Raw genomic sequence first — 230686 nt, 5'->3', positions numbered from 1 at the left:
CCCATAGCGTGCTTTCATCGCCGTTGCAGAACTCAATAAGGTCAAGAGCGTCTTGTATATATTGATAAAATTCCGTTGAATACGTAACACCGTTTATCTCCACACCTATATCTTTCTCAGAATCCTCAGCATAAACCGGAACCGTTTCTTTTCCCTGATATTGACACGAAAGCCCAACATTTAAAACAGGCAAAGGGTCGCACTCAAGATACTCACACATCAGAAAATATTCATAAAATCCAAGACCATATGTTTGATTATAATCTAAATATTTTGGCCGTTTAGATACAGCCCACCTATTCCAATTTTGAGTTCGCTCCTGAGCAGGACCTACTGTATGTTTCCATTGATACCGATTTTCAATATCCCATCCCTCTATAACACAGCCTCCTGGAAACCTGAGAAACCCCGGCTTCATCTCTTTAAGCATTTCCGCCAGGTCACGCCTGAACACTCCGCACACAGCGTCACAAGGGATTACAGAAATCATGTCAAAGCAAACCGTTCCGACATCTTCTAAAGAAATCACAAAGTCACCATATCGTATACTGACTTCCGCAGTCAATATTGATTCGTACTTCTTCCATTCACCTGTGACGCTCTCTGCTATTATTCCACTGAAAGCAACAATTCCATTATTTACCGCCGAAGCAGATACCGTTCCATTATATGTGTCTGCTTTGGCGTAGAATGATACTTTATAACTTTTTCCGGCTTCAACATACATACCTTCATAGGCCTTATTCTTAAACTTGCGTCCGGAAAACTCAAGGTAATGAGGGTTTATTTCATTTAACCCATTCTCTGTCTTGTAATGCATAACGCCGTCGACAGCGCTCCAGGCATATCCTGGGCTTCTATAAGTTTCCTTTGTACCTCCATCACAGTCGTTGTGCATTATCTGTTCAAAAGAACGGTTTTCTATCATTTCGGCATATATTCCGCCGTCTGCCGCATAGTTAATATCTTCAAAAAATAATCCATACATGTTGGGTTGAATATTAACGCCTTTTTCAGAAGTAATATTTATCTTAAAATTATTGTCCGTCATCTATTTTTCCTCCCTTGATATGAGTATACTTGATTTATACTATAAATTCAATAACTTAAAACAAAATATTTTTAAACATCAAAATAATCTTAATATTTTATACTTACAAGTAACTTATCTTCTTATAATTGTAAAGCTCATTAAGCTTCAAATATGCTGCCAGAGTTATTTCCGATTACAAAAAAATAAAGGCCGGAATATCCAGCCTTTATTTCAACTTATAAATTTTATTCAGACCATTTCCAGTCTCTGATTTCCGGTAAATCTTCACCGTATTCTGCAATGTACTGCTTGTGTTCAACAATTTTATCATTCATCTTCTGAACCAAGTAAGCTCCTCTGTTGCCAAGCTGAGGCAGATGATAAATTACCTGCTGAACCAAATGGAATCTGTCGATTTCATTTTGAACGCGCATATCAAACGGAGTTGTGATTGTTCCTTCCTCCTGATATCCGCAAACATATAAGTCACGGTTGCGGCGATGATAAAGCAGCTCATGGATAAGAGTCGGATATCCATGGAAAGCGAATATTATCGGCTTATCCTTTGTAAACAATGTATCAAACTCTGTATCTGTCAATCCATGAGGATGTTTATCATGTGACTGAAGCTTCATCAAGTCAACAACATTAATAAATCTAATCTTTATTTCCGGCATATTCTCACGGAGTATTGTCACTGCGGCTAAAGCTTCCAAAGTCGGTGTATCACCACAGCATGCGATAACAACGTCAGGTTCGTCCCCCTGCTCGTTGCTTGCCCAGTCCCAAATGCCGATACCCTGTGTACAATGCTTAACAGCCTGGTCCATAGTGAGCCACTGCGGACGAGGATGCTTTGACGTTACCATAACGTTTACATAATTACGGCTTCTGATACAGTGGTCAAAACATGAAAGCAGGCAGTTTGTATCCGGCGGGAGATACATGCGTACAACGTCAGCCTTTTTATTCGTAACATGGTCCAAAAATCCCGGATCCTGATGAGTAAATCCATTGTGATCCTGCTGCCAAACGTTTGATGACAAGATATAGTTAAGAGACGCAATCTTCTGTCTCCACGGAAGCTCAGATGTAACCTTCAGCCATTTAGCGTGCTGTGAGAACATCGAATCAACTATTCTTATAAACGCTTCATAGCTTGCAAAGAATCCATGACGTCCGGTGAGCAAATATCCTTCAAGCCAGCCTTCACACATGTGCTCGCTGAGCATTGAGTCCATAACTCTTCCGTTGCTTGCCAGGAACTCGTCAGATTCCAGCTTTTCAGCATTCCAGTCACGGTTCGTCTCCTCAAACACAGCGCCAAGACGGTTTGACATTGTTTCATCAGGGCCAAAAATACGGAAGTTTTTACTGTCTTCATTGAGTTTAAATATATCACGAACAAACTTTCCGAGTTCTATCATATCCTGAGCTTCTACAGCGCCCGGTTTTGGAACATCAAAAGCATATTCTCTGAAATCAGGCATACGAAGGTCACGCAGCAATAAACCGCCGTTAGCATGCGGGTTTGCTCCCATACGTCTGTCACCGTCCGGAGTAAGTTCCTCTAGTTCGGGTATAAGACGTCCGTTTTCATCAAAGAGTTCTTCCGGCTTATAGCTGAGAAGCCATTCTTTAAGAAGATCAAGATGTTCAGGTTTCTCCATAGTGATTGGAACCTGATGCGCACGGAACGAACCTTCAATCTTCTGTCCGTCAACCTCTTTCGGTCCAGTCCAGCCCTTAGGAGTTCTAAGAACTATCATAGGCCAAATCGGACGCGTGCTGTCATTATTTTCTCTTGCATTCTTTTGTATTTCTTTTATCTCTTCAATTGCAGAATCAAGAGCCTCAGCCATAAGCTTGTGCATTGTCATCGGGTCGTCGCCCTCAACAAAAATCGGTTTCCAACCGCAGCCTTCGAAGAACTTTTGTATTTCCTCATGTGAAATACGTGAGAAAATAGTCGGGTTGCTGATCTTATATCCGTTAAGGTGCATAATAGGCAGAACTGCACCGTCTGTAACAGGATTCAAGAACTTATTTGACTGCCATGCAGTTGCCAAAGGTCCTGTTTCGGCCTCACCGTCTCCAACTACACAAGCGGTAATTAAATCAGGATTATCAAAAACAGCTCCAAAGCTATGAGCCAGTGAATATCCAAGCTCTCCGCCCTCATTGATTGATCCAGGAGTTTCAGGAGCAACATGGCTGGATATACCGCCCGGGAAAGAGAACTGTTTAAACAATTTCTGCATTCCTTCAGTATCACGGCTGATATTTGGATAAATTTCGCTGTAAGAACCTTCAAGATATGTATTGGCAACCATAAAGTTACCGCCGTGTCCAGGTCCTGAAATATAAATCATATCAAGATCATACTTTTTAATAACTCGGTTTAAATGAGTATAAACAAAGTTTTGACCCGGAACAGTACCCCAGTGACCTACTATTTTTTTCTTTATGTGTTCCATTGTAAGCGGCTCGCGGAGAAGAGGGTTATCAAGAAGATAAAGCTGACCTGCGGCCAAATAGTTTGTTGCGCGCCAATAAGCGTCCATCTTTTCCAAATACTCTTGTGAAAGGAACTTATCGCACTCTTTTGTGTTAGACATATTATACCTCCTAAAATGTCTTTATAATAAGTAATTGTTTTTCAGTTATTTTCTATGTTTTACATTCACAGTTTGTATCAAAAATATAATTTAATAATATATTTCAAACAACCAGTGAAATCCAAATATAATAATATCATGATATTTTTTAATGTCAAGAGTCAGACTGATAAAATTTTAACATTCTACATAATTTTTTAACTTATGTTAAAATAACCAAAAAATTGACAAATTTTCTGTGTAAAATCACAATAAAAAAATTAAAGAAAAAATTTATAGCTACCATTTTTTTACTTGTAAAACTTCCGAAAAAACGTATATTTTATCGGTCTAATAAATAAATTTTTATATGCTTTTTAATTATTAAAAAATGGCTCATGGGTTATATTCCACAAGCCTTAGTTTTATTTAATTGTGATAATTTTTAAGTTAAGCATTTTTATATATGTATCTGCCGGTAACCGGATGCACTCTCTTTGCCAGCAAACAAGCTAAAGCACAAGTAATTAAATCACCGGGAATTGTCATAAGGAAACAATGCAGTATCATAAACCAAAAGCCCGGATAACTTGAAGTAACAAAATTTGTTATAAAGTAATAGTAGATTATACCAAAGCCATATATAATTCCCAATCCGGCTAAAACTCCGCAGAACATTCTGGCATATCCGCCCAGCTTACCATTTTTATAACTGATTTTTCCAATTGCATATGCGCCAACACAAAATCCAATTATGTAGCCAAACGTAGGTTTAAGAACATAACCTATTCCACCGCCACCGGTAAAAATCGGGATTCCTATAAGACCTAAAATCATATATAACAAAGCACTGATGCCGCCCATATTCCCGCCAAGCATTAGTCCGGCAAGAACTACGAACATTGTTTGAAGTGTAAACGGTATTGGCGGCACCGGAATTTTTATAAAAGCTCCTACCGCAATCAGCGCTGTAAATATTGCGCAAAACGTCATTTTTCTAATAGTTAATGTGTTACTTTTCATATTACTTCCTCCTTAAATGTTTTCCAAATTATAACATACTCAAGAATTATTGTCAACCATAAATTTGCTATTAGTTGACAATGCAAGCAAAAGAAAATATAACAAGAATATTTACAAGAAATGGCTCCCTGTATTATATAAAATTCGATTCATTTATTATTGAACAATCTTACTTAAATTCAAAATATAAATTAATAATTAAGTTTGGTATTAAAATATTAATAAATCAAGATATTAGTGTTTTATCTTGATTATACTATGCAATTTTAAATAATGGTCTGATTCATTTGTAACGATTTAAGAAACATTAATATTCAATATAATAAAATATGTTATTCTGTGATACAGACTGCAGCATATTAATCGGTTCGAATAAATTTTGATTACCAACTATATATTAACTAAACTGCAGTACGGACACGATAACAATAATAAATTATCATCGCCTGTATTAAATTTGTTAAACGTACGCTTTTCTTATAATACTCAATAATTTAAACAAAAAATATTAAAAAAACCGCACGAAACTTATCCGCGCGGCTTTGTTTATTATATCTTTCTAAATTACAGACCGGTATAAAAATCATTTATTTTATATTCATCTCTGTCTTTTAATACCTCTACAAAAAATCCGATTTCCCTTTCACTGCTGCCATATACTGATTTCTCAGCAGGCGTCATATTAAAATGACAAATAAAAGCAAATTTATTTTCATTTTCAAGTTCTTTATTTCCTGCATAAATTATACCGTCCAAAGAAGCTTCCTTCATTCCGAAAACTCCTTCTGAAAACTCATATCCGGCAACTGAGCCTGAAGTAAAATTTTTCATATCATCATACCGTTTTTCAGAAAACAATTTAAAAAAGTTTCTGATTGCTATTTTAGAATATTCAATATCTTCATTATCAGTTACCATAACAGTTTTTGTCTCACTGTCCCATGAAACATTTTTACCTAAAGCTTCCGAAACAGCGCGAACCGGCAGATATGTGGTTCCCTCATAAATAAAAGGTTCCACCTGACTACCCTGCTCATCAACCGGCATAAACTCAATATTATTTGACGATATTCTTATATCATCATAAAGGACGTCTATTTTCTTTGTCAAATTAGCGGCATATACTGTTGCGCCTATCGCAACCGACGCCAGCAGTGCAGCAGCACAAATTTTTAACTTAGTTTTCATTATCAGCACTTCAATTCTATAAATATTATATTACTTACTCTACAGTCAACTGCTCACATAACGGCTCCTGATTATTATTCCAAAGGAAAACTTCCGCTTTCTCTGAAACACCGTTAGTCAATTTTGGCAAGTCAAACTCCATTTCCTCATTCTGAGTTATATCATAAGTCTCAACATTTATTAAAACTCCATCCTTATCATACCAAGCAACATATATTTTTGCATCTTCCATAGCAAATACATCCATTTTGCCATTATTCTCTTTAACGTACGATTCATTCCTTTCAGCGCTGACGGAAACATTATCATAATACTTCATTGTTCCGCCGTTTCTAACAAAGCGTATTCCTCTCAATAAATAAGATTTATCAAAATCAGTCTCGGCCTCAGCTCCATTTTCAGATATAATATATTTTCCTTCTGCGCTGTCATACTCCGTATAAGGATATACAGAAACCTTTGCCTTCCCGGTAAAGAAATTCAATTCAATGCTGACATTATACCAAACATCCATATCAAGAACTAAATCACCGATAGATTTATCGCCTATTTTAAACGTTTGATCTCTCTCAGCTATAACTTTTATCATCTCTTTAAGTTCATTATCCGCATTTGTTCCTCTCAAAATAAATTCAGCGCTGCCTATTTTATTGTTATCTCCATATTCTAAGAAGTCAAATGACGCGGTTACTATACCTTTTGACTGAGCAGTAAAATTCCTGTTGGCGTTTGACCAAGTTGACAAAAGGTAACCGCTGTTTCCTGATATTGGTTCTGACCTTTTATCATCGTTAAAAACATATTCTCCATACCAATTATTTAAGTCAAACTCCTCATCAAGGAAAGGAACCTTAGACTCCTGACTCTGAACATCGCTGACGCCGTTAATAGAAATATCACTATATTTTGCCATTGAGTAATATTCCTTAACACTTGTTCCTTGAGCTGAATCATTCGCAATTCCTAAATAAACAGTATCAGATAGACCGTCAATTGTAAAACTCATAGGCTGCCGCGGATTATCAGTAAAGTCTATTCCGCTGTCCGAAACCGACATTGTAAGTTTATCGCCGCTTCGTTTCATTCTCAAATACTTAGGCAGGTGATACTCGGCTGCACCGGTATCGTACTTATCACCGTTTACAAGTTCGCTTCCGGAAGCATTTTTGAAATAACTTCTGGTTGATGAACTTCCGGCTTTGTTTCTGACAAATACGCTTACATTTTCTCCGTACTTTTCCCAGCCATCAGCCAGCATAAGCATCCTGGAGTTTGGCTCCAAACTCTCACGAAGCATAATTCCCGAAACCTGTTTATTTTCAAACTTAGGTATCTCCTTTACTTTGACAATAATATCAAAATCTCCCTTGACTTCTTTATACATATATGCGCACTTATCCGAGCTGTTTGTAGTTATCTGCCCGGAACCCGAAATAGTATAAACACCGTTATTATCCATAGTTGCGCTGGCTAGATTATTGAAAGAACAGTTCTTTCCTATCTGCGTATATGAAAAGCTTCCGGGTTCGGCTGTTCCGACAACATATACTATAGCTGTTGTGCTCTGTGTCTTTTCTCCATTAGAATTATAAGCACGGCTGGTCAAGTGATGTACTCCCGGCTCTAAAGATATATCATCATTAATTTCAGCCGAGTTATAAGTTTTCAGCAATTGATTTTTATCGTAAAGTTCAAATTTTGTTATTTCAGTCCCCTGAACCGGCGTAGCTGCCGCATGATAATTAACGGTTTCAGTATCCTCAACAACAGTCCAATTTCCATTATTTACAGTAAGCCCATTAACCGTTTTATTTACAGACGCAATAGCCGGAGACATAACGACAATCTCGGGATTAGCAGGCTTAGAAGCTTTGGCTGTCCAGTCATTTACATATGCTTCTATCCAGGTATATCCCTTATATTTCCCATTTTCCACTATATCGGTTTCAGAAGCGCTGCCCATATTGTTTTCAGCTTTCCAGTCCTCAGGTATCTCAAAAGTTCTGTGAATTTCTTCTGTCGGTATCAACCCGGCTATCTCATCCGCATTATTAATAATTCTTCCTGTCTGATGCTTAACATCGTCAACAATTCTTGCATCGATAGCGTCTCTTTTTGGCAGAGAAGCTCCTGCGTCAGATAAAATCTTATCATATGCTTCCTCAGGAGTTGAGTAAGGCACAGAATATTCGCCCATATCAACCGGTGATTCTAATACAGTTGCAAGCGAACTATTATTCAAACCTTTTTTATTATCTGCTGTCACAAGCTGGCTTCCGAAAACATAGTTGCCGTTAACATAAAAATTAGAGTACGGCTTAACCTTTGCGTCATTAGAAACGTCAAAAATTCGTGTTCTCAGATTGCTCTTAGTACTCGGTCCATACATATAATAATTGCTGACTATATTTACATTTGAAGGCGTTTGCGTTTTATTATGTATTGAGTATGATTCCGCTCCATAGAGTGAATTTGTCTGTCCCCAGTTATAAATTATATTATTGGCAATATCAGTAGACCCCAGCTCTCTGTCCAATCTTGGTGAACGGCTGTCGTGATGAGCCATTAAGTTATTATAAAATGTATAGTTCGTTCCGCCGATGATACCGCCGTATCCATGTTTGCCTTTAACGTGGCTTGACATAGCCAGGCTTTCAGAAGCTATAATATTCTGAACTGTAATATTTCTTCCTGTCTGATTCTTTGTGTCCTCGGTCGAACCGGCGTATAAAGTAATAAGCTCGTCAACCGACCATGAAAGACTGCAGTGGTCAAAGATTATATTTTTATTATATCTTCCGCCTAGACCATCAGGTTCGCCGCCGTTTTTATCAGTAGGGCGAACGCGCAGATATCTTATAATTACGTTTTCAACTCCACTGTCAAGAAGTAAATCCCCGCCTGAAATAGTCACACCGTCTCCGGGCGCTGTTTGACCTAAAATAGTTAGATTGCTTTTCTTAATTTTCAGCGTTCCGCTGATTTCAATCGTTCCGCTGACATCAAAAACAATAATTCTGCCTGACTGTGAAACAGCGTCAGCAAATGAACCTGCTCCGCTCTTATTCAAATTTGTAACATGGTATACTGAAATATTGCTGTCTCCTCTGGCTCCTGTGGTATACTTTCCTCCGCCTACGGCGCCGGGAAATGCCAATAAATTCTCCTCAGCTGAAACAGTAACAGACATTGCCATAACTGACACCACACAGATAATGGCAAGTAATCCAAGAACTGATTTCACAATACGTCTTTTTAATTTTCCCACAAACATAAAACAATCCTCCGTCATAATTTCAAAAATACACACTATGAGTTTTAGTATACAGCATTTTATAATATCAGTCGAGTTCAAATTTTTATTTTTATATTAGATAAATAAATATTTTTTTAACAATCTTTATTTTCAAACGAAATATTACCATACATAAAAAAAGAGAGACGATAAACGTCTCTCAAAAAATATTCAAATTTCGGTTTACGGCTGTTTGCCGATGTAAGCCAAGATACCGCCGTCAACATAAAGAATATGTCCGTTAACAAAATCTGAAGCTTCACTAGCCAAGAAAGCGGCAGGTCCCTGAAGGTCTTCAGGATTTCCCCAACGAGCAGCAGGCGTCTTAGAGATAATGAATTGGTCAAACGGATGTCTTGAACCGTCCGGCTGCTTCTCTCTAAGCGGAGCAGTCTGAGGTGTAGCAATATATCCGGGCCCAATACCATTACACTGGATATTGTACTCGCCGTACTCTGAACAAATGTTTCTGGTAAGCATCTTAAGTCCGCCCTTAGCAGCAGCATAAGCTGATACAGTTTCACGGCCGAGCTCACTCATCATAGAACAGATATTGATAATCTTACCGGCACCCTTTTTAATCATGCTTGGAATAACAGCCTTTGACACAATGAAAGGAGCGTTAAGGTCAACATCAATAACCTGTCTGAACTCCTCAGCTGTCATATCGCACATAGGTATACGCTTGATTATACCAGCATTATTAACAAGAATATCAATAACGCCAACTTCTGCTTCAATTTTCTTTACCATTTCCTGAACAGCAGCTTCGTCAGTTACGTCGCAAACGTAACCCTTAGCGTCAATCCCGTCAGCACTATATGCAGCGAGACCCTTGTCCACGAACTCCTGCTTAATATCACAGAAAACAATCTTAGCGCCCATATCGGCAAATCCGCTGGCAATAGCATAGCCAATACCATAAGAAGCGCCTGTAACCAGAGCAACTTTATCTTTTAATGTAAACTTCTCTGAAATACCCATTTCAAAAACCTCCTAAAATTATATTTGCAAATATATTCACATATATTAATAGGTAAATTATAGCACAAGGATTTTTCATTGTCAAATGATTTAAGGTATATTTATTTAGCCGTTTCAAGAAATTTTTTCAAATCCTCTTCTCCGAATGTGTACCGTCTATCGCAGAAATGACAGCATATTTCAGCCTCGCCGGTCTCATCAATTATACTCTGAATCTGACCTTTGCCCAAAGAAATAATCGCCCTTTCCATTCTCTCTTTTGAACAGTCGCACTTATACCCAACATCCATGGTTTCCAATATCTCAATATCAAACCCAAGCATAACATATTTCAGCATTTCTTCGACGCTCATACCCTTATCCAGCATTTCGGTTACAGACATAAGCCCCTGAATAGAATTTTCAAGTTTTGTAAGCGTCGCGTCGTCACATTCCGGCATCACCTGAATAATATACCCTCCGGCGCACTTTACGGAATAATCACGATCCACAAGCACCCCAAGAGCAACAACGCTCGGAGTCTGCTCCGACTGCATATAATAAAAAGCAATATCGTCCCCAATTTCTCCGGTTTGGAGAGGAACCTGACCAATATACGGCTCTCTCATTTTGAGATCCTTTATAACCCCAAGCATCCCCTGACCGACAGCAGTCCCAACATCCAGCTTTCCATCCTCTCTCAAAGGAATATCAACAACCGGGTTAGCACAGTAACCTTTCACATTACCCATAGAATCGGATACAGACGCCATCATTCCGATTGGGCCGTCACCTTTAACCTGCAGGGTCAGCGACGGTTCTTTTCCTTTAAGCATGGCGCCCATCATCAGCCCGGCAGTCATCAGCCTGCCAAGAGCGGCACAGCAGACCGGGGAAAGCGTGTGAAATTTTTGAGCTGCGTTAACAGTTTCAGTAGTTTCTACCGCGTATACTCTTAGAAAGCCATCTTTAGTAATCGCTTTAATCAGCTTGTCCATAAGTATTCCTCCAACTATAATTTATTTTACTTTATCATTTGTTTTAAATCTTAAAAAATAGCCGCCCCGGCAGGAGCAGCTATAATTTCTTAGTTAATCTTTCAGTCAATCAAAATATATTAAAAGACTACGCAAGCTTTACGTCAACAGCCTGCGGACCTTTAGCACCTTCGATAACGTCAAACTCAACTGCAACACCTTCATCAAGTGTTTTGTAACCATCCATAGTTATAGCAGAGAAATGAACGAATACGTCCTTTCCGTCTTCGCCTTCGATGAAACCGAATCCTTTTTCTGCATTAAACCATTTAACTTTTCCTGTCATATTACAATACCTCCTAAAATTTCTGTCATTGATTCACAGGATGAGAATCATGACCTATGTACAGATTGTATCACAACCATTGTTACTTGTCAAGGAAAATTTTATAAATTTCCCAAAAAATCAATTTCGACAAAAAATACTATCACTTAATAATTTAAATATATTCTATTTTACGCTAAATTTAGTTACTATTTTTTAATTATACATACGTATGATATACTTATTATACATATACATTCTTTCTTTAGTCTTAATTAGCCAAATAGAAATATTTCAGCTGAATTTTTGTTATGAATTTATTTTATTTACAGAATAAATATAACTAATAATAATTCAATTAACAATCAGAGTATACCCAACAATTTCTATTTAAAACATAATAAACTAAATATCTTTCTTAAATCTGAAATCCAATGTTATAAATTTTCTTTCCTTTTTCAGAAATCCAATCATGTTTGGATAGTCTGCAATAAATTGAATAGAAATTTTAAAATTTATTATTAAAAAGGATTACGACAAACTTGTTATAAGTATGTTCACGCTACGCGTGAGATGACAGCTCACCTAACGAGGTGTGCTTACGCATACCCTGCCGATGTTCACCAAGAAACACCTATAAATTTTTGTCTAGTCTTTTATTGACTTTTCAGTTAATGAAAACAAGGCAGTTTGTATAACACACTCCTGTAAGGCGGGGGTACAGTCGCACCTACCTACGCTTGCAAAACCGCATTTTTCTATAATATGAATATTTTTTTATCATATTATGACTTTAAAATTTCTATCCAATTTATTGCAGCATTCACATATTCTTATTAAAAACAACCTAAAAAAGTTCTAGTAATAAAAAGTTACAACCAAAAACTATTTTAAAATTTAAATAAAAAATTCTACCTAAATCTTAAACTTAATGTTTTAAATATTTTATTCTTTTTATAGAAATCCAATTGTGTTTATAATTAAAATGGCGCTATAAAAATCCTTACAAAAAAACCATTGTAAGAGGCTTGTTATAGTCTAATACAATGGTCTTTTTATGATTTATTATTCTATATTACGGCTGGATTATAATTTTTTACAGCCTCATTGGTTATTGCTAGTCAGTAAGTCCGTTTGAAATATAATCTTCTATTTTCTCGTAATACTCCTGAACTTTCTCTTTTTCCGCGTCAGTTAGATTTTTTGTGTTAAGAGCCTTAATCTGCATTAACGCATCGTCATAGTTTCCGTCAATAATCAGCTGTTCAATATCCGCTATCTCTTTATCAATAGTAGTAGTGTCGTTAGCGGCTTCATCTGCTGTCTGAAGTTTAGGGGGGGCTGTTGCGTCCGCATCTTCTTTGTCTCCGGCTTTTGCCTTAACATCATCTTTGTCACCGGAAGTATTTCCTTCCTCCGAACTGCTGTCCTTGTCTGAATCTGTTTTCTTATCAGTGTCGGGCTTTGCAGTTGCCTTATCCTCTTCAGATTTTACAGAGTTTGATACAGGCGCTTTGGTTGGTTCAGCATTATCCTTATCCGTGTTTCCACAGGCAGCCAAAACGCTCACCGCTAAAACTCCTGTCAGCACTATTGCCATTAACTTTTTCATAAGTTTTTCTCCTCTCATAACTTAATTTTATATTTTTCTAATCTATATCTTTATTATCCTGCTGCAGAACATATTTTGCGTAATCGGCAATCTTTTCATATTTTTCCTTTGATACCATGCTTAAATCTAAAATTTGATTTTTGTCAATCACTACACGGCGTTTCTTTGCCCTGACAACAAAATATGCTGTAATGTTGCTGGTCACCATTCCTATACTTCCTATACCTGTCATCATCAACAGCACTGCAACAACTCTTCCTCCTGCAGTTATGGGCGCCACGTCGCCGTATCCGACAGTACATACCGTCACAATACTGCACCATAACGCGTCAAAGTATGAATTCATCGTTATACCGTTTTCAAAATGATACAAAAATGCGGAGCCTATCAGCATCCACACCACAACTGCCCCTAAAAGATATAAAAATCCGTTTGAATTCATAACTATGTGTACTGCTCTAAGCACCCTTTTCACGGCAAACATCATCCTGAACAGAGTGAAAATCCTGAAAACTCTAAACCCGGGCAAAGGCAGAACAGCCAAAAAATCTAATATATTCCGTGTAAAAAACTGCTTTTTGTCATCGGAAATCACCAGCCGAACAATATAATCAGCGAGAAAAATCAGCCATAAAGCCGCTTCAATTATCAGCCACACGGGCTGCTTTATGTAACTTATATTTCCAAGAAACTGATTTATTAATATCAAAAAGCTGAAAACTGCCATCAGACAAAATAATACCTGGTAAACCAAAAATTTCTTTTTAATATTTTCAGAATCCGAGCCCGACATTTTATCTACTATCTTTTCATTTAAGTTATAAATCTCAAGTTCTTCTTTCTGAATTTCATGTCTCTTTTGATTTAAATCTTCCTTAACCATATTTCTTACTCAGCCATAACGCAGGCTACCTTGCGCTTAACTCCATATCCGGCTTCCCATACCGCGCAAACCTTGTCAGCCACCGAAACAATATAACTCTCTCTGTGACGGGGCCACATCTTGCCGCACAGCCACATGTGATTTTTAATTATATCGCGTTCAAGCGGTGATAACTCTGTTAACTGCTCCGCATTTTCAAGAGCGATACTGGAGTGCAGAAACGCATGTTTTGCAACTCCGAGCCCCGACCCCTGCCAATCGTAGTAAAACAAATCATGAAGCAATCCTGCCCTGGCAGCGGCAACGTAATCAAGCTTTAACTTCTTGCAAACAACAAAACTATAATATGCTACATTTATACAGTGCTGCATCCTGCTAACGCCGTAATGATGACTGCACTCGTCTAATTTTCTAAACTCGGGTGTATAAATCAAATCCTCAACAATTTCCAAAAACTCATTGTAAAGATTGTTATCAGCATTGACCATATAAACATCCTGCTTTCAAAAAAATTTTTTATTCTTATTCAATTCAAATACCATTATACACTCAGTTTGCATTAAAATCAATAAACAATTATGTCCAATAATCTATTTGACAATCTATCTTTTATATACAATACTACATAATTCAATTAACAGACAAGTATACGGCAGAAACGGCACCGCTTCCGCCGCGCCATCCTGCCGTATATATAATCGGATTACGATTTCTCCGTTAACCGAATTTGATAACAGTATATTATTCAGGAATCTGCTCGCTCAAAACTACTGAAACAGACTCAGTCTTGCCCGTAGCATACTTATAAACTTCCAGCTTAACCGTATCTCCAGGTGACTTTGTATCTTTATACTCAGTTAGGTCTGAGCCTTTAGATATGGTCTTATCATCTATCTTGGTGATAATATCACCCTGCTGTAATCCTGCGTTTCTTGCATTATCCGTTGTTACAGACATAATCTGCGCGCCCTGAGGCCATCCATACTGCTGAGCCATATACGCCGATACGTCACGTGTTGACAATCCTATAACCGGTCTTCCCTTAACATAACCGTAATCAAGAAGGTCGGATATAATAGGCTTTGCCTCTGAAATCGGGATAGCAAATCCCATACCCTCTACACCGGTAGTTGTTACTTTAACCGCGTTGATGCCTATAACCTCGCCTTTGGAATTAACAAGCGCTCCGCCTGAATTTCCTGAATTAATAGCAGCGTCGGTCTGAATAAGATTCATTGTTCTGTTGTCAACCTGAACAGTTCTGTTAACCGCACTAACTATTCCCTGTGTTACGCTTCCAAAGAACTCAAGACCCATTGGGTTACCTATTGCGATAGCCGTCTCTCCTACCTCTACTTTTGTAGAATCGCCGAGGTTCGCTACTGTGAGTTCTTCTGTCGGCTCTATTTTTATAACTGCAAGGTCGGTTTGGTCATCCGCGCCGATAACCTTTGCCGCATATTCAGAACCGGTGTTGAGCTGAACAGATACAGAACTTGAATCAGCAACAACATGGTTGTTTGTTACAATATATCCATCGGCGCTGATAATTATGCCTGACCCCTGTGCTTCTGATGTGCTGTATCCGCCGAACAAACTCATCTGCCCCTGAACCGTGCTCTTTATTCCGACAACAGCCGGGCCGACTTCCTTTGCTATCTCTGTTGTGTCTTTGCTTCCTGTGGTTGAAGCGGTGCTTGTGGCTCCGCCTGTGCTTCCTCCGCTAGACTGTCCGTCGTCGGTTTTAAGCTGTTCTGATAAAGTGGTTTTGTTTGTCGCCGTTCCGCTCTTTGAACCAAACGAGTGACCGAGAGCAAACGCGCCGCCCAAAACCGCTAAATTGAGAACCGCCGCCGCCAAAAGTGCCGCAACATATCTGACTGATTTCTTATCGGTTTTTTTCTTGTTTATATGTTCATTATACGGAACTCCGGGGTTTCCGTTCCCGTTTGACTTGTATGCGGCATTAAATCCGTTATTATAAGCCTGATTGCTGTAAGGTCCGCTTTGATAAGAAGTTGAACCCTGGGTGTTATATGAGGTGTTTGCCGATTGGCTCTGACTGTTTTGGTTCTGGTAATTTGTTCCCGAATACTGGCTGTTTTGATTAAAAGATTCACGTGCGTTGCCGCCCAAAGCCGAACCGCTGTAACTATATGAAGCTGTTTCAGTTGAAGAAGCTGTATTTTCTGTCTTGTCACTGATTTCTATTTTAGCTTCCGCCTGACTTGGTATATTTTCCTGAGTAGTTGAGGCTTCGTTCATTTCAAACGCCGCCGTTTGCTCACTCTTTGAATTATCATTATTATTTTCGGTCACAGAATTTTCTGTTCCGGATTTTTCTGTTCCGGAATTTTCTGCTCCGTCGCCTGAAGTCATATCAAACTCTTTTTTGAACTCGTCCATACTGATACCTCCTATATAATATATAAAAAATTTAACTGTTTGAAAATAAACAAGTTTTCTATCTCCTTGCTATGTTTAACATTATATACGGAAGATATGAAAAAATTATGACGAAAGTGTAAAAGAATTGATTAATTTAAAAAACATTAATTTTCATATAAAAAAGCGGCTTTCCGAAATGGAAAGCCGCCCAAAGTTCGGGCAAAACATAGGAACCGAATTCTGCACAGCAGCGAGGTGAGAAGTTTAAATAGTTAAATATATTTTTAAAATTTCATTTAATATTATTCAAAGACAGCTTTAAACTGCAAGCAAGCTTGCTGAATAAAGATAAAAGAAAATTAAAAATGGTTAGCCTTTGTTGTCATTTATTTAATGACAGAAAGGAGATGATTCACATGGATTATATGAACATAATTATTTTTATGATTGTTTTCATCACTCTAATTGAGTCAATAAAAAAGTAACCGCCCTTACCCCAAGGAACGCGGTTACTTTAAAACCCCAATTCTCGGCTAACCGTTTAGCGGTTACCTCTTACCTACTTTTATTATATCATTTTTTTTAAAGTTGTCAAGGTCATTTTTATCTATTATATGTCTTTATGTAAAATACTTTTAATTTGACTTTATTCGATAAATCAAATATAATATTATAGAAGCAGGTAAAAGGAAATTGTAGGACGGTTAGCCTCCCTATATCACTTATTTAGTGATAGAAAGGGGGTGATTTGTATGGAGTATGTTTACATAATTATTTTTATGATTGTTTTCATAACTCTCATTGAATCAATAAAAAAGTAACCGCCCTTACTCCAAGGAACGCGGTTACTAAAACCAAAACTTTGGGCTAACCGTTTAACGGTTACCTTTTATCTGTTTTTATTATATCATTTTTTTCATAAATGTCAAGGTCATTTTTCGTCTTTTATATGCTTTTATATAAAATACTTTTAATTTGACTTTATTCGATAAATCAAATATAATATTATAGAAGCAGGTAAAAGGAAATTGTAGGACGGTTAGCCTCCCTATATCACTTATTTAGTGATAGAAAGGGGGTGATTTGTATGGAGTATGTTTACATAATTATTTTTATGATTGTTTTCATTACTCTCATTGAATCAATAAAAAAGTAACCGCCCTCTTAGCTAGGATAGCAGTTACTTTTTAACTTTACTCTTGGCTAACCGTTTAACGGTTACCTTTTATCTGTTTTTATTATATCATTTTTTTATAAATTGTCAAGGTCATTTTTATATATTATATGTTTTATGTAAAAAACTTATAATTTGACTTTATTCGATAAATCAAATATAATATTATATTTAGCAATTTAAAGGAAGCTCTCTTCGACAGGCTCAGAGGCAGCTTTGAACCCGCAAGCAAGCTTGCTGATTGAAGATAAAAGAAAATTGAAGGACGGTTAACCTCTATTGTCATTTACTTAATGACAGAAAAGAGGTGATTCACATGGATTATATGTACATAATCATTTTTATGATTGTTTTTACATGTATGATTGAATCAATAAAAAAAATAACCGCGCCTTTGCCTGGGTCACGGTTATTAAAATAACTAAACTCGGCTAACCGTTTAACGGTTACCTTTTATCTTTAATCAGCAAGCTTGCTTGCGGGTTCAGAGCTGCCTCTGAGCCTGTCGAAGAGAGCTTCCTTTAAATTGCTTTTATTATATCATTTTTTTTCTAATTGTCAAGGTCATTTTTTAGTCTATTAATGCTTTTATGTAAAATACTTTTAATTTGACTTTATTCAATATTACATATATAATTATATCCAGCAGGTAAAAGGAAATTGTAGGACGGTTAGCCTCCCTCTATCACTTACTTAGTGATAGAAAGGGGGTGATTTATATGGAGTATGTTTACATAATTATTTTTATGATTGTTTTCATTACTCTCATTGAATCAATAAAAAAGTAACCGCCCTCCCCCAAGGATTGCGGTTACTTTAAAATCACAATTTTTGGCTGACCGTTTAACGGTTACCTTTTATCTGCTTTTATTATATCATTTTTTTTCTAAATGTCAAGGTCATTTTTTAATCTATTATGTTTTTATTTTAATCGGCTTCCCCGGAGGGGACGACGATCTCGCCCAGGCTCGGCGGGCGAAACTGGGCCTGGCGCAACAAAGTAAGTAATTATAAAAATAATTAAATAATTTTTTGCTGAAATGATATTTATTATATTACATATTTCCGCGACTGCGCGCCTTACGTGGCAGACTACGTCTGCCCTACCGATGCTTGCTATATAATCCGTTTTTTTGTTATGAAATATATAAAAAACTAACTATCTATTCTTTCTGCTACTAATCCTTCAAAAAAATCATCATATTTGCAATCATATATCTCTCGCAATGCTACTAACACACTAATGCGAATATTTAACTCTCCGCTTTCATATTTTTCATATGTTGTCCTGCCAATGTCACATTTATAATGTTGTAGCTCAACAATCGGCTTCCCCGTAGGGGACGACGATCTCGCCCGGGCTCGGCGGGCGAAACTGGGTCTGGCGCAACAAAGTAAGTAATTATAAGATTAATTAAATGTATTTTGCTGAAATGATATTTATTATATTATTTATTTCCACGACTGCGCGCCTTACGTGGCAGACTACGTCTGCCCTACCGATGCTTGCTATATAACTTTTTTATTTTGACCAATATTGTGGTCAACATATTACTTAATTTTATTATATATTAATGTTGCTTAATATTTTCAAATAATATTATGAGATTGACATTATATAACAACATTAGTAAACAAAATTTACATAACTACTGTGTAAAATTTATCTAGTAAATTATTCATAATATACATTCTGATATGTAGAAATATTTCTTATATATTATTGTATTGACGGTAGTTAAATTAATTTTGAAAATATTGTAATATTGGGTCATATGAGGGGTGTAGCAAAAGATGAATAATAAATTTTTAAATAATAAATTCTCTAAAAGAGAAAAAAGAATACGCAAAACTTATGAAATTGAGGATGATTTATATAACTTTTTAGAAGAAGCTTCTTTAACTTACGATGCTTCTGTTTCTGATATTTTAAATTTTTGCATATCAGAATTAATTAGAACAAATGATTTAAAAATTTATACTTCCTCTAATATGAAAAATCCATCACATAATTTTAATATAGCAGTCAGTAATGTAAAAGGTCTCGCAAAACTAAGCGAGACAACTCCATTTACTATAAAATCGTTAGTAAATATGTCTATAAGAAATATTACATAGTTCTGTATCCTAATATTCCATATATTTATATTTTATAAATACTTTTATTTTTCACTTACTTTTGCGGATATATCTATGAAAAAATATTCTTTATTAATTAGTATTTTATTATCTATATTCTTAATAACCAGCTGTTGCCAAAACTCAGAATTTATCCGGCCTGAATTATCTGAGCCAACGCCTGCAGCTTCTTTTTATGCAGATAATTTGTCTGTTGATTCATCGGATAAATTATCCGTGCATTTTATCGATGTCGGTCAGGCGGACTGCGCACTTCTCCTCTGCGGAGGAGAGTCTATGCTTATTGACGGCGGTAACGCCGCCGACAGCAGTCTGTTATTCTCTTATCTTAAAAAGCTAAACGTAACTTCAATAGATTATATGATTTGCTCCCACGCCCATGAGGACCACGTCGGCGGTCTATCCGCCCCTCTCTCCACTATGGAAGTCAAAAACGTCTTTGCCCCCAAAAAAGAAAGCACCAGCAAAGCATATAATAACTTTAAAACTAAGGCCGCCGAACAGGGATTGGAAATAATTCATCCCCAATCCGGGGATACAATTTCATTCGGCGGCTGCACAGTAGAATTCTTTGTCCCTGCCGGCTTAGGCTCAAGCAATATGAATAATACTTCTATTATCTGTAAAATCACTTTCGGCAACACATCATTTCTATTCACCGGGGACGCTGAGCGCGAAGAGGAGCAAAATATTATAGAACAGGGCTGTAATCTCAGAGCCGATGTTCTGAAAGTGGGTCACCACGGTTCTGAAACTTCAACGTCGTATGTATTCCTGCGTGAGGTAATGCCAAAATATTCGGTTATATCAGTGGGAAAGAAAAACAGTTACGGTCACCCGTCAGAAGCTGTTCTGAGCCGTCTGTCAGACGAGGGCTCAGAAGTTTTTCGAACAGATTTAAACGGCGATATTATTATGGAAAGCGATGGAACCAATATCTCAATAACCACGCAAAAAAATTAAAAACCGGCTCCAAAACTATATCTTAGCTGCGGAGACCGGAAACAAATATATAAGGAGAGAAAAAATGGATTATGTAAACATGATTGCCCACGACTACTTGGCAAAAAACGACTTTATAAAACGGAAGGAGTATTCTATCTGCATTGTAAAAGACCATAGCTGGTATGGCTACGATGTATCAGAGAATCCATTCAGTATATACATACGGGACAGATACAGACATACAAAACTGCATTCGATACTGTTATATCAGTTTAAAACTTTTGAAGATACAGAAAATTTCTGTATAAAGATTGATGAGGATAAAACTGTATATGATTTGATGTCAGAGCTTAAAGGATATAATGCTGCGTTAAACAAAAAAATAGAAAAGAAAGTAAAACAGGATAAAGCGGATTTTGAAAATTTGCTTAAAAGCCATAATATTACATATCAGCAGCTTACAAACATTAATAATGAGTATAATAATTTGCCGACTTATATAAAAGTATTTTATACAAAGCTGAGAAAAGGGGAAATTGTATAAATATATTAAAATCTGACGTATGGCAAAAAAGTTTTAGCTTAAAGCACAAAACTAGAAGCTGCTTAGCAAGCATCGGTAGGGAGGACAAAGTCCTCCTCGTTAGGCGCGCAGTCGCGGGTATATTTAATTTTATCTCTAATCCGCTTAATTAATTTATAATTGCTTACTTTGCTGCGCCAGGCCCTGTTTCGCCCGCCGAGCCCGGGCGAGATCGTCTTGCCCTTTGGGGAAGACGATTAAATCAAATTTGTAATACTACATAATAAAAATGGCAATAAAAAATGACCTGAAATAAAATACAAAATTTTTGTGTTTTATTTTTCGGTCATTTTTTGTACCTATTATTCTTAGTAAAATTAAAAAATTAATTATAAAATCTTAAGAAGCATTCTTAAGCTGAAGTCTTAATTTGTCTGCTATCATTGCTATAAATTCTGAATTTGTCGGCTTTCCTTTTATTTGTGACACCGTGTAACCGAACACGTTGTTTAAGGTGTCCATGTCACCTCTGTCCCACGCCAGCTCTATCGCATGTCTTATCGCTCTTTCAACTCTGCTCGACGTTGTGCTGAAGTTCTCCGCTATGGTTGGATATAATTCTTTGGTTACAGAGTTCATTATATCCAAATCATATATCGCCATCATTATTGCCCTTCTTATGTATTGGTATCCCTTTATATGCGCCGGTATGCCTATCTCATGTATAACGTTTGTCACCATTGCTTCTACCTGTGCATAGTCAAACTTTTTTGTGTTCACCTTCCAGTTCTGCATTACATCTTCGCCTGTGGTTATCGGAGCCGCCATCATTGTGATTCTGTCAATCAGCGCATCATAGTTGACAGGCTTCAACATACAATATTCAACGCCGTATGAATTGGAATATGACGTTACAGTCTCGTTCAAGACTGAGCTTACTATCAGAACATGAGGACGTTTATTCAGCTGCATTCTGTTGATTCTCTCAAGAACTCCTATTCCGTCTATGGTCGGCAGCACCAAATCCATTACCAAAACATCTACGTCATTATTCTTTACCAAACCCGGAACTTCCAACCCGTCATACGCACAACCCACCACGTCAATTTTTGTAGTCTGTCTCATATACTCGCACAATCCGTCTGCGAACTCCCTGTCGAAATCTGCTACTGCTACTTTGATTTTTTGATTAATTTCCATTTCTTTTCTCCCTATGTGATTAAATTTTTATAAATTTTTATAAATATTTACCATAGACAAAAGTGTCGAAAAACGCTGTCGTAATTTCTTTGTAACATTTTTGCCATAATTTGGTAACATTCGATATTCAAATTATAGTGAATTTCCCTTTTGTTGTCAACCCATTCGACAAAATAACCGCCAAAAATTGGCAATTCTGTAAAAAAGGGTGAAAAAATCACCCTTTTTAAATTATTTTTGCATATTTTCAATAAAAATTCCGTAGCCCATTGTCGGCTCGTTGACCAAGACATGTGTCACAGAACCGATTATTTTGTCGTTTTGTATTATCGGGCTTCCGCTCATTCCCCGAACTATACCTCCGGTTTTTTGAATTAAGCTTTCGTCTGTAACTTTAAAAACAATATCTTTGCCGCAATCGCTGTTCTGATTAATCTCTACTATTTCAATAGTAAATTCTTGGATTTTTGTTCCTTCAACGTTAGAACATATAATCGCTTCACCCAAAGAAACTGAGTCCCTGCCGCCTATCGGAATAGGCTGGCGCATAGAGTTCAGATTTTCGGGATTTGAAACGGTTCCCACGATTCCAAATTCGTTGCTTTGGCTAATGGCTCCTATTTTAAGCTTATTTTCTGAATAAACTCCAATAAGCTCGCCCGGGGTTCCTGATTCTCCCCGTCTCACGCCTACTATTTCGGACTTAAAAATATCTCCTGTTATTTCACCTGAAGCAATACCGGCGTTAACGTTGCTAATGCTATGACCGACAGCGGCAAATTCCTTTGTCTGCGGGTCATAGTAGGTTATGGTTCCTACACCTGAAGCCGCGTCTTTAACCCAAACGCCTATTTTCATAGAACCGTCTTCTGACGCTCTAACAGGAACAACGCTTTTAGTCTCTTCTGTTCCCTGGCTTGTTTTTAATGTGACCTTAACCTCTTCAGTATCTTCAAGTGTGTTCAGTTTTTTCCTGAAGTCGTCAACAGTTTTTACAGGGTCGTCATTTATAGCTGTGATTATATCCCCCGACACTATCCCGGCCGACTTTGCCGGAGAGGCGCTGGCGCCGCCCTCGGTCTCAACATCACCCAGCCCGTCTACATAGACCCCGCTGAGGTCCAAAGAAACCCCAACGCTTTGTCCGCCCGGAACAACAAATTTTTCTGCCGCAGCATTTCCGTCTTCCTCCGCCTCTGCGGAAATCCCGAAAAATACCAAAAAAACAAAAAAAACAGTGATGATAAATCCAACCCTTTTTCTGCTTAATAAAGGCAATATTATCTACCTCCTTGTCTTTAACCCAATTCCCTTAGTTATTATTCTCGGAACAGGACACAAATACAAGAAGTAATAAATGAAAAAATGGGGCAACAATACCTGTTGCCCCTAAATATGCTTTTCTGCAATTAGTTATTAGAATTTGAATTGTTCTGATTGTTGTTCTGTCTGCTAGACTGCTGGTTCTGGTTGTTATTTTGGTTCTGTTTCTGATTGTTGTTCTGATTGTTGTTCTGATTGTTGTTCTGGTTATTATTTTGATTATTACTTTTGCTTGACATTGTCAAACCTCCTATAAAATTTTAAAATTTTGTTTTGCAAATCTATTCTTTGCAAAAATATAAATGTTATTCATATTTTTGTAAACTTTTTATTTTTTCTGAATAGACTATTACTAAGATAGGAGGAATGGTAATTGAAACAACCTATAAATAACCGCCGTTCAGGCAGAAACAAACATAACATGGAACCTTTAAATATAAACATTGATTCGTGCAACTATGATGATCTGATACTTCCGCCGGACGCAGAGGGCGAAGAAAAGACGGTTTATGACGCTATTATTAGAACAAACGGGCTGAGCGGCACTGAGAAAATCTTTAGTGTTCCTCAGAATTCTAACAACTCATCAACCGTTTTAAAACAATACCTTCAAAACTTCTGCGGCAAAAATGTTTGCGTAGCATTTTGGAACCAAACCGGCAGCAAATTTGAAAAATGCGGAGTGCTTTCAGACGTTGGAGCAGATTATCTTTCTATAAAAGAGCACAAAACCAGACGTTTAACTATTATGAATATAGAAAAAATTAAATATATAAGTGTATTTTGTGTATAAAACTTATTTTAATTACATATACTTTTGGTTTTAACAATGTATAAAAGTATATAATTGTTAAATATTAACAAAAACACAGTTATCTTTTTAAGCAATATCAACAAATTTCTCTATTGCAAAAATCACACAAATACTGTAATATATACTCATACCACAACTAAACAATCTTTTTTTCATTTCCCTCTGCTTGAGGTTAGTTCAAGCAGAAACACTCCCGGCCGAGATCCACCACATCTCGGCCGTTTTTTTATTTCATTTTTTATTCCTTATTATTTTATTTCCTAATTATATTATACTATGTGTTTATTTAAAATATAAAAATTTGAAAATTTTTAAATAAAACTTTGATTATAAATATCTTCACCAAATTCATATACCAACATAATATACATTGAGGTGTTGAAGATGAGCAAGTATTCTACTTTCGCATTTATCGGCGGCGACAGACGGCAGATTTACGTTATACTTGGATTTGCAAAAGACGGATATTCAGTAAATGTTATCGGGATAGACAGTGATGAACTTTTAGGCAAAAAGAATATTACTGTCTGCAACGACCTGGCACAGGCCGTAAACAATGCTGACTTTATTGTACTTCCGGTTCCATATTCATCAATATTAGATAACGAGAATATTAATACTCCTTTATCAGAAACAAAAATAAAAATCAGTGATCTATTCGAGCCCCCTATCCTTTTGGATAAGAAACTGATTTTAGCTGGGAAAGTTGACGAGAGGCTTACGGCTTTGTCCCATCTAAACGGCGCTGGTGTTGTGGACTATATGAAACGTGAGGAACTTGCCGTCTTAAACGCCATACCAACAGCCGAAGGCGCTGTTAAAATCGCAATGGAAGAACTGCCTGTCACTCTGCATGGTTCTAACTGTTTATGCACAGGATTTGGCCGCGTAGGAAAGATTTTATGTCATACCCTAAGCGGACTGGGAACAAATGTTACTGTGGCGGTTAGAAAACAGAGTGATTTAGCATATATAAAAGCCTATGGATATAACGGCGCGGACATAACTAAGCCTCTCACTGACCCAAGAAAATACGATGTAGTTTTTAATACAGTACCTAAAATGATAATCAACGGAAGTATGTTAAGACAACTCCGTGAAGACTGTCTGATAATTGATTTGGCAAGCAAACCCGGCGGTGTGGACTTTGAGTCAGCAAAACGATTGGGCAGAAATGTAATATGGGCGTTATCGCTGCCGGGAAAAACCGCTCCGCTCACGGCAGGAAACATAATCCGCGACACAATTAATAATATTTTAAATGAGCAAGCGAGGTGATGAATTATATGGACGAAACGATAAAAGGCGTCAAAATAGGGTTTGGTTTAACCGGATCATTTTGCACGATAAAAAAGGTGCTTGCCGTTATGGCTGAGCTTGCTGATATGGGCGCGGATATTTATCCGATCCTGTCACCGGCAGTCGCAAATACAGACACGAGGTTTGGAACAGCAAAGGAAATATACGACGCGGTCCATGATATTTCCGGCAAAAAACCTATGACCGCACTAACAGACGTTGAACCCATAGGACCTAAAAAACTTATAGACGTCCTTGTGATTGCCCCATGCACGGGGAATTCCATATCCAAATTAGCAAACGGGATATCCGACACTGCAGTGTGTTTAGCAGCAAAGTCCCATCTTAGAAATAACAAACCGATAGTTGTGGCTGTTTCCACAAATGATGGTCTCAGCGGCAGCGCAAGAAACATAGGAACACTTCTTTCAAGAAAAAATATTTATATAGTCCCATTCGGACAGGATAATTACTCAGAAAAAGAAAACTCGCTGGTTTCCGACTTTAAGCTGATACCAAAATCGGTTGAGGCAGCGCAAAAGGGAATTCAGCTTCAGCCAATATTAATATAATAATCTACTTAACCTACTTTTTAATACCTGTGCTGTAATTTGCACAGGTATTTTTATGCTTAAAATATACTTATTTCCTATATTTTACATATATTTTTTGGTAAATATTACGAATTACAAATAATTTATAAAAATCTGTAACTTTTATAAAAATCTTTCGTCTAAGGTACTGTAAACAAAACATTAAGTAAATTGATTAGGAGGATATTATGAAAAATTATAAGTTAGATACAAAAAAGATTATTTCTACATTAGTTGCTGCCGGAGTTCTTGCAAGCGGCACTGCTGTGTTTGCGGAATATTATCCTGAAAAAACAGCCGACCCTAACCTTGACTATACAACTACTTCAGCAACTGACGGTGAAGCGGTTAACAACGGTTCTGAGTCAGAAGTTACATACAACGGAGCTACCATTCCTGCTGTTCCTGTTGTAAACGTTGACGGACACAAAATGGTTCCGCTCAGATATGTCATGGAGTTCTTAAACTTTGAAGTTGTTTGGAATGAAGAAGACCAGAAAATCCAGTGTTTAAGAGGCGCTCAGGAGTTTGGAATGAATATAGGGCTTGACTCTTATTATTTCTCAAAAATGATGCCTGTTTCTTTCGGAATAGCTCCTTCATTGGTTGACGGTGAAACAACTTATGTACCTGTTGAATTCTTAACCAACCTCGTAGGCGTAGACGTATACGAAGGCGGAGACGACTATGTTATAGTTGTTGAACCTGCTGACGTTACCTTAAACTCTATTGAAAAAGGCGAAGATGAAAACAGCGTTCTGTCTGTTCAGGATGCAAGATTGGGTGAAGTAATAGTCAGAGTAAGCGAAGATACAATTTTAAAAGACGGCGATAAGGAACTTGACCTTAACACACTTGTTGACGGACAGGAGCTCAAAATAGGCTACGGCGCTGCAATGACTCTTAGCCTTCCGCCTCAGACAACCGCTATTTCTATCGAAACTGTCGGAACCGATAGATCTGGAGAGGCTGACGGTGAAGATGCTCCCAATGTAATCGATTCTGTACCATATGAAGGTACTATAACAGCTGTTGAGGAAGACCGCATAATTATAGATGACAACGGAATCGAGCGTGCCCTTATGGTATATGACGACACTGTTATAACCCGCGGCAATGACAAAAGAATCTACAAGCTTGCTGATTTAACAGTAGGCTCTAAGGTAAAGGGCAACAGAAGTGCAATAGAAACAAGAAGTATCCCGCCGATTTCTAACGTTGACAATGTTGAAATTGTTGAGTTAGTTGAAGAATAAAACTTATAAAAAAATTAATTCACTGCTATGATACGCGGAGCCTTAATTTAGAATATAAAAAAGACCGGACTTCAGCCGGTCTTTTTTTGTCTTAATTTGTTATTCAATCTGAACAATAATATGGCTTAGACCACCGCATTTTGTGTTGACAATATATCCAATATAAAGTATAATGAGAATATGTTGTTTTTGATTGACTGGTTTATTTTGCTAATAAAATATTATAATAATAAATATTAGTTTATACAGTCATTATAAAGATAGGAGAATGATTTATGGATATTTCATCCGCTCGATATTCGGGCGATATGGAAATAAACTGTGATTATATCGGAATGCTTGAAGACAGGGGCTGCGGTTGTTTTGCTGTATGTGACGGGTCTTTAAGCGGTTTAAACGGGGACAAGGTTTCTGAACTTGTAATTGATTCCGTTTTATCTGATTTTAAAAATACTTCCGATATAACCCGGGATACTATCTCCGGTTATTTTAAAAACGCAGATGAAAAACTTTGGGAACTTACGCACACGTCTAAAAACAATGGCGAAGAAAAGACTTATGAAGCTTCCGCCGCTGTTGTGCTAACCGATGGGAATTGTGTGATAAGCGGTCATCTCGGAAACTGCCGAATGTATTATCTCAGTGAAAATTATCTTCAATATATAACTCCGGATCATTCTTTAGCTTATTTAGCCCATAGTAAAGGTGAATTTCGTTTTCCGGGAATTCGTAAAAGTTCTGAAAGGCGCAAGCTTACCGCTTATTTGGGTGCCGACCCGATGTGCGGGGCTGAAACAATTGACCCAATCGCCGTCAGAAGCGGCGACGCGGTTTTGATTTGCACCGATGGGTTTTGGGAAAAGATTACTGAGCGCCAGGTTGAGAAAACCTTAAAACGTTCGAAATCTTCCTCTGAATGGCTCAGAAAGATGATTAGAATTGTGAAAAAAAATGAGCCGGAAGATAGCTACAGCGCTATCACGATAATATTTTAAAGGAGAACTGCCATATGAATATACTTAATGACATATTACTCATCGCCGGCGCGCTTTTTGTTATCGCTATGGTTCTAATCTGCTTAGGATTATTTATGAATCCTAAGAAAAAACAAACTGATGAACTTGATGAAATTCTATATTACAAAAATATGGAATCGAGCAGACACTTAAACACCCCTGAACTTGAAGAAAATGATGTTGAAGATGTTGAAGACGCTGAAGAAGATAACGACTCTGACATTGAAAGCGAAGACGCTGTTGACGAAGAAGATGATATTAATGATAATGAAGAAAGTAAAAGTGAAAAAGGTTCTGAACCCAAAGCTTCTAAGCCTATAGAAAAAAGTGACAATAAATCTTCAAACACTGACAAAAATAAAGCTGATAACAGTAAAGGCGAAATAAAAGTAAGCGTAACTATTATTGAAAACAATAAAACAAAAACTCTGACTATAGAAGATGAAATATTAGTAGGCAGAAATCCTCAGTGTGATGTAGTAGTTAATAAGCCTATGGTTTCCTCGGTACACTGTATACTGATTCGCGACGGAAAGAAGATTATGGCTGAAGACAACAACTCCACCAACGGTACTCTTTTAAACGGCAAGCCTCTTAAACATCAGGTCGAAATCAAAAATAATGATGTGCTCACTCTCGGAGACAGGCCTATAAGAATAAATTTTTAAATTAAAAATTAAACATAATATTTTAATATGCACCCCAAAAGCAAGTTACTTTTGGCGGTGCATATTTATATTTAATTATATTGGATACATCAGCAGTGATTAAAATGCCTGCAAGCGCATAAAATTTTTATTACAAAAGCAGCTATATCAACAACTTCATAATCCGATTATTTACAAAAAAATTAAATTGTTTGAAATGATATTAACAACATTTTTGCACTTTAAAATACTTGATAAATTAAATATTCTCTTTCTTTTATTACGGTCTTTTTATTCAATAATATTTTAAATTTGTACTTATAGAAACTTTGTACAGTTTTATAGTTGACATACAAAATTCGTAGCGTTATATTAATAAGACATATGTTTGAAAATTATATTATATTGAGGGGGAATGAAATAAATGGCAAATGCTTTAACAAACGATATGACTGTCGGAAGTCCTATCAAACACATTATTAAATTTACCATACCGCTGCTTATCGGGAACATCTTTCAAGTTCTTTACAACATGGTTGACACCATTATAGTTGGGCGGACTATCAGTGTTGAAGCCCTTGCGGCAGTTGGCGCAGCCGGTGCGATTACATTCTTAATTGTGGGTTTTGCACTTGGTTTTACAAATGGTCTTTCTATCATAGTAGCTCAAAGATTTGGAGCCAATGACATGGACGGAGTACGCCGAAGCGTTGGCACAGGTCTCATTTTGGCAGCGATGGCTTCTGTTGTCTTAACAGCAGTCAGTATGCTTTCGGCAAGGTCGCTTCTGCAGTTTATGCACACGCCGGATAATATTATAAACGATTTGTATAATTATATTATTGTAATATACGCCGGAATCGTATTTCAAGTCTTTTACAACTACATATCCTGTGTTATCCGTGCTTTAGGAGACAGCAGAACGCCGCTGTATTTTCTTTTAATCTCTTCGATTATTAATATAATTCTTGATTTGGTATTTATATTAAACTTTCATATGGGAGTTGCCGGAGCCGGTCTTGCAACCATTATAGCTCAAGCTATTTCCGGGCTTCTTTGTCTTCTATACGTCGGCAAAAAGTTCCCGGAGCTGCACCTCAAAAAAAGCGATTTTAAGTGGGACTCAAAATTTTCTCTCAGACATCTAGGGCTTGCAGTGCCAATGGCATTTCAAATGTCCGTTACTGCTATCGGCGTAATGATTGTTCAAGCTGTTTTAAACTCATTCGGCTCAACAGTTATTGCCGGCTATACAGCAGCTAATAAAATTGAGCAGCTCGTCAGTCAGCCCCAAATTTCTTTCGGGGTTACAATGGCAACGTTTGTAGGACAAAATTACGGAGCTATGCGTGAAAAAAGAATACGCGAAGGAGTCAATAAATGCGCTTTGCTTGTTTTGGGATTCACAGTTATAATTGTGGCTCTTGTTTTAATCTTTTCAAGACAAATCGCAGGAATATTCATTGATTCAGGAACCAGCGGAGATTTGCGTGAAAGCGTGACATTATATACTCAAAACTATTTTTATGTAGCAGGTGTGTTTTATTTTGCTCTCGGTCTCTTATTTGTATACCGCAACAGTCTTCAGGGAATGGGGAATTCCGGAATAGTTCTGTGCGGAAGCGCGGTTGAGCTTATTGCCCGAATTGTTCTTTCACTCGTGCTGGCGAACACACTAACAGGTATGTTTGGAGAATTTTATGGATATTTGGGAGTCTGCGCATCCGGGCCGATAGCTTGGCTGTCCGCCTGCACGCTGTTTATGATTTCATATTTTATAAAGGTCAAAAAACTGCCTGAGGTATTTGAAAAGCAAAGGCAATTTAAAGAATATGATAAATCTGCTGCAATAGAATAAACACTAAATTAAGGGGGAGTAAACTTGAATTTTGTTAAAGAAAACTGGCTTGGAATTTTGATTTGTTTGGTAATTGCAATCCCTGCATACATACTTGGATTAATATTTCCGATTGTGGGAGGACCTGTGTTTGCAATAATAGCAGGTATGGTAATAACTATATTTTATAAGAATAAAACAAAGTCCCAATCAGGAATCACATTTACATCAAAAAGCATACTTCAATACGCAGTAATTTTATTGGGTTTTGGTATGAACCTTGGAAGTATAGCAAAAACCGGAGCTCAGTCATTGCCGATTATTTTATCAACTATTTCAATATCGCTAATCGTATCTTTTGTTTTATATAAGGCTTTAAAAATACATCCCAAAATTGCAACCTTAATAGGTGTGGGTTCATCAATATGCGGCGGTTCTGCAATCGCCGCCACTGCTCCTGTTATCGGCGCAAACGATGAGGAGATAGCGCAGTCAATTTCAGTTATATTTTTATTTAATATCATAGCCGCATTGATTTTCCCAACACTGGGTTCCATGCTTGGGTTGTCTAATGAAGGATTTGGATTGTTTGCAGGAACCGCAGTTAACGATACCTCATCAGTAACTGCGGCAGCGACAGCTTGGGACGGTATACATGGCAGCAATACCTTAGACACAGCAACAATAGTAAAACTGACCCGAACTCTTGCTATAATACCAATCACTTTGGTGCTTGCCTTTTGGAGAACGGAAAAGGAAAAGTCGGCCGACGGAACAAAGGTCAGCATAAAAAAGATTTTCCCATTCTTCATCCTCTATTTTGTCTTAGCTTCTGTCATAACCACCATTTTCTTTGCAATCTTTCCATCCGGAACGATTCATGACGGAGGACAAGCAGTATTTTGCTTTTTAAAAACTCTGAGCAAATTCTTTATTGTTATGGCTATGTCGGCTATAGGGCTTAACACGGATATAGTCAAGCTTGTAAAATCAGGAGGAAAGCCAATATTTCTTGGTTTATGCTGCTGGATAGCAATTGGTGCTGTTAGTTTGTTAATGCAGCATTTGCTTGGTATATTCTAAAACAAGATATTAAAGGAGCGGCTCATGGTAAATAAAGAAACACTGCAAAAATTATCAAAAAATGAACTAATAACTTTGATTGAAGCTTATTCAAAAAATTGGCTGGCTATGGATGGATTATGGTTTCAATCACTTGAGAATAAATATGGTATGCAGGAAGCCATGTGCCGTGATGAAGAAGTGTGGACGCATTTTACAGCAATTGAAGCAAAACGTGTCAAAGAATTTCTTAATCTCGAAGAATACCCTGGTCTGCAAGGCTTAGAAAAAGCGTTAAAGCTTAGATTTTATGCCAATATAAACCGGGATGAACTTATAATAAAAGACAATACTTTGATATACAGCACTTTAGAATGCAGGGTTCAAACTGCAAGATTAAGAAAAAATATGCCTTATCATCCATGTAAATCTGTAGGAATAATTGAATATTCAGAGTTTGCTAAAATTATTGATAAAAGAATTGTCTGTGACTGCATCAGCTGTTATCCTGATATTACAGACGAATCCTGCTGCTGTAAATGGAAATTTACTCTTATAGAGAAATAATCATTAAAACAATCGAGTAATTATATATTTCTTTGATTTTAATGTATATTACTATATAATCACCCCTTGTATAAAGCAAAATGGGGTGATTATATTGTTATGGCTTTTAAAATTAATCCCTTTGATTAAAAGAAATATAAAGATAAATGACTTGCGGAAACACGATGATATAGAGAAAACACTTTAAGTAATCAACTGTAAAATGAAAACTTTTCGGATAAGCAATTGAGTAAAATAATTAAACTGTTTAATTTTGACGGTGCGTTTACTATAAAGGATTTGGGCAATGTAATAATAGCGAGATAGTAACAGATGGCATTTGTTGTTGAACATATTGAAAATGATATTAACATTACATTATTTGATTGCCAAATATAAAGATTTATGAGGTGAAATATTATGCCTGAAAATTTAATACAAGTTATCATTCCAATAATTGGTATAATAACTGCGATTATATCAGCGACTTTTTCATATTATTTTACTAAGCGGAATCAATTAGAGGCAAATGAAAGAAAATTAAAAGAAAAGTATTATTTAGCATATATTAAAGCTGTAAGCGATGTGGTAATTATAGATAATAAAAAAGCGGCAAGAAATAATTTGGCAGATGCTCAAAATCAACTTTTATTAACAGGAAGCTCAGAGGTAGTAAATAATCTTATGAAGTTTCACGATTACATAAAACCCTCTGGACAAGAAGAACATGGTTTTTCTAGTATGGATCATGATAAGCTTTTGACAGAATTGATAAAATCTATGAGGAAAGATTTGTATAAAAATAAGAATTGCAATATTGATTATCCAATGATACATTTAACGGGAAAAAATTAGATTTTCGTGACCACACCTTTGTCGAAAAAGAACTCGAAAAGTTATTATTTAAAATTAGAAAAGTGTGAAACAATATATTGCAGATACTTTTATATACAAGGCATTTAGTGGGATCCTGCGGCACTGTATATTAAATTTTAACGATAAAATTATGATGAGTATAGCGGCTGAAAACAACCTGTCAGAACAAGCATTCGCCGGAAAAGAGGACAAAAACTTTGGTTTGTATGAGAAAAATAATAATCTCTTGAGATTTAAAATGGCAAATAGCTCTGTTTTATTTCATAATAAAAAGCGGCAAGCATTAAATGCTTGCCGCTTTTTTGGAGCGGGTGAAGGGAATCGAACCCTCATATCCAGCTTGGGAAGCTGGTGTTCTGCCACTGAACTACACCCGCACATTAAATAAAATGCTATTTTAACTGCTATTATTAAAACAGCTATCACTGAACTTAATCAATAATATAACAAAATCAAAGTATTGACTGCTGATATAAAGTAACTACCTCAAAAACTATATATAAACACTGCAATAATGAAAATCAAGCTATTATTTTAAATTCAACTTTACATCAAAAACCATAATTAATAGCTATTTTTATTATTATACCACATTTTTTTGTAACCGTCAATCACATTCCAGCTAAATAAATAATTTTTATATTTTATATTGACTTTATTTATGCGCCCGCATATAATCGAAACTAAAAAACTATAAAAGTTACATATTACCTCAAATCAGCAAAACAACAAGAACATAAAATACTATAAATAGCAAACGCATATCTGTCGTTTTGTAAACTTGTAACATGCAGCTAATACCAAAGAAAGCAGAAAAGTTTTCTAATAATCGGCCTCTCAACGAAAAAAAATGACATTATAAAATATTATTAATATATGACGAAAAAGATATTGTAGATTTAATTGAAGAAGCTCTGTATTAAAACAATTATAAAAAAATAAAAAACATATACAGTCACAGACGCAATCAGAATATGTAAAGAATATCAGCCCGATGTTATTGTCTTAGACGTTATGCTGCCAGATATAAACGGTATTGAGATAAGCAAAAAGATACGTGAATTTTCTTTTTGTTCCATTCTGTTCCTATCAGTAAGAGATGATGATATAGACAAAACACTTGGTCTCTCCTGCGGCGGAGACAATTATATCACTAAACCTTTTAGTCCGTGTGAAACCATTTACCGCATTAAATCACAAATTCGCCGCCAACAATATCAATCAGTAAATACGCTTGATAACCTCAAACAGTTAACTGTTGGCTGTCTTTCATTGGATAAAGAAAGCGGCCGTATTTATAAATCAGGAAAAGAAGTTAACTTGACCGGCAGAGAATTCTTTTTACTATCCTACTTAATGGAAAACGCTGATAAAATTATTAGCAAGGACGGCTATATGAACAAGTATGGGGAGAATACAGTATTATTTGTGACAATACAATCATAGTGCATATACGTCTTACACGGGAAAAAAGAATATTCCGTCAAGTCCGAAACAGCTTGTAACAATAAAAGGTTTGAGGTATAAATAAAAGAAAAGGGCTGATTATATGAAAGAATCCGATTACCGCAGTATTTTTCATATATATTTAATATTTTATCTTATACTTTTTGGAACCCTCATTGCCGTATTCTGTTTTTGCATAACTTATTACAATGTCAGCTCCAAATGGTAAAAATATACGCGGTGATTGGGCTATAACTTTCACACAGGACTTTGAAAAATATATTATCTATGCAGACAGCAATCCAACAATAAAGAAGCCAAGAATTGAATTACTGCATAATATTAATAAAGAAATCGTACAAACAATTATTATGGTTACTCATTCGCTGGAATCCGCAAAAAAACAGCAGCCGAATTTTTACAATAAACGATGGTAATATCATCTAAATCTTATTTTTCTGCTAAATATGAGTTTATTTCCCAAACACAAAATAGTTGTCATGCGCAGCAGCATCAAAACATACTGCATTCGTCAATATTGTCTCTGAAAATATAAAATCTAAAGTCTAAAGTCATATTTAAGCTGAAAAAAACACGTGTTTCTCTAACCTGAGAATTTGCAAATCGAAATTCATAAATCTAAAACCCGTGAAAGTTTAATATGTAATTATTACTTAGGACAGATTTTATGTTTAATACCTTTATATCTCTGTAATACAGTCAAATTAATCGGTATATAAGAAATAATACAAACAGTCTGATACAATTTTGTATCAGACTATGTTTTTTCTGATATTCTTTATCTTTATGTCTAAAAGTTTCTTTTATATTGTATTTACTTTATTCGCTCAGCATATATATCCGCATTTATATGCCATTCGCCATCTTCTTTTATGGTAATATTTTGCCAATGAAAAGTATTCTCCTCAATCTTGACAAAAACCCATTTTTTCTTATTATCATCAATGTTTGTGAGCACTATCATATCGTCTTGTTTTCTTGCCTCCAGCCGTATAATTTCTCCTGTGTAACAATAGGCAATATCCCAAGCATGTGTATTTGGATTGTAAACACGAAGCGTTGTGCCGTATTCGGTGAGTGGATGCGGAATTTCAGTTTTTGTATCGCGCGAGGGTAAAACAATAACATCTTGTATTGCCATACCCTCAAGAACCCATGAAAAATGCCATTCTCCTTTAACTGAGCATGATATGTTTCGGTCGGTATAATTGAGTTTCCAGCTTCCGATAAGTTTTCCGAAATAATCATATTCTTCGGGTAACTCCAAACATTTGTCTTTACTTGTCAACGTTTCAATAAATTGGTTCATTTAGAATCCTCCTTTTAAGCAATTGGCCGTAATGTTGCTCCACAGCTGTTTTTCAAATATACCAAAATAAAGTTACAGTTCTTTATGAAAATTACTGCCCAAAACTTATGACCATACAAAATCACAAATTTGGTGTATTATATATTACATAAAAAACAATTTCAGAGCAGCTTTACACTATACTGTCTTTCACAGTAACAAGAAGCAGGCAATGTCAGTTCCATGACCTCGTTTCGCACTATATTTCTCAGATCCGTCATGTACTTGAACTAAGCACTTATCAGCTATACTGCTGTGGAAAACTTTTGTATTCCGGCAAACGGTTCAAGATATGTACATCAACCGTCCATGTCATAAATTTTGAACCACATTTTCAGACAAACCAAATTTATATATATCAAAACTTTTAAGGCGGCCAATAATGGTTAGCCACAATATATAATTTGTTTATGTCCTAAACCCTTTTTCCGGCCTTATCCGGATATCGAAGCTGGTGTTTTACATTTTTCCGTTTTCAATTTGACTTAATTATTATGCCGCGTCCCTATCAGTCCTGCCAATTACTATATCCGCTTTCTGTTTGTCTGCCAATGCACAATAAGATCGCCTGATATTTCTAACAAGGACATATAGGCCCCCATTAGCTGATTATATTATATCAAACGAATAGCAAATTTGCAAATTTGCAATCTTGAATATGTAAACTCTCCCTAATCAATACACAGATATATAAGTATGATAATTTTCTCGTGCTGATATTATTTTAATTGGCAGATTAAAACGCAAAGCTAAAAAATAATCTATATAAAAACAAATAATGTTAAAGACCTCTTGACAAAAGCTGTCACAAATTGTCCATAAGTTATATAATAAAATTTAAATTTAATTAACTAAAATAAAGCAAAAATCCGAACTTATTACCAATTGGTATAATGTTCGGATTTTCAAATTTTGGTGCGGCTAAGAGGACTTGAACCTCCATGAAATTGCTTTCACATGGACCTGAACCATGCGCGTCTGCCAATTCCGCCATAGCCGCAAATAATAAACGTCGTTGAAATCAACAACTATTTTATTTTATACTATTCTTAATAATTTGTCAATATCTTTTTTATATTTTTCTCATTTATATTGTAGGATTACAATAGATGTGTTACAAAGAGAAAAAAAGAATACGGAAAACTCATAAATTGTGTTATAGTTATATCACCACAATATCACATACACAAAGGAGCCTTCCGTATATGAACACTATAACACAAACTATGAGATTTAGGCAAGTATTAATTGAATATTCTTTTAAACACGGCGTGACAAAGGCTGCCATTCGCTATAAGGTAAATCGTCAGTATGTCTATCGCTGGCGAAAACGCTACGACGGTACGCTCGCCTCCTTAGCCGATAAATCACATAAACCCCACCATCATCCCAATCAGCATACCGCTGATGAGTTAAAATTGATTACTGATATGCGCCGCCGTAGCCCCAATGCCGGACTTGTTGTGTTTTGGGTTAAGCTTCGTCAAAGAGGCTATACTCGTTCTGTTACAGGTCTTTACCGCATACTCCGCAAACAGGGACAAATGCCTGTTAAACCACCCAATCCCAAATACATACCAAAGCCTTACGAGCAAATGCTCTATCCCGGTCAGAGAGTACAGATAGACGTTAAGTTCGTTCCTGAAGCTTGCATTGTCGGTGAAGCTAATGGTAAAAAGTTCTATCAGTATACAGCTATTGACGAATATTCACGTTTCCGGTATTTAGAAGCTTTTGTGGAGCACAGCAGCTATTCTCGAACACCTTGTAAAAGCCTTTAAATTCCCTATTGAGTGCGTTCAGACCGATAACGGACAAGAGTTTACCAAGAGGCTTGGCAGCTCTCAAAAGCCGACCCTAACTATGTTTGAAAAGCGACTTAAAGAACTTGGAATACAACATAAGCTCATAAGACCGTACACACCTAGACATAACGGCAAGGTAGAGCGTTCACACCGTAAGGATAACGAGTATTTTTATGCAACACATAAATTCTACGCGTTTGATGATTTTGCAAAGCAATTAAAGGTGCATAACCAAAACTACAATAAATTCCCGATGCGTCCGCTTAATTGGAAAGCTCCCATTGACTACATCAACTCTTTTATCAATTTCGGCGAATTCTTTTAATCTTTTTTGTAACACATCATTGACAAACCTACAAAACGAATCATGAAATATTAGAATAAGGTATTGAATATAAAGCTAAATTATGTTATAATAAAAAAAATTATGTGTCCGTAGCTCAGCTGGATAGAGTGTCAGACTCCGACTCTGAAGGTCACGGGTTCGAATCCCGTCGGGCATACCAATTAAAACACAGCTGCTATTTATTATATAAGCAGCTGTGTTTTAACTTATATATTTTGCAGCACTTATATTTTTATTCATATAAATTTCTTATATAAATTCAATAAAACTTTATTATCAATTACAGTTTAATAATATGATTACTATCCAATTATCTCAACCAAATAAAATATAAAACCATTAAAAAAGTTTAAATTATCTTTCTCATTCTAAAATTGACTGTATATGCTCTTTATATCTATCTTTCACACTGATAGGCGAGATAATTTTAACGCCTCTCCCTAATGACGCCAACCAGCCGAAAAACTGAGGACTTATCTTAACTGTTACACTGGTCTCAAAATGTTCACTGTCAGTCTTTATTACCGGAATATCGGTACCAAACCTGTCAATTACAACTCCAATAAACCTATTGTCAAAATTAAGAGTAACGGACTCCTCACTACCGCCAAACATTGAAAACACCTTTTTAGAATATTCTCCTATATCAATATTTGTTTCTCCTTCGCGATTTTCTTTGAGAACAACTATATTCTCCATTTTATCAACTCTATAATGCTTTATTGTATCGGACTGTCCGTCATATCCAATAAGGTAATAATTATCATCGTTCCATGTCAAAGCATAAGGACTTATTTTATATCGTTTTCCATTTCTTCTCGGAACACGCTTTTTATCAAGATTATATTCCATATAGAAAAATTCTATCTGTTTGTTTTCATCTATACCCTGATATATTTTGTCGACATTATAATATATACTCTCGTTCATATTTTTAATACGGGCAGATACATATACCTGACGATGCAATACCTGAGCTTGATACTTGCTGGTTAACCTTTCAATTTTTCCTATAAGCTCAGCAGATTTCTTTTTGGTTATAAATTTGGACGTTTGGACAGCGTCAACCAGCAGTTTCAATTCAGGAAGTTCAAAGTCTCGCTCACCTACATAATATCCGCCATTTTTTCCGCTAACCTTAATTATATCCATACCATATAGGGAAAGAGCCTCAATATCACTATAAATAGTTTTTCTTTCAGCCTGAACGCCGCAATCCTCCAAACGTGATATAAGCTGTTTTGTAGAAATAGGATTCTCCTCATCCGTTTCTCTTAGTAAAATTTCTCTTTCAAATAATAATCTTAACTTTTGATTTGCTGATTTTGGCATGTCTTCCTCCCAGATTTTCTCTTAATAATTCCTGCTCTCCCTAAAACTGTAGTATTGATTACCTCCAACTATTACATGATCCCAAAACCCAATTTTAACTGTATTTAAAGCTTCGCTCAGTTCTCTGGTAGATATAATATCTGAATCGCTTGGAAAAACAAGACCGCTTGGATGATTATGTGTAAGCACTACATATGCCGCATGGTTCATTAAAGCTCTGCGAACCGCCATTTTAATATCTAAATAAACCTCATCTATTGAACCCTCACATATCAATTCATATTTTATTAATCGAAATCCTTTATTCAAAAATAAGATATAAGCGCGTTCAGCTATAGTGTCCGCATATAATGAAAACAAATATTCCTTTAATCTGTCCGTATCTTTAAGCACAAACCTGTTATCCGTTTCATACAAAACTTTAGAACGCATTACCACGCCCAAAACAGCAGGTAAATTATGTAAAAAGTCTGCGACTCGTTCACCTACCCCTTCCACCTGGATAAGGCTATTGGTGTCGGCGGATAAAACTCCGTATATAGAACCAAATCTTCTTAAAAGTTCATGAGCTATTTCATTTGTATTTCCTCTTGGTATCACAGAGAATAAGAGAACTTCCAGCTGCTCATGTTCAGGAAAATCTGCCAAACTTCCATGCTCTAATTTCTCCCGCATTCTATCTCTATGACCATGATGTGAACTTTTTGAATTCATATTTTTTTACCATATGCCAACTGTTTTATAAATCGGCAATCCATTTCATGTATAATATCATTACTATTTGAAAATATATTATCTATTTTTAGTTTATATATTCTCTGCATATCTTGCATACTATAATTCCTCCCAACAAATATGTTCTTTTTAATATGTTCTTTAAATTCACATATCTTTATAGTAATTATACGACATTATATGATATTATACAAGCACTTTCACCGTTTTTTATAATAAATTTGGTTTTATATTTTAAAATAAAGAATCCTCTAACCCGCCAAATTCATCAGGTTAAAGGATTCTTTTATTAATAATGTCTGCTTTCACGGAAACTATAATAGCTGTCACCGCCGATTATTATATGGTCTAAAAGGCCTATTCCTACAGTGTTCAAGGCCTCGTCAAGCTCTCGGGTTGATGAAATATCAGCGTCGCTTGGCATAACCGAGCCGCTGGGATGATTATGCGTCAGCACCACATATGCGGCATTGTTTAATATGGCGCGCCGTACAGCCTTTGATATATCTATGTATACCTGCTCTAAAGAGCCGTCGCTTATCTTCTCAAACTTGATAAGCCGAAAACCCTTATTTAAAAATAATATATACGCCCGCTCTGAAACAGTATCCGAAAATAGAGAAAACAAATAATCTTTTAAAGTGTTAATATCATTCAGTAAAAATTTATTATCTGTTTCATACGAGATTTTAGAACGCATAACAACTCCTAAAACAGCCGGGAGATTATGCAGAAAATCCGCAACGCGCGCTCCTATGCCGTCAACCTCCAGCAAACTGCTGATATCTGCTGACAATACACCATAGATTGAACCGAATTTTCTCAGAAGCTCATGAGCGATTTCATTTGTATTTCCTCTCGGTATCACAGAGAATAAAAGAATTTCAAGCTGTTCATGTTCAGGCAAATCAGCTAAATTTCCGCTCTCAAGCTTTTCACGCATTCTGATTCTGTGACCGTCATGTGTATTATTCGATTTCATTATTTTATCTTTCTGCTGCCCGGTTTAACCAATGGTGTTCCAGACTTACAAATCGGACAGTCATCAGGCTCATAAGATGTTATATCCATAGAAAATGCACTCTTATAAGGAACTCCAAAATCAATTTTACCGCCGGTTCTGTCAACGATTGAACCTATTCCCACTATCTTTCCTCCGGCTTCATTGACAAGCTCCATAACCTCTCGAACACTTCCCCCAGTTGTAACAACATCCTCTACGATTAGAACACGCTGACCTTTTTCGATTGTAAATCCGCGTCTCAGCGTCATTTTTCCATCCTCACGTTCAGCAAATATGTTTTTAACACCAAGCTGTTTTCCAACTTCATACGCCATTTGAATTGCGCCTATTGCCGGCCCTATAACCAATTCAACATTATCTTCTTTATATTGTTTTGCAAGCTCGGCACAGAGAGGTTCGCTATACTTTGCATATTGGAAAATCTTAGCGCACTGCATATATTTATCGCTGTGCCTTCCCGATGTTAAAAGAAAATGTCCTTCCAGCAAAACTTCCGCCTCTTTAAGCATATCAATTATTTGTTCATTTGTCATTTGTCAAACCTCCAATTATTAATTATTCATTTCAAGCTTTCCTACTATATCATTTACAGATTCATATCCGTTTTTATCAAGATAGTCATTTATTCCATTTCTCACTTTTATCCAGGCATATGGGTCAACAATACCGGCTGTTCCTACTGAAACCGCGTCAGCCCCTGCAAGCAAAAATTCCACAGCGTCCTCTCCTGTAGTGATTCCGCCCATACCGATTATCGGAAGCTTTACAGCCTGGCGCACCTGATACACCATTCTGACCGCAACAGGCATAACCGCAGGTCCGGACATTCCGCCCATATTATTATTCAGGACAGGTCTCCTGGTATTTATATCAATTTTCATACCTAGCAATGTATTAATTAATGAAATTGCGTCAGCGCCGCCTGCTTCGGCAGCTTTTGCCATCTCGGCAATATCAGTAACATTAGGTGACAATTTTACTATAAGCGGCACTTTCGATACAGCTTTAACTTTTGACGTAATTTCTTCTATCATCTTCGCGTCAGTTCCAAAGGCCATTCCGCCCTCTTTTACGTTCGGACATGAAATATTAAGTTCAAACATATCAAGCTTATTACCTAAAATTTCTGCGACTTCTACATAATCTTCAATAGTTGAACCGCACAGATTAGCTATTAGTTTTGTATCAAATTGTCTTAGCCAAGGCAGTTCATTTTCAAGAAAATATTCAGCTCCCGGATTTTGAAGCCCAACACTGTTCAGCATACCTTTGGTTACTTCGGCGATTCTCGGCGACTTATTGCCGAGCCGGGGTTTGGCGGATATAGCTTTAAGACAAATCGCGCCTATATTCGAAAGGTCAAAATATTCAGCATATTCTCTTCCGAATCCAAAAGTGCCCGACCCTGTTGTAACCGGGTTTTTCCACTCTACTCCTGCTATATTAACACTCAAATCAGCCATCGAAATCCACCTCCGATGCGTTAAATATAGGTCCGTCTTTGCAAACTCTTTTTCTTGAACCATCTTTTAAAGTACATGTGCAAGTAACGCAGGCCCCAACTCCGCAGCCCATTCTCTCTTCCATAGATACCTGACAGTCTATTCCATTGCTGACTGCGGTTTCCGCCACAATCTTCATCATAGGTTTTGGGCCGCAAGTATATATTCTTTCTATTTTATTTCCCGATTCTATAGAGTTTTTAAGCAAGTCAGTTACAAAGCCCTTATGCCCCACGCTGCCATCGTCGCTTGCTATAAAAACATCCTCACAGCTTTTAGAAAACTCTCTGACTAGCGCCATACTTTCTGCATCTCTGAATCCCAATAATATTTTAGGTTTTTTGGGAAGACTTTTTGAAAGATATAAAAGAGGAAATATACCAATTCCTCCTCCGATTAAAACTATATCTCCCTCGGGAACAGACGAACTGCTTTCACCAGTTTCATCTGAAAAAGATATATCAAAACTATTTCCCAAAGGACCTAAAATATCCAGCCTGTCTCCTTCTTTAGCTCTTGCCAGTTCTTTTGTGCCCTTTCCACGAACTTCAAATATAAATCTTACAAGTCTGTTTTCAATCACATCACAGATACTTATAGGACGTCTTAAATATGTATCCCCACCGCATAAAACATGGAGAAACTGCCCGGGCTTTGCCTTCATCGCCATATCCGGACAGTCTACAATATAGTCAAAAAGACCGCGTCTTATCTGACCTTTTGCTACAAGTTCACACAGCATCTTAACCTCTCCAATCCTCTATAGTTAATCAAACAGCGCCAACGGCTGACATTATATCATCACGCATTCTTATAGCTTCATCTCTCGCCGCCTGACCGACCTCGCCGCCGTTTTTCTTATATGCGCACATTATAGAACGTGAAGCGTTTACTATTGCCCCAAGTCCGTCTCCGTTAAAGCTCTTTGCAACATCTTCCGCCTTACCGCCCTGAGCTCCATACCCCGGAACCAAGAAATAAGTATGAGGCATAACCCTTCTCAAAACTTCTGCCTGCTCAGGATAAGTAGCTCCAACAACAGCTCCAACCTGCGTATAACCATACTTTCCGAAATTATCCATACCCCAGCCTTTAACGAGCTCAGCCATATGTTCATATATCGGCTTGCCGCCGCTGATTAAGTCCTGAATCTCACCGGAAGACTTATTGGACGTTTTTACAAGTGCAAAAATACTCTTTCCAAATTTCAAACACTGTTCTACAAACGGCTGAACGCCGTCTGTTCCTAAATATGGGTTAACTGTTAAACTGTCAGCATCAAAAGCAGGCTCCTGTTTTTCGCCTATATCGGTTTTTCCCAAATAAGCTTTTGCGTATGCTTCACTGGTTGCACCAATATCTCCGCGTTTTGCGTCCAAGATAACATACAAGCCCTTTTCTTTTGCGTAATTAATAGTTTTTTTCAAGCACTCAATACCATCTATACCATACATTTCATAATAAGCCGACTGAGGTTTCACTGCCGGAACTATATCATATAAAGCGTCAATCAGCGTCTTGTTAAACTCAAAAATTGCCTCAGCGGCTCCTTTAAAAGTTTCTCCATATTCATCAAACGCTTTCTTTACCATTTCTTCAGGAAGATAATCCAGTTTTGGGTCAAGGCCGGCAACAGTCGGATTTTTCTTCTCCTGTATCTTTTCGATTAATGAGTCTATCATATTAAAAACTCCTCTCTATCTTTCAAACACAACATTTCCATCCAATATGGTAAAATCAACCCGTCCATACAGTTTCATTCCATCATAAGGACAATTATTATTTTTTGAAGCAAATTCATTTATATCAACAGTATATTCATTATCAGCGTCAAAAACCACAATATCAGCCGCTTTTCCAACAGATAAAGAGCCCTTGTCGAGATTTATAATTTTCGCCGGGTTGACCGACATCTTTTCTATCAGCTGCGTCATTGTTAATTTTCCTGTCTTGACAAGGTTTGTAACACCCAGCCCCAAAGAAGTTTCAAGACCGACAATACCGTTCATTGCCAATGCAAATTCTATTTCCTTTTCATCCTTATCATGCGGCGCATGGTCAGTCGCTATCGCGTCTATTGTGCCGTCAATCAAGCCCTCGATTACCGCGTCGACATCGTCCTGCTCTCTTAGCGGAGGATTCATCTTAGCATTTGTATTAAAACCATCAACTGCTTTATCAGTCAAAGAAAAATAGTGCGGAGCAGTTTCACAAGTTATATTTGCACCACGTTTTTTAGCCTGACGTATAGCGTCTATAGAATTGCGTGTGCTCACATGACAGACATGCAGTCTTCCTCCCACGTCCTCCGCTATCAGCACATCTCTGGAAATAGCAACGCTTTCAGCGCATTTCGGTATTCCTCTAAGCCCTAAATAAGTTGACATGTATCCTTCATTCATACTTCCGCCGTCAACCAAATCCAAATCTTCACTGTGAGACATTATAGGAATATCAAACATTTTGGTATACTCAAGCGCTTTTCTCATAAGCGATGGAGAAAGCACAGGTCTGCCGTCATCCGAAACAGCAACAGCTCCGGCGTTTTTAAGCTCTCCAATTTCCGCAAGCTCTTCGCTTTTTTGTCCTTTGGTTATACATCCGGTAGTCAGAACATGCGTCAGTCCGACCTCTTTTCCCCTATCGGTCACATATTTAACAAGAGCCGGATTATCAATAGTTGGGTTAGTATTCGGCATACACACAACAGTCGTAACTCCGCCTCTTGCGGCAGCGGCGCTTCCGCTTTCAATATCCTCTTTATACTCATATCCCGGTTCTCTGAAATGAACATGAAGGTCTATAAGCCCCGGAGCAACAATCTTACCTTCCGCGTCAATCACTGTCACAAAAGGATTTGTTTGTATATCCTTGCCTACTTCCGAAATTATTCCGTCCTTGATTAAAATATCAAGCTTTTCATCTATATTATTTGCCGGGTCAACAACATGACCGTTTTTTATTAAAATCCAATTTGATTTCAATCTGCATTTCCCCTTACTTGTACAATTATAACACTTTGCCTTATCAACCTAATATAAGATTATTTATACTAAATTATCATATCTTTTACCGTTTGCCAGCATATTTAAAACAGCCATACGAACACAAACACCATTGGTGACCTGCTGATTAATAACGCTCTGACTTCCGTCAGCAACCTGTGGGTTCAGTTCAACGCCACGGTTCACAGGGCCCGGATGCATCAATATAGCGTCAGGTTTTGCCATTGACAGACGCCTCTCATCTATTCCAAAATACTTATTGTATTCCCTGATTGATGGAAACAGTCCTTTCTTCTGCCTTTCAAGCTGGATACGCAGACCCATTACAACATCAGCGCCCTCAACGGCTTTTTCAACATCGGTGTATACCTTAACGCCCATATCTTGCAAATTGGAAGGAAGCAAAGTAGACGGTCCGGCTAAAACAACTTCGGCTCCCAGCTTATTCAAACCGTAAATATTACTCCTGGCAACGCGGCTGTGTTTAACGTCTCCGACTATAGCAACCTTGAGCCCTTCAACTTTTCCCTTCTTCTCTCTGATAGTCATAATATCAAGCAGTGCCTGCGTTGGGTGCTCATTCATTCCGTCGCCGGCATTAATAACCTTAGAACCTATGTACTTGGAAATAAGATGAGGTGAACCTGACATGCTGTGTCTTATAATTATGACATCAGTACCCATGGCCTCCAAAGTTTTTGCAGTATCTATCAAAGTTTCACCCTTGGCAATACTGCTTCCTCCCGCTGAAATATTTGCGGCAGTAGCTCCAAGATATTTAGAAGCTAACTCAAAAGAGACCCTTGTTCTGGTGCTGTTTTCAAAAAACAGAGTTATTATACTCTTTCCAGAAAGGATATTTGATTTTTTAATGTCCTGCTCCAAAACGTCGTTTTTTAATTTCACAGCATCATCCAATATTGCTGTAATATCATCTCTTGATGTTTCTTTTAAACCTAATAAGTTATCAATCATCGTAATTCCTCTATTTATAATATTAGATTTACGCGGAATTTTGATCCGCTGTATATTACATAAAGGGACTAACCCTCTATTTCATCTTTGCCTATTCTTTTATATTTTAAACGCTGCTGAACTATCACGCTTCTCTATCATTACGCAGCTTTCGCCGTCTACTTCCTCAACATGCAGAACCACACGCTCAAGACCTGAACTCGGAACTCTAACTCCAACATAATCCGCGCTTATAGGGAAAGTTCTTCTTCCCCTATCCACAAAGCAGGCTAGCTGAACTTCTGATGGAGAGCCAATATCCAAAAGAGCGTCAATAGCCGTATGAATTGTCTTTCCGGTATATAAAATATCATCTACCAAAACTACAATTTTATTATCTATAGAAAACCGTATATCCGTATCGTTTAATACAGGGTATTTGGCTATAAGATTATGGTCCGCCCCATATAGAGTTATATCAAGGCTTCCAACTTCAACGTTCATTTCACCGCTTGCTATGATGTGTTCCGCCAAACTTTCGGCAACGTTAACACCTCGCCTTACTATACCAATCAGGCAGATGCTTTTTTCACCTACGTTTCGTTCAACAATCTGGCTGGCCATTCTTTTAAGTTTTTTATCAATCTCTTCTTTTTCAAGAATTACTGTTCTCATATCAATCCCACCTTACAGACAAAATAGCAAGACCATCCACGCCCTGAGCCCAGACACCCTTGCTACTATTATATCCTAACAAACTCACTTTGTCTACAAATTTTTACAGCTTTTAAATAAAATTTCTCAATCTATCAAGCACGTTCATATAGTAATCCGGCAATTCTGACACAAACTCCATATATTCGCCTGACACAGGATGTATAAAACCAACCTTATAAGCATGGAGCAGCTGTCCTGTTAAATTAAATTCTTCCTTTTTTACCCCATAAGTCTTATCTCCAACAATAGGATGCCCGTTCTTAGACATATGAACCCTTATCTGATGCGTCCTGCCAGTTTCCAAAATACACTCGACAAAAGTATAGCGGCCGTAACGTTCAAGCACCCTGAAATTAGTTACTGCTTCCCTTGAATTTTTGTCCGTTATAGTCATCTTTTTTCTATCGCTGGGATGCCGACCGATAGGCGCGTCTATGCGACCGGAATCCTGTTTTATATTTCCATGTACCAGCGCTTTATACGCTCTTGTAAGACTGTGCTCTTTTATCTGTGACGACAGTTTTTGATGCGCGTTGTCATTTTTGGCAACAAGCAGCAGTCCGCTTGTATCTTTATCAATCCGATGCACTATTCCCGGACGTTTTTCGCCATTTATTCCCGAAAGTGAATCTCCGCAGTGATAAAGAAGCGCGTTAACAAGAGTTCCGGTATAGTTTCCGGCCGCCGGATGAACTACCATACCCTGCGGCTTATTAACTACCAGCATATCATTATCTTCGTATACTATATCAAGAGAAATATTTTCAGCCTTAATTTCCAGTTCTATAGGTTCCGGCACTGCCAGTTCTATTATATCCCCGGGTTTAAGCTTATAGTTCGGTTTTGCCGGATTGCCGTTTACCAATACCGCTTTATCATCAGAAATAAGCTTTTTCAAATATGAGCGAGTCATATCCTCAAGCTTATCGGAAAGATATTTATCGAGCCTTCCCTCCTCTCCCTCGGATACCTTCAACAACTTTATCTCATCGTTCTCCATATTCTCACCGTATTTTATTCTTTCTTCTCATTTAGTTTATCTTTACTCTCTGTATCAGAGGTCAAAAAGTGTATCACCAAAGCCGCCGCGCCGATACACACCGCCATATCAGCAATGTTAAATACCGGAAAATTTATTACTCTGAAGTCCAAAAAATCAACTACGAACCCATTTTTCACACGCTCAATCAAATTGCCGATAGAACCGGCAAAGATAAGCGCCGTTCCCAGTTTAAGCCAAACATCCCTCTTCTTTGCCTTATAAAAATACATTGCCAATACAAAAAGTATCAACAGCGACATTGTGACAAAAATTATTCTTTTATCCTGGAGCATTCCAAAAGCCACTCCGGAATTTTCAACATAAGTCAAATGAAAAAATCCGTCTATAACCGGTATCCCCGATGTTCCCATCAGAGCCGCTGAAGCCCAGTGTTTAGTAACTATGTCAAGAATTAAAACCAGTATACCTATTATAAAATATATTATCATAACATCAGCCTTTCAAACCAAATTTCAGCATTCTATGTCAAGGACTGTCCCGCATTACGCAGAACAGCCCTAACCTTAAATATTAAAATTTTATTTATTAATTCTCATCTGCAGGAACATATTCGCCGTCTTCATTCAGTTTTATCCTAGGGAGTTCCTGAGTAACCTTTTCGAGCTGAGACATCAGATTCGATTCAGCGTCTCTACTTAAATCCCCCGGCAAATCAGGGATATCGTTTATTTCGCTTTTAATCACTTCAACCGCTTCGGCGCTTGACCTTATTTCTCTGTCAGTGTCGGCATTTATATTTGAATATTCCTTAATAATCTCAAGCTGGGAATTCAAAAGAGATACTACTTTTGCTTTAAACACCTCAACGCTTCTCTTCATTTCCTCATACTTATAATTTATATCAGCGACTTCCTTTGCAGCCTCATTGATTATCTTACCCGCCTTGTTTTCCGCGTCCTTAATAATCATTTGTGCCTGCCCATGGGCGCTGTTCTTTATCTCGTCCCCTGCGCCCTTAGCAACAGACAATGCGTTTTTGAGGGTATCCTCCATCGACTTGTATTGTTTTACAGCGTCTGACAGCATACCTATCCTATCCATAGCCGAAAGATTTTCCTGATATATCTTTTCATAGCTCATTGCAACTTCTTTCAGGAAAATATTTACCTCGGTCATGTTATAACCGCGCATCTCTTTTTTAAACTCTTTATTTTCGATATCAGCAGGTGTAAGCATATTCCATCCTCCCAATCTTCTAACTTTAATCAATTGACCGTTTAACAATTCTAACGAAATCTATACTCTACTATATATACTAAATAAACTTCTCAATTATGATACCATATCTCCCTTTTCTTGTGAGACCCCCTATTTCGGCCACTTTAAACCTGCCAAAATTTCTGACCGAAACTAAGTCGTCGGGACTCAACATCTTTGATATACTGTCCGCAGTTTCAAAATTGACCTGAACCTTCTCCGCTCTTATTAGTTCCGCAGCTCTGCCTCTCGACATATTAAGCGCTCCTGATAATATACAATCCAGCCTTAGACTGGAAACAGTGGTTCTGACCTGCTCGGTCTTTTTCTCAGGCACCGTTATCTCAGAAAGACTTCTTTTGCAAATTTTCACTCCATGGCGGCCTATCTTTAAAAGGTTGTCAATTATATATCCTGATATATCAGACTTGGTAAAAATATAACACCTGTCTTCAAGAGGAAGAATATCGCCAATATTCTCACGCTTAATTCCAAGACCCATAAGACTGCCAAGATAGTCACGATGAGACATTTTATCAATGTCACGGGCTGTTATCTCCAGCACTGAGATAATACTGTCATAGTCCGGTTCCAAATATTCCGGAAAGCATATAAATAAACATCTCTCCGCGTCTTTATATCCGCCATAAAATTCGACGCTAATATCCGACGGTATTTTTCTCGAAATTTCCCTGCGGACTACAGCCGCTTGATGGGGATTTAAAAACCCCATAGTTTTGCAAATATACTGTCTCTCAGCGATACTAACGGTATCAAAAGCCTTAGAGACTATCAGTTTATCATCTGTATCCACTTTTAGCTCCAGCGTTCTTCGTATGCTTCTTCCTCATCCATAACACCGACGTTGCATGGAGCAATCAGAAAAATACCGTTTGATACTTTTTTAATACTTCCGTCCAAAGCATAAACAGAACCGCTCAAAAAGTCAACTATTCTTCTGGATGTAGGATTATCTACAGCTTCAAGATTTATTACTATCGGCTTTCTCTCTTTTAAATGGTTTGCTATATCCCTTGCCTCTTCAAAGCTTACAGGCTGCATAATAACAAGTTTCATCTGAGGGTTGTCCTCGTATCTATTTACTCTGCCTGCGTTTCTTCCTGAATTTCTTCTGCTGGGCATATAACTCTCGTTTGGATCCGGTTCATCGTATCCGCCCTGTGCATAATCGTCATAGTATTCCTCTTCATATGTATCTCCAACGTCAACACCCATCATGCTGTACACTTTATCCATAAAGCTTCCCATCTTTTTCTTCCTCCTAAGTTTATCAGTATTTTGTATATAATAGATTTCATATTTCACATATTATTTTAGGGAATAATCCCGTTCGCCAAAAATTGAGGTTCCAACTCTTACCATTGTTGCCCCGCTCTCTATGGCTTCTTTATAATCATGGCTCATACCCATTGAAAGCTCTCTAAGACCATATTTGCTGCCCAACTCTCTGAGTTTTGAGAACAACTTTCTGTTTTCATCCTGAGAATAGCCTCTAACGGATATTGTCATAAGCCCTGTCATATTCACATTGCTGAACTCTTTTAAACTTTCCAGCATCTCCGGCAAATTCTCGGGATTTATCCCGAATTTGCTTTCCTCGCCTGAAATGTTTACTTGAATCAAAACGTCCTGAACTATTCCAACAGCCTTAGCGCGCTTATCAATTTCTTTTGCAAGCTCAATACTGTCTAAAGAATGTATCAAAGCGGTCTTGCCTATTATATGGCGAACCTTATTCTTCTGAAGATGCCCTATTTGGTGCCATCTCACTCCGCTCACCTGCTCATATTTAGCGGCAAGCTCCTGGGGCTTGTTCTCACCAAAATCTACGGCCCCTGCCTCCATCGCCTCTTTTATATATTCCGCCGGCTTTGTCTTAGAGACAGCAATCAGACGAACACTGCCCGGCTTTCTGCCGCATTCCTCAGTAATTTTATTAACCGAGTTCAAAACGTCTATATAATTTTTTCTGATATCAGGAACTTCACTCATTGTCTCACAACCTTACCATCCTCAATACCTTTAGTATTAATGATTATCTCATCATAAACTTCAAGATGTTCCTCATAACTTGTGCTAATAACAGGTTTTATTATAGCCCATTCTTTATTATTGTAAAGAAGTTCGACCGGAACAAATCTGGCCACTCCCAAACGAACGACATAAACTCCCTGCTGTCCGTCTATAACTCTCAAAGAAGATGACGGAACTTTTATCCCTTCCGAACTCTCAGTGAGCAGCTCTGCGGACACTTTGCTGGTCGTATAAATTGAATCAATATATCTTGTGGAATAGACGGTTATAGCGACCTTGCCGTCCTCAGGCTTAGAGATAGCCTTAACGGTTCCGGATACCATACTATCGGATAAATCATAGAATTTTATGCTGATAGATTGGTCAACCTTAAAATTTTCAGCTTCCTTTTCGGAAATTAAACCGACAAAATACCACTCGTAATTATCAATTATCTTACAGACGTTTTCGCCGTTTGTGACTGTGGTTCCAACCGTCACATTATTTTTAGAAATGCCGTTTATATATCTCGGCGTGGCGTCTCCCATCATCTCAATGCCTAAAACGTCTTCATATCCGTCAATCTTTGACGAAAATATTCCGGCTCTCGGAGCATATATATACTCGCGTTCCCCGTCTATGCTTGATTCCAATTCATCAAGTCTGGCTTTCATTTCCGAAAGCCTGTTCTCTTTTGTTTTGCCGCCTTCAACCGCATATTGTTTGTTTGCAATATAATCATCAACGCTGTGTTTTATACTCACAATATCAGAGAAATTATTATTATCCCTAACCTGCGTAAGTTTCTGAGCTTCCTCAGAAATATTAAGCTCTATTTTCACAGCGTTCGCAGAATAGATATCCGCAGCGGCCTCGTCCTTTTCCAAATCGGCAATTTTCGTTTTAAGCTGTGATATTTCTTCAGTAACAGCAGGGTCTACAGCACTTTTATACACGGCGGCAATTGTGCTTCCATCATTAACCCTTTCTCCCTCATCTGCCAGGCACTCAAAATAACCGTCTGACGGTGATGATATGAGCTCCTGGTCACGGAAAATGTAACCGTCAGCCAGGACATATTCTTCAATTTTACCATTCAGAGCAGTATAAGTGCTTACACTATTACCTGATCTGAAAAATATACTGATAAGCAAAAAGACCACCAAAAACACAAAAATCAATTTGGGAATTAAAAAAAGCCTCTTTTTTATATCTCTTTTGCGTCTTTTCTGTAATCTTATATTTGAATTGTCAGTAGTGTTTGCCACAAGACTACCTCCAATCAACAGTCCATCTCTTATAGCGCTAAACATACACATCCATTCTACATAATAACTATTATAATCTCTGTCAAAAAGTATGTAAACCGCAATCCACGAGTTGTAGAACAAATGTAACTTAATTGTAACAGAAAAATGTCGCTGCCTGTAAAATTATTCCAAAAAATAAAATGCGGCATACAAACTTAGAGTTCATACACCGCATTAATTTTATATTTAAATATTTATCCAATGAATTTTTTCATTCCGTTTAAACCATGTCAGCTGACGTTTGGCATATCTTCGGCTTTCTCTTTTTATTTTATCAACAGCGTCGCTGAGACTTGTCTTTCCGTCCAAATATTCTATTATCTCCTTATATCCAATAGCCTGCATAGATGTAGCTTCTGTATCTATACCCATTTTAATAAGTTCTGAAACTTCCTCTACAAGCCCCTTTTCCATCATTATATCAACGCGTTTATTTATTCTGTCATAGAGGACTTCCCTGTCACGCATAAGCCCTGTGATTTCAGGCTCATACAATGGTTCTGACAGCTGTTCCTTATCCAGTTCCGATTTTTTCTTCCCGGTAGTCTTATATATCTCCAACGCTCTAATCACACGTTTTAAATTATTAGGATGAATGGATTCGGCAGATTCTTCGTCAACCCTTTTTAAAATTTTATATACGTATTCATTTCCAAATTCCTTTGCAGCCGATTCCAAATATTTTCTATACTCTTCATCCGTGTCCATTTGTATAAAATTTATATTATTTATTGTGCTGTCAAAATATAGTCCTGTGCCGCCGCATAAAACAGGCATCTTTCCTCTTAAAAGTATATCGTCTATACATTCCCTTGCCATCTCAGAAAAACGCGCTACACTAAAACTCTCGTTTGGCTCGATTATATCTATCATGTGATGCTTGACGCCTTTCATCTCATCAGCAGTCGGCTTTGCGGTTCCAATATCCATGTGCTTATATATCTGCATAGAATCACACGAAACCACTTCTCCACCACATTTTAAAGCAAGCTCAACAGCATAGTCTGTCTTTCCTGAAGCGGTAGGGCCTACAACGCACAATATTTTAGGTTTATTCATCTACGCCACCTCATATAATCCTTGTATCATTTTATACGATACGCTTAAACATCTTCTCTATCTCTTTTTTTGTAAACTCAACCATGATTGGTCTTCCGTGAGGACAGGTTTTTATACCTTTAGAATACAAATTTTCAACTATTTTAATGACTTCAGTCATTTCCGGCAGCGACAGCTTATCATTTCCCTTAATAGCTTTTTTGCATGAAATCATATCAAGCGCTTTTTCTTCAAAATCCGCTATCGGATGTTTAATATTATCCACAAGCGCGTCTGTTATTTCCAAAAACAAATCCTTTATCTGCTCATCGCCGGCTATTATAGGCGTCTCGTTTACCACAACCGTATTAAAGCCAAACTCGCCGACATCAAAACCAAACCGTTCAAACTCATCAAGATTGGACATAACCGCGTCATACTCAACATGGCTTAAATTTATAACAATAGGCGACATTAAAACCTGAGATAATCGTTCATTATTAAAATACGCTTTTTTCAGCTTTTCAAAACCGTCTCTCTCATGAGCAGCATGCTGGTCTATCATATAAAATCTGTCCGCCGCTGACAGCAGAACATAAGTGTCAAAAACTTGTCCTATTATTTTATAATCTTTAAAAATACTGTCTGAATTATCAAATATCTTATCAACATCTCCGAACTCGGTTTGCTTAAACTCTTTTTTAGTTTGGGGAGTTGCTTCATTTACATCATTTGAGATATTATCAGATACTTCTTCTTTGTCAGGTTCCAAAAAATTATCTATTATATCCACAACTTTGTCTAAAACTCCGCCATTATCGGAACTTTCAGCAGCATTTTCATCCATATTTTCATCAGGCGTTTTTTCTAAAGGAGTAGTATCTAAAATTTCAGATTTATTTATAACAGGTTTGGTATACTCAAGATAATCATGTATTACCTTTTCATTTAAGACCGCTGAATCTTTCAGCTTAGGCGTTTCTTTGCTTTTTGAAAAAGTTTTATTTGTTTGTATAGTTTTAGCGCTCTGGTCAGCCTTTTCTTCACTAACCTTAATGCCATACATTGCGTTTTTAACCGCATGATACACTATATCATACAGCTGTTTTTCATTTGCAAACTTTACCTCAGTTTTAGCCGGGTGCACATTGACGTCTACCATTTCCGGCGGAACCTCTATATTTAATACAAAAAACGGAAACTTTCCTATCATTACAGCGTTTCTGAACGCTTCTTCCGCAACTTTGGCTATCACATGATTTTTTATATATCTGCCATTAACAAAAATCGTCTGTTTGGTACGATTACCAAAGGACAGTTCCGGTTTACCGATAACCCCGGATATTTTAACTCCGTTTTCAAAATAATCAACCGGCATAACAGCCTTTGCAAACTTAAGCCCGTATACCTTTAAAATAACATTAGTCAAATCCCCGTCTCCCGACGTCTTAAACACAGGCTTCCCGTCACATATATAATCAAATGAAATATTCGGTTTTGACAAAGCCAGCCGCGTCATAAGGTCAGATATATATCCTGCCTCTGTGCTGTCTTTTTTCAAAAACTTCATTCTGGCAGGAACATTAGCAAACAAATCTTCAACTACCATAATAGTTCCGTCCGCACAAGCGATTTCATCAGCTTCTCCGCAAATACCGTGGTCGACAATATAGTGAACCCCTGTTTCGGCTTCGGCAGTTTTAGTGATAATCTCAACTTTGGCAACAGCGCAGATACTCGAAAGCGCTTCGCCCCTAAATCCCATTGTAGAGATATTATATAAGTCATCGGCAGTGTTTAATTTGCTTGTAGCGTGACGCAGGAAGGCTGTAGGCACCTGTTCTGACGGAATGCCTTTACCGTTATCTGCAACCCTTATTAATTTTATACCGCCGTTTTTTATTTCAACTGTTATCTTATCCGCTCCTGCGTCAACAGCATTTTCAACCAGCTCTTTAACAACCGAGCTGGGTCTCTCCGCCACCTCTCCTGCCGCAATCTTATCCGCCACATCAGGAGATAAAACATGTATTTTTTCTTCCATATAAACACTTCCCAAAACTCTAATTATTTTGAAGTATATCATCAAAATTTAATGATGTCAACTTTTTACAGCGTATACCAAAAGCCGCCGCACACAGCGCACAGCGGCTTTAAATCACATATTTTTAGCTTTTGCCTGGAGGTCAAAAAGTTTAGTCAAAGCCTCTACAGGCGTTATTGTATTAAGATCCAACTCTTTAAGCTGAGTTATTACAGGATTATCAGCCTGGGCAAAAAAGTCTATCTGTTCATCCTTAAACGGAGTTTTCTTTTCTTTCTTGGTTCCGGTTTTAATATCGGCCGTATTGACAGTTTTCTGTTCCCTGCTCTCTAATATACCGGCAATTTCTTTTGCGCGGATGATTACCGATTTCTTTACCCCGGCAAGAGCCGCAACTTCAACGCCGTAGCTCTCATCCGCTCCGCCGCGGATGATTTTTCTGAGAAACGTTATGTCGTCTCCCTTTTTCTTAACAGCTATACAATAATTTTTAACATTGTTTATTTTGTCTTCAAGCTCGGTCAGTTCATGATAATGAGTGGCAAACAATGTTTTAGCCCCGCACTTTTTCGCGTCGGCTATATGTTCAACAACAGCCCAGGCAATGCTCAAACCGTCATATGTGCTTGTTCCGCGACCTATTTCATCAAGGATTATAAGGCTTCTTTTTGTGGCGTTATTGAGTATATAAGCAACCTCTTTCATTTCAACCATAAACGTGCTTTCTCCCGAACTCAGGTCATCGCTCGCTCCTACCCTCGTAAATATTCTATCCACAATACCTATTTCTGCTGATGAAGCCGGAACAAAACTTCCCATTTGCGCCATTAAAACTATAACTGCCACCTGACGCATATATGTAGACTTACCAGCCATATTCGGCCCTGTAATTATAGATATCTGATTGCTCTCATTATCCATACTTGTGTCGTTTGGAATAAACACGTTCGCCTTGCTTATTGATTCCACAACCGGATGACGTCCGTCTTTTATAATTATTTTATCGGAATTATTTACAGTCGGCATAACATAACCGTTTGATTCCGCAACAACAGCCAAAGAACACAAAACATCTATCAGAGCTATAACGTCTGAAGTCTCGCGTATCCTGCCGTAACTCGCAGCAACATGGTCGCGTATTCTGCAAAAAATATTATACTCCAAATCATTGACCTTCTCGCCGGCTTCAAGAATTTCTTCCTCAAGCTCTTTAATTTGAGGAGTTATGTATCTTTCAGCATTAACCAAAGTCTGCTTTCTGATAAAGTAATCCGGAATATTTTCGTTGCTCTGCTTGCTGACTTCAATATAATAGCCAAAAACCTTATTAAATCCAAGCTTCATATTTTTTATTCCGCTTTTTCTTTTCTCCTCTTCAACAATACCTGTAAGCCAATCCTGACCGTTTTGCTTTATTTCCCTAATTTTGTCCAGTTCAGGGTCGGCTCCCTTTTTTATGAGTTTTCCGTTCCTCAGCACTGCCGGAGCTTCATCATCTATCGTTTTATAAATCAGCTCATATAAATCGCTCAAATCATCAAATCTCTTCAGCTGTTCCCTCACCAATTTGCTCGAACTCTGCTCAAGATATTTTTTAAGTTCAGGAAGCCTTTTAAAAGAATTTCTTAAACAAATTAAATCTTGACAATTCGCAGTTTTATATGCCAATTTTGTGATTATTCTCTCTATATCCGAAATATTTTTCAGAATATCTATAATCTCTTCTCTAAACAATTGATTTTTATAAAACTCGTCCACTGCAATCAGCCTGTTTTGTATGGCTATTCTATTTGTCAAAGGAGCGGTTATCATCTTTCTGAACATTCTTCCGCCCATCGACGTCTTTGTCTTATTCAGAACGTTAAGCAGACTGCCTCTCTGAGAACGTTCTCTGATAGTTTCGGTTATCTCAAGATTCCTCATACTGTACATATCAATCTGCATCTCGCCGTCGTCGTTAAGAACCTCAACAGATTTAATATTGGTAAGCTCAGCCTTCTGAGTTTCTTTCAGAAACGCCAAAATTCCGCCCAATGCTGAAACAGCCATACTCATCTCGTTAATTCCAAGCTCTTCAAGTATATCGCCGTCACCTTCGCGCACGGCATTAAACTGGTCGCTGACAGCTTTTTTAGACTCTTCCTCAGCAAAAGACCAGTCATAATAATTTCTCACAAAACAGCTGAACTTATCAGTTAATGTTTTCACTAAATCCGTATTTTCATACGCGCGCATATTCATAATGAATTCTGTGGGAGCAAATCTTGTTATAACGTTCATTACAAGGTTCATCATGTTTTTGCCGGAATATTCACCGACATAAACATCACCCGTTGTAATATCCACAAAAGCCAGACCTATACCGCCATCGCTTCTAAAAAATGAACACAGATAATTATTCTTTTGGTCGTCAAGCGCCGAGGTATCCATTATAGTTCCCGGGGTGATAACTCTAACAACCTCACGCTTAACCAATCCCTTTGCTTCGGCCGGGTCTTCAGCCTGTTCACATACCGCCACATTGTGACCAGCATTTACCAGCTTAACAATATAGCTGTCAACAGAATGAAACGGAACTCCGCACATCGGAGCGCGTTCTTCAAGACCGCACGCCCTTCCTGTGAGAGCGATTTCCAATACTTTAGACGCAATTACAGCGTCGTCAAAAAACATCTCATAAAAATCACCAAGCCTATAAAGCAATATACAGTCATTATATTGGTCTTTTACCTCAAAATACTGCTGCATCATCGGCGTCAGATTATTTCTGTCAATTATCATATAAAAATACCGCTCCCTTCCGAAATATTACTGAATCAAAAAATATATATACTTATGATAGAAAACATTAACCTTGCCATTCTCTATTTAAAAGGCAAATATGCTATCTAACAAAAATTAAGTCACAGCCTGGAAATAGAAACATAAGTTTAGTCATAAATAACAATACCGGCTGACAAACGCAAAACACGCCGCCAGCCGGCCGACCAACCGGATAAGCCATATTTTAGTGGCAGCCTCCGCAGGTAGCACATCCGCCCTCGCCGCATTGGTTTTCTTGCTCTCCAACTATAAAGTGTTTCAAAATGCTGTCCATTTGTCCCAAAACCATTTCGTAACTTCTTGCCGCTTCAAGATATTCTTTTATTATATCATTTTCAGCCATTTTCTCAAACTCTGCTTGAAGTACGTTATTTACTTCCTGAGCTTCTTCCTGTGTAGGCTGCTTTTCAGTAAACTCCGCCATTTTATCTTCTCTAAGCTTATTATATGAATCTATAAGCCCTTTTGCAGTTTCATCAGAAAGCAAAGCCTTGCTGGCTTCCTCTGACCTTTGTCTAACGTCGCTTGCCTTTATAAGCTCGCCTAACTCTCTTGCCTTTTCAAATATTGCGTCATTATTGTTCATGTTTTTCTCCTTTGATTTTTATATAATCCTAAAATCATTTGATTTTAAGGTATTACCATATAATTTCTAATTCTCTGTTTCGCCGAATAAAGACCACGTCTGCACTGACGTTATTTTTACATCAACTATTTTACCCACATAGTCGGATAAACTTAAATCGTTATTATCAGAACAGCTGAAATTCACAACCTTGCCGCCCTCTGTCCTGCCTGTTAGAGTTTTATCATTCGTCTTGCTTAATCCCTCAACCAAAACTTTCTGAACGGTTCCTGCATAAGTCTCATTTTTCCGTTTTGAGATTTCATTCTGCACTTTCAGCATTTCATCAAAATTTCTATGCTTTTCCTCATCTGTCAGAACATCCGGCATTTTTGCAGCCGGAGTGCCGACGCGCTTTGAATATATGAATGAAAAAATCATATCATATTCAACTTCTTTGAGTACGCTCAGCGTTTCATTAAAATCTTCATTTGTCTCTGTTGGAAACCCAACAATAATATCAGTCGTTAAAACTATATCCGGAATAGCTCTGCGAACTTTTTTCAGTCTTTCCATATACTGCTCACGCGTATATCCCCGGTTCATTTCTTTTAACACCTTGTTTGAACCTGACTGAATTGGAAGGTGCAGCTGATTGCAAATCTTCGGCTCGCTTGCCATAACCTCTATCAAATCATCCGAAAGATCTTTGGGATGACTAGTCATAAAACGTATTCTTTCAATTCCCTCCGTCCGGCATACCAGCTTTAACAGCTCACTGAAACTAGTTCCGCTCGGCAAATCGTTACCATAAGAATTGACGTTTTGACCAAGCAGCATTATTTCTTTATAACCCTCATCAGCAACTCTTCTGCACTCCGCAAGAATATCCTCTGCGCTTCTGCTGCGTTCCCGGCCGCGCACATAAGGAACCACGCAATAACTGCAAAAATTATTGCAGCCATACATTATCGGAACTTTAGCAAGCGGCGGAGCGTCACGTTTAACGCTTATTTCTTCAAAAATTGCTCCGTCTTCATTCTCAATATCAAAAACCCGGGTATGTTTTAATGCTTCATCTAATATCTGCGGAAAACGATATAAAGCGTGAGTTCCAAAAACCATATCGACATGTTTATATTTTGTCTTTATAGTATTTGCAATATGCTCCTGCTGCATCATACAGCCGCATACTCCTATTATCATATCCGGATTCCTGCGTTTTTTATGCTTTAAAGCTCCCAAATTTCCGAAAACTCTAAGTTCAGCATTCTCCCTAACGGCGCAGGTGTTATAAAGAACCAAATCCGCTCCGTCAATTTCATCAGTGATTTCATATCCCATATCCGAGAGCATACCTTTGATTTTCTCAGAATCACTTGAATTCTGCTGACAACCATAAGTTTCAACAAAAGCTTTTGGTTTATCATTTCTCTGTGCTAATATTGCGCGTATTCTGGATATGTAATCCCTCTGCTCCGCCATCTCTGCCTCAGTGACGCGGCGTACAGAACCCGCTTTATTAATAGTCTTATCAGTCATCTTATATCACTTTCTATAATCTTATTTAAGTATAAACTTAATTCTGTGAATCTTGATTTCTTAAATTTTTATATTTCTCAAGAATATTATTTATTCTGCAAATAGGAGTCAGAAGCTCACTTATAGACTTGTCCTCATTTATTTGCTTGATAATAAGAGCAATGAATTTAGACATATCAACTTCATGATACCAATCACAGTCTTTAAGCTCGGGTCTTCTATACACAAGATTTGTTGTAAACACAGCATCAATCAGACCATTTTCATGAGCCTTGTTAAATTTGTCAACACCCTCGGTAAACAGACCAAAAGATGAAAATACTATAACTCTCTTGGCATTTCTAGCTTTAAGTTCTCTGGCAACATCGATCATAGACTCGCCTGAAGCAATCATATCATCTACAACTATAACGTTCTTATCGGTTATGTCTTTGCCCAAAAACTCATGTGCGACTATTGGATTTTTTCCATTTATAATTTTTGAATAGTCTCTTCTCTTATAGAACATACCCAAATCCATACCAAGCACGGAAGAATAATACATACATCTGCCCATTGCTCCTTCATCAGGAGATACTATGAGAGTATCCTCCGCGTCCAGAATTATGTCTGAATTATACTTGAGGCAGGCTTTTATCATCTGATAAGTAGGACGAACATTCTCAAAACTTTTCAGCGGTATAGCATTCTGTACTCTCGAATCATGTGCGTCAAACGTCAGGAAATTATCAACCCCCATATTTGAAAGCTCCTGAAGCATCATAGCACAGTCAAGAGACTCTCTGGCAATTCTTCTATGCTGTCTGCCCTCATACATCATAGGCATAATGACTGTGATACGTTTCGGCTTGCCGCCAAGAGCAGATATAACTCTCTTTAAATCCTGATAATGGTCATCAGGGCTCATTGGATGCTCGGCGCCATACATGTTGTAAGTCACTCCATAATTAAACGGGTCAACTATAATATAAATATCATATGTTCTAACCGAATGCGATATAACTGCTTTCGCCTCGCCCGTTCCAAATCTGGGACAATTTGTAGGAATAAGAAAACTTTCAATATTAGGCATGCTGTTCTCATTAAACTTTTTAAGGTGCATATCTATTTTCTTAGCGATGTCTTCGCACCCTTTCATACCAATTATTCCAAGCTTTCCTAAGTTATAAAATTCTACCGGATTTTGCTGCATCATAAAGTACCTTTCCTTTATAAAATTTAATAATTAATAACTCTCAAATTAATTTTAGCTTTCCTGAAATTAAGCCAATTTACGCATTGTAAGCTTTCAGCAAATCATACCTGATATCCCAAAGCTTCTGAGACAAATCAACATAGTAAGTATGCGGATTCTCAAAACGCTTAACTTCATCCCAAATCAAAGAAAGCTCCTCTTCTGCATATGCCTTTATTTCCTCAAGACTGGGAGACTCATAAACTAACTTTCCGCTTTTAAAAATCGGAACTTGCAGTTCAACAGCCTTAAAGTCAGTTATAACCTTTCTTTTCCACGTGTTTTGCGGGTCAAATATCTCATACGGCAGCGCGTCGTCAATCACTTCATCGTATGTGGTTAAGACATCGGCTATAGCCATTCCGGTTTCATTGGAATAAAGTCTTACAACCTTTTTAAAATACGGATTAGTAATCTTCTGAACATTCTCGCTTATCTTAATTCTCGGAATTATTTCGCCCTGGTGTTCAACAGCTACAAGTTTATAAACACCACCGAACACAGGTTCCGACTTTGAAGTAATTAACCGCTCGCCAACGCCAAATGAATCAATCTTAGCTCCCTGGAGCAAAATATCACGTATGATATACTCGTCCAAAGAATTTGAAGCGCATACAGACGCCTCTGTCCAGCCGGCGTCGTCCAGCATCTTCCTAGCTTTTTTTGAAAGATAAGTTATATCGCCGCTGTCTATTCTTATACCGCATTTTTTAATCCCCATCGGTTTCAAAACTTCATCAAAAACACGAATTGCATTGGGAATACCGCTCTTTAAAACATTGTATGTATCCACAAGCAAAGTACAGTTATCAGGATAACATTTTGCATACGCCTTAAAAGCGTCGTATTCAGTATCAAAACTTTGCACCCAGCTGTGAGCCATTGTTCCCAAAGCAGGCACGCCAAACATTTGGTCTGAAATTGTGCAGGCTGTTCCTGCAACTCCGCCAATATACGCAGCTCTAGCGCCATATATAGCGCCGTCATAACCCTGTGCCCGTCTCGAGCCAAATTCCATTACAGGAATGCCATTCGCTGCGCGAACTATACGATTGCTCTTTGTCGCTATTAAACTTTGATGGTTTATAGTAAGCAATACCATCGTCTCAACAAACTGCGCCTGTATAATAGGCCCCCTTACCGTCACTATAGGTTCATTTGGGAAAATAGGAGTTCCCTCCGGTATGGCCCAGACATCGCATTCAAATTTAAAATCCGAAAGATAGTCTAAGAACTTTTCACAAAACATATTTTTAGAACGCAGAAACTCAATATCTTCCTTCGAAAATTCAAGACTGCTGAGATAATCAATCAGCTGCTTAACACCGGCCATTATAGCAAAACCGGCGCCGTCGGGAGCCTGACGGAAATACATATCAAAATATGCGATCCTGTCTCCCATACCGCATTCCAAATATCCGTTTGCCATTGTGATTTCATAAAAATCAGTAAGCATAGTATAATTCATAAAAAAATTTCACTCCAAAATAACAGGCACACAAAAGTATGTCTTAATTTTTGACAACAATAAAACTTTACATACTTCTAATTGAATACCAGTATACCATTTACGTCAATTTTAGACAAGACCCAATTTAAATAGAAATATAACAAAAGATTTCGACAGCACAGACAAAAACTTGACAAATACGCCAAAAACAAATAGAATACATAAGACATAATAAATAATTAACACTATAAACATTTTATAGTGAACAACGACAATTCGCTTTTATGCGGCTCACAAGGTCAGTAATACGAGATAATATAAAATCTGTTCTTTTGATTATCCGTGACTGCGCACCTCTCGCGGCGGTCTTAGACCGCCCTGCCGAAGTTTGCGTTATATAAATCATTAACTTTATAAACATTTTATAGTGAACAACGACAATTCGCTCTTATGCGGCTCACTAGATCGGCAATACGAGATAATATGACATGCCGTTCCTTTGCCGCTCCGCGGCTGCGCACCTCTCGCGGCGGTCTTAGCCTGCCCTGCCGAAGTTTATATTTTATAAACTACAAATTTTTACAAGTGAATTAAACAGCTGATGGATGAGAAAAAACTCTCTTATAAAAAATATAACCTAAGCTAATAATGAAAGAGATTAAATAGTTTTTTTAATCCGAGAAATAGTACAGAAGATGATATAAATAATTTTAATCTTAGGTGATAAAAATGAAAAATAAATTTTTCATAATTATTTTTGCTGTTTTAGCAATTATATCAGTTTTTATAATCTTTATAGCAAGCAAACAAAACGTTCCTATAAAAACAGCTGAAATTGTGCAAAACGGTAAAGTTATTGAAACAATAGATTTAAACGATGTAGATAATCCATATGATATAAACATTGACGACGGCAACGGTGGTTTTAATACCGTTCATATAGAAAAAGATGAGATTTCTATATCCGATGCTAACTGCCCGGACAGGCTTTGCGTCAAACAAGGTAAAATTAAAAACAGCGTTTATCCAATTGTCTGCCTGCCTCATAAATTGGTTGTTAAAATAAAGACTGAAAACGATGATTCCGTAATAGACGCTGTAACCGGAAAATAACATACTAGTGGAGGACGATATGAAAAAGTCTCCTGAAAAACAAATCGAACATAAAACAATCCGCAGAATCACTTCTATCGGCGTTCTCACAGCAATAGCCCTGACGATATTTGTGCTTGAATCTCAAATTCCGCCGTTGGTTGCCATACCCGGCATAAAACTTGGTCTTGCCAATATTGTTACACTCTTTGCACTTGTATTTTTAAGCCCAACGGACGCATTTATTATACTAATTTTAAGAGTCACTATGGGAAGTGTTTTCAGCGGTCAGATTATGACGCTTGTCTATAGTTTAACCGGCGGTCTCTTATGCCTTTTAACAGAGATGATACTTTTAAAATATCTTCCTCTTAAAAACTTATGGGCTGTAAGTATCATCGGAGCGATTATTCACAATACAGCACAAGTTGCTGTTGCCGCTTTAATTACACAAACCCCGGGAATTTTTTGGTATATGCCATATCTAATAATTGCAGCAATAATAACAGGAGCATTTATTGGATTAGCCGTGCAGTTTACAATCAGCAAAGCCGGTGACACAATCAAAAAAATAATTAAATAAAAGGCCGGAATTTGGTATTAATCAAACCGATTTGCACCGTTTGTACAAACCAAAACATCTCATTATCAACCTATTTTCCGGCCATTTTATTACTGTTCATCCTTTTTCAGTTCTTTTTGCTTTCTGAGAAACTTTTCAAACTCACGTTTGGCTTCCTCAGGTGCGTCATCACGTATACCATCCACAAATCCATTGCCGCCGATTATGAGATATTCGGTATAAATTTGTCTTTCATCGCTCATTGTATCATCCCCTTGCTTAATAGTAAACATCAATTTTCCAAACGAAAATTTTTCAAATATTCAAATGATTACCATCACATATTTTAAAAGATAGTTCGGCAATTATAGTTTTGTTGATTTAAGATGATATTATTCAAAATAAAATTTAATGATTTTTATAAATTATTTGATAACTGTTTATCTTTTAACAGTCTCATTAATCTTGGCCGGTTATACCTCTGCAGAACAACAAAAATGCTGTCTATAAAAAATGCGGCACACGATGTAATTAAAAACACCTCTGCAGCTCCGAACCATACCGAAAATATAACAGGCACAAAACTCAATATCATGATAATTTCATGAACAACTTCCGCCTGACAGGTAACCTGTATAATTTCCGCTATGGAATTATTTTTTAAATCGTAATCTTTCGGATTAAAAACAGGAACCCACTTTTTCCATTTCTTTATTTGAATCCATATGTAAAATTTTTGTTCAAAATCTCTTTCCTTAAACCATTTTAGCGTGTAATCAATATGATTGTGAAACTTATTATTTATTAAAAAACCCACTGCCAGACGCATAGCAAAATGATAAAAGATAGTACCGAAAGTTATTGATAGTGAGTATAAAGCTGGATTTTTTATAAAATAATAAATTGTTCCTGAAAATAATAGCCCTATAAATAAAATTAATGTTACTGCCAGCATTTTCTTTTTCACTATAGTATCTCCAATTCCAAATTTTTATAATAATTATTTCCTAACAGTTTACATGTTATCAAATACAGGTTATTTTGTAAGATACACACATTAAAGTTTAGTGTTTTATTTTAATATTCAATCAGGAAAATGTCAAGCCAACACTTCGTGCACTATAGTTTTTTCCTAGTTATATAGGAATTGTTAAAAGTCTTGCTTAAAGATTTTGTTTTATGTGAATAAATTTATAATTATGTTTAAATTGGTCTATTATTATTACCATGAATATTTAAACTACGAATATATACTAACAATTAAATATATGTTAAAGTTGATTGCTTTTAACTAATTAATTTTATATTGAGCATTTCATGCTCAGATGTTGGTTCACCTAACGCGCGAACTTCGTTCGCCTGCCGTTGTTCACCGTTTAACCACTTTTATTATATGAAATTAATTATATATGAATTTGCCTTCAAAACCAAAATTTATTTTATTCGATTTAACTTGGATTGGAGTAATAAATTTTATGTTTTAATTAGTATTTTTGAAAACTAAAAATATAAATTAATAAAATTGAAGGTCAGATAATTCGCATTTCATGCTCAGATGCTGGTTCACCTAACGTGCGAACTTCGTTCGCCTGCCGATGTTCACCATCTAACGACTTTTTTATATGTAAATTAGTTATATATAAAATTACTTTCAAAATCAGAGATTATATTACAAATTGAGTTTATTTTGTTTGGTTTGATTATTTTACTTTTATTTAGATAGTTTTATATTTTATGTTTGAAGAGTTAAGGTATTCTGTTGAGATATTCAATTGATAAGTTTATTTATACAAAATTGTTTTTTTGTATTAGTAATATTTTTTCTATTATAAAAATGTCTTTTAATAAAATAAAGATTTAATTTTTAACCGTTTAAATGTGTATATTATTAATCCATAAACTAGAAATTAAAATAAATTTGACTTTTTATATATAAATTTCTATATAATTAATTTCATATAATAAAATTCGTTAGATGGTGAACATCGGCAGGCGAACGAAGTTCGCGCGTTAGGTGAACCAGCATCTGAGCATGAAATGCGAATTATCTGACCATCAATTTTATTAATTTATATTTTTAGTTTTCAAAAATATTATTTAAAACATAAAATTTATTAATCCAATCCAAGTCAAATAGAATAATATATATTTTGGTTTTGAAGGCAAATTCATATATAATTAATTTCATATAATAAAAGTGGTTAAACGGTGAACATCGGCAGGCGAACGAAGTTCGCGCGTTAGGTGAACTAACATCTGAGCATGAAATGCTCAATATAAAATTAACCAGTTAAACAAACACCAAAAACAACATAAACTTAAATTTATAATATAAATTATAATTTTGAAAGTTAAATTAATATATAATTAACTTACATATACTAAAGTGGTTAAACGGTGAACATCGGCAGGCAAACGAAGTTCGCGCGTTAGGTGAACCAACATCTGAGCATGGAATATAAATTATTCATTCTTAATTTCTATTTTAATTTAAAACGATAAAAACATCTTAATATCACGCTGCTTAACAATTTTTTATTCATTTATGCCTGACATATAAAACACCTTCCATGGTATTTTACCACAGAAGGTGCCTTTGATATTGTCAATCTTCTTTAAATTACAGCCACTTTTAAAGTTTTGACTATTATAACATTCATTGATTCAATGCAATAACATTTGAATTTATTATGTTATTTATTTGCTCTCCTCCACAATTTTATCTATAACATTCTGCGGAGCTTCCTGATATCTGTCAAACTCAAACTCAAAGTCGCCCCTAGCCTGCGTCATTGACCTTAAATCGGAAGCATATGAGTGCATTTCAGCCATAGGGATTTCTCCCTCTATCATAGTTATACCATCGCCGACCGGCTCCATACCAAGCATTTGTCCGCGGCGCTTATTTATATCGCCTATGATATCACCGGTATAACTATCAGGAGCATAAACTTTTAAATGACCGATAGGCTCTAATATTACCGGAGATGCCTGAGGCATACCGGCCTTATACGCCAAGTTTGCAGCCATCTTAAAGGCCATTTCAGAGGAGTCAACATCATGATAAGAGCCATCAACCAACGTTGCTTTTAAACCAACCATTGGGTAACCAGCCAAAACACCATGCTCCATTGCATCCTGCAAACCCTTTTCAACAGCCGGGAAATATCCCTTAGGCACACTGCCTCCGAATATTTTTTCTTCAAACACCAAGCCTTCTGAATCCGTAGGTTCAAACTCTATCCATACATGACCATACTGACCATGACCGCCCGACTGCTTCTTATGCTTTCCTTCTACCTTAACTTTTTTCCTGATTGTTTCGCGGTAAGGAACCTTTGGTTTCTCAAATGATATATCAACACCAAATTTATTCTTTAGCTTTGAAACAATAACATCAATATGCTGGTCGCCAAGACCTTTTAAAAGCTGCTGTCTAGTCTCCTTGTTAATTTCAAAAGCAAATGTTTTATCCTCGTCCATCAGTTTTATCAATCCCTGGGCTATCTTATCGTCATCACCCTTGTTTTTGGCAACAACAGCAAGCTCCATATTTGGCTTTGCAAATTTTATTCCCTCAAGCTGATATGGGTGATTAAGTCCGCTGAGTGTGTCGCAGGTTTTTGTTTTGGATAATTTTGAGACCATACCTATATCACCTGCATTAAGGCACTCTACCTCAATTTGCTTCTTGCCCTGCATAGTAAAAATCTTTCCTATCTTCTCGTTTACATCACGGTTCATATTATAAACCGTAGTATCAGGAGTCATCACTCCGGAAAAGACTTTAAAGTATGACATTTTGCCGACATACGGGTCAGCAACCGTCTTAAACACTAACGCACTAAGCGGGTCGTTGCTGTCAACCTTTATACGGGATTCACTGCCGTCTTTTTTCTTGGCTATTATAAAGTCCTCTTTTGCATTAGGAGACGGGAAGTATGCGCTTATTGCATTAAGCAGAGACGGTATACCAAGATTATGATAAGCGCTTCCGCAAAGAACCGGAACTATATCGCCTTCAGCAACGCCCTCGCGAAGAGCGGAATACATCTCAGGCAAAGTAAATTCTTCACCTGAAAAATATTTGTCCATCAGCTCCTCGGACTGTTCTGCCACCGCTTCTTTAATCATTTCACGGAGCGGCTCCAGCTCGCCTTCAATACCTGCCGGCATTTCTCCGGTTATAGTACGGTTGCCGTCAAATATTCTAGCCTCCTGCTCGACAACATTTATAAATCCGGTTATTTTATCTCCCTCTTTAAGCGGCAGCTGGAAAGGGGCGATCTTTTTGCCATACTTATCTTTAAGCTGCTGCAAAACTTTTTGATAATCCACACGTTCGTCATCAACCTTATTTATAAAGAACATTTTAGGAATACCATATTCTTCACAATACTTCCAGGCTTTTTCAGCTCCGACTGTCAAACCCGATTTTCCTGAAAGAACTATAATAGCGGCGTCAGATACCCGCAAAGCCTGCTGAACCTCTCCGACAAAATCAAAATATCCCGGCGTGTCCAAGATATTAAACTTAGTACCATTCCACTCACACGAAGCGAGAGATGCAGAAATAGAAAACTTACGCTTTATCTCCTCAGGGTCAAAATCCATGACCGTTGTTCCTTCCTGCGTTTTTCCCATTCTGTCAATGTTTCCGGCAGTGTACAGCATTGCCTCAGCAAGGCTGGTCTTTCCTGAGTTTCCGTGACCCAGCAAACAGAAATTTTTAATTTTTGATGTCTCGTATTGTTTCAAAATTCAGCCCTCCAAAATATGTATTTTAATATTTACTATAATTTTATTACTTTTTAGGAACATAATGACGTTCCAAACTGTCTTTTTAATTTTAACTCATTTTAATAAAACATTCAACCGAAAACTGCACAATGTTCAAAAATATTTTTGTGCATATTGCACAAGCAAAATTATAAAAAATAAGTCCCGAACAATTATATCTGTTCAGGACTTATCATATTAATATCTGTTATCGTATATTCTAGCAGTCTTTTTCTCGCTCCTCGGCAAATCTCCAACCGATACTGGTTTACACTTTATCGTTATTCCTATACGGTCTTTAAACTCTTTAACTATATTTCTTTCAAAAACCTTCATATCAGTTCCGTTTTTAACCTCAACAAACAGAGTGAAAATATCTTTGCCGTTAAGATGGTCTATCATAACCTGATACTCGCTTGAAGCATCTTCGATTGTACTCAAAAATTCCTCTATCTGGCTCGGGAAGATATTTACGCCTTTAACCTTTACCATATCATCAGTTCTGCCCAGTATAACGTCAATTCTCGGATATTTTGAACCGCATGGACAATCCCCGGTCATAATTCTTGTAAGGTCATGAGTGCGGTATCTGATTAACGGAGCGCCTTCCTTTTTCAAAGTTGTTATAACTAATTCTCCAACCTCACCGTCAGGCAAAACCTCACCAGTTTTCGGATCCACAATTTCGAAATATATATAATCATCCCACATGTGCATTCCGCATTTAGAATCACAGCTCATACCAATACCGGGACCATAAACTTCTGTCAAACCATAAATATCATACAATTCAACACCAAGCTCATCAGCTATGCGGCCGCGCATTTTTTCTCCCCAGCGCTCCGAACCTATAACCCCTTTTTTAAGACAGATATTATCTTTTATTCCTCGTTTCTCTATTTCCTCTGCAAGCAGAAGCGCATAAGACGATGTGGCGCATAGAACTGTTGATTTCATATCCTGCATCATGCGAAGCTGTTTATCAGTGTTTCCGGGTCCCATAGGAATTACCATAGCGCCTAAACGTTCCGCTCCCAGCTGGAACCCAATTCCGGCTGTCCACAGACCATATCCCGGCGTAATATGAATCCTGTCCTTATTGGTTATCCCGGCCAGCTCATAACAGCGCGCAAACATTTTTGCCCAATCCTCAACATCCTTTTTAGTGTAAGGAATAATAACGGGGGTTCCTGTTGTACCGGAAGACGAATGAATTCTTACTATCTCCTCCTCAGGCACCGCCATTAATCCCAAAGGATATGCTTCTCTCAAATCACCCTTCCAGGTGAACGGAAGTTTTTCAAAATCTTCCTGGGACTGTATCGAATCAACATCAATTCCATCAAATTTCTCTTTATAAAAACAATCCATAGATGTAAGTTTTTTAATCTGAGCCTTTATAATATCAAATTGTTCCTGCGTCATTTTCATAATAAATCTCTCACTCTCCGAATAATTTACTCCTGCTCAGCGGCACGGAGCGCTTTTTTATTAAGCTCGTGGAATCTCTCATCCAATCTCTCGGCCATAGCCGACTCAAGCTCGTCTAATGTAATGCCTAAAGCGCCTGAAGACGCTGCCGCTCCCAGCAGCACCATATTCATCACTTTTGCACTACCTAATCTTTTGCAAATCTCATCTGTATCCACGACTATCAAATTTTCTGTTTTATTATCCAGATAGCCGAGCATATCTTCTGAACCGGAATAGCTTCCCATACCAAGACTGGCAGTCACCGGCAGCACCGCTTTGCTGCTCACAACAACCGTTCCGCCATTCTTTAGATAAGGCAGACATCTCACAGCCTCTGCCGGCTCAAATCCAATTATAATATCCGCTTTTCCATATGGTATCAGCGGAGAATACTGATTCTCGCCGACCCTGACATGACTGACAACGCTGCCGCCTCTCTGAGCCATACCGATTGTTTCAGCGGTTTCAGCAAACAAACCTCTCTTCATAGCGGCTGCAGCAATCATCCTCGAAGCCAAAACCGTTCCCTGTCCGCCTACGCCGCAAAGAAGACAATTTATCTTATCTTTCATTTTCTCCGCCTCCCTTGATAGCTCCAACCGGACATACTTTCTCGCATAAACCGCATCCATAACACAGTGACGGCTCTATATACGGTGCTCCATTTTTAAGCACAATAGCCGGGCACCCCAGCTCTGTGATACATCTTTTGCATGACACACAGCTATCAGTAATTGTATAGCATGGGTCCGGTTTGGCAACCGCAATACACGGAGCCTTAAATATAACCGCCCTAACACCGCTTCCATCCATAAGTGACTGCACGGTTTTTACAGCGTTTTCAAGGTCTAATGGATTGGCGGTCTCAACGCGTTTTACACCGACTGCTTCCAATATCTTTTTTATATCTACTTTATCAACAACATTGCCCATCATAGTTTTTCCGGTTCCCGGATGAGGCTGGTGCCCTGTCATGGCTGTTGTGGAATTATCAAGAACAACAAGGATTATATCAGTCTCATTATAAACTGCGTTTATAACTCCGGTTATTCCTGACGCAAAAAACGTGCTGTCTCCTACAAATGAGAAGTTTAAAGCGTCTTCTTCTATCCTATGAAGTCCCTGCGCCACTGTGATACCTGCGCCCATACACAAACATGTGTCAGTCATATCAAGAGGTTTGGCATTTCCCAGCGTATAACATCCAATATCGCCGCTGAACACAGCTTTCTTTCCCTCAGCAGCTTTCTTAACTGCATAGAAAGAAGCGCGGTGAGGACACCCGGCACAAAGCACCGGCGGACGCACCGGAAGTTCAGGCATATCTGTATCATCATTCTTAGTCTCTTCAAGTTTAATATCCAAAAATTCCGCTATAACTTTTTTTACACTCTCAACAGTATTCTCTCCGGCACACTGGACATGACCGCTCTCTTTCCCAACAATATCGACATCCAAATGATACTTTCCGCAAATATGTAAAAGAGCCCTTTCAATCACCGGGTCGAGTTCCTCAATAGCAATAACTTTTTTTAATCCTGTCATAAACTCAATAGCTTTTTCTTCCGGGAACGGAAACGGCGTCGCAACTTTCATAAGGCGCACATTAGGATCGCCCAAAAGCTTCAAAGCCTCCTTAACATAAGCGTAGCTTACTCCGCCTGCCGCAATACCCAAAACTGTATCGCCATTGTCAGAATACTCATTTCTTTGATACTCTTCAGAAAAAACTTTTGAAAGCTCCTTATTTCTGTTCTCAATCTTTATATGATTCAAATATGAAGTTTTGGGAAATATCACCCATCTCATAGTGTCCTTAACAAATCCGTCAGGTGTATTTTTCTTTATTTCATCTCCTGATTTAAGCTTTATGGAAGCACACGCATGACATATTCTTGTGGTAGGTCTGAATATTACCGGCGTTCCATACTTATGAGAATATTCGAAAGCTTCTCCTATCATCTCATAAGCTTCTTCAGGAGTAGTCGGGTCAAATACAGGCAGCTTTGAATACATCGCAAACGTTCTCGTATCCTGCTCTGTCTGTGACGATATTGGCCCGGGGTCGTCAGCCACTACAACCACCATAGCGCCCTTTATCCCTACATAGGCTAAGCTCATAAGCGGGTCGCTGGCAACGTTAAGCCCGACCTGTTTCATAGTAACAATACTATATGCTCCGGCATATGCGGCTCCGGCGGCAACTTCCATAGCCGCCTTCTCGTTTATTGACCATTCAACATAAACTGATTTATCAATATTGCGTTTTGCAACACTCTCCAATATTTCAGTAGACGGGGTTCCGGGATATCCGCATACAAGATTAACCCCGGCGTGCATAGCTCCAAGGCCTATTGCCTCATTTCCCATTAAAAACTCGTTTTCCATTTTACTGCTTCACCTCATTTCTTAACAGATATTAATATATCATATTTGCTCTGTATTTTCAAGAACAATAATCATCAAAGAAAAAAATACCGCCGAATACACGGCGGTATAAATAATCAACACTTTATTTTGCAAGCTGCTTTTTGCCCCAAATCGGCGGAAGCGACGGTATCATATGAGCTCTTGAAAGGGCAGAGCCAACAATAACGGCTATAACATAATCAACTATATGATGAGCAAATGTTCCTCCTATTGTTATCCACATCATCGCCAGGTTTGAATAACTGCTGCTTGTAGACGCGCCTACAGCAAAGAATATAAGAACAACTATTCCTTCAAACACTGCATGAACTACCCCGGTAGCCAAACCTGTAACAGTAAGATTCATACCCTTTTTCAGCATATATGCGCCCATAATTGCGAACACGATATGTGAAGCCGCTCTAACCGCAACAACCAGCGGAGCTGTAAAGAAAAATCCAATAGTAGTTCCAACAGCAGTGAACACAGCAGTCCACGGAGAGATAAACATAGCAATAATCACCGGAACATGAGCCATAAGCGTTGCGCTGTACGGTCCTACAACAATTCTAAACGGCGGACCCGTAAAAATCATTGGTATTAAAATTCCGATGGCTATTAATAGTGCAGAAATAACCAAATCTTTAGTTTTTAGTTTTGTTCTCACAAGAACATCCTCCCTAATATGTAAAATATATAATGTATACTAAAAATACATATACTTATTTTAGGATAACACCGTTTACAGAATTTGTCAATATATTTTTTATAATTTAATTTGTTAAAACATTCACAAACTCTTGCCTGCTGTTTTTACAAATTTGAGAAGTTTTTTTAGAAAAAAAGGGTTGATAAATTTAGGCGGTTAGGGTAAAATTATCCTTAGAAAATAAGCATAAATAAATTAATTACATTAATGCTTTACCTTAACAAATTAAAAATAATTAAATCTTAACATATTTTTGGAGGTATTTTAATGAATAAAAAAACTGTTGATGACATTCAAGTTAAAGGAAAAAAAGTTTTGGTACGCTGTGATTTTAATGTTCCTATAAAAGACGGAAAAATCACTGACGAAACGAGAATAAACGGCGCTATGCCGACAATTCAGAAACTCGTTGACGAAGGTGCAAAAGTTATTCTTTGCTCACACATGGGAAAGCCAAAAGGTCAGGTAGTTGAAAGTCTTTCACTGGCTCCTGTTGCAAAAAGCCTGTCTGAAAAACTCGGCAAAAATGTTGTATTTGCTGATGACGACAATGTTGTAGGTGAAAATGCAAAGGCTGCTGTTGCTGCAATGAACGACGGCGACGTTGTTCTTCTTCAAAACACAAGATTCAGACCTGAAGAAACCAAAAACGAAGAAAATTTCAGCAAAGAATTGGCTTCTCTTGCAGAAGTTTTTGTAAACGACGCATTTGGAAGCGCTCACAGAGCTCACTGTTCTACAGTTGGAGTTACTGAATACCTCAGTCCTTGTGTTTCGGGATATCTGCTGGCTAAAGAGATAGATTTCCTAGGCAACGCAATTGATAATCCGGTAAGACCCCTGGTTGCTATTCTCGGTGGCGCTAAAGTTTCTGATAAGCTGAATGTTATTTCAACTCTGCTTGAAAAATGCGACACTCTCATCATCGGCGGCGGTATGGCATATACTTTTCTAAAAGCTAAAGGTTATGAGGTAGGAACATCTTTGGTAGATGAAGAGAAAATCTCATACTGCAAAGAAATGATGGAAAAGGCTGAAAGTTTAGGAAAGACTCTGCTTCTTCCTGTAGACACAGTTGTTGCAGCTGAGTTTCCTAATCCTATTGACGCTGAAATTCCGGTTGAAACCGTTAGTGCTGACGCAATTCCTGCAAACAAAATGGGGCTTGATATAGGTGAAAAAACAAGAGAAATATTTGCAGATACCGTAAAGACTGCAAAAACAGTTGTATGGAACGGTCCTATGGGCGTTTTTGAGAATCCGATTTTAGCTAAAGGAACTGTTGCGGTTGCGCAAGCACTGGCAGATACAGACGCTACAACAATTATAGGTGGCGGCGACAGTGCAGCAGCAGTAAATATTCTCGGATTCGGAGACAAAATGAGCCATATCTCAACCGGCGGCGGAGCTTCAATGGAATTCTTGGAGGGCAAAATTCTTCCGGGATGCGCTGCTCTTGATGATAAATAAATTATTATCCTATATAAATAGTTTTAAAATTATATGAACATTTCTAATTATTATTTGTATATATATTTATACAATAAGAGTTGAGATATATAAAAGAAAGGCTGTGGAATTTAATGAGAAAAAAAATCATTGCCGGCAATTGGAAAATGAATAAAACCCCTTCAGAAGCAGCAGTTTTAGCTTCAGAAATCCGCAATAAAATATCAGATGCAAAATGTGATGTGGTCGTTTGCCCCACCGCTGTATGTATACCGGGTGTTGTATCAGCTCTGGAAGGAAGCAGCATAAGCGTCGGAGCACAAAACGTTCACTTTAAAGAAAGCGGAGCTTATACCGGTGAACTTTCTTCCGCAATGCTGAAAGACGCAGGAACCTTATACACTATTATCGGACACAGTGAAAGGCGTCAATACTTCGGCGAGACTGATGAAACCGTCAACCTTAGAACTAAAGCCGCTGTTGACGGCGGTCTTATCCCAATAGTCTGCGTCGGCGAAAGTCTTTCCGAGAGGGAAAACGGAATTATGCCGGAAACCGTATGCCGGCAGACAAAACTTGCTTTCCTGAATATTCAGAAAGACGACGCTGAAAATATAATTATAGCTTATGAACCAATTTGGGCAATTGGAACAGGCAAAACCGCCACAGCCCAGCAAGCTGACGAAGTCTGCGGTATAATCCGAAATACTATTAAGGAACTTTATGGCGAGGACACAGCGGAAAAAATCAGAATACAATACGGCGGAAGCATGAATGCAGGCAACGCGGAAGAACTCTTGTCTATGCCAAACATTGACGGAGGTTTGATAGGAGGCGCCAGCCTCAAACCCGATGATTTTGCAGCTATCATTAAAGCCGCTGACTAACAAAACGAATTTAAGGAGACATTGAATATGAGCAAAAAGCCATACGCGTTAATCATTATGGACGGATTCGGCGAAAACAGCCGTCATGACGGAAATGCAATATATGCTGCCAACACGCCGAATATTGATAAGTATATGAAAGAATGCCCCACCTCTATTGTTCACGCATCAGGAATGGACGTTGGTCTTCCTGACGGTCAAATGGGCAATTCCGAAGTGGGACACACAAATATCGGAGCAGGCCGTATCGTTTATCAGGAACTTACCCGAATCACAAAATCAATTGCTGACGGAGATTTCTTCACCAACGAAGCACTTATGGGAGCTATCGAAAACTGTAAGAAGAATAACAGTTCGCTTCACATTTTAGGTCTTCTTTCACCCGGCGGCGTACACAGTCATCAAAATCATCTGTATGGATTGCTAGAGCTGGCAAAGAAGAACGGACTTACAGATGTGCATGTACACGGATTTCTTGACGGACGTGACGTTCCCCCTTCCTCCGCTGAGGAATATATTAAGGAGCTTATCGCAAAGGAACGTGAAATCGGCGTTGGCGACATTGCCACAATAAGCGGAAGATATTACGCTATGGACAGGGATAACAGATGGGAAAGAGTTCAAAAAACTTATGACGCTCTTGTAAGAGGTATAGGAAACACAGCTGAAAGCGCTGTTGAGGCTATTCAGAATAGTTATAATGATAAAGTCACTGACGAATTTGTTGTCCCATGCGTTATCGAAAAGGACGGCAAGCCAATCGGTACCATTAAAGAGAATGACTCCGTCATCTTCTTTAATTTCAGACCTGACAGAGCAAGAGAAATAACCAGAACAATAGTTGATCCAAACTTTGAAGGGTTTGAAAGAGACTTTTTCAACACCTATTTTGTTACTATGACACAGTATGACGCAACTATGCCAAATGTTAAAGTTGCATTCAAGCCTGAGTCGCTGTCAAACACATTTGGCGAATATATGAGCAAACTGGGTAAAACACAGCTCCGTATTGCCGAGACCGAAAAGTATGCACATGTTACTTTCTTTTTCAACGGCGGTGTTGAACAGCCTTATGAGGGCGAGGACAGAGCATTGATAAACTCGCCTAAAGTTGCGACTTATGACATGCAGCCCGAAATGAGCGCTCCTGAAGTAACCGAGGAAGTTGTAAAGCGGATTAAGAGCGGCAAATACGACGCAATAATCTTAAACTTTGCAAACTGTGACATGGTAGGGCACACCGGAGTTTTTGAAGCTGCTGTTAAAGCCGTTGAAACGGTTGACAACTGCGTAGGTCAAGTAGTTGACGCTCTTTTGGAAATGGGCGGCGAAGCTCTGATTACTGCCGACCACGGCAATGCTGACCAAATGGTAGACTATGAGACAGGCGAGCCGTTTACAGCCCACACAACAAATGTGGTTCCGCTGATTCTGATTGGCAGAAAAGACGCTAAATTAAAAGAAGGACGTCTTGCTGATTTAACCCCAACTTTGCTAGATATGATGGGGCTGGAGAAACCTGACGAAATGACCGGAGAATCATTACTTGAAAAATAAAACTTCTTTAAACCGACCTCAGCGCCAGTAATGCTGAGGTCGGTTTGATATATAATTTATCTTTATAAAGAGGACACAAATATGAAAAAGGTAAAAATAACAGTGTTAAAAACCACCTTAGATAAAGAATTGGCAATGGAATATGGAGCCGATAACTTAACCGCCTGTCCAATGTAAAAAAAAGAACAGGTTTTCTACGCGGATTATGCAAAACCCGATGGATTATGCGACGAGGCCTGGAAAGCTATATATCAGTATGTTTTTGCACTGGCGCATGGCGCGGGGGTGGGTACATTTTATTACGGCGATTGGATAAAGATACCGGGAGTAGCAATTTGCAGCTGTAATGACGGTCTACGGCCGGTTATTTTCAAACTTGAAGCAACTGATGAGGAATCAGCTATTGACTACATACCCGTAAGATAATTATATTTTTTAAATATAAAATCACATAATATGACTCACATTCTTACTAGGCTGTTATACGTCATAATTTCAAATGATTTGTTTTAAATAATAATTGTTTTTCCTATAATACACAAAACATTAATCAAATTCTAAAAAGACATTTACATACCATCATTTACTAAATAAGCTAAAATAAATACAAAACAATACCATATTTATACCGGAGATAAAAATGATTATTAATAAAAATATTGACGGCGGAAAAGGTTTCGATTGGGGGAGGACCTCAAATGATTATGCAAAATTCAGAGATATTTACCCCGATGAATTTTATCAGTATCTAATAAAAAACGGCATCTGCACAAAAGGTCAGAATGTTTTGGATATTGGCACCGGTACCGGTGTTTTACCTCGCAACTTATATAAATACGGAGCAAAATTTACCGGTATAGATATATCAGAAAATCAGATAAAACAGGCTAAACTTCTCGCCGAAAAAGATAAAATGAATATTGAATTTTTCTCTTCTCCTGCCGAAGAACTTCAGTTTAACCCTGAATCATTTGATATAGTCACAGCATGCCAGTGCTTTGATTATTTTAATCACCCTGTGCTTGCTCCTAAAATACACAAAATACTTAAAGCATCAGGTAAGTTTGTAATTTTATATATGGCGTGGCTTCCGTTTGAAGACGCCATAGCAGGAAAAAGTGAAAATCTTATTTTAAAATATAATCCAAATTGGACAGGCGGCAGGGAAACCCGCCATAACATTCAGATTACTGATGATTATACAGAGTATTTCGAAGTAGAAAAAAGCGAAGTGTTTGATATAAACGTGCCTTTTACCAGGAAATCCTGGAACGGACGTATGAAAGCCTGCCGCGGTATCGGCGCCTCACTGGAGGAGGCTGAAATTGAAAAATTTGAGAAGGAACATATAAAAATGCTTGAAACAATTGCTCCTGAAAAATTCGAAATTCTTCATTATGCTGCCGTGACAATTTTAAAGAAAAAATAAAAGAGGATTTATCATGACTATTAAAGAAAATACTTTAGAAATTACAAGCAAATCATTTGACAACAATTCATTTATCCCCAAAAGGCATACCGGATTTGGTGAAGATATATCTCCTCCATTCACTATATCAGGACTAAGCAAAAACGCCGCCTCTATCGCAATTGTTATGGACGACTTAGATATTCCTTTTATAAAAGCATTTAATCATTGGATTATTTGGAATATACCGGCGGTAAATGAAATACCTGAAAACATACCTCATGGAAAACTTGTTACTGCTTTGGGAAACGCAAAGCAAGGGATAGGATACGGGCGTAATCAATACAAAGGACCTAAACAGCCATTTTTTATAAGAAACTGTCATAGATATATATTTCATATTTACGCGCTTGACTGTTTTTTAAATTTGAGTCCCGATTCAAAAAAGAAAGATTTTTTAACGGCGGCAAACGGACATATAATTCAATACGGACATATAACAGGGATATACAAACGCGGAAATTAACTAATAAAATAAAGGTAGAAAATATTATGCAGCAATATAATATAATTAAAACAAAACGGCTTATTTTAAGAAAGTTTAATAAGGATGATACAAAAGCGCTCTTCACTCTTTTAAGTGATAATGAGGTAAACACATTTCTGCCTATGTTTCCTCTTAACAGTATTGATGAGGCAGAAGAATATTTAAACAATATAATTAACTCTAAAGATTTAACCTATGCAATATGTCTGAAATCTAATAATATCCCTATAGGATACATAAAACTCAGCCATGATGAAAGTCATGACCTCGGATATGCAGTAAGAAAAGAATATTGGAATCAAGGGATTACAACCGAAGCCGCGGCCGCATTAATTAAATATTTAAAAACTTTAGATTTGCCGTATATTACGGCAACACATGATATAAAAAATCCCGGCAGCGGTGAAGTTATGAAAAAAGTCGGTATGAAATATAAGTATTCTTATGAGGAACAATGGCAGCCAAAAAATATCAAAGTCATTTTCAGAATGTATCAATTCGATATAAATAATAACAAAGGTTATGTATATAAAAAATACTGGGATAAATATCCGGTGCATTTTATAGAAGAAATATAAAAGCGAACAATAAAATATACAGTATAATCTTTATACATAAAAATAATATAATTAAAAAAAGCTAAGTTTTCAAATATATTACCCATTTTACATAAAACTTTAATTTTTATTTGCTAAACTAATATATAAATACAGCAATTCCGATTTTGTACTACAAATGATTTAAAATTATTATTTAATAATTTTACTGTTAACAATCTATATACTTAGCAAAACTGTTTTTATATTTATATAAAGGACTTTCAAAATCATTTGTAATTTTTAGATATTGGAGAGAAACAAAAATGATTGAAATAAAAAAATACGAAGACAAATATCAAGATGAGGTTATCCGCCTCGTGCTGAGCTGCCAAAATGATGGCACAAGACCAATAGTCAGTATTGCAGACCAACCTGAACTACTAAATATAAACCAGGAATATTTCACAAACGGCGGCTATTTTTGGATTGCATCAGAGAACAATAAACTAGTCGGTACTATTGGACTTATGAACTATGGAAACGATATTGGAATATTAAAAAAATTCTTTGTAAATGAGCAATACCGCGGAAAACCTTATAATTTAGGCAGAAAACTATTTGCTGAATTACTTGATTTTGCATATGAGCATAAATTTAAGGAGCTTGTTCTGGACACTCCCAAAAATACCGAAAGGGCACACAAGTTCTATGAAAAGGCCGGGTTTAATAAGGTTAGTCAGGAAGACTTATCAATAAAATATGACCATCCCTACACAGACAGCGATTTTTTTCAACTAAAATTATCTTAACTCACACCATCAATTTTTATTAATAAAACACATAATATATTTTATATATGACAGCAGCATTTAAATATAAAATTTAATTACCAAACATAGTTTAGTCTGACAATTTTATATATCAGACTAAACTTTATAATTTTGAAAAAATATCAGAACCTCTAATATAAATAATAAAACTAATTCAAAAGAATAATCACAAAAAATTTAAAATTATAATGCCTCATAGAGTTTCGACAATTTATTCAATTAACTAAATTCAAGCAACTGCACAAAATATATTACATATATTCTAAATCCTAAACAAATTTATCTATATAAAAATATTAATTTAAAACGTCGCCCACTTTATTAAATGTCTTAACAACTTCTCTGTTTAATATATCATACTTTTTGTTTTCCAGCATTGGGTCTTCTTTCAAAATTTCTGCCGCAGCTCCTTGGGTCTCTTTGAGAATATCCATGTCAGTAAAAAAGTTCCCGATTTTCATTTCAGGCAAACCATGCTGGCGGGTTCCAAAAAACTCTCCCGGTCCCCTAATCTCCAAATCCTTTTCAGCTATTTTAAACCCATCATTAGTTTCACACATTACCGCCATACGCTCTTTAGCCACACCGCTTTTTTGGTCGCCAAACATGATACAATACGACTGTTCAGCGCCGCGCCCAACCCGGCCCCTAAGCTGATGAAGCTGGGAAAGTCCAAAACGTTCAGCGTTTTCGATAACCATAATGGTTGCATTGGGAACATCAACACCAACCTCAATCACTGTTGTGGCCACAAGCGCGTCTATTTCTCCTGCCGCAAACCGTTTCATTATATCTTCCTTTTCGAAAGACTTCATTCTTCCATGCAAAAGACCAACGCTCTTTCCTCTCAGAACGCCGTTGCTCAATCTTTTTACATAATCAGTCGCCGCTTTTGCACTAACCGCGTCCGAATCCTCCACAAGAGCGCAAACAAAATATGCCTGTCTCCCTTTGTTTAATTCCTGAAGAATAAACTCATACATTTTTGCTCTTCTAGCTTCTGTCAGAGCTATGGTCTTAATTTCTTTTCTTCCCGGCGGAAGCTGATCTATAATGGAAATATCCAAATCCCCGTAAATAACCAAAGATAACGTTCTGGGAATTGGAGTAGCTGTCATAACCAACGTATGACTGTTTATTCCTTTCCCTGCCAATTTTGTTCTTTGGCTGACTCCGAACCTGTGCTGTTCATCAGTTATACTCAAAGCCAAATTAGCAAAATTCACCTTATCCGTGATTACGGCATGAGTTCCAACTATGACCGAAGCTTCACCGCTCTCAATCAGCTCAAGATTTTCTCTTCTTTCCTTAGCCTTCTGTCCTCCGCTTAAAAAAGCAACCTTTATTCCCCACGGTTCAAAATATTTCTTTAAACCGGCAAAATGCTGTTCCGCCAAAATTTCAGTAGGCGCCATCATGACAGACTGATATCCCGATTTTGCCACAGCAAACATGGACGCCGCCGCAACTATTGTTTTACCTGAACCAACATCGCCCTGAACAAGCCTGTTCATCGGAACCGAATTTTTTAAGTCTGCAGATATTTCATTTATAACTCTCTTTTGTGCATTAGTAAGCTCAAAAGGCAGCGAAGCCGCAAAATCCGCAATACATTTCACATTTTCTATAACAACCGCAGACTGTTTGTGTTTATGCGCTTTAACGGTTGCCACACCTAGCTGCAGTTTTAAAAACTCCTCAAAGACCAATCTTCTTCTAGCAGTATAAAAATCATCAAAAGTTTCCGGCATATGTACCGAACGAATAGCTCTCTCTATATCTATTAAATCGTATTTTTGTCTTATCTCTTCAGGAAGGGATTCAGGAAGCTTTTCGCCGAGTTTTAAAACCGCCTGGGTCACGGCGTCTCTGATACTTCTCTGCTGCAATCCACCTGTGGCCGGATATATAGGAACTATTTTCCCCATTTTAGAAGTTCCGCTGTCCACTTTTTCAATTATCGGATTCACCATCTCAGGAGACATTCTCCTATAGGAAACCCTGCCAAAGAAAATATATTCTGCAGACGGGTCCTCCAGCGATTTTTCAACATAAGGAGCATTGAACCAGGTCAGCTGCATAACTCCGCTTCCGTCAGAGAGCCTGGTCTGAATAACCCATGTGCCGTTCCGTGCTCTGAACTTCCTTAAACCCATAGCTAAAACGCCTTTAACGCAAACTGTTTCCCCTTCTGCCAAATCCGAAATATCTTTTATATTTGTCCTGTCTTCAAATCCTCTCGGCAGGTGATATAACAAATCCTCCACGGTGAAAATACCCAGCTTATGAAAAAGCTCGGCTCTTTTTTCTCCTATTCCTTTTAAATACTGCACACTGTCACTAAGCAACATAAAAATCTTCCTTTTAACAGCATTTTTATTTTTTAAAGTCCTGTTTTATCCAGCTTTTATAGCTTTGCATTTTAACAGCCATAATCAGCAATACACGGTTCCATAGAGTTTATTCTTCAATCCAAGCACTGTTCATTTATTATCTCATCAGAGCATAAATCAGTGAAATTTTCGAAAGTCTTTTTAATAAACATTTTAGTACAATCGTAAAGACCATTCTCACCGCTCAGCCAATCTGTCAAACAAAACTATTCACCATTCCACAGTCCAAATTCAAAATAGATGTCGTTTATCTAATTCAATCAAACCAAACAAATTATTACCATAAATATGTACGAAGCTAAAATTTGTCTTATATTTTTCATCAAACCATTTATCAGTTGCTATCATAACTTTCCGATTTTGAATTTTATAAACAAAATGGAGATATAAAGGTTATTATATCTCTGAATATATAAATTATAATTAAAAATAAACTTATTCCACAGCAATTATATAATAATAGACATTCTGACCGCCATAATTTAAATTAACATCTAAATCGGAATATTTGTTCTCTAAATAAGCAGAAAGTTCTGTTGCCTTCTCCTTTTCAATATCCTTGCCGTAATATATAGAGATTACACCGCTGTCCTCGTCTACCAGCTTTTCAGCTAACTCTTTTGCCACCTCATTAACATCAGAGCCTACCACAGACAAATCACTGCCAATAACAGCCATAATATCTCCGTTTTCAACATCCACTCCGTTAATCCTAGTGTCTCTTACTGCATAGGTCACCTGTCCGCATTTCACCAAATCAGCACTCTCATTCATCATAAAAATGTTTTCGTCCAAGTCTGCGTCTTCGTTAAATACTGCGATAGCGGCTATACCCTGAGGCATATTTTTAGTTGGAATAACTATTACATTCACGTCAGTTAGTTCTTTCACCTGCTCAGCGGCAAGTATAATGTTTTTATTATTAGGCAGAACAAAAACGTTTTCAGCTTTAACATCTAAAACAGCGTCTAAAATATCCTGTGTGCTGGGATTCATAGTTTGACCGCCTGCAACTATTTTATCACAGTTAAGACTTTCAAACAATTGGCTCAAACCATCACCTGAAGATACGGCAACAAATCCATATTTCTTCAGTTCGGTTTCATCGTCAGAAAGCTCATCCTCTTCCTGGCTTCCGTTAACAATTTCATTATGCTGATATTTCATATTATCAATTTTTATACTGGTAAGCTCACCAAGCTTCAAAGCCTGTTCCAGCACAAACCCCGGATGATTGGTGTGTATATGAACCTTTACAATTTCATCGTCATCAATGACCAGCATACAATCGCCTTTTTGTTTAATGGCTGCCATCAACTGGGCGGCGCTTCGCTCGCTGTCTTTATTTATCAAAAACTCCGTACAATATCTGAATTTTATATCCGAAGTATCTGCTTCAGCGCTTTTAATTCCCTGAGATGCAATTTGTTTATTATTCGCTTTGCCGCTCTCTTCAAGTTCCGCCGCCTTGCCGCTTTCCAAAGCGCTTACCGCGCCGCCGAGAAGTATTATAACGCCAAATCCTCCGGCGTCGACTACGCCAACCTGCTTTAAAACGGGCAAAATCTCTTTAGTTTTGGCAAGGCTTTTCCTACCGGCCTCAAGAACAGCTTTCAAAAATAAAGTGACATCATCATACTCCACAAAATGAGCTTCTGCATACTCCGCAATTTCACGTATTACGGTTAATATTGTGCCCTCTGTCGGCTTCATAACAGCACGGTATGCGGTGTCTCTGGCTTCACATAAAGCATGCTTCACTCCGCTAACGTCAAGTTCTCCTGATTGTTCAGCTCCCTGCCACAGACCTCTTAAAATCTGTGACAAAATAACACCCGAATTTCCTCTGGCGTTTCTAAGAGCTGACTTTGAAAGAACCCCCAACACTTCAACCGGAGATTTTTTATTATCCAAATCAACAACGCTTTTAGCCGCCGCACTGAACGTCATACTCATGTTAGTTCCAGTATCACCGTCCGGAACCGGAAAAACATTCATATCATTGACTTTCTCGACATTGTTTAGAATCTGATTTGACGCAGAAGCTATCATTAACTTTAAACTTTTACTGTCAAGCTGTATCATTTTATTCTCCTTCTTATAAAATCCGCTCTAATTAACTCTTATTCCCTCAACATTTACGTCAACAGTATTCACATTTAAGCCGGACATTTCCTCAACCTTATATTTCACACTGCTCCTTATAACCTCGCCTATAGCATTGATGTTTGTGCCATACTCAACAATAATATAAAGAGAAATATCTATACCGTTCTCGCCTAACTTTACTTTAACGCCCCTATCCATCATTTCGCGTTTAAGCAGTTTTGCAATACCGTCCTTGCCACCGCTTGTTGCCATTCCCACAACTCCATAACAGCTTGTTGCGGCATAACCGGCTATTTTAGCAATTACGCTGTTCGCTATTTTCACATTTCCTCTTGAATTATCAAACTTTCCGCTCATAATAATACCTCCATTATATTTATATCAGGATACTTTTTAATACTCTCTATATCACGGTGATGACAAGTGAATAATAAACACTGATACCCGTCTTTAATGCAAATTTCTCTGATTACTTCAAGCGCGTCTTTGCTTCTTCCATCATCAAATGTTGTTAAAACATCGTCTAAAAATATTACTGAGTCTGAAGCGCTTAAAGTAAGTTTAATTATTGCCAGTCTAAGTGCCAAATAAATCTGATTATATGTTCCTGTACTAAAAAACTCCGCCTGTTTCAAATCAATATTTTTATCTGTTTCTTTTAAGCTGAGTGAAAAATCTTCTGCCACTTTTATACTGTCATGCTGGCCTCCCGTAAGCCGGGTTAATATTCTTTCTGTCTCTGCATTCAGCAGCGGAGTGTAATCCGACTTAATTTTTGCATACGCCTGGATAAGTCCCTCCTTCGCCGCTTGGTATGATGAATATTCCTCTTCCTTTTCAATAATTTGTTCATCAATAAACTTTATATTATTTTCAATATCAATCAAAGGAATTTCCAAACCTCCGTCTATCTTTAACTGTTTCAGCTCCAAAATACGCCCGGAAATCTTTTCCTTTTCATTTGTTAATGAATCCAGTTTTTGTTCAATATTGTCAGTTTCAGTATTATCGGATTCAATAACAAACTTTCTTTGATTATCGGCCTCTCTCTTTAACTCCTGATAATCGTCTTGACCTAAGAGTTCTTCATAAAGTTCTCTCACCATCTTTATTTTTGCCTTATCCTCAGAATATAACCTAAATTTTTCATTAAAATCATTTAAAGTATCACATTCCAAAATGGATAGACTTTCTGAAAATCTCTTTTCAGTTTCAGAGATCTCTTTTCTTATAAGTGAAAGTTCATTGCCAACACTTATTAAACTTTCTTTTAATTTTACTATATTGTTATGAATAATGCAACCGAAAATAATTCCTGCAGCAATTAGAAATAATACAACTGCTCCTGCTGTTATCCAATAAAATATATTTTTTCCCACTCCGAACACAAAACCTAACGCAGCTAAAATTACAGCCAATCCGGCAGCTCCAATTAAAAAATATAACAGTCTTTTTCTCTTTTTCTTTTCTGCTGCAAAACAGTTTTGTTCAGCTAAAAGTTCTTGCTGCGTCTGATATGCCTTTACCTCAAGTTCATCTATATGTTCAGAATCTGAGCGTAAACTTTCAACCCTCTCAGGAACAGCATTGTGTTTAAAAAGCTGAAACTGCCTTGTGTTAGCAATTTGCATTTCTTTTTGAACACAGCCGTCTATCCTGTCAACACGCAATATTTTTTCTTTTGCCCGCTCGGATTTTTCAACCGCTTCAAGATGCTTTATTTCATCGTCAATTTTTAATTTACGCTGAGTAAGCAAGTTAATCTCTTGATTTACTTCATTTCTCTTTCTCTCAGATGCCCTTTGTTCAGACAGCGTTTTATTTAACTCTATACGTTCTCGGTTAAGCAAATCTATTTCGCCCGGAGCGCTTCTTCCATCTTTCGCCTTTAATCCTGCTATTTTTGTTTCAATCCCACTGACAGCGCTTTTAATCGAAACATCACTTGTACTGCCGCTCTCCAAAAGGTTTATAAGCCTAGCAGTTATTTCATCATCACTGCCCTGCATACAAATACTACTCTGAGTTACCCAAACTGTGCGCTCAAACATCTGCCTGCTCATTCCAAGCAGCAAAACGCCGACGTCTTCAGACTTTATTTCCTTGTTAAAATAATTTTCTCCAGTATTCCTGTCGGTTACTTTTACTATATCTCCGGAAGGACGTTTTCTGAACTCCCGGTATATTTCTATTTCTCTGCCGTCTTTTATCAAAAACAGTTTTCCGGCGGCCTTATTATCCTGCCACGGAATTATCTTCTCTCTGTCTTTTATTTTTTCTCTCTTTCCGCCTCTCGAAGGAATACCAAAGAGCATAAATTTAATAAAAAGCTGAATAGTTGATTTACCAGCTTCATTATCCCCATATATTACGTTCATTCCATCGCTGATATCAATAGAATAGTCAGCAAATTTCCCAAACTTTATTAATTCTAACCGGGTAATTCTAATCTTGCTCACCTCCGTTCCTTATGGTTTAAGCCTGCCTTCTATCGCGTCCAAACCATATTTAACAGCGTTCTCAATAATTCTATATTCACGTGTTCCGTGCACACATTCATCAAGTTTTTTCTGCATCAACCTTATATATTCAGCCCTTAAACTGTTATCCTGGATATCAACCGACAAATCATACTCCATTTCTGTCTCATCTTTGATTTCAACAAAAAAACCAAGCTTTTCGGTCCTGCTTTTCAACAAATCAATATCAATGAAAAAGTCTGATCGAAGTTTACCAATAAGGATTATTCTAAAAATATTTTGATTGCCGTACTCTTTTATCTTACTGTCAATAAGCTCGATTATTTGTTCATTATCAGAAATATCTGCCGTTATCTCAATTTCTAATGTATGATAATTTCTCTTTAAAACTTTACGTAAGTTAAATTCTGAACCCGCTTTTAAAACATTTCCTATAACAACTCCGCTTTCTCCGCTTTCATCAAAGCCGCGCGGCTCAGGTATACCTGGATAAGCCCAATATGTTCTTCCTTCTACATTTATACCGCTAAAAGAATGAACGTGTCCAAAAGCTATATAATCAAATCCTGAGTTTTCTATTTCTTGTTTGGTCACAGGATTATATCTTATTCCGCTCTCAGCAGTACCAGAAACAACATTTCCGTGCATAACAAGTATATTTGAAAATTCAGGATGAAGTGTTTTCGGAGTTTTAATATTGCTTCCGTCCTCGCTGCCAAAGCTTACACCGGAAACTCTTAGGTTAAGATTTTCAAAATCATAAAATCCACCTTCTATGCTGAAAATATGAACATTATCACCTAAACTAATTCTTTCATAAACAGAATTCATATTAAAAGGGTCATGGTTTCCAGCAGCAATTAAGACAGGTATTTCAGAAATCTCGTCAAATTTTCTAACCATAAAGTTAATAGTTTCTTCGCTGACATTTTCACTGTCGAACAAATCGCCTGAAATCAACATAACATCAATTTGTTCGGTCTTAACCATTTCAATTATCCTTGAAAAGACTTCACGCTGTTCGCTTCGCCTAAGTTTTGATTTATTAATTGAAAGGTTCGAGGTAAAGGCAGAATCAAAATGCATATCCGCCATATGCAGTATACGTGCCAAAAACTTCACCTCCTATAAATAAAGCCGCAGAAAAACAGATTCACGCCGCATTTTCAGCCGCCGCTCTGTTTTTTTGCAGCTCATCAGTATAAATAATATTATTCGTCTTCCTCAGGCATATCCCAAGTATGATAAACATTTTGAACATCATCGTTTTCTTCAAGCATATCTATCAGTTTTTCCATTTTGGCAATGTCCTCAGGATTATCTAATTTCGTAGTGGTCTGAGGTATGTAATTTACTTCTGCCTGTGCAAATGTATAGCCTTTGCCTTCCAGTTCTTCTCTGGTCTTGCCCAGCGCTTCCGGAGCTGTCAGGATTTCATAACACTCATCCTCAACATTAAAATCGTCGGCTCCTGCCTCTAAAGCGTCCATCATCAAAGTATCTTCATCAACAGAGTCGGTCTTCTCAATAACTATAAGACCTTTTCTGTCGAACATAAATCCAACGCAGCCGCTCTGTCCTAAATTTCCGCCGTTCTTATCAAAATAGTGTCGAAGGTCTGCCGCCGTTCTGTTTTTATTGTCACTTAAAGTCTCCACCATAACAGCAATGCCGCTCGGGCCATATCCCTCGTATACCATTTCAAGATATGTTCCTGCGTCACCTTCTCCGGCTGCCTTTTTTATGCTCCTTTGAATAGTGTCATTCGGCATATTATTAGCTTTTGCTTTGGCAATAACATCACGCAGCTTAGAATTTGTGTCCGGGTCAGGTCCGCCGTCTTTAACAGCCACCATTAGCTCTCTGCCGATTTTGGTAAATATCTTACCTCTTTTAGCGTCGATTGCTCCTTTTTTTCTCTTTATGGTTGCCCATTTCGAATGTCCTGACATATTTTTTCCTCCTATGTTTTAAATCTCTGTAATTTAAGTCTTTTATCTATATCATAGCATTTGCACAGATGAAATAAAATCATCTGTGCAAATGAATAATAACATATTTATTTTAGTAAAACTAATCCTTCATAACTTCTTTAAGAGTTGTAGCCAGTCCTGCTATACCTTGAATTTGTGACGGCAGTATTATCTTTGTCGCTTTACCGTCGGCCGCTTTAACAAACGCCTCTAAACTCTTGATTGTCAATACAGCCTCACCCGGCTCAGACTCATTAAGCATTCTTATACCGTCTGCAGTAGCCTGCTGAATATTTCTGATTGCATCAGCATCACCTTCAGCAATACGGATAGCCGCTTCTTTATCAGCTTCAGCTTTAAGAATTTGAGCAGCTTTTTCAGCCTCAGCTTCAAGAATTCTGGATTCTTTAACACCTTCAGCAACCAAAATAGCAGACTTCTTTTCACCCTCGGCTCTAAGAATTGCCTCACGTCTTTCACGCTCAGCTTTCATCTGTTTCTCCATTGCTTCACGTATACCTGCCGGAGGGATAATGTTTTTCAATTCAACACGATTAACTTTTATTCCCCATGGGTCGGTCGCTTCATCCAAAATAGAACGCATTTTAGTATTAATTATATCCCTTGACGTCAAACTTTCGTCAAGTTCCATATCACCAATAATATTACGAAGTGTAGTAGCCGTCAGATTCTCAATTGCCGACATAGGCATCTCTACCCCATAGGTATAAAGCTTTGGGTCAGTAATCTGATAGTATACTACAGTATCAATCTGCATTGTAACATTATCTTTTGTTATAACCGGCTGCGGAGGAAAGTCAACTACCTGCTCCTTTAAAGTAACCTTATTCGCTACTCGCTCAATAAGCGGAATTTTAATATGAAGACCAACGCTCCAGGTTGTGCTGTACGCTCCCAAACGTTCAATAACATATGCGTGCGCCTGGGGAACAATCTTTATATTTGCCACAACAAGAACAACAATTATGGCAAGTAATATAATTAGAAATACCATGCTGCTTCACCTCATAAATATATTTTATAAAATCAAATTATTTTCAATAAAATTATGAATTAATAGGTTCTACTACCAGCTTCACTCCTCTGATAGCAATAACCTTAACTATTGTTCCCTCTTCAAGCGGACTTTTATCCTCCGATACAGCTGACCAAACTTGTCCTGCTATTTTTACCTGACCATCATTATTTATATCATCAATTTTTTTAATGACCATAGCCTCTTCGCCTATAAACCTGTCCGCATTTGTTCTCTGCGGCTTTTTCACAGATATCTTTTTGAAAACAGGACGAGTAACGCAAAGCAAAATAGCCGACACTACAACAAAAGTACCGACCTGAAATAAAATACTTGCTCCAAACTGCGCTGCTATTGCCGCTGCAAGTGCTCCTACCGCAAACCACACTGTAACCAACGCAACTGTGGCAGCTTCAATCACAGCGAACAAAACTGCCGCAATTATCCAAAATATACCGGCACTTGTCATAAAATCACCTACAATCTGTTAGTATGCCCTCTTATAACCGCCGCTTCTCTTATTATCAGTGTTCCTCTTCAAATCTTGGAATTTTTCATCGCTGTCTTTTTTGAATTTTTGAAGCATATCGTCAAAACTCAAATCGTCAGTTCTATTCTTATTTGACACGAATTCAAACTCTTCCGGCGGTTGATTGCTGCGGAGACTTGAAGTCCTCTTCTTTGTTCTGTCTTTTGGCTTCTTTTCCGGCTTAGCTTGATTTTCTCCGGATTCCAGCTGCTTTATTGACAAGCTGATTTTGCCGTTATCAACACCGATAACCTTTGCGGAAACAACCTGACCTTTTTTCAAGTGCTGATTAACATCCTCCACAAAAGCGGATGCAATTTCTGAGATATGAATAAGTCCTGACTTTCCTTCAGGCAGCTCAACAAAAGCGCCAAATGACGTAATCCCGGTAACCTTTACATTTAAAACCATTCCAACTTCAATTTGCATACTTACTAAATTTCCCTCCTGAGAGAATACTCTCGCTTATATAAATTAATAATACTCAATTAAAATGTGAGTCTAAAACTCAACTTTAGTTTGTGCTGTTAGCGTCAATATAAACACGCTCATTCGGACCTACAAGTCCCAGCTTCTCTCTAGCCATTCTCTCAAGATATTCCGGGTCATTTACATTTTCAAGCTCTTCCTTCAGCCTTTCAGTTTCCTGGTTAGCCGAAGTAATTTGCTCATTCAGGTTCCGTATCTCGTTATTTTTACGATTGATTGTGCTCTGCTGACCTATCATCATGCAAACAAAATATACACAGAAAACCAGTACGGCTACAGACACAACCAGCCTTTTTATATTGAATTTAACATTCTTAGTCTTTTTTATCGTTTTTGTTGCCCTGCTTTTAACATCCGCAGCGGCCGCGCCTACCGACGAAAAATTTCTGCTGTTTTTATCTGTTCTCCTTGTTTCTCCCGCAGAATTCACCGACGCTCATCCTCCTAACAGCAGTGAAAACTTCACAGCTATTTGATTATGTAATAAATTTACAAACCTACAAGGATATTATATATTATCAAATACGTTTTGTCAATGAAAAAGTCTCTCAAATACTATAATTTACAATACAAAATTACTTGGATATTCTACCCATTATTAGTTATTTTTATAATCACAGCTTTATTATTCATCTTCCTCACTGCTGTTTGTTTTTCTTGCCTTATATCTCATTCTGTTACGAAGCCGCTGTTTAGACACTTTCATCATATCTGACAGCTGTCTTGAGCCGGTCCTTGAATGCCACACTACAACTCCAATCGGCCGCTTAATTAAAGCTGCTATAAATCTAACAGGCCACATTATAATTTTTATTAGAAAACAGAAGGCCCTGACAAAATATGAATAACATTTTCTAAACACGTTCATAAGTTTGTCGCCGAGCAATAGTTTATAAATAAGCGCCCCCAGTCCTATTCCAAAAAAACTGTACCATCTTATCATACCGGCATTCTGTCTGAATGCAAGCAAGTATACGAGCACCCCTAAAACGCAAAACCAAACTATATCTTCTATATATATAAATAATCCAACCTGCTTTTTTTCTCTTCTTCTAGCTCTCAAAAAGTCATAAACTATTGTCATTGCAACGCCGCATATCATTGACCAAAAAAAGTAATTTAATTCGTTTGCTTTTGTAATTGTATCCATCTGTTTTTCCTCCGTAATTTATTTATCTAAAAAGTTTTCCGAAAAATCCTGAGCCTCCCCTGTCGTCATTATCTGCAACTTCCATATATTCCACCTTGTCTACCTCTCCGTCGATAATTAGCTGTCCGTCCTCAACGCTCAAACGGTTAACCTTAAAATCAAATCCGGAGACTATCATTACGCCCATGCTTGTATAAACTACTACTTTTTCTTCATTAAAGCTCTCCACGTCCTCAACGCAATTTATTTTTATTCGTTTTCGGTCTTCAATAGTGACAGTATGTCTTCCCATTGATTCATTGTTCTCCATAAAAGTTCTTCCCTTCTCTTAAAATGTTTTAATTAATCCAGTTATATCATTCATATTCATAATCTTTCATTAATATGAAGAAAACTAAAAAAATGGGTGTAAAATCAAATTATTGATTTTACACCCATTTAATTTTTATTAATATAACTTTTATAGAGGTATTATAAGCTGTCAAAATTTGAAAACTGATTTATTGGAAATGTTATAATATATGGACAGAAATTTTAAGGCAAATATAAGATCAACTATAAATAAAAATGTGGTTTTGCAAGCTTCGAAGGGCAGATGAAATCTGCCGCGTAAGGCGCGCGCCGCGGAAAAGTTTATTATTAAAAAACTATGTCAATTTATTCTAAGTATGTTCATACTTCACGTGATATGGCTGATCACCTCACTCGGTGTTCAAGAATATACACCACAACTAAGTAATTTTTTGAAAGTGTAGGTTTATCAAACAATCCGCTTAATATTAACATAAACTTTTTTATAATAGCTTTTCCGCGGCTGCGCGCCTTACGCGGCAAACTTCGTTTTCCCTACCGATGCTTGCAAAACCACATTTTTATTTATTTTCATTATAGTTATTTTCGTTAACTTGTTTTACTTTATCAAATAAGTTGAACATACGATATTTATATAATCCATATGTATTTTGCGCTTCTTTAAGTACAAAGTCATAGTATAGATTCGTATGTAAGATTTTTTGTTATTAGAATCAGCGCCGGTAATAATCTTGTTTGACAAATCTTAATTATTAGACGCTGTATTTTATCCTAATACCTAATACTTATTTTAACCTAATATTAAGAGCTATAACTTAAAAATCGGCAGAGTGATTATTACTCTGCCGATTTTGAATTTATAAAGTATATTTTATGTAGTTTATGAAAAATATTCTGATAATATATTTACTGCGTTTTCTTTTATCATTATCTCGCCCAATTCATTGAGTCTGCCGTGAGATATAAGCGTCTTAGACTGTTTATCGGAAAACTCAAGCATAACCTTTTCTATCCCAATAATAGAAGAGCTGTCTGTTGGAAGAAGCAGCATATAATATGAATCTTCAAGTTTATAAAGAGTGCTTTCTCCCTCAAAATCCCGATAAACCGCACTTGCAGCCTGGCAAACATTTTCAAAATCACAAAACCTGAATATACGTTTCCCCAAAGCCCTTTTTATACACTCATTCCTCCCAGGCGTCAATTTTCTTTTTTTGACACGACCCTTATATGAACAATTTGAAACAGCCAAATTTAGGTCATTATCACTAAATATCTTAGTTATAAGCATTCCAAACCCCTCTGTCTGTCCCGGTATAGCCTCAACAAATAATTTTGCTCCGTCAACTGAAAATTCCACATCCTTCTCGGCAAGACGAAGCGCTGTCCAAAACATCTCCTGAATTTCAGGTGTATTTGACGCTATGTTCTTTATATTCACATTCCACTCTTTCGCTTCGTCAATGTCGATTAAAACCTTTATTTTATTCTCATTGATCTTCTCAATCTTCATAAAACAATCTCCCTGAAAATTTTTCTGCTATAATAACCACAAAAAATATTAGTCTAATCGATATACAAAATACGAAACAGACAAATTATAGCAAATGGTAATTTAAAGTACGGCAGTTTTTAACCACCCGGCCGATACTCAATAAAATCTATGTTAATATAGAATTAATTATAACTAAAAATTTTTTTATTTCAATCCTAAATATTTGGAAATAATAATTTGTTATTAGGTTGTAAAGTTCCCGAAACGCCCTGTAACATTAACGAAATGAATTTCTTAAATACAAAACCAAAAATTTGTAACAAAAAAAATCAAAAAAATGTTGTATTTTTAAAAAAATATGATATAATATGATATGAATTAAATATTTCCCTGCGTTGTACGTATTTATGGCAATAATGTAAAACCAACAATTTTTATAAGGGATCAAAACTTCAGTAAGCGGCGCACATGCCTCATACCTTTGGGTATTCAGTGGACTTGTAATGCTTTTGAGTCGATCCCACCTGGTTTCCAGGTTTTTACCTTATCCATTCTACGGCAATCGTGGGGTATATTTATTTTTTGACTTTTTTCTTTTTTTGGTAATAGTTACAAATTTGTTTAAAACGCTTGACAAAATTACAAATTTGATATATAAATATATAGAATATATTACTTAACTCTATTTCCGGCAAGGGGGACTTTGTTTTGCGTATTATATCTGGTAAAAAACGCGGATATAAGCTCGCTTCTCCGCTCGGTGACGGCACTAGACCAACTACAGATAGAGTTAAAGAATCCCTGTTTAATATAATTCAAATGCGTTTTCCATGCCGTTTGGTTTTGGATTTGTTTGCAGGAAGCGGCGCCCTTGGTATAGAGGCGTTAAGCCGCGGAGCAGACTGCGCTGTATTTGTCGAAAATAGTCGCAAATCCGCAGAATTGGTAAACAATAACCTTAATGGTTCAGGTCTTCAGGAGTTTTCTGTCCTATATCAGACTGACGCAATTAATTTTTTGGATAAGCTATATGACGGGGACGTTATGGTAACTTTAGACGGCAAAAGTATTCCGTTTAAATTAACACACGGATTTGATATTATTTTTTTAGATCCCCCATATAATAAGGGGCTTCTTGTTAAATCTCTGAATAAGATTTATGAATACAATCTTTTATCAGAGAATGGAATTATAGTAGCCGAAACTGAGACAGACGGCGAAGACATAACAAGTACCGGGTTTGACATTTTAAAATCATCCAGATATGGCAAAACGGTAATAACGGTTATGCAGAGGTGATTATATGAGAACTGCGGTATATCCAGGCAGTTTTGACCCTTGCACAAACGGACATATGGACGTTATAAAAAGAGCTTCAAAACTCTTTGACAAAGTAGTTGTTGCCGTACTCGTCAACAATTCAAAAAATCCTTTGTTTTCAGTTGAAAAACGGGTCGAAATGTTAAAACTTGTTACCGGTGACTTAGAAAATGTTGAAATAACATCGTTTTCCGGTCTGCTGGTAGATTTTATGAAGAAAATTGATTCACAGATAATTATTAAGGGAATTAGAGCGGTATCCGACTTTGAATATGAATTTCAAATGGCGCTTACAAATCAAACCTTATATGAAGAGCTTGAGACTTTATTTCTGCACTCAAGTAAAGAATATATGTTTTTAAGTTCCAGTATCGTAAAGGAAATCGCAAAGTATGGCGGATGTCTTAACGGTCTCGTTCCGGACAACTTAATCCCTATTATAAAAAGCCGTTTCGAAAATTCAAAATACTAGACCGGCTTAATATTTCAAGGAGGTATTTTATATGGATGCATTAGAATTGTTGGATGAATTGGAGGATATAATCGACAAAGGCGCTTCAGTGCCGTTTTCCGGACGCTGTATTCTTGATAAAGATGAACTTTTAGACGTTCTTCAAGAGATTAAGCTAAAGCTTCCCGATGATTTAAAACAAGCTAAATGGATTAAAGAAGAAAGACAAAGAATTTTGCAGGAAGCTCAAACTGAGGCTGATAATTTAATTAAAAGTGCTGAAGATAAGATTATTGCCATGGTCAACGAGAACGAGATTACAAAAAAAGCTATCGTTCAAGGCAATCAGATTATTGAAAACGCTCGTTCAAATGCACAGCAAGTTACTGATTCTTCCTTTAATTACGCAGACAATCTTCTTGAAACTGTTGAAAAAGTCGTTATGTCTTCTATGAAAGATTTAGAACAATGTGTTAATATTGTGAGAAATAATAGAAACGAAATGAGAAACAGCGGAAATATTGTTCCAAGCGCACCTGCTCAGGTTGACAACACCAACCAAACAATAGAATAAACTGATTTTTATTTATGTATATATTGGTTTCTGTGGCTGCCGCTAATGCGGCAGTCTTTTTTTATATTACAAAAACCAACACGGTTTAATTTATACTACATAAGGCAAAGTGCATGGAAGGACTTTGTCTTTAGCCAGCATCTGCATTTTAATAATACATTCAGTTAGTGTAGCAAACCTATTTTCAGCAACAGAGCAATCTAAAATATCATTATCCTTATTTCTCATTATTGCTTTAATTCCATAATGGCGAAACTTATCATGTCCTATAGTCAGCAAATATTCTATACTAACCAATTCATGTTCCCTCAGTTCTATTTCATAACAACACCTGAGAAATCCCTCAAATACACATTCTACGCATTCAGCGGAGCCTTCAAGCCTGACTTCTCTTTTGATAATTCCAAAAGTCCCGTCGCTGTTTTTATGCCCATGTTTCGCACCGCTCTCCATCAATAATCCCACCTCCTAATAAAGTTTTAACTCTGATTTCATATATATATTACTTTTCAAATTGATATGTTATCATTTCAATATCCAAAAAGCAAATTTTAAAATGTAATATATAAGAAACTATGGGATTACTGGAAATACGTTAATCATTATATCCTAACCAAAAATCTTTTAATACTTTTGTAACATTGACATTCATGTTAAGTTAATTTTTAATGGTTTACCATAAAATAAAAACAATAAATGGTTTATATCAAACGTTTGTCACATTTCTGAAATATTATTTAAAACAAGCAAAAATACTTTAAATAACTGACAACTTATAACAATAATAAATCACATTAAATTTAAATTTTAAATCTTAAGTCAAAAACTTAAATTAAATATAAAATATTATTATAAAGTAATATGCTTTTATTAAGAAGTATTTTAAATTATTTTTTAGCTTTTGGATCAAAAATTAATGCAACTAAAAACCCAAAGAATATTGCGGCCGCTATACCTCCGGCTGCTGCCGCAGTTCCTCCCGTAATTACTCCAATAAGACCATTCGCGTCAACCGCTTTCATAACGCCTTTGGCCAAAACATTGCCAAATCCAACAAGCGGCACACTTGCCCCTGCTCCAGCAAAATCCACAAGTTTGTCATATATCCCAATTCCACCGAGAATTGTTCCTATAACAACATACAGTACCAAAATCCTTGCCGGAGTCATATTTGTCTTATCTATTAAAATCTGTGCTACAACGCATATGAGTCCGCCTACCCAAAACGCATTAATATAATCCATTTTTTCCGCCTCCTGGTGTTGTTGAAAGTGAAATCGCATGCGCAATTCCCGGAACTGATTCTCCCTGCAGAGACGACGTCGGGCTTAACAATGCGCCTGTTCCCAATATAAGGACATCATTTAACTCACCCTTTTTCATCATTTCAAAAACATATCCGCAAAGAGTAACGGCAACACATCCACATCCGCTGCCTCCGGCATGAACATCCTGAGTTTCAAAATCATATATCATACAGCCGGTGTCATTATAATTTTGTTCCATATCAAATCCGCCGGCTGTCATCATATCTATAACTATCTCTCTTCCTACTTTTCCTAAATCTCCTGTTAAAATTAAATCATAATTTTTAGGTGATCTCTTTGTATCTCTAAAATGCGCTTTTAATGTATCTATTGCCGCCGGAGCCATCGCGCCTCCCATATTATTGGGGTCTGTCACTCCAAAGTCAATAACCTTTCCTGTTGTTATATGGGTAATATAAGGCGGAAACTGTCTTTTTTCAAGAACCGCAGCTCCCGCTCCGGTCACAGTCCACTGTGCTGTTGGGGTACGCTGTCCGCCATACTCAAGAGGAGTTCTATATTGTCTTTCAGCTGTACAAAAGTGGCTTGACGCTACTGCTATGGTTCTGTCAAATCCTCCTCCGTCAATACTTATAGCGCCTAAACTCAATCCCTCTATCATGGTTGAACATGCTCCGTACAAGCCATAATATGGTATTTCAAGTTCTCTCGCACTAAAGCCCGAGCTTATACACTGGTTAAGCAAATCCCCTGCAAATGCACAATCTATATTTCCGGGTTCCATTCCGGCTTTTCTTATTGCCAGTTTTGCAGCTTCCCTCTGCATTTTACTTTCTGATTTTTCCCATGTTTCTTCATTCCACTCTGCATCATTCAAATGAACATCAAAATATGGAGCCAACGGCCCCTCGCTCTCCTTGGTTCCCACAACTGTGGCTGTATTTACTATAGATACCGGAGCTTCAAGTGCTATTGTCTGCTTTCCTAAACGAACGGCCATAAATTTAACCTCCTATCAAAATCTTATAAAGATAATATATTATTCCGACAACAATTGAACTTGTTATACCATAAACAAGCACCGGTCCGGCTACAACAAACATCTTGGCTGACATACCTGTAACAAGACCTTCTCGTTTAAACTCCATAGCCGGTGAAGCTATGGAATTTGCAAAACCTGTTATCGGAACGATAGTACCTGCCCCTGCATATTTTGCTATTTTAGGATATATATCAAGTCCTGTCAGCAAAGCTCCCAAAAACACCATAGTTATACTGACTGCCGTCTTTGAATTTTCAATATCCATGTGAAAAACATTTTTGTATAAATCTCCAAAGGCTTGTCCTATTACACATATCAGACCCCCAAATAAAAATGCCAGCAGCATATTTTTGAGCATTGGACTTTTGGGCGATGTTCTGTTTACATAGTCAAGATATTCCTGATTTTTATTTTTTTGAGATCCGGCCATAAAAATTCTCTCCTTTTCCATTTTATTCTGTCTGGAATTATTATGACCTAAAATATCTGATGATATACAAATTTTACATATCATCCTGTTAATTTATCACGCATTTTCATCAGAACCTTTTTTTCAATTCTCGAAACCTGAACCTGCGAGATACCTAAAATAGCTGCAATTTCTGACTGTGTCTTCTGCCTAAAATATCTCATATATATTATCATTCTCTCTCTTTCATCCATTCCTTTAAACGCCTGACTAAGCAATATTCGGTTCTCTATTTTTTGTTCATAATCCTCGTCAGACGGAAGTTTTTCTATCAAAGACCGCCCCTCAGATTTTCCGTCGTCAGTCTGAGCATACAAAGATTCCGGGGACCTTGCGGCCTCCATTGCTGTTGACAGCTCCTGAGGAGTTATATTCAATTCATTTGCTATTTCTGCCAAAGTGGGCTCTGTCTTCTGTTCCGCCATCATTCTTTCTTTGACAGTGAAAGCCTTGTATGATATGTCCTTATACGCACGGCTTACTTTTATTATACCGTCGTCTCTAATAAACCTTTTAATTTCTCCTATTATCATTGGCACTGCATAAGTAGAAAAAGTTACGCCATAGCTTCTGTCAAACTTATTTACAGCCTTAATAAGCCCGATACAGCCAATCTGAAACAGATCCTCAGCTTCATGGCCTCTGCCTAAAAATCTTTTAACAATGGAGCGAACAAGACCTATATTCTGCTCTATTATTTCCTCCCGCGCACTCTCATCGCCTTCCGAAATCCGTTTCAGCAATTCATCGTTTGCTTCAGAAAATTTAGTCATAAGTATTTTCGGCTCCAATGCGTTTTGTCATTACTACTTTAGTCCCCTCTCCCAAAACAGAGTTTACATCCAAGCTATCCATAAAACTCTGCATAACTGTAAAGCCCATTCCGCTTCTCTCGTCATTCGGAGAGGTAGTATATAGCGGCTGCATTGCTACATCTATATCCTCTATCCCCTTTCCTTTATCCTCTATAACTATCTCAATAGTATACTTGTCATCCTTACAACTTATATTACAATTTATAAATATAACCCCGCTTGCGTCTTTATATCCATGAATTATGGAATTTGTTACAGCCTCAGAAACAGCGGTTTTAATATCGGACAGTTCCTCTATAGTTAAATCAACCTGAGCTGCAAACGCCCCAACTGCCGCTCTGGCAAAAGCTTCATTTGTGGTCTTTGATGGTATTTCCAGTTTCATATAGTTATTCATTTTATTCACTCCTTTTTATCCGCAATTCTTTTCAAAAAGTTTTTTAATACCCGATAGTTCAAGAACTTTGTCAACCTGTGGCTGAGGACGAACAAGCATCATTTTTCCGCCGCGGCTGACCATATTTTTATACCTGCCCATTATCATACCGATTCCTGAACTGTCCATAAATTCTACTCCGCCCAAATCAACTATCAATGAGTTTATATTCCTAATAGCAATCTGTCTGTCAATGTCGTCACGTATCTCGCTTACACAATGCTGGTCAATCTCGCCGTATAGCTTGACCACCAAAGCCCCTCCTATTTGTTCTGTTTCATACCTCATTTAATTTCCTCCTTTATAATCTCATATCATTTATGTCCACATTTATAATTTAATCCTTAATAAACGGCTACCTGATAGAGTTAGACAAAGACTTTATTTCCGCCTTTATTTCCCAAAAGTTTTTTATCCAAAAATATCGACATTAATTTTACCCGAATTAAAACTAATAAAATCTATTGTCAAAAACGCCTTTTACAATAGTAGAAAATATATTGCCTTACACCAATAAAATCATTATCAATCACTGAATAATTAAATCCTGATAATCTATTATCACCAAACAATACGATTGGCAATAAAAACCTATACATATTTTTAACTTTTAAAATATTTCTTTAAAATAAAAAATCCCGGCATATTACGCCGGGACAAAATAAAAAGCGGACTGAATATCCGCAAAATTAATATTCTTTTTTTGTATATATATTTATAAACTCAGTTCTAAGTTTTGAGTAAACTATTTTCTGACCGCTGTATAATCCATAATAACCTGACATCATATAACTTACAGCCGCCACAGTCGCAAACAACACAATACCTCCGGAACCGAATAATTCCACACTCAGCAAAACAGAGGCTATAGGACAGTTTACCACACCGCAGAACATACCAACCATCCCCAGCGCAGCAGAAAAAGCCGGATTAAAATGCAGCAATCCTCCCAGAACGCAGCCAAGCGTCGCTCCAATAAATAATGTCGGAACTATTTCACCGCCTTTGAAACCGCATCCAATAGTGATAGCTGTAAAAATCATTTTTAACAGAAACGCATAAGGCAAAGCCTTTCCTTCTAATACTGCCCGGTCGATGACATTCATTCCGGCTCCGTTATAATCAGTTGTTCCAAGAAAAAATGTTAAAGCAACTATTATAACTCCGCCAACAAAAATCCTCAGATAAGGATTCCTAAGCCACTTCTTAAAAAGCTTATTTGTACCGAAAATTCCAACGCAGAAAATTATGCTTACAACAGCGCAAACTATACCAATAGCAATGGTCTTAAAGAAAGACGCCATAGATAACAATGGTATGTATGGAAGCAAGTATGTCTCAGGTATGATTCCGAACAATAAAGAAACTTTATACGACAGCACAGCCGACAAAAGACACGGTATAAAAGCCGAATAGTGTATTATACCAACGCTTATGACCTCAAGAGCAAAGAAAGTTGCAGTCAGAGGGGTTCCGAAAAGAGCTGAAAACACGCTGCTCATACCGCACATTCTTATAATGTGCATATCATTCTCATTCAGCTTAATCAGCTTACCGGTCATTTCTCCAATACTGCCGCCAAGCTGAAGAGCAGCTCCTTCTCTGCCAACGCTGCCGCCAAATAAATGAGTGACAGTAGTACCTATAAAAATCAGAGGCGCCAAAAGAAACGGAACATCCTCCTCGCTTCTCACTGATTTGATAACATTATTAGTGCCCGAATTTTTATCCATTTTACAAATCCGGTAAAGAAACACTATCAGCAGTCCTCCAAGAGGAAGCAAAAAAATCAGCCAGCTGTTTTTATTTCTCATTTTAGTAACATATACAATGCACATATTAAAGAGGGAACCGACTATACCGCCAAAACCTCCGGTTATAGTAGCAAGAAACATCCACTTTACAAAAGTTTTGACATACTCGTTTGCTGACATAGTTTTCTGTTTTAATTTATCAAACAAAATATAACCGCCGCCAATCAGAAATTTTAAAATAAAAAGCGTCTGACATTGTGTCAAACGCTTTATGGCTGCCTGACCAGGATTCGAACCCGGACAAAATGAGTCAGAGTCATTTGTGCTACCCTTACACAATCAGGCAATATAATGGTGCGAGCAGTGGGACTTGAACCCACACGCCATAAGCACACGCCCCTCAAACGTGCCTGTCTGCCGATTCCAGCATGCTCGCAAAATTGTTGACACGAGGGGAACCAAAGTCAACTCTTGCATTATAATACCTAATTTTATTTTTGTCAAGACTTTTTTTGAAAATTTTTCAAAAAAATTTTTATTTTCATAAAAAACAAAAAATACTGTTGACTCTGACACAGTGTTAGGTATTATACTAAATACGAGCTCAAAAGTACATGTACGAAAGAAGGAAATATAATGTTAAAAATAGGTGACTTCTCAAGGCTGTCAATGGTAAGCATACGTATGCTGCGCTACTATGATGAGCATGGAATACTATCCCCGGCTTATATAGATAAATTTACCGGATACCGTTATTATGAAACCAAACAGCTTTCCGAAATATCTAATGTAAAACTTCTTAGGGATATGGGTATAAGTATATCCGAAATTAAAATTCTTAAACATCTGAACTATTCTCCTGAAGCTATGCTGACCGTTATAAAAGAATGCCAAATAAAAATGCAGGCTGAATATTCAGATATTGAAAAACGGCTTTTAACGCTTGATAAGACTATTAAAAAACTTGAAAGGAATGAGACTATGCCAAAATATAATGTTGAATTAAAGACAGTACCAAAACGCTCAGTGGCAGCATTAAGAGAAACAATACCGGAATATAAAGACGAAGGAGAACTGTGGAAGAAAATCTACTTACTTGCCGCTAAAAATGACATCTGTTTATCAAATGACTGCCCTCCCGTCGCTGTCTATATGGATAATGACCATAAAGATGAAAGCCCGGATATTGAGGTACAGATTGGTGTCAACGGTAAGTTTGATGACTCTGAAATTCTTAAATTTAAGGAAGTCCCCGAAACACTCACAGCCTGCGTAACATTTACAGGCTGGTATGACCAAATATGCGATATTTATAAATCAATAGCTGAATGGATGGAGATAAACGGCTACGATTTTAACGGACACCTGTTTCTTGAATATATCACGTCTCCTTCTGAGATAAATGACAAAGACGGTCTGATTTCTAATTTGTACATACCCGTAAAAAAGATTTAAAAATATAAAGTTTAAACTGGAACACATGAGAATGTTTTGATTTATAAACTAAACATCTATTTTCTAATCACAAAACTTTTAAGATTGTTTTTGTATAATAGTTATATTTTTATAATCAAATATATAATTTATAACATTATAACAAATCATGAAACTGTTTAAAGCTATTTTAACCTCAAAGTTTATCATACTAAGTAATGCCACTATTTTATCTTTAATTTCTATATCAATTTAACCGTCAATTGATTACGAGATACAATAATTAGCACAGCATGTAAGTAAATTATTACATGCTGTGTAATAATTATGATGTGTAATCTTTATAATAATTATATTAAATATCTTTTTCAAAAAGTTTTATAACCAGCTGCGCTCCGCACCTAATACCGACTTCCATATATATTTCCTCAACTACCGAAGCATAAAAAATAATAAAGTCAAAAATCCTGTCTGTTTCTTTTAAATCCGGATATAATTTTTTTGCCTCTTCAACAAAAGAATTCCAGGCTTCTTCTATTCTCTGTTCATAAGAGCCTTTTGTAGGTATTGTAAATTCATCCCCATACATGATAAATGAAGCAATCTGCTGAATATTTACTTTGCTGAAAGGGTCTAAAAAGTAACTCATTATAACTCCCTCCTCTTTTAATTTTTTAATACAAGCCCAATAAAAGGCTTGTTTATTTTGTCAAACCATGTTAAACTATAATAATACAAAAGATTATTATCAACTACGTTTTACTATGTACACAATACACCAAATAATCTTATATTATATAGTTTTTAGATATTTTTATATATGTATAATATTGCATCATCTCTTTCCAAAGCAACGAATGCACACATGTGCTCTTTTCGAACTTATTATATCATGCACATTTATGCTTGTCAATACTTTTTTACAAAATTTGTGAGGTTATTTTATGAATAAACTTTCTAACAGACTTATTAAATTAAAAAAAGATAAAAACCTTTTGCAAAAAGATATTGCAAAAGATGTAAATTTGTCATTAAGAGCATATCAATACTATGAACGTGGTCAACGTGAACCTACGGCAAGTGTGCTGATTGCTTTAGCTGATTATTTTGACGTATCCATTGACTACTTGGTTGGACGTACTGACAATCCCAAATTATATAAATAGATTATATTTTATTTACTTTTATTTACGGAATACTAGTTTGATATGCCCAATCTTTTGAGCAGACAAATTTGTGCATGGGCACTTCTATATATTAATTTATTGAAAGGTTATTTTTTATGTTTAATTTTGGAGAACATTTAAAAGAAATGCGAATATCTTTTAATTATACTCAAAAACAAGTAGCTTCTAATATTGGTATTACAGAACGGAATTATCAACGTTATGAAGCAAATGATCAACGTCCGTCTTTTGATATACTCATTTCCCTAGCTGATTTTTATAATGTATCTCTTGATTATCTCGTGGGACGGACTAAGAATCCAGAAATTAATAAATAAACTATAATTTATTTACAAACGTTAGTTAGATGTGCCTAGCCCGGTTGCGCCCGCCAGACCCGGGCGCGGACACATTTATTTAATACATATTAAGAATGGTGATATTTTAATGAATTAACTTAAGTACAAGATTAAAAGAGTTACGTAAATTAAATAATGTCACACAAAAACAACTTGCTGAATTTATAGGAGCCAGTGAACGAGGCGTTCAAAATTATGAACAAGGATCCCGTAAACCGGCGTATGATATGTTAATAGCAATTGCTGATTATTTTGATGTTTCTATTGATTATCTCGTGGGGCGGACTGACAATCCTAAAATTAATAAATAGATTTTATTTACTTTTATTTAAAAACGTTAGTTTGATATGCCTAGCCCAGTTGCGCCCGCCGGACCCGGGTGCTGACACATTTATATAATTCATATTAAAAATGGTGATATTTTAATGAATAATTTTAATAATAAATTAAGAAATTTGCGAGTTTCAAATGGTATTACTCAAAAGCAGCTTGCCGAACAAATAAATATTCAGCCTAATTCTGTACAACGGTTAAAATACGGAACTGCACAACCCAGTCTAAAAACTATAACAGCTATTGCTGATTATTTTGATGTTTCTATTGATTATCTCGTGGGGCGGACTGACAATCCTGAAATTAATAAATAAATTCTATTTATTTACTTTTATTTACAAACGTTGGTTTGATGTGCCTAGCCCAGTTGCGCCCGCCGGACCCGGGCGCTGACACACTTTCTTCTTTTCAAGAATATTAAATATGAATGTGATTTTAAATCGGATTTTGAGATATTTTATTGATAAAATTATTTTATATACTTATAGTTTTCATTTTACTTTTATAAACATAGATTATAGTAATTTATAATATAAAATAAACATAAATTTTTAATTTATTTTAACATATAAAAAAGTGATTTTACGGGAAACGTTATACAAAAAAGTAAGATTTCTCCAACGAAAGAACGATTATTAAAGCTGAACTGAGAAATGGGCAACGCTCGGAAACGCTATTTATTCTCCTTGAGACCATAAAGCTGCCTCATAACTCCTTGTGCAAGCGGGGCTAAAGCTTGTCTTGTGCATCTTGCCAAACACTTCATACTTTATCTACAGTCTACTTATTTTTCCAAACCATTATTTGTTGCTAATATTTGTTGCTAAATAAACTTTTTTGCTAAATAATTTTTGCTTTTATTCTTAGCTTTTCAAACCATATAGACATTCTATTGTTATTATTCTTATTTATTTTTTATATATTTTTATATTTAATAGATTATTAACAAAGTTACTCCATATTTAATATATAATAAAATAAAAAAATATGTGTCGGCGCCCGGGTCCGGCGGACGCAACCGGGCTAGGCACATCAAACTAACGTTTGTAATTAAAAACAAATAAAGATAATACAATTATATCATTTCAAAAAATTATGACTATTATAGCATTTATACAGCCCAATTTCACAATAATCCCACTGTTTGGAAACACTGTAATTATTGTGAAAAACTTAACATAACGCTTGACATTTCGGGCATGTTAATATAAAATGAATATATAACAATTAAAAAGTATTTGTATATTGAAAAGGAGTTGATTTTAGTGGGTTTGACACTTACAGAAAAAATATTGAGAGACCACATGGTTGAGGGCGAATCTGTCAAAGGGCAGGAAATAGGTATTCGTATCGACCAGACTTTGACCCAGGACGCTACCGGAACTATGGCGTATCTTGAATTTGAAGCTATGGGAGTTCCCAGAGTTAAGACTGAAAAATCAGTTGCATATATTGACCACAACACGCTGCAAAGCGGTTTTGAAAATGCCGACGACCACCGTTTTATCGGCAGTGTTTGTAAAAAGCACGGTATTTATTTTTCTCGTCCCGGAAACGGTATCTGTCACCAGGTACATCTTGAACGTTTCGGAATCCCCGGAAAAACTTTAATTGGTTCCGACAGCCATACGCCTACCGGCGGAGGTCTCGGTATGATAGCTATGGGTGCCGGCGGTATGGATGTTGCCGTTGCTATGGGCGGAGGCACATATTATATTACATACCCTAAAATAGTTAAAGTTGAGCTTACCGGAAAGCTTAACCCCTGGGTTGCCGCAAAAGACGTTATACTTGAAGTTCTTAGAATTTTGTCTGTAAAGGGCGGTGTCGGCAAGGTTATTGAATACTGCGGAGAAGGCGTTAAATCACTTTCAGTTCCGGAAAGAGCTACTATTACAAATATGGGAGCTGAACTCGGAGCTACTACCTCTATTTTCCCGTCTGACGAAATTACACGTGAATTTTTAAGAGCTCAGGACAGGGAAGCCGATTATAAACCTCTCAGCGCTGACGCTGACGCTGAATATGATGAAATTATAGAGATCAATTTGAGCGAACTCGAGCCTATGGCTGCCTGCCCTCACTCACCTGACAACGTTAAAAAGATTTCCGAGCTTGCCGGAATGAAAATTGACCAGGTATGTATTGGTTCATGTACAAATTCATCACTTCTTGATATGCTCAAAGTTGCATATATTTTAGATGGAAAAACTGTTGATCCGGGAGTTTCTCTCTCCATCGCACCAGGTTCAAAACAAGTTCTTAATATGATAGCAGAAAACGGAGCTCTTTCAAAGATGATTGACGCCGGAGCCAGAATACTGGAAAGCGCTTGCGGACCTTGTATCGGTATGGGACAGTCACCTAATTCAGGCGGTATTTCGCTCAGAACATTTAACAGAAACTTTGAGGGAAGAAGCGGAACAAAGGACGGTCAGGTTTACTTGGTATCTCCTGAGGTTGCCGCAGTTTCAGCAATTGCCGGCGTTATGACGGACCCCAGAAGTTTGGGCGATATGCCTGAGTTCAAACTGCCTGAAGTGTTTACTATAAATGACAATATGGTAGTTCCTCCGATTGAGGAAGAAAAAATGGACACAGTTGAAGTTCTTCGCGGACCTAACATCAAACCGTTCCCGGTATCAGAACCGCTTCTCGACGAAATAGACGCAAAATGCAGTTTAAAAGTTGGCGATAATATCACAACAGACCATATTATGCCTGCCGGAGCAAAGATTCTTCCTCTGCGTTCTAATATTCCAAAAATTTCCGAATATTGTTTTGCAGTGTGCGATGAGGAATTTCCAAAACGCGCTTTGGATCTCAAACGCAGCATAATAATCGGCGGAAGCAACTATGGACAGGGCTCTTCAAGAGAGCACGCTGCTCTTGCTCCGCTTTACCTTGGCGTTAAAGCCGTATTGACAAAATCCTTTGCTAGAATTCATATGGCAAACCTAATCAATGCGGGAATCCTGCCAATGACTTTCGCAAACGAAGCTGACTATGACAAAGTTGACCAAATGGACGACTTGTATATCGCAAACGTAAGAGAACAAGTTAAAAACAGTGATATAATAAAAATTACAGACAAAACTAAAGGCTTTGAGTTTGAGGCGAAACTTGACCTTTCAGAGCGTCAGAGAGCTATGCTTCTCGCCGGCGGACTTTTAAATTACACCAAAGAGAATGCTTAACCAAAACTTATAAAGCAGGCAAGACAATATACAGGAGGAGATATAAATGGACTACACAACACAAATCACAGAAGCAAAAGAAAAATTCGGTCAGGTGCTCAGCGAGCAGCTGAACCGTGTTGAAAAGATGAAAGCTGAAAAAGATTTTCTTGATTTCAGCACACTTGATAAAATAGTAATCGGTGTTGTCGGAGGCGACGGTATCGGACCGGCTATTACAGAGCAGGCTGAAAGAATATTAAAGTTCTTGCTAAAAGACGAAACAGAAGCCGGAAAAGTAGAGTTTAAAGAAATTACCGGCTGTACTATAGAACACCGCGCCGAAGTTAACCAAGCGCTTCCGGATGATGTTTTGGAGGAATTAAAGCAGTGCCATGTTATTTTAAAGGGCCCCACAACAACACCAAGACAGGGTGACCCATGGCCGAATATCGAAAGTGCAAACGTTGCAATGCGCAAGGCTCTTGACTTATTCGCAAATGTGAGACCCGTGAAAGTTCCCGAAGAGGGAATAGACTGGACGTTCTACAGAGAAAATACTGAAGGCGGTTATGCTGTTGGTTCTAAGGGAGTAAACGTTACAGACGATTTAGCTATAGATTTTGTTGTTCAAACTCATGAAGGAACAGAAAGAATAGCACGCGCCGCTTTTGAATATGCTAAAAAAGCTGGCAAAACACGCGTTACTTGTGTTACCAAAGCAAACGTAATAAAGACTACAGACGGAAACTTCCTCAGCGTATGCAAAGAAGTGGCTAAGGATTATCCCGGAATCGAACTGGACGACTGGTATATTGATATCATGACAGCAAAACTTGTTGACCCTAAGAGAAGAACCCAGTTCCAGGTTTTGGTTCTGCCAAACCTTTACGGCGATATTCTTACTGATGAAGCCGCAGAGTTCCAGGGCGGAGTTGGAACTGCCGGAAGTGCTAATATCGGAAAACGCTATGCTATGTTTGAAGCTATTCACGGCAGCGCTCCAAGAATGGTTCAGGAAGGAAGAGACATATATGCAGACCCATGCAGTATCATAAGAGCTGCTGTTATGCTGCTTGAGCATATTGGTTATGCCGATAAAGCTAAGGCGCTTGAAAACGCTCTTGATGAGTGTATGTACACTGAAAAGAAGCTTCAGATAACCGGAAGAGATACCGGAGCAACTTCTGCAGAGTTTGCAGATTATGTAATGTCAAAATTATCATAATACTACGGCTTTTCTGACCAGCTTCACAAACCGAACTACTTTTGCACTGCCGCATTTGCGGCAGTGCACTTAAGGAGAATAAACAATGGATAAAAAAGTATCGGGTTCTGTCATCAACAGACTTCCTAGATATTACAGACATTTAACAGACCTTTGCAGCAGCGGAACCGAAAGAATATCTTCTAAAGAACTTAGCGAGAGAATGGGAGTTACAGCCTCTCAAATCAGGCAGGATCTCAACTGTTTCGGTGGGTTTGGTCAGCAGGGCTACGGCTATAACGTTGAGATGCTCAGGACTGAGATTGCCAATATACTTGGTCTCAATCGTGGTTATACCGCTGTTTTGGTCGGAGCCGGGCATATGGGAAGAACTTTTGCCACAAACACTAAATTTGAAAGCCGCGGCTTTAAACTTATAGGAATATTTGATTCAAGTCCTGAAGTTATAGGCACTGAAGTCAGCGACTTTACGGTTATGGATTATGCGGACATTAAAGAATTTATAGACGAAAATCATCCCAAAATGGCTATACTGACAGTTCCAAAGGAAGCTATGAAAGCTGTTGCTGAGGACTTAATAAGCATGGGAATAAAGGCATTTATGAATTTTTCATATACCGAACTTGCTGAAACAGAAGGAATAATAGTTGAAAACGTTCATTTAAGCGACAGTCTTATGAGGCTTTCATATAAGATTTCAGAATGTGAAAATAAAGAGAAACTTGACAAGGAGTAATACTATGAAGGTCTATGCACTTGTGGGAAAATCCGGAACCGGAAAATCACATCACAGTATGTGGGTCGCCCGGGAAAATAATATTGATTATATCATAGACGACGGCTTGCTGGTCTCGGATAATCAAATTATAGCCGGCAAAAGTGCAAAACGCGAACCAACTAAAGTTGCGTCTGTGCGAAGAGCAATTTTTAGTGATAAGATTCACCAGGATGAAGTGAAAAAGGCCATCACGGACTATAATATACAATCGCTTTTAATTATTGGTACAAGTGAGAGAATGGCGAATAAAATAGCTGACGCTATCGGAGTTTCTCCAATAGAAAAGTTTATTTATATTGAAGATGTATCAACTCCTGAAGAGATGAAAATTGCTAACGAAATGAGAACTAAACACGGAAAGCATGTGATTCCTGTTCCTACATTTGAAGTAAAAAAACAGTTTTCCGGATATTTTATAGACCCTATGGTTCAATTTTTTAATCGCAAAAACCATACTATAGTTGAAGAAAAAACCGTTATGCGCCCCACTTACAGCTATTTGGGAGATTACAAAATTTCTCATAAAGCGATTTTTGATATTTGTTCATATGAAACTTCCCGGTTTCCCAGCATGTATAAATTGCTTAAATTAAAAAGCAGCACTACTAAAGGAAACCGTCTCATACTCGACATTGAGCTGTCTTTAAGATATCCATGCAATGTTGTTGAAGAAGCGAGAAAAATTGCAGACACCGTTAAAGAATCTATTGAATATCACACTTCTATAACAGTAAAATATGTGAACATATATGTTAAAACCCTCCATGTATCAAGAATATATATTAAACAGATAGAGAGATTAAGAAATGATTTACTTAAAACAGGACTTTGATCCTATACATACGTTTGAATGCGGACAATGCTTCCGCTGGAACCAGTCAGACAACGGCTATATCGGCATTTGCGGCGGAAAGGTTTGCAGAGTGTCAAACGACACAATATACTGCCCTGATTCTGATAATGAATATTGGACAAATTATTTTTCCGCTGATACAGATTATTCTGAAATAAAAAAATATCTTGAAAGCCACGATGAAACTCTAAAAAAATGTATTGATTTCGGCGGCGGAATCAGAATTCTTCATCAAGATATTTGGGAAACTATAATATCATTTATAATTTCGGCAAATAATAATATCCCCAGGATAAAAAAAATACTTGAGACTATGTGCCGTGAATTCGGAGACAAGATTGATTTTAAATACAACAGTAAACTTGGTATTCCTGAGGGAGAGTATTATTCTTTCCCTGAACCTGAACGTTTAAACAGTCTGAGCATAGAAGATTTAGCTTGTCTCAGAGCCGGTTACCGTGATAAATATATCATGGACGCCGCAGAAAAAGTCTCGTCAGGCGAAGTTAACCTAAAAGATATTCCCGAAATGCCGACTGAACTTGCAAAAAAAGAACTGCTGAAAATAAAGGGTGTCGGCGGAAAGGTTGCCGACTGTATACTTTTGTTTTCAATGGGAAGATATGAACTGTTTCCCAAAGACGTCTGGATAAAACGTATTCTAAATCAGGTATATGGAGTTGAGGAAAAGGAAACTGACAGCTTTGTAACAGAAAAATACGGCAATTACGCCGGTTTTGCCCAACAATATATGTATTATTATTATCGTGAAAATGATATAGAAAAATAAAAAATTTATTATATTTGGAGGAAATTTTATGTTAGTTACAGGTAAGCAAATTTTGGATGACGCCCACAAGAACGGTTACGCAGTCGGTGCCTTTAACACTGTTAATATGGAAGTTGCCCAGGCTATTATAGAAGCCGCTGAAGAAGAGAAATCCCCGGTATTTATCCAAACAACATGCGGCGCTATTTCATATGCCGGATATGAGTATCTTTCAGCGGTAATAACAACAGCAGCAAACAAAGCCAGTGTTCCTGTAGCATTTCATCTTGACCACGGCGACAGCTTTAAAACTGTTATGAACTGTTTAAAAAATGGCTGGTCATCGGTTATGATAGACGGTTCTCATCTTTCGCTTGATGAAAATATTGTTCTCACTCAAAAAGTTGTTGAAGCCGCACATGATGTTGGCGTTTCTGTTGAAGCTGAGCTTGGACGTCTCGGCGGTATAGAAGATAATATCTCTGTTGATGAGAAGGATGCTATGTACACCGACCCGACAGAAGCAAGAAAGTTTGTTGACGAGACAAACGTTGACTATTTGGCCATTGCTATCGGAACAGCTCACGGAAAATATAAGGGTATACCAAAACTTGATTTCGACAGGCTTGACACAATAAAAAAAGACCTAAATATGCCTATCGTACTTCACGGAGCGTCAGGAGTAGATAACGACAGTATAAAGAAAGCTATATCTCTTGGAGTTAATAAAATTAATATCGACACAGAGTTAAGATGTGCATACACTGATAAAATCAGAGAGATATTTGCAGAAAAACCGGATTTGTTTGATTTGAGAAAATATATTGGACCTGCCAGAGAAAATGTAAAAGCTAAAGTAATTGAAAAAATACGTCTGTTTGGTTCAAACGGAAAAGCATAATATAATTATAAAATAACGCCGCGGTAGTTCAAATTACCGCGGCGTTATTTTGATTTAATAAAAATTTTTATATACAACTTATATCTTATAAATTCTTAGCGTAAGTAAAATAAATTTAAATGCAATCTTAGACTTTCATAAACTCATAATCTAAATAATTCTAATAATAAAAATATAAAATCTCAATAAATATTGTTAGAGCCAAACTAATATTGAATTAAACACACCGCAAATAAATTTAGTGTTTACAGCTCTTATTAATACTGTTTTTATTCACGTAATCTTTTTAACATTCTCTGCTGCTTGCATTAAACAAATCTTTAGCAAATATTTATACCAAATTAATTTGATAGTTATTTTCAAATAAAAACGTCAACTAATATACTTATATAAACACTTTTTATACTGCTATATCAAATCATACAATTAATTTTATTTTACCAATAGTTGCAATTATCAAGACATTATCAAGACATAAATATTTTAGACGTTGATATCATATTAAAAGCAAGATATTTAATGAAAAAACTTTATATTTTTTAATCTTATTTTTGCCGTTGCTTATTTTACAATCTATATAACTATTCTAATAAAGTCTTTTCCTGCAGCAGCATCTTTTCAAGCTCTTTTGCCGCAATGCTTAACGGACGTTCTGTGTTTTTAAGCAAACATATATCTCTCTTTGGTATCTTTTCCTGAAGTTTAAGCCCATATATTGCTCCCATTTCAATAGCAGGTTCCGCAAAAATATCCGGCAGAAAACCAAGCCCTAAATTATTCCTCACCATAGGCAGAATCTGGTCCGTAGTCGCCGCCTCCATATCCGGCAGAAAGACTAAACCGTGGCTCATAAAAAATCTGCTGAAAAACTCATTTGTTTTTGTTTCCTTACCGAGACAAATTAAAGGAAATTTTGTTAAGTCTTTTAATTGAAGAACTTTGTTCTGCAAATGGGAAAAATCCTTTCCGCACACTAATATTTCTCTGAACGTTGTAAGCCTATACTCATGAAGAGGGTTTGAAACATCCGTCGGCGTTGTTACAACCGCCAAGTCCACTCTTCCGTTTCGCAGAGCTGACATAGCCTGAGGCGTTGAATGGTTTGACAAACGTATCCTGATTCCCGGATACTTTGAGCGGAACTTATTCAGCACAGAAAGCAGCAAGCCATGAAGCGCCGTTTCACTAACCCCTACAGTAACAGTACCGCTCTGAAGGCTCTTATCGCGCGACAACTCCTCCTCTCCTGCACGCAACTGTTCAACCGCCACAGATACATGAGCAAATAATTTCTCTCCCTCAGGCGTAAGCGTGGCTCCACGATTAGACCTGACAAATAAAGTGCAGCCCAATTCGTTCTCAAGCTTTTTTATAGAGCGGGTTATATTAGGCTGGTTATTCAAAAGTATATTTGCCGCCTGAGTAAAGTTTCCATATTTCGCCACATAATAGAATATACGGTAATAATCATAGTTAATATTCATTTTATTTCCTCCATATATGCACCTAATTATACAAAATTGATATAATAATAATATCAATAATACATTTTACATATTTATACTTTTATATTATATTTATTAAATGTCATAAGTCAAGAAAATAATACAATAAAATATAAAAAAGGTGGAATTTCAAGTGTCATATTTAGATTTAAGCACTGAAGACTTAAAAAAAGAGTTATCAAAACTAAAATCAGAAATGGAAGAAATCAAAGCATTAGAACTGAATTTAGATTTATCCAGAGGAAAGCCGGATAAGGAACAGCTAAATTTATCAATGGAAATGCTGAACACGGTAAACTCTAAAAGTATTCTAGACGCTGAAAGCGGTATGGACTGCCGTAATTACGGGGGGCTGGACGGAATCCCGGAAGCAAAACAGCTTATGGCTGATATGATGGGAACACGCCCTGAAAACGTTATAGTAGGCGGAAACAGCAGTCTTACACTCATGTATGATATTATAAGCCACGCCATGACAGATGGGCTTCTTGGAGAGAAACCATGGTGTCAGGTTGAGGACAGAAAATTTTTGTGCCCCGCTCCCGGATATGACCGTCATTTTGCTATTACAGAGCATTTTGGAATGAAACTTATCCCTGTTCCTATGAATGAAAATGGTCCTGATATGGATGTTGTCGAAGAACTTGTGTCATCTGATGACACAATAAAAGGAATATGGTGCGTGCCAAAATACGAAAACCCTATGGGCATAGTTTTTAGTGACGAAACCATACAAAGGTTTGCGAACCTAAAACCTCTAGCAAAGGACTTTAGAATCTTTTGGGATAACGCTTACTGCGTACACTCAATATATCAAAATGAAGAAACCGATATTCCTGACATTATCAGTGAATGCGAAAAAGCCGGAAATCCTGATATGGTTTACGAATTCTGCTCCACAAGCAAAATAACATTTCCGGGTTCAGGAATATCAGCTGTTGCCTCCAGTCCTGCCAACCTCATTGATATAAAAGGATTTTTAAAGTATGCAACCATCGGTCCTGATAAGATAAACCAGTTAAGACATGTCCGCTACTTCAAAAATATAGCCGGAATAAAAGCTCATATGGCAAAACACGCTGATATACTGCGCCCCAAATTTGAAGCAGTAGACAAAATCTTAAACGATGAACTTAACGGGCTCGGTATAGCTGAATGGACAAAACCAAACGGCGGATATTTCATCTCGTTCAACACCTTAAAGGGATGCGCATCCGACACAGTTACACTTTGCAGTAAAATGGGCGTGGCATTTACTCCGGCAGGAGCTACATATCCTTACGGAAACGACCCTGAAGACCAAAATATCCGTATAGCTCCTACATTTGCAAACATGAAAGATATAAAACTGGCAACAAAAATATTTGCCCTGTCAGTAAAAATTGTTACACTTGAAAAGTTAATAAATAAAGCTGCTTAAAAGAATAATTCCATCATTAAAATCCAGGCAAATGTCTGAAACCATTATAAACGCTGTCTTTCTAACACTCTCAGAGATTCAAGACACAAATACTTACTGTTGGAAGTATTTGCCAATGCACAGATTGGAAATATTGTGCTGATGAGTTCATACATATTTCAGGGAAAGTTATATAACGCAGTGCGCTGCTCAATTCCGGTATTGGCGTTTATCACCGGAATATATCTAGCACAAGTAATACACCGCCATTTTAAATATATGAAAAGAATTCATTGGAGACAGCTAATTATAGCTGCGGAAATAAGCTTACTTTTAACCGTAGGATTTATTCCGAACTCACTTGATATTTTGGCAAATTCATTAGTATAATTCGTCTGTGCTATACAGGTTTATACGTTCTGAAAAATTGAAGGTCCTCCTTAGCGAGCACAATGTATATAGAAAATATAAGAAGTGCAATGGAATCACTTTACACATTTTTATATACAAAAGAAAAAAACGTTCTACTATTTTTGCGTGTTACTGACTTTTGCCGCAGGCGCCGGTCTTGGCGGTATGCTTACTAAAATATATGGAATACATGCAATCTGGTTTTCATGTCTTCTTCTGATTATCAGCTTTTGTATTATGTTTATTAAAGAAGAAGTTGAAAAAATATAAATAAAGCTTTAATTACGCCCTATATTATTTTAGGGCGTTTCTGTTATCCAAATAACTGAAGTAAAAATTGTTTTAATATTTCTGAAATAAATAAACTCTATAACTTGTTGCCAAAGACAATTTAAATACTATGCACATATAACTGAACAGCCCTAAACTAACTATATAAAAAGACTTTTTTCAGTGTGAGACACAATTTTTCTATTATAAAATAAGTAATATTTTTTATTTCATATATTTTAATTATAGTATTAATTTGTTTTTAATGATAATAAATATTTACAAAATTCTACAATTGGTATATAATGTGAATATATAAGTACGTACTTTGGGAGGGGTTTTGCTTGTATAATCCAAATTATAATGAACAGGGTCCGGGACATGGCAAGTCAAACACTGGTTTAATCGTAACAGTTTCGTTATTATCAGTTATTTTAGTTTTTGCCCTTATTTTTATCCTTTTATTTTCAACCGGGATAATATCATTTAATTCTTTTAACGCTAAACCAACTGAAACAGCAGCGGCTACGGCTACGCCTGCTCCGCCCGCACCGCCGACAGCTCCGCCTCAGGTAATAGTTGTTCAGCAGCCGGAAGCGCCGCCTGTAAACAATTATTATAATACCTACTCATACAATCAGGAACCGGCCGCTTCCGTTGATACCAATGCTGCTGAAAACTTTATTGAAGGCGCTCTTGTTTCATTTGTTAACGGCATCAATACAGGGGATACTTCATATATTGATGTATATTTCTCAAGTTCTGCTGCTGACCAGGAACTCAAAAGCCATAAACAAATCCGTCAATCCGTAGAAAGCGAAGAAATACTTTCATTAAATTGCTACGGCGGAGAAAAAATATCCGACACTGCGGCAACCGTTATACGAAGTTCAACTATCAGAGTAGTATATAAAGACGGCTCAGTCAAAGATATAAGTGAAAAGTACAAATATACTGTAAGTTTCAGCGATGGAAAAATGAAAATAACCGGACTTGAAGAACTATAGGTACTGTTGTTTACAATAAAATAATTATACCTGCAGAAATACATCTTTATTTTTCAGCATTTCTTTGCAATCATCATATAATAGCAAACAATAAGAGATAAAATTTATTCAACATAAATTATTTGACATTTTCTTCTATAATATGTTAGAATAGTTCTTACACTTTAAGAATAGAGGTAAAGTAATGTCAAAAAACAAAACAAAAATTATCAACACTGAAGTTGACACACTTGACTCCGTAAAGGAGAATAAAATGGGTACAATGCCCGTTAACAAACTGCTTATAAGTATGTCGCTTCCCATAATTATTTCCATGCTGGTTCAAGCTCTTTACAATATTGTTGACAGCATCTTTGTTGCCCAAATCAACGAGAATGCCCTCACAGCAGTATCCCTTGCATACCCTGTCCAGAACCTTATGATAGCAATAGCCAGCGGTACCGGAGTCGGGGTAAACTCTTTCGTTTCAAAATGTCTGGGCGCAAAAGATTACAAATTCGCGAATAAAGCTGCTAACATAAGTATCTTTCTTGCAATCATGAACTGGCTGGTACTGCTACTATTTGGTTCAACGCTATCACATTGGTTTTTCAGAATCCAGACAGACAATGCCCAAATTATACAATACGGATATGAATATCTCTCAATTGTCTGTATTTTCTCATTTGGTATATTCGGGCAGATAATGGGTGAAAGACTGCTGCAGTCCACAGGTAAAACAATTTATACTATGTTTACTCAAGGTATTGGCGCAATAATTAACATAATATTTGACCCTATATTCATCTTTGGTCTTTTAGGATTCCCGAAAATGGGTGTAAGCGGCGCGGCTCTTGCAACGGTGCTTGGTCAAATCGTAGCTATGCTGCTGGCAGTGATTTGTAATGCAAAAGTAAACAAAGAATTAAAGTTTAACCTGAAAAAAATACTTCCTCAAAAGAACATTGTGGCAAACATTTATAAAGTCGGTCTGCCATCCATACTTATGATAGCCATATCATCAATAATGACCTTTGGTATGAATAAAATACTTATTGGATTTACCGCAACAGCAACAGCAGTTTTCGGCGTATATTTTAAACTCAACAGTTTCATTTTCATGCCGATATTTGGTCTTAACAACGGAATGGTTCCAATAATCGCATATAATTATGGAGCTCAAAAACATTCAAGAATTATAAAGACGATGAAACTCAGCATAACATACGCTGTATCAATTATGATTTTTGGTTTGCTGATTTTTCAGTTCTTCCCCACACAGCTGCTTGGAATGTTCAACGCCTCGTCAGATATGATTGCAATAGGTGTTCCGGCTCTCAGAATAATAAGTATCAGTTTTATAGCAGCTGGATTTTGTATAGTAACCTTATCAATCCTTCAGGCTCTCGGCCAGGGAATATATTCGCTCGTAACATCTATTTCACGACAGTTGATTATTCTTTTGCCGGTCGCGTTTATACTATCAAAGTTTGGAAATCTAGACCTTGTATGGTGGTCGATACCGATAGCTGAAATAGCTTCTGTTATTCTATGTATAGTCTTTGTTAGGCGCACCTTTTCAAAGCTTAATATTCCTTTATCAGAAAAATAAAATATATTTTTGAGGCAGACAATAGTTGTCTGCCTCCTTTTTTGTATAAATTTAGTTATATAAAATATCACTCTATAAAAAATATTTTTTCCAAAGCAGACACTCTTTATAAATCACTGATTGTTTATCAAAATAATAAAATCTGTTAACGAAATAAATTAGTTCTATAAAAAGTTTAAGATATTGAAACAGACAACATTATGTAACTATTATTATCTGAATTCTATTTATAGCTGTAAATAAAAATCAAGACTATTTCTGCATGGAAATCAATTATAATTTATATACTATGCGTTTTTTTAAAGCCAGCATTCAAGCTTGCCATATACGATTGTTAAAAATTATACAAAAATACTAATATATACCTAGTTTAAAACAGTAATATCAGTCAAATTTATATTACGGTTTTTATTGAATTTAATTTTTAAATAGGCTATAATAGTAAGCAAAGCGTTTATGATAACATGCGGTTATTTTAGTCTAATAATCTAGCTGCGGTTAAAAACAAAAGAAAGGGTTTGATTCAGTGGTCAGACTTCAAAAATATCTCGCTGACTGCGGCGTTGCATCCCGCAGAGGCAGTGAAGAAATCATTCGTTCCGGAAGAGTCCGTGTGAATGGAGAAACTGTTACCGAAATGGGCGTTAAGATTGATGAAGACAACGATTTGGTAATGGTTGACGATATACCTGTTAGAATTGAAAAAAAACTGGTTTATATTATGCTTAATAAACCGGCCGGATTTGTCACTACAGTAAGTGATGACAAGGGCAGGGACACAGTTATGGATTTGGTCACTGATATACCAATCAGGCTTTATCCTGTCGGCAGGCTGGACTATGATACAGAAGGTCTTCTTCTACTCACAAACGACGGTGAGCTTACTTACAATATAACTCATCCTAAAAACAATATTCCAAAAACTTATGTTGCCGAAGTCACCGGTAATATTAATATGGAAACCTTAACAAGACTGAGAAACGGAGTAGTGATTGACGGGATACGAACAAGCCCTGCAAAAGTTGAAGTTATAGGAGCCACCCAGCTCGGAACTAAACTTGAAATAACTATACATGAGGGAAGAAACCGCCAGGTGAGAAAGATGTTCGAATCGGTTGGCTGTATAGTAAAACGTCTGAAACGCACCAAAGAGGCAGGCCTTAATTTGGGTCATTTACCTTTGGGAAGATGGAGAAAGCTTTCCGAATCTGAAGTAAATATGCTGAAAAAAATCGGAACAGGGAAAAAATCATCCAAAGAAAACAGTGAGAGTATCTACGGTAAAGACGCAGCTGAAAAACACAAGAGAAACTCAAAACCAAAAAGCAGAACCGGTGCCAAAAAGAAACCTCACTATAGCGGAAATGGTATCCAAAGAAGCAAAAATAACAGCACTAAAAAGTCTGGAAACAGACATCATTAAAGTTTTTATAATAGAAAAATAATTAATTTTAACATATGTGATTTAAATCACTAAACAATTTAAACACAAGGAGGTAATACAATTGGAAAAAATAGAAGAGCTGCAGCAGATTCGCCGTACTATAGAACAAGGCGGAGGCGCTGACAAAATTAAAAAGCAGCATGAAAGCGGCAAAAAAACTGCCCGCGAAAGACTTGCAATGCTTTTTGATGAAGGAAGCTTTGTTGAAATTGACGCTTTTGTTAAACACAGATGCAACGAATTCAATATGCCAAAGACAGAAGCCCCCGGTGAAGGCGTTGTTACCGGATACGGAACCGTGGACGGCAGATTGGTCTACGCATACGCTCAGGACTTTACGGTTATCGGTGGTTCTCTGGGTGAAATGCAGGCAGCAAAAATTTGCAAAGTTATGGACATGGCAACAAAAATGGGTGCTCCTATCATCGGAATTAACGATTCCGGCGGCGCAAGAATTCAGGAAGGTATTGACGCTTTAAAAGGTTTTGGAGATATCTTCTTCAGAAACACACAGACGTCAGGCGTAGTTCCTCAGATTTCAATAGTTTTGGGTCCATGCGCCGGAGGCGCTGTTTATTCGCCGGCTATCTGTGATTTTATTTTTATGGTTGATAAGACTTCACAGATGTTTATAACCGGACCTTCAGTTGTTAAATCGGTTACAGGCGAAGACGTTTCGTTTGAAGAATTAGGCGGAGCTCAAACGCACGCCGTAAAAAGCGGTGTTGCCAGCAAGGCATTCGCAACTGAGGAAGACTGTTTCGAACAGGTTAAACTTCTTCTTTCATTTCTTCCTTCAAACAATCTTGAAACAGCTCCGATTTATGACTGTGAAGACGATTTAAACAGACTTTCTGACAAACTTTCAGAAATCGTTCCGGTTGACGTCAACAAGGGTTATGATATGAGAGATGTAATAAAAGAAATCGTAGATGACGGCGAATTCTTTGAAATGTTTGATAAGTTTGCCAAAAACATAGTTACAGGATTTGCTAGAATGAATGGTTCTACCATTGGTATTATAGCAAATCAGCCTAAATTTATGGCCGGTTCGCTAGACTGTGATTCATCTGATAAGGGTGCAAGATTTGTCCGTTTCTGTGACTGTTTTAACATTCCTCTTGTTACTTTCACAGATGTACCGGGATATTTACCGGGAGTTAATCAGGAACACAACGGTGTTATAAGACATGGTGCAAAACTATTATTTGCCTTCTCTGAAGCTACCGTTCCAAAAATTAATGTAATAGTCAGAAAAGCTTATGGCGGAGCATATATTGCTATGAACAGCAAGCATTTGGGCGCTGACATGGTATTTGCATGGCCAACAGCTGAAATTGCTGTAATGGGTCCGTCAGGCGCAGCTAATATTATATTTAAAAGAGATATTAAAAATGCAGAAGACCCTGTTCTCGCAAGACAGGAAAAAATTCAAGAGTATACCGAAAAATTTGCTAACCCTTATGTAGCTGCAAGCCGCGGTTATGTGGACGATGTTATAGAGCCGGACTCAACCCGTCCGAGAATTATAAGCGCTCTTGAAATGCTCGCAAGCAAGAGAGATACAAGACCTGCCAAAAAGCATGGTAATATTCCTCTGTAATAGATGTTAAACATAAATATGAAAGGAGAATAAAGCTATGACAATAGGCGCAGCACTATCTGAAGGTCTGCAGGTCACAATTGTTGGACTTGCTATCGTGTTTGCAGTTCTAGTCATTCTTATGTTTGTTTTAATGGGTATGAAAACACTATTTTACAATGATAATTCAAAAAAAGAACAAAATACACCCTCAAACAGTAACAAGACACTGCCTCAGGCTGCCAACGCGACTGCAAAATCAGCCCCTGAGATGGACGAGGGCGAATTGATAGCTGTTTTGACTGCCGCTATAGCTGCAAGTCTTAACACATCAAGTTATAATCTAAATATAAAATCATACAGAAGAGTTGGCAACGCTCTGCCAAGCTGGAGCAAGGCCGGCCTGACCGACGTAATCAATTCAAGATTTTAAACTCAATACCAGGAGGTAAAGTATAATGAGAAAGTTTAATATAAGTGTTAATGGGAATTCATATGAGGTAGAGGTTGAAGAAATCGGCGGCGCTCCTGCTCCGGTTCAAAAGTCTGCCGCTCCTGCTCCAAAGCCGGCAGCAGCTCCAAAAGCAGCTCCGCAGGCTTCAGCAGCCTCAGCCCCTGTTTCGGGCGCAACAACTGTTGAAGCACCGATGCCGGGAAGCATTGTATCTGTAAAAGTTAAAAACGGTGACACAGTAAATGAGGGCGATGTGCTTTGCGTACTCGAGGCTATGAAAATGGAAAATGAAATTATGGCGCCAAAATCTGGTAAAATAGTTGCTGTCTGCACCAGCCAAGGCGCTTCCGTTAATACAGGAGATGCCCTTGTTTCTATTGGTTAATTTATTATCCAACCGAAACATAACCAAAATATATTGATGAAAGGGTGATTTTTTGTTACAGGCTTTTTCAAGCTTTTTAGGAAGCACCGGTATAGCAGCGCTGATAAACTCAATATCTGAGACTATCTCATCAGGCGGAAATATTCTTGAAGTTATAGGAACTCCGCTTATGATAGTTATCGCATGCGTTCTGCTGTATCTGGCTATAGTGAAAAAATTTGAGCCTCTGCTGCTATTGCCTATAGCATTTGGTGTTCTGCTAACAAATATGCCTATGTTCCAAAATTCAGGCGCTATATTAATGCACAATGAATTTTTTACAGACCCGGCGTATTTGATAGACGGTCATTTGGATATACAAAGGATTTTTGCTGAAGGCGGTCTATTGGACTTGCTCTATTTGGGAGTTAAATTGGGAATCTATCCTCCTCTTATCTTCCTTGGAATAGGTATAATGACTGACTTCGGACCGCTTATTGCTAACCCTAAGAGCATTCTTTTGGGTGCGGCAGCACAGTTCGGCGTATTTATAACTTTTCTTGGCGCTCTCGCATTGGGCGCAGCTATTCCGGCAATCGGATTCGGAGTTGAACAAGCAGCTTCAATTGGAATTATCGGCGGAGCCGATGGTCCAACCGCTATATACGTTACTAAAACACTGGCGCCTGAATTGCTGCCGGCAATAGCCATAGCCGCTTATTCTTATATGGCTCTTATCCCGGTTATTCAGCCGCCTATAATGAAGGGACTTACTACTAAAAAAGAGCGTTCTATCGTTATGGAACAGCTTCGTCCGGTCAGCAAGAGAGAAAGAATCTTGTTCCCTATCATTGTTACAATAGTCGTGGCCTTAATCGTGCCTGACGCTGTAGCGCTTGTAGGTATGCTAATGCTTGGCAATTTGATAAAAGAAAGCGGAGTTGCTGATAGATTAGCAAAGACCGCTCAAAATGGTTTAATGAATGTTATAACAATATTCCTGGGTCTCACAGTAGGCGCAACCGCAAAGGCAGAAACATTCCTTACACCTGCCACACTAGGTATAGTTGCGCTTGGTCTTATTGCATTCTGTTTCAGTACTGCCGGCGGTTTGCTGCTAGGCAAACTTATGTGCAAACTGACCCACGGAAAAGTAAATCCGCTTATCGGTTCAGCCGGAGTATCAGCAGTTCCGATGGCAGCCCGTGTATCACAGGTAGTCGGACAGGAGGAAAACCCCTCAAACTTCCTGCTCATGCACGCTATGGGTCCGAATGTTGCCGGAGTTATCGGTTCTGCCGTTGCGGCAGGCGTATTCCTCGCTATGTTCGCTCATTAATCTTAAAATAATTATAGGAGGAAAATATTATGGCTAAAGTAGGAATTACAGAAACCATATGTCGTGATGCGCATCAGTCTCTCATAGCAACTCGTATGACAACTGAAGAGATGCTGCCAGCATTGCCTCTAATGGATAAAGTCGGTTATCATTCTCTGGAAGTTTGGGGAGGCGCCACATTTGACGCTTGTCTCCGTTTCCTTAATGAAGACCCCTGGGAGAGGCTCAGAAAAATAAGAAAAGCCGCTCCAAAGACAAAACTTCAAATGTTGTTCAGAGGTCAAAACGTTCTTGGTTACAGACATTATGCCGACGACGTAGTTGAATATTTTGTACAGAAATCTATAGCTAACGGAATTGATATAATCAGAATTTTTGACGCCTTAAACGATGTTAGAAATCTTCAAACAGCTATTAATGCTACTAAAAAAGAAAAAGGTCACGTTCAGGCGGCTATATCATATACTATAAGCCCAGTACACAATAATGATTTCTTTGTAAAGTTGGCAAAAGAATATGAGAGCTGCGGCGCCGATTCTATCTGCATAAAAGATATGGCCGGTCTTTTGACTCCATACAATGCTTTTGAACTTGTAAAGAAACTGAAAAAAGCTGTCAAAATTCCGATACAGCTTCATACACACTATACCAGCGGTGTTGCTTCAATGACATATCTTAAGGCTATCGAAGCTGGTGTTGATATTGTAGACACGGCATTGTCGCCTATGGCTCTGGGAACATCTCAGCCGCCTACAGAACCATTGGTTGCAACACTTCAAGGAACAGAGTACGATACAGGAATCGACCTTAACTTGCTCACTGAAATTGCTGAATACTTTAAACCTTTAAGAGAAAAGTATTTGGCTTCCGGTCTTATGAGCACAAAGGTTTTAGGCGTTGATATTAACACATTAAAATACCAGGTTCCGGGCGGAATGCTGTCAAATCTAGTTTCTCAGCTGAAGCAGCAAGGAAAAGAAGACAAACTTGACGAGGTATTAAAAGAGGTTCCTGAAGTACGTAAAGATTTAGGCTATCCTCCTCTTGTTACCCCCACAAGCCAAATAGTAGGCACCCAGGCGGTATTAAACGTGCTCATGGGAGAACGCTATAAGATGGTAACCAAAGAGACAAAGGGAATTTGTAAAGGTGAATACGGCAGAACTCCTGTTCCGATTGACGATGAATTCAGAAAGAAGATAATAGGAAATGAAAAGGCAATTACCTGCCGTCCTGCTGACCTAATAAAGCCTGAGCTTGAGAAACTCAAAAAAGAATGTGCAGAATGGACAGAACAGCCGGAAGATGTACTTTCATATGCACTGTTTGACCAAGTTGCAGTCAAATTCTTTGAACAGAGAAAAGCTGAAAAATATAAAATTGACAAAGACTTAGTCAATTATGATGATATGACTCATCCAGCGTAAAAGTTTATATTAAAAGAATGCCATTTGGCAGTCCTTAATAAGACAGTATAACAAAAGGTGAGTATCACTTTGATTTGTGGTACTCACCCTTGAATTTATAGAGTAATTTTTTCAACCTCCGTCAGCGGTTTCATTCCTTTTAAACTATCCCATAAAAATACTTTTATATATTTTTCGCCACTATGCTTTGGCAAGGTCATTTCACAGCCGCCCTCGCCCGCAGAAATGCCGGAATTTGACATTTCAAGCAACTGTCCGCCGCTGTCGTAGGACGCGACAATGTATTCTGCGTCGCAGGTAAGATTTGTTATTTCCGTGTGAAATCTACGATAGCTGTCGTTGTCGGTGTAGGTAGTGAAAGTAGTTGGAGATTGATACGGTTCTGTTACCCTAATATAGATGCCCGGACTACAATCATATCCTATATTATTATACCCCTCAATTATACAGCAATACAGTCCTGTTTGTGTAAATGTATAAGAAATACTGCCGGAATCCTGATAGGTTCGTATGCTATTATACCGCGTGCCGTCGGCATAATCTATTCCTATATGCTTTACTGTTGCACCGATAATTGCATATTTAAAAGTAACCGTATCACCTATATTTATATTGGTTTCATCTACGCTGATAGTCATATCTATTGGCTTGCTGTCTACCACTTTTACATAAACACCAGGACTGCAATTATATACGTCTGTATTATATCCCTCTACAATGCAACAATATAATCCCGGTTTAGTAAAAGTATGAGAAACTGATCCTGAAGTTTGATCAAGTGATTGAGAAAAATATCTTGAACCTCCTGCATAGTCTATGCCTAATCCTCTGTAAGATGTGGCGTTATTTATATAATAATCAAATGTAACTGTATCACCAACACCTATTGAAGTGTAATTGGCTGAAATGCTTGCCGTTATTTCTTTTGCTTTAACAGTAATATAAACACCCCCGCAACAATTATATCCATACTCATTTGAACCTTCAGTGATAACACAATAAGTACCAGGTAAAGTAAATGTGTACGAAACTGTTCCTGATGAATTACTCAGAGGAATTGAATAATATCTACTGCCGCCAGCCCAATCTATTCCGACATATCTAGAATTAGCATTGCTTATTGTATACGTAAATGTAACAGTATCACCTACTTCAATAGATGTTTTATTTGCTTTTATTGTTATATTGCTTGGTGCTTCGCCTGAAGGTCGAGGGGCATTGGGGTTAATAAAAGCTTTCGGGTCTGTAGAGGTTACAGGGGTATTTACTCCTTGACTCCAATCAAGATTTAATATTGTCAAAGCGTTGTTTGGCGAATATTTGTGTACCTCAAAATGCAAATGTGCATTATAAGTATATTCTCCGCCTGAACCTGAACCGCCAACATAACCTATGACTTGTCCTTGCATTACTCTCACATTATCGTTTATAGCATAATCTGACATATGCTGATATACAGAATAATAACCATCTTCATGGTCGATTACAACACAACGGCCTCTATCGTTTGCAAAAGGATTGTTTGTGTTAGCAATTCTGGCGATTCCGCTTCTTGAAGCGATTACTTGAGAACCGCGTGTGCCCGGAATATCAACACCCCTGTGAAATCTTGTTACTCCATTATATGTTCTCATACCATAACCGCTGGAATAACTTAATGCACTTGGGCAAGGCCACCACCAACTTTCGCCTGCTGATACAGCAAGGTTTGGCAGAACAGAGATAAATAACATTATGCACATAATCCAACCCACTAATTTCCTTTTCATTTTCATTACCTCCGTAAAATAATATAGTTTTGTTTCGCAGCATTTTTCGCATTAAAAAAGCGCAGCCGAAGCTATGCCAAATATAAAAACGTATCTTCAATAAATACTGCGAAAAACTTCAATTACATATAAGCAATAGGTAATGAAAATCTAAGCATACGTTTTTACCAAAACGTATACCTATCTCTTATATATAACTTCAATGTTTACATTGAATTATTTCGCATTTCTACTTTATCACATTACAGCGTAAATTGCAAATATTTATTTTGCAAGCATAACAAAAGTGTACTCAATTTTGTATAAAGCAAAAAAGCAGAAAATGTAAAAATCACATTTTCTGCTTTTTGAGTACCAATCTAATACTGTTTTTACGTACACTCTTTAACGGCATTCTTTTGTTTTTACTAATTATGTATGCAAATAATTAGATGTTATAATTATATAAAATTTCTAAATATTAAACTTAAATATTTAGAAATTTTCATATTTATGAATTTATAATTGCTTATATAATTATATTAATATAGATTATATAGAAGAACTCTTTTATATTTTGGATACTTGATATTGAAATAAATAATATTATTATAATTATATAATACAAAAACTTTTGTAAATTAAAAAATACTGAGAAATATTATAAAATCGTTGTTTATTGCATTAGTTTTCATATATAATAATATATCCATTATTATATGTTTATTTACAACTTATCAACTTGCTGTTTTCTTTTTCCTTAGCTTTCCTATATTTTAATCCATAATCTATCATTTACAACGTCTCAATTTGCTGTACGCTTATTTACAACCAATTAATTATCATAATATAATGCAATTGTATCTGCGAACTTCGGTAGGCTTGCGGAGCAAGCTCGTAAGGTTCGCCGTCGTCTGACCGCTATAAGCGGTCAAAATAATATTAACAAAATTAATGATTGTATTTTGTAGGATATTTGAATATTTAAATAAATAGATATGTTATAATGCTAATTTATGTCTATCATAGGTGTCTTTTTGTATTATCCGAACAATCTGGAGCTGTTCAATTTTATTTATTAATTTATTTTTTAAGTATAATAATGACATAAATAGAATACTATAAATAGTTAAATTCTTCTTGACCGCTTGCAGCGGTCAGACGACGGCGAACCTTACGTGCTTGCTCCGCAAGCCTACCGAAGTTCGCAAACATATTTGTATTATATTATGATAATTATAAGATAGCTACAGAAAAGTTTTATTTTATATTATTTTAGTATTTTAAGTTAATAAATATTCTGTATTGACACAACTTATATTCTTTTATATTTTTATTACAAATCATTATTATCCATCATATTGTTTTCGTTATTTACATAGAATAACATACTTCTACACTATTTGTATAAATTTTTATTTTTAAAACAATATTTTTATTATTATCTTAAATATTATCTTTTTATTTAAAAAATACAAGTTATAAAAAAGTTGTTACAGGTCAAAATACTATTGTGGCATAATTCTTAAAATTTTATTATGCGGTTTTGGAGGAAATTTTATGAAAAAAAGGCTTATAACATCATTAATTTTGACCTGCGCTTTTGTTTTAACTGCAAAAACCTATGTTCCTATACTGGCCATATCAGGTGAAAGCCCACAAAGCACCGGTATTATCTCAACTTCAAATATAATACGTTAAGGAATGATTTTATATGGCAAAGTATATTATAAACGGTCCCTGTGAAAATTTTGGAGGAAATGTAAAAATAAGCGGCTCTAAAAATTCTGCTCTTCCGATTATGGCAGCGGCACTTCTTTCCGAAGAAGAATCAGTTTTAGATAACGTCCCTCATCTTTCTGATACTGATGTAATGGCAGAAATTATAAAAGGTCTGGGCTGTGATATTTATAGAGACAAGCACGGTTCAATGAGAATCTCAGCAAATATCACAAAACCTAAAAGATTGCGTGATTATTCACTATTTTCAAAGCTCAGAGCGTCAGTCCTTGTTATGTCACCATGCTTAGCAAGATTCGGAAATGTTCGTATACCACTTCCTGGAGGCTGTAAAATAGGAGCCCGTCCTATAGACCTTCACTTAAAAGGTTTTGCCGCAATGGGTGCAAAAATCAAGCAGGGTCATGGATTTGTTGAAGCGTCCGCAAAAAATGGTCTGGTTGGAACAAGAATATATTTGGATTTTCCCAGTGTCGGAGCAACCGAAAACCTTATGATAGCAGCGTGCCTAGCCAATGGCACAACCACTATAGAAAACGCTGCCAACGAACCTGAAATAATTGATTTAGCTGATTTCCTATGCGGAATGGGCGGCTCAGTCACAGGGGCCGGAAGTGACACAATAATAATAAAAGGCACGACAAGAATGCACAAAAATAATCATAAGATTATTCCCGATAGAATAGAGGCCGGAACTTTTATCATCTGTGCCGCCGGATTAGGCAGTGGAATTAAAACAGAGAATATTGAACCTCTGCATTTAAAACCACTATTGGCTAAATTAACAGAAATGGGATTCATGTTTGAAACCGGTCTTGATTTTATAGACTTAAAACCCTGCCAAAAGCCCAAATCTGTAGATATCAAAACTCTCCCATATCCCGGATTTCCTACAGATTTGCAGGCTCAGACCATGTCACTGCTGTCTACAAGTGATGGCAACGGAATGGTCGTTGAAACCATTTTTGAAAACAGATTTGCCCATATTCCTGAACTTTGCCGTATGGGAGCCAAAATTAAAACAGAGGGCAACGCCGCTTTTATTGAAGGCGTAAAACGTCTCAGCGGAGCGGAAGTCAAAGCAACCGATTTAAGAGCCGGCGCCGCGTTAGTTGCTGCGGCGCTAAAAGCCGATGGAACAAGTAAAATTCATGATATTGAACACATTGAACGCGGTTATGAAAACTTTGTTGAAAAGCTTAAAAATCTTGGTGTTGATATAAAAAAAGAATGAATGTTTATTTTAATATTACAAGCTGTGGCTCTATGTGAACCACAGCTTGTAATAAATTATATAACAAAAATAATTTTGAGTTGACATAAATAATTACATAATAAATAAAATTTGCTTATATTATAATAATTAAATACAATATAGTTATTATTTTTCCGCGGCTGCGCGCCTAACGCGGCGGACTTTGTCCGCATTGAGTATACATATTAATGACATCGCAAGTTATGGCAAAACAAGTTAATATATATAACACGCACTTTTAAGAAAAATGTGGTCACACCTACCGATGCTTGCAATACAATCATTTAAATATACTTATTTTATATTTTTTATAAGACATATCTTACAACTCGTATAATAAAGTAGTAGTTAATATTGTTCCATTCTAAGGATATATACTATAACGTTATTAGATACTGTGGATTAGTTTCTGCAATCCTGTAATAAAACTTCTTTAAGTTTATAAAAATATTTTATTGTATTATTTAGCTAACTTATTCTTTATAAAATATTTCTATTTTAGTTCTAATTAAAGTTTCAAGTTTCAAAAATATTGTTTTAGATATATAGGATTAGAAAATAAAATTATTAAAGATTTTATAAATATAACGGATATACCTTAAAAGTTAACTAAACGTTTACAATATAGAATTTGACTTTTATCGCATTTTCTGTTATACTGATGGACAATAAAAATTATTATGGGTTATGTTCGCCCGGAAGGATGATTATTTTTGGACACGTTGCCCCCTACGCAATCGTTATGGGTGATTCTTTTGATTTTGTTTGGTTTAAGTATGTTTTTTACTTTAATCGAACAGTCAACAATTGTAGTAAATGATGCAAAACTTAAAAAACTAGCAGACAGCGGAAACAAAAAAGCCATACGGCTTTCAAAATTTCTCGATGGAAACTCAGGGGATTTTGTAGCGTCTATTCAATTTATAAACAGCTTACTACTGCTCTCAATAGGCGGATGTGCAATATATATGTATTTGATTCCGCTGGTTTCGTACTTTACCGAGCTTAATATAAATATCATTGCTGCTTGTATATTGAGTTTTGTAATTATTTCTTTCATTACAACTTTAGTATATTTAATATTTGGAATTTTTGTTCCAAAAGGTTTGGCCGGAAAATACTCTGAAAGTATTTCTGTAGCCTTAACTCCCATTTCAATCTTTGTAACATATTTGAGTATACCATTTGTATGGATTCCTCGAATTATATCAAAAATTATTTTGAAAATCTTTGGTATTCGGCCAGACGAAAACGATGATGACGTCACCGAGGAAGAAATCAGAATGATGGTTGATATCGGGTCAGAAAGCGGCGCCATTGATGACGATGAAAAAGAAATGATACATAATATTTTTGAAATGGACGACAAACCTGTTGAAGACATAATGACTCACAGAACCGACGCAGTTATCTTGTGGATAAATGACGGTCCTGATAAGTGGGAAGAAATTATAAATGAAACAAACCATACAAGATATCCAGTATGCGGCAATGCTATAGATGATATCATTGGAGTTCTGAACAGCCGTGATTTTTACAAATTCTTACTTAAAGACAGGAATGGAAATCTTAGAGATATTTTAAGAGAGCCATATTTTGTTCCTGAGTCTATAAAAGCTGACGAAATGTTTTCTCAAATGCAGGATAAAAATGCTCACTTCGCTATTGTTCTTGATGAATACGGCGGTTTTAGAGGCATAGTTACACAAGAAGACTTGATTGAGGAAATAGTCGGTGAACTGTACAGCGAATACGATCAGCCTGAGGAGGAACAAGAAATTGTTAAACTTCCCGGCGAAGACGACAGCTGGCTTATTCAGGGCTGCGCAGAAATTGAAGACGTTGAAGAAGAACTTGGTATAGATATTCCTGACGAAGAATATAACACCTTTGCCGGATTAATATTAGATGAGCTTGGAACAGTCCCCGCAGATGGAGAAATGCCTGAGCTGTCTTTCGGGTCTATGAAAATAAACGTAACCAAAGTCGCTGACCACAGAATTGAAGAAGCTGTTGTTACTTTGGTTGAACCCGATACTGAAAACAGTTCTGAAAGCGATGAAATAAACGAACCGTCTGACGATAAAAATCACGATGACAATTAATCACACTCTATATAAGTGAGGTGCGTCATGATAAAATATAAATTAAAATTTATTTCAACTATTCTCGTATTATGTATATTAACATCTGTTTCTGCTACAGCATTTGCCGAAATATTCCCACAATTTGAACAGACAAACTATTATGATTCTTCTACATATGCTGATGTTTACGATGACGATTGGTATTATTACTATGTAGGCTTTGCTTATGAATACGGAATAATGACCGGAACCGGCGATAATATGTTTACACCCGACGGAAACATTACACTGGCAGAGGCAATAACAGTAGCTTCAAGACTCAATGCTAAATACTACGGCAATACAATTAACAAATTAAACTCTGGCGGAAGCGTTGCCTCACTTGATAACAACAATATCAAATATTCATATCCTATAAGCGGAAACGGCAATTTTCAAATAAATGACAGCGATTCTATGACGCAAACCCCAAAAACCGGAGTTTATATAAATACAAACGGTGTAGGCTCCGTTAACCGACAGGCAAATATGACTTGGTTCATGCCATATCTTGAGTATGCGGTTAACCAAGGGATAATAGAACCAAATCAATTCAGCGGAAGATACTTAAACCCCGCATCAAGAGAACAGTTAGCTTACTTGTTATTTAAAGCTCTGCCTGACTGTTATCAAAAAATTAATGAAATATCTCCCATACCTGATGTCAGAGAGTCAAATCCATATTATCAAGAGATATTAAAACTTTATGAATCAGGAGTTGTAACCGGTAGTGATGAATATGGAACGTTTTATCCAGCTTCAGATATTTTACGTTCTGAAGCCGCAGCAATGGTATCACGTATAATCAACACAGACTTAAGAATTTCATTTTCTCTTAATCAGGATAAACCTTATCAATCGTTGTCGTATTCATGGAACTATCCTTTCTATGGAGAAACTTTCAGACTGGATGTAAGTATTTCATATTATGACTATAACTATTTTGTTTCAAAACCAAGAACTAATAATTACTCTGCATATGCTCAGGATGAGGCTGACGAGACGGCTGTTTATACTCTTGCTGAAACTCTCAGAGATATGGCGGTAAACAATGGATTCGCCTCCTCTTATGATATAGCCGGATTTATATCAGCTTTTGTTCAAAGCTTGGAATATCAAGATGATTTAACCTACAAAGGAGTTATAGAATACCCTAAATACCCGATAGAAACACTATTCGACCAAGGCGGTGACTGCGAAGACAGTGCGGTGCTTTTGGCTAAAATGCTGAAACTCCTAGGTTATGGTGCAGTTCTCCTAGTGAGTGAAGACCATATGGCTGTAGGTTTACAGACTTCAAGCAACGGTAATTTGTCCTTAGATGGAATTCAATACTATTATATCGAAACTACTGAACCCGGCTGGAGAATTGGGGATGTTCCCAATGATATGGTCGGAGTTGGTATGTCAGTTTTATATATTTAACTATAATTCAAATATAATAATACTATTTTTAAAAAAAGACCATGTATTTTTCTATACATGGTTCTTTTAATTATATTCTTCTCAAATAAGTCACGATATTTCCATTTATTTTCTTTAACACAAAAATTTTACTAAATTTCCTAAAGAAATACTATCACTAATATATGCAATATTACGAGTTGTATTTTGTCGTATAAGATGATATATTATAGTCGGTGGAAGTTGAGTTAAATTAAATTATGGAGGTGTCCTTTATGGATATCGCGCTGCAAATTCTCTCACTATTTGGCGGTCTTGGAATGTTCTTGTTTGGCATGAACACCATGAGTACCGGTCTTGAGAGAGCTGCCGGAGACAAGCTTCGTCAGATAATGGAGAAAGTTACCGGAAATTTATTTAAGTCAGTTATTTTAGGTGCCGTTGTTGCGGCGCTTACTCAATCATCATCAGCAACAACCGTTATGGTTGTTGGTTTTGTTAATGCTGGTATACTTACCTTAAGCCAGGCTGTTGGAATTATTATGGGAGCCAATATCGGCACCACTATAACAGCGTGGATTCTCAGCTTAAACGATTTGCCCGGAGATGTTTGGTACCTTGCCATAGTTAAACCTACAACGCTGGCTCCCGTTGCTATTATTTTAGGAGCAGGGCTTCTTTTCTTCTGCCAAAAGAAAAATATAAAAACTATAGGCGAATTTTTAGTCGGTCTCGGTCTTATATTTATTGGTATGGAATACATGTCAAATTCTATGGAAGTAGTATTTAACGCTATTCCATCGCTTCAGAATGTATTTGCCGGTCAAAATAATCCTGTCATAGGAATTCTTATCGGAACAGGAATAACAGCCATTATACAATCCAGCGCGGCATCGGTTGCTATGCTTCAAGCTGTAGCTTCCAGCACCGCCGTGGTATTTTCCTCTGCCTTTCCAATAATAATGGGGCAGAATATTGGTACATGCGTGACCGCACTTTTATCTTCTGTTGGCGCAAGTAAAAACGCCAAACGAGCCGCAATGATTCACCTTTATTTTAACATAATTGGCACTATAGTATTCATGGTTGTTATTTATGCATTACAATACACCTTGGGCCTGCCTTTTTGGCATTCGGCAATAAATGCAACAGATATATCGATTTTCCATTCTATATTTAATGTCGCTTCAACGATAATGCTTTTACCATTTTCAAGGCTGTTGGTATGGCTTGCACAAAAGACAATCAAAGATACAAAACACGAGGAAACAGAAAGTCCGTTTGCATTACTGGACGACCGTTTTCTTTCTACTCCATCCATAGCAATAAATAATGTACATACTGTAATGTCAAACATGTGCGGAGTAGCTAAAGAAAATGTTATGCTCTGCCGAAAGATGATTAAGAACAAAGATATGTCTATATCTGAGAAAATTCTCGCAAACGAAGAACTTCTTGACGAATATGAAATCAATCTGACTGCTTATCTTACAAAAGTTTCCGATACACAGCTCAGTCAGTCTGATAATGAAAAATCAGCAGCATATTTTCATCTTGTAAACAACATTGAGCGCATAGGTGATTATTGTGACAATATTAGAGAGAGTATTGAAAAGCTGATAAACGGGAAAATACAATTCTCTCCCGATGCAGAAGAAGGTCTAAAAGTTCTGTTTAACGCTGTTGAAAATATTATGGAACTTACATTCCAGGCATTTACTTGGGATGATATATCCTTGGTCTGTAAAATAGAACCTCTTGAAGAGGTTGTAGACGGTATTCAGGAAAAGTTAGAACGCAAGCATATGAAACGCCTTAAGTCAAAGAAATGTTCTGTTGAAGCAGGGGTAATATTTCTTGAAATAATCAGTAATGTGGAAAGAATTTCAGATCACTGCTCAAACATAGGAGTTGCTATACTACAAGCAAGATCTGATAAGAGAGCTTTGGACAGGCATGAATATTTAAGACGTCTACATGCTGAAATGCCAGGCGAATACAGAGAGGATTATGAATTTTATAAACATAAGTATGCATTATAAAATTATTTGTATTTAAAATTAAAAAGCTCAATCTTTTTAAGATTGAGCTTTTTTGTTTGTAAATCAAAATCCGTGCTTTTTATTAGTAATCTGACTTCCTGTTTTTTCATTTTTAATATGTGCAGTTGTCTTATATGGTGGATTAGAAGCACAAGCAGAAGTTGACTTACAGGACGGCTCCGGTCTGCATGGCGACTCCGGTCTGCATGGTGGTTCCGGTCTGCATGGCGGCTCCGGTCTGCATGGTGGCTCTGGTCTGCATGGCGGCTCCGGTCTGCATGGCGGCTCCGGTCTGCATGGTGGCTCTGGTCTGCATGGCGGCTCCGGTCTGCATGGTGGTTCCGGTCTGCATGGTGGCTCCGGCCTGCATGGTGGTTCCGGCCTGCATGGCGGCTCTGGTCTGCATGGTGGTTCCGGCCCGCATGGCGGTTCCGGTCTGCATGGTGGCTCCGGCCTACATGGTGGTTCCGGCCTGCATGGCGGCTCTGGTCTGCATGGCGGCTCTGGTCTGCATGGTGGCTCCGGCCCGCATGGCGGTTCCGGTCTGCATGGTGGCTCCGGCCCGCATGGCGGTTCCGGTCTGCATGGCGGCTCCGGTCTGCATGGTGGACATGGCGGACACGGCGGATATGGTGGATATGGCGGGCACGGCGGATATGGTGGACGCGGTGGTCTTGGCGGATACGGCGGATCGGGTGGATATGGTGGTTCCGGCGGATACGGCGGACGAGGATTTTGCCAAATCGGATAACAAATTGGTATACAAGGGAACTGACCCGGATACCCTCCTCCGCTATTATTATTGTTATTGTTATTGTTATTATTGTTGTTGTTATTATTTATATTTATACCAAACCTGCCATTATCAACAAAACTTTCAGATGATGCCGGATACTCAACACAAATACATAATTCAGCATTTAATGTAATAGACTGGTCCTCAAAAGATGTACCTATAGGCTGATAGTTTAATGCTGTACTCTGCGGTTCTAAAGTTATTACTCTTGTAATATTTCCAGTAAATGAAGCGGTTATAGTAAAGCACGAAAATCTTTTGCAAGTTCTGATAGCAATATAAAACTCCTGTCCTATAACAGGATTAGAAATTGGATTACCACAGAAATCCATAAATGATACCGAGTAATCTTCACCACAGTTACAGAAAGGCGTAACCGTTATAGTCGGCTGTCCTGCGAAACTTGATGAAACACGAAACGGCCCTATCAGAAGCCTTCCGCAAATTGTTCTGACCTCGTTAGGACAATTCGCAAAAACTAAATATGGAGAACTGCCGTCTGACGGTAAAGTACTATTATTACAGCAGCTAAAAAATGAGGTTAATCCACAGCATGGCTCTGTATGAGTAATTGATATTTCAGGCAGCGTCTCATTATCAACAAATTGACCGGCCAGGCGAAGCAATTCTAAAACTGTAATTCTCAGCCTTTCAGATTTTGGATGAGTTTCGCCTGATGTACACTCTAAAAAATTAACTTCATCAAGCGCTATCTGTTCCAAAAGTACCCATAATGATACTTGAACGGCTGCATACGCATCATTATTGTCAAGAACCGGTGCTGCTGTCGGATCTACTCCGGCAAGCGCAAATGTAGCAGCCGCGCTCACAGCCGGAAATGTATTTGCCAAAATCCATCCCAACATTTCTTTTTGTCTCTCCGTTGCCCCCGGAAAAAGTGTTTCAAACGGACGGCTCTCATATGGCACGTCATTATATGGACCGTCTGCAAATTTATCAAGACAGTAAACAAGTTTATTCTGACTGCCTAATATATTTCCAAAAAATTGAAATATTTGATTATGATCAGGTCTGTCTAAACGATAGCGGGACGCGGCTGTATAATCCAAGCCACAGTAACTTTGAACACTCGGATTACCCCCTACGGTTCCGCTGACATCCGTTCCCGAATACATAATAAACGGGCGTGAAGACACTAATCTTTCTGCTTCAATCAAAGTGATTCCTCCTAATTTATATTTAATAAAAATAAAACTCTTACAATATAAGATATGCAGTTTCATAAAAAGCGTTAGAGGATAAATTGCATAAAAAACAGATCAGTCTATTTGACAGACCGATCTGTTTAAATGATACCAAAAATATAGTATAATATATTATTTTATTATAAATTATACTATAGTCAAAAATCTATCATAATCATTATACACACCTGTTGTATAGCCCCCAATTTTTATATCTACTATTTCCGAAAAAAGCTTTTAATAGAAAATAAACTTTTTAAAGTTAAATTATCGGAGTATTTTTAAAACAGTAATCAGTAAAACTTTAATGAATTTTAATATATAAATACCATTTTATAATAATACAATCATTCAAAAACATATTTTTACGCGATTAATATCCCGCTCCGAATTTTTTCATATGCGTTTCTAAATGACGCTTTAGCAAAACAAAACATAATGTATGTATCATAAAAGTTAAAAGCCATGAAACCGGATATGATAAATATACCGTTGTCACATTATGATACTGCTCTATTCCAAACAAAGCGGCTATCCAAACCAGCCTTAAGCCGCACGCTCCGACCAATGAAACTATCATCGGTATAACCGAATAGCCAATACCTCTCAAAGCACCAACCATAACATCCATCATTCCGCACAAAGCATATGTTCGCGATACTATATTAAGTCTGTCTATTCCTGCGCTTATAACCTCCGGGCTTGATGTATAAATGCCAAGAAGTCCGCCGCCGCATAGAACAAGTAAATTTCCGAGTACAATTCCGACTATAGCAACACATGTTTCACCTAGAATCACAGTTCTATTGATTCGCTTATAGTTTAGAGCACCATAATTCTGACTTGTAAACGTCACTGTGGCTTGATGGAAAGCATTCATAGCAAAATACACAAAGTTTTCTAAATTCTGTGCAGCCGCATTACCCGCCATAACCACAGAACCAAATGAATTGATTGACGACTGAATAACCACATTTGAAAGAGAAAATAATATTCCTTGAAAACCAGCCGGCAGTCCTATCTTAAAAATTAACAGCAATTTATTTTTGTTTATCCTAAGCTTAGACAACTTGAGACGTATACCGCTGTTTTCTTTCATCAGACAACGAACTATCAAAAAAGCCGATATACATTGTGAAATTACAGTGGCAATAGCCACTCCAGCTACATCCATATGAAATACAATTACAAATAAAAGATTTAATATAACATTAACTATTCCGGCACCAAACAAAAAGTATAAAGGCCGTTTAGTATCCCCTACGCCTCTTAAGATTGCACTTCCAAAATTATATATCATCGTAGCAGCCATTCCAAGAAAATATATTCTAAGATATAACGTTGCAAGGGGAAGAACATCTTCAGGTGTCTGCATTAAAACCAATATCCACTTAGCGCCGGCTACTCCAATTATCGAGAGAATTATACCGCTGAAAAGACTGAGAAGCATTGAAGTATGTACAGTCTGTTCAAGAGCCTTTTCGTCCTTTGCTCCATAAAATCTTGCCACAAGAACATTAGCAGCTACTGAAAGACCCACAAATAAATTGGTTATGAGACCAATTATTGAAGTATTAGAACCTACAGCTGCCAGAGAATTATCACCGGCAAATTTCCCCACAACGACGATATCAACAGCGTTAAACATAAGCTGGAGTATACTTGAACACATTAGCGGAATGGCATAAATCAGCATTTTCTTTAAAATTGGACCTCTGCACATGTCCATTTCATATTTATTTACTTTTTCACTCATTATCTTACTCCCCAAAAAAGAAAGCGAAACCCACTGCATATAACGCAGTCTATTTCCGCTTTCAGCTAACTTTATTTTTCATTAAAATAAACTCTTGCTGACTCTTTATCTTGAGCCAACTGTTTTTTTAAAGCCTCAATATTTTCAAATTTGGAAATAGGTCTTAAATAATGATAAAACTCTATTTCTATTTCCTCTCCATATATATCGTTTTCAAAGTCAAGCATATATGTTTCAATACATGGCTTATTTGTCCCGACTGTCGGTTTTCCTCCAACATTTGTTATAGCTTTATACCACTTTCCGCCAACTTTCGCCTTTGTAATATAAACGCCGAACTTGGGTACAACATGAAAATCAGGAAGTTGTATATTGGCAGTAGGAAACCCCAGCTTATGTCCGATGTTTTCTCCATGTTCTACCTTTCTGGTAACCGAAAACTGCCGCCCTAGATATTTTGCTGCTTCCTCCATCTCTCCTGAAGCAATAAGTTTTCTCAAAAGAGTGCTAGACACAGGTTTTTCAAGAGCCTTACACTCTGCAATATGTACCTTTATGCCATATTTTCCGCAGAGTTCTTTGAGAGATTCTGTATTCCCCAACCCCTTATATCCAAAGTGATAATTAAATCCTGCACAAACATATTTGGCGTCGAATTTTTCCACTAGATAAGTTTTTATAAAATCCGCATATTCCATTTTCATATACTCGGATGTGAACCTCTCGGCAACAACAATATCAACCCCTCTTTCATAGAGAATATGTAGTCTCTTTTTGAACAGGTTAACATTTTTTATATCCGTATTGGTAATAACACTCTTAGGAATATTACGAAACATATATACTACTGATTTAAGACCGTTTTCCTTTGCATATTTTACAACATCATCTATTATCTCAAGATGACCTAAGTGCATAGCGTCAAAAACACCCAGCGCAACAGCTGTATTTTTCAGCTGCAGATTATCCAAATCATGCTTGTTGAACAACTCATCCTGTGCGTAATACTCCACGCTCACACCTCCAATTAATCCTGATAGAATGTCTTTAATATCTTCATTTTTCCATTCTCCGCACGTGAGATAGTAAGAAATTTACCATTAATATCATATACTCTATATGTAACGCCGTCTTTTGCTTCAGCAGGGCTTTTAACCTGTGTCCCGTTGCACATCTTAAAGGCAGCATTATCTGATAGTACTAGTTTTCCATACTCGGAAAACACCTCGTCTACAGGTGTAAAAAACGACATATTGCCGATTGCCGCCATGTTTTCTATTTCACTCAGTTTATACGAATGCTCCAAATCAAATCTGCCGCTTTTAGTTCTGACAAGTCCTGACATATGCGCAAAGCACTTCAAATCTTCACCTATGTCGTTACAAAGCGCTCTGATATAAGTTCCTTTTGAACATGACACAAGCATCTTAAATTTCATCACATGTTCTTTATTTGGATAAAAATCCAAAAGCTTAATACTGTTAATTTTTACAAAGCGAGGTTTGCGTTCTATCTCAATCCCTTGTCTTGCCAGCTCATACAGCTTTTTACCGCCAATTTTTATAGCTGAATACATTGGCGGAAGCTGATTTATATCGCCTATATATTTAGTAACCGCGTTTTCAATGTCGTCAGAACTAACAATAAAATCATCCATATCAACAGATTTTATAACAGAGCCTGATGAATCCTGAGTATCAGTTGAGAAACCAAGCGTAACCTCGGCCATATACTCCTTATCGGCAGCGGTGAGCATATCCGCAGTCTTTGTCGCTCTGCCTATGCACATTGGCAGAACACCTTCTGCATCCGGGTCAAGAGTTCCCGTATGCCCAATTTTTTTAATTCCCAGAATTTTTCTAAGCTTATAAACAACATCATGGGATGTGATACCTTTAGGTTTATAAACATTTATAATACCGCTTAATCCTGCCATCTTTTATCCAATCCCTCTGCTAAATCCTGAATTATCTCATCCACAGTTTTTCCGGTTACACTATATCCGCTTGCACGCACATGTCCGCCTCCGCCTCTCTCAGCGGCAATTTCTGAAACGTCAATATATTTATTTGAACGAAGACTCACTTTGTATTCATCATCGTCACGCTTTCTTATAAACGCCCCAACCTCTACTCCTTCAATACTGTTTGGTATATTAACTATACCATTGGCCTCTGATTCTTTTATTCCCGCTTTTTTAAAATCTTCAGATTCCAAATAGAGCGCTGCAGCTTTGCCATCGCATACCATTCTCAGCTTTCCTATAGCAATCCCCATTAAATCGTAATACGCCTTAGGCTTTGTATCAAATGCAGCCTTTGATATGCTCGCAAAATCCACACCCAAATCTATCAATTCTCCTGCTGCCCTTAAGGTATCTCCGCTGATACATGAATACTTAAAATTGCCTGTGTCTGTCGCCAGACCGACGTATATATTATTTCCTATTTCTTTATTTATACTGATATCCATTTCTTTAAATAGATTAAACATCAGCTCACATGTAGATGAAATATCAGAATACACAGTCCCCGATTTAGCAAATTCAACATGTGTAACATGATGGTCTATAGCTATCGAGTTAGGATGACTCATAAACGGCTCTTCATACATTCCAAGCCTTTTAGAGTCCGCACAGTCAAGCGCTATGGCTAAATCACAATCCTCAAGTGACAGTTCGATATCATCACCTTTAATAATCAGTCCAAATGCGGAAGCGTCAGGGTCATCAAGCAAAAATACCTTACAGCATTTCCCAATTGACGTAAGCGCCAATTTTAGTGCATAAGAACTTCCCATAGCATCTCCGTCAGGATGAGTGTGGGTGAATATTGCAATTTTATTTGCCTTTTCTATTATTGGAATCAGTTTTTCAAACATATAGTACCTCTTTTCATACGTCTGTCCTAATGCAGTTCACAACTATAAATTTTTCAAAAGCTCCTCTATATGGGCTCCATATTCAATGCTATCGTCTTCAACAAAAGTAAAATCAGGCGTTTGGCGCAGATTCAATCTCTTGCTGACCTCTTTTTTAATATACCCGGCCGCACTTTTAAGTGCTGCAAACGCATCCTTTTTAGTTTTTTCATCACCCATAACGCTGATGTTTGCTTTAGCAAACTTCAAATCCTTTGTGACGCGCACCGAAACCACAGATACCATCTGCGGCAGACGCGGGTCTTTCAAATCGCGTATTATTGCTGACAATTCTCTTTTTATCTCTTCTGAAACCCTGTCGGTTCTGCTGTAATTAGCCATAAATATCTCCTCTTATCCGAGCCTTTACGGCACAGATTATTCGGGTTCAACCTGTGCCATAATATATGCTTCTATAATATCTCCGTCTTTTATATCATTATAATTGCTGACGCTAAGACCGCATTCATATCCTGCGTTAACTTCCTTAACGTCATCTTTAAATCTCTTAAGTGAATTCAGCTCACCTTCGTGTATAACAATACCGTCTCTAACAACACGCACCAAGCTGTCTCTTCTGATTTTGCCGTCCAAAACATATGCCCCGCCAATAGTTCCTACGCCTGAAACCTTAAATGTGGTTCTTATTTCTACATGGCCGGTAACTTCTTCACGGAATGTCGGCTCAAGCATACCCTTCATAGCTTTTTCAATATCCTCAATCGCGTCATATATAACACGGTACATACGAAGGTCAACCCCTGCGTCTTCAGCAGCATCGCTTGCTCCGTTTGTAGGACGGACATTAAATCCAACAATTATAGCGTTGGACGCGCTCGCCAGCATGACGTCAGACTCATTGATAGCTCCGACCGCACCATGTATAACGTTTACGCGGACTTCATCATTTGAAATTCTCTCAAGAGACTGTTTAACAGCTTCAACACTTCCCTGAACATCAGCCTTTACGACAATATTTAGGTCTTTCATCTTGCCGGCTTCAATCTGCTCAAACAAATTATCAAGCGATATAGCCGTAGCGCTCTTCTGCTTTTCTTTCTTCTCCTGGAACTTTCTGTTCTCAACAACACTGCGGGCCTTTCTCTCATCTTCAACAACATAAAATTCGTCTCCGCCCTCAGGTACCTCAGACAATCCCAAAATTTCAACAGGGATAGACGGTCCGGCCTTTTTAACAGACTTTCCCTTATCGTTATTCATAGCACGAACTCTACCTGACGCGGTTCCGGCTACAACATAGTCGCCGACATGCAAAGTACCGTTCTGTACCAACACAGTAGCAACGGAACCCCTGCCTTTGTCAAGCTGCGACTCAATAACTGTTCCTTTAGCTTTTCTGTCAGGATTAGCCTTAAGCTCTTTCATTTCAGCAACAAGCAGTACCATTTCAAGCAGTTCTTTTATATTCTGTCTCTTCTTTGCTGAAACCTCAACACATATTGTATCTCCGCCCCATTCCTCAGGAACAAGACCGTGTTCCATAAGCTCCTGCTTAACCTTATCAGGGTTAGCTCCGTCCTTATCTATTTTGTTAATAGCTACAATGATAGAAACCTCAGCCGCTTTGGCATGGTTAATAGCTTCAATTGTCTGAGGCATAATTCCATCGTCTGCGGCAACAACCAGTATAGCTATATCAGTAACAAGCGCACCTCTAGCACGCATAGCCGTAAACGCTTCATGTCCCGGAGTATCCAGGAACGTAATCTTTTTCTCTCCTACACGTACTCTGTGAGCACCAATATGCTGAGTAATACCGCCGAACTCTCCCTCTGTCACATTTGTGTCTCTGATAGCGTCAAGAAGTGATGTTTTACCGTGGTCAACATGGCCCATAACAACAACAACCGGTGAACGCGGCTTGAGCTGTTCAGCTGTATCTTCAAAGTCATCAAATAGTATTTCCTCATCCGTTAAAATTATTTCTTTTTCAACGATTCCGCCAAATTCTTCTACCATAAGTGAAGCTGTGTCAAAATCCAAAGTTTCATTTACAGTAGCCATAATACCCAAAAGCATCAGCTTTTTTATAATCTCTGCCGGAGACTTTTTCATTCTGGAAGCCAGTTCGCCTACGGTTATTTCATTTGGTACCAGCACATTGAGCGGCTCAACCTTCTTTTCTTTCTTTTCAACCTTTTTTATAACATTTTCAGGTTTGCGTTTTTGTTTAGTGCTGTGCTGCTGTCTCTGCTGCTGTTTCTTTTTCTGATTTATCTTCTGCTTCTTATCTCCCTGTTTAACGTTTTCAGGAATAAGCTCCTCAATTTTTTCATCATCAATGCGGTCAAGATCCACATTATTGACGCGCGTATCAACAGTACGCAGCTTTCTGCCTACTTCTATTTCCGGAACCGGAGTGAAGTCTTCGTTATCACTAACATTTTCAGCTGCTTCTTTTGGCTCTTCTTTCTTTTTATCAAAGATAGAAAAATCCTTTGCTTGATTCTTCTGAGTATAGTATTCAAAAATAACATCAAGTTCATACTCTGACAGAGCACTCATATGATTTTTTGTTGATACCCCATATTCATGAAGAACATTAACTATATTCTTACTGGGAAACCCAAATATTTTTGATAACTCATAAGCTCGTATTTTTTCCATATTATTCATCAACCCTTTCTGCAAGTTCAACGATTCTCTTTGCGAATCCATCGTCCTCAACTGCGGCCACTACCGCAAAATCTCTGCCTATACACTGACCAAATTCATTTCTGTCGGAAAATATATCCAATAATTTAAGATTCCGATACTCACACATATTTCTATATTTCTTTTTAGTATTATCGGAAGCGTCTTTGGAAATTAAAACTAATTTTGCCTTCCCTGCCCTTATAGATTCAACAGCCCTGCCGTCTCCAAGCATAAGCTTTCCGGCTTTCATAGCAAGACCGATAAACCGCAATAGTTTTTCATCACTCACCCAGACTCCACCTCCGACACAAATCTCTCATAGACCGACGGCTCAACTCTGCGCTTATATTCACGCTCAAAAACACGCTTTTTTTCCGCTTCTCTCACACATTCTCTGCAAATATACAAACCTCGGGCTTGGGCCTTTCCTGTACGGTCATAAAAAATCTCACCCGACTCTGACATTACAACTCTGTTCAGTTCTGATTTTTCAAAACGTTTTCTGCAAACTGCGCACATTCTTGTCGGCATATTTCCCTCCAATATAATAAACTCAATAACTGTCGTTCAAAATCTCCGAAACCTCATTTTCCATATCCTCTTCGGTTAAAAGCTCATTTCCCAACTGCTCAAAAGCAGCTTCCAGAGTTTTGTCACCTTTCTTTATCTCATTGTCCGGAATAGAACTCAAATCTATTTTCCAACCTGTAAGCCTTGCCGCTAATCTAACGTTCTGCCCCTCCTTGCCGATAGCCAAAGACAGCTGGCTTTCAGGAACAACAACCTTACACATTTTATTTTCAGGAAAGACTTCTATCGATACAACATCAGCCGGGCTGAGTGCGTTTGAAACATACTCCGCCGGATCATCACTATATCTGATTATATCAATTTTTTCTCCTCTTAATTCATCAATAACATTTTGAACTCTCATTCCCTTAGGTCCGATACAAGTTCCAACAGGATCAACATTATCCATAGTAGAAGCAACAGCGATTTTAGACCTTGAACCTGCCTCTCTGGAAATTCCTTTAAATTCAATTATTCCCTGTGCAATTTCCGGAACCTCAAGTTCAAACAAACATCTTACCAAACCGGGATGCGAACGTGAAACAACCAAATGCACGCCTTTTATACTATCAGCTACTTCAACAACAAATACTTTATATCTTTCACCAACTCTATAGTTATCATGTTTCACCTGTTCGTTCGGCATAAGAACAGATTCGGCGCCGTCAATTTCAAGCATAACATTTCTGCGCTCTATTTTTCTGACAATAGCACTCGCGATACTATTCTCACGGTCACTGTATTCATCTACCATTTTCTCACGCTCAGCCTCGCGTATTCTCTGAAAAACAACCTGACGAGCGGTCTGAGCGGCTATTCTGCCGAATGAATCAGGTGTTACCTCAAATTCTGCAACATCTCCAGCCTTATAATCACCTTTAATTTTTTGAGCGTCCTCCAAAGAAATCTGTGTTTCCCTGTCCTCTACCTCTTCTACAACTTCTTTTCTAGCAAAAATTCTTATATCACCGTCATCGGAAAATTTAACGTTTATATCCTCAACCGCGCCAAAATTCTTTTTGTATGCCGATATCAGCGCGCTTTCAAGCGCGTCCAGCACAACGTCCTTACTTATACCTTTCTCTTCTTCTATCTCGTCCAACAAATTAAACAACTCTGCGCTCATTTTTTCTTAAACATCCTCTCTATATAATATGTGAAATTTGATATACATATTTAATTAATTTTAAACAGCTCGGCAAAGACTAAAATTCAAAATGAGTCCTAATAACCGTAGTCTGTTTGATAGGTATCTTCACAGTCTCGCCGTCTATCTTCAAAAGCACATTATCTTCGTCATCAAGACCCATAAGTTCACCTGTAAGCGTTTTACTGCCGTTTATTGCTTTGTAAAGACCGACATCAACAATCTCGCCCTTGCTGGCTTCAAAATGCTCAGCACGTCTTATTTTTCTCTCTATTCCCGGTGAGGAAACTTCAAGATAATAATTCTGCGATATAGGGTCACTCCTATCCAAAACGTCACTGAGCTTTCTAGAGAACTCCTCACACTCGTCAATAGATATATACTCATTTTCTTCCGGTTTATCCAGATACACTCTTAAAAACCAATGTCCGCCTTCTTTTATAAACTCTACATCATAGATATAAATCCCATTCTCTTCAGCTATCGGCTCCGCAAGGTCGAATATAATCTTTTCAATCTTTGAAAACGTCATCGCTCCCAAAACCACAACTCCTCTCTGAATTCTCAATACCAACAATTAACTTTGATAATACAATGCAAAAGAGTGAGGTTTCCCTCACTCTTCTGCCCAATATCATTTACTTCTATTATGATAACACTCAAAACCCCTTTTGTCAAGGGTTTTATTATTTTTTTCCAAAACGGTTATTGCAGAAAATTTATTTTAAATATTACTCTCCGCTATAAACCGAATCTTCACTGCCGGCACTGTTAGCGTCCGACCAAGTTTTTTCAAGCTGAACCCAGTCGCGCGGTTCTCTGATTTCTGTCCATGTCTCGTTATATCCGTCGCTGTCACGGTCGTAATAATGTGAATTTGTAGCTTCCTGGACAGCGGTATAATACCACTCTCCGGGCACATTATCTGGCCATTTCAACATATCATTAAGCAAACCGCTCTCTTTGGCGTGACGGTTTAAAATGTTGTTAACAAGAGTCATCGCTTCAGCACGGGTTATGTACTGGTCCGGTTTGAAGCTTCCGTCCGGATAACCTGAAATCCAGCCTTCTTGTGCGGCACGGTTAATATATTCCTCAGACCAATGACCGATTATATCAGTAAACATATTCTCGCCATTATACTCTTTACTGCTGAATCTGGCAGCTATAGCTGCAAACTCGCCACGTGTTATGCTGTCAGCGGGTCTGAATTTTCCATCCGGGTCACCGGTCAGTATTTTCGCGTTCGACATCGTCGATATTGCATTATTTGACCACATGTCTGCCGGAACATCAGTATATGGATTTGTAATCATCCAAAATTCATTTCTCGAATCATCCGTCAGCATTCTAAAGAATATTGTAGCTACCTCATCGCGCGATATATCATTTTGAGGTCTTACATCGCCTTCAGGATACCCTATAATATAAGCGTAATGGTTCGTCTTATCAAGTTCAGGAATCTCCGGTTTAGGAGTTGCCGATACATTTGGATTCGGTTTAGCAGTAGATGTCGGCCACGGTGCGCCCGTCTCTGTGCCCGTGCTTCCTCCAGTAGGTTTGCCTCCATTGCCGCCTGAACTTGAATTTGAAACAATTGAATTCCTTACAGTTATAATAAACTTTTCACTCTCTTTATCAACTGTACTTGTTATTTTGGGCTCCTTATATCCGTCAACTTGGGTCTCCACAACCTCAGAATCTTCAATTGCACGGTATGGCATTATAAACTCTTCCTGCCAATTGTTTTCTTCATTCAGAATCAAAGTTTTAGAAATTATAACGATACCCTCTTTGTTTTTCAAGGTATAATATACTTCCAATTCTTGAGGACGTTTACCCTTACGGTTATTATTATCTTCCCAAACTTTTTTAACCGCAACGTTTATATTCTGTTCCTCTAAATCCTTAACATCTCCATACAGACCTGTGTCAGAAGCGTCTATAATCATATCTGTCTTAGAGAGCGCAACGCTCTGTGTCACATTTAAAGAACCGCCTATAATTTCTTCAGTCTGGTTTCCGGTCTCAGTTGTGGTACACTTCACATCATTAAGAGGGGAAATGACCCTAACTGTATATTTTGTTTCAGTTCCATCATCATTCACCGGTACACGGCTAAAGAAATAATATCCGTTTTCATCAGTTAAAACAGCTTCTCCAACCTGATTTCCATTTTCATCCTCAAGAACTACTTTTGCATTCTTAATAAACGAATCGGTATCCAAATCATAAACACCGTTATTCAAAGCATCATAGAATACCTTTCCTGTAATATTCGCCTGTGCATTTGTAACGGTCCAGCTGTTGATTCCGTCATTTTCATAGAATGCACAATAACCAAACGGAGCGTTAACTTCTTGGACTGAATAGTCTATAACATTTCCTGATTCATCAAATCTATTGAGATTATTAAAACTTCCATTAAATCCGTTTTCATTGTTTAATACAAGACTTTGCTCAGTTCTTACTCCGTTTTTAATAAGAACAATTTCTATTTGACTTCCATCAAGTTCCGCTGGTGGAGTTAGACTCGCGGTGCCTTCTGCGTCTTCCCATATTTTTGATACATTTATAGAAACAATATCGCCCGGCTGCGGTCCAGCTGTTGCCGTTGGCTCAGGTTCTGCCGTTGCCGTTGGTTCCGGTTCTGCCGTTGCCGTTGGCTCAGGTTCTGTTGTTGCCGTTGGCTCAGGCTCTGCTGTTACTGTTGGCTCAGGTGTCGCCGTTGCCGTTGGCTCAGGCTCTGCTGTTACTGTTGGCTCAGGTTCTGCCGTTGCCGTTGGCTCAGGTTCTGCCGTTGCCGTTGGCTCAAGTTCTGTTGTAGCCGTTGGCTCAGGTGTCACCGTTGCCGTTGGCTCAGGTTCTGCCGTTGCTGTTGGCTCAGGTGTCACCGTTGCTGTTGGCTCAGGTGTCACCGTTGCCGTTGGCTCAGGTGTCGCTGTTGCCGTTGGAACCGGTGTCGCCGTTGCTGTTGGCTCAGGTGTCGCTGTTGCCGTTGGCATTGGAGTTTCTGTCGGTGCCGATGTTGCTGTAGGTATCGGAGTTGGAGTGATATTTAAAGAGTTTTCCATTTTCACTTGAGATGAATTTACTCCGCTGCCAAGAACCATATCACTTGACTTCGCCTCATTTTCTGCAGGAGTAATATATCCCTCAGGAGCCTTTGTCTCAATGAAATTATATGTTCCCATAGATAAATTTTCTACAATAATTTCACCATTTTTATTTGTAACTAATTTATCGATAGTTGAATTTTCATCGTATTGATACTTTTCGATTTCATTTAAAGAATCATATACCGGCTTTAATTTATTAACGTCAAGATAACTAATACCGTCTTCATCAAGCTGCACCAATTTAAACTCGGCTCCAGGCAGAGGTGAAGATGTTTCCTTATCTACTTTTATTAGTTTAACTGAACCTTCAGCAGTATTAGTTACAATAAAAGTATTTGTTTTTGTTTCTATAGCAGACTTTTGTATAGACGCTGCAAATCCGCTTGGTATATTGTTCTCAACAACAGTATAGTCTATTGCTCTGTATTTGGCTGCCCCATTTTCAACGTATTCCTCATACTTTGGAACCGGCTCAAAAGTCGCTTTCCAGTTATTTGAATTATTAAGAGGCTGATCCTGAACACCATCAACTTTTACTAACTCACCTTTTTCATTTTTCTTCATCAAACTGACAGTTATATCATCCGGTTTAGTAAAATTCGATGCGACTGACCAAGTCTTTTCAACAGTAAAACTAATATCCTCAGGTTTATTCACACAATCCCATACAAGACCACCGGTCTCAGAAGTTATAGTGCCGGTAAATCCCGGTATATCTGTCACTTCTTTAACAGTATAGCTTAAGTCTACCTCGTTTCCATTAACAAATATTACGGCCGGAAGACCTTCAACCAAAGTTGAATATCCCTCAGAATCCTTTACAACTGCAGTTCTTGAATAAAGCACCGGTGAATTTTCGTCCCCATTTTGATCCCGGCCTTCAATCAAAAATTCTACATCCATTTTTGGCTGTTCTTCATCCGGCACTGCCCAGGTTTTATTTATACGAATCGGGCTTGCCTCTCTAGCCAGAAAACCAACGTCTTCAACCGAAGCGGTTTGCCCAACCACTATATCTTGAGGAACAGTACTTTGTTCCATATTTGCGGTTGTACAGAAATATGTATCATTCGGAAGAGTTACTTTTATTGTATATTGGGCCGACTTATCCGGAACAACAAAGGTATAAAAACCTCTGGAATCGGAAACCGTCTCCGCAATACTGTTTCCACTATTGTCCAGAAGTTCGACCTTGACATTTGACAGAGCATAGTCGTTTGTCAACATATCATAAGTTCCGCTGAAGTCATAATCAAAGAATGTAAATCCTGCAAGAAGCATGCTCTCAACACTGTCGGTTCTGTCTATTAATTCAACAGGATTACTCTTAGTTCCGGCATCATCAGACAATCGCAAGTCTGTCCAAAAATCAAGCACTGTTTTATCAGCACTCCTGCCTGTCACAATGCAGGCGCCGCTCACCTCCGTGTTCACACCGGAACGTTTATTAAGCTTATCCGCAACAGTCCAGATTTTTTGGCGGTCAACGCCATTATAATTTCCGGTTCTCAACACACTGTTTTCAATGTTGTTATAATATAGATAAGATTTATGATTATCTACAAAATCTCTCTGTTCTTTACTAAAGGTATCCGGAGTATTCAGCCGGGTAATCTTTAGACCATTCGGCAAGTTTTCAACATCTATCAGAGGGAAGTGATATTCTCCGGCTTTTGGAATCGCCACCGCGTTTCCCTTTCCCGCCTCAAAGTAAGTTCCGGCAGGAAGAACACGTCCGTTTTCATCACAGCCATTCCAGAATATTCTGTTTATCCCCTCTACACAAGAGTTTCCGATTACTACTGTACCCGCATTAATATATTCTGATATATTATCAATAACAATCGTAGAGTCATCTTTCATACTCATATAATTTCCGCTGCCCACGGGATATTCATATATAAAATTATTTTCGTCTATTTTTCCTTCTGTATTTGTCTTATAATATATATTGCTCAAATCAATTTTAACCTCAAAGTTTGAAACTTTGCTGGCATTTATAATAAAATATCCACCGCCGCCGACATAGCCTTCATTTTCGATTATATTTCCATTTGAGTCTAACACGCTTCCTTCAAATTTTAAATAATCAATAGTTCCAGGCGGCTGAGGCGCCGGCTTTATACTATCAGGAAGCTCACCGCTTGGTTCGTTAAAAAATATTTTAAACGAGGAATCAAGCTGGGTCGACGTATTGCCGGGTCCCGGCAGATACATTCCGTCCTTTGCTCCATTTTTGTCGGTTATATCTCTAAAATTATTCAGGTCCGGTGTATTACCGCTTGTGATCGCATCCTCCATTGAATGATAAAGCGACATATTGGTTCTGGATGATACAAGACCTCTGTTATTTCCGAAAAATGTAAACCCAAACGGGTCTATTCCGTTAAAGTCTGTATAATATATATATCCATCAGATGTTAAAACATAGACTTTTGAATATAGGCTACGCTCATTTGCCCCCATGTTTAACGACAAATAGTCGGCATACATTCTGCCGGTCTTTACTTCAGCAGTACCGTCTCCCGCTGTCCCAACAACGGTAACATCCCATGCTCCTATAGCGGCGTCTTTTTGATTAGCAACAAAATTATCGTCAGAAACTTTTGTTGCTGTAGGATTAGTAGAATTATTAGGTTTTGAAGAACTATAATTGCTGCTGTAAAATATAAATTTATATATACCGTTTCTATCAGCAACAAATGAAATAGGATTATATCCGCCAGAAATTAAACCATTATAATTCGGACCTGCCGCCTCACTAGTTATGCTTCCTATAAATCCATTTCCCGCCGCGTTAACATCATATAATACGGTCTCACCTTTTGGGTCTGTCACCTCAATTGAACCTGCTTTAGCAACACTGCTGCCAAAATATGCTGTCTCACCGGAAAACATATATACGTTTACATATTGCTGCCGCTGAAGTCCAACACTCAGCATATTGTCTCCCTGATACTCTATGTACGCTCTATCCCCTGACCTGCAGCGCTGTTTATTAAATCACGGCTGCCTTCAGCATATACGCATAAAGACATACCAAGGAATATAACAATCCCCAATAATAAACAAAATAAAGTGCAAATAAAACTCATACTTTTCTTTTTCATTCCATCCATCACCTTTCAATCTATTATATATATAATGTATTATAGCATTTTTGTATACGATTAGTCAATCAGTAAATTTCCTAAAAAACATAAATATATATTATAATTACAATAAAACAAACAAAAAAACCTGAATGTTATAAAGTAAAATTCACTCAGGCTTTATCAAAATATATAATTTTCACCATACTGCTTATGTTAAATCATTATATCAATTCTTGTTCTGAGAAAGTTTTTTAAGCTCCTCCTGAAAAGTTTCAATATCTTTAAATTGCTTATAAACCGACGCAAATCTAACATAAGCAACCTCGTCAATATCTCTGAGACGCTCCATTACCATTTCACCGATTTTTTCACTTGAAACTTCTCTTTGCAAAGTATTATGAAGCGCGCTCTCTATGTCGCTAATCATAGAATCAATAGTCTGAAGAGGCACCGGGCGGCTGGCACAGGCGTTCAAAATTCCACGTTCCAGCTTTTCCCTATCAAAACTTTGTCTTGATTTATCTTTTTTAACAACTATTATAGGAACACTTTCAATCTTTTCGTATGTAGTAAAACGCTTGCCGCAGTTTAAACATTCCCTTCGCCTTCTTATTGCCGTGCCATCATCTGTTGACCGGGAATCCACAACCTTACTGTCTATATGTCCGCAATACATGCAACGCATACACAGCCCTCCTTAAATATTAATCAAAAGCAGCCACAATCCATTGTAAAAACATCAAAATCCGTCCATTCAGACCACTATATATAGTAGTATATCTCATTTTTGCAATTATGTAAATAAAATATATAAATTTGTCATAAAAAAGTAACTTTGTCCTATAACAAATCAGTTTTTTGTTTTACCATAACTATATACGTGCATATCAGTAACTATTGTGTTTTTCATTTCATACAAATCCTGAAGATGAGCCATATACGTTCCCGGCGTGATAGCTCCGCTGAAAGCCAAACTATCAAGCCCTGCATTTTTCATAATATCGTATGTAAACATAACACAATTAGAGCCTAATGCAAAATAAGTTTTATATTGTCCATCAATAAACTTAACAAATGAAGCACCGGAAGCCCGGTAAAGCTCGCTTGCCGGATCATTGCACTTTTTCTGTTCCTCCGCCGGCCGGCCCTCTTTTTCTGCAATTTGGAGGTCGCTTTCCCAGACTTCAGTTTGTTTTAGCATCCTATCTATCTCACGTTTAAGATTCATATAATCATCTCGACCCAGTTCCAGCGAAAATCCCACCAGCATTTTTTCTTCATAGCTCATACAATGCTCAATATATGGCTCTCTTTTTGTTAAAGAAGCTGTTCCGCCGGAGATAAAACCGCCCATCTTCTGCGAGTGCTGGTCGTAACAGCCATAGGAGTACACCGTTCCGTCAAAACAGAAATCACAATGTCCAAAACCTTCTATCAATCCCTGTTTTAAGTGTATAAAAATTTCTAACTTGCCATAACTGTCTTCAGGCTTTGAAAACTTTGCCTTTTCCATCTGTCCGGATTCCAGCTTATCATTTATATATTTAAGGGCTCTTGACGGAATAAAAGCCGCAAAAACTATTGGTAATGCAAGAGATATTTTGGGCTTTACCTTTTTATTTGCATAATCAGTTTCAAGAAAACTATCTATACACTCCAATGCCATTGATACAGCAAAAACTATCAGATAAATCCCTGAAATAAGTTCGACTGCCCTAATATGACCAAGTGGGTCAAAGAACAACAATACAGAAAATCCAAACGCCACTATACCCCAAAAAAACTTTCTTATATATCCGGACACTTTATCATTATAAAGCAGAAAGCCGCTTATTAAATTTGTAACCGCCTGCACCAGTGCCAGCAAACTAAAAATTCTGCTGACAGCGGCTTGAAAAAAATCTTTTTGAGTTAAAATAACTATACTGATTACTATATACAATATACCTGAAATAAGCGATCCAAGTCTAGTTCCATTTTTTCCAAATACAGCCGAAATCAAAGACATAAACCCAAAAGCTGCCATGCCAACAGATACAATTAGAAAAAGCCATCGAATAAAAGACTCAGGCGCCGTTATCATAAGAATTCCGACTACCAGCAGAAATACTGCCATTATTAATTGAATAGCTGGGTTTACCCCTCCGATTCTTTTTGGCCTCATACAAACTTCCCCTTTTAATATATTTTACAACTGTTCCATAATCCGGTCAATAAATTAAGATTTTATAAACCAAAATATAACGCTCAAAATCAATAAATAAGTTTTTTAAGTGCTTTTAATCTATTAAGAATCCTGTTGTTGAAAAAGCTGAACAGGTCTCATATTGTCATCCCACAAAAACAACTTTGTTTTACTAATATCTAATATTCCGCTCCCGGTATCAAGCTGAACATCGTATTTATTTAAGTTTTTGTCTGTAGTAAACGAACCTACAGCACACTGGTTAAGAAGGCATCCGGATTCCGTATCATCATACACAGCTGCATAAACATTAATATGTTTTCCGTCAGGCGTTATTTCACCCTCGTTCAACTTATTTGATATGCTTACAACATTATCTCTAAGATCTTCAATTTCCCAGCGTTCAGTTTCAGCAAGCTTATTATATTCTATAATTTTAAAATTGCTGAACTTTGCCATTGAATAGAGAGGTTTTGGGTATGTTCCCGGATTAGACTCAACTCCTAAACCAACATACAATGTTTCAGGCAGAGACTCAAACATTATCTCATATGGCTGCCTCGGATTGTTAGTCCAATCAGCTCCGTCATCAGATACTGAAAATTTTATTAGGTTGTCTCGGCGCTCTATGCGCAAATATTCAGGTATCCTATACTGGTCAAGCTGAGTATTATAATCTGAATTTGAATTTGAAATTTCCATGCCATTTTTATTACGCATATAAACTTGAGCTATATTCTCTTTTTCAACTTTTCTAGTAATAATAGAAATATTCTCACCCATTCTGTCCAAATTGTCAGAAATCATAGCAAGTTTTGAATTATCAGCAGGCTTATCTGTCAGCATAAGTCCAGCTCTTATTCTGTCTTTATACCTAGGAATATCCTCAACTTTTACAACCGCCGAGAAATCTCCGCTGACAGCGCGGTATAAAAATCCGCAGCTGTTCTTAGATTTTATTCTGCCTGAACCTCCTACCGTGATAATACCGTTCTCATCCATAGACGCTCCAGCAGATTCCTTATACCATTTGGTTCCTAAAACCTCATATTTAAATTCTTCAGGCACTACTCCGGCAGGATTTACGCAAACAATCGCCGTTGCTGAGTTTGCAGACTCATTTTTACCGTTATACGCACGGCAGGTATAATAATGAACGCCGCTTGACGGAAAAATATCAACCTCTATCTTATCCGACTCAACTGTATCTATAAGCATATCACCATCGTAAAGCTCAATTTTTGTTATTTGAGTGCCTGATTTAGGAAAGGCAACTGCTGAATAATTAAACGATTCACCTTCATTTATAACTTTCCATTCACCTTTATCAACTGTTAGTCCCATAACCTTATCCTGATTCGCTGCTATTGCAGGAGACTGTACAACAACATCAGGATTTGTAGGCCTCCCGCTCATCTCATCCATATTATATACGTATGCTTCAATCCAAGTATAACCTTTCCATTTTCCTTCCGAAACAATATCACTTTCTGCATAACTGCCCATTCCATTTTTCTCTTTCCAGTCCTGAGAAATCTCAAAACGTCTATACACAGGTTCGGAATTTATATACCCTCCAACTTCTTTTGGAGAATTAATAATATGTCCTGTCCCGTTTTTTATATCGGTTATAACCTTTGCGTCTATAGCATCTCTTTTTGGAATTGAAGCGCCCACAGTATCAAGTATAGAATTATATGTATCAAAAGCAGTCTCCTGCGGCACTTCATACTCACCCAAATCAATCGGTTTATCCAGGATCACAGCGTTGTTCAGATTTGTAACTCCGATAAGATTATCATTAGTAATAGTATCAACTCCATCAATTACGTTTCCGCTGAAATAGAAACTTGACTTTGATATATCCGGAGTCTCGTTTTCAATATTGTAAAAAACATTTCGAACCTCCGCACCTGAGCTTGGTCCCCATCTATAAAAGTTATTTACATAATTCACTGTACACGGCTTAAAAGTCAAATAGTTTATTGAATGAGGCTGCCCCCCATACGAAGCTGTCCCGCCCCAGTCGTAAATAACATTATTGGCTACATTAACATTCTGAATTTCACGGTATATAGCCGGATTGCGGGACTTGTTGTGAGCATAAACATTATGGTAAAGCGTGGAATTATCTGTTCCAAAAATTGACCCATAACCATGCTCGCCTTTTTGGTGACGGGAAAGATTAAGTGCTTCGCTCATCAAACAATTCTGAACAGTAACATTTTTTCCAAGCTCATATCTTTGATTTTCGGAACTTCCTGAATAAACCGAGACAAGCTCATCAACAGCCCAGCTTACACTGCAATGATCTATTATAACGTCGCTTATATACTGCATTGATATGCCGTCTACCTCTTTTTCCAATCTATCACCGGGTCTTATTTTTAAATATCGTATTATTATGTTTGACTTCCCCGCGAAATCACTTAAATCAGTGCCTTCAATTGTAATCCCTTCCCCCGGCGCAGTCTGCCCCAAAATAGTTGTATTGCTTTCTATACGGAGCTGTTTCCATTTATCATAAGAAATCGTACCGCCGACGTCAAACACAACTATTCTGTTGCTCTTTGAAACAGCCTCTGTAAGAGACCCCGGACCTGTACTTTCCAAAGTGGTAACATGGTAAACTTCCGGGTTTTCTGAGGCACGAGCTCCCATTGCATATTTTCCTCCGCCCTCAGCCCCGGGAAAAGCAAGCACTTTTTCACCGTCAGCCCACACAGGCAGGACGGCAGTACATACTATGGAAAAAATTATTATACAAAATAATAATACTCCCCTTTTTCGCATAGCTCCCTCCACCTTTCTTATAAAACAATTTATAAGAGTCTTAAATACTTATAATTTATAAATTAAGAACACGATTCTATTTACTAAATTGTACCATACCGATAAAGTTAATTCAACTTAAATTCAAAATTCATTTGACAAGAATAAGGATTAAGATTTATCAGAAACACATTTCTTATTAATATTATAATTAAGTTATATTTAAAATTTATTCTATACTATTTTTATTATTTTTAAATTAAATTACAATATTTGACAAAATATTGCATTTCATTTATAATATAATAAACTATAAACGGAGGGATTATTATGAAAAAGAATTTTAAAAAACTTTCTGTCGCTGCAGTAATTTTTGCACTGTTTACGGCAGTAATGTCATTTCAGATTTTTGCATCCACTGATGTAATAACTGTTTTTGTTGACGGAGAACAAATTAATTTTGATGTTGATCCTGTCACCGAAAATGACAGAACTTTGGTTCCAATGCGTGCTATATTTGAAGCTTTGGGAGCAACAGTAACTTGGGATGAAACAACACAAACCGCAATAGCTGTAAAAGATGTCAATACGATTAAAATAACTATAGACAGCAATATAATGTACAAAAATGAGGAATCCATAATTTTAGATGTTCCCGCCAGAATGATAGAAGATAGAACCTTAGTACCTATTCGTGCCGTTTCAGAAAGCCTTGATGCAGCTGTAGACTGGATAGAAGAAACACAACAAGTTATTATAACCGGAACAGCTCCGGTTCCCACAGCTATAATATCTGAAAACACTCCTTCACCAATTCCTGAACCGACTGCTGTTGCAGTTACTAAACCAACTCCTGGCACTTCAACTGAAGGGTCAATTAAAGCAAGTGAATTAACTGACTCTGACATGAAAAAGCTAAAAGACTCAGCAGAAAATTTGAGATATTCATATGAACAGACATTGCTTCCATATTTACTTTATAATACAAATAATTTTTATAACTATCTAAACGAAAAACCGGAAGAGTTAAAGAACACTATAAAAAATGAATGGTATTTGGCAGTAGAACGTGCTATTCTTAACATTCAGCTGGAATCCGAATCAACTTACATAATTGATAATACATTTTTAGAAGATGCTCCCGATTTAGATGTAATGTATAACGCATATAAAAATATTATTACTAAGGCAGATTTAGATTTTGAAGATATAGTCGAAGAAATTAAAATAGAAAGTATTAATAATTCAACTAAAGCAGCAGTTATCATATTCAAAGACGCTGACAGTACCTACAGTATTGAATGCAAATGCGTCGCTCTTACAGCTGATTCTTCAGACAACCGTCAATGTTATACTATGGAAGGAGATTTTCTGACAACAGACTCTTGGTTCTTCTGCTTTATCAATACTAACAGCCGCGGTACAATTGGTTATTTTACCAAAGTAAGTGACAGTAAAGATTATTCAGCCTTTATTGCAATGATAAAATTTGCTGTAGGCAAAGAGTTTAAATAAACTACTTTAAAATACTAATATTAAAACAGGATAGGTTATATAACCTATCCTGTTTAATATAAATCTTGTTATTCTGACAGCAATGTATAGTCTCTCTCAAAAAGTTCATTGCAAATCTGATGCTTTAATTTTTCGGTTTCAACTTTTTCCATTAAATATTTTATAACAAAATATTTGCTTTTTTGACTGTATTTATGCAGTCCGTTCTCAAGCTGGATGTTTAGAAGCTCGCTCCTCCACAGCAATGACAGCTGCCAGCGCATTTTAGCTTTTTTGTTATGTTCGGCCTCGCGCATAATATTTACTCCCGTATCCTTTGATACTGTCACAATACCCCAGTGTTCCGGCACATGTTCACCAGCATGTTTTTTGTGACTTTCTCCAACCACTAAGTAATTGAAATCAAAAAATTTATCATAGTCTTTAACCTGTGTTAAAAGTCGCTGATAACTGTCGCTGTCACTTTTAAGTTCATACCCTATTATTCTATCCGGTAAAACCGCAACAACATCCGCACGCGATTTCCCTATTACCTTTTCCTCTATAACTCTTACTTTCTCATATTTTGAATCCAAATACCAAAAAAAGGCGTCTTTCATCTCCATCTCAAGCATAATTTCACCCTAACCGGTTTTTTACTTTTATTCTAACTCCGTATTTTTTAAAAAAATACTCCTTATTGCACTTTTTCTGTCCAATTATTTTTGATGTCTCTGAAGACGGCGCTATTATCTCATAATCACAGTCCCTTAATCTCTTCTGTATAATCTCTTCCTCAATTTTATCCTTGTATACAGCGTTTTCAACAAGTTCCCCAAATGCAGAGTGAAAAGGGCCTGCCACAATATTCCCCTCGCTTCTCAAGTCCTCTCCCGGATAAAGCCCAATTCTAATAACCTCTACTCCTGCTTTCCTAAACATCAGCAAACACCTTTTCGCAGTGCTGACAGCAGTTTCAAGAGTATATGGTATGTATTCTCCGCGGATGTATAAACTCTCAAGCGCTGTTCCGCTAAGCACTAGAGTAGGATATATTCGTGTGCATTTGGGTTCAAGCTCTATAATTTTCCTGCATGTTTCAATATCGGTTTCCGGGTCTGAGCCATACATTCCCAGCATCATCTGAAGCCCAAGTTCTATTCCGAATGATTTTATCATTTCCGCCGCACGAATTACATCTTCAAAAACATGCCCTCTTCTGTTCAGTTCGAGAACTCTGTTACTGGCTGACTGAACGCCCAGCTCAATTGTTTTAACTCCAAACTCCACACATTGCTCTAAAATTTCTTTATTTATATAGTCAGGCCTGGTAGACATTCTTATTCCGATTATCCGTTCGTCTTTAAATCCCGAAGCTGCCTCCAAGAATTCTCGCTGCAGCTCCATATCAAGACCGGTAAAACTTCCTCCAAAGTAGGCTATTTCAATCTGACAATCTTCAGATTTTATTGTTGAAAGATACTGAGCTATTTCCTCTTTAGCTTTATCAGGAGAAACCGAACTTTGAATCCCTGTTATCTTTCTTTGATTGCAGAACACACAATCATGTCCGCATCCTTCATGAGGAATAAAAATAGGTATATTATATTTTCGCATAGCTATTCCTTACTTCCCTTAACCTTAGCAAGCGCAGCTTTTGCGGCTTCCTGCTCTGCGCTTTTTCGGTTTTTTCCCTCGCCTTTGCCGATTACTTCATCACGGTACAGCGCTTCCACAAAAAACGTCGGGTCATGGTCAGGTCCATTTTTATTTACCAAACGATACTTAACAACTTCTCTGTTTCTATCACGCTTTTGATAATAACTCTGTATTTCAGACTTATAGTTTTCCAGTTCAACATAAGAAGTATCGCCTATCATGCTGCCTATTGTATCCATAATAAAGTCTTTTGCGCTTTCTATTCCGCTATCTAAATAAATAGCCGCCAGTAACGCCTCATATGCGTCAGCCAAAACGGAATCTTTATCCTTTCCGCCTGACATACGTTCAGACTTTCCAAACTTTAAATCCTCTCCAAGTTTAAGATTTCTGGCAGCAATAGCCAAAGTCTTTTCACACACTGCATTTGCGCGAAGTTCTGTCAATACTCCCTCGTCCACCTTCTTATATTCATTATAAATATAAGTAGCAACCACAAACGAGAGAACGCTATCACCCAAAAATTCAAGCCGCTGATTGCTTTCTATATGAAGATCATTGGCAAGTGAAATATGCGTCATTGCCAAATCAAATAGTTTTTTATTTTTAAATTTATAATTATATTCCATTGCTATACTCCTGTTCAAAATGCTTTTCCATAACATAATTAGTCAATAAAACATCTTTTCTTTCAACTTGTTGACGTTTTATCACTTTATAACCATATCTCTCAAAAAAACCTTTTGCAGTTATAGACGCACATGTCCAAATCCTTTTAAATCCTGACTGTATAGCTTGCTCTTCGAGTGAATCCAAAATGATTTTTCCGTATCCCAATCCCTGAAAGTCTTTATGAACATACAGTCTATCCAAATATTCTCCGTCTATATCTCCAAACGCGGCAATCTTCCCCATTACCTTTACTTCTAAAGAAAAATGCTCAGATAATGATTTGTCCCACTTATCTTTATCTATACCGCCCATCCAAGCGGCAATCTGTTCTGCAGTATAATCTCTTTTGTTGATATGTTTCACGGTATCGCAAAACATACTACATATTTCATTAATATCATTATGTGAATAACGGCAAATTTTAACCGCTTTACTTTTAATATATTCAAGTATCTTTTCCAGTCCTTCGAAATAATTATCGGTTATCTCAAAATACGGAAGTTCATATTTAATACACTCTTCCTTTATTCTCTCATTTTCATTAATAAAAAATTTAATTTCTCTGCTCTCCGGGAATTTTCTATCTTCAACTATATTTTCGTATTTTATTATCTTATCAAAGTTTTCAATAATATATTGTTTTGACAATACAATAAAAACAACAGTTAAATCATCACATAAAAGTTTTTTAACCTTTTCACATGGAAAATAGCAGCCTTCCAAAATTGTATTTTGATTATTTTCAATACAGGTTCCGATGAAACCTTCTATAAATCCCCACATCTTTTCTGCTATTGTCTCATCACTGTCAACTGCTGAAAAACCGCAGTCATTAAAGCCGCGTATCAATCCCATTTTTATATGGTCTAAGTTAGTGCAGGGAATTTTATACTTTTCAATCAGCTTTTTAGATAAAAAAGTTTTTCCGCTATGGCTCGCTCCTCCTATTATAATCACCATATAAATAACCTCTTAATCTTTGTCATATAAAAATCGGGAGGATTGACCCTCCCGACCTGATATTATGTATTTACTAATCAGTATACTTCTTAAACACGATAGAAGCATTATGTCCGCCAAATCCTAATGAATTCGATATAGCATAATTTATTTCAGACTTTCTGCCCTTATTAGGAACATAGTCCAAATCACATTCAGGGTCAGGGGTTTCGAGATTAATCGTAGGCGGCAAATAGTCGTCTTTAACAGCAAGTGCTGTAATTATTCCCTCAACTCCGCCGGCAGCGCCAAGCATATGTCCCGTCATGGATTTGGTTGAGCTTACAGCCAGCTTATATGCATGGTCCCCAAAAACAGTCTTAATTGCTGCAGTTTCAAACTTATCATTATAAGGTGTTGATGTTCCATGAGCATTTATATAGTCAATATCTTCAGGTTTTATTCCGGCGTCTTTGACAGCCAGTGCTAAACACCTTGCACCGCCTTCACCTTCAGGAGCAGGAGCCGTCATATGATATGCGTCATTCGTTGAGCCATATCCAACAAGTTCTGCTATTATGTTAGCTCCTCTCTGAAGCGCATGTTCCAAACTTTCGATTATAAGAATACCACTGCCTTCGCCCATAATAAAACCATCTCGATTAGCGTCAAAAGGTGAACATGCTTTCTCAGGTATATCGTTTCTGGTTGTTAAAGCCTTCATTGATGAAAATCCAGCCAAAGCAAGTTCATTTATAGTAGCCTCAGCTCCGCCCGCTATTATAACGTCAGCGTCTCCGCGCTGAACGGCAAGCATTGCATGACCAATAGAATCAGTTCCGGAAGCACACGCAGAAACAGTAGTCATATTAATACCTTTACAATTAAACATAATTCCAATTTGACCTACGGCCATATTTGAAATCATCATCGGTATCATAAATGGAGAAACCTTTCCCGGCCCCTTCTCAAGCATTCTTTTATGCTGTTCACATAAGGTGTTTATTCCGCCGATTCCGGATCCAACCATAACGCCTACTCTAGTTGGGTCTTCACTGTCCATATCAAGTTTTGCGTCCTCAATAGCCATTTTAGCTCCGGCAACCGCATACTGTACAAACAAGTCCATACGCTTAGCTTCTTTTTTATCAATATAATCTGTAACCTGAAAGTCTTTGACCTCAGCTCCAACATGACATGCAAAATCTGTTGGGTCAAATCTTGTAATAGTGCCAATGCCTGATACACCGTTTTTAATATTTTCCCAAATTTCTTCTCTGCCTATACCAACCGGGGTAACTCCCCCAACGCCTGTTACAACCACTCTATTCATATTTATCCTCCTATTTCAATCCGATGCACAGCATCAAAATAAATAACCATTGCCCGCAAAAATATGCAGGAAAACAAAATCAAATACGATTTAGACACGGTCAAATCATATAGAGACTTGCACCGCATAACATCAAGCCGAATGCAAACTTCTATATAATTCATACCGAGTCTGGAAACCCGCGGAGATTTTTTAATCTCCGCAGTCCAGCCTATTGCATAATTAGTCTTGATGTTCTTTAATGTATTCAACAGCATCTTTAACCGCTGTAATCTTTTCAGCATCCTCATCAGGAATCTCTATGTCGAATTCTTCTTCAAGAGCCATCATTAATTCAACAATGTCAAGAGAATCTGCTTCCAAATCATCAATAAATGATGCTTCCATAGTTACAGCGTCCTCTGATACTCCGAGCTGATCAACTGTGATTTCCTTTACTTTTTCAAAAATTTCCATTTCAATTCTCCTCCAAAATAAAATTTCATTTTTATTTATATAAATTTATTTTTACTATAAATAGTTATATCACATTACAAGTCCGCCGTCAACATTTATTACTTGACCTGTAATATATTCTGATTTGTCACTGCCAAGGAATACTGCTAAATTAGCTATATCCTCAACTTGTCCAAATTTTTTAAGCGGAATAGAATCTTTGTAAGACTGCTGTATATCCTCACTGAGCTTATCAGTCATAGGTGTTCTGATAAATCCTGGAGCAATTGCATTACAGCGTATATTACGCGAAGCAAGCTCTTTGGCAACAGATTTAGTAAGACCTATTAAGCCAGCCTTAGAAGCTGAATAATTAGCCTGACCTGCGTTGCCTGTCACGCCGGATACAGACGCCATATTTATTATAACGCCGTTTCTTTGCTTCATTAAAGTACGTGTAGCTGATTTAATAACATTAAACGCTCCCTTCAAGTTAACAGTAAGAACAGCGTCCCAATCAGACTCGCTCATTCGCATAATAAGATTATCCCTTGTTATACCTGCATTATTGACTATAACATCAACGCTTCCAAATTCATCCTTTGCAAACTTTATCAGTGCGTCAGTATCATCCGGTTTTGAGACATCACCCAATATGTATTTAGCGTCTCCTCCCAATGCTTTTATTTCATCACATACCGCCTGAGCGGTTTCAGCCTGGCCGTCTATATTTATATCAAACACGACTACATTTGCACCCTCAGCGCCAAACTTAAGAGCTATTTCTCTGCCTATTCCTCTGGCACTTCCGGTAACTATAACACACTTATCCTTAAACTCCACTTTCACTACCTCCGATTGTTAATTATAATTGGCAGTCAAACTTTTCAAAAAATATTTATCTAACTCTATCTGAAAAAACAGAACCTTTATTATAAGCTTAATGCCTCTTTTGTCTTTTCTAATGACGCCATATCTTCAATATTTAAAATAGTTTTAGTCTTATCTATTCTCTTTACAAAACCGCTCAGAGCCTTTCCGGGTCCTATTTCAATAAATGTGTCTACTCCGTCAGCTATCATTCTTTTTAAACTTTCTTCAAATAATACTGAGCTTGAAACCTGACGAACCAAAAGCTCTTTTATTTCATCCTTGCTCTTTATGTAATCACCTGTCACGTTGGTAATTATCGGAACATCCATTTCAGATACAGTGACATTTTCAAGTTCTTTTCCGAGTTTCTCTCCGGCACCCTTTAACATACTGCAGTGAAACGGCGCTGAAACAGGCATTAGCATAGCGCGCTTAGCGCCTTTTTCCTTTGCAAGTTCACACGCGTATTCAACAGCCGCAACCTCACCGGCCACGGTAATCTGTCCCGGACAGTTAAAGTTTGCCGGCTCACATATTCCTTTGCTTGAAGCCTGCTTACATATTTCTTTTACATCCTCAGGCGTTAACGCAATTATCGCAGCCATTGCGCCTACTCCCAAAGGAACTTCCTCCTGCATATACTTGCCTCTCTTCTTAACAAGCTTAACCGCGTCCGTAAACTCCATGCTTCCTGAAGCTACGTGAGCAGTGTATTCTCCAAGACTAAGTCCGGCAACAACATCGGGTGTAAGACCTAAACTTTCAGCCACTCTTAAAGCCGCCACAGACATAGTCAAGATGGCCGGCTGTGTATTCTCAGTTATCATTAAAGTGTCCTTATCGCCGTTCCAAACCATATCCTTTATATCAAATCCCAAAGCTTCGCTTGCGCTGTTAAAAACCTCGTCAGCTACAGGAAAGTTCTCACAAAGCTCTTTACCCATTCCAATAGCCTGTGCTCCCTGTCCTGAAAATAAAAATGCTGTTTTCATATTTATCATAGCCTTTCTGGCTCACATTGTTATAAGACCGCGTTTCTTACCGTGAGCCGGATAAGACCGCTTATGTAAAACAATAACTCTATCTAATATACAACAGTATATTTAAAATTCAACATCCTTAAAATAATCTTTAACTATCTCAGCGCATGGCTGTATCTCATGCACCATAGCTGCGCTTTGCCCTGCCATAAGAGAACCGTTTTCAATATCACCGTCTTGAAAGGCGCGTCTTAAACCGCCTACTCCAAGTTCTTCTATCTCCTCGGCAGAAGCTCCTTCTTTTTCAAGTCTCTGATATTCTTTGGTCAGCTTATTTTTCAAAGCTCTGACAGGCGCTCCAGTTGAACGTCCGGTAACAACAGCGTCTCTGTCTTTGGCCTTCAAAACAGCATTTTTGTAATTTTCATGTGCAATACATTCAGTTGAACAAATAAATCTAGTCCCAACCTGTATACCGTCTGCGCCCAAAGCAAACGCTGCCTTAGTACCTCTGCTGTCTGCATATCCGCCGGCAGACACAACCGGAATAGAAACCGCGTCCACAACCTGCGGTGTGAGAACCATGGTGGTTAGCTCACCAATGTGGCCTCCTGCTTCGGTTCCTTCAGCTATTACCGCGTCAGCTCCCGCTTTTTCCATTCTTTTAGCCATAGCTACGCTCGCTATAACCGGCATAATTTTAATTCCGGCTTCCTTCAGTCTTTCTATGTACTTGCCCGGGTTACCTGCTCCCGTGGCAACAACTGCCGGCTTTTCTTCTATAACCACTTCCATTACCTCATCGGAAAACGGAGACATCAGCATAACATTAACGCCAAACGGCTTATCTGTTAAGGTTCTGGCTTTCTTAATCTGCTCTCTGACCACGTCAGCAGGCGCACCGCCAGCCGCAATCAATCCCAAACCTCCGGCATTTGACACAGCCGCCGCAAGTTCAGCAGTGGCCACCCAAGCCATACCACCCTGTATAATCGGATACTCTATACCAAGTAATTCACAAATTCTGTTCATATTTTCCTCCTAAAGAACATGTTTACAATTCAATAAGCACACTGCCCCATGTAAGACCGCCGCCCATACTCACTATAACCAATTTTTGACCTTTTTTTATTCTGCCTTCCTCTATAGCCTGACACAAAGCTACCGGGATACATGCGGCAGACATATTTCCAAACTGCTCAACATTGGAAAATACTCGGCTTTCATCAAGACCCAGCCTCTTTCTGGCACTTTGTATTATCCTTTGATTCGCTTGGTGAGGAATAACCAAATCTATATCATCAATCGTATACCCAGCATTTTCAACCACTTCTATTGTCGAACTTACCATTGTCTTCACAGCAAACTTATATACCAACTGCCCGTCCATCCAAATAGTTCTGTAGTTTCCAAATGGACGTCTCTCTTTATCAAGCTCAGAAACTTTTAATCCACACACAGTTAAAACGTCCCCTGCGTCGCCGTCAGCACCTAAAACTGAACCCAAGACCCCTGTCTCTTCATCAGTAGCCTGCAAAATTGCAGCGCCTGCGCCGTCTCCAAACAAAACGCATGTGCTTCTGTCTTTATATTCAGTAATTTTCGTCAGAGTATCCGCTCCGATAACTAACACATTTTTATAAACTCCGTTTTCAACAAACTGAGTAGCGACAGTAATGGCGAAAATAAACCCCGGGCACGCCGCATTCACATCAAAGGCCGCAGCATTCTTGGCGCCTATCTTACTTTGCACAATACATGCGCCTGACGGCGTATACATCTCCGGCGACACTGAAGCCATAACAATAAGGTCAATCTCACTCGCATCCATGCCGGCGTCTTTTAAGGCATTTTCTGCCGCCTTTGCCGCAAGATCAGAAGCAAATGTATTTTCATCACTCATTCGGCGTTCTTTTATACCAACTCTTTGCAGAATCCATTCATCACTGGTTTCGACTATACCCTCAAAATAAGCGTTATCAAGTATCTTTTCGGGCAGATATCTGCCTACGCCCACAATTTTTGCATGCTTTTTACTCATATCATCATTGCCTTTCCTATAATATTTTCACAGCATAGATTTTTAACACTATTCTATGCCGAAGCATCAATCCATCCCTTTAAATCAATATTTATTTATATTTTCAGAAATAGTGTCCACTAGATTATTGTTCACCATATCTATAGACTGTCTGATTGCATGATAAAACGCTTTCGCATTAGAACTCCCATGCGCCTTTACTACCGGCTTTGTACATCCTAAAAGCGGAGCTCCACCGTATTCAGTATAATCAAGAGTTTTACCAAGCTCATTAATTCCGCCCTTAACCATAAGAGCCGCAATCTTAGTTTTAAGGTTTTTGAAAAAAATACCCTTCAACATTCGTTTTATTACTATTCCCATACCTTCCATAAACTTTAAAATTACATTTCCTGTAAATCCATCACACACTACAACGTCAACCGCTCCGCATGGAATTTCACGGCCCTCAATATATCCAGTATAGTTTATCGGTATTTCTTTCAAAAGCCTGTTTGCTTCTGTAACATCCTCGGTTCCCTTTTCTTCTTCAGAACCTATATTAACTAATCCTACTCTTGGATTCTTAATATGCATAATTTTCTCCATATATATAGAACCCATTATTGCAAACTGTTTTAAGAATGCCGCGCTTGACTCAACATTAGCTCCTCCGTCGACCAACAAAAAACAGCCTGTTTCAGCCGGCATTAGAGGCGCCAAAGCCACGCGTCTTACTCCCTTTATCCTTTTGACTATCAGAGTGGCTCCGGTTATCAAAGCCCCGGTGTTCCCGGCACTGACCATAACGTCTCCCTGACCTTTATGGAGCATATCAAGCCCAACCCTTAAAGACGAATCCTTTTTCTGTCTTATCGCGGTAGTCGGCTCATCGTCTCCGCTTATTACTTCCTCAGCATTTTGTATCTTTATCCTATCTCCGTTATATCCGGCCTTTTTTAAATGTTCGCTGATTATATCCTTTTTTCCTACCAGTGTAATAATTTCACCAAAATCATTTGCTGCCATTATACAGCCCTTTACAATTTCTTCCGGGGCGTTGTCTCCGCCCATCGCGTCTACTATTATATTCATATTCTCATTCCTATCTATCGCTAACACATTAATATAAAACTCTCAAAATTTCAATACATGTTACATTCATGTAACATCCCCGTTACTTAAACGTTAACAATTCCCTGTTTTTATATACATAATCTATCCCTGAAAGAACAGTCAGCACTACAGAGATTATAACCAATATCATTACAAGAAAATTGCCGAATCCCCCCTGCAATGGATCTTTTCCAACCATTACTATTTGATTTATCAGCACCACAATAATCATTGCAAATTGTGAAACAGTTTTAAGCTTTCCAAAGAAGCTGGCTGAAATAACCCTGTTTTGTTCAAGAGCCAGCATACGCATACCAGTTACAATCAATTCTCTTGCAATAATTATTATCAAAACCCATGCGTTTATATAAGGCACATCTGCAGCCAAAAAACAAACTAATGCTCCCAGTGTCAAAAGTTTATCCGCCATTGGATCCATAAGTTTTCCAAATGTTGTAACGCTGTTTGTTCTTCTGGCTATTTGACCATCAAAAAAATCAGTCACAGCCGCCAAAATAAAAGTCACCAAGGCTAAATATAAACCAACAGTGCCGCAGCTCAAGAATAAAATCATAAACAATGGTATCAGTATCACTCTAAGCAAAGTTAATTTATTAGGTAAGTTCATATTATTTCCTCCAAAAAACAATTTTATAAATCATTAATTGCACAAGTTATACCTCAGATCCAAATAAATCCATATCCATTGCCTGTTCAACTTTAACATCAACAAAATCGCCTTCATTAAGCTTTCTTCCCGATTTAAAAAACACTTTTCCGTCTATCTCCATGGAATCTGCATAAGTTCTGCCGTAATAACTTTTTATTATTTCATCACGCCCTTCAACAAGCACTTTGACAATACTTCCGATTTTGTTCTGATTCTTCATATCGTCTATTTCTGCCTGCGTAAACATTATCATTTCTTGGCGGCGCACTTTTTCTTCTTCATCAACCTGGTCAGGAAGATTATATGCAGGCGTATCCTCTTCTCTCGAATAAGTAAATACGCCGAGCCTGTCAAATTCAGCTTTTTCAACAAACTCATTCAGCTCCAAAAAGTCAGACTCGCTCTCTCCCGGAAATCCAACGATAAGAGATGTTCTTATAACTATATCGGGTATTCTCCTCCTAAGCTTACTCAACAAAGTAACTATTTGTTCCTTATCTGTTCTTCGTCCCATCCGCTTTAAAATTTTATCATTTATATGCTGAATAGGTATATCAAGATAATTACAAATTTTGTTTTCTTCTGCTATAACATCAATCAGCTCATCAGTCACAAGCTCCGGATAACAATAATGAATCCTCACCCATTCTATTCCGTCTATCCTGCAAAGCTCTCTGAGAAGTTTCGGAAGGGCATATTCATCATAAATATCAATACCATATCTAGTTGTGTCCTGAGCTATTACAATAATTTCTTTAACTCCGTCCTTAGCCATTTTATGAGCTTCATCTAAAATGTCCTCAACTTTACGGCTTCTGTAATTTCCGCGGATAGATGGTATAACACAATATGTACAACGGTTATCACAGCCCTCGGCTATCTTTAAAAAAGCTGTATATCCAGGGGTGGTACGAACCCTTTCGTGCTCACAAAGAAGCGGCTTCTCCGAACATTTAACAGGTTTATCGTCTTCGTTCAGGCAGCTTTCTATAACCTCGGCTATTCTGTCATACTCGTTAGTTCCTATAACCGCGTCAACCTCGGGTATCTCAGATAATATCTGCTCCTTATACCGCTGCGCAAGACAGCCGGTTACTATCAATAATTCAGCATTGCCGGAATTTTTGTATTGTGAAAGCTCAAGAATACAGTCAATCGATTCTCGCTGAGCATCCTCAATAAATGTGCATGTATTAACGATTATGATATTTGCATCCTCTTCATTCTCACAAATCTCATAACCGGCTTCTTCAAGTATTGACAGCATTTGTTCGCTGTCTATCTGATTTTTTGAGCATCCGAGCGACGCCATAGATATTTTTTTCAAATCGGCTTTCTCCTTAAATTTCAATCTAATCCTCTAAGTAAAACTCTATATCTAACTCATCCAAAACGGTTCTTATCTCACTGAGCGAAAAGCCTCGGCGTGCCAGCATGGTTCTGAATTTTTCATACTCTTTTCTTGTAGTAATATCAGCAACCTGCAGCCTTTGCTTTACAAATTCACGCAAGGCATTCTCCGGGTCAACATCAGCCTCATCAAACGCGCGGTCAATTATTGAAGACGATACGCCTTTGCGCAAGAGTTCCTGCCTGATACGAAAAGTCCCCTTGTATCCTATGTTTACACCATCAGCAATATAACAGTCAGCATAATGTTTGTCATCTAAAAAACCTTCACTGATAAGTTCACTTACTATACTCTCCGCCAATTCTGAACTATAGCCTTTACGGCGCAGTTTATCAAAGATTTCTCTTGAGGTATACATTCTTGAAGCGAGAAATCTCATAGCAAGTTTTTTCCCTTTTAATATCTCATCCATCATTTTTATCACTTACCTAAATAGAAGTATTCAAAACAATTTATTTTTTCTTCTTTGGTTTTTCTAATCCTGCAACAGGCTTTTCGTCAAACATGCTCTCCGCCTCTTCTCCAATCATAGGCAGTCCGGCGCTTTCACGAATCTTATTTTCTATCTCATCAGCAAGCTCAGGATTATCCTTTAAAATAGACTTAACAGTTTCACGTCCCTGTCCCAGCCTTTCCTCATTATAACTGAACCACGAGCCGCTCTTTTTAACTATATCCATATCAACGGCAACGTCAAGTATATTTCCTTCTCTTGATATTCCCTCACCATACATAATATCAAATTCAGCTTCTTTAAACGGCGGAGCAACCTTATTTTTAACTACTTTTATTCTTGTTCTGTTTCCTATAACTCCGCCGTCGCCTTTAAGACTTTCGATACGTCTGACATCGAGCCTTACGGAAGCATAGAATTTCAGCGCACGTCCGCCGGTAGTAGTCTCAGGATTGCCAAACATAACCCCAACTTTTTCACGCAGCTGATTTATAAAAATTGCAGTTGTATTAGACTTCGAAATAATACCTGCCAGCTTTCTGAGAGCCTGAGACATCAGTCTTGCCTGGAGCCCCACATGAGAATCACCCATAAGCCCTTCAATTTCTGCTTTAGGAACAAGCGCTGCAACAGAGTCAATAACTATTACATCAACCGCACCGCTTCTTACAAGCTGTTCGGTTATTTCTAAAGCCTGTTCTCCGGTATCCGGCTGTGATACTATCAAATCATCGGTCTGAACTCCCAAAGCCTCAGCATAAATAGGGTCAAGAGCATGTTCGGCGTCTATAAACGCTGCTTCTCCGCCCATTTTCTGCACTTGTGCTACCACATGCAGGGCAACAGTTGTCTTACCTGACGATTCAGGTCCATATATTTCAATAATCCTGCCTCTGGGTATTCCGCCGATTCCCAATGCAATATCAAGTGACAAAGCCCCGGTAGGGATTGCCTCAACATTTGCATCAGGCTTTTCTCCAAGACGCATTACAGCGCCGGATCCATATTGTTTTTCAATATGACTCAGTGCAAGGTCAAGAGCTTTTTTCTTTTCTTCATTCATTACATTTTCCTCATTTCTATAATACACCATATAGGTTATATGGTATTTATCTTTATGTGAATTTATCTAATGATAGTATTATAAGTTACCGTTAAATTCATGTCAAGCGATTTTTTATGAACATTTCTATATGTTGTTCAATTGTAACAACAAAAACACCAAATAATCTGTCCATTTGACAAAATCATATTTTATCCTATAAAAAATTATTTTGACTATTCATTTTTATATGTGTATAATTGGCTAAAGGAGGTAATATTCATGAATATTTCAGAAGCAATAAATAACCGTCATTCAGTTAGAAAATATACTAATCAAATTATCCCAAATAATATTATAGAGGAACTAAAGTCTGAGGTAGAAGTTTGCAATCACAAAAGCAATCTCAATATACAGCTGATTACTAATGAACCGGAAGCTTTCAGTGGTTTTACGGCACACTACGGCATGTTCAAAAATGTTACAAACTATTTTGCCATGGTGAGCAAATCAGATGTTAATCTTGATGAAAAAATAGGTTATTACGGAGAACACTTAGTGCTGAAAGCTCAACAGCTGGGTCTTAATACCTGCTGGGTAGCTGCAACATATAAGAAAAAGAAAAGCAGCTATACTGCCGGAGACGGTGAAAAACTGGTCTGCGTAATCACTCTAGGCTATGGTCAGACCCAAGGGAAACCGCATAAAAACAAACCCATAGAAAAAGTCTGCGATTATAATGAAAACATCCCCGACTGGTTTTTAGCAGGAGTAAATTCCGCTATGCTGGCACCAACAGCAATGAACCGGCAAAAATTTTTCTTTTCACTCAATGATTTAGAAGTCAGCGTTAAGTCTTTTGGCGGCGCTTACTCAAAAATCGATTTGGGAATTCTAAAATATCACTTTGAAACCGCCGCCAATAGTATAAATAAAAATTGGAAGTTTATATAATAACTAGCTGAGATTATTTGCAATCAAAGTACCAAAAGAATTTTTCCTGTGAGCGCTGCGCACCAAAGCTCGGCACTCGCTAAGCATATTATCAATACCATTCCAATTTTCATTAATAGCATTCTCCAACAGTTTTTCCTCAAGCAGGTGCGACTGTATTACTAAACTGTAATACAATTGTGTATCTGCATCGTCACTTTCACATATCACCGTAAGAAGTTTAACCGTATTCTCATACTTCTTCCAGAGCTGTTTTGTTGCAGCAGACCTTCTAAATGGCAATATCAAACGGTTTGCTGCCACTGCTGCTAGAATTCCTACTGCAATATACACTATTCGAACCACAGCCATGCTCCCAACGTCATACCAGCCAAAACCGTTCATAAAGACAGCCCCGCCCAAAGCGCCGATTGTTGAACACGCAAATGTTCCGGTATAACCCGAAAAATAGTAACTGATATATCCCGAAAACATCATGAGAGCTGTACGCCCGACAGCTGACGGAACTAAAGCATATGAGGCCATACCTATTACACATCCGATAACGCTTGCTGTAAAACGCTGTCTCGCCTTTTTCCCAACATCATCAGCATATGGCAAAGAAACTGAGGCAATAGTAAACAAAAGCCACTTTCCATGGGGCAGTCCCAAAAGCTGCACTATTAAAGTCGCCGCTGAGAGCAAAACTGCAACCCTAAGCGCATACACAACACGAACAGGACTCAGATTTAATGCCGCTTTTAAACGCACCGCAAATGATAAAACAGTTCGGCGGTATTTAACCCGACGTTTAGGATCTGTCATTCGTTTTAAATGTATAGCTATATATTCTACGCACCTAAAAATTTCCTCAATCTCCACTGAAGAATTACTTCCGGCAAAATCAGAGAAATCCATATCTTTTAAGCAATTCACTTCACGCTGCACAAATGCACGGAATTCCTTAAGTTTTTCTTTAACTTTCTTTAAAATCTCAATTCTGTCAGGCGTTATCGGACCGGTCATTTCATATAAAACCAATATTAGATTTTCTAATCCCCTGGCACTGTCTATCATGGCAAAGTTGGCGTCAGACACACATAAAACCCTTTTTCTGCGCTCATAGACCATTTTACAAAGCTTATACAAATTTTTGCGGACCTCTTCTAAATCTGCCGGTTTACCGGCTCCGTCAATTAAACACTGAGTACAAACCAAAGCCTCGTCTATTATTACAGTCAGCGAATCCCTCGTTGTATCAACAACCCGTTTTCTTCCTTTGACAAACTGATATACCATTATACACAGAGCGCCCGCCAGCATACTCAAAACACGTTTCGGCAGCTGTTCCAAGGTAACAGGTCCAATAAAAATCATAAACAAGTAGGATAAAATATATGGAAAATATAGATTACTAGCGTACTCATATGTAAAAGAATATAATATTATCGTTATCATAATAAAATTAATTATAAGAGCAATCCACGGGTTAAGAATCACTACCAAACAGGCAGAAACCGCCATAGCCACCAAAACCGAAGATTGAATCACTAAATGTTTTAAAGGCGTAGAAGTCAAATCTCTCATCATTGATGAAGCCATCAATATAGTTAATATAACTCCGACTATATTATTTTCCTGACCAAATACTGTTTGAAACACTGATATAAACAACACTATAAAAATAAAATCCAATGTATAAGATTTAAAATTTTCTTTAATATTTTTTCCAGCGTTTTTTAAATTTTCTATAATAAAATCCTTTCCCATATTCATCCTCTTTCCTCGTCTAACAAACATTTGTTAAACTAAAATGAAAAACCAAACCTTTTTCAATGATGAAAAGATTCAGCCTTCATATAATATTATAATAACATAATTCTAAAAAAGCAATGGGATTTAAAAAACAAAATAAACAATAAAATAGGATTGACATACACACATTTTTTATGACGGTATAAATATTTTTCGATTTATATAAAATATCTTTGTTTTTTATTATATTTATATTTGTTAACAGAATAATTTTATTTTTTCACGTAACGCAATAAAGATTTTTTAACCTGGAAAGTATATAGCATTGAACACTGCGTTTTCAGATAATAGCCCACCTAACGCGGCAAACTACGTTTGCCCTTCCGAGGTTCACTGAAAATCCTGATTTTTGTGTATTTATTTATACCGAAAACTCAGTTTTTCTATAAGTAATCAACCGGAATTCGAGAAATCTTTATTAACTGCAATTTACAAAGTCAACGGAAAAGTTCAAGGCTTTTCATCTTGAAGCACAGATTCAAGATGAAAATAGAAGGATGTATATCATCACAACTAAGTAGTTTTTGATATTGAATAAAAAACCTTAACAAAATTCTGTATACTATAATTGTCATCACACACTTAGCATATATAGGTGAGCGTGTGATATGAACATAGAGTAAATTTTAAAACTTACCTAGGATGCGTGTCTTACCAGCAAAAAATCTGCTTTAATTATATATTAATGTTGAAGCAGATTTGTCGGAATAAGTTAACATTTTACATATTCACACCTCAATTGGGGTTACTAACACTTCAGGTTTAATAAAAAAAGTCCGTGCATATAATATATTTGAAAGCACACAGTAACACTTCTCCATTAACACGCTATTTTTATTATAAAATACAAAAAACAGCCGCAAATGAACTAACTTCAAAAGCTCGATTTTTATTCCAACTTTTAAAGCAATCTCGAAATGCGGCTGTTTATAATTTAAAATCTAAAATCTCGGCTTCCATGAACAATCTTATCCAAATAATCAATAGTTGTTTCTCTAACCTTATCATTTGGAATTTTCTTAACTTCAGCGGCAATAACTTTGTCGCCTTTTATTTTGGTATCTTTTGAAGCATAATCCTCAAGATACTCTTTAAGCGTCAAAAGTGCGTTAGGCTGACAGCAATTCTGTATAGCTCCCGATTTTGCCAAAGGCATAAAACGGTCTCCTGTTCTGCCCTGACGATAACAGGCAGTACAGAAGCTGGGTATATATCCAAGCTCCAACAGCCAGTTAAGAACCTCATCCAGTGTTCTCGTATCGCTTCTGTCAAATTGGGCAGTGTTATTTTCGTCAGTTTCTTTCTCCACATATCCCCCAACGCTGGTGCTTGACGCTCCGCTTATTTGTGAAATTCCAAGCTGCAGGGCTTTTTCACGGCTCTTTTGGCTCTCTCTGGTTGAAATAATCATACCGGTATATGGTACTGCAATTCGAATAACAGCAATTATCTTTTGGAATATCTCATCTGAAACAGCGTTTGAAAAATCTTCAACGTCAATATCATCAGCCGGACAGATTCTCGGAACACTGATAGTGTGCGGACCTACCCCAAAAGCTGCCTCAAGATGCTCGGCATGCATTAGAAGACCAACAAAGTCATATCTGTACAAATTTAATCCGAACAGCACGCCGCAGCCCACGTCATCAATACCTCCCTGCATAGCTCTGTCCATAGCCTCAGTATGATAAGCATAATCATGTTTAGGACCGGTGGGATGAAGATTCAGGTAATTTTCTTTGTTATACGTTTCCTGAAACAATATGTATGTGCCTATTCCGGCGTCTTTCAGCCTCTTATAATTTTCAACAGTAGTCGCCGCTATATTCACATTAACTCTGCGTATAGCACCATTTTTGTGTTTTATGCTGTAGATGGTGTCTATACATTCCAGTATATATTCAAGCGGATTGTTGACCGGATCCTCTCCGGCCTCCAAAGCCAAACGCTTGTGACCCATATCCTGCAGCGCTATCGTTTCCGCTCTCACTTGTTCCTGTGTCAGTTTTTTGCGGCATATGGTTTTATTTTTTGCATGATACGGGCAGTATACACAACCGTTAACGCAATAATTTGAAAGATACAGCGGAGCAAACATAACTATGCGGTTTCCATATATCTTTTGTTTTATCTCCCTGGCTAACTCAAACATCTCCTGGTTTAAGTCCTCCAGTTCACAATCCAAAAGAACAGCGGCTTCCCTGTGATTCAGTCCCTTTCTTTCCCTTGCTTTTTCAATTATTGATTTAATCAGCGTTCTGTTTGTCTTATTTTCTGAGGCATATTTCAGCGTATCGTTTATCTCTCCGTCATTAATAAATTCCTCTGCCTTTGATGACTTCACATCATACTTATAGTTTTCCATAATATTATCTCCTTATAAAAATTTACTGTGTTTTATACTTTTGTATACTGAACCTTGACAGATACGTCATCAAGCATCCCCAGCTTGCCCGACAAGGATGAAATTATATTCACCGGGGCGTCAATTACAAGACTTATAATAGCCACACCGCGGTTTTTATACGGTATACCCATTCTCCCGACTATATAATCACTGTAATCATGGATTATACGATTTATTTTATCAGTGATATCAAGATTTTCTACAATAATTCCAACAAGCGCTATCCTTGTATCTTCAAGTTTTTTTACATTTTCCATTTTAATCACCCTCTTTACAAAATAAAAAATCCTCCCGCAAAGCGAAAGGATTCTGTCACCTATTTGATTTATTCAAAAAAGGCGCCCATGCACGCACGTAAACTTGTCATACAAACGCATGACAGCCATTTATCCTTCGCCTTTTCACGCGGGCAAACCCTTGTGGTCAGAACGAATAACTATCTTAATACAAGTTTAACATATTAGTCTCAACAGGTCAATAGGAAATCATTTAAAAATACTTACACGGTTCCTGTCAAGTATTTTTGACGTTATCGTAATTAATAATCTTCAAATACTTCAGTCAGCATCCCTGTCAAAATATAAACGCCGAACATAGAATTTTTACTGGTATTATATTATTTGCAATGTTCAGCTGCTTTGAAAGTTTTCAGCCACTTTTGTTATATCTGTTCAAAATAGTATTTGTCGATTATATCATCCATCTCAAGTTTCATTTTATATATATCATCATATTTCAGGTTCTCATTTTTAACCAACTCAGCCATCCGCTGTCTCAATACTTGAATATCCTGTTCCATAATATAATCCTCCCATAAAATAATATAAATAAAATAATTTTTAACGTAAACAATATTACTCATCTATGTCATCATTATCGTCTTTAGGTTCTTCAAGACTGCTCTTTTCAATCCCTTTCGGTTTTCCAACGCTGATTTTGATATTCTTGTGTTTTAAAAACCGCCCGGCGGCTATTCCTGCAAGCCCCAAGAAAACTGACATAAGAGCAACAACCTGAGAAATTCTAAGCGGACCTAGGTATAGCGAATCGGTTCTAAGCCCCTCTATCCAAAATCTTCCAATACCATACCAAAGAATGTAGCCTAAAAATATCTCTCCGTTAAACCCTTTATGTTTTCTGTAAACAAGAAGTATGATAACCCCGGCTAAATCCCACAATGATTCATAAAGAAAAGTAGGGTGCACAGACTCCGCATATGTAACCCCGTCGGACGCAATCGTCATCGCCCAAGGCAGTGTTGTAGCCGTTCCAAATGCTTCACCGTTTACAAAATTGCCCCAGCGCCCTACTGCCTGTCCTATCAAAAATCCGACAGCAAGAATATCCAAAACCGCTCCCAAATTTATTTTCTTTTTCAGACAATATACAAGCACCACAATACCGGCGCCTATTAAACTTCCATAAACTGCTATACCGCCGTTCCTAATATCAAAAATACTCAGCAGATTGTCCCGGTATTGGTCAAAGCTGAAAATAACATAATAAAGTCTTGCACATATTATAGCAACCGGCACGCAAATCAAAAACATATTTAAAAGGTCGTCCTGCTTTAATCCGCACCTTTTAAATTCGCGTATGCCGTAAGCAAGAGCAATAATCATTCCCAGCGCTATTATAAGCCCATACCAGTAGATATTAACATTTCCTATACTGAAAGCCGCACGGTTTATGCTGAAATTAAGCCCCAAATTGGGGAAAGAAATATTGTTTACCATTATTTCTCCCCCTCATTTTGGCTATCGTCCGGCAAAATTGTTGACAAAACACAGTTTGACAAATCAAAGTGGTTTTTAAGGCGCTCGTTTACCGCCACATCGGGAACGGAGTCTATAGCCGCCGCATACTCAAGTGGATTAACCCCTTTAAGCAGAAGCCGGATAAATGAATTTCCCATAGCCTCAATACTGTTAAACACTTTAATAAGCGAAGCCTTTGCAACCTTTTTAGCCCTTTCTATTTCATCATGACTTAGTCCCGTATCCTGCGCTTTCTTAATATGCTCCTTAACTCTTCTGTAGACCTCTTTAGGGTCTTTGGATTCTCCGCCGATCATTGTGAAGCCATAGCGCTTTTCCAGCTCGGTTTCAGCCCCAAAACTGCTGTCTATCAATCCATCGCTGTATAATTCCATATAGAAATCACTGCTCTTTCCGAACAGTATATCCAAAATTATATCTGTTGAAATTTCACGGCACAAAAGCTCTTCTCCGCCGTTAAAAGGAGTTATATCCTTAAATCCTATCTGAAACATTGGTTGAGATACAACCAGCTTCTGCTCAGTAAACTCTTTCACACGGCTTTCCGGCTCAGCAATTTTAGGTCTTTCAATGATTCCCAAATTTCTGTCGGAGCTGATATGCTTATCAAGGCTCTCTAAAACCTTTTGAATTTCTATATCTCCTGCCAGCACCAAAATCATATTTCCGGGATTGTAAAAAGTATTATAGCATTTATATAAAACGTCATCGTCAATCTCAGCAATACTATCAACAGTTCCGGCAATATCTATTTTTACAGGGTTATTATGAAAAAGCGCGGTAAGCGTGTTAAAAAACACCCTCCAGCCAGGATCGTCGTCATACATTTTTATTTCCTGACCTATTATTCCTTGTTCTTTCTCAACATTTTCCTTAGTAAAATACGGATGATTTACAAAATCAATTAAAATATCCAAATTCTCATAAAACTTATCAGTACAGCTGAACAAATAAGCTGTCAGGTCAAAACTTGTAAACGCATTGCTGGAAGCCCCTGTCAGCGCAAAACTGTCAAATGCGTTGCTGCCGTCAGGCTGTTCAAACATCTTGTGCTCAAGAAAATGAGCTATTCCGTCAGGCACTACAGTGGTCTGATTCTCTCCCGGAACAACAAACTCTCTATCGGTTGATCCATAGTCCGTTCCATAAATAGCGTAATATTTACTGAACCCCTTTTTCGGGAACACATAAACTCTAAGCCCGCTGCTGTGCGTTGCAAAAAGCATTTCCTCGTCTAAGTTCTCGCTATACAGTCTTTCAATATTGTATCCTCCCATTATTCGTCACCTCCGTCACTTGCACAGCCTTTAAGAAAATACACAGTATCTATCTCTACCTTGTTGAAAGCTTCAACAATTTCTTCTTTAGTAACCTTATTGGTCATTTCTATCAGGTCGTCTATCTCGCCCTTATTATCCATAATCGCCTGAGATAAATAATAGTCTTCCATTGTTCTCAAACCGTCTTTCATGGAGTTGAAACCATTAGTCAGATACAGCTTTGAATTCACTACCTCGCTGTCAGTTATATCACCGCTTTTCATTTTATTAAACTGAACCAGTATCTCGTCATAGGCCGCCTGATATTTGTCAGTTTCAATGCCGCTGCTGATAAACATTGTGCTCTTAAACCTCTCTGTTCTCACAGAAGCATAATATGCAAGGCTCAATTTTTCACGAACGTTGGTAAACAGTTTTGAAAACGGACTGCCGCCGAAAATACATCCGCCGAGCATAAGCGCATAATATTCTTTGCTTGTAGGTTCTATACCACACTTTAACCCAATACAAAGCTTACTCTGAACAACTGCTATTTCCTCAACTATTCTGTTTATTTCTTTTCCTTCCGGAACAGCGATTTTAGTCTTAACATAGCCTGAATCTCTAGGCTCAAATTCTCCGGCGAGCTCCGTCTTCAGCATTTCCACAGTTTCGTCCGAAAAATCTCCGCTGGCAAAAATATCGACTTTTGTATCGTTTATAATATGCTTATAAAACTCATATAAGTTTTTGGAGGTAATATTCGGCAGTTCTTCAGCAAAACCGGCTTCAAACATACCGTAACCCTCGCCTCCGAACATAGCTTCACGGCACTTAACCTCAACATATTCCTTTTTATCGTTTATAAGCCCCTCAATAGCATTCTTTAAATTTTCTTTTTCTCCGTTTAGATACTCTTCAACAAAACCATCATCGCCTGCAAGCGGACAGAATATAAATTCTTTCAGCAAGTCCACAATCTTTTGTGTCAGGTTCTCACCTATAAATTTATCCCTTATATACTCAACAGTGAAGTATATAACCTCGCCGTCGCCCTTGCTCCTGATACCGGCACGCAAAGTTGCGCTGTACAATTCGTCGAGGTATTTTGATATCTCATTCATGGTTTTGTGCTTTTCTGTTCCTCTTTTCATGACAGACGGCAGCAAAGCCGCTTTTGTCACCGTGCTTTTTGAAAGCGGAATATTAAAGAAAACACTGATAACATTTGTTTTAAACTTTTGTGCCGGAATTAATCTGAAATCCACACCGTTTTTAATATGCTGAATCATTCTCTTCATCCTCTATATATAAATTTAAGTTGAATAATACTCTGAATTTACATGTTTCACAAAATAAATATACCTCTGCACCATCCAGAATTTTCCTAAAATAAGTACAGAGCTTAACTTATATTATATCACCTTTTTTTATTTTGTGTCAATTTTGCTTGATTTGTAATAAAGTGTTAACCGAATATTAGTATTACCAAATTTTTATTATGTATTACAAATACCTACGCGTTGTCAATTGCCTGTTTACAATCCTTTATTATGGTTTTTGTTATGTTATTTTAATCATGTACATCAAATATTCATATAAAATAAATTAAAAAACTTACTATTTCAGATTATTTTCTGTTTTTCTAACAAGAGTCTTTTTATAATTTGTCATCTACTTATTGGACTTTACTCTGCAAAAACTACAGCAAGACATGCCGGCAGCGGATAAATTTTAGATTTTATTAAATAATAATTAGAGTTTTAGCATCATAGTTTATATATATAAATTAAACAAAACAATAAGAACCAATTTTTTATTTGGAAAATAAAGATACTTTATTAGGTCGATTAAACCTCTGCGGCGCTCTAATTCTTATACATTTATTAAACGCCTAAATTAATAAACTGCGGCTGAAATTTATTTCAGCCGCAAATTTTATTATAAAAATATTCACTTGACTATTATATTATACTTTAAATATATCATTTTTCTATTTTTTATATAAAGTTATTTTTATATTTATACTTAGTTATCTATTGATATATTTGACCATGTAACCGTAAATTTACAGAATTTTCATTTTTAAAACATTTTATAACTTATATTTTTAACTTTTATGTATGAACTTTGCTGTAATGTCCATGAATATCAGGTTCATTAAAATCATCACAAAATATTACAGTCTTATCTTTTCCGGTTCGTTTTGCTGAATACAACGCTTTGTCGGCATTATCAAGCAATTGCTCAAAATTTGGTTTACAATTATATTTTATAGGTACCACTCCAATACTAACAGTAACAACACCTTTACTTACAGCAGAATGTGAAATATTTAAATTCCGAACGGCTTGATTTATTTTTTCGAACACACTGCTTATATCCGCAATATCAGGATCATGTAAAACCGCTACAAATTCTTCACCTCCGTATCGATAAAAAGTTAAATGATAAATCCCTTCTAATTTTTTTAAACATAACCCGATTTGTCTAAGGCAATCATCTCCGGTCTGATGTCCGTAAGTATCATTATATAGTTTAAAGTCATCAATATCCAGTATCGACATAGCTGTAACTGGTTCTTTATAAACACCATTCTCATATTCAATAAAAAAATCAAAAAGTTTACGCTTATTAAAAAGCTGTGTAAGAACATCTGTCGTTTCACGAATATGAGCTTGCCTTTCAAGCTCAAAATTTTTTAGTCTGACGATTCTAAAATATTCACCTAAGGTAACTCCTAACACAAAAGAAAAAATTGAATTAACTATTTCATCAATAACCAGCGACGGCGCTTTATGTAAATAAATCATGCTAATATAAAATACCAAGAAAAAAAACTCAGTAAGTATTATTCTAATTGATTTATCAAGTACAATAATAGGAAATGTAAGTAAAAGCGCCAAAACCATAACCCCAATATCATTTGGGGTAATAAAAGAGCCTGTTAGAGTGAAACATACAACCGCAGCTGTGAAAACGACGTAAATGCTCCAAATCCCAACATACTTCTCACGAAGTTTAATCAAAAGATAAAAAGCTGCTAAAATCAAAAATACGCTAAAATATACAATTCTCAGATTGTAATATGATGGTATAAACATAGACGTAATAAAAAGCATAAAAAAGCAAAATCCGCCTATTTTAAGTATAACCTTTGTAAAGTCATTATTACTATCAACAACTTTTTCATAATTATCAGCCAGCAATTGCTTTTCTTTATATACCTCATTAGTATACAGGTTTTTAAATTTCATAACAACCCCCCCCTTTAACAAATATTTACTAAAATATAGAATTCTATTATTAAAAACGACAACTATAATTCCAATTTTTAAATGAAAAACACAACTAACAGAGTTCAAGACAACTTGTATTTATTAAAAAGCAACACCACAAATTTCAACTATTTTAAATACATTTTTAACCAAACGCTGTCTTTTTAAATTATTTTTTCATACACAAAAAGCTGTTCAATTCACCAACCAATAAGTTCATATGAATCAAACAGCTTCACCCAAATTATGTTATTATATTCCGCATATTATAAATTAACTTTCCTTAAGCGCTTTTACCTGTAAGTAGCCGACGCTGCAGTTTCCTCCGTCTTTGCGAGCCTGCTGCAAAGCTTCGCCAGCCATGTCCAGAAGCTTCTCAAACTCGTCGCACTCGCATTCCACAACGTCGGTATAACCGCAGCTTACTGTAATCTTTTCTTCCTCAGTTCCCTGGAACTCAATATTAAGACCCTTTATAAGGACGGACAAGCCCTGGCACACCCGCTGTATTCCCTTATAATCATGTATGAGACTGACGGCAACAAGACTTGTTCCGCCATACCTGTAGACGATAAGTTCACCCGGGTCAGAAATCTTCAGCATACAATTACCTATTTTTCTAAGACATTTATCTCCCATTTCCCGTCCATATTTTGTATTGTATTCTTTAAACATATCTATATCAATAATAGCCAAACTGCAGAGAGATTTTGCAATCCTCGTATCGTTCTTTCCCGACAAATCCTCAAGCAGCTTTTTATAGTTAGGCAGACCCGTGAGTTCATCAACCTGTGTCTGCCTTGCCAAAATCCTGCTGCTGTTTATTCCGCTTATTCTTATTTTAAATATCTTAGCGTTTATTAAGATACCCATTAAAAGTCCTGCGGAAGAATTCAATATATCAAATGAAGAATATTTAAAATCTTTAAGCATAAATGTCGCACCACAGAAAAGCAGCCATAAAACCACCGAAAAAGGCAGAACATGGGATTGTTTATCAAATATAAGCATTGGCAAAAACGAAATCAAAACAATAAAAGCCGTTGCAGTGCCTTCCGGAGTTTGATAAATCCCGGCTATCGCGCCATACGCCATTATCACCGACGTCAAAAAATATGTCAGCACAAGCGAATACGGCAGCAGTGCGTCAAAAGCCACGCAGGTTAAAACAAATATAATTGCCGAAACTAAAAATTCCATAAAATAAGTCATTCTCAAATCGGCTATAGACGGCAAAACTAAACTAACAAGATAAAGCAGCAGCATAATTAAACCCGATGTAAAAGAAATCTGCTGCAAAAACAATAGGTTTGTTTTTTGTATTTCATCATGATTTATTTCAAACAAAGACGCGTCAGTATTAAGACCTAACAAATTCGCCAGTCTGTATTTAATATTTTTCATCAGTATCACCCCGCAGAAATATAGTAAATTATAACATATTGGGTGAAAAATATCAATAGTTAAATATTATGAACGCCGGCTCAGTCCTGCTGTCCGCCTAAAAGTTCCGCAATTTTAAACTTTATTTTTATTTCCGGACGGTCTGACTCGGTTATCAGCTCATATTCAGACGCAGTCAGCTGGGATTTTAAAAGCTCGTCCGTCTCATCCGGAACGCTTGCAACCCCGTCAACAAAGCATAGCGGAGGATACATAACACACCACCAATTTTTCCCTTTGGCGGCGCCTATTTTTATGTTTAACGCATTATATTCCCCTCTTGGAAGTGATACCACACTATCTCCCGGCCGCTCATATTGTTTTGTGGGAAAAGAACACTGCGTAACCTGACAGTCGGCATCATAATTATAACCATTTTCGGTTATGACCTGCTCAGCAACATATTTTATAAATCCTATATTATCAGCGGCGGTTTTGATTGACTGTTCCGCGGAAACACAGTTTTCAAACAAAAATCCGCATCTGTCCACCACTTCATCCCTAACCTTAAGTTTAAGCGCCTGATCCTCATCTGAGTCACTGTTTGCAACGATATGTAATCTGAGCACACTATCCTCAATATCGTTGACCTGCCACGAAATATAAGAAACTGCTGTGACAAGAACCAGCGCGGCAGCGCAGATAACTCCGAATACTCTCATCAAATTTACTTTTGGCATAATTCTTCCTCCTAAAACTTTTGCTCTTTAAAATTTTAATGTAATAAACTTCCTATTCTTCCATAAGTTATATCATGTTATAGATTTTTAACATATTTTTATAAATTATACCTATTGAAATTATCGCGAAATATGTTAAAATAGATATTTAGTGCTGCGGCTGTCAAATCCGCAATAACATGAAACTTTTTGGAAAGAAGGTTATTTATTTGGAAAAATTAAACGTATGCGTCATTTTCGGCGGCGTGTCAAGCGAACATGAAATCAGCAAGATATCCGCCGCTACGGTTATTGACTCTCTTGATACTGCCAAATATAATATACATAAGATTTTTATTGATACTGAAGGAAACTGGATTTATTTTGATAAACCAACGTCTGAAATATCCACTCTGCCGGCCGGAGAATATGACAAGGCCATCATTTCTCCATCGCGCGGCGATAAAGGGCTTTTAAGATTTAAAAATAATGGAGACATTGAAAATATAAAAACAGACGTTATTATCCCTGTTCTCCACGGCAAAAACGGCGAAGACGGAACGATACAGGGACTATTTGAAATTGCCGGCATCCCATATGTTGGCTCAGGAGTTCTAGGCAGCGCTGTATGTATGGACAAATGCGTGGCTAAAATTCTGTTTAAAGAAGCAGGGATACCCCAAGCAGACTGGATTACCGTCAGAACCTCGGATATTTCAAATGATAACTGGATAAAAAATGTTGAAGAAAAACTGGGCTTCCCTTGTTTTATAAAACCTTCAAACGCAGGCTCATCTGTGGGTATCAGCAAGGCGCATAACAGAGAAGAGCTTATCGAAGGTGTGAATCTCGCCTTTGAACATGACAGTAAAGTTCTAATTGAGGAATTCGTTGCCGCAAGCGAGGTTGAAAGCGCGGTCATAGGAAACACAGACCCTATGGTTGCCGAAAATATTGGTGAGATTGCTCCGGCTAATGAGTTTTATGATTTTGATGCTAAGTATAATGACAGCAGTTCCAAAATAACCATACCTGCCAATGTGACCAAAGACGTTGAAGCCAAACTCAAAGACTATGCGATAAGAGCGTATAAAATATGCGAATGCGGCGGTCTGTCTAGAGTTGACTTTTTTGTTGACAAAGAGAGCGGCACAGTCAGATTAAACGAAATAAACACTCTCCCAGGCTTTACCTCCATAAGTATGTACCCTAAAATGTGGGAAAAGAGCGGTGTCGGCAACTTTAAACTGCTTGACAACCTTATAAATTACGCCCTAGACAAAAACAATAAATAAGGTGATATATAATGGATAATAGACCAATAGGTATTTTTGACTCCGGTCTAGGAGGTCTTACATGTGTCCGCGAGGTCATGAAGATAATGCCGAATGAAAACATAATTTATTTCGGCGATACCGGAAGAGTTCCGTACGGCACAAGAAGCTCCGCTACTATAGTAAAATATGTGCGGCAAGACATAAATTTTTTAAGAAAATTTGATATAAAATTTATAGTCATAGCCTGCGGAACCGCCAGCAGCGCCGCCCTTCCGCATATCACAACAGAATACGACACCGATATTATCGGAGTGGTGGAACCTGCCTCAAAATTGGCAGTGAATGCTACCAAAAACGGACGCATTGGAGTTTTAGGCACCAGCGGAACAATAAACAGCGGAAAATATTCCGAAAAAATCGGGAACTTAAATCCCGAAATAAAAGTCATATCTAATGCTTGCCCTATGTTTGTTCCGGTGGTAGAAAATGGATATTCTGATTCTAAGATAGCGAGAATGCTTGCGGAGGAATATCTTGACGTTATGCTAAAGAATGATGTTGACACCATTATACTGGGCTGTACCCACTATCCTCTGCTGAAAAAGACAATACAAGATGTGGTTGGGGACGGCGTGACCTTGATTGATTCAGGCGCCGCTGCGGCCGGTGAGGCTAAGAGGATAATGGAAATGCACAGACTTCTGTCCGGCAGCAATGAGATTGGCGGTGCAAAATATTATGTCAGCGACACAGTTCACGGATTTGAAGAACTCGGAAGCCTTTTTCTCTCTAAAAAAATTGAGGGCGACGTTGCAAAAATTGATATAGAAAAATACTGAGAGGTGAAAATATGGAAAACAATGCAGTTATATCCATACGCACAAACCAGGAGTTAGACGGTGAGCAGGAGACAATTGCTCTCGATACAGTCGGCAAGTATGCTATCAGAAACAATAAAATATATATAATTTATGATGAAAGCGACATGACCGGTTTTGAAGATACGACCACTACCATAAAAGTCAGCGACGGTAACGTGAGCGTTCGCAGAAGCGGACGTTATACTTCAAAAATGAATTATCTGACAGGTGAAAAAAGTCTCTGTCTGATAAATACGCCGTATGGACAAGTCGGCGCCGCAATAACTACCGAAAATATAAATTTTGACTTTGGCGATAACGGCGGAACTCTCAATATGAATTATCTTTTAGACGCCGACAACCAAAATTTTATAAAGAATAATATGACGGTTACAGTTAGAACAGACAGCGTCACGGAATCAAAATCTGAAATTAATTAGTTGTCCGCTCCGGTTTTCTGATGTTTCTGTGTTGAAATGCGAAACGGAATTTAATAGAAAACCGTCGGCGGAAAATATTTAATAATAAAACTATATACGATTACAAAGGGGAAAACCGAATGAGTATCATAGACGGTATAAAAAGTGAAATAATCGAAAAAATCAGCGCAGGCTATAAAGAGGCCGTATCAAACGGCAGTTTGCCTGAAACCGATGAAAATATAGATATAAGCAGCCTTGCTAAACTTGAGGTGCCTAAGGACAAATCTCACGGAGATTTTGCCTGCAACATAGCCATGGTTTTGGCAAAACAGCTCAAAACCGCGCCTAGAAAAATTGCAGACGCTATAACCTCGAATATTGACAAGTCCGGAGATATAAAAGATATCGAGGTTGCAGGAGCCGGATTTATAAACTTTTACCTTGCCCCTGACTGGCTGTACAGAACTATGGAATCTATCGAAAAAGAAGGCAGTGATTACGGAAAGATTGATCTCGGCAAAGGCAAAAAGGTGATGGTCGAGTTTGTCAGCGCAAATCCTACAGGTCCTATGCACATGGGCAACGCCCGCGGCGGAGCTCTCGGTGACTGTTTGGCCTCCGTGCTTGAATACGCCGGATATGATGTAACGCGTGAATTTTATATAAACGACGCCGGCAACCAAATTGAAAAGTTCGGCAAGTCGCTCAGTGCCCGTTATATCCAGCAGTTAAAAGGCGAGGATGCAATTGAATTCCCTGAAGATGGTTATCAGGGCGGAGACATAACCGAACACGCAAAAGAGTTTATAAAGCTTTATGGAGACAAATACCTGGACTGCGGCGAAGATGAACGCAAGCAGGCTTTGATAGATTATGCGCTTGAAAAAAATATATCAGCACTCAAAACTGACTTGGAAAAATATAGAATCAATTATGACGTGTGGTTCAGAGAAAGCCTTCTTCACAAGAACGGCGAGGTAACGTCTGCAATTGAACGTCTGCGCAAAAACGGATATACTTATGATGAAGACGGCGCTGTTTGGCTGAACTGTGAAAAGATGGGACTGGAAAAGAATGAGGTTCTTGTCCGCCAAAACGGAATACCTACTTACTTTGCCGCAGATATTGCCTATCATATAAACAAACTTGAAACCAGAAATTTTGACCTTGCTATAAATATTTGGGGAGCCGACCATCACGGCCATGTTGCCAGAATGAAAAACGCGCTCTCAGCAGTAGGAATTGATTCCGGCAGACTGGAAATTGTGCTTATGCAGCTTGTCCGTCTTATGCAGGACGGAGAGATTGTCAGAATGTCTAAACGTACCGGAAAGGCAATAACTCTGAACGACCTCTTAGAAGACGTTAGCATTGACGCGGCTAGATTTTTCTTTAATATGCGAGGCGCCGGAAGCCATTTGGATTTTGACCTCAGCCTTGCAAAGGAACAAAGCAATGACAATCCGGTATTTTATGTTCAGTATGCGCACGCCAGGATTTGCGGAATACTGAGACTTCTGAGTGAAGAGGGAATTAACGTCAAACCTTACGCCGAAATAAAGCCCGAACTTTTAACTGATGAAACCGAGCTGGATTTATTAAAGAAGCTCAGCGATTTGCCTGAGGAGATAAGAATATCGGCTGAAAGTTTGGAGCCGTCAAAAATGACGCGTTATGTTATGGATTTGGCTTCCGCTTTCCACACGTTTTATAATGCCTGCCGTGTTAACGTTGAGGATGAAGACCTGCGTGACTGCAGAATGAAATTGATTGACTGCACAAGACAAGTTATTGCAGGGGTTCTGAATATGCTTAAGATTACTGCCCCTGAAAAAATGTAGGAGGTGCTTATGAAGAAACTAACAGCAGGACTGCTTATTGCCGCATTAATAATAGTTTCAGCCATGCCGGCCTTTGCGTTTGATGAAAACAAGATAATAACGAACCTATCGTCATATACCGGTGTTCTGTTTTTATCTGACTGGAAAGATGAGGGAATCGTTCTTAAAAATGTAAAACCTGTAATTGTGAATGAAGAAAACACTGCTATTGCCGCACAGCTTGAATATACTGAAATTCCTGCCTTTGGAGGGAATATCAAAAACGGAAGCAATGGCGAAGAACTGGACCTTAGTTCCCTTGCATGGTTTTTGGATATGAATGTAAAAGTTACAGTAGCCACTCTTGCCGGCGGCGGTTATAGAATAGTATCAGTAACTACAATATAATATAAATTTTATGGGGGCTTTCTGCCCCTTATTATTTTAGGAGGTATAAAATGAAAAATTTCAAAAGATTGTTAGCCGCTGCGATAGCGGCCTCCTGTTTGGTTCTCCCATTTGGCGGAACCGTAACGGCGGACGAGCCTGAAACAGCTGTTTCGACTGCGGCTCCTGCAGATCAGTCTCAAAACGGGGAATTTATATCTGATTACGTAAGTCAGGTTATAGACTATCTTTCTGTCTATGCTAAGGATGGTGTTAACCAGCTCTCATTATATAAAGCAGGACTGCTTGAGATATTAAAACAGCATCCGGAACTTTATGAAACCGTTATGAGCGCGATTTTAGGCTCAATAGATGAACATTCGGTCTTTTATAAAAGCGGAGAATTTGAACAGTTTATTTCACAGCTTGAAGGAGCTGTAGGCGGTATTGGAATAACATTTAATGAATCGAACGGAAACCTGATAGTAGGTTCAGTATATGAAAATTCTCCGGCAGCTAAAGCCGGAATCCTGACAGGAGACATACTCTACAGCGCTGACGGCAATAATCTTCTCGGCGTTAGCATAGAAGTTGCACAGAAATATATCAGAGGTCAGGTTGGATCCCCTGTGACCGTCGGAGTTTTACGTGAAGGTGTCGACGATGTTTTGTACTTCACTTTGACCAGAGAAGAAATCGGTGAGAAACAATCTGTGGCGTATAAAATTGTTTCCGCTCCCGATGAACAGAACGAACAGAATTCAGCTAAAGTTATGTATATAAAAATCTATGGTTTTATGGACAATACATCAGACCAGTTTGACGCTGCCGTTAAGGAGGCTGACAGTCAGAATATAAATAATATTATTATAGACGTCCGCGATAATGGTGGTGGTTATATAACCCAGGCGGTAAAAGTAGCAAACTACTTTGTTCCGAATGGAAACGTAATCGTTACTGAGGACCACAAAGTTGATCTTTTTGATATTACATACAAGTCTAACAATGAGAGAACTCAGAAAAATGACGTAGTTGTATTGGTAAATGAATACTCTGCCAGCGCCTCTGAAATTTTAGCGGCCGCAATAAAAGAAAATGAAGTTGGAGTTTTGATTGGAACAAAAACTTACGGTAAAGGGACAGTTCAGAGCAGCGTCTCATTAAAAGACGGCGAAGCTATGAAATATACTGCCGCATATTATCTGACGCCGAGCGGAGAAAATATTGATAAAATAGGAATAACGCCCGACGCCGTTGTTGAGAATGGTTCCGTGCCGTTTGATTATTCAGGTTACGAGGATTTTGATTACAGCAGAATATATAATCCCGGCGATAGCGATGCTAATATATCCAAAGCTAAAAAGATACTGAATGTCTGGGGCAGGTATAACGGAAACATCAATGACCCGTATTTTGACAGCGAACTCGAAAGCGCTGTAGCCCAGTTCCAAAACAATCAGGAGCTCTTCCCATATGGTGTGCTTGACTTAACAACACAAAGAGAGTTGTATAACGCGCTACAGAACACTACAGTAATTGTTGACAACCAGCTCGAAGCCGCATTCAAGCATTTTGGACTAAAAGCTGAAATTATTGAATAAAAAGTAATACAAATTTAACAAAAGACGGCTGAATTGCCGTCTTTTTTTATTGAACTTCTTAGAAAAATATGGTATAATACCATCTGTAAGTTAAATATATATTAATAAATAAAACTTTAGAGGAGGAAGTAAAATGAGAAAGTATTTGTCTGAGTTTATAGGAACGGCCGTATTGGTCATCTTTGGCTGCGGCAGCGCTGTTGCTGCCAACAATCTGATTGGTGACGCCAATTTGGTTATGACCGGCAGCGCGCTGGCGCTTTCTACATTACTGATAGCATTTGCTTTTGGTTTATCAATTGTTGCCATGGCATATTCTATCGGAAACGTATCAGGCTGTCATATCAACCCGGCAGTTTCAACCGGTATGCTGGTTTCGGGTAAAATGACGGTAAACGATTATATCGGATATCTTATTTCACAATTTTTAGGCGGTATAGCCGGAGCTGCAATTTTAGCTTTACTTTTAGGAACCGAGAATGGTTTGGGTCAAAACGGATTTGGTGAAGCAAGCGCTCTTGGCATAGGAATGTGGCAGGCATTCCTGGTTGAAGTAATCCTGACATTCGTATTTGTCATAGCTATTATCGGCGTTACGTCTAAAATAGAAAACGCCGCTGTTGCCGGTTTAGTAATAGGGCTTACCCTTACGCTGGTACATATCTTAGGTATTCCATTCACAGGCACTTCAGTAAACCCAGCGAGAAGTTTCGGACCGGCGCTTATAATGCTGTTTGCAGGAAAGAGCCTGCCTATGGCACAGGTTTGGGTGTTCATTGTTGCTCCTCTGGTCGGAGGAATTTTAGCGGCATTAGTTTATAAAGTTATCGCACCATCGAATAAAAAATAAATACAGTTTAAATATTAAACGGCATGCTATAATATATAGCGTGCCGTTTTTACACAACTATTTAGTTCACATAAAAAACTCAATGCGGCAAACTACTACTGCTGCTTGATATTCCTATAGTGTCAATAATTCAAATATGCAAACATTAAGGTTATTTTTTAAATCTTGTTTACATCGCTAAGCAGCAGTATCATTATTGAGAATATAGAATTATCTTACCTTCCGCCGACACCCATTTATAATTTAAAACACAAAATAAATCTAATAAAAAAGCCTGACATTCAGCCAGGCGAAATTTTAAATTATCATAGAATATCAACTTTTTTGTTCTCTTCTTCCTCTTTCTTAAAAAAGTTTAATTTAGACTTTCCAGTATCACCAACGCTTTCCCTCTCATCGCGCTTGGTCAATAAATATTTTCTTATAGCAAATAGCGCTGCAATGGCCGCCACTTCAATAAGAATATCCAAAGCTGATTTATGAACCAGAACCAACTGTCTGGCAATCGCAAACAAAAGAACTTCCACCACTGTTTCGGGAGTATGCCGGCAAAGCATTTTTATAAACTCTACGCCGATAGCAAGTATCATTGCCTTGTCAAGAATAGTCTCTAATATTTTATCCCCGCCGCTGAACACGCTGAGGTTTATCATCTCAAGGAATAATCTGACGCCTAAAATCACAACTGCTATACCTATCACGCAGGAAATTAAAAGTTCCAGCAGATAACAAAATTCAAACATCTTCTTCTGTATCTTTTGCCTCATATCCTTTCCCTCCCAATATATCTACATACTAATATAATACCAAACATATTAATTTAATAAATAAATTATAACATTTGGAACAATAAAAGTAAACAGTTATATTTTGTCTTAAAATTTATCTTTACCGGCAGTAAAATATATATAATTGACTTTGATGACTAAACTTGATATAATTAGACTATATTTGTAATTTCAAAAGGGGAGAGATTATGCGAAGAATTAATAATGAAGACGTATCTCTTAAAAAGAAGCGGGATAAAAGAAAAATAATTCATACTATACTTAGTATTTTGGTCATTTTGGTTATGGTAAGACAGTTCTTTATGGAAAACTATGCAAATGTCTTTACATGCGTACTGACCTTGATTTTATTTATGATTCCATCATTTGTGGACAGAAAATTAAATATAAAACTGCCTATTGCTCTTGAGGCCGTAATAATGTTTTTTATTTTTTCAGCCGAAATTTTAGGCGAAATTCAAAGCTTTTATACAATAATTCCGCTTTGGGATACAATCCTTCATACCATAAACGGATTTATGATGGCCGCTATAGGTTTTGCTATGATAGATATTCTTAATCAGGACCCGCACTTTCATATCAATATGTCTCCTCTTTTCGTAGCGTTTGTGGCGTTTTGCTTTTCCATGACTATAGGCGTCATTTGGGAGTTTTTTGAATATGGAATGGATCAGTTTTTTCTGACCGACATGCAAAAAGACTGGTATGTTCCAAACATTTCCTCTGTCTTGCTGAACCCCAGCGGGTTAAACGACCCTATCATAATAAAAGATATTACCAAAACGGTCATATCGGGAACGATAAACGGTGTTCCGCAGGATTATGCCATAACCGGTTCATATTTGGATATTGGCTTAATAGACACAATGAAAGATATGTTGGTTAACTGTCTCGGCGCAATAATATTCTCTATTTTTGGATTTTTCTATATAAGAACACGAGGCAAGGGAAAGGTTGCGTCAAGCTTTATTCCGCAGCTTAAAACTGAAGAAGAAATAGAGGCAACCGAGGCTATGCTGAGAGCCAGAAAAGATGAGATTAAAAATAAAAAAGATAAAAAATAGCATATCACTTAAAGCGTTTGAAAGGTGACTTTTCAAAATGATTAGAAATGCAACTCTATCTGCCTGGATATACAGGCAAATTTGACCGCAATGCTTTTAGATAATCATATAATAAAATCTTTGAAAACTGAATTTTCAGAGATTATCTCTCCCCAAAAACTCTGTTTTCTTTCTCATTTTTGAAAAATAGGTGCATGTTGGATTTGTCCAATGCCAATTATGATATGATTATTTTGAAGGAACTGAAATTTGCCCGATTGGGTATCTTGAATGAATTTTTATACAAAGAAATTTTCCGTGCTAAAGGATACTCAAAAAACTACTGCACGAATGTGAGCAATGGGCTATAAAGGCTGTTATGGTTTTACCAGTGATTGTGAACTTAGCAGCGAGACTATCAGACTGTTTCATATCAGTGCAAGATTTAAATAATCAAACGGAGTTATTTTTTCACTAAAAAACTTAAAAAACTATAATAAGAGATATATTTAATCTCCGATTGAAAAAAGGAAAGACAAAATGAATAATATTTATGACAACAAAGATTTTTTTAAAGAATATTCAAAAATGCCTCGAAGTCGGAAAGGTCTTGGCGGAGCAGGCGAATGGCACCAGTTAAAAGAATTATTTCCGGACATGAAAAACAAAACTATTCTTGACTTAGGCTGTGGTTATGGCTGGCACTGCAAATACGCGGCAGAAAACGGAGCCAAACAAATCTTGGGTATTGATTTAAGCGAAAACATGATACGGGAAGCAAAAAAGAAAAATAACGACCCTAAAATCAAGTATGAAGTATGCGGCTTGGATAACTTCTCTTATCCGAAAAACACATTTGACTGCGTAGTTTCAAATCTCGTTCTGCATTATATAAATGACCTTGATGAGATTTACAAAAAAGTATACAGAACATTAAAACCCGGCGGAACTTTTATATTTAATATCGAGCACCCGATTTTCACCGGAAGCGTAAATCAGGAATGGATTTATGGCTCTGACGGCAGTATTCAATACTGGCCAATAGACAATTATTTTTATACAGGAGAGCGGCAAACCAACTTCTTAGGTAAAGAAGTAGCTAAACAGCATCATACTCTGACCCAAATATTAATGGGTTTAATAAAAACAGGATTTCAGCTCGAGGCGGTTCAGGAAGCGGTTCCGCCGCCTGAAATGATGGATATTCCCGGAATGTCGGACGAGCTTAGAAGACCAATGATGCTGCTTGTAAAATGCAAAAAATAAGTTAGCAGAAGTCTTCGTATAGATAAAAATATTTTTATAACTGCAAATATTTTTACATCATTAAATTTTAAACACAACCCGCATTTTTTATGCGGAAACATATTAAACATTATATAAAAGGTGGTACTTATGAAAAAAATCAGTATGCTCTTAGTTTCTTTTATGATATTCATTACATCATCAGTATATACTTTCCCAGTATCTGCTGATTCAGTAACCGGACGTTTATTATATACCGATATTTCAGCATATATCAACCACTATCCTATACCTGCATATGCTTCTGACACCGGATATATTGTTGTTAAAGTCCGCGATTTGGAACACTATGGTTTCGACGTGAGCTGGGATGAAGAAACGCGCACTGCTAATCTTGATTTAAAAACTTCAGAAAATAATCAAACTCAGATTAGCGGCATAGATAACGTTATGCTCCCGGCCCAAAAAACCGGCATACAATATTCACGTTACACATTGAATGACACTAGGCTGATTTTTAACGGAAAAAGCATTGATGTATATAACGCATGCGGCTCCTCTTACATACGTCTGGAAGAACTTAATGAAGTTGGCGAAGTCTATTGGGTTCCTGAGCTTAAGGCTATGAAAGCTTGGATAAACGCGTTTTCTTCAACTGATTATGAGCCGCTGGCAAAAGCCTCTCCCGAACCAAAACCTATTATATCCGATTATTCATCGTATTACAATATAGATAACACCAGAAACGATTGGTGGTTTAGAAAAGCGCCCGGCTATTCTGAGATAGACAGCAGCGTGGTTTCTTTAATCTCAAATCATAAGGTAATATTTAGAGACACCGCAAGACCTAAAAAAATTTATTTGACGTTTGACGAAGGTTATGAGGAAGGATACACAAATCAAATTATTGACGTCTTAAACAAATATAATATACCCGCAGCATTCTTTATTACAGGCGATTATCTAAAAGAAAGCCCTGAGTTAGTTGAAAGAATGCTGGACTATGGTTATACAGTAGGAAATCACACTTTTAAACATCCTATCCTTCCGACAGTCTCTCCCGAATCCGCAGCTTATCAAATTTCAGAGTTATCCAATAGATTTGCTGAAATGTTTGGAGTTAATATGAATTATATTAGACCTCCTGAAGGAAGCTACAGCAGCCGTACTCTTCAGCTTGCGGATGATATGGGATATAAAACAGTTTTCTGGAGTTTTGCATACTCAGATTGGGATACTGCAAATCAAAAAGGAGCTGATACAGCATTCACGCAAATAGCGCCATATCTTCATGACGGCGCAGTAATGCTGCTTCACGCATGTTCATCTGATAACGCAAACGTTCTCGATCGTCTTATTCAATATATCTTATCCGAAGGTTACACATTCGGAAGCTTAGATGAAATTTGGGTATAAGTTAAGCAAACAATATTTATGTTAAAAAATAAACTGCAGAAAAATAGTTATCAAACAATAAATTGAATCAAAACATATATGAACAGTTCTTAATTTTGCCAAAACGGCTTAAATTTAAGAGCTGTTTTTTCTATTATCCTGCCTTATAAAACTGTTTGCTATAAACACTTTTAATTTTAAAATTATCTTTTATTTATAATTTTATTTAGAAACAATTTAAAATATCACAACTTGCTCCAAACATTATGCAGCTTAATCCGCATTAAAAAACATTAATTTTGATCATTATATTTATAAAGTTCTCCTCTACTTCCCTTATATTATCATAGAGACATATTATAGACACTTTTAAAAGCTCTGTTAAAAGTGTCTGAAGGGAAAACTGAACAAACGATAATATTTATAAACTGTGTCAGAGAAGATTATAGCAGACTCACTGGCGCTTAAACATAATCTTTTGTATCTATATTAATGTGCTGACCCTTATTAAAAATATATATTATATTAATATGTTCGTGCAAATGCTGATAAAAACTTAACTTACGCTCAAGGTGCTTTATAGTTATTTAGAACGTTTAAAATTTATAAAATGGAACCATTTTCAAGCCTGCCCAAAAATACTCATTACATAGCAATAATTGACTAAAACTATAATTTGTTTGACTGTTATTATACAGTGATTGATGTTAAAATACAAGTATAAAATATAAAATAAAAATAAAAAAACAGGAGGTATTTTTATGAAAATGAAAAGATGTATTGCTTTAATACTGACATTGGCAATGGCATTGTCATGCGTAGCGATATCGGCTTCTGCAGTCAGCATTGAAGATAATACAAACACAGAAAACAACCAGGTAAGTACAGCTGCCATTGACTATGGAACGGTAACCCAAAATTCTGACGGTTCGGTAATGCTCAATTTTGGACAAGATTCTATCACCGTTAAAGGCAACAGGGGTGATATTGTTACCGACTCAGAACACGGCGGAATTTTAAGACCGGATAATCTCAGAACCAATGACGACAGTATTGCGATTCTCACATTGCCAAGTGTAAACTTGAAAAATTCCGGATACGACAAACTTGACTTATACGTTGCCAGCGAGAAAAACGCTGCAGTTGTTGTAAAAGCCGGAGATACAGAAATTGCTTCTATAAGCAATATTAACACCAGCGGCTGGGAGACTTTTAATGTATTTACTCAAACTTTGACTACAACCGATGCTGAAGGTCTTATCACTCTTAACATTACTGGCGAAGGTGCAAATACATACTGCGGAAACTATATATATGTAAAACTATATAACAGTCAAGCGGCAACCGCCACGCCAAAGCCTACAACTGACCCGAACTTGCCAACTGCAACACCGGCCCCGACAACTGACCCAAATCAGGAAACACCAATCTACCTTGATACAAATTACACATTTGAAGAACGCGCGGCTGACTTAGTTTCAAGAATGACCCTTCAAGAAAAAGTTTCACAGATTGGATACAAAGCATCTGAAATTCCGCGCCTCGGTGTATCTTCATATAATTATTGGAGAGAAGCTCTGCACGGAGTAGCAAGACAAGGCAAAGCAACCAGCTTTCCTTCACCTCTTTCTATGTCAAATACATGGAACCGTGATTTGGTATTTCAAGTAGCCGATGCTACTTCAACAGAAGCACGAGCCAAAAATCCGAATACTGACTTATCATATTGGAGTCCAACCGTAAATATGGCAAGGGATCCACGATGGGGCAGAAATGAAGAATCTTACGGTGAAGACCCCTACCTTACAGGTCAGCTGGGAATACAATTTGTTAACGGAATGCAGGGAGATGACGAAAAATATTTAAAAACCATCTCAACATTAAAACACTTTGCAGCAAACAATAACGAAAAGAACCGCCGCGGCGGCTCATCAGTAATGACTGAATATAATTTTAGAAATTACTACACAAAAGTATTCCAAAATATAGCTGAAGAAGCAATGCCTGCTTCAGTAATGTCGTCATATAACGCTACAACAATATATAGAAATGGAAAGCTTTTATATAACTATAAACCATCATCTGCAAATCCATATCTCTTAACTGACCTTTTAAGAAGAAATTGGGGCTTTGACGGATATGTAACAAGCGACTGCGGAGCCGGTGAAGATATGATTAAAAATACGGCCTATAAGCAAGGTATGCTTGGTTCAAGCAATGTTTCTAACGCAGAAGCCATTGCACAGCCATTTCTCTCAGGTATGGATATAGAATGTTATTTAGGCGGAGGATGTGCTGCTACTACTAACGGTGTTGAAGCTGTTGAAAAAGGATATATGAGTGAAGAATACCTTGAGACAGTTGTATATCATCTTTTCTTGCAGAGATTTAGAACAGGTGAATTTGACCAAGGCTCAAGATACTCAGATATTACAAAAGACGAACTGGAGAAACAGGAACATGTTGACATAGCTGAAAAAGCGGCTGAGCAGTCATGGGTTCTGCTTAAAAATGATAATGATTTTCTCCCTGTTAAAAATACAGCCTCCAAGGTAGCTGTTGTGGGAAACTTAGCAAACAAACTTGTTCTTGGTGATTATTCAGGAACTCCTACTGATACAGTTACTCCGATAGAAGGTATCACTCAGGAATTTAAAAACGTAAATAAAGATACAGAGGTTGAACATCTTGGTGCAGTTTCAGAAAATGAAAAACTCTTTAATGTAAAGAGCATCACTCTTGTATTAAAGAATGGAAAAACAAGAAATGTAGATATCTCAAAAGCCAAAAATGTTAGTGGAATGACACTGTCAAACGGACAATTTGTAAATATGACGCCAAAAGCTTCAGCCTATATCCCAAGTGTGGACTTTAAAGATGTTGCTTCTGTTAAAATTGAAATGGCAACAGGCACACAGATGGGCGGCTCATTTAATATATCATACGGTCAAGGCGGACCTACCGTAGCATCGGTTTCATCACAAGCTACAGCTGACCTTAACACATATATTTCTTGTGAAGCTGCATACACAGGCGAAGACGGCGGCTATAGTGATGTTGCAGATATGTATATTACCGCAAGCCCGGCAATAGCTCCATTCTCAGTTGAAACATATAAAAATGAACTTGACGCTGCAGATGTAATTATCGCATACGCCGGAACTATACCTAAGCAGGAAGGTTTTGGAGACGCGGATTCTTCTGAATCCAAAGACAGAAATGATATTAATCTTCCATCTCACGAGGCTCATGTTCAGCAAATCGCAGAAGCTTATCCTGAAAAGACTGTTGTTGTAATGCAGACAGTAGGTCAAATGAATGTGGAACCATTCATGAATAAATGTAAAGCAATTCTTTGGACCTGCTACAATGGACAAACGCAAGGTACAGCATTAGGAAAATTATTGACCGGACAGATTAATCCGTCAGGAAGACTTTCATCAACCTGGTATAAAAATGCCGATATTTCAAAAATGGAACTTGCAAACTCATCCAAAAAGACTATTGACGGCATTGAAGGATACTATACAGACTACAATATCCAAAGTGACGGAAAAAATCCGGGCCATACATATCAATATTATACCGGCGTCCCAATTTATCCATTCGGTTATGGTCTCAGCTATACAAATTTTGAATATTCAAATATGAAAATATCCTCCGAAAATGCAGATGCAAACGGAAATTTAACATTTAGCGCAGATATAAAAAATACCGGAACTACATCAGGAAAAGAAGTTGCTCAGCTGTATATTTCACATCCGCAAACAGATTCAATTATACCTGCTAAACAGCTTAAAGGATTTGAAAAAATAGAGTTAGCTCCCGGTGAAAGCAAAACTGTTGAATTTAAATTAAATGTTAAAGACTTAAACTTATTCAGTGAAAAGGATCAAAAAACATATGTTCCTAATGGCACATATACCGCAATAATTGGTAAAAATGCTTCTGACGCCAACGCTTTGACAAAAAACTTTAACGTTACAGGAACCCTTGAGTCAACTCTAAAAACTGTAAAAACGATGCCGGACGGTATAACCGTACACGGTCTAATCCGCGAAGATGGTACAGGTTTGGAATCGATAACAAAAATCGACTCAAAACTTTCTGCTATAATGACAGATGAAGTATGGGTAGACCTTAAAAATGCAGATGTTATATATCAAAGTTCAGATTCAAACATCGCGGCAGTAGACGCTAACGGTATAGTAACATCAGGGGTAACAGAAGGTATCGCAACAATTACCGCATCTGTCACTGTAAACGGTATTACAAAATCAGATTCATACACAGTTGTAAATGAACTAAAAATTAGACCTAGCATGGAAGAAATAGCTGCAGCGAAAGCAAACCTCAAAACAGCATATGATAAACTTCCCAGACAGGCTTATTCTGAATCGAATCTTGCAAAGATTGACGATATTTACAATAACGCAGTTTCCGCTTTAGATGCAGTCACAACAAAAGATGATTTAAGCACAACACTTGCTAAAGCAATCAACGACCTGAATTCAATACCTATGGATAATCTAAAAAATGACTACAGCATTATATCAGAAAATCCAAAATATATAGAAAAAGGCGTTATAGATTATCGCGAAGACGGAATACCAATGTATGACGGAGCAGCCGGAACTGTTACGAACGCTTCTCCATATACAGGAATACAGCTTCAAGCTTACGATAAAGATGGCAATGCTATTGATAATTCAAAACTTGTTTGGCAGATACAGAAATTTGACAACTCAATCCGAAAAGTTGCCGACATTAACAGCGAGACAGGTGTTCTTACTGTATACGGAAACGGAATAGTTCAAATAACAGCAGCCAATATTGAATCAATGACCTGCGGCCTTCTAATGGTTCAAATCAATATGCAAGTTGAAGGCGAATATGCCGATAATGGTAACGGAGCAGATTTGACAGACGCACAATCCGGTACCAGCGGCGGTCTTGACGCCGGAAGCACAGGAGATGCATGGATTGAATACAAGTCGATTAAACTTTCTAATTTAAACAGTCTAAAAGTGAGATATGCGGGCAAAAATGCCGGAACAATATACGTAAGTCTCGATAAAAATAAGAATTCAGAAAACCTTATTGCCTCAGCTTCCGTACCAGCTACAGGAGCCTGGAATAAATGGTCCGAGGCAGAATTAAATCTTGACCACGGAGTTCTGAATGACGCTCTGTTAAATGGAAAGCTTGACAAATACGGATGCGCAACCGTCTATATTCAGACTAACGGAACCAATTTGGACTACTTTAGAATGAATTATATAGAAAACAATGACGATGAACCATATGTAATCGATAAAGTATTAAACAAAACAAACGGAAATATGAAAGTGACACTGAGCTACCGCGGCAGCACACTGTCATCTCCGGTTACTATGATATCAGCGCTTTACAGCCCTGACGGCGCTCTCAAAAATATGTTAACAACTGAAGTTAACGGCTCAGGTGAATATGAAATTTCTACCGGAGCCAAAGACGGCGATAAAGTCAACTTATTTATATGGAACAGCTTGAATGAAATGAAACCGCTCAGTCAAAAAACAGAAAAAACATATAAAACGCCGGCTGACAGCGAAATAGTAGTTTATTCACTTGACAGCAAGGATTACGACTATACAAAATTAACCAGTCCATCAAATTCAACAGATGGTGAGCCCTATGGAACAGTTAATGGTTTAAGCGGATACAGTTCACTTGAAAATTCCTCCAGCAGCTGTAAATACACATATACGGATGTAAATGAAAAAACCTATGACTATACCTTTACAAAAGCTTGGAAAGGCGGTATGGGACACGAAACTCAGCGCTGTTTATACTTCACTCCTAAAGCTCCATGTAAAGTAACAGTTTTATTTGACGGCGGAGAAGGACGCGAACAATATATTGTTCAAAACGGTGTTAAACTGGCAACCGGAAGATCTGTATCTGGTAAAAAGACAGCTTTCAGCGCTGAGATAACCGATATATCCACACCGGTTTATACTTACGGAAGCGGAAGCAATAAGTTTGTATCAGCAATAATTGTTGAGTATTATGGAACTTCGGCTTCGAACACAAACACCGAATTAAATGATAATAGCATACAAGATTCTAACACCAACAATAACAATACGGAAGCAGCCGGTGAAGACAGACCTGTACAGTTCACAAAATGGGGAAACACTGACGTGGTTCTTACCAAAAACGATGTGACCGGCGAAACAAAAGTATTTACTATAGCTGCAGGCGGCATTCGCATGCAACTCAGCACTGACTTTTTCTATGAATCTGACATAGATTTTCAATATGGAGATAAGTTCACCATAAACAATTTAGCTGAATATAAGGGCAGACTTTATGCAGGATGCGACGATGGATTAGTTATAGTTTTCACTGATTGCATGAAGTGCTACAAGCTAAAAAAAGCTGCGGACATAGATATTAAAGAGATGAGAATAGAAAACGGCATAATGTACGTTAGTGACGGAAATAAAAATATGGAAATCAACATGAGCGACATAGGCGGAGATTCCATAGAAGCCGATGAAGCTGAGACTCTCGTATATAATGGCGGAATATTTGTCGACGTACGTTCTGCAGAAGAATTTGCAGAAAAGTCTGTTGAAGGCTCAGTAAATATTCCGGTCGACACGATTGAAGAAGGTCTCTCGGCTTACAGCAAAGACACAGTTTTGATTTTCTACTGCAGCGCCGGCTCAAGAGCTGAAAAGGCACTGAAAACGGCAAAAGAAATGGGATTTACAAACGTTTATAATCTCGGAAGCATAGACAAACTGATATAATTTATTGTCAGCAGCATTTGAGATTAAAAATTCATTCCTTTCATAAATTTTATAGGGAACCGGAATTCGGTTCCCTATTTTTTATTGTATTTAAATCAAAAATTGGCTATAAAATACTATATTTTTCAAAAACATTTTACAAAAAACAGCGCTCTTTTCAGGCTTTGACATTGAAAAGAGCGCTGTTTTCGCGCAATTATAGAGTTTTTTGTATAATTTATTATCACGACTTTATTCTTTTACAACCCTACAACTTTAATTTATTTCTAAACAAATTAAAAACTAAAGATTTTCAACAATCTTATCGCCCATTTCTTTAGTTCCCAGGAGCTTTCCGCCTTCATCCATTATATCAGCAGTTCTGTATCCATCGTTCAACACTTTAGTTACCGCGCTTTCAACCGCTTTGGCCTCATTCATTAGTCCAAAACTGTCTCTAAGCATCATGGCGCATGATAATATTGTGGCAATAGGATTAGCCTTATTTTGACCTGCTATATCCGGGGCGCTTCCATGAATAGGCTCATACATACCAAAAGTGCCAACTCCCAAAGAAGACGATGGAAGCATACCTATAGAACCTGTTGTCATGCTGGCTTCATCAGACAATATATCACCAAACATGTTTTCAGTTACTATAACATCAAATTGAGCCGGATTTCTGACAAGCTGCATAGCACAGTTATCAACCAGCATATCCTCAAACTCAACAGCAGGATACTCCTTGGCAAGCTTGTGCATTACTTCGCGCCAAAGTCTTGAGGTCTCAATAACATTTGCCTTGTCAACGCTTGTAACTTTCTTTCTGTCACGCTTCATTGCAAGATTAAATGCGACTCTGCCTATTCTTTCAATTTCTTTTTCAGAATATTTTAACTCATCATAAGCCTCTTCACCATCATTGCCGCTGTGACGTCTTCCTCTGTCGCCAAAATATAATCCGCCGGTAAGCTCTCTAACAATCACCAAATCAAGTCCGTCTTTCGATATTTCCGGCTTTAACGGACATGCGTCTGCCAATGCATCATGTAGTTTAGCGGGTCTTATGTTAGCAAAAAGTCCAAGTTCTGAACGGAGCCCCAAAAGCGCTCTCTCAGGTCTTAGATTGCCAGGGAGAGTATCCCATTTTGGTCCTCCTACAGCTCCCAAAAGTACCGAATCGGACTCCTTTGCTATTTTAACAGATTCCTCAGGAAGAGGCTTTCCTGTCTCATCAATAGCACAGCCACCGGCAAGAATATCAGTATATTCAAAGCTATGACCAAATTTTTCACCTATCTTATCTAAAACTTTTTCAGCCTCGGTAATTATCTCAGGTCCGATTCCGTCACCTTTTACAACTGCTAATTTAATATTCATCTGACATCATAATCCTTTCAAATTCACTAATGCAGCCTTTGCCGCATTCTTATCATGCTTGTTTATTTTCTGTAATGGTAAAATCTAATAATTCATTATTCCGGCGGCAAAACCCAACTGATAAAATAATGACTAATACCGCCGCTAATATATATACTAATTCTCTTTAGTTATAGAGTTAAGCAGTCCGTTTTTATTTATTATGTCTTTTATAAATTCCGGGAACGGTTCCGCCTTGAACTCCTTGCCAGTCGTTATATCTTTAATCACACCGGTATCAAAATCCACTTCAACCTCATCACCCGGATTTATATTTTCTGCCGCTTCACGGCATTCCATAATCGGCAAACCAATATTTATCGCATTACGGTAAAAAATCCGGGCAAAAGTAGCGGCAATAACACATCCGATTCCCGACGCTTTAATCGCTATTGGGGCGTGCTCACGAGATGAGCCGCAGCCAAAATTGTTGCGTGCAACTATTATATCTCCCTGCTTCACATTATTAACAAAATCTGAATCTATATCCTCCATACAATGAGCCGCCAGCTCCGACGGATCAGACGAATTCAAATATCTAGCCGGAATGATTACATCAGTATCAACGTTATCCATATATTTATGGACGGTTCCATGTGCTTTCATTTGAAAAAACCTCCTTATTATAGTATCAATCTATATTTCTATAATTCATCAGGACTGCAAATATAACCTTTGATTGCCGAAGCCGCAGCCACTACCGGGCTTGATAAATAAACCTCGGATTTCGGATGGCCCATACGTCCCACAAAGTTTCTGTTAGAAGTAGAAATCGCTCTTTCTCCCTCTGCCAGAATACCCATGTGTCCGCCTAAGCAAGGACCGCAAGTCGGAGTAGAAATTACACAGCCTGCGTCCATAAATATATCAAACAGACCCTCGTTCATAGCTTCACGATATATCTTCTGTGTGGCCGGAATAATTATAGTCCTGACATTCTTTGCTACATGTCTTCCTTTAAATACCTCAGCCGCTTTTTCCAAATCCTCAAGTCTGCCATTGGTACATGAACCTATAACACACTGGTCAATTTTAACTTCTCCAACCTGGTCGATTGTCTTTGTGTTTTCAGGCAGATGCGGAAATGCAACAGTTGGTTTCAGCTCAGACAAATCAATGTCATACACCTTCTCATACTCTGCGTCTTCATCAGCAGTATACACTGTATATTCACGGCTAACCCTCTCTTTAAGATAAGCCTCGGTTATATCATCAACCTCAAATATTCCATTCTTTCCTCCGGCTTCTATAGCCATATTTGCCATAGTAAGACGGTCGTCTATAGATAAATATTTAAGACCGTCTCCGGTGAACTCCATAGATTTGTAAAGAGCTCCGTCAACGCCAATCATTCCAATTATATGAAGAATAACATCCTTGCCTGAAATCCACTTTCCGGGCTTTCCGGTAAGATTAAACTTCAAAGCAGCCGGAACCTTAAACCAAGCCTCACCGGTAGCCATACCTGCTGCCATATCTGTTGAACCAACCCCGGTAGAAAACGCGCCCACCGCTCCATATGTACAAGTATGGGAGTCGGCTCCTATAATAACCTCACCCGGAGCCACCAAACCTTTTTCAGGCAGCAGTGCGTGCTCAACGCCCATTTCGCCCACGTCATAAAAATTAGTAACATCTCTCTCAACAGCAAACTCACGGCACATTTTACAATGTTCCGCCGACTTAATATCTTTATTAGGCGTAAAATGATCCAAAACTATAGACACTTTATCCTTATCAAAAACTTTTTCAAAGCCTGCCGCTTTAAACTCCTTTATTGCAACCGGAGTCGTAACATCGTTTCCCAATACCATATCCAGTTTTGCACGGATTAACTGTCCTGCTTTAACGTTGTCAAGACCGGCATGTGCGGCAAGAATTTTCTGAGTCATTGTCATTCCCATATCTTTAACCTCCTGTTTCCTGATTTATTTTTTCTTCTTCCTTCATCAGCTTATATTCCACAGACTCAACTAGAGCAATCCAAGACGCGTCAATCACATCTGTGGATACTCCGACAGTAGTCCAGCTTCCGCTCTCATCGGAGCTTTCAAGCAAAACCCTAACTTTAGCGCCCGTAGCTTTCTGCGGCTCCAGCACGCGAACCTTATAGTCCGTCAGATGAACTCCGCTGAGCTCAGGATAAAATCCTTCAAGCACCCTTCTAAGCGCCCCGTCTAAAGCGTGCACAGGTCCGTCTCCCTCCGCCGCCGTAATCTCAGTTCTGTCTCCGACAGTGATTTTAATAATAGCTGAAGAACTAAAATTATTTCCATTAGGCTGGTCAACTGTTGTCTTAAAATAATTCAAATCAAAATACTTCTTTTTCTCACCCAAAACCTCTTTGACCAAAAGCTCAAAGCTGGCTTCAGCCGCCTCAAACGAATACCCTTCATACTCAAGCTGTTTAACTCGCTTGCATATCTCAGAGGTTTCAGCAGAATCCTTTGTAAGCACCGGGGCTATTTTCTGTATCTTTTTAAGAACCGTGCCGCGGCCGGCAACCTCGCTCATCAAAAATCTCCGTTCATTCCCAACGCTTCCGGGCGCCACATGTTCAAAAGATGACGACTCTTTTGTGACTGCGTCTATGTGCATACCCGCCTTATGTGAAAAGGCCGAACCGCCGACATACGGCATACCTCTGTATAAAGGCTGGTTAGCTACCTCTGAAATCCAGCGCGCGGTTCTGGTAAACCTTTCAAGATTTTTTTCGGGCACACAATTATAACCCAGCTTTATTTGAAGATTAGGTATAATAGTAGAAAGATTTGCATTTCCGCACCTTTCTCCATATCCCAAATACGTACCCTGAACATGTTCTGCACCGGCCTGAACCGCCGCAACAGTATTAGCCACAGCGCAGCCGCTGTCATTATGACAGTGAATACCTATAATGCTGTCTTTAAATATATCGCAGGTTTCCGCAGTAATCTCAGCTACTTCAAACGGCAGACATCCGCCGTTAGTTTCACAGAGAACCAGTCTGTCAGCCCCAGCCTCCGCGGCAGCCATCAAAGCCTTAACCGCATATTCCGGGTTTCTCTTATATCCGTCAAAATAATGCTCGGCATCAAATATAACTTCCTTGCCCCTGCTTTTAAAAAACGCGACAGTATCCGAAATCATATTGAGATTTTCATCAAGGCTGGTCTTGATTATATCAGTTACGTGCATATCCCAGGTTTTGCCAAACACAGCCACCGCTTCTGTTTCCGCCGACAATAATGACAAACAGTTTTCGTCATCCTCAGCTTTTATATCTTTACGCCGGGTGGAACCAAATGCTACAAGCTTGGCGTGTCTCAAAGAACCTAAATCAATTTCTTTGAAAAATTCCAAATCCTTAGGGTTGGAACCCGGATTCCCGGCCTCAATATAATCGGCTCCCACATAATCCAAGGCTTTTACTATATTAAGCTTATCCTCAACCGAAAATGTTATCCCCTCGCCCTGGGCTCCGTCTCTTAAAGTAGAATCAAATACCTCTATGTTCTTACCAATATGTCTGTCAGTTAAATCCAAGCCGTTTCACCACCATATCTGCAGGCAATTTAATTCGCTATTATGTACCAAAAAGGGTTTTCACAGACTGTTATAATTACAAAACAATCTCTGTAAAAACCCTCTGTTTTTACTTTATATAAGTATTCCTGAAATTATTTCTCATCATTCCATGAATACAGCTTTCTTATTTCAGCGCCTACGTGCTCGAGCTGATGGTCAGCTTTAATTCTTCTTGTAGCGTTGAAGTGCGGACGGTTAACAGCATTTTCTGTTATCCAGCTCTTTGCAAAAGTACCGTCCTGAATCTCTGTGAGAACTTTCTTCATCTCTTTCTTTGTGTCCTCGGTGATGATTCTCTTTCCAATCTCATAATCACCATATTCAGCAGTATCGGAAATTGACGCTCTCATCTCGCTGAATCCACCGTGATAAATAAGGTCAACGATAAGCTTCATCTCGTGGATACACTCAAAATATGCGTTCTGCGGGTCATATCCGGCTTCAACCAAAGTCTCAAAACCTGCCTGCATCAAAGCGGTTACTCCGCCGCAAAGAACAGCCTGCTCACCGAACAAATCTGTCTCTGTTTCCATTTTAAATGTTGTTTCAAGAACTCCGGCTCTTGCTCCGCCAATACCTGCTGCATAAGCCAGACCTAAATCCATAGCATTGCCTGTAGCGTCCTGAGCAACAGCAACAAGACAAGGAACGCCTTTACCGGCAACATACTCACTGCGAACTGTGTGACCAGGACCTTTAGGAGCAATCATGATAACGTCAACATCCTTAGGAGGAGTAATGAGCTGGAAGTGAATATTGAAACCATGAGCAAATGCCAATACTTTTCCCGGTTCCAAATTTGGCTCAATGCTTTCTTTATATAAGTTTGCCTGCTTCTCATCATTGATAAGTATCATTATAATATCAGCTTTCTTAGCGGCTTCTGCTGATGTATAAACCTCAAATCCAGCTTCCTCAGCTGTCTTCCATGATTTGCTGCCCTCATAAAGACCGATAATAACATTAACTCCGCTCTCTTTAAGATTCAGCGCGTGAGCGTGACCCTGGCTTCCGTAACCGATAACCGCTACGGTCTTATTGCCTAAAAGTCCCAAATTACAGTCGCTTTCGTGATATAACTTTGCCATTTGTAAATACCTCCAAATATCTTTTATTTATACAGTGTATATTAAAATTAATTGTTTTTCTGATTCAATTCTTCAGGTCTTTCGGATTTACCTCTCTTGAGACCGGTGAGACCGGTACGAACCAAGCCCTCAATATCAAACTGCTCCATCAGCTCTATAAATGCGTTGATTTTACTGGGCCCTCCGGTGAGTTCAAGCGTCAAAAGCTCCCTTGATACATCAACTACATTAGCTCTGAATATCTGACACATCTGCATTATTGACGTGGAATCTTTTGCATTAACCTTTATCAAAACATGCTCACGCAGCACAGAAGTATCCTTGTGAAGCTCGCATATGCGCTTTACATCCTCAAGCTTTGCCAACTGGTTCTGTATCTGACGGAATGTATTGTCATCAGCATGGGTGACAATTGTCATGCGTGAAATTTTAGGATTCTCTGTCTCTCCCACAGACAAGCTGTCTATATTATACATGCGCCTGGAGAACAACCCGGAAATTCGGCTGAGCACACCTGCATGGTTTTCGACATAAATTGACAGAACGTGCATCTCTTTATTATCACTCATAATACTAAACCTCCCCGCCGTCTTCTTTGATTTCAAGAATTGGTTCCTCTATCGACTGTCCGCCCGGAACCATTGGCAGAACCGTATGGTCTTGATTTATCAAACAGTTAATAACCGTTGGCTTATCTTTCGATTTAAGCGCTTCGCTCAGAGCTTCCTTAAGCTCCTCAACATTCGAAACTGTAAAAGCGTTAGCTCCTAAACCCTCGGCAACCTTGTCATAATTGGTACGCTTATTAAGTGTTGTGTTTGAAAATCTGTTATCATAAAACAGCCTTTGCCACTGCCTTACCATTCCCAATACATTGTTGTTCATAACAACATCAATAACCGGAAGCTCCTCTTTAGCGGCAGTTGATAATTCCTGTAGATTCATGTGGAAACAGCCGTCACCCGTTATATTTATAACCGTACTGTCAGGATTTGCAACCTGGGTTCCTATAGCTGCTCCAAGCCCGAATCCCATTGTGCCGAGACCTCCTGATGTGACAAAATGTCTGGGCTTATCAACATCAAAAAACTGTGCTGCCCAAATTTGGTGCTGTCCAACATCTGTAACTAAATATGTATCTTCATCTACTGCACTTTTTATTGTTTTTATTATATCCTCAGGTGAAAATTTCTCACTGCCCTTATATTTAACTGGATACTCAGCTTTCCACTCTGCTATTTCCTTCATCCATTCAGGATGCTTTTGCTTTGATAAGCCCTTGTTAAGCTCATCCAAAACTGCTTTTGCATCTCCGATTATATAAGCGTCAGTCTTGATATTTTTATCAATTTCAGCGCTGTCAACATCAATATGTAATACTTTCGCATTTCTGGCAAACGTCCCCGGATCACAAATAACCCTATCCGAGAATCTCGCGCCGATTGCAATCAGTAAATCACAATTTTTAATTGCCAGCGACGTGGTTTTTGTACCGTGCATACCAATCATTCCGGTAAACGCTTCATTGCTGGCCGGAAAAGCCCCAAGCCCCATTAATGACAATGTGACAGGTGCGTCCAGCATTTCCTGAAACTTACACAGTTCTCTAGACGCCGCAGATGAAATAATTCCTCCGCCCGCATATATAAGTGGACGTTCAGCTTCTTCAATAAGTTTTATTGCTCTTTCAAAATCACAAACTTCACTGTCTATTTTATAATTATCTACCTTCTCAGGTATCTTTTTCTCATAATCAGCAAGCTCCGCCGTAGCGTCCTTTGTTATATCTATAAGCACCGGTCCCGGACGTCCCGAAGCAGCGATCCTAAACGCTTTTCTAAAAGTAGGCGCTATATCGGAAGCCTTTTTAACCAAAAAGTTATGTTTGGTTATCGGCATGGTCACACCGACAATATCAACCTCCTGAAACGTATCTTTGCCGAGCCAGTTAGTGGCGACGTTGCATGTAACGGCAATAAGAGGAATAGAATCCATATAAGCCGTGGCTATACCGGTAACCAAATTTGTTGCTCCCGGACCGGATGTTGCAAAACATACCCCTGTTCTGCCGGTGCTCCTGGCATATCCGTCAGCCGCGTGTGCCGCTCCCTGTTCATGAGCGGTCAAAATGTGCTTTATTTTATGAGAGTACTTATAAAATGCGTCATAGACGTTTAAAATAGTACCGCCCGGATATCCAAAGACTGTGTCAACCCCCTGCTCCAGCAAGCATTCCATAACTATATCGGCACCGTTTTTCATCATATAAACACATCTCCCTTACTAATAATTTATTATTCACGCCGAACCGGATATTACGCCATTTCAACGTGGCTATTCAATTATTATACAACTATGTTTATTGATTGTCAATATGGCAACAATCAAAAAATTGACAAAATTACCGCTTCTGTTGATTAAAATTTGTGTATTTACAGCTTCTGAAAATTATGGTAATATTGGATTAATTCTGTCAATAATATCTATTGTTTTTATTTAATCCAGTCTATAAATCAGATTCGTTTTTAAAAATAATACGTATAATATTTTAGACAAATTCTTAGAGATATTTGGAGGAAGCTCAATATGGAAAAAGATAGATTTGAAAAAATATATTCACAAGGAATACTAAATACTACAGAAATTTGGGTTGATACAGAAACAGGAATAAACTATCTGTATCACAGAGATTCAAATGCAGGAGGGTTAACACCGCTGCTCGACAGAGAAGGAAAACCTGTTATAACCGCGGTTAACAGATAATCTCGTATATAATAAAATCTTTATAAACAAAAAAATTATGACATGGAGGGGTATGATTGCACGTGTTTTTAGACATGTTTTTAACATTTGCCAAAGTCGGAGTTATGACATTCGGCGGCGGTTACGCTATGCTGCCGATTCTCGAGCGCGAAGTGGTTCAGAATAAAAAATGGGCAACCGAAGAAGAACTTATGAATTATTTTGCCGTCGGACAATGCACGCCGGGAGTTATCGCGGTTAACACCGCCACTTTTATAGGCTACAAATACAGAGGGATACCCGGAGCAATTTTAGCCACGGCCGGTGTAATATTCCCATCGCTCGTTATCATAATTATAATCGCAGCATTTCTTCAAAACTTCGCCGATATTCCCTTAGTGGCTCATGCCTTTATCGGAATACGCGCTGTGGTTGCCGCATTGATTATAAACGCTGTAGTCAAATTTTTTAAGTCGGGTGTTAAAGACTTAACCGGCGTGGTTATTTTCATCGCAGCTTTTGCAGTAGCCGGAATATTAGGAGTATCATCTGTCTACGTCGTTATCGGCGCATTAATCGTCGGTCTTATTGCCGGACAACTGAGGAGGCGAATCAAAAAATGACATATCTGCTTTTGTTCTATGAATTTTTTAAAACCGGTTTATTTGCGGTCGGAGGCGGTCTTGCGACATTACCGTTTATTTATGATATAGCCGTAAGATATCCAGAGTGGATAAATATGAACGATATATCCAACATGATAGCTGTATCAGAATCAACCCCCGGACCTATGGGTGTAAATATGGCAACATTCACCGGTTTCACAACCGCCGGAGTATTCGGAGCTCTCTCAGCTACAATAGGCTTAGTAGTACCGTCTGTTATAATTATCATAATAATAGCTCACTATTTAAAAAAGTTTGAGGAAAGCCAAATCGTTCAAGATATATTTTATGGACTACGTCCGGCAGTAGCCGGTCTAATAGCAGTTGCCGCATACCAGGTTATAAAAGTCACAATTCTCACTTTGGATTTATACAATGAAACAAAAAATCTTATGAATCTAGTAGATATAAAAGCCCTGATACTTTGTGCCGTAACCTTAGTTTTACTCTATATAAAGCCCTTAAAAAAAGTTCATCCGATTATTTATATACTATGCGGAGCAATAATCGGAATATTTATTTTTTAAAAAACTTCTCATACGGTTTTAACACTAAAATTTAACAGTTTACAAATATAAAATCTGATAGCAAAATTAAGTTAAAGCAACAAAAACTCCCGCGAATGTGCTAATTCTTTGGGAGTTTTTGTTTTAGAATTTATTGGGAAGAAATCTATAAATAATTTTTAAATTATTTAACTTGTTAATAAAATTTTGAATAAAACTGCAGGAGGAGATTTCCTCCTGCAGTTTTAATTATTATTCAAAATCTTGATATATCAGTTCAATGTTGTCAAAATAATATTCCATTTTGTTAGCTGTATCGTTAAATACATCCATGTAAATATTAAAGTATAAGTTAGATAAATCTATATTTTTCGGATATTCATTGTTATTGCCGTCAGCGTCCTTAGCCGCAACCACAAAAGGTTTTTTATTTAAGATATATGAACCTGCGTCACCCGTTTTCCAATCTCTGTCATACAACGTTGTGGTTATAATTTGATTTTCAAGGTCAATGTCTGCAACAATTCTATACCACTTGTTAGCCATATTGTTGCCTCTGTTGAATTGCGTATTATCACCGTTTATTCTGGTATTATTTGCTGTGTACATATTAAACTGACTCCAGCCTTTATAAACTCCCCAGCGAACAAATCTGGTCTGATCTTCGGCTCTTCCGTCGCCGCCGTTCTTTGTGCTTGTTGCAAGGTCAAAACCCGATTGGTTATTCGGGAAATAATCTGTGCTTTCCATTAAGAAATCATAGCTGAATTTGATTGTCTTAGTATTTGCCAGTGATGAACCGCTCGGAAGCATTGAAGTCAGGTTAAAACTTGCACCGGTTTTTGCAGCTACTTTACTTCCTTCATTCTTAGTAAGTTTCAGAACCTTATTGCCGGCCTCGCCTAAATTAGCTGATTCCTTTCCGGTAACGGTATAAATACCGCCGCTGAAGCCTGACGCTGAGTTAATTGTCGGAATATAGCCTTTGCCATCAAAATCAGGGCTGCTGACAATTATCTCCTGCATTTTTTTAGCATCAATATTTAATGAAACAGTGCTTCCTATAGTACCATCGACTTTCTGAGATTCTGTTGCTATGTTGTATAAAGGATCACCTATAGACATATACGCAGTATATGTTCCTACCGGTAGGTTTTCGACTGTATAAGCCTGAGTTTTTGCACCTGCCGGAACAATTACATCAACCTTCTTTATTTGTGCCGCTCCGCTCATAAACTTGATTGTTACCGTAACATCACTTTCTGATGCTTGAGAAAGTTCAATATTACCGGAAACTGTGTATACGTCTTTTGTGTTAGTAGTAGGTGTAATTAAAACAGGTATTGTCTTCTTATCGCCATAACCGTTGTTATTATCCCTTGCATATAGCACAACGCTGGACTCAATACTATTTTCGCCTGCAGCAGGACGGACAACAGTCAGCTTAGTTCCGTCACTGCTTACAGTGGCATTTTCAGACGATGATTCCCATTTAAATGAAACTCCGGTTGGAGCCGTCGGAAGAGTAATTGTTGTTTCCTCATTCTCAGGAATTACAACTGTTGCTCCGGCTATTGCAGCATCAACATTCTTTAAGTTCTCACTAAAATTCATCGGATCCCACGCGTCGCTTCTAAAACTGTTGGTAAAATAATTTCTTGGATTGAATTCAAGAATCTGCCAGTCATTAAGGACTGTACCCATCCCTGCTTTGTCTGCCGCATTTTTAACACGCTTTGAAAGGTCTATGGTTTTTCCGCTCTTATTTTTAGTTCCATATTCAAAGAAACGTGCCTGGTCTTTCTTTATTGTCATATCATTCCATCCGTCAGCACTGATAGTTACTCTACTCTTGCCCGTTGAAGCCGAGTCATCAAGAGTTGTATTATAATAAGTAACCTGAGGAAAATCGTTCCATGGTCTTCCATAATTTGAATTTGACGTTGTATTGGAACGCATGTTATAAATCTCACAGTTCCAGAAGAGATAACCGTAAGGGTTTTCAGCACTGGTGTTAGCGGCCGTTATTGTTGCCCCCGACGTTGCATTTGACATACCCTCAGCGCCCAGCTTACAATTGTCAAATACTGCCGTTGCGTCTCCGTATATATAGTCTGTTCCTCCTATCAAATCGCAGTTTTTGAAATACATTCTTCCATTTGTAATATATACTGAATCCTGATTTCCTCTTGCGCGAACATTCTCTAATATAACCTTATCACCGTGGAGCGCAAGAGCGTGACCGCGCTCATTATATGAAGCAGACTTTGCTAAATATGCGCTCTCGCCCGCTGTTAAATTAGTCAAATTCTGAAGAGCCTGTATTCTCTTTGAAGCATTTCCATTCTCATCTTTTATGGCAAGAGCATTTTTAACTCTTGTTGTAGCGTCTTCAGGAGTGTTCTCATCGCATATTGCAAGATTATCACGATATGGGAGAACATAGCTTGTTGCAACACCTGCAATTCTGTCAAGCTGCGGCGTCAAATGAGCATCCTTCTCACCCTGCGTCACCATAACAGGAACACTGTTTACAACATTCAAATCTTTTACAATAATATTGCTTGCATTAGAGTTTACAATAAGAACACCCATTTGGTCATATGTTCTGGTAGAACCAAGATTGTTTGCATTTGGTTTAACATTTTTATGAGCCACACCATTTTTATCATAATATGAAATAGTCTTACCTGTAATAACTTCACCTATCTCATACTTTGTAAACTTTTCGTCTCCGGCTTTATAACCGTTCCAGGTTTCATCAAGTGACCAGTCAATATCAGGATTATAGTTTCCTGCAAGGTCACAGTTTGAAGCGCAGTATCCTGTGCAGTAATACCAGTGAAGTGTTACCTTCCCAGTTGTTTCCGGCGTTTGCTGCAGCGTTACATAATTAACGCCGTCAAACTTAACCTGTTCTTCATAATCCCCAGGGTTTACGTTAATTGTAACCCTTTCTGCTTCCGACTTAGGATTAATCTCCTTAGCTTTAGCAACTGCCTCCCTTATTGTACCATACTCACCGACAACAGTATTATTTTGTATAACTGCCGCCTTTTTATCGTATGGAACCATGGTTGGCGTTGCTGTAGGCGCGGCTGTTGGTGTTGCTGTCGGTACAGCAGTAGGTTTTGCTGTCGGTTCCGGTGTTGAGGTCGGAGCAAAAGTCGGCGGAGGAGTATCCCCCGGCTTTAATACTCCGGATAGAGGGTTCAAGGAATCAACACCGTCCCAAATATATAGTCTAACGGTTCCTTTTCCAGGCTTGATATAATCAAGACCTTCAGCCGTCGTTCCCTTTATATCATAACTCTTTGCGTCCAGCATTATTTCGCTGTCCGCCTCGTCATATGTACCAACGAACAACTTTCCTGTTGGATTCGCTTCATTTCCATTATATCTTAACACTACATTCAGTTTTCCATCATTTCCAAAATATGCCGATAATATATCATATATATATCCATTCGGGTCAGATGTAGGATATACATACTCCGCCGAAACATCCGCGTTTTCGTTATAATAACCATTTATATCAGCAGATTTTATATTTGCATTTCCCAAATTAAAATCAGATATTTTATATTTCTCAGACGCCGCCGTATTCACCTGTTCATCTGTCTGATTTGCAGATAACACTGTGATTCCTGGCATCATTGTCAAAAGCATCACTACTGACACAACCAAACTTACCCACCATCTTTGTTTCATTCCGTTTCTCCCTTCAAAACTATAATTTATATTTTATGATATTATTATATCAAACCGGAAATCAATATCAATAGCCAGTTAACAAATATTTTTAAATACCAGTTTGCAACATAACAACACGCGTTACAGTTTTATTGCCACAAAACATAAATATTGCCATAAATATGCAAATATGTCAAAACCAAATTCACAGTATAAATTATTATTATTTTGTTTTCGAAACGTTTTTATTATAAAAATTTAATTATTTATATTAACATAACTTTTTAATAGTATAAATAAACATATAAACTTTGATAACTCAAATCATTTATATTTGTAATTAAATTATTTTTATAATTTTAAATACCAGTTTAAATAAATGCTATAAAAAAAGCGGCCGGAAATTGGCCGCCAATGTTTATATTAAGATAATTCGATTATTTAAACGCATTGCTCAGTTTTACTAACTCCGCATAAACTCCGTCCTGCTGTTTTAAGTCCTCATGTGTTCCCAGCTGCACTACTCTGCCATGCTCAATAACATAAATTATATCCGCATTTTCTATTGTAGACAGCCTGTGTGCAACAACAATAACCGTTCTGTTCTTCATCAGGCTTTCTATACTTTGCTGCACTATCGCTTCGTTTTCATTGTCCAAAGCAGAGGTTGCCTCATCCAGCAGCAGCACCGGGGCATTCTTTAAAAACGCTCTGGCAATCGCTATCCTCTGCCTCTGACCGCCTGAGAGAGATTCACCGCGTTCACCGACAAGAGTATCATAACCGTCACTGAGTTCCATAATAAAATCATGGGCATTTGCCGCCTTAGCAGCGTCTATAATCTCTTCATCAGACGCATTTGTTTTGCCGTAGCCTATATTTTCTTTTACGCTCGCGTCAAACAAATACGCGTCCTGCGGAACATATGATATCATATTTCTCAATTCAACCGCGGAATAAGAATCTATGTTTCTGCCGGCAAAATATATCTTTCCTTTACCAATAGGATAAAACTCCGGCAGAAGTTTAATAACAGTGCTCTTCCCTCCTCCGCTGGGTCCTACAAGCGCGGCTACGGTGCCTTCCTTTACACTCAGATTAAGTCCGTCAAGAACAGGACCGCTGTCATCATAAGAAAACGAAACGTTTTCAAACGCTATGTAATGGTCGCTCGTATCGTCTTCCGGGGCTATAGCCGGCTTGCGCTCTTCTTTGTCAGTATTCAAAACCTCATGAATAAGCTCAGACGCGGCAACGCTCTCCTGCATCATACCCCAAGCGCTTCCAAAATTCAAAAGCATACTGCTTACATTTCCCTGCACGGTCAAAATAGCAAACACTGTTCCAAAATCTGTGTAGCCTTTAGCCGCCATAACAGCTCCGATAGTAATAATAACAAAAGTGTTTATAAAATTAAGAAGATGACTTATGCTGTCTATCGTGCCGACTCTGGCAATCCTTTTTATTCTAAGCCCGGCAGTTTTCCGGTTGGTCTCCTCATATTTATTTATAATAAATCCGTCTGTATCATAGAGCTTAATAACCCTGAATCCTGCCACCAAATCAGACAGCCTGCTTAAAAGAGCAGATTCAGAACGCTGAATTTTGCCTCCGATTTTTCTTAGCGGCTCGGCAAACTTAATATTTATCAGAACTGTAAGTCCGCAGGCGGCTAATGAAATAAGTCCAAGGCGGACATCCATAATCAGAATAAAAACACACGAGCCAAGCCCGCCGATAATACCCTGAAATATGTTAGGACAATGGTTGGTATATGCTCTTTTCATGTTTTCGACATTGCTGTTTAGCCTGAATATACTGTCAGCACTATGATTCTGTTCAAAATATCCAACCGATAAAAATTCCATATGTCTGAACAAATCATGTCTTAAATCAAGCATTATATACCTAATAGAACGCATATTAAAATACCGGTCCAAAACGTTTATCAAATAAACGATAACCGCGGCAACTCCCAGCCATATAGAAGAAATAAAAGCGGCGTAATTCAGACTTGTCACAGAATTAATTACACCTTTATTAAGCAAGGCCAGCATTACGTCTGCACAATAACCTAATGATATATCCAATATCAAAGTTATCCAATACGCATACTTGTGTTTTCCCATCAGAGAAAAACAGCTCTTTAATCCGTCTAAAACTTTCACAGAGCCTCACCTCCCTGCTGGCTATGCACGTTTTGAAGCTTTGCATACAAGCCGTCTTTTTTCAGCAGTTCATCATGACTGCCGCATTCAGCCACTATCCCATTATCTATCACTGCAATCCTGTCAGCCCCCTTAATGGTAGACAGTCTATGAGCCACAACTAAAACAGTTCTTCCGATGCTTAAATTATCCAATGCCTTCTGCACCTCCGCCTCCGCCTTTACATCAAGCGCCGAAGTGGCTTCATCAAGCAGAAGTATAGGCGCGTCTTTAAGCATTGCTCTAGCAATCGAAATCCTCTGTATCTGCCCTCCCGAAAGTCTGGAGCCGCGCTCACCCACTATAGTATCATAGCCATTTTCGGTCTCCATAATAAAGTCATGAGCATATGCAGCCTTTGCGGCGGCTATCACTTCTTCTTTGGTTGCTCCTGATTTTCCCATAGCAATATTATCATATATAGAAAACGGAAAAAGGTATGCGTCCTGAGACACATATGAAATCAAAGACCTGACAGCCTTTAAATTTCTGTCGCCCATATCTATTCCGCCGATTAAAATTCTTCCCGATGAAGGCCGGTAAAAACCGCAAATCAGTCCAAGAATTGTGCTCTTGCCGCATCCGCTGGCTCCGGCGAATCCCACAGTCTCACCCTTTTTAATTGATAAATTAAGGTTTTTTAATACGGGCTTATCTTCTTCGTAGCCAAAACTTACATTTTCAAATTGTATAGCCGGAACGTCTCCGTTAAGCGAAGCAGAAACTTCGCTGCCCTCCTGTTCAGAGGGTTCATTTATAATCGAAAAAACTCTCTCCGCTGAAGCGGACGCGGATTTAAGATTAAAAAACATAGAAGAAGCGCGCATAAGCGGGCTCAGCGTCTGACCGAGCAGTGACGAAAACGCTATCAGCGCGCCCAAAGTCAAACTGCCCTTGAAGCACAAATAACCTCCGAAAACCAGGCAGGTCAATGTTGGTATATTGCGCGCCAAATTAAAAATAAACGAACCTTTATACTGACACTTGTCATTTTTAAGCGCCATATTGGTTGCTCGCTCTATACCCGACTGATATTTGTCAGCAAGAGCTCTCTCCATATTATAAGACTTAACAACTGAAATTCCTCCGACCATATCGGCAACAGTGTTGCTCACCTTACCCAAATACTTCATGTATTTTTTTGAACCAACTCTAAACGGTATAGCAAAACTGGCTCCAAGTGGAATCAAGATCGGAAGAGTTGCAAAACACGCTAAAAACAATATCGGATTCAGCCAAATAAGATAAATAGCATAAAACACAATAGTAAAAGGAAGCTGAATAAGCTGTATGAAGTCCCCCTCCATAAAGCTCTGAACCGAATCGGCGTCCGTACTCATTTTTGAAAGAAGCTCTCCGCTCCTATTAGAGTTCATATAACTTAAAGGAATTTGCGAAATATGTCTTGCGCTGTCTCTCTTAACATCACGCATCACGCTGGAAGAAAAACGTCCGGCCGCATATCTGCTCAGGAAAATACAAACCATAACACAAATAATTATTAAAACGGCTTTTAAGAACTCAGGCAATATGCCGTTCACATTCCCGCTCTGAGCTAAATCCACAATTGCTCTTAATATATTTGCCTTCATTACCTCAAGGAATGAAAAAGAAACAGTTGCAAGCACGGCAACCAAAGCCCACGGAAAATATCTGCGGGCATAGAAAATAATATTCTTAAAAATTTTAGGATTTGATTTCTCTTTCATAATAACAATATATTATCACTATCCCATTTTATTGTCAAATTAAACTAAACCCATTTATAAAAGATTAAAAGCCGCAGTTACGCGACCTTTTGGGAAGAAATCAATTTATTTAATTTTTTAAATTAAATACTAATTAATACAGCTATAAACAAAGAAATAATCAGCAGTCATAATATAAAACACCAATTATTTATTGCTTACTTATACTTATTATAAATCAACAATTTTTGATTTAACAGGTCCAGATGAAAAAATTTTTATAGGTCCAGTTTGTATATAGAAAAATATCCGCGTTGACTGTAAAAAAATAAAGTGGTATAATTATACAATAAAAAAGTAAAAATAGACATAAAATCTTAACTCAATTCAAGCAAAGAAGGTGAGAGAATGAAAGACGTAAAATACAAAATTGACAAGACGCTTAGCACGCCCCTGTATCTTCAGCTTTATAACGCGTTTAAGAACGATATAGTATCCGGCAGAATTTTGGATAACGAACGTCTTCCCTCCCGCCGCAGACTGACTGAAGTTTTAGGCCTCGGAAAAAACACCGTAGATTTGGCCTATCAAAAACTAATTGATAACGGTTATGCTATCTCACAGCCCAGAAGCGGATATTTTGCGAGAAGACAAAGCCCTATAAACACTGACATCTTTGAGCCGGATTTTTATGACCTGCATGGAATCAGTTTTAACATGAGCCAAAACGGTATAGATTTGCCGTCTATCCCCAAAAACACTCTGGTAAAACTATATCGTGAAATAATTTACGACAAGCCGGAGCTATTTGAATACGGTCATAAATATGGAGAAAAATCACTCAGAAAAGCAGTGGCGCACTATTTATATGAAGTTCATGGAATATCATGCTCAACAGACCAAATTATAATCGGCGCCGGCAGCGACTATTTGATTGAACAGCTATCACACATATTTGGCAGCAGCACAGTATTTGGATTTGAAAATCCGTGCTACGCGCGAAGTTATGTACCGGTCAAAAATTCCGGAAAACAAACTACTCTGATTAACGTAGGTTTAGCTGGATTTGATGTAGAGGACTTATATAAAAGCGATATAGACGTATTATACATCTCGCCCGACGGGCAATTTCCAACGGGTTATCGTATGACAGCGGCACAGCAAAAAGAAATTTTAGACTGGGCAAACGAAAAACCTGACCGCTATATAATAGAAGCCGATTTTGACTTAGACTTTTCCGACAAAGGCGGTCTCGACCCGCTGTTTCTAAGAGATACTTCCGAAAAGGTTATTTTACTGAACTCGTTTTACAGGTCAATAGCCCCGTCAATAAAAACGGGGTTCCTGGTACTGCCCAAAAAACTAAAAGAACGTTTTGATGAACGTATGCCATACTACACAACTCTTAAATCAAGAATTGAACAGCAGGTTGTCGCCCAATATATACAAAGCGGAAAATACCAGCGTCATCTCGAGAAGCTATATAATATATATTCGTCTAAATCGAAATATCTTAAAGACAAAATCAACTCGTGTTCATTTTCAAAATACGTTACTATACACCACCAAAGCGGCGGAACTCATATTATAGTTTCCGTTGATAACGGAATGACTGAGAACGAACTAAAAATATCGGCTGCTAAAATGGGGGTAAAACTTTTGCCTCTTACAACCTTTCTGATAAAGCCAAACCCCAAACTTCCGGCAAGCACATTTGTAATGGGATACGGTCAATTATCGGAAGCTGAAATAGAGCAGGCGATAACCCGGCTTGACAAAGCCTGGGCAAATAAAAAATAATCTCTGTCCGTTTTAGACAGGGATTATTTTTTTATAATTAATATACGGCTTATTTTGCTTACTCAGAAGACTATCTATATACTTTGTATGTGGCTCCATATAATTTTTATTATTTTACTTTTTTAAAAAAATATTTATATACTATGTATATGACCCCATATAAAAAATTTTATTATTACATAATAATGGTGTTTGAACCATTTAATTATTATACAAAGACTGGGTTTGTAGTGAACATTGGTAGGGCGCATTTATGCGCCTCGTTAGGTGAGCTATCATCTGAACACGCAGTGTTCAATATATCAAGTAAATATTCATAAAAATTAACTTTGTATGTGACCCCATATAAAAAATTTTATTATTACATAATAGGGTGTTTGAACCATTTCTTTTTCTCGCAAGAAAAAGAAACGCTTCACCAAAGAAAAAGTGCTGCTCGCTTAGGTCGCCTGACGGCTCCAAGGGGCGCTCGCCCACGCTCATTTCATCATGAAGCATAGCTTCATGATGAAAAAAGCCCTACTACTTTCCCGTTGACTTTGTGTTCTACCGTGAATAAAGATAATCCGAGTTCCTATTAATTTATTCATTAAAAAAGCTAAGTTTTCAATCTAGATTAATAAACAAAAAATCAGGTTTTTTTAGTGAACATCGGTAGGCTTGCTGTGACCGCACCTATATGGTGCGTGTGAATCAAATTAATTTGTTTTGATTAACCTACAATGTCAATAAATTACTTAGTTGTGATGTATGTCAGCAAGCGCGTTAGGTGAGCCATCATCTGAACACGCAGTGTTCAATATATCAAGAAAATATTCATAAAAATTAACTTTGTATATAACCCCATATAATACATAGTATATTTATACTTATTTTATCTTCTGTTCGAGTTTATTAAATATTTCTGACGAAAAAAACTCTTCCAAAGTCATATCTAATCCATCACATAACTTTTTGATTAAAACGATAGAAACATTTCTACGAGTTTCGTCAAACATACTATAAACCAACGACACTATAATATTTTTTATTAAAGTATAAAAAATAAATTTTATAATTAATAAATATAAATAGTTTAGTTTAGTTTAGTTTAGTTTAGTTTTGTTTAGTTTTGTTTAGTTTTGTTTAGTTTTGTTTATATAATGGTCTACTATCTTGATTACTATATGACCAACTGTATTGCATATTTTTAATTAACTTTCTGCTCATTCTATAATTTGTCTGATGACCCTTTAAGCATTATCTATGGAACTGCGTCAAACGCCAAACTCATATTATCTCCAATTTTAAAGTAAGCCGGTTCTGTTATTGTTATATTAATACAAACTTTAAAAAGTTTATATAAATAATTTATATTTGATTCCTATTCAAAAATACTTTCCGGATACATTTTTATTTCATTAGTTCTATTTAATATGTAATCAGTTGAAGTATTGTAAAAGTCTGCTAGTTTTATTAAAAAGTGTAACGGTATAGTTTGAAAACCTCGCTCACAACGAGAGTATACAGTTTGTTGTATTCCTAATAAATCTGCAATTTCCGTTTGTTTCAACCCAGCATTCATACGCAGAAATTTTAATCTTTTTAAATACATTTGACCACTCCATTTATATTCTTATTTATCATCTTGTTTATCTTCATCAAAATAGAAAGAAGGCAAATTAAGATTAAGCAAGTCGCCGGGTTTAACCTCCAAAATATCGGCAATATTAAAGAAAACTTCTAAAGAAAATGAAGAAGTTATATTAGGGGCTTCAATAGAACTTAAATGTGAACGGCTAATATGTGCTTTCTCAGCAAGTTCATGTTGAGTATAACCTTTAGCCTTTCTTAAAGCAGAAATCATCAGCCCCAATTCAACGAATCGGTCTCTGTTATTAAACCCGACTTCTTTACGCATTTTCTAACCTCCTAAAAATAAATAAATATATTTGTAGATATTGAACACTACGTGTTCAGATGATAGCTCACCTAACGCGGCGGCTATGCCGCCCTACCGATGTTCACGGAAACCCCTGTTTTTGTGTAATAATTTAAAATGAAAATTCTGCTTTATTGATAAATAATCAACTGGAACTCGGCAAATCCATTTTCACGGCAGTTCACACATCCAACGGGAAAGTAACAAGGCTTTTTCATCTTGAAACGCAGATTCAAGATGAAATTAGCGGGGGCGAGCGCCCCTTGGAGCCGTTAGGCGACCTAAGCGAGCAAGCACTTTTTCTTTGGTGAAGCGTTTCTTTTTCTTGCGAGAAAAAGAAATGATTCAAACACCTTATTATGTAATAATAAATTTTTTATATGGGGTCATATACATAGTAAAATTCTAATATTTCATATCAACCCAGTCATATAATCAAATAATTTATTAAATTCATTTTCATTATTCAATATTATACATCCTTAAATTTTGTCGTGTATACGCACGTGAGTAATAAAGTAAAATTTTTTATTACAATCTAAAAAAATATAAATTAACATAAAAAAGCCGGCTTCCATTTTGGAAGCCGGCAATATATCCCCTTTTATTCCTCTATTTGTCTTACCTCAACAATCTCTCCGCCTGTCGTCGTATACTTCGACTGCGCATTAACCGTTGAGCCAGCGCCTATATACCTATTCTCGTTCGTATAAAAACCTAAGCTGTTATACTTTCCGTCAACCTGAATAGTCACATATACATCATACTTCTTCGGCACAATAAGACTTTTGTATGTACCGTCTACTAAACTTACTTCCATAACGGCATCCTCAGAGCGCACACCCGTTACCTCTCCCATATATTCCTTTGTGTCCTGGTCATATACAGGTCCGCCTTTTTTAAACGCGTCAATCGTAAAATCCCTAACTCCCTTTACCTTGTATACATACTCTATCTTCGCCTTCTCTGATGAAGAAACCGCGTCGCTGTTTGAAGTGAACTTCGCATAAATACCAAAGGCAAGAACGATAACGCACAGAACAACGATTATGTCAATAATACTGATTTTTCCAAATAATTTTCCATCTTTTGCAAATGTACTCTTTTTCTTCATAATCTCTATCTTCCTTTCCTAAAATATTTACACTACTCGCTTACGTTCAGCTGTGTGACAAAACCATATCCAGCCCAGCCCTTTGAACGAACCGCGTCTGAATCTCCAACCCTTATCGGACTGTTGTTTATGTTTATCTGCTTCCCGGTGTCTACCGCGTCAGCTTCCATGGTTACATAAATGTCATACTTCCCGGGTATCTCCTGCCACTGTGCCGTTCCCTGATTCAAATCATACGCCACCGTTTCAGCCGGAACAATTCTCACATCTGTAACCGTAGCCGGCATCTTTTCCTTAACGCCAACAGTAACCTTGTCGCCGATTTTCGGCATCTCGGTCAAATATTCTTCCTTGTTGGCAAATTCAATTTCAAACGTTGCTTTAACATTTCCGCCTGCCGATTTTCC

At 37.7% G+C, this 230686-nt stretch carries 194 protein-coding genes, 5 tRNA genes, 1 other RNA gene and 5 pseudogenes (2 of these 205 running past the window's edge); 74 read left to right on the top strand and 131 right to left on the bottom strand.

The genetic code is table 11. The features are described 5' to 3' along the window. The 12 genes from B9O19_RS10085 to B9O19_RS10030 form a co-directional block, all read right to left on the bottom strand. Nucleotides 1-1051 carry the 5' portion of an alpha-L-arabinofuranosidase C-terminal domain-containing protein gene (locus B9O19_RS10085; RefSeq protein WP_102366291.1) on the bottom strand. It extends 920 nt beyond the left edge of the window, so the window shows 1051 of its 1971 coding nt (coding positions 1-1051); its start codon is at nucleotides 1049-1051; its stop codon lies beyond the left edge, outside the window. A gap of 227 nt (nucleotides 1052-1278) precedes the next feature. Beyond that, nucleotides 1279-3651 (bottom strand): phosphoketolase family protein, encoded by a 2373-nt coding sequence (locus B9O19_RS10080; RefSeq protein ID WP_102366290.1) that lies wholly within the window; start codon nucleotides 3649-3651, stop codon nucleotides 1279-1281. A gap of 429 nt (nucleotides 3652-4080) precedes the next feature. Then, nucleotides 4081-4653 (bottom strand): biotin transporter BioY, encoded by a 573-nt coding sequence (locus B9O19_RS10075; RefSeq protein ID WP_102366289.1) that lies wholly within the window; start codon nucleotides 4651-4653, stop codon nucleotides 4081-4083. 564 nt (nucleotides 4654-5217) lie between these two features. Beyond that, nucleotides 5218-5841 carry a copper amine oxidase N-terminal domain-containing protein gene (locus tag B9O19_RS10070; RefSeq protein WP_102366288.1) on the bottom strand — a complete coding sequence of 208 codons (624 nt, stop codon included), beginning with the start codon at nucleotides 5839-5841 and terminating at the stop codon, nucleotides 5218-5220. A gap of 34 nt (nucleotides 5842-5875) precedes the next feature. After that, nucleotides 5876-9115: a pectate lyase family protein gene (locus tag B9O19_RS10065; RefSeq protein ID WP_102366287.1), complete on the bottom strand. Its 3240-nt coding sequence runs from the start codon at nucleotides 9113-9115 to the stop codon at nucleotides 5876-5878. 204 nt (nucleotides 9116-9319) lie between these two features. Next, a complete protein-coding gene (locus tag B9O19_RS10060; protein WP_102366286.1) occupies nucleotides 9320-10120 on the bottom strand; it encodes a gluconate 5-dehydrogenase in 801 nt (266 codons plus the stop codon). A gap of 101 nt (nucleotides 10121-10221) precedes the next feature. Further along, nucleotides 10222-11097, bottom strand: a complete 876-nt coding sequence (hslO, locus tag B9O19_RS10055; protein WP_102366285.1) for an Hsp33 family molecular chaperone HslO — start codon at nucleotides 11095-11097, stop codon at nucleotides 10222-10224. Between the two features lie 127 nt (nucleotides 11098-11224). After that, nucleotides 11225-11422, bottom strand: a complete 198-nt coding sequence (locus B9O19_RS10050) for a cold shock domain-containing protein (protein ID WP_102366284.1) — start codon at nucleotides 11420-11422, stop codon at nucleotides 11225-11227. A gap of 1096 nt (nucleotides 11423-12518) precedes the next feature. Then, nucleotides 12519-13013: a hypothetical protein gene (locus B9O19_RS10045; RefSeq protein ID WP_102366283.1), complete on the bottom strand. Its 495-nt coding sequence runs from the start codon at nucleotides 13011-13013 to the stop codon at nucleotides 12519-12521. A gap of 37 nt (nucleotides 13014-13050) precedes the next feature. Next, complete coding sequence (locus B9O19_RS10040) at nucleotides 13051-13896, bottom strand: potassium channel family protein (RefSeq protein WP_102366282.1); 846 nt, start codon at nucleotides 13894-13896, stop codon at nucleotides 13051-13053. Between the two features lie 5 nt (nucleotides 13897-13901). Further along, nucleotides 13902-14384: an HD domain-containing protein gene (locus B9O19_RS10035; RefSeq protein WP_102366281.1), complete on the bottom strand. Its 483-nt coding sequence runs from the start codon at nucleotides 14382-14384 to the stop codon at nucleotides 13902-13904. Nucleotides 14385-14637: 253 nt separating this feature from the next. Next, nucleotides 14638-16302: a trypsin-like peptidase domain-containing protein gene (locus tag B9O19_RS10030; RefSeq protein WP_102366280.1), complete on the bottom strand. Its 1665-nt coding sequence runs from the start codon at nucleotides 16300-16302 to the stop codon at nucleotides 14638-14640. A gap of 2950 nt (nucleotides 16303-19252) precedes the next feature. Between B9O19_RS10030 and B9O19_RS10020 the strand changes: the two genes are divergently transcribed. The 3 genes from B9O19_RS10020 (at nucleotide 19253) to B9O19_RS10010 (ending at nucleotide 21086) form a co-directional block, all read left to right on the top strand. Then, nucleotides 19253-19576, top strand: coding sequence for a hypothetical protein (locus B9O19_RS10020; RefSeq protein ID WP_102366279.1), 324 nt, complete (start codon nucleotides 19253-19255; stop codon nucleotides 19574-19576). A gap of 75 nt (nucleotides 19577-19651) precedes the next feature. Further along, on the top strand, nucleotides 19652-20560 hold the full coding sequence (locus B9O19_RS10015) for a ComEC/Rec2 family competence protein (RefSeq protein ID WP_102366278.1): 909 nt from the start codon (nucleotides 19652-19654) through the stop codon (nucleotides 20558-20560). A gap of 64 nt (nucleotides 20561-20624) precedes the next feature. Further along, nucleotides 20625-21086 carry a hypothetical protein gene (locus tag B9O19_RS10010; RefSeq protein WP_102366277.1) on the top strand — a complete coding sequence of 154 codons (462 nt, stop codon included), beginning with the start codon at nucleotides 20625-20627 and terminating at the stop codon, nucleotides 21084-21086. A 378-nt stretch (nucleotides 21087-21464) separates the two neighbouring features. On the opposite strand, the gene spo0A is transcribed toward B9O19_RS10010, so the two are convergent. The 3 genes from spo0A to B9O19_RS11760 all read right to left on the bottom strand — a co-directional run bounded on the left by spo0A (nucleotide 21465) and on the right by B9O19_RS11760 (nucleotide 23827). Beyond that, complete coding sequence (gene spo0A, locus B9O19_RS10005) at nucleotides 21465-22265, bottom strand: sporulation transcription factor Spo0A (RefSeq protein ID WP_102366276.1); 801 nt, start codon at nucleotides 22263-22265, stop codon at nucleotides 21465-21467. A gap of 231 nt (nucleotides 22266-22496) precedes the next feature. Next, nucleotides 22497-23543 (bottom strand): SpoIVB peptidase, encoded by a 1047-nt coding sequence (gene spoIVB / locus B9O19_RS10000; RefSeq protein ID WP_158648982.1) that lies wholly within the window; start codon nucleotides 23541-23543, stop codon nucleotides 22497-22499. A gap of 131 nt (nucleotides 23544-23674) precedes the next feature. Continuing rightward, the gene (locus B9O19_RS11760; RefSeq protein ID WP_158648981.1) at nucleotides 23675-23827 is read right to left on the bottom strand and encodes a hypothetical protein; all 153 of its coding nucleotides are present in this window, start codon (nucleotides 23825-23827) and stop codon (nucleotides 23675-23677) included. Between the two features lie 134 nt (nucleotides 23828-23961). Between B9O19_RS11760 and B9O19_RS09995 the strand changes: the two genes are divergently transcribed. The 10 genes from B9O19_RS09995 (at nucleotide 23962) to B9O19_RS09950 (ending at nucleotide 33513) form a co-directional block, all read left to right on the top strand. Beyond that, the gene (locus B9O19_RS09995; protein ID WP_102366274.1) at nucleotides 23962-24381 is read left to right on the top strand and encodes a hypothetical protein; all 420 of its coding nucleotides are present in this window, start codon (nucleotides 23962-23964) and stop codon (nucleotides 24379-24381) included. A 405-nt stretch (nucleotides 24382-24786) separates the two neighbouring features. Next, nucleotides 24787-25680, top strand: a complete 894-nt coding sequence (gene dpsA / locus B9O19_RS09990) for a dipicolinate synthase subunit DpsA (RefSeq protein WP_102366273.1) — start codon at nucleotides 24787-24789, stop codon at nucleotides 25678-25680. A gap of 8 nt (nucleotides 25681-25688) precedes the next feature. Next, nucleotides 25689-26273, top strand: coding sequence for a dipicolinate synthase subunit B (locus tag B9O19_RS09985; RefSeq protein WP_102366272.1), 585 nt, complete (start codon nucleotides 25689-25691; stop codon nucleotides 26271-26273). 209 nt (nucleotides 26274-26482) lie between these two features. Next, nucleotides 26483-27550, top strand: a complete 1068-nt coding sequence (locus B9O19_RS09980; RefSeq protein ID WP_102366271.1) for a copper amine oxidase N-terminal domain-containing protein — start codon at nucleotides 26483-26485, stop codon at nucleotides 27548-27550. Between the two features lie 275 nt (nucleotides 27551-27825). After that, nucleotides 27826-28545: a PP2C family protein-serine/threonine phosphatase gene (locus tag B9O19_RS09975; RefSeq protein ID WP_102366270.1), complete on the top strand. Its 720-nt coding sequence runs from the start codon at nucleotides 27826-27828 to the stop codon at nucleotides 28543-28545. A gap of 14 nt (nucleotides 28546-28559) precedes the next feature. After that, nucleotides 28560-29234, top strand: a complete 675-nt coding sequence (locus B9O19_RS09970; protein WP_102366269.1) for an FHA domain-containing protein — start codon at nucleotides 28560-28562, stop codon at nucleotides 29232-29234. A gap of 403 nt (nucleotides 29235-29637) precedes the next feature. Next, nucleotides 29638-31071, top strand: coding sequence for an MATE family efflux transporter (locus tag B9O19_RS09965; RefSeq protein ID WP_102366268.1), 1434 nt, complete (start codon nucleotides 29638-29640; stop codon nucleotides 31069-31071). A gap of 24 nt (nucleotides 31072-31095) precedes the next feature. Further along, the gene (locus tag B9O19_RS09960; protein WP_102366267.1) at nucleotides 31096-32133 is read left to right on the top strand and encodes a YeiH family protein; all 1038 of its coding nucleotides are present in this window, start codon (nucleotides 31096-31098) and stop codon (nucleotides 32131-32133) included. A gap of 24 nt (nucleotides 32134-32157) precedes the next feature. Further along, nucleotides 32158-32679: a DUF6125 family protein gene (locus tag B9O19_RS09955; RefSeq protein WP_102366266.1), complete on the top strand. Its 522-nt coding sequence runs from the start codon at nucleotides 32158-32160 to the stop codon at nucleotides 32677-32679. A 399-nt stretch (nucleotides 32680-33078) separates the two neighbouring features. Continuing rightward, nucleotides 33079-33513, top strand: coding sequence for a hypothetical protein (locus B9O19_RS09950; RefSeq protein WP_102366265.1), 435 nt, complete (start codon nucleotides 33079-33081; stop codon nucleotides 33511-33513). A gap of 324 nt (nucleotides 33514-33837) precedes the next feature. Here B9O19_RS09950 and B9O19_RS09945 read toward each other — a convergent pair. After that, nucleotides 33838-33911 (bottom strand) — tRNA-Gly (locus tag B9O19_RS09945). Nucleotides 33912-34397: 486 nt separating this feature from the next. Here B9O19_RS09945 and B9O19_RS09940 point away from each other — a divergent pair. Then, nucleotides 34398-35065, top strand: a pseudogene (locus B9O19_RS09940) (response regulator transcription factor). A 124-nt stretch (nucleotides 35066-35189) separates the two neighbouring features. After that, the gene (locus B9O19_RS09935) at nucleotides 35190-35417 is read left to right on the top strand and encodes a hypothetical protein (protein WP_102366264.1); all 228 of its coding nucleotides are present in this window, start codon (nucleotides 35190-35192) and stop codon (nucleotides 35415-35417) included. 398 nt (nucleotides 35418-35815) lie between these two features. On the opposite strand, the gene B9O19_RS09930 is transcribed toward B9O19_RS09935, so the two are convergent. Next, the gene (locus B9O19_RS09930; RefSeq protein WP_102366263.1) at nucleotides 35816-36310 is read right to left on the bottom strand and encodes a hypothetical protein; all 495 of its coding nucleotides are present in this window, start codon (nucleotides 36308-36310) and stop codon (nucleotides 35816-35818) included. Nucleotides 36311-37262: 952 nt separating this feature from the next. Continuing rightward, nucleotides 37263-37349, bottom strand: a tRNA-Leu gene (locus tag B9O19_RS09925). A 205-nt stretch (nucleotides 37350-37554) separates the two neighbouring features. On the opposite strand from B9O19_RS09925, the pseudogene B9O19_RS12345 reads away from it, so the two are divergent. Next, a pseudogene (locus B9O19_RS12345) lies at nucleotides 37555-38479 on the top strand (DDE-type integrase/transposase/recombinase). Nucleotides 38480-38583: 104 nt separating this feature from the next. Next, nucleotides 38584-38660: transfer RNA gene (locus B9O19_RS09915), tRNA-Arg, on the top strand. 203 nt (nucleotides 38661-38863) lie between these two features. Here the strand turns inward: B9O19_RS09915 and B9O19_RS09910 are convergent. From B9O19_RS09910 to B9O19_RS09795, 24 genes are all read right to left on the bottom strand, one after another. Next, nucleotides 38864-39832, bottom strand: coding sequence for a helix-turn-helix transcriptional regulator (locus tag B9O19_RS09910; RefSeq protein ID WP_102366262.1), 969 nt, complete (start codon nucleotides 39830-39832; stop codon nucleotides 38864-38866). A gap of 21 nt (nucleotides 39833-39853) precedes the next feature. Next, nucleotides 39854-40546, bottom strand: a complete 693-nt coding sequence (locus B9O19_RS09905) for a JAB domain-containing protein (protein ID WP_102366261.1) — start codon at nucleotides 40544-40546, stop codon at nucleotides 39854-39856. A 310-nt stretch (nucleotides 40547-40856) separates the two neighbouring features. Continuing rightward, complete coding sequence (locus B9O19_RS09900; protein WP_102366260.1) at nucleotides 40857-41549, bottom strand: JAB domain-containing protein; 693 nt, start codon at nucleotides 41547-41549, stop codon at nucleotides 40857-40859. Beyond that, a complete protein-coding gene (gene pyrE / locus B9O19_RS09895) occupies nucleotides 41549-42124 on the bottom strand; it encodes an orotate phosphoribosyltransferase (RefSeq protein ID WP_102366259.1) in 576 nt (191 codons plus the stop codon). Before pyrE ends, B9O19_RS09900 begins: the two co-directional genes overlap by 1 nt. 18 nt (nucleotides 42125-42142) lie before the next feature. Further along, nucleotides 42143-43054, bottom strand: a complete 912-nt coding sequence (locus tag B9O19_RS09890; RefSeq protein ID WP_102366258.1) for a dihydroorotate dehydrogenase — start codon at nucleotides 43052-43054, stop codon at nucleotides 42143-42145. Beyond that, nucleotides 43047-43835, bottom strand: a complete 789-nt coding sequence (locus B9O19_RS09885; RefSeq protein ID WP_102366257.1) for a dihydroorotate dehydrogenase electron transfer subunit — start codon at nucleotides 43833-43835, stop codon at nucleotides 43047-43049. The genes B9O19_RS09890 and B9O19_RS09885 overlap by 8 nt, the downstream gene beginning before the upstream one ends. 28 nt (nucleotides 43836-43863) lie before the next feature. Beyond that, on the bottom strand, nucleotides 43864-44775 hold the full coding sequence (pyrF, locus tag B9O19_RS09880; RefSeq protein WP_102366256.1) for an orotidine-5'-phosphate decarboxylase: 912 nt from the start codon (nucleotides 44773-44775) through the stop codon (nucleotides 43864-43866). A gap of 15 nt (nucleotides 44776-44790) precedes the next feature. Continuing rightward, complete coding sequence (locus B9O19_RS09875) at nucleotides 44791-46077, bottom strand: dihydroorotase (RefSeq protein ID WP_245862924.1); 1287 nt, start codon at nucleotides 46075-46077, stop codon at nucleotides 44791-44793. Between the two features lie 63 nt (nucleotides 46078-46140). After that, the gene (locus tag B9O19_RS09870; protein WP_102366255.1) at nucleotides 46141-47073 is read right to left on the bottom strand and encodes an aspartate carbamoyltransferase catalytic subunit; all 933 of its coding nucleotides are present in this window, start codon (nucleotides 47071-47073) and stop codon (nucleotides 46141-46143) included. A 99-nt stretch (nucleotides 47074-47172) separates the two neighbouring features. Continuing rightward, nucleotides 47173-47727 carry a bifunctional pyr operon transcriptional regulator/uracil phosphoribosyltransferase PyrR gene (gene pyrR / locus B9O19_RS09865; protein WP_102366254.1) on the bottom strand — a complete coding sequence of 185 codons (555 nt, stop codon included), beginning with the start codon at nucleotides 47725-47727 and terminating at the stop codon, nucleotides 47173-47175. Between the two features lie 112 nt (nucleotides 47728-47839). Beyond that, nucleotides 47840-48769, bottom strand: a complete 930-nt coding sequence (locus B9O19_RS09860) for an RluA family pseudouridine synthase (protein ID WP_102366253.1) — start codon at nucleotides 48767-48769, stop codon at nucleotides 47840-47842. A gap of 14 nt (nucleotides 48770-48783) precedes the next feature. After that, nucleotides 48784-49260: a signal peptidase II gene (gene lspA, locus B9O19_RS09855; RefSeq protein WP_102366252.1), complete on the bottom strand. Its 477-nt coding sequence runs from the start codon at nucleotides 49258-49260 to the stop codon at nucleotides 48784-48786. A 97-nt stretch (nucleotides 49261-49357) separates the two neighbouring features. Further along, entirely contained in the window at nucleotides 49358-50008 is a 651-nt protein-coding gene (locus tag B9O19_RS09850; RefSeq protein ID WP_102366251.1) for a DivIVA domain-containing protein, read from the bottom strand. 79 nt (nucleotides 50009-50087) lie between these two features. Next, a complete protein-coding gene (locus tag B9O19_RS09845; RefSeq protein ID WP_102366250.1) occupies nucleotides 50088-50843 on the bottom strand; it encodes a YlmH family RNA-binding protein in 756 nt (251 codons plus the stop codon). Nucleotides 50844-50845: 2 nt separating this feature from the next. Then, entirely contained in the window at nucleotides 50846-51298 is a 453-nt protein-coding gene (locus B9O19_RS09840) for a cell division protein SepF (RefSeq protein WP_245862923.1), read from the bottom strand. 60 nt (nucleotides 51299-51358) lie between these two features. Continuing rightward, nucleotides 51359-52042, bottom strand: coding sequence for a YggS family pyridoxal phosphate-dependent enzyme (locus tag B9O19_RS09835; RefSeq protein WP_102366249.1), 684 nt, complete (start codon nucleotides 52040-52042; stop codon nucleotides 51359-51361). Next, a complete protein-coding gene (locus tag B9O19_RS09830) occupies nucleotides 52039-53331 on the bottom strand; it encodes an HlyD family efflux transporter periplasmic adaptor subunit (RefSeq protein ID WP_102366248.1) in 1293 nt (430 codons plus the stop codon). Before B9O19_RS09830 ends, B9O19_RS09835 begins: the two co-directional genes overlap by 4 nt. A 228-nt stretch (nucleotides 53332-53559) precedes the next feature. Then, on the bottom strand, nucleotides 53560-54432 hold the full coding sequence (gene miaA / locus B9O19_RS09825) for a tRNA (adenosine(37)-N6)-dimethylallyltransferase MiaA (protein WP_102366247.1): 873 nt from the start codon (nucleotides 54430-54432) through the stop codon (nucleotides 53560-53562). 31 nt (nucleotides 54433-54463) lie between these two features. Then, nucleotides 54464-56455 carry a DNA mismatch repair endonuclease MutL gene (gene mutL / locus B9O19_RS09820; RefSeq protein WP_158648980.1) on the bottom strand — a complete coding sequence of 664 codons (1992 nt, stop codon included), beginning with the start codon at nucleotides 56453-56455 and terminating at the stop codon, nucleotides 54464-54466. 114 nt (nucleotides 56456-56569) lie between these two features. Further along, nucleotides 56570-59236: a DNA mismatch repair protein MutS gene (gene mutS / locus B9O19_RS09815; protein ID WP_102366245.1), complete on the bottom strand. Its 2667-nt coding sequence runs from the start codon at nucleotides 59234-59236 to the stop codon at nucleotides 56570-56572. A gap of 226 nt (nucleotides 59237-59462) precedes the next feature. Beyond that, nucleotides 59463-59864 carry a YlbF family regulator gene (locus tag B9O19_RS09810; protein ID WP_102366244.1) on the bottom strand — a complete coding sequence of 134 codons (402 nt, stop codon included), beginning with the start codon at nucleotides 59862-59864 and terminating at the stop codon, nucleotides 59463-59465. Nucleotides 59865-59930: 66 nt separating this feature from the next. Continuing rightward, the gene (gene miaB / locus B9O19_RS09805) at nucleotides 59931-61385 is read right to left on the bottom strand and encodes a tRNA (N6-isopentenyl adenosine(37)-C2)-methylthiotransferase MiaB (RefSeq protein ID WP_102366243.1); all 1455 of its coding nucleotides are present in this window, start codon (nucleotides 61383-61385) and stop codon (nucleotides 59931-59933) included. Between the two features lie 37 nt (nucleotides 61386-61422). After that, entirely contained in the window at nucleotides 61423-62580 is a 1158-nt protein-coding gene (locus B9O19_RS09800) for a ribose-phosphate pyrophosphokinase (protein ID WP_102366242.1), read from the bottom strand. A 76-nt stretch (nucleotides 62581-62656) separates the two neighbouring features. Continuing rightward, entirely contained in the window at nucleotides 62657-64087 is a 1431-nt protein-coding gene (locus B9O19_RS09795) for a nicotinate phosphoribosyltransferase (RefSeq protein ID WP_102366241.1), read from the bottom strand. 711 nt (nucleotides 64088-64798) lie between these two features. Between B9O19_RS09795 and B9O19_RS09790 the strand changes: the two genes are divergently transcribed. Together B9O19_RS09790 and B9O19_RS09785 are read left to right on the top strand one after the other, a co-directional pair. After that, nucleotides 64799-65182, top strand: coding sequence for a NusG domain II-containing protein (locus B9O19_RS09790; protein WP_102366240.1), 384 nt, complete (start codon nucleotides 64799-64801; stop codon nucleotides 65180-65182). Between the two features lie 19 nt (nucleotides 65183-65201). Next, nucleotides 65202-65744, top strand: a complete 543-nt coding sequence (locus B9O19_RS09785) for a Gx transporter family protein (protein WP_245862922.1) — start codon at nucleotides 65202-65204, stop codon at nucleotides 65742-65744. Between the two features lie 89 nt (nucleotides 65745-65833). On the opposite strand, the gene B9O19_RS11755 is transcribed toward B9O19_RS09785, so the two are convergent. The 7 genes from B9O19_RS11755 to B9O19_RS09755 all read right to left on the bottom strand — a co-directional run bounded on the left by B9O19_RS11755 (nucleotide 65834) and on the right by B9O19_RS09755 (nucleotide 75051). Next, nucleotides 65834-65986: a hypothetical protein gene (locus tag B9O19_RS11755; RefSeq protein WP_158648979.1), complete on the bottom strand. Its 153-nt coding sequence runs from the start codon at nucleotides 65984-65986 to the stop codon at nucleotides 65834-65836. Nucleotides 65987-66141: 155 nt separating this feature from the next. Further along, nucleotides 66142-66690 (bottom strand): glycosyl-4,4'-diaponeurosporenoate acyltransferase CrtO family protein, encoded by a 549-nt coding sequence (locus B9O19_RS09780; RefSeq protein WP_102366239.1) that lies wholly within the window; start codon nucleotides 66688-66690, stop codon nucleotides 66142-66144. Nucleotides 66691-68420: 1730 nt separating this feature from the next. Next, nucleotides 68421-70481: an elongation factor G gene (gene fusA, locus B9O19_RS09775; RefSeq protein WP_102366238.1), complete on the bottom strand. Its 2061-nt coding sequence runs from the start codon at nucleotides 70479-70481 to the stop codon at nucleotides 68421-68423. 219 nt (nucleotides 70482-70700) lie between these two features. Further along, a complete protein-coding gene (locus B9O19_RS09770; RefSeq protein ID WP_102366237.1) occupies nucleotides 70701-71933 on the bottom strand; it encodes a phenylacetate--CoA ligase family protein in 1233 nt (410 codons plus the stop codon). Nucleotides 71934-71959: 26 nt separating this feature from the next. Then, a complete protein-coding gene (locus tag B9O19_RS09765) occupies nucleotides 71960-72547 on the bottom strand; it encodes an indolepyruvate oxidoreductase subunit beta (protein WP_102366236.1) in 588 nt (195 codons plus the stop codon). Further along, complete coding sequence (iorA, locus tag B9O19_RS09760) at nucleotides 72537-74363, bottom strand: indolepyruvate ferredoxin oxidoreductase subunit alpha (RefSeq protein ID WP_102366235.1); 1827 nt, start codon at nucleotides 74361-74363, stop codon at nucleotides 72537-72539. The genes B9O19_RS09765 and iorA overlap by 11 nt, the downstream gene beginning before the upstream one ends. 124 nt (nucleotides 74364-74487) lie before the next feature. Continuing rightward, a complete protein-coding gene (locus B9O19_RS09755) occupies nucleotides 74488-75051 on the bottom strand; it encodes a hypothetical protein (protein WP_102366234.1) in 564 nt (187 codons plus the stop codon). A 309-nt stretch (nucleotides 75052-75360) separates the two neighbouring features. Between B9O19_RS09755 and B9O19_RS09750 the strand changes: the two genes are divergently transcribed. The 8 genes and pseudogenes from B9O19_RS09750 (at nucleotide 75361) to B9O19_RS09715 (ending at nucleotide 82289) form a co-directional block, all read left to right on the top strand. Continuing rightward, nucleotides 75361-76563, top strand: a complete 1203-nt coding sequence (locus B9O19_RS09750) for a phosphoglycerate kinase (protein WP_102366233.1) — start codon at nucleotides 75361-75363, stop codon at nucleotides 76561-76563. Between the two features lie 113 nt (nucleotides 76564-76676). After that, a complete protein-coding gene (gene tpiA / locus B9O19_RS09745) occupies nucleotides 76677-77429 on the top strand; it encodes a triose-phosphate isomerase (RefSeq protein WP_102366232.1) in 753 nt (250 codons plus the stop codon). 27 nt (nucleotides 77430-77456) lie between these two features. Further along, nucleotides 77457-78986, top strand: coding sequence for a 2,3-bisphosphoglycerate-independent phosphoglycerate mutase (gene gpmI / locus B9O19_RS09740; RefSeq protein WP_102366231.1), 1530 nt, complete (start codon nucleotides 77457-77459; stop codon nucleotides 78984-78986). An 81-nt stretch (nucleotides 78987-79067) separates the two neighbouring features. Next, a pseudogene (locus B9O19_RS09735) lies at nucleotides 79068-79412 on the top strand (TIGR04076 family protein). A 214-nt stretch (nucleotides 79413-79626) separates the two neighbouring features. Then, nucleotides 79627-80415, top strand: a complete 789-nt coding sequence (locus tag B9O19_RS09730; protein WP_102366230.1) for a class I SAM-dependent methyltransferase — start codon at nucleotides 79627-79629, stop codon at nucleotides 80413-80415. 13 nt (nucleotides 80416-80428) lie between these two features. Beyond that, the gene (locus B9O19_RS09725; RefSeq protein WP_102366229.1) at nucleotides 80429-80920 is read left to right on the top strand and encodes a YbhB/YbcL family Raf kinase inhibitor-like protein; all 492 of its coding nucleotides are present in this window, start codon (nucleotides 80429-80431) and stop codon (nucleotides 80918-80920) included. A gap of 26 nt (nucleotides 80921-80946) precedes the next feature. Further along, nucleotides 80947-81519: a GNAT family N-acetyltransferase gene (locus B9O19_RS09720; protein WP_102366228.1), complete on the top strand. Its 573-nt coding sequence runs from the start codon at nucleotides 80947-80949 to the stop codon at nucleotides 81517-81519. A 284-nt stretch (nucleotides 81520-81803) separates the two neighbouring features. After that, nucleotides 81804-82289, top strand: a complete 486-nt coding sequence (locus B9O19_RS09715; protein WP_102366227.1) for a GNAT family N-acetyltransferase — start codon at nucleotides 81804-81806, stop codon at nucleotides 82287-82289. 317 nt (nucleotides 82290-82606) lie between these two features. Here the strand turns inward: B9O19_RS09715 and recG are convergent, their stop codons facing one another. The 13 genes from recG to B9O19_RS09650 all read right to left on the bottom strand — a co-directional run bounded on the left by recG (nucleotide 82607) and on the right by B9O19_RS09650 (nucleotide 96294). Beyond that, nucleotides 82607-84661, bottom strand: coding sequence for an ATP-dependent DNA helicase RecG (gene recG / locus B9O19_RS09710; protein ID WP_102366226.1), 2055 nt, complete (start codon nucleotides 84659-84661; stop codon nucleotides 82607-82609). Nucleotides 84662-85138: 477 nt separating this feature from the next. Beyond that, nucleotides 85139-86788 (bottom strand): DAK2 domain-containing protein, encoded by a 1650-nt coding sequence (locus tag B9O19_RS09705; protein ID WP_102366225.1) that lies wholly within the window; start codon nucleotides 86786-86788, stop codon nucleotides 85139-85141. Between the two features lie 27 nt (nucleotides 86789-86815). Beyond that, entirely contained in the window at nucleotides 86816-87169 is a 354-nt protein-coding gene (locus tag B9O19_RS09700) for an Asp23/Gls24 family envelope stress response protein (protein ID WP_102366224.1), read from the bottom strand. Then, nucleotides 87166-89271 (bottom strand): ATP-binding protein, encoded by a 2106-nt coding sequence (locus B9O19_RS09695; protein ID WP_102366223.1) that lies wholly within the window; start codon nucleotides 89269-89271, stop codon nucleotides 87166-87168. The genes B9O19_RS09700 and B9O19_RS09695 overlap by 4 nt, the downstream gene beginning before the upstream one ends. 9 nt (nucleotides 89272-89280) lie before the next feature. Next, nucleotides 89281-90405 carry a metallophosphoesterase family protein gene (locus tag B9O19_RS09690; RefSeq protein ID WP_102366222.1) on the bottom strand — a complete coding sequence of 375 codons (1125 nt, stop codon included), beginning with the start codon at nucleotides 90403-90405 and terminating at the stop codon, nucleotides 89281-89283. Nucleotides 90406-90503: 98 nt separating this feature from the next. Next, nucleotides 90504-91244 (bottom strand): YebC/PmpR family DNA-binding transcriptional regulator, encoded by a 741-nt coding sequence (locus tag B9O19_RS09685; protein ID WP_102366221.1) that lies wholly within the window; start codon nucleotides 91242-91244, stop codon nucleotides 90504-90506. A gap of 121 nt (nucleotides 91245-91365) precedes the next feature. After that, nucleotides 91366-92280, bottom strand: a complete 915-nt coding sequence (locus tag B9O19_RS09680; protein WP_102366220.1) for an SPFH domain-containing protein — start codon at nucleotides 92278-92280, stop codon at nucleotides 91366-91368. A 52-nt stretch (nucleotides 92281-92332) separates the two neighbouring features. Next, on the bottom strand, nucleotides 92333-92770 hold the full coding sequence (locus tag B9O19_RS09675) for an NfeD family protein (RefSeq protein WP_102366219.1): 438 nt from the start codon (nucleotides 92768-92770) through the stop codon (nucleotides 92333-92335). An 18-nt stretch (nucleotides 92771-92788) separates the two neighbouring features. Then, nucleotides 92789-93259 carry a S1 RNA-binding domain-containing protein gene (locus B9O19_RS09670; protein WP_102366218.1) on the bottom strand — a complete coding sequence of 157 codons (471 nt, stop codon included), beginning with the start codon at nucleotides 93257-93259 and terminating at the stop codon, nucleotides 92789-92791. A gap of 85 nt (nucleotides 93260-93344) precedes the next feature. Beyond that, the gene (locus tag B9O19_RS09665) at nucleotides 93345-93749 is read right to left on the bottom strand and encodes an FtsB family cell division protein (RefSeq protein ID WP_102366217.1); all 405 of its coding nucleotides are present in this window, start codon (nucleotides 93747-93749) and stop codon (nucleotides 93345-93347) included. A 195-nt stretch (nucleotides 93750-93944) separates the two neighbouring features. Next, the gene (gene yabQ, locus B9O19_RS09660) at nucleotides 93945-94469 is read right to left on the bottom strand and encodes a spore cortex biosynthesis protein YabQ (RefSeq protein WP_102366216.1); all 525 of its coding nucleotides are present in this window, start codon (nucleotides 94467-94469) and stop codon (nucleotides 93945-93947) included. Between the two features lie 22 nt (nucleotides 94470-94491). After that, entirely contained in the window at nucleotides 94492-94779 is a 288-nt protein-coding gene (gene yabP, locus B9O19_RS09655; RefSeq protein ID WP_102366215.1) for a sporulation protein YabP, read from the bottom strand. Between the two features lie 882 nt (nucleotides 94780-95661). Continuing rightward, nucleotides 95662-96294, bottom strand: coding sequence for an adaptor protein MecA (locus B9O19_RS09650; protein ID WP_102366214.1), 633 nt, complete (start codon nucleotides 96292-96294; stop codon nucleotides 95662-95664). 366 nt (nucleotides 96295-96660) lie between these two features. Here B9O19_RS09650 and ssrS point away from each other — a divergent pair. From ssrS to B9O19_RS09630, 4 genes are all read left to right on the top strand, one after another. Further along, nucleotides 96661-96851: non-coding RNA, 6S RNA (gene ssrS, locus B9O19_RS09645), on the top strand. A gap of 133 nt (nucleotides 96852-96984) precedes the next feature. Further along, on the top strand, nucleotides 96985-97575 hold the full coding sequence (gene rsmD / locus B9O19_RS09640; protein ID WP_158648978.1) for a 16S rRNA (guanine(966)-N(2))-methyltransferase RsmD: 591 nt from the start codon (nucleotides 96985-96987) through the stop codon (nucleotides 97573-97575). A gap of 4 nt (nucleotides 97576-97579) precedes the next feature. Then, nucleotides 97580-98068 (top strand): pantetheine-phosphate adenylyltransferase, encoded by a 489-nt coding sequence (coaD, locus tag B9O19_RS09635; RefSeq protein WP_102366212.1) that lies wholly within the window; start codon nucleotides 97580-97582, stop codon nucleotides 98066-98068. 31 nt (nucleotides 98069-98099) lie between these two features. Next, nucleotides 98100-98621: an ATPase gene (locus B9O19_RS09630; RefSeq protein ID WP_245862921.1), complete on the top strand. Its 522-nt coding sequence runs from the start codon at nucleotides 98100-98102 to the stop codon at nucleotides 98619-98621. 90 nt (nucleotides 98622-98711) lie between these two features. Here the strand turns inward: B9O19_RS09630 and B9O19_RS09625 are convergent, their stop codons facing one another. The 10 genes from B9O19_RS09625 to B9O19_RS09580 form a co-directional block, all read right to left on the bottom strand. Further along, nucleotides 98712-99077, bottom strand: a complete 366-nt coding sequence (locus tag B9O19_RS09625) for a hypothetical protein (protein ID WP_154058656.1) — start codon at nucleotides 99075-99077, stop codon at nucleotides 98712-98714. Nucleotides 99078-99508: 431 nt separating this feature from the next. Continuing rightward, on the bottom strand, nucleotides 99509-99865 hold the full coding sequence (gene spoVAE / locus B9O19_RS09620) for a stage V sporulation protein AE (protein ID WP_102366210.1): 357 nt from the start codon (nucleotides 99863-99865) through the stop codon (nucleotides 99509-99511). Beyond that, the gene (gene spoVAD / locus B9O19_RS09615) at nucleotides 99852-100889 is read right to left on the bottom strand and encodes a stage V sporulation protein AD (RefSeq protein WP_102366209.1); all 1038 of its coding nucleotides are present in this window, start codon (nucleotides 100887-100889) and stop codon (nucleotides 99852-99854) included. Before spoVAD ends, spoVAE begins: the two co-directional genes overlap by 14 nt. Before the next feature lie 4 nt (nucleotides 100890-100893). Next, on the bottom strand, nucleotides 100894-101361 hold the full coding sequence (spoVAC, locus tag B9O19_RS09610) for a stage V sporulation protein AC (protein WP_102366208.1): 468 nt from the start codon (nucleotides 101359-101361) through the stop codon (nucleotides 100894-100896). Nucleotides 101362-101441: 80 nt separating this feature from the next. Beyond that, nucleotides 101442-102173 carry a SigB/SigF/SigG family RNA polymerase sigma factor gene (locus tag B9O19_RS09605; RefSeq protein ID WP_102366207.1) on the bottom strand — a complete coding sequence of 244 codons (732 nt, stop codon included), beginning with the start codon at nucleotides 102171-102173 and terminating at the stop codon, nucleotides 101442-101444. After that, nucleotides 102166-102612, bottom strand: a complete 447-nt coding sequence (gene spoIIAB / locus B9O19_RS09600; protein ID WP_102366206.1) for an anti-sigma F factor — start codon at nucleotides 102610-102612, stop codon at nucleotides 102166-102168. Before spoIIAB ends, B9O19_RS09605 begins: the two co-directional genes overlap by 8 nt. A gap of 15 nt (nucleotides 102613-102627) precedes the next feature. Then, on the bottom strand, nucleotides 102628-102939 hold the full coding sequence (locus B9O19_RS09595) for an STAS domain-containing protein (protein WP_102366205.1): 312 nt from the start codon (nucleotides 102937-102939) through the stop codon (nucleotides 102628-102630). 401 nt (nucleotides 102940-103340) lie between these two features. Beyond that, complete coding sequence (locus B9O19_RS09590; protein WP_102366659.1) at nucleotides 103341-104585, bottom strand: chloride channel protein; 1245 nt, start codon at nucleotides 104583-104585, stop codon at nucleotides 103341-103343. Nucleotides 104586-104677: 92 nt separating this feature from the next. Then, nucleotides 104678-104751, bottom strand: a tRNA-Gln gene (locus B9O19_RS09585). A gap of 6 nt (nucleotides 104752-104757) precedes the next feature. Next, nucleotides 104758-104841 (bottom strand) — tRNA-Leu (locus tag B9O19_RS09580). Between the two features lie 200 nt (nucleotides 104842-105041). Between B9O19_RS09580 and B9O19_RS09575 the strand changes: the two genes are divergently transcribed. After that, the gene (locus tag B9O19_RS09575; protein WP_102366204.1) at nucleotides 105042-105860 is read left to right on the top strand and encodes a MerR family transcriptional regulator; all 819 of its coding nucleotides are present in this window, start codon (nucleotides 105042-105044) and stop codon (nucleotides 105858-105860) included. Between the two features lie 334 nt (nucleotides 105861-106194). Here B9O19_RS09575 and B9O19_RS09570 read toward each other — a convergent pair whose 3' ends face one another. Further along, nucleotides 106195-106488: a hypothetical protein gene (locus B9O19_RS09570; protein WP_102366203.1), complete on the bottom strand. Its 294-nt coding sequence runs from the start codon at nucleotides 106486-106488 to the stop codon at nucleotides 106195-106197. 295 nt (nucleotides 106489-106783) lie between these two features. Here B9O19_RS09570 and B9O19_RS09565 point away from each other — a divergent pair, with 295 nt between their 5' ends. From B9O19_RS09565 to B9O19_RS09520, 10 genes are all read left to right on the top strand, one after another. Then, nucleotides 106784-107005 carry a helix-turn-helix domain-containing protein gene (locus tag B9O19_RS09565; RefSeq protein ID WP_102366202.1) on the top strand — a complete coding sequence of 74 codons (222 nt, stop codon included), beginning with the start codon at nucleotides 106784-106786 and terminating at the stop codon, nucleotides 107003-107005. Nucleotides 107006-107121: 116 nt separating this feature from the next. Then, nucleotides 107122-107343, top strand: coding sequence for a helix-turn-helix domain-containing protein (locus B9O19_RS09560; RefSeq protein ID WP_102366201.1), 222 nt, complete (start codon nucleotides 107122-107124; stop codon nucleotides 107341-107343). 113 nt (nucleotides 107344-107456) lie between these two features. Next, nucleotides 107457-107675, top strand: a complete 219-nt coding sequence (locus B9O19_RS09555; RefSeq protein WP_102366200.1) for a helix-turn-helix domain-containing protein — start codon at nucleotides 107457-107459, stop codon at nucleotides 107673-107675. A 114-nt stretch (nucleotides 107676-107789) separates the two neighbouring features. Next, a complete protein-coding gene (locus B9O19_RS09550; protein WP_102366199.1) occupies nucleotides 107790-108011 on the top strand; it encodes a helix-turn-helix domain-containing protein in 222 nt (73 codons plus the stop codon). A gap of 951 nt (nucleotides 108012-108962) precedes the next feature. Beyond that, nucleotides 108963-110894 carry an aconitate hydratase gene (locus tag B9O19_RS09545; protein WP_102366198.1) on the top strand — a complete coding sequence of 644 codons (1932 nt, stop codon included), beginning with the start codon at nucleotides 108963-108965 and terminating at the stop codon, nucleotides 110892-110894. Nucleotides 110895-110940: 46 nt separating this feature from the next. Further along, complete coding sequence (locus B9O19_RS09540) at nucleotides 110941-112101, top strand: isocitrate/isopropylmalate family dehydrogenase (RefSeq protein WP_102366197.1); 1161 nt, start codon at nucleotides 110941-110943, stop codon at nucleotides 112099-112101. Nucleotides 112102-112186: 85 nt separating this feature from the next. Continuing rightward, nucleotides 112187-112837, top strand: coding sequence for a redox-sensing transcriptional repressor Rex (locus B9O19_RS09535; RefSeq protein WP_102366196.1), 651 nt, complete (start codon nucleotides 112187-112189; stop codon nucleotides 112835-112837). 4 nt (nucleotides 112838-112841) lie between these two features. Next, on the top strand, nucleotides 112842-113711 hold the full coding sequence (locus tag B9O19_RS09530; protein WP_158648977.1) for an Asp23/Gls24 family envelope stress response protein: 870 nt from the start codon (nucleotides 112842-112844) through the stop codon (nucleotides 113709-113711). Beyond that, nucleotides 113686-114522, top strand: coding sequence for a DNA-3-methyladenine glycosylase family protein (locus B9O19_RS09525; RefSeq protein WP_102366195.1), 837 nt, complete (start codon nucleotides 113686-113688; stop codon nucleotides 114520-114522). The genes B9O19_RS09530 and B9O19_RS09525 overlap by 26 nt, the downstream gene beginning before the upstream one ends. A 28-nt stretch (nucleotides 114523-114550) precedes the next feature. After that, nucleotides 114551-115402, top strand: a complete 852-nt coding sequence (locus tag B9O19_RS09520) for a class II fructose-1,6-bisphosphate aldolase (protein WP_102366194.1) — start codon at nucleotides 114551-114553, stop codon at nucleotides 115400-115402. Nucleotides 115403-115983: 581 nt separating this feature from the next. On the opposite strand, the gene B9O19_RS09515 is transcribed toward B9O19_RS09520, so the two are convergent. After that, nucleotides 115984-116886, bottom strand: coding sequence for a LysR family transcriptional regulator (locus B9O19_RS09515; protein ID WP_102366193.1), 903 nt, complete (start codon nucleotides 116884-116886; stop codon nucleotides 115984-115986). Nucleotides 116887-117040: 154 nt separating this feature from the next. On the opposite strand from B9O19_RS09515, the gene B9O19_RS09510 reads away from it, so the two are divergent. The 10 genes and pseudogenes from B9O19_RS09510 (at nucleotide 117041) to B9O19_RS09465 (ending at nucleotide 128195) form a co-directional block, all read left to right on the top strand. Next, entirely contained in the window at nucleotides 117041-118327 is a 1287-nt protein-coding gene (locus B9O19_RS09510; protein ID WP_102366192.1) for an aminotransferase class I/II-fold pyridoxal phosphate-dependent enzyme, read from the top strand. A 141-nt stretch (nucleotides 118328-118468) separates the two neighbouring features. Beyond that, nucleotides 118469-118987 (top strand): annotated as a pseudogene (locus B9O19_RS12300) (YoaK family protein). A 344-nt stretch (nucleotides 118988-119331) separates the two neighbouring features. Further along, nucleotides 119332-119994, top strand: a complete 663-nt coding sequence (locus tag B9O19_RS09500) for a TcaA NTF2-like domain-containing protein (protein WP_102366191.1) — start codon at nucleotides 119332-119334, stop codon at nucleotides 119992-119994. Between the two features lie 184 nt (nucleotides 119995-120178). Beyond that, on the top strand, nucleotides 120179-121585 hold the full coding sequence (locus tag B9O19_RS09495) for an MATE family efflux transporter (protein WP_102366190.1): 1407 nt from the start codon (nucleotides 120179-120181) through the stop codon (nucleotides 121583-121585). Nucleotides 121586-122111: 526 nt separating this feature from the next. Then, a pseudogene (locus B9O19_RS09490) lies at nucleotides 122112-122819 on the top strand (pseudouridine synthase); the annotation flags it as partial. A 265-nt stretch (nucleotides 122820-123084) separates the two neighbouring features. Continuing rightward, on the top strand, nucleotides 123085-124632 hold the full coding sequence (locus B9O19_RS09485) for an acyl-CoA carboxylase subunit beta (protein WP_207655149.1): 1548 nt from the start codon (nucleotides 123085-123087) through the stop codon (nucleotides 124630-124632). Nucleotides 124633-124669: 37 nt separating this feature from the next. Beyond that, entirely contained in the window at nucleotides 124670-125044 is a 375-nt protein-coding gene (locus B9O19_RS09480; protein ID WP_102366187.1) for an OadG family protein, read from the top strand. A 25-nt stretch (nucleotides 125045-125069) separates the two neighbouring features. Continuing rightward, nucleotides 125070-125450, top strand: a complete 381-nt coding sequence (locus tag B9O19_RS09475) for a biotin/lipoyl-containing protein (RefSeq protein ID WP_102366186.1) — start codon at nucleotides 125070-125072, stop codon at nucleotides 125448-125450. A gap of 169 nt (nucleotides 125451-125619) precedes the next feature. Continuing rightward, a complete protein-coding gene (locus B9O19_RS09470; protein WP_102366658.1) occupies nucleotides 125620-126768 on the top strand; it encodes a sodium ion-translocating decarboxylase subunit beta in 1149 nt (382 codons plus the stop codon). 29 nt (nucleotides 126769-126797) lie between these two features. Continuing rightward, on the top strand, nucleotides 126798-128195 hold the full coding sequence (locus B9O19_RS09465) for an oxaloacetate decarboxylase subunit alpha (RefSeq protein WP_102366185.1): 1398 nt from the start codon (nucleotides 126798-126800) through the stop codon (nucleotides 128193-128195). A gap of 95 nt (nucleotides 128196-128290) precedes the next feature. Here B9O19_RS09465 and B9O19_RS09460 read toward each other — a convergent pair whose 3' ends face one another. Then, a complete protein-coding gene (locus tag B9O19_RS09460) occupies nucleotides 128291-129964 on the bottom strand; it encodes a M23 family metallopeptidase (RefSeq protein ID WP_158648976.1) in 1674 nt (557 codons plus the stop codon). Between the two features lie 1539 nt (nucleotides 129965-131503). On the opposite strand from B9O19_RS09460, the gene B9O19_RS11750 reads away from it, so the two are divergent. The 5 genes from B9O19_RS11750 (at nucleotide 131504) to B9O19_RS09440 (ending at nucleotide 138510) form a co-directional block, all read left to right on the top strand. Continuing rightward, nucleotides 131504-131644 (top strand): hypothetical protein, encoded by a 141-nt coding sequence (locus tag B9O19_RS11750; RefSeq protein ID WP_158648975.1) that lies wholly within the window; start codon nucleotides 131504-131506, stop codon nucleotides 131642-131644. 13 nt (nucleotides 131645-131657) lie between these two features. Beyond that, the gene (murA, locus tag B9O19_RS09455) at nucleotides 131658-132917 is read left to right on the top strand and encodes a UDP-N-acetylglucosamine 1-carboxyvinyltransferase (protein ID WP_102366183.1); all 1260 of its coding nucleotides are present in this window, start codon (nucleotides 131658-131660) and stop codon (nucleotides 132915-132917) included. A 734-nt stretch (nucleotides 132918-133651) separates the two neighbouring features. Then, nucleotides 133652-135043, top strand: a complete 1392-nt coding sequence (locus B9O19_RS09450; RefSeq protein WP_102366182.1) for a hemolysin family protein — start codon at nucleotides 133652-133654, stop codon at nucleotides 135041-135043. 27 nt (nucleotides 135044-135070) lie between these two features. Continuing rightward, nucleotides 135071-136489 (top strand): S-layer homology domain-containing protein, encoded by a 1419-nt coding sequence (locus B9O19_RS09445; RefSeq protein ID WP_102366181.1) that lies wholly within the window; start codon nucleotides 135071-135073, stop codon nucleotides 136487-136489. A 254-nt stretch (nucleotides 136490-136743) separates the two neighbouring features. Continuing rightward, nucleotides 136744-138510: a Na/Pi cotransporter family protein gene (locus B9O19_RS09440; RefSeq protein ID WP_158648974.1), complete on the top strand. Its 1767-nt coding sequence runs from the start codon at nucleotides 136744-136746 to the stop codon at nucleotides 138508-138510. A gap of 63 nt (nucleotides 138511-138573) precedes the next feature. On the opposite strand, the gene B9O19_RS11745 is transcribed toward B9O19_RS09440, so the two are convergent. From B9O19_RS11745 to B9O19_RS09365, 16 genes are all read right to left on the bottom strand, one after another. Beyond that, nucleotides 138574-140484 carry a thioester domain-containing protein gene (locus B9O19_RS11745; RefSeq protein WP_245862918.1) on the bottom strand — a complete coding sequence of 637 codons (1911 nt, stop codon included), beginning with the start codon at nucleotides 140482-140484 and terminating at the stop codon, nucleotides 138574-138576. 400 nt (nucleotides 140485-140884) lie between these two features. Continuing rightward, nucleotides 140885-142267 (bottom strand): MATE family efflux transporter, encoded by a 1383-nt coding sequence (locus B9O19_RS09430; protein WP_102366179.1) that lies wholly within the window; start codon nucleotides 142265-142267, stop codon nucleotides 140885-140887. Nucleotides 142268-142338: 71 nt separating this feature from the next. Next, nucleotides 142339-143280 (bottom strand): bifunctional riboflavin kinase/FAD synthetase, encoded by a 942-nt coding sequence (locus tag B9O19_RS09425; RefSeq protein WP_102366178.1) that lies wholly within the window; start codon nucleotides 143278-143280, stop codon nucleotides 142339-142341. Nucleotides 143281-143294: 14 nt separating this feature from the next. Next, nucleotides 143295-144203 carry a tRNA pseudouridine(55) synthase TruB gene (gene truB / locus B9O19_RS09420; protein WP_102366177.1) on the bottom strand — a complete coding sequence of 303 codons (909 nt, stop codon included), beginning with the start codon at nucleotides 144201-144203 and terminating at the stop codon, nucleotides 143295-143297. Then, nucleotides 144191-145147: a DHH family phosphoesterase gene (locus B9O19_RS09415; RefSeq protein ID WP_102366176.1), complete on the bottom strand. Its 957-nt coding sequence runs from the start codon at nucleotides 145145-145147 to the stop codon at nucleotides 144191-144193. The genes truB and B9O19_RS09415 overlap by 13 nt, the downstream gene beginning before the upstream one ends. Before the next feature lie 42 nt (nucleotides 145148-145189). Continuing rightward, nucleotides 145190-145528: a 30S ribosome-binding factor RbfA gene (gene rbfA / locus B9O19_RS09410; RefSeq protein ID WP_102366175.1), complete on the bottom strand. Its 339-nt coding sequence runs from the start codon at nucleotides 145526-145528 to the stop codon at nucleotides 145190-145192. Nucleotides 145529-145564: 36 nt separating this feature from the next. Continuing rightward, entirely contained in the window at nucleotides 145565-147814 is a 2250-nt protein-coding gene (gene infB, locus B9O19_RS09405; protein ID WP_102366657.1) for a translation initiation factor IF-2, read from the bottom strand. Between the two features lies 1 nt (nucleotide 147815). Then, nucleotides 147816-148133, bottom strand: coding sequence for a L7Ae/L30e/S12e/Gadd45 family ribosomal protein (locus tag B9O19_RS09400; protein WP_102366174.1), 318 nt, complete (start codon nucleotides 148131-148133; stop codon nucleotides 147816-147818). Further along, entirely contained in the window at nucleotides 148130-148375 is a 246-nt protein-coding gene (locus B9O19_RS09395) for a YlxR family protein (RefSeq protein ID WP_102366173.1), read from the bottom strand. The genes B9O19_RS09400 and B9O19_RS09395 overlap by 4 nt, the downstream gene beginning before the upstream one ends. Nucleotides 148376-148397: 22 nt before the next feature. After that, nucleotides 148398-149540, bottom strand: coding sequence for a transcription termination factor NusA (gene nusA / locus B9O19_RS09390; RefSeq protein ID WP_102366172.1), 1143 nt, complete (start codon nucleotides 149538-149540; stop codon nucleotides 148398-148400). A 79-nt stretch (nucleotides 149541-149619) separates the two neighbouring features. Next, nucleotides 149620-150093, bottom strand: coding sequence for a ribosome maturation factor RimP (locus B9O19_RS09385; protein WP_245863047.1), 474 nt, complete (start codon nucleotides 150091-150093; stop codon nucleotides 149620-149622). A 199-nt stretch (nucleotides 150094-150292) separates the two neighbouring features. After that, complete coding sequence (locus tag B9O19_RS09380; RefSeq protein ID WP_102366170.1) at nucleotides 150293-155623, bottom strand: Cna B-type domain-containing protein; 5331 nt, start codon at nucleotides 155621-155623, stop codon at nucleotides 150293-150295. A gap of 17 nt (nucleotides 155624-155640) precedes the next feature. Beyond that, on the bottom strand, nucleotides 155641-155790 hold the full coding sequence (locus tag B9O19_RS11740) for a hypothetical protein (protein WP_158648973.1): 150 nt from the start codon (nucleotides 155788-155790) through the stop codon (nucleotides 155641-155643). Nucleotides 155791-156001: 211 nt separating this feature from the next. After that, nucleotides 156002-156460, bottom strand: a complete 459-nt coding sequence (gene nrdR, locus B9O19_RS09375) for a transcriptional regulator NrdR (RefSeq protein WP_102366169.1) — start codon at nucleotides 156458-156460, stop codon at nucleotides 156002-156004. Between the two features lie 165 nt (nucleotides 156461-156625). Then, entirely contained in the window at nucleotides 156626-157939 is a 1314-nt protein-coding gene (locus tag B9O19_RS09370) for an HdeD family acid-resistance protein (protein WP_102366168.1), read from the bottom strand. Nucleotides 157940-158062: 123 nt separating this feature from the next. Next, nucleotides 158063-160753 carry a pectate lyase family protein gene (locus tag B9O19_RS09365; protein ID WP_102366167.1) on the bottom strand — a complete coding sequence of 897 codons (2691 nt, stop codon included), beginning with the start codon at nucleotides 160751-160753 and terminating at the stop codon, nucleotides 158063-158065. 309 nt (nucleotides 160754-161062) lie between these two features. Between B9O19_RS09365 and B9O19_RS09360 the strand changes: the two genes are divergently transcribed. Next, nucleotides 161063-162247, top strand: coding sequence for a copper amine oxidase N-terminal domain-containing protein (locus tag B9O19_RS09360; RefSeq protein WP_102366166.1), 1185 nt, complete (start codon nucleotides 161063-161065; stop codon nucleotides 162245-162247). Nucleotides 162248-162315: 68 nt separating this feature from the next. Here B9O19_RS09360 and B9O19_RS09355 read toward each other — a convergent pair whose 3' ends face one another. From B9O19_RS09355 to recA, 15 genes are all read right to left on the bottom strand, one after another. After that, the gene (locus B9O19_RS09355; RefSeq protein WP_245862917.1) at nucleotides 162316-162861 is read right to left on the bottom strand and encodes a sce7726 family protein; all 546 of its coding nucleotides are present in this window, start codon (nucleotides 162859-162861) and stop codon (nucleotides 162316-162318) included. Nucleotides 162862-162865: 4 nt separating this feature from the next. Continuing rightward, a complete protein-coding gene (locus B9O19_RS09350) occupies nucleotides 162866-163843 on the bottom strand; it encodes an elongator complex protein 3 (protein ID WP_102366164.1) in 978 nt (325 codons plus the stop codon). Between the two features lie 2 nt (nucleotides 163844-163845). Next, complete coding sequence (gene rnc / locus B9O19_RS09345) at nucleotides 163846-164514, bottom strand: ribonuclease III (RefSeq protein WP_158648972.1); 669 nt, start codon at nucleotides 164512-164514, stop codon at nucleotides 163846-163848. After that, entirely contained in the window at nucleotides 164504-165517 is a 1014-nt protein-coding gene (locus tag B9O19_RS12185) for a GNAT family N-acetyltransferase (RefSeq protein ID WP_306560390.1), read from the bottom strand. Before B9O19_RS12185 ends, rnc begins: the two co-directional genes overlap by 11 nt. Before the next feature lie 73 nt (nucleotides 165518-165590). Further along, nucleotides 165591-166829: a beta-ketoacyl-ACP synthase II gene (gene fabF, locus B9O19_RS09335; protein ID WP_102366162.1), complete on the bottom strand. Its 1239-nt coding sequence runs from the start codon at nucleotides 166827-166829 to the stop codon at nucleotides 165591-165593. A gap of 222 nt (nucleotides 166830-167051) precedes the next feature. After that, the gene (acpP, locus tag B9O19_RS09330) at nucleotides 167052-167285 is read right to left on the bottom strand and encodes an acyl carrier protein (RefSeq protein ID WP_102366161.1); all 234 of its coding nucleotides are present in this window, start codon (nucleotides 167283-167285) and stop codon (nucleotides 167052-167054) included. Nucleotides 167286-167354: 69 nt separating this feature from the next. Then, on the bottom strand, nucleotides 167355-168107 hold the full coding sequence (fabG, locus tag B9O19_RS09325; protein ID WP_102366160.1) for a 3-oxoacyl-[acyl-carrier-protein] reductase: 753 nt from the start codon (nucleotides 168105-168107) through the stop codon (nucleotides 167355-167357). 89 nt (nucleotides 168108-168196) lie between these two features. Beyond that, nucleotides 168197-169129, bottom strand: a complete 933-nt coding sequence (fabD, locus tag B9O19_RS09320; RefSeq protein WP_102366159.1) for an ACP S-malonyltransferase — start codon at nucleotides 169127-169129, stop codon at nucleotides 168197-168199. A 111-nt stretch (nucleotides 169130-169240) separates the two neighbouring features. Continuing rightward, nucleotides 169241-170149 carry an enoyl-[acyl-carrier-protein] reductase FabK gene (gene fabK / locus B9O19_RS09315; protein ID WP_102366158.1) on the bottom strand — a complete coding sequence of 303 codons (909 nt, stop codon included), beginning with the start codon at nucleotides 170147-170149 and terminating at the stop codon, nucleotides 169241-169243. A 22-nt stretch (nucleotides 170150-170171) separates the two neighbouring features. Next, nucleotides 170172-171158, bottom strand: coding sequence for a beta-ketoacyl-ACP synthase III (locus B9O19_RS09310; protein ID WP_102366157.1), 987 nt, complete (start codon nucleotides 171156-171158; stop codon nucleotides 170172-170174). Between the two features lie 84 nt (nucleotides 171159-171242). Then, nucleotides 171243-172232: a phosphate acyltransferase PlsX gene (plsX, locus tag B9O19_RS09305; protein ID WP_102366156.1), complete on the bottom strand. Its 990-nt coding sequence runs from the start codon at nucleotides 172230-172232 to the stop codon at nucleotides 171243-171245. Between the two features lie 82 nt (nucleotides 172233-172314). After that, complete coding sequence (pgsA, locus tag B9O19_RS09300; protein ID WP_102366155.1) at nucleotides 172315-172881, bottom strand: CDP-diacylglycerol--glycerol-3-phosphate 3-phosphatidyltransferase; 567 nt, start codon at nucleotides 172879-172881, stop codon at nucleotides 172315-172317. A 46-nt stretch (nucleotides 172882-172927) separates the two neighbouring features. Beyond that, nucleotides 172928-174250: a 30S ribosomal protein S12 methylthiotransferase RimO gene (rimO, locus tag B9O19_RS09295; protein ID WP_306560393.1), complete on the bottom strand. Its 1323-nt coding sequence runs from the start codon at nucleotides 174248-174250 to the stop codon at nucleotides 172928-172930. A gap of 25 nt (nucleotides 174251-174275) precedes the next feature. Next, the gene (locus B9O19_RS09290) at nucleotides 174276-174749 is read right to left on the bottom strand and encodes a regulatory protein RecX (RefSeq protein ID WP_102366154.1); all 474 of its coding nucleotides are present in this window, start codon (nucleotides 174747-174749) and stop codon (nucleotides 174276-174278) included. A 37-nt stretch (nucleotides 174750-174786) separates the two neighbouring features. After that, complete coding sequence (gene recA, locus B9O19_RS09285) at nucleotides 174787-175851, bottom strand: recombinase RecA (protein ID WP_102366153.1); 1065 nt, start codon at nucleotides 175849-175851, stop codon at nucleotides 174787-174789. Nucleotides 175852-176112: 261 nt separating this feature from the next. On the opposite strand from recA, the gene B9O19_RS09280 reads away from it, so the two are divergent. Next, on the top strand, nucleotides 176113-176784 hold the full coding sequence (locus B9O19_RS09280; RefSeq protein ID WP_102366152.1) for a nitroreductase family protein: 672 nt from the start codon (nucleotides 176113-176115) through the stop codon (nucleotides 176782-176784). A gap of 3 nt (nucleotides 176785-176787) precedes the next feature. On the opposite strand, the gene B9O19_RS09275 is transcribed toward B9O19_RS09280, so the two are convergent. The 10 genes from B9O19_RS09275 to spoIIR all read right to left on the bottom strand — a co-directional run bounded on the left by B9O19_RS09275 (nucleotide 176788) and on the right by spoIIR (nucleotide 189423). Then, the gene (locus B9O19_RS09275; RefSeq protein ID WP_102366151.1) at nucleotides 176788-178533 is read right to left on the bottom strand and encodes an FUSC family protein; all 1746 of its coding nucleotides are present in this window, start codon (nucleotides 178531-178533) and stop codon (nucleotides 176788-176790) included. Nucleotides 178534-179512: 979 nt separating this feature from the next. Then, the gene (hydG, locus tag B9O19_RS09270; RefSeq protein WP_102366150.1) at nucleotides 179513-180943 is read right to left on the bottom strand and encodes a [FeFe] hydrogenase H-cluster radical SAM maturase HydG; all 1431 of its coding nucleotides are present in this window, start codon (nucleotides 180941-180943) and stop codon (nucleotides 179513-179515) included. Between the two features lie 32 nt (nucleotides 180944-180975). Continuing rightward, complete coding sequence (locus tag B9O19_RS09265) at nucleotides 180976-181242, bottom strand: TM1266 family iron-only hydrogenase system putative regulator (RefSeq protein ID WP_102366149.1); 267 nt, start codon at nucleotides 181240-181242, stop codon at nucleotides 180976-180978. A gap of 404 nt (nucleotides 181243-181646) precedes the next feature. Next, on the bottom strand, nucleotides 181647-181784 hold the full coding sequence (locus B9O19_RS09260) for a Spo0E family sporulation regulatory protein-aspartic acid phosphatase (protein ID WP_154058654.1): 138 nt from the start codon (nucleotides 181782-181784) through the stop codon (nucleotides 181647-181649). Between the two features lie 55 nt (nucleotides 181785-181839). After that, entirely contained in the window at nucleotides 181840-182721 is an 882-nt protein-coding gene (gene lgt / locus B9O19_RS09255) for a prolipoprotein diacylglyceryl transferase (protein ID WP_245862916.1), read from the bottom strand. Then, nucleotides 182721-184040, bottom strand: coding sequence for an EF-P 5-aminopentanol modification-associated protein YfmH (yfmH, locus tag B9O19_RS09250; protein WP_245862915.1), 1320 nt, complete (start codon nucleotides 184038-184040; stop codon nucleotides 182721-182723). Before yfmH ends, lgt begins: the two co-directional genes overlap by 1 nt. Beyond that, the gene (yfmF, locus tag B9O19_RS09245) at nucleotides 184040-185314 is read right to left on the bottom strand and encodes an EF-P 5-aminopentanol modification-associated protein YfmF (protein ID WP_158648971.1); all 1275 of its coding nucleotides are present in this window, start codon (nucleotides 185312-185314) and stop codon (nucleotides 184040-184042) included. Before yfmF ends, yfmH begins: the two co-directional genes overlap by 1 nt. A gap of 825 nt (nucleotides 185315-186139) precedes the next feature. Continuing rightward, entirely contained in the window at nucleotides 186140-187279 is a 1140-nt protein-coding gene (locus tag B9O19_RS09240; protein WP_102366146.1) for a GGDEF domain-containing protein, read from the bottom strand. Between the two features lie 294 nt (nucleotides 187280-187573). Continuing rightward, complete coding sequence (locus B9O19_RS09235) at nucleotides 187574-188704, bottom strand: GGDEF domain-containing protein (protein ID WP_102366145.1); 1131 nt, start codon at nucleotides 188702-188704, stop codon at nucleotides 187574-187576. 80 nt (nucleotides 188705-188784) lie between these two features. Continuing rightward, entirely contained in the window at nucleotides 188785-189423 is a 639-nt protein-coding gene (gene spoIIR / locus B9O19_RS09230) for a stage II sporulation protein R (protein WP_102366144.1), read from the bottom strand. Nucleotides 189424-189632: 209 nt separating this feature from the next. Between spoIIR and B9O19_RS09225 the strand changes: the two genes are divergently transcribed. The 7 genes from B9O19_RS09225 to B9O19_RS09195 all read left to right on the top strand — a co-directional run bounded on the left by B9O19_RS09225 (nucleotide 189633) and on the right by B9O19_RS09195 (nucleotide 196619). After that, nucleotides 189633-190697, top strand: a complete 1065-nt coding sequence (locus tag B9O19_RS09225; protein ID WP_245862914.1) for a D-alanine--D-alanine ligase family protein — start codon at nucleotides 189633-189635, stop codon at nucleotides 190695-190697. Between the two features lie 11 nt (nucleotides 190698-190708). Further along, entirely contained in the window at nucleotides 190709-191518 is an 810-nt protein-coding gene (murI, locus tag B9O19_RS09220; RefSeq protein WP_102366142.1) for a glutamate racemase, read from the top strand. Between the two features lie 11 nt (nucleotides 191519-191529). Further along, nucleotides 191530-191979, top strand: a complete 450-nt coding sequence (locus B9O19_RS09215) for a DUF1934 domain-containing protein (RefSeq protein ID WP_102366141.1) — start codon at nucleotides 191530-191532, stop codon at nucleotides 191977-191979. A 119-nt stretch (nucleotides 191980-192098) separates the two neighbouring features. After that, nucleotides 192099-193802, top strand: coding sequence for an arginine--tRNA ligase (argS, locus tag B9O19_RS09210; RefSeq protein WP_102366140.1), 1704 nt, complete (start codon nucleotides 192099-192101; stop codon nucleotides 193800-193802). 9 nt (nucleotides 193803-193811) lie between these two features. Further along, complete coding sequence (locus B9O19_RS09205) at nucleotides 193812-194189, top strand: hypothetical protein (RefSeq protein ID WP_102366139.1); 378 nt, start codon at nucleotides 193812-193814, stop codon at nucleotides 194187-194189. A gap of 50 nt (nucleotides 194190-194239) precedes the next feature. Next, the gene (locus tag B9O19_RS09200) at nucleotides 194240-195769 is read left to right on the top strand and encodes a S41 family peptidase (protein ID WP_102366138.1); all 1530 of its coding nucleotides are present in this window, start codon (nucleotides 194240-194242) and stop codon (nucleotides 195767-195769) included. Nucleotides 195770-195902: 133 nt separating this feature from the next. After that, the gene (locus B9O19_RS09195) at nucleotides 195903-196619 is read left to right on the top strand and encodes an MIP/aquaporin family protein (RefSeq protein ID WP_102366137.1); all 717 of its coding nucleotides are present in this window, start codon (nucleotides 195903-195905) and stop codon (nucleotides 196617-196619) included. A gap of 305 nt (nucleotides 196620-196924) precedes the next feature. Here the strand turns inward: B9O19_RS09195 and B9O19_RS09190 are convergent, their stop codons facing one another. Beyond that, nucleotides 196925-197386 carry a phosphate-starvation-inducible PsiE family protein gene (locus B9O19_RS09190; protein WP_102366136.1) on the bottom strand — a complete coding sequence of 154 codons (462 nt, stop codon included), beginning with the start codon at nucleotides 197384-197386 and terminating at the stop codon, nucleotides 196925-196927. Nucleotides 197387-197595: 209 nt separating this feature from the next. Here B9O19_RS09190 and B9O19_RS09185 point away from each other — a divergent pair, with 209 nt between their 5' ends. From B9O19_RS09185 to B9O19_RS09170, 4 genes are all read left to right on the top strand, one after another. Further along, nucleotides 197596-198471, top strand: coding sequence for a hypothetical protein (locus B9O19_RS09185; RefSeq protein ID WP_245862913.1), 876 nt, complete (start codon nucleotides 197596-197598; stop codon nucleotides 198469-198471). A gap of 519 nt (nucleotides 198472-198990) precedes the next feature. Further along, the gene (locus tag B9O19_RS09180; protein ID WP_102366135.1) at nucleotides 198991-199716 is read left to right on the top strand and encodes a class I SAM-dependent methyltransferase; all 726 of its coding nucleotides are present in this window, start codon (nucleotides 198991-198993) and stop codon (nucleotides 199714-199716) included. A 129-nt stretch (nucleotides 199717-199845) separates the two neighbouring features. Next, the gene (locus B9O19_RS09175) at nucleotides 199846-201111 is read left to right on the top strand and encodes a polysaccharide deacetylase family protein (RefSeq protein WP_102366134.1); all 1266 of its coding nucleotides are present in this window, start codon (nucleotides 199846-199848) and stop codon (nucleotides 201109-201111) included. Nucleotides 201112-201851: 740 nt separating this feature from the next. Next, the gene (locus B9O19_RS09170; protein ID WP_102366133.1) at nucleotides 201852-207890 is read left to right on the top strand and encodes a glycoside hydrolase family 3 C-terminal domain-containing protein; all 6039 of its coding nucleotides are present in this window, start codon (nucleotides 201852-201854) and stop codon (nucleotides 207888-207890) included. Between the two features lie 282 nt (nucleotides 207891-208172). Here the strand turns inward: B9O19_RS09170 and leuB are convergent, their stop codons facing one another. The 7 genes from leuB to ilvB form a co-directional block, all read right to left on the bottom strand. Next, nucleotides 208173-209249 (bottom strand): 3-isopropylmalate dehydrogenase, encoded by a 1077-nt coding sequence (gene leuB / locus B9O19_RS09165; RefSeq protein ID WP_102366132.1) that lies wholly within the window; start codon nucleotides 209247-209249, stop codon nucleotides 208173-208175. Nucleotides 209250-209405: 156 nt separating this feature from the next. Further along, nucleotides 209406-209894 (bottom strand): 3-isopropylmalate dehydratase small subunit, encoded by a 489-nt coding sequence (leuD, locus tag B9O19_RS09160; RefSeq protein ID WP_102366131.1) that lies wholly within the window; start codon nucleotides 209892-209894, stop codon nucleotides 209406-209408. Between the two features lie 38 nt (nucleotides 209895-209932). After that, on the bottom strand, nucleotides 209933-211192 hold the full coding sequence (gene leuC, locus B9O19_RS09155; protein WP_102366130.1) for a 3-isopropylmalate dehydratase large subunit: 1260 nt from the start codon (nucleotides 211190-211192) through the stop codon (nucleotides 209933-209935). A 4-nt stretch (nucleotides 211193-211196) separates the two neighbouring features. Beyond that, entirely contained in the window at nucleotides 211197-212813 is a 1617-nt protein-coding gene (cimA, locus tag B9O19_RS09150; protein ID WP_245862912.1) for a citramalate synthase, read from the bottom strand. 134 nt (nucleotides 212814-212947) lie between these two features. Next, the gene (gene ilvC / locus B9O19_RS09145; RefSeq protein ID WP_102366129.1) at nucleotides 212948-213943 is read right to left on the bottom strand and encodes a ketol-acid reductoisomerase; all 996 of its coding nucleotides are present in this window, start codon (nucleotides 213941-213943) and stop codon (nucleotides 212948-212950) included. A gap of 47 nt (nucleotides 213944-213990) precedes the next feature. Then, on the bottom strand, nucleotides 213991-214512 hold the full coding sequence (gene ilvN, locus B9O19_RS09140; RefSeq protein WP_102366128.1) for an acetolactate synthase small subunit: 522 nt from the start codon (nucleotides 214510-214512) through the stop codon (nucleotides 213991-213993). Nucleotides 214513-214516: 4 nt separating this feature from the next. Then, nucleotides 214517-216208 carry a biosynthetic-type acetolactate synthase large subunit gene (gene ilvB, locus B9O19_RS09135; protein ID WP_102366127.1) on the bottom strand — a complete coding sequence of 564 codons (1692 nt, stop codon included), beginning with the start codon at nucleotides 216206-216208 and terminating at the stop codon, nucleotides 214517-214519. A 321-nt stretch (nucleotides 216209-216529) separates the two neighbouring features. Here ilvB and B9O19_RS09130 point away from each other — a divergent pair, with 321 nt between their 5' ends. Genes B9O19_RS09130 through B9O19_RS09120 form a run of 3 tightly spaced genes read left to right on the top strand, consistent with a single transcriptional unit; the run spans nucleotide 216530 to nucleotide 217877 of the window. After that, nucleotides 216530-216706 (top strand): DUF6440 family protein, encoded by a 177-nt coding sequence (locus tag B9O19_RS09130; RefSeq protein WP_102366126.1) that lies wholly within the window; start codon nucleotides 216530-216532, stop codon nucleotides 216704-216706. A 56-nt stretch (nucleotides 216707-216762) separates the two neighbouring features. After that, on the top strand, nucleotides 216763-217308 hold the full coding sequence (locus B9O19_RS09125; protein WP_102366125.1) for a chromate transporter: 546 nt from the start codon (nucleotides 216763-216765) through the stop codon (nucleotides 217306-217308). After that, nucleotides 217305-217877, top strand: a complete 573-nt coding sequence (locus B9O19_RS09120) for a chromate transporter (RefSeq protein WP_102366124.1) — start codon at nucleotides 217305-217307, stop codon at nucleotides 217875-217877. The genes B9O19_RS09125 and B9O19_RS09120 overlap by 4 nt, the downstream gene beginning before the upstream one ends. A gap of 231 nt (nucleotides 217878-218108) precedes the next feature. On the opposite strand, the gene B9O19_RS09115 is transcribed toward B9O19_RS09120, so the two are convergent. The 3 genes from B9O19_RS09115 to B9O19_RS09100 all read right to left on the bottom strand — a co-directional run bounded on the left by B9O19_RS09115 (nucleotide 218109) and on the right by B9O19_RS09100 (nucleotide 225465). Further along, entirely contained in the window at nucleotides 218109-221567 is a 3459-nt protein-coding gene (locus B9O19_RS09115) for a pectinesterase family protein (RefSeq protein WP_158648970.1), read from the bottom strand. A 419-nt stretch (nucleotides 221568-221986) separates the two neighbouring features. Further along, nucleotides 221987-223717 (bottom strand): ABC transporter ATP-binding protein, encoded by a 1731-nt coding sequence (locus B9O19_RS09105; RefSeq protein ID WP_102366121.1) that lies wholly within the window; start codon nucleotides 223715-223717, stop codon nucleotides 221987-221989. After that, on the bottom strand, nucleotides 223714-225465 hold the full coding sequence (locus B9O19_RS09100; RefSeq protein WP_102366120.1) for an ABC transporter ATP-binding protein: 1752 nt from the start codon (nucleotides 225463-225465) through the stop codon (nucleotides 223714-223716). The genes B9O19_RS09105 and B9O19_RS09100 overlap by 4 nt, the downstream gene beginning before the upstream one ends. Nucleotides 225466-225852: 387 nt before the next feature. On the opposite strand from B9O19_RS09100, the gene pdxR reads away from it, so the two are divergent. Continuing rightward, the gene (gene pdxR / locus B9O19_RS09095; RefSeq protein ID WP_102366119.1) at nucleotides 225853-227244 is read left to right on the top strand and encodes a MocR-like pyridoxine biosynthesis transcription factor PdxR; all 1392 of its coding nucleotides are present in this window, start codon (nucleotides 225853-225855) and stop codon (nucleotides 227242-227244) included. Between the two features lie 1363 nt (nucleotides 227245-228607). Here pdxR and B9O19_RS09090 read toward each other — a convergent pair. From B9O19_RS09090 to B9O19_RS09075, 4 genes are all read right to left on the bottom strand, one after another. Next, complete coding sequence (locus tag B9O19_RS09090) at nucleotides 228608-228838, bottom strand: helix-turn-helix domain-containing protein (protein WP_102366118.1); 231 nt, start codon at nucleotides 228836-228838, stop codon at nucleotides 228608-228610. A gap of 21 nt (nucleotides 228839-228859) precedes the next feature. Further along, complete coding sequence (locus B9O19_RS09085) at nucleotides 228860-229144, bottom strand: helix-turn-helix domain-containing protein (protein ID WP_102366117.1); 285 nt, start codon at nucleotides 229142-229144, stop codon at nucleotides 228860-228862. A gap of 625 nt (nucleotides 229145-229769) precedes the next feature. Further along, on the bottom strand, nucleotides 229770-230279 hold the full coding sequence (locus tag B9O19_RS09080; RefSeq protein WP_102366116.1) for a DUF4330 domain-containing protein: 510 nt from the start codon (nucleotides 230277-230279) through the stop codon (nucleotides 229770-229772). 32 nt (nucleotides 230280-230311) lie between these two features. Further along, nucleotides 230312-230686 carry the 3' portion of a DUF4330 family protein gene (locus B9O19_RS09075; protein WP_102366115.1) on the bottom strand. Its footprint extends 108 nt past the window's final position, so the window shows 375 of its 483 coding nt (coding positions 109-483); its start codon lies off the right edge, out of view; the stop codon is at nucleotides 230312-230314.

This window comes from Monoglobus pectinilyticus, from assembly GCF_002874775.1.
Lineage (GTDB): Bacteria > Bacillota > Clostridia > Monoglobales > Monoglobaceae > Monoglobus > Monoglobus pectinilyticus.
Note: the sequence above shows the minus strand (reverse complement) of the source record. Positions and strands in the feature narration are given on the sequence as shown.

Bases quoted from the DNA above. Each gene is read 5' to 3' on its own strand.
- B9O19_RS10080 (WP_102366290.1), bottom strand. From the start codon at position 3,651: ATGTCTAACACAAAAGAGTGCGATAAGTTCCTTTCACAAGAGTATTTG.
- B9O19_RS10075 (WP_102366289.1), bottom strand. From the start codon at position 4,653: ATGAAAAGTAACACATTAACTATTAGAAAAATGACGTTTTGCGCAATA.
- B9O19_RS10070 (WP_102366288.1), bottom strand. From the start codon at position 5,841: ATGAAAACTAAGTTAAAAATTTGTGCTGCTGCACTGCTGGCGTCGGTT.
- B9O19_RS10065 (WP_102366287.1), bottom strand. From the start codon at position 9,115: ATGTTTGTGGGAAAATTAAAAAGACGTATTGTGAAATCAGTTCTTGGA.
- B9O19_RS10060 (WP_102366286.1), bottom strand. From the start codon at position 10,120: ATGGGTATTTCAGAGAAGTTTACATTAAAAGATAAAGTTGCTCTGGTT.
- hslO (WP_102366285.1), bottom strand. From the start codon at position 11,097: ATGGACAAGCTGATTAAAGCGATTACTAAAGATGGCTTTCTAAGAGTA.
- B9O19_RS10050 (WP_102366284.1), bottom strand. From the start codon at position 11,422: ATGACAGGAAAAGTTAAATGGTTTAATGCAGAAAAAGGATTCGGTTTC.
- B9O19_RS10045 (WP_102366283.1), bottom strand. From the start codon at position 13,013: ATGAAAAAGTTAATGGCAATAGTGCTGACAGGAGTTTTAGCGGTGAGC.
- B9O19_RS10040 (WP_102366282.1), bottom strand. From the start codon at position 13,896: ATGGTTAAGGAAGATTTAAATCAAAAGAGACATGAAATTCAGAAAGAA.
- B9O19_RS10035 (WP_102366281.1), bottom strand. From the start codon at position 14,384: ATGGTCAATGCTGATAACAATCTTTACAATGAGTTTTTGGAAATTGTT.
- B9O19_RS10030 (WP_102366280.1), bottom strand. From the start codon at position 16,302: ATGGACGAGTTCAAAAAAGAGTTTGATATGACTTCAGGCGACGGAGCA.
- B9O19_RS10020 (WP_102366279.1), top strand. From the start codon at position 19,253: ATGAATAATAAATTTTTAAATAATAAATTCTCTAAAAGAGAAAAAAGA.
- B9O19_RS10015 (WP_102366278.1), top strand. From the start codon at position 19,652: ATGAAAAAATATTCTTTATTAATTAGTATTTTATTATCTATATTCTTA.
- B9O19_RS10010 (WP_102366277.1), top strand. From the start codon at position 20,625: ATGGATTATGTAAACATGATTGCCCACGACTACTTGGCAAAAAACGAC.
- spo0A (WP_102366276.1), bottom strand. From the start codon at position 22,265: ATGGAAATTAATCAAAAAATCAAAGTAGCAGTAGCAGATTTCGACAGG.
- B9O19_RS11760 (WP_158648981.1), bottom strand. From the start codon at position 23,827: ATGTCAAGCAAAAGTAATAATCAAAATAATAACCAGAACAACAATCAG.
- dpsA (WP_102366273.1), top strand. From the start codon at position 24,787: ATGAGCAAGTATTCTACTTTCGCATTTATCGGCGGCGACAGACGGCAG.
- B9O19_RS09985 (WP_102366272.1), top strand. From the start codon at position 25,689: ATGGACGAAACGATAAAAGGCGTCAAAATAGGGTTTGGTTTAACCGGA.
- B9O19_RS09980 (WP_102366271.1), top strand. From the start codon at position 26,483: ATGAAAAATTATAAGTTAGATACAAAAAAGATTATTTCTACATTAGTT.
- B9O19_RS09975 (WP_102366270.1), top strand. From the start codon at position 27,826: ATGGATATTTCATCCGCTCGATATTCGGGCGATATGGAAATAAACTGT.
- B9O19_RS09970 (WP_102366269.1), top strand. From the start codon at position 28,560: ATGAATATACTTAATGACATATTACTCATCGCCGGCGCGCTTTTTGTT.
- B9O19_RS09965 (WP_102366268.1), top strand. From the start codon at position 29,638: ATGGCAAATGCTTTAACAAACGATATGACTGTCGGAAGTCCTATCAAA.
- B9O19_RS09955 (WP_102366266.1), top strand. From the start codon at position 32,158: ATGGTAAATAAAGAAACACTGCAAAAATTATCAAAAAATGAACTAATA.
- B9O19_RS09950 (WP_102366265.1), top strand. From the start codon at position 33,079: ATGCCTGAAAATTTAATACAAGTTATCATTCCAATAATTGGTATAATA.
- B9O19_RS09935 (WP_102366264.1), top strand. From the start codon at position 35,190: ATGTCAGCTCCAAATGGTAAAAATATACGCGGTGATTGGGCTATAACT.
- B9O19_RS09930 (WP_102366263.1), bottom strand. From the start codon at position 36,310: ATGAACCAATTTATTGAAACGTTGACAAGTAAAGACAAATGTTTGGAG.
- B9O19_RS09910 (WP_102366262.1), bottom strand. From the start codon at position 39,832: ATGCCAAAATCAGCAAATCAAAAGTTAAGATTATTATTTGAAAGAGAA.
- B9O19_RS09905 (WP_102366261.1), bottom strand. From the start codon at position 40,546: ATGAATTCAAAAAGTTCACATCATGGTCATAGAGATAGAATGCGGGAG.
- B9O19_RS09900 (WP_102366260.1), bottom strand. From the start codon at position 41,549: ATGAAATCGAATAATACACATGACGGTCACAGAATCAGAATGCGTGAA.
- pyrE (WP_102366259.1), bottom strand. From the start codon at position 42,124: ATGACAAATGAACAAATAATTGATATGCTTAAAGAGGCGGAAGTTTTG.
- B9O19_RS09890 (WP_102366258.1), bottom strand. From the start codon at position 43,054: ATGGCTGATTTGAGTGTTAATATAGCAGGAGTAGAGTGGAAAAACCCG.
- B9O19_RS09885 (WP_102366257.1), bottom strand. From the start codon at position 43,835: ATGCTGTGTGAACTTGTAGCAAAAGGTCAGATAAGACGCGGTCTTTTT.
- pyrF (WP_102366256.1), bottom strand. From the start codon at position 44,775: ATGATAGACTCATTAATCGAAAAGATACAGGAGAAGAAAAATCCGACT.
- B9O19_RS09870 (WP_102366255.1), bottom strand. From the start codon at position 47,073: ATGATTGATAACTTATTAGGTTTAAAAGAAACATCAAGAGATGATATT.
- pyrR (WP_102366254.1), bottom strand. From the start codon at position 47,727: ATGAGAACAGTAATTCTTGAAAAAGAAGAGATTGATAAAAAACTTAAA.
- B9O19_RS09860 (WP_102366253.1), bottom strand. From the start codon at position 48,769: ATGGAGAACGATGAGATAAAGTTGTTGAAGGTATCCGAGGGAGAGGAG.
- lspA (WP_102366252.1), bottom strand. From the start codon at position 49,260: ATGATAATATATTTTATAATAGGTATACTGGTTTTAATTCTTGACATA.
- B9O19_RS09850 (WP_102366251.1), bottom strand. From the start codon at position 50,008: ATGCTTACACCTGCTGATATCGAAAATAAAGAGTTTAAAAAAGAGATG.
- B9O19_RS09840 (WP_245862923.1), bottom strand. From the start codon at position 51,298: ATGGGAAGCTTTATGGATAAAGTGTACAGCATGATGGGTGTTGACGTT.
- B9O19_RS09835 (WP_102366249.1), bottom strand. From the start codon at position 52,042: ATGAGTGAAGTTCCTGATATCAGAAAAAATTATATAGACGTTTTGAAC.
- miaA (WP_102366247.1), bottom strand. From the start codon at position 54,432: ATGAATAAACCTAAAATATTGTGCGTTGTAGGCCCTACCGCTTCAGGA.
- mutL (WP_158648980.1), bottom strand. From the start codon at position 56,455: ATGGAAGAAAAAATACATGTTTTATCTCCTGATGTGGCGGATAAGATT.
- mutS (WP_102366245.1), bottom strand. From the start codon at position 59,236: ATGATAATTGACAGAAATAATCTGACGCCGATGATGCAGCAGTATTTT.
- B9O19_RS09810 (WP_102366244.1), bottom strand. From the start codon at position 59,864: ATGAACAATAATGACGCAATATTTGAAAAGGCAAGAGAGTTAGGCGAG.
- miaB (WP_102366243.1), bottom strand. From the start codon at position 61,385: ATGACTGATAAGACTATTAATAAAGCGGGTTCTGTACGCCGCGTCACT.
- B9O19_RS09800 (WP_102366242.1), bottom strand. From the start codon at position 62,580: ATGATGCAGCAAAATCCGGTAGAATTTTATAACTTAGGAAAGCTTGGA.
- B9O19_RS09795 (WP_102366241.1), bottom strand. From the start codon at position 64,087: ATGAATTATACTATGCTTACTGATTTTTATGAAATCACAATGGCAAAC.
- B9O19_RS09790 (WP_102366240.1), top strand. From the start codon at position 64,799: ATGAAAAATAAATTTTTCATAATTATTTTTGCTGTTTTAGCAATTATA.
- B9O19_RS09785 (WP_245862922.1), top strand. From the start codon at position 65,202: ATGAAAAAGTCTCCTGAAAAACAAATCGAACATAAAACAATCCGCAGA.
- B9O19_RS11755 (WP_158648979.1), bottom strand. From the start codon at position 65,986: ATGAGCGATGAAAGACAAATTTATACCGAATATCTCATAATCGGCGGC.
- B9O19_RS09770 (WP_102366237.1), bottom strand. From the start codon at position 71,933: ATGAAAATGACGCAGGAACAATTTGATATTATAAAGGCTCAGATTAAA.
- B9O19_RS09765 (WP_102366236.1), bottom strand. From the start codon at position 72,547: ATGAAAGATAAGATAAATTGTCTTCTTTGCGGCGTAGGCGGACAGGGA.
- iorA (WP_102366235.1), bottom strand. From the start codon at position 74,363: ATGGAAAACGAGTTTTTAATGGGAAATGAGGCAATAGGCCTTGGAGCT.
- B9O19_RS09750 (WP_102366233.1), top strand. From the start codon at position 75,361: ATGAATAAAAAAACTGTTGATGACATTCAAGTTAAAGGAAAAAAAGTT.
- tpiA (WP_102366232.1), top strand. From the start codon at position 76,677: ATGAGAAAAAAAATCATTGCCGGCAATTGGAAAATGAATAAAACCCCT.
- gpmI (WP_102366231.1), top strand. From the start codon at position 77,457: ATGAGCAAAAAGCCATACGCGTTAATCATTATGGACGGATTCGGCGAA.
- B9O19_RS09730 (WP_102366230.1), top strand. From the start codon at position 79,627: ATGATTATTAATAAAAATATTGACGGCGGAAAAGGTTTCGATTGGGGG.
- B9O19_RS09725 (WP_102366229.1), top strand. From the start codon at position 80,429: ATGACTATTAAAGAAAATACTTTAGAAATTACAAGCAAATCATTTGAC.
- B9O19_RS09720 (WP_102366228.1), top strand. From the start codon at position 80,947: ATGCAGCAATATAATATAATTAAAACAAAACGGCTTATTTTAAGAAAG.
- B9O19_RS09715 (WP_102366227.1), top strand. From the start codon at position 81,804: ATGATTGAAATAAAAAAATACGAAGACAAATATCAAGATGAGGTTATC.
- recG (WP_102366226.1), bottom strand. From the start codon at position 84,661: ATGTTGCTTAGTGACAGTGTGCAGTATTTAAAAGGAATAGGAGAAAAA.
- B9O19_RS09705 (WP_102366225.1), bottom strand. From the start codon at position 86,788: ATGATACAGCTTGACAGTAAAAGTTTAAAGTTAATGATAGCTTCTGCG.
- B9O19_RS09700 (WP_102366224.1), bottom strand. From the start codon at position 87,169: ATGAGCGGAAAGTTTGATAATTCAAGAGGAAATGTGAAAATAGCGAAC.
- B9O19_RS09685 (WP_102366221.1), bottom strand. From the start codon at position 91,244: ATGTCAGGACATTCGAAATGGGCAACCATAAAGAGAAAAAAAGGAGCA.
- B9O19_RS09680 (WP_102366220.1), bottom strand. From the start codon at position 92,280: ATGGTATTTCTAATTATATTACTTGCCATAATTGTTGTTCTTGTTGTG.
- B9O19_RS09675 (WP_102366219.1), bottom strand. From the start codon at position 92,770: ATGACAAGTGCCGGTATATTTTGGATAATTGCGGCAGTTTTGTTCGCT.
- B9O19_RS09670 (WP_102366218.1), bottom strand. From the start codon at position 93,259: ATGCAAATTGAAGTTGGAATGGTTTTAAATGTAAAGGTTACCGGGATT.
- yabQ (WP_102366216.1), bottom strand. From the start codon at position 94,469: ATGGATACAATTACAAAAGCAAACGAATTAAATTACTTTTTTTGGTCA.
- yabP (WP_102366215.1), bottom strand. From the start codon at position 94,779: ATGGAGAACAATGAATCAATGGGAAGACATACTGTCACTATTGAAGAC.
- B9O19_RS09650 (WP_102366214.1), bottom strand. From the start codon at position 96,294: ATGAAGATTGAGAAGATCAATGAGAATAAAATAAAGGTTTTAATCGAC.
- coaD (WP_102366212.1), top strand. From the start codon at position 97,580: ATGAGAACTGCGGTATATCCAGGCAGTTTTGACCCTTGCACAAACGGA.
- B9O19_RS09630 (WP_245862921.1), top strand. From the start codon at position 98,100: ATGGATGCATTAGAATTGTTGGATGAATTGGAGGATATAATCGACAAA.
- spoVAE (WP_102366210.1), bottom strand. From the start codon at position 99,865: ATGGATTATATTAATGCGTTTTGGGTAGGCGGACTCATATGCGTTGTA.
- spoVAD (WP_102366209.1), bottom strand. From the start codon at position 100,889: ATGGCCGTTCGTTTAGGAAAGCAGACAATAGCACTTGAAGCTCCGGTA.
- spoVAC (WP_102366208.1), bottom strand. From the start codon at position 101,361: ATGGCCGGATCTCAAAAAAATAAAAATCAGGAATATCTTGACTATGTA.
- B9O19_RS09605 (WP_102366207.1), bottom strand. From the start codon at position 102,173: ATGACTAAATTTTCTGAAGCAAACGATGAATTGCTGAAACGGATTTCG.
- spoIIAB (WP_102366206.1), bottom strand. From the start codon at position 102,612: ATGAATAACTATATGAAACTGGAAATACCATCAAAGACCACAAATGAA.
- B9O19_RS09595 (WP_102366205.1), bottom strand. From the start codon at position 102,939: ATGAGGTATGAAACAGAACAAATAGGAGGGGCTTTGGTGGTCAAGCTA.
- B9O19_RS09590 (WP_102366659.1), bottom strand. From the start codon at position 104,585: ATGTCAGCAAACGAGTATGTCAAAACTTTTGTAAAGTGGATGTTTCTT.
- B9O19_RS09575 (WP_102366204.1), top strand. From the start codon at position 105,042: ATGTTAAAAATAGGTGACTTCTCAAGGCTGTCAATGGTAAGCATACGT.
- B9O19_RS09570 (WP_102366203.1), bottom strand. From the start codon at position 106,488: ATGAGTTACTTTTTAGACCCTTTCAGCAAAGTAAATATTCAGCAGATT.
- B9O19_RS09565 (WP_102366202.1), top strand. From the start codon at position 106,784: ATGAATAAACTTTCTAACAGACTTATTAAATTAAAAAAAGATAAAAAC.
- B9O19_RS09560 (WP_102366201.1), top strand. From the start codon at position 107,122: ATGTTTAATTTTGGAGAACATTTAAAAGAAATGCGAATATCTTTTAAT.
- B9O19_RS09550 (WP_102366199.1), top strand. From the start codon at position 107,790: ATGAATAATTTTAATAATAAATTAAGAAATTTGCGAGTTTCAAATGGT.
- B9O19_RS09540 (WP_102366197.1), top strand. From the start codon at position 110,941: ATGGACTACACAACACAAATCACAGAAGCAAAAGAAAAATTCGGTCAG.
- B9O19_RS09535 (WP_102366196.1), top strand. From the start codon at position 112,187: ATGGATAAAAAAGTATCGGGTTCTGTCATCAACAGACTTCCTAGATAT.
- B9O19_RS09530 (WP_158648977.1), top strand. From the start codon at position 112,842: ATGAAGGTCTATGCACTTGTGGGAAAATCCGGAACCGGAAAATCACAT.
- B9O19_RS09525 (WP_102366195.1), top strand. From the start codon at position 113,686: ATGATTTACTTAAAACAGGACTTTGATCCTATACATACGTTTGAATGC.
- B9O19_RS09520 (WP_102366194.1), top strand. From the start codon at position 114,551: ATGTTAGTTACAGGTAAGCAAATTTTGGATGACGCCCACAAGAACGGT.
- B9O19_RS09515 (WP_102366193.1), bottom strand. From the start codon at position 116,886: ATGAATATTAACTATGATTATTACCGTATATTCTATTATGTGGCGAAA.
- B9O19_RS09495 (WP_102366190.1), top strand. From the start codon at position 120,179: ATGTCAAAAAACAAAACAAAAATTATCAACACTGAAGTTGACACACTT.
- B9O19_RS09480 (WP_102366187.1), top strand. From the start codon at position 124,670: ATGACAATAGGCGCAGCACTATCTGAAGGTCTGCAGGTCACAATTGTT.
- B9O19_RS09475 (WP_102366186.1), top strand. From the start codon at position 125,070: ATGAGAAAGTTTAATATAAGTGTTAATGGGAATTCATATGAGGTAGAG.
- B9O19_RS09470 (WP_102366658.1), top strand. From the start codon at position 125,620: ATGATAGTTATCGCATGCGTTCTGCTGTATCTGGCTATAGTGAAAAAA.
- B9O19_RS09465 (WP_102366185.1), top strand. From the start codon at position 126,798: ATGGCTAAAGTAGGAATTACAGAAACCATATGTCGTGATGCGCATCAG.
- B9O19_RS09460 (WP_158648976.1), bottom strand. From the start codon at position 129,964: ATGAAAAGGAAATTAGTGGGTTGGATTATGTGCATAATGTTATTTATC.
- B9O19_RS11750 (WP_158648975.1), top strand. From the start codon at position 131,504: ATGAAAAAAAGGCTTATAACATCATTAATTTTGACCTGCGCTTTTGTT.
- murA (WP_102366183.1), top strand. From the start codon at position 131,658: ATGGCAAAGTATATTATAAACGGTCCCTGTGAAAATTTTGGAGGAAAT.
- B9O19_RS09445 (WP_102366181.1), top strand. From the start codon at position 135,071: ATGATAAAATATAAATTAAAATTTATTTCAACTATTCTCGTATTATGT.
- B9O19_RS09440 (WP_158648974.1), top strand. From the start codon at position 136,744: ATGGATATCGCGCTGCAAATTCTCTCACTATTTGGCGGTCTTGGAATG.
- B9O19_RS09430 (WP_102366179.1), bottom strand. From the start codon at position 142,267: ATGAGTGAAAAAGTAAATAAATATGAAATGGACATGTGCAGAGGTCCA.
- truB (WP_102366177.1), bottom strand. From the start codon at position 144,203: ATGGCAGGATTAAGCGGTATTATAAATGTTTATAAACCTAAAGGTATC.
- B9O19_RS09415 (WP_102366176.1), bottom strand. From the start codon at position 145,147: ATGTTTGAAAAACTGATTCCAATAATAGAAAAGGCAAATAAAATTGCA.
- rbfA (WP_102366175.1), bottom strand. From the start codon at position 145,528: ATGGCTAATTACAGCAGAACCGACAGGGTTTCAGAAGAGATAAAAAGA.
- infB (WP_102366657.1), bottom strand. From the start codon at position 147,814: ATGGAAAAAATACGAGCTTATGAGTTATCAAAAATATTTGGGTTTCCC.
- B9O19_RS09395 (WP_102366173.1), bottom strand. From the start codon at position 148,375: ATGCCGACAAGAATGTGCGCAGTTTGCAGAAAACGTTTTGAAAAATCA.
- nusA (WP_102366172.1), bottom strand. From the start codon at position 149,540: ATGAGCGCAGAGTTGTTTAATTTGTTGGACGAGATAGAAGAAGAGAAA.
- B9O19_RS09385 (WP_245863047.1), bottom strand. From the start codon at position 150,093: ATGACGTTTTCAAAGATTGAAAAGATTATATTCGACCTTGCGGAGCCG.
- B9O19_RS09380 (WP_102366170.1), bottom strand. From the start codon at position 155,623: ATGCTGAGTGTTGGACTTCAGCGGCAGCAATATGTAAACGTATATATG.
- B9O19_RS11740 (WP_158648973.1), bottom strand. From the start codon at position 155,790: ATGAAAAAGAAAAGTATGAGTTTTATTTGCACTTTATTTTGTTTATTA.
- nrdR (WP_102366169.1), bottom strand. From the start codon at position 156,460: ATGCGTTGCATGTATTGCGGACATATAGACAGTAAGGTTGTGGATTCC.
- B9O19_RS09370 (WP_102366168.1), bottom strand. From the start codon at position 157,939: ATGAGGCCAAAAAGAATCGGAGGGGTAAACCCAGCTATTCAATTAATA.
- B9O19_RS09365 (WP_102366167.1), bottom strand. From the start codon at position 160,753: ATGCGAAAAAGGGGAGTATTATTATTTTGTATAATAATTTTTTCCATA.
- B9O19_RS09360 (WP_102366166.1), top strand. From the start codon at position 161,063: ATGAAAAAGAATTTTAAAAAACTTTCTGTCGCTGCAGTAATTTTTGCA.
- B9O19_RS09355 (WP_245862917.1), bottom strand. From the start codon at position 162,861: ATGCTTGAGATGGAGATGAAAGACGCCTTTTTTTGGTATTTGGATTCA.
- B9O19_RS09350 (WP_102366164.1), bottom strand. From the start codon at position 163,843: ATGCGAAAATATAATATACCTATTTTTATTCCTCATGAAGGATGCGGA.
- rnc (WP_158648972.1), bottom strand. From the start codon at position 164,514: ATGGAATATAATTATAAATTTAAAAATAAAAAACTATTTGATTTGGCA.
- B9O19_RS12185 (WP_306560390.1), bottom strand. From the start codon at position 165,517: ATGGTGATTATAATAGGAGGAGCGAGCCATAGCGGAAAAACTTTTTTA.
- fabF (WP_102366162.1), bottom strand. From the start codon at position 166,829: ATGAATAGAGTGGTTGTAACAGGCGTTGGGGGAGTTACCCCGGTTGGT.
- acpP (WP_102366161.1), bottom strand. From the start codon at position 167,285: ATGGAAATTTTTGAAAAAGTAAAGGAAATCACAGTTGATCAGCTCGGA.
- fabD (WP_102366159.1), bottom strand. From the start codon at position 169,129: ATGAAAACAGCATTTTTATTTTCAGGACAGGGAGCACAGGCTATTGGA.
- fabK (WP_102366158.1), bottom strand. From the start codon at position 170,149: ATGAACAGAATTTGTGAATTACTTGGTATAGAGTATCCGATTATACAG.
- B9O19_RS09310 (WP_102366157.1), bottom strand. From the start codon at position 171,158: ATGAGTAAAAAGCATGCAAAAATTGTGGGCGTAGGCAGATATCTGCCC.
- plsX (WP_102366156.1), bottom strand. From the start codon at position 172,232: ATGAATATAATAGTAGACGCGATGGGCGGAGACAACGCCCCGGAAGAA.
- pgsA (WP_102366155.1), bottom strand. From the start codon at position 172,881: ATGAACTTACCTAATAAATTAACTTTGCTTAGAGTGATACTGATACCA.
- B9O19_RS09290 (WP_102366154.1), bottom strand. From the start codon at position 174,749: ATGATGGATGAGATATTAAAAGGGAAAAAACTTGCTATGAGATTTCTC.
- recA (WP_102366153.1), bottom strand. From the start codon at position 175,851: ATGAATGAAGAAAAGAAAAAAGCTCTTGACCTTGCACTGAGTCATATT.
- B9O19_RS09280 (WP_102366152.1), top strand. From the start codon at position 176,113: ATGAATATTTCAGAAGCAATAAATAACCGTCATTCAGTTAGAAAATAT.
- B9O19_RS09275 (WP_102366151.1), bottom strand. From the start codon at position 178,533: ATGGGAAAGGATTTTATTATAGAAAATTTAAAAAACGCTGGAAAAAAT.
- hydG (WP_102366150.1), bottom strand. From the start codon at position 180,943: ATGGAAAACTATAAGTATGATGTGAAGTCATCAAAGGCAGAGGAATTT.
- B9O19_RS09265 (WP_102366149.1), bottom strand. From the start codon at position 181,242: ATGGAAAATGTAAAAAAACTTGAAGATACAAGGATAGCGCTTGTTGGA.
- B9O19_RS09260 (WP_154058654.1), bottom strand. From the start codon at position 181,784: ATGGAACAGGATATTCAAGTATTGAGACAGCGGATGGCTGAGTTGGTT.
- lgt (WP_245862916.1), bottom strand. From the start codon at position 182,721: ATGGTAAACAATATTTCTTTCCCCAATTTGGGGCTTAATTTCAGCATA.
- yfmH (WP_245862915.1), bottom strand. From the start codon at position 184,040: ATGGGAGGATACAATATTGAAAGACTGTATAGCGAGAACTTAGACGAG.
- yfmF (WP_158648971.1), bottom strand. From the start codon at position 185,314: ATGATTCAGCATATTAAAAACGGTGTGGATTTCAGATTAATTCCGGCA.
- B9O19_RS09240 (WP_102366146.1), bottom strand. From the start codon at position 187,279: ATGAAATTTAAAAACCTGTATACTAATGAGGTATATAAAGAAAAGCAA.
- B9O19_RS09235 (WP_102366145.1), bottom strand. From the start codon at position 188,704: ATGAAAAATATTAAATACAGACTGGCGAATTTGTTAGGTCTTAATACT.
- spoIIR (WP_102366144.1), bottom strand. From the start codon at position 189,423: ATGCCAAAAGTAAATTTGATGAGAGTATTCGGAGTTATCTGCGCTGCC.
- murI (WP_102366142.1), top strand. From the start codon at position 190,709: ATGGATAATAGACCAATAGGTATTTTTGACTCCGGTCTAGGAGGTCTT.
- B9O19_RS09215 (WP_102366141.1), top strand. From the start codon at position 191,530: ATGGAAAACAATGCAGTTATATCCATACGCACAAACCAGGAGTTAGAC.
- argS (WP_102366140.1), top strand. From the start codon at position 192,099: ATGAGTATCATAGACGGTATAAAAAGTGAAATAATCGAAAAAATCAGC.
- B9O19_RS09205 (WP_102366139.1), top strand. From the start codon at position 193,812: ATGAAGAAACTAACAGCAGGACTGCTTATTGCCGCATTAATAATAGTT.
- B9O19_RS09200 (WP_102366138.1), top strand. From the start codon at position 194,240: ATGAAAAATTTCAAAAGATTGTTAGCCGCTGCGATAGCGGCCTCCTGT.
- B9O19_RS09195 (WP_102366137.1), top strand. From the start codon at position 195,903: ATGAGAAAGTATTTGTCTGAGTTTATAGGAACGGCCGTATTGGTCATC.
- B9O19_RS09190 (WP_102366136.1), bottom strand. From the start codon at position 197,386: ATGAGGCAAAAGATACAGAAGAAGATGTTTGAATTTTGTTATCTGCTG.
- B9O19_RS09185 (WP_245862913.1), top strand. From the start codon at position 197,596: ATGCGAAGAATTAATAATGAAGACGTATCTCTTAAAAAGAAGCGGGAT.
- B9O19_RS09180 (WP_102366135.1), top strand. From the start codon at position 198,991: ATGAATAATATTTATGACAACAAAGATTTTTTTAAAGAATATTCAAAA.
- B9O19_RS09175 (WP_102366134.1), top strand. From the start codon at position 199,846: ATGAAAAAAATCAGTATGCTCTTAGTTTCTTTTATGATATTCATTACA.
- B9O19_RS09170 (WP_102366133.1), top strand. From the start codon at position 201,852: ATGAAAATGAAAAGATGTATTGCTTTAATACTGACATTGGCAATGGCA.
- leuB (WP_102366132.1), bottom strand. From the start codon at position 209,249: ATGAATATTAAATTAGCAGTTGTAAAAGGTGACGGAATCGGACCTGAG.
- leuD (WP_102366131.1), bottom strand. From the start codon at position 209,894: ATGAAAGCACATGGAACCGTCCATAAATATATGGATAACGTTGATACT.
- leuC (WP_102366130.1), bottom strand. From the start codon at position 211,192: ATGGGAATGACAATGACTCAGAAAATTCTTGCCGCACATGCCGGTCTT.
- ilvC (WP_102366129.1), bottom strand. From the start codon at position 213,943: ATGGCAAAGTTATATCACGAAAGCGACTGTAATTTGGGACTTTTAGGC.
- ilvN (WP_102366128.1), bottom strand. From the start codon at position 214,512: ATGAGTGATAATAAAGAGATGCACGTTCTGTCAATTTATGTCGAAAAC.
- ilvB (WP_102366127.1), bottom strand. From the start codon at position 216,208: ATGATGAAAAACGGTGCCGATATAGTTATGGAATGCTTGCTGGAGCAG.
- B9O19_RS09130 (WP_102366126.1), top strand. From the start codon at position 216,530: ATGGAAAAAGATAGATTTGAAAAAATATATTCACAAGGAATACTAAAT.
- B9O19_RS09120 (WP_102366124.1), top strand. From the start codon at position 217,305: ATGACATATCTGCTTTTGTTCTATGAATTTTTTAAAACCGGTTTATTT.
- B9O19_RS09115 (WP_158648970.1), bottom strand. From the start codon at position 221,567: ATGAAACAAAGATGGTGGGTAAGTTTGGTTGTGTCAGTAGTGATGCTT.
- B9O19_RS09100 (WP_102366120.1), bottom strand. From the start codon at position 225,465: ATGAAAGAGAAATCAAATCCTAAAATTTTTAAGAATATTATTTTCTAT.
- pdxR (WP_102366119.1), top strand. From the start codon at position 225,853: ATGAAAGACGTAAAATACAAAATTGACAAGACGCTTAGCACGCCCCTG.
- B9O19_RS09090 (WP_102366118.1), bottom strand. From the start codon at position 228,838: ATGTATTTAAAAAGATTAAAATTTCTGCGTATGAATGCTGGGTTGAAA.
- B9O19_RS09085 (WP_102366117.1), bottom strand. From the start codon at position 229,144: ATGCGTAAAGAAGTCGGGTTTAATAACAGAGACCGATTCGTTGAATTG.
- B9O19_RS09080 (WP_102366116.1), bottom strand. From the start codon at position 230,279: ATGAAGAAAAAGAGTACATTTGCAAAAGATGGAAAATTATTTGGAAAA.